General features: G+C 64.4%; 217 protein-coding genes, 3 tRNA genes and 2 pseudogenes (1 of these 222 cut by a window edge). 110 read left to right on the forward strand and 112 right to left on the reverse strand.

The features are described 5' to 3' along the window. From ntrX to hflX, 5 genes are all read left to right on the forward strand, one after another. Window positions 1–74 carry the final stretch of a nitrogen assimilation response regulator NtrX gene (ntrX, locus tag FCT00_RS11645; protein ID WP_008328662.1) on the forward strand. The gene continues 1,363 nt to the left of window position 1, outside the view, so only the last 74 of its 1,437 coding nucleotides appear in the window; the start codon falls outside the window, past its left edge; its stop codon occupies window positions 72–74. A 57-nt stretch (window positions 75–131) separates the two neighbouring features. Next, on the forward strand, window positions 132–1,508 hold the full coding sequence (gene trkA / locus FCT00_RS11650) for a Trk system potassium transporter TrkA (RefSeq protein ID WP_008328664.1): 1,377 nt from the start codon (window positions 132–134) through the stop codon (window positions 1,506–1,508). Window positions 1,509–1,517: 9 nt separating this feature from the next. After that, window positions 1,518–3,044, forward strand: a complete 1,527-nt coding sequence (locus FCT00_RS11655; protein ID WP_138423141.1) for a TrkH family potassium uptake protein — start codon at window positions 1,518–1,520, stop codon at window positions 3,042–3,044. 139 nt (window positions 3,045–3,183) lie between these two features. Next, window positions 3,184–3,420, forward strand: coding sequence for an RNA chaperone Hfq (gene hfq, locus FCT00_RS11660; protein WP_008328667.1), 237 nt, complete (start codon window positions 3,184–3,186; stop codon window positions 3,418–3,420). Between the two features lie 2 nt (window positions 3,421–3,422). Then, the gene (gene hflX, locus FCT00_RS11665) at window positions 3,423–4,706 is read left to right on the forward strand and encodes a GTPase HflX (RefSeq protein WP_138423142.1); all 1,284 of its coding nucleotides are present in this window, start codon (window positions 3,423–3,425) and stop codon (window positions 4,704–4,706) included. Between the two features lie 281 nt (window positions 4,707–4,987). Here hflX and FCT00_RS11670 read toward each other — a convergent pair whose 3' ends face one another. Next, complete coding sequence (locus FCT00_RS11670) at window positions 4,988–7,471, reverse strand: penicillin acylase family protein (RefSeq protein ID WP_138423143.1); 2,484 nt, start codon at window positions 7,469–7,471, stop codon at window positions 4,988–4,990. Window positions 7,472–7,548: 77 nt separating this feature from the next. Between FCT00_RS11670 and FCT00_RS11675 the strand changes: the two genes are divergently transcribed. The 3 genes from FCT00_RS11675 to FCT00_RS11685 all read left to right on the forward strand — a co-directional run bounded on the left by FCT00_RS11675 (window position 7,549) and on the right by FCT00_RS11685 (window position 9,692). Further along, complete coding sequence (locus FCT00_RS11675; RefSeq protein WP_138423144.1) at window positions 7,549–8,412, forward strand: NAD(P)-dependent oxidoreductase; 864 nt, start codon at window positions 7,549–7,551, stop codon at window positions 8,410–8,412. Between the two features lie 93 nt (window positions 8,413–8,505). Then, window positions 8,506–9,090, forward strand: a complete 585-nt coding sequence (locus tag FCT00_RS11680) for a HupE/UreJ family protein (RefSeq protein ID WP_138423145.1) — start codon at window positions 8,506–8,508, stop codon at window positions 9,088–9,090. After that, window positions 9,087–9,692 carry a hypothetical protein gene (locus FCT00_RS11685; RefSeq protein WP_138423146.1) on the forward strand — a complete coding sequence of 202 codons (606 nt, stop codon included), beginning with the start codon at window positions 9,087–9,089 and terminating at the stop codon, window positions 9,690–9,692. Before FCT00_RS11680 ends, FCT00_RS11685 begins: the two co-directional genes overlap by 4 nt. Here the strand turns inward: FCT00_RS11685 and FCT00_RS11690 are convergent. The 8 genes from FCT00_RS11690 to FCT00_RS11725 all read right to left on the reverse strand — a co-directional run bounded on the left by FCT00_RS11690 (window position 9,689) and on the right by FCT00_RS11725 (window position 15,229). Beyond that, window positions 9,689–10,255: a lipid-binding SYLF domain-containing protein gene (locus FCT00_RS11690; protein ID WP_008328674.1), complete on the reverse strand. Its 567-nt coding sequence runs from the start codon at window positions 10,253–10,255 to the stop codon at window positions 9,689–9,691. The genes FCT00_RS11685 and FCT00_RS11690 overlap by 4 nt on opposite strands. Before the next feature lie 117 nt (window positions 10,256–10,372). Further along, window positions 10,373–11,017 carry a PAQR family membrane homeostasis protein TrhA gene (gene trhA / locus FCT00_RS11695; RefSeq protein WP_138423147.1) on the reverse strand — a complete coding sequence of 215 codons (645 nt, stop codon included), beginning with the start codon at window positions 11,015–11,017 and terminating at the stop codon, window positions 10,373–10,375. Window positions 11,018–11,096: 79 nt separating this feature from the next. Continuing rightward, a complete protein-coding gene (locus tag FCT00_RS11700) occupies window positions 11,097–11,936 on the reverse strand; it encodes a TPM domain-containing protein (protein ID WP_138423148.1) in 840 nt (279 codons plus the stop codon). Further along, a complete protein-coding gene (locus FCT00_RS11705) occupies window positions 11,933–13,333 on the reverse strand; it encodes a pyridoxal phosphate-dependent decarboxylase family protein (RefSeq protein ID WP_138423149.1) in 1,401 nt (466 codons plus the stop codon). Before FCT00_RS11705 ends, FCT00_RS11700 begins: the two co-directional genes overlap by 4 nt. 42 nt (window positions 13,334–13,375) lie before the next feature. Beyond that, a complete protein-coding gene (tpiA, locus tag FCT00_RS11710) occupies window positions 13,376–14,122 on the reverse strand; it encodes a triose-phosphate isomerase (RefSeq protein WP_138423150.1) in 747 nt (248 codons plus the stop codon). A gap of 60 nt (window positions 14,123–14,182) precedes the next feature. Then, window positions 14,183–14,494, reverse strand: coding sequence for a TfoX/Sxy family protein (locus FCT00_RS11715; protein ID WP_138423151.1), 312 nt, complete (start codon window positions 14,492–14,494; stop codon window positions 14,183–14,185). Beyond that, complete coding sequence (locus FCT00_RS11720; protein ID WP_008328681.1) at window positions 14,491–14,856, reverse strand: HesB/IscA family protein; 366 nt, start codon at window positions 14,854–14,856, stop codon at window positions 14,491–14,493. Before FCT00_RS11720 ends, FCT00_RS11715 begins: the two co-directional genes overlap by 4 nt. Window positions 14,857–14,863: 7 nt before the next feature. Continuing rightward, entirely contained in the window at window positions 14,864–15,229 is a 366-nt protein-coding gene (locus FCT00_RS11725) for an SUF system Fe-S cluster assembly protein (protein ID WP_040884351.1), read from the reverse strand. A gap of 245 nt (window positions 15,230–15,474) precedes the next feature. Here FCT00_RS11725 and FCT00_RS11730 point away from each other — a divergent pair, with 245 nt between their 5' ends. Both FCT00_RS11730 and FCT00_RS11735 read left to right on the forward strand, forming a co-directional pair. After that, on the forward strand, window positions 15,475–15,810 hold the full coding sequence (locus FCT00_RS11730) for a 4a-hydroxytetrahydrobiopterin dehydratase (protein WP_138423152.1): 336 nt from the start codon (window positions 15,475–15,477) through the stop codon (window positions 15,808–15,810). Next, a complete protein-coding gene (locus FCT00_RS11735; RefSeq protein ID WP_138423153.1) occupies window positions 15,807–16,880 on the forward strand; it encodes a hypothetical protein in 1,074 nt (357 codons plus the stop codon). Before FCT00_RS11730 ends, FCT00_RS11735 begins: the two co-directional genes overlap by 4 nt. Before the next feature lie 154 nt (window positions 16,881–17,034). Here FCT00_RS11735 and rimK read toward each other — a convergent pair whose 3' ends face one another. Continuing rightward, window positions 17,035–18,414, reverse strand: a complete 1,380-nt coding sequence (rimK, locus tag FCT00_RS11740) for a 30S ribosomal protein S6--L-glutamate ligase (RefSeq protein WP_008328685.1) — start codon at window positions 18,412–18,414, stop codon at window positions 17,035–17,037. Window positions 18,415–18,549: 135 nt separating this feature from the next. Between rimK and tgt the strand changes: the two genes are divergently transcribed. Beyond that, window positions 18,550–19,680 carry a tRNA guanosine(34) transglycosylase Tgt gene (tgt, locus tag FCT00_RS11745; RefSeq protein ID WP_138423154.1) on the forward strand — a complete coding sequence of 377 codons (1,131 nt, stop codon included), beginning with the start codon at window positions 18,550–18,552 and terminating at the stop codon, window positions 19,678–19,680. Here the strand turns inward: tgt and FCT00_RS11750 are convergent. Both FCT00_RS11750 and FCT00_RS11755 read right to left on the reverse strand, forming a co-directional pair. Beyond that, complete coding sequence (locus tag FCT00_RS11750; RefSeq protein ID WP_138423155.1) at window positions 19,677–20,666, reverse strand: hypothetical protein; 990 nt, start codon at window positions 20,664–20,666, stop codon at window positions 19,677–19,679. The two genes, tgt and FCT00_RS11750, sit on opposite strands and share 4 nt — an antisense overlap. A 94-nt stretch (window positions 20,667–20,760) precedes the next feature. Continuing rightward, entirely contained in the window at window positions 20,761–21,732 is a 972-nt protein-coding gene (locus FCT00_RS11755) for a hypothetical protein (protein WP_008328688.1), read from the reverse strand. Window positions 21,733–22,093: 361 nt separating this feature from the next. On the opposite strand from FCT00_RS11755, the gene lon reads away from it, so the two are divergent. The 6 genes from lon (at window position 22,094) to FCT00_RS11785 (ending at window position 26,038) form a co-directional block, all read left to right on the forward strand. Continuing rightward, window positions 22,094–24,499, forward strand: coding sequence for an endopeptidase La (gene lon, locus FCT00_RS11760; RefSeq protein WP_138423156.1), 2,406 nt, complete (start codon window positions 22,094–22,096; stop codon window positions 24,497–24,499). Between the two features lie 200 nt (window positions 24,500–24,699). Continuing rightward, on the forward strand, window positions 24,700–25,125 hold the full coding sequence (locus FCT00_RS11765; RefSeq protein WP_138423157.1) for an HU family DNA-binding protein: 426 nt from the start codon (window positions 24,700–24,702) through the stop codon (window positions 25,123–25,125). 21 nt (window positions 25,126–25,146) lie between these two features. Beyond that, a tRNA-Val gene (locus FCT00_RS11770) sits at window positions 25,147–25,221 on the forward strand. Between the two features lie 144 nt (window positions 25,222–25,365). After that, window positions 25,366–25,441, forward strand: a tRNA-Val gene (locus FCT00_RS11775). Between the two features lie 157 nt (window positions 25,442–25,598). Continuing rightward, window positions 25,599–25,675, forward strand: a tRNA-Asp gene (locus tag FCT00_RS11780). A gap of 138 nt (window positions 25,676–25,813) precedes the next feature. Continuing rightward, window positions 25,814–26,038, forward strand: a complete 225-nt coding sequence (locus tag FCT00_RS11785; RefSeq protein WP_008328706.1) for a hypothetical protein — start codon at window positions 25,814–25,816, stop codon at window positions 26,036–26,038. Here the strand turns inward: FCT00_RS11785 and FCT00_RS11790 are convergent. After that, the gene (locus tag FCT00_RS11790) at window positions 26,035–26,778 is read right to left on the reverse strand and encodes a hypothetical protein (RefSeq protein WP_138423158.1); all 744 of its coding nucleotides are present in this window, start codon (window positions 26,776–26,778) and stop codon (window positions 26,035–26,037) included. The two genes, FCT00_RS11785 and FCT00_RS11790, sit on opposite strands and share 4 nt — an antisense overlap. A 129-nt stretch (window positions 26,779–26,907) precedes the next feature. On the opposite strand from FCT00_RS11790, the gene FCT00_RS11795 reads away from it, so the two are divergent. Further along, entirely contained in the window at window positions 26,908–27,777 is an 870-nt protein-coding gene (locus FCT00_RS11795; RefSeq protein WP_138423159.1) for a glycosyltransferase family 2 protein, read from the forward strand. A gap of 87 nt (window positions 27,778–27,864) precedes the next feature. Here the strand turns inward: FCT00_RS11795 and FCT00_RS11800 are convergent, their stop codons facing one another. Both FCT00_RS11800 and FCT00_RS11805 read right to left on the reverse strand, forming a co-directional pair. Then, window positions 27,865–28,731 (reverse strand): alpha/beta fold hydrolase, encoded by an 867-nt coding sequence (locus FCT00_RS11800; protein ID WP_138423160.1) that lies wholly within the window; start codon window positions 28,729–28,731, stop codon window positions 27,865–27,867. Next, complete coding sequence (locus tag FCT00_RS11805; protein ID WP_138423161.1) at window positions 28,728–30,119, reverse strand: M20/M25/M40 family metallo-hydrolase; 1,392 nt, start codon at window positions 30,117–30,119, stop codon at window positions 28,728–28,730. The genes FCT00_RS11800 and FCT00_RS11805 overlap by 4 nt, the downstream gene beginning before the upstream one ends. 125 nt (window positions 30,120–30,244) lie before the next feature. Between FCT00_RS11805 and FCT00_RS11810 the strand changes: the two genes are divergently transcribed. The 6 genes and pseudogenes from FCT00_RS11810 (at window position 30,245) to FCT00_RS11830 (ending at window position 35,183) form a co-directional block, all read left to right on the forward strand. Then, window positions 30,245–30,847, forward strand: coding sequence for a hypothetical protein (locus FCT00_RS11810; RefSeq protein WP_040884355.1), 603 nt, complete (start codon window positions 30,245–30,247; stop codon window positions 30,845–30,847). Between the two features lie 145 nt (window positions 30,848–30,992). Beyond that, entirely contained in the window at window positions 30,993–32,216 is a 1,224-nt protein-coding gene (hemA, locus tag FCT00_RS11815; protein ID WP_138423162.1) for a 5-aminolevulinate synthase, read from the forward strand. A 216-nt stretch (window positions 32,217–32,432) separates the two neighbouring features. Continuing rightward, window positions 32,433–32,597 (forward strand): annotated as a pseudogene (locus FCT00_RS21825) (helix-turn-helix domain-containing protein); the annotation flags it as partial. Further along, the gene (locus FCT00_RS11820) at window positions 32,598–33,572 is read left to right on the forward strand and encodes a DUF4115 domain-containing protein (protein WP_407943658.1); all 975 of its coding nucleotides are present in this window, start codon (window positions 32,598–32,600) and stop codon (window positions 33,570–33,572) included. A gap of 79 nt (window positions 33,573–33,651) precedes the next feature. After that, the gene (gene ispG / locus FCT00_RS11825; protein ID WP_138423163.1) at window positions 33,652–34,785 is read left to right on the forward strand and encodes a flavodoxin-dependent (E)-4-hydroxy-3-methylbut-2-enyl-diphosphate synthase; all 1,134 of its coding nucleotides are present in this window, start codon (window positions 33,652–33,654) and stop codon (window positions 34,783–34,785) included. Next, entirely contained in the window at window positions 34,782–35,183 is a 402-nt protein-coding gene (locus FCT00_RS11830) for a VOC family protein (protein ID WP_138423164.1), read from the forward strand. The genes ispG and FCT00_RS11830 overlap by 4 nt, the downstream gene beginning before the upstream one ends. Before the next feature lie 12 nt (window positions 35,184–35,195). Here the strand turns inward: FCT00_RS11830 and FCT00_RS11835 are convergent, their stop codons facing one another. Beyond that, entirely contained in the window at window positions 35,196–35,948 is a 753-nt protein-coding gene (locus FCT00_RS11835; RefSeq protein ID WP_040885426.1) for a DsbA family protein, read from the reverse strand. Between the two features lie 135 nt (window positions 35,949–36,083). Between FCT00_RS11835 and FCT00_RS11840 the strand changes: the two genes are divergently transcribed. Both FCT00_RS11840 and FCT00_RS11845 read left to right on the forward strand, forming a co-directional pair. Further along, window positions 36,084–37,223 (forward strand): pyridoxal phosphate-dependent aminotransferase, encoded by a 1,140-nt coding sequence (locus tag FCT00_RS11840; protein WP_138423312.1) that lies wholly within the window; start codon window positions 36,084–36,086, stop codon window positions 37,221–37,223. A gap of 172 nt (window positions 37,224–37,395) precedes the next feature. Then, the gene (locus FCT00_RS11845) at window positions 37,396–38,592 is read left to right on the forward strand and encodes an N-acetylmuramoyl-L-alanine amidase (RefSeq protein ID WP_235889009.1); all 1,197 of its coding nucleotides are present in this window, start codon (window positions 37,396–37,398) and stop codon (window positions 38,590–38,592) included. Window position 38,593: 1 nt separating this feature from the next. Here the strand turns inward: FCT00_RS11845 and FCT00_RS11850 are convergent, their stop codons facing one another. Next, the gene (locus FCT00_RS11850) at window positions 38,594–39,199 is read right to left on the reverse strand and encodes a class I SAM-dependent methyltransferase (RefSeq protein ID WP_171042967.1); all 606 of its coding nucleotides are present in this window, start codon (window positions 39,197–39,199) and stop codon (window positions 38,594–38,596) included. Window positions 39,200–39,360: 161 nt separating this feature from the next. Between FCT00_RS11850 and FCT00_RS11855 the strand changes: the two genes are divergently transcribed. Beyond that, a complete protein-coding gene (locus tag FCT00_RS11855) occupies window positions 39,361–41,877 on the forward strand; it encodes a penicillin-binding protein 1A (RefSeq protein WP_008328730.1) in 2,517 nt (838 codons plus the stop codon). A 475-nt stretch (window positions 41,878–42,352) separates the two neighbouring features. Further along, window positions 42,353–45,229 (forward strand): Rne/Rng family ribonuclease, encoded by a 2,877-nt coding sequence (locus tag FCT00_RS11860; protein WP_138423166.1) that lies wholly within the window; start codon window positions 42,353–42,355, stop codon window positions 45,227–45,229. 70 nt (window positions 45,230–45,299) lie between these two features. On the opposite strand, the gene ilvN is transcribed toward FCT00_RS11860, so the two are convergent. Both ilvN and FCT00_RS11870 read right to left on the reverse strand, forming a co-directional pair. Next, complete coding sequence (ilvN, locus tag FCT00_RS11865) at window positions 45,300–45,863, reverse strand: acetolactate synthase small subunit (RefSeq protein ID WP_008328734.1); 564 nt, start codon at window positions 45,861–45,863, stop codon at window positions 45,300–45,302. Window positions 45,864–45,875: 12 nt separating this feature from the next. Continuing rightward, entirely contained in the window at window positions 45,876–47,630 is a 1,755-nt protein-coding gene (locus tag FCT00_RS11870; protein WP_138423167.1) for an acetolactate synthase 3 large subunit, read from the reverse strand. Between the two features lie 470 nt (window positions 47,631–48,100). Here FCT00_RS11870 and FCT00_RS11875 point away from each other — a divergent pair, with 470 nt between their 5' ends. Next, the gene (locus FCT00_RS11875; RefSeq protein ID WP_171042968.1) at window positions 48,101–49,963 is read left to right on the forward strand and encodes a PhoX family protein; all 1,863 of its coding nucleotides are present in this window, start codon (window positions 48,101–48,103) and stop codon (window positions 49,961–49,963) included. 68 nt (window positions 49,964–50,031) lie between these two features. Here the strand turns inward: FCT00_RS11875 and FCT00_RS11880 are convergent, their stop codons facing one another. The 5 genes from FCT00_RS11880 to FCT00_RS11900 form a co-directional block, all read right to left on the reverse strand. Further along, window positions 50,032–50,712 (reverse strand): hypothetical protein, encoded by a 681-nt coding sequence (locus tag FCT00_RS11880; RefSeq protein ID WP_138423168.1) that lies wholly within the window; start codon window positions 50,710–50,712, stop codon window positions 50,032–50,034. An 81-nt stretch (window positions 50,713–50,793) separates the two neighbouring features. Then, window positions 50,794–51,630 carry an arginyltransferase gene (locus FCT00_RS11885; protein WP_008328747.1) on the reverse strand — a complete coding sequence of 279 codons (837 nt, stop codon included), beginning with the start codon at window positions 51,628–51,630 and terminating at the stop codon, window positions 50,794–50,796. Between the two features lie 104 nt (window positions 51,631–51,734). After that, the gene (locus FCT00_RS11890) at window positions 51,735–52,199 is read right to left on the reverse strand and encodes an RDD family protein (protein WP_138423169.1); all 465 of its coding nucleotides are present in this window, start codon (window positions 52,197–52,199) and stop codon (window positions 51,735–51,737) included. A 42-nt stretch (window positions 52,200–52,241) separates the two neighbouring features. Continuing rightward, window positions 52,242–52,760, reverse strand: a complete 519-nt coding sequence (locus FCT00_RS11895) for a DUF2852 domain-containing protein (RefSeq protein ID WP_138423170.1) — start codon at window positions 52,758–52,760, stop codon at window positions 52,242–52,244. 125 nt (window positions 52,761–52,885) lie between these two features. Beyond that, the gene (locus FCT00_RS11900; protein ID WP_138423171.1) at window positions 52,886–53,356 is read right to left on the reverse strand and encodes a YbaK/EbsC family protein; all 471 of its coding nucleotides are present in this window, start codon (window positions 53,354–53,356) and stop codon (window positions 52,886–52,888) included. 63 nt (window positions 53,357–53,419) lie between these two features. Between FCT00_RS11900 and FCT00_RS11905 the strand changes: the two genes are divergently transcribed. Further along, window positions 53,420–56,209 carry a bifunctional [glutamine synthetase] adenylyltransferase/[glutamine synthetase]-adenylyl-L-tyrosine phosphorylase gene (locus FCT00_RS11905; RefSeq protein WP_235889011.1) on the forward strand — a complete coding sequence of 930 codons (2,790 nt, stop codon included), beginning with the start codon at window positions 53,420–53,422 and terminating at the stop codon, window positions 56,207–56,209. Next, entirely contained in the window at window positions 56,206–56,472 is a 267-nt protein-coding gene (locus FCT00_RS11910; protein ID WP_138423173.1) for a hypothetical protein, read from the forward strand. Before FCT00_RS11905 ends, FCT00_RS11910 begins: the two co-directional genes overlap by 4 nt. 44 nt (window positions 56,473–56,516) lie before the next feature. Here the strand turns inward: FCT00_RS11910 and eda are convergent, their stop codons facing one another. Together eda and edd are read right to left on the reverse strand one after the other, a co-directional pair. After that, window positions 56,517–57,164: a bifunctional 4-hydroxy-2-oxoglutarate aldolase/2-dehydro-3-deoxy-phosphogluconate aldolase gene (gene eda / locus FCT00_RS11915; protein ID WP_138423174.1), complete on the reverse strand. Its 648-nt coding sequence runs from the start codon at window positions 57,162–57,164 to the stop codon at window positions 56,517–56,519. A 4-nt stretch (window positions 57,165–57,168) separates the two neighbouring features. Next, window positions 57,169–58,974, reverse strand: coding sequence for a phosphogluconate dehydratase (edd, locus tag FCT00_RS11920; RefSeq protein ID WP_138423175.1), 1,806 nt, complete (start codon window positions 58,972–58,974; stop codon window positions 57,169–57,171). 213 nt (window positions 58,975–59,187) lie between these two features. Here edd and FCT00_RS11925 point away from each other — a divergent pair, with 213 nt between their 5' ends. Together FCT00_RS11925 and FCT00_RS11930 are read left to right on the forward strand one after the other, a co-directional pair. Then, window positions 59,188–60,396, forward strand: a complete 1,209-nt coding sequence (locus FCT00_RS11925; RefSeq protein ID WP_138423176.1) for an RSP_2647 family RNA methyltransferase — start codon at window positions 59,188–59,190, stop codon at window positions 60,394–60,396. Next, window positions 60,393–60,947, forward strand: a complete 555-nt coding sequence (locus FCT00_RS11930; protein WP_138423177.1) for an RSP_2648 family PIN domain-containing protein — start codon at window positions 60,393–60,395, stop codon at window positions 60,945–60,947. The genes FCT00_RS11925 and FCT00_RS11930 overlap by 4 nt, the downstream gene beginning before the upstream one ends. On the opposite strand, the gene FCT00_RS11935 is transcribed toward FCT00_RS11930, so the two are convergent. The 9 genes from FCT00_RS11935 to guaA form a co-directional block, all read right to left on the reverse strand. Beyond that, the gene (locus tag FCT00_RS11935) at window positions 60,944–61,567 is read right to left on the reverse strand and encodes a TetR/AcrR family transcriptional regulator (protein WP_008328763.1); all 624 of its coding nucleotides are present in this window, start codon (window positions 61,565–61,567) and stop codon (window positions 60,944–60,946) included. The two genes, FCT00_RS11930 and FCT00_RS11935, sit on opposite strands and share 4 nt — an antisense overlap. 5 nt (window positions 61,568–61,572) lie before the next feature. After that, window positions 61,573–62,442, reverse strand: a complete 870-nt coding sequence (gene ppk2, locus FCT00_RS11940) for a polyphosphate kinase 2 (RefSeq protein WP_138423178.1) — start codon at window positions 62,440–62,442, stop codon at window positions 61,573–61,575. A 33-nt stretch (window positions 62,443–62,475) separates the two neighbouring features. Next, entirely contained in the window at window positions 62,476–63,423 is a 948-nt protein-coding gene (locus FCT00_RS11945; RefSeq protein ID WP_138423179.1) for an alpha/beta fold hydrolase, read from the reverse strand. Next, the gene (gene metA / locus FCT00_RS11950) at window positions 63,407–64,324 is read right to left on the reverse strand and encodes a homoserine O-acetyltransferase MetA (RefSeq protein WP_008328766.1); all 918 of its coding nucleotides are present in this window, start codon (window positions 64,322–64,324) and stop codon (window positions 63,407–63,409) included. Before metA ends, FCT00_RS11945 begins: the two co-directional genes overlap by 17 nt. 42 nt (window positions 64,325–64,366) lie before the next feature. Next, entirely contained in the window at window positions 64,367–65,227 is an 861-nt protein-coding gene (locus FCT00_RS11955; RefSeq protein WP_138423180.1) for an ATPase, read from the reverse strand. 60 nt (window positions 65,228–65,287) lie between these two features. Continuing rightward, complete coding sequence (locus FCT00_RS11960) at window positions 65,288–65,650, reverse strand: hypothetical protein (protein ID WP_212748008.1); 363 nt, start codon at window positions 65,648–65,650, stop codon at window positions 65,288–65,290. Further along, window positions 65,647–66,561, reverse strand: coding sequence for a DMT family transporter (locus tag FCT00_RS11965; protein ID WP_138423181.1), 915 nt, complete (start codon window positions 66,559–66,561; stop codon window positions 65,647–65,649). Before FCT00_RS11965 ends, FCT00_RS11960 begins: the two co-directional genes overlap by 4 nt. A 15-nt stretch (window positions 66,562–66,576) precedes the next feature. Then, window positions 66,577–66,726, reverse strand: a complete 150-nt coding sequence (locus tag FCT00_RS21465; protein WP_008328770.1) for a hypothetical protein — start codon at window positions 66,724–66,726, stop codon at window positions 66,577–66,579. A 353-nt stretch (window positions 66,727–67,079) separates the two neighbouring features. Further along, complete coding sequence (guaA, locus tag FCT00_RS11970) at window positions 67,080–68,660, reverse strand: glutamine-hydrolyzing GMP synthase (protein WP_138423182.1); 1,581 nt, start codon at window positions 68,658–68,660, stop codon at window positions 67,080–67,082. A gap of 147 nt (window positions 68,661–68,807) precedes the next feature. Here guaA and FCT00_RS11975 point away from each other — a divergent pair, with 147 nt between their 5' ends. Then, window positions 68,808–69,293: a YciE/YciF ferroxidase family protein gene (locus FCT00_RS11975; protein WP_008328788.1), complete on the forward strand. Its 486-nt coding sequence runs from the start codon at window positions 68,808–68,810 to the stop codon at window positions 69,291–69,293. Between the two features lie 146 nt (window positions 69,294–69,439). Next, window positions 69,440–70,996 carry a trimethylamine methyltransferase family protein gene (locus tag FCT00_RS11980; protein ID WP_138423183.1) on the forward strand — a complete coding sequence of 519 codons (1,557 nt, stop codon included), beginning with the start codon at window positions 69,440–69,442 and terminating at the stop codon, window positions 70,994–70,996. Here the strand turns inward: FCT00_RS11980 and FCT00_RS11985 are convergent. Beyond that, window positions 70,987–71,280 (reverse strand): DUF6477 family protein, encoded by a 294-nt coding sequence (locus FCT00_RS11985; protein WP_138423184.1) that lies wholly within the window; start codon window positions 71,278–71,280, stop codon window positions 70,987–70,989. The two genes, FCT00_RS11980 and FCT00_RS11985, sit on opposite strands and share 10 nt — an antisense overlap. A 242-nt stretch (window positions 71,281–71,522) precedes the next feature. Between FCT00_RS11985 and FCT00_RS11990 the strand changes: the two genes are divergently transcribed. Then, window positions 71,523–72,632 carry a DUF6456 domain-containing protein gene (locus FCT00_RS11990; RefSeq protein WP_138423185.1) on the forward strand — a complete coding sequence of 370 codons (1,110 nt, stop codon included), beginning with the start codon at window positions 71,523–71,525 and terminating at the stop codon, window positions 72,630–72,632. Between the two features lie 18 nt (window positions 72,633–72,650). Here the strand turns inward: FCT00_RS11990 and FCT00_RS11995 are convergent, their stop codons facing one another. After that, window positions 72,651–73,058, reverse strand: coding sequence for a hypothetical protein (locus tag FCT00_RS11995; RefSeq protein WP_008328792.1), 408 nt, complete (start codon window positions 73,056–73,058; stop codon window positions 72,651–72,653). Between the two features lie 222 nt (window positions 73,059–73,280). Between FCT00_RS11995 and FCT00_RS12000 the strand changes: the two genes are divergently transcribed. From FCT00_RS12000 to FCT00_RS12035, 8 genes are all read left to right on the forward strand, one after another. Continuing rightward, complete coding sequence (locus FCT00_RS12000) at window positions 73,281–74,273, forward strand: sensor histidine kinase (protein ID WP_235889016.1); 993 nt, start codon at window positions 73,281–73,283, stop codon at window positions 74,271–74,273. Between the two features lie 149 nt (window positions 74,274–74,422). Further along, window positions 74,423–75,454: a substrate-binding domain-containing protein gene (locus FCT00_RS12005; RefSeq protein WP_008328794.1), complete on the forward strand. Its 1,032-nt coding sequence runs from the start codon at window positions 74,423–74,425 to the stop codon at window positions 75,452–75,454. Window positions 75,455–75,559: 105 nt separating this feature from the next. Next, window positions 75,560–77,023 carry a phosphate ABC transporter permease subunit PstC gene (gene pstC, locus FCT00_RS12010; protein ID WP_138423186.1) on the forward strand — a complete coding sequence of 488 codons (1,464 nt, stop codon included), beginning with the start codon at window positions 75,560–75,562 and terminating at the stop codon, window positions 77,021–77,023. Then, a complete protein-coding gene (gene pstA, locus FCT00_RS12015; protein ID WP_138423187.1) occupies window positions 77,020–78,351 on the forward strand; it encodes a phosphate ABC transporter permease PstA in 1,332 nt (443 codons plus the stop codon). Before pstC ends, pstA begins: the two co-directional genes overlap by 4 nt. Window positions 78,352–78,373: 22 nt before the next feature. Next, window positions 78,374–79,171, forward strand: a complete 798-nt coding sequence (gene pstB / locus FCT00_RS12020; protein WP_138423315.1) for a phosphate ABC transporter ATP-binding protein PstB — start codon at window positions 78,374–78,376, stop codon at window positions 79,169–79,171. A gap of 13 nt (window positions 79,172–79,184) precedes the next feature. Then, a complete protein-coding gene (gene phoU, locus FCT00_RS12025; protein ID WP_138423188.1) occupies window positions 79,185–79,910 on the forward strand; it encodes a phosphate signaling complex protein PhoU in 726 nt (241 codons plus the stop codon). Further along, window positions 79,907–80,596 (forward strand): phosphate regulon transcriptional regulator PhoB, encoded by a 690-nt coding sequence (phoB, locus tag FCT00_RS12030; protein WP_008328799.1) that lies wholly within the window; start codon window positions 79,907–79,909, stop codon window positions 80,594–80,596. The genes phoU and phoB overlap by 4 nt, the downstream gene beginning before the upstream one ends. 319 nt (window positions 80,597–80,915) lie before the next feature. Further along, window positions 80,916–81,749: a helix-turn-helix transcriptional regulator gene (locus FCT00_RS12035; RefSeq protein WP_083783333.1), complete on the forward strand. Its 834-nt coding sequence runs from the start codon at window positions 80,916–80,918 to the stop codon at window positions 81,747–81,749. A 303-nt stretch (window positions 81,750–82,052) separates the two neighbouring features. Here FCT00_RS12035 and tsf read toward each other — a convergent pair whose 3' ends face one another. Continuing rightward, the gene (gene tsf / locus FCT00_RS12040) at window positions 82,053–82,928 is read right to left on the reverse strand and encodes a translation elongation factor Ts (RefSeq protein ID WP_138423189.1); all 876 of its coding nucleotides are present in this window, start codon (window positions 82,926–82,928) and stop codon (window positions 82,053–82,055) included. Between the two features lie 88 nt (window positions 82,929–83,016). Next, window positions 83,017–83,787 (reverse strand): 30S ribosomal protein S2, encoded by a 771-nt coding sequence (gene rpsB / locus FCT00_RS12045; protein WP_138423190.1) that lies wholly within the window; start codon window positions 83,785–83,787, stop codon window positions 83,017–83,019. 252 nt (window positions 83,788–84,039) lie between these two features. Here rpsB and FCT00_RS12050 point away from each other — a divergent pair, with 252 nt between their 5' ends. From FCT00_RS12050 to FCT00_RS12070, 5 genes are all read left to right on the forward strand, one after another. After that, the gene (locus FCT00_RS12050; RefSeq protein ID WP_138423191.1) at window positions 84,040–84,375 is read left to right on the forward strand and encodes a cupin domain-containing protein; all 336 of its coding nucleotides are present in this window, start codon (window positions 84,040–84,042) and stop codon (window positions 84,373–84,375) included. Between the two features lie 51 nt (window positions 84,376–84,426). Then, on the forward strand, window positions 84,427–85,320 hold the full coding sequence (locus FCT00_RS12055) for a PfkB family carbohydrate kinase (RefSeq protein WP_138423192.1): 894 nt from the start codon (window positions 84,427–84,429) through the stop codon (window positions 85,318–85,320). After that, window positions 85,317–86,225: a pseudouridine-5'-phosphate glycosidase gene (locus FCT00_RS12060; RefSeq protein ID WP_138423193.1), complete on the forward strand. Its 909-nt coding sequence runs from the start codon at window positions 85,317–85,319 to the stop codon at window positions 86,223–86,225. Before FCT00_RS12055 ends, FCT00_RS12060 begins: the two co-directional genes overlap by 4 nt. A gap of 78 nt (window positions 86,226–86,303) precedes the next feature. Beyond that, window positions 86,304–87,068, forward strand: coding sequence for a DUF502 domain-containing protein (locus FCT00_RS12065; RefSeq protein WP_008328806.1), 765 nt, complete (start codon window positions 86,304–86,306; stop codon window positions 87,066–87,068). Next, a complete protein-coding gene (locus FCT00_RS12070) occupies window positions 87,065–87,673 on the forward strand; it encodes a LysE/ArgO family amino acid transporter (protein ID WP_138423194.1) in 609 nt (202 codons plus the stop codon). The genes FCT00_RS12065 and FCT00_RS12070 overlap by 4 nt, the downstream gene beginning before the upstream one ends. Here FCT00_RS12070 and FCT00_RS12075 read toward each other — a convergent pair. Further along, a complete protein-coding gene (locus FCT00_RS12075) occupies window positions 87,670–89,280 on the reverse strand; it encodes a hypothetical protein (protein WP_138423195.1) in 1,611 nt (536 codons plus the stop codon). The two genes, FCT00_RS12070 and FCT00_RS12075, sit on opposite strands and share 4 nt — an antisense overlap. Window positions 89,281–89,754: 474 nt before the next feature. Here FCT00_RS12075 and FCT00_RS12080 point away from each other — a divergent pair, with 474 nt between their 5' ends. Further along, the gene (locus FCT00_RS12080; RefSeq protein ID WP_138423316.1) at window positions 89,755–91,500 is read left to right on the forward strand and encodes an extracellular solute-binding protein; all 1,746 of its coding nucleotides are present in this window, start codon (window positions 89,755–89,757) and stop codon (window positions 91,498–91,500) included. Between the two features lie 60 nt (window positions 91,501–91,560). On the opposite strand, the gene queA is transcribed toward FCT00_RS12080, so the two are convergent. Together queA and FCT00_RS12090 are read right to left on the reverse strand one after the other, a co-directional pair. Then, window positions 91,561–92,628, reverse strand: a complete 1,068-nt coding sequence (gene queA, locus FCT00_RS12085) for a tRNA preQ1(34) S-adenosylmethionine ribosyltransferase-isomerase QueA (protein ID WP_138423196.1) — start codon at window positions 92,626–92,628, stop codon at window positions 91,561–91,563. A 7-nt stretch (window positions 92,629–92,635) separates the two neighbouring features. Continuing rightward, window positions 92,636–95,956, reverse strand: a complete 3,321-nt coding sequence (locus FCT00_RS12090) for a YhdP family protein (protein ID WP_138423197.1) — start codon at window positions 95,954–95,956, stop codon at window positions 92,636–92,638. Window positions 95,957–96,018: 62 nt separating this feature from the next. Here FCT00_RS12090 and bcp point away from each other — a divergent pair, with 62 nt between their 5' ends. The 4 genes from bcp (at window position 96,019) to FCT00_RS12110 (ending at window position 99,351) form a co-directional block, all read left to right on the forward strand. Next, on the forward strand, window positions 96,019–96,507 hold the full coding sequence (bcp, locus tag FCT00_RS12095) for a thioredoxin-dependent thiol peroxidase (RefSeq protein WP_008328823.1): 489 nt from the start codon (window positions 96,019–96,021) through the stop codon (window positions 96,505–96,507). Window positions 96,508–96,524: 17 nt separating this feature from the next. Continuing rightward, window positions 96,525–97,322, forward strand: a complete 798-nt coding sequence (locus FCT00_RS12100; protein ID WP_138423198.1) for a ferritin-like domain-containing protein — start codon at window positions 96,525–96,527, stop codon at window positions 97,320–97,322. 162 nt (window positions 97,323–97,484) lie between these two features. Continuing rightward, the gene (locus FCT00_RS12105) at window positions 97,485–98,813 is read left to right on the forward strand and encodes a M23 family metallopeptidase (protein ID WP_235889017.1); all 1,329 of its coding nucleotides are present in this window, start codon (window positions 97,485–97,487) and stop codon (window positions 98,811–98,813) included. Then, on the forward strand, window positions 98,803–99,351 hold the full coding sequence (locus tag FCT00_RS12110) for a bactofilin family protein (protein WP_040884369.1): 549 nt from the start codon (window positions 98,803–98,805) through the stop codon (window positions 99,349–99,351). The genes FCT00_RS12105 and FCT00_RS12110 overlap by 11 nt, the downstream gene beginning before the upstream one ends. A gap of 48 nt (window positions 99,352–99,399) precedes the next feature. Here FCT00_RS12110 and FCT00_RS12115 read toward each other — a convergent pair whose 3' ends face one another. From FCT00_RS12115 to FCT00_RS12150, 8 genes are all read right to left on the reverse strand, one after another. Then, window positions 99,400–100,209, reverse strand: coding sequence for a DUF2189 domain-containing protein (locus tag FCT00_RS12115; protein ID WP_008328827.1), 810 nt, complete (start codon window positions 100,207–100,209; stop codon window positions 99,400–99,402). Between the two features lie 154 nt (window positions 100,210–100,363). After that, entirely contained in the window at window positions 100,364–101,491 is a 1,128-nt protein-coding gene (prfB, locus tag FCT00_RS12120) for a peptide chain release factor 2 (protein WP_008328828.1), read from the reverse strand. A 68-nt stretch (window positions 101,492–101,559) separates the two neighbouring features. Continuing rightward, window positions 101,560–102,813 carry an Hsp70 family protein gene (locus tag FCT00_RS12125; protein WP_138423199.1) on the reverse strand — a complete coding sequence of 418 codons (1,254 nt, stop codon included), beginning with the start codon at window positions 102,811–102,813 and terminating at the stop codon, window positions 101,560–101,562. Between the two features lie 152 nt (window positions 102,814–102,965). Further along, a complete protein-coding gene (locus FCT00_RS12130) occupies window positions 102,966–104,057 on the reverse strand; it encodes an ABC transporter ATP-binding protein (RefSeq protein WP_138423200.1) in 1,092 nt (363 codons plus the stop codon). A gap of 20 nt (window positions 104,058–104,077) precedes the next feature. Continuing rightward, window positions 104,078–105,727: an alpha-glucosidase gene (locus tag FCT00_RS12135; protein WP_171042971.1), complete on the reverse strand. Its 1,650-nt coding sequence runs from the start codon at window positions 105,725–105,727 to the stop codon at window positions 104,078–104,080. Between the two features lie 37 nt (window positions 105,728–105,764). Continuing rightward, a complete protein-coding gene (locus tag FCT00_RS12140; RefSeq protein ID WP_138423201.1) occupies window positions 105,765–106,907 on the reverse strand; it encodes a carbohydrate ABC transporter permease in 1,143 nt (380 codons plus the stop codon). Next, window positions 106,907–107,911: a carbohydrate ABC transporter permease gene (locus tag FCT00_RS12145; RefSeq protein WP_138423202.1), complete on the reverse strand. Its 1,005-nt coding sequence runs from the start codon at window positions 107,909–107,911 to the stop codon at window positions 106,907–106,909. Before FCT00_RS12145 ends, FCT00_RS12140 begins: the two co-directional genes overlap by 1 nt. A 76-nt stretch (window positions 107,912–107,987) precedes the next feature. Next, entirely contained in the window at window positions 107,988–109,346 is a 1,359-nt protein-coding gene (locus tag FCT00_RS12150; protein WP_008328834.1) for an ABC transporter substrate-binding protein, read from the reverse strand. Between the two features lie 256 nt (window positions 109,347–109,602). Between FCT00_RS12150 and FCT00_RS12155 the strand changes: the two genes are divergently transcribed. The 10 genes from FCT00_RS12155 (at window position 109,603) to FCT00_RS12200 (ending at window position 118,112) form a co-directional block, all read left to right on the forward strand. Continuing rightward, the gene (locus tag FCT00_RS12155; protein WP_138423203.1) at window positions 109,603–110,652 is read left to right on the forward strand and encodes a LacI family DNA-binding transcriptional regulator; all 1,050 of its coding nucleotides are present in this window, start codon (window positions 109,603–109,605) and stop codon (window positions 110,650–110,652) included. Then, window positions 110,649–111,980, forward strand: a complete 1,332-nt coding sequence (locus FCT00_RS12160) for a GH1 family beta-glucosidase (RefSeq protein ID WP_138423204.1) — start codon at window positions 110,649–110,651, stop codon at window positions 111,978–111,980. The genes FCT00_RS12155 and FCT00_RS12160 overlap by 4 nt, the downstream gene beginning before the upstream one ends. 27 nt (window positions 111,981–112,007) lie before the next feature. Further along, complete coding sequence (locus FCT00_RS12165; RefSeq protein WP_138423205.1) at window positions 112,008–112,991, forward strand: glucokinase; 984 nt, start codon at window positions 112,008–112,010, stop codon at window positions 112,989–112,991. A gap of 100 nt (window positions 112,992–113,091) precedes the next feature. After that, window positions 113,092–113,373, forward strand: a complete 282-nt coding sequence (locus FCT00_RS12170) for an STAS domain-containing protein (RefSeq protein ID WP_040884374.1) — start codon at window positions 113,092–113,094, stop codon at window positions 113,371–113,373. Further along, entirely contained in the window at window positions 113,370–113,738 is a 369-nt protein-coding gene (locus FCT00_RS12175; RefSeq protein WP_008328839.1) for a response regulator, read from the forward strand. Before FCT00_RS12170 ends, FCT00_RS12175 begins: the two co-directional genes overlap by 4 nt. A gap of 4 nt (window positions 113,739–113,742) precedes the next feature. Beyond that, on the forward strand, window positions 113,743–115,965 hold the full coding sequence (locus FCT00_RS12180) for a chemotaxis protein CheA (RefSeq protein ID WP_138423206.1): 2,223 nt from the start codon (window positions 113,743–113,745) through the stop codon (window positions 115,963–115,965). Next, window positions 115,962–116,441 carry a chemotaxis protein CheW gene (locus FCT00_RS12185; RefSeq protein WP_138423207.1) on the forward strand — a complete coding sequence of 160 codons (480 nt, stop codon included), beginning with the start codon at window positions 115,962–115,964 and terminating at the stop codon, window positions 116,439–116,441. Before FCT00_RS12180 ends, FCT00_RS12185 begins: the two co-directional genes overlap by 4 nt. Then, window positions 116,438–117,340, forward strand: coding sequence for a CheR family methyltransferase (locus FCT00_RS12190; protein WP_235889020.1), 903 nt, complete (start codon window positions 116,438–116,440; stop codon window positions 117,338–117,340). The genes FCT00_RS12185 and FCT00_RS12190 overlap by 4 nt, the downstream gene beginning before the upstream one ends. Next, window positions 117,340–117,726 carry a response regulator gene (locus FCT00_RS12195; RefSeq protein ID WP_138423208.1) on the forward strand — a complete coding sequence of 129 codons (387 nt, stop codon included), beginning with the start codon at window positions 117,340–117,342 and terminating at the stop codon, window positions 117,724–117,726. Before FCT00_RS12190 ends, FCT00_RS12195 begins: the two co-directional genes overlap by 1 nt. Window positions 117,727–117,728: 2 nt before the next feature. After that, the gene (locus FCT00_RS12200) at window positions 117,729–118,112 is read left to right on the forward strand and encodes a hypothetical protein (protein ID WP_138423209.1); all 384 of its coding nucleotides are present in this window, start codon (window positions 117,729–117,731) and stop codon (window positions 118,110–118,112) included. 49 nt (window positions 118,113–118,161) lie between these two features. On the opposite strand, the gene FCT00_RS12205 is transcribed toward FCT00_RS12200, so the two are convergent. The 9 genes from FCT00_RS12205 to FCT00_RS12245 form a co-directional block, all read right to left on the reverse strand. Continuing rightward, window positions 118,162–118,536 (reverse strand): chemotaxis protein CheD, encoded by a 375-nt coding sequence (locus tag FCT00_RS12205; RefSeq protein ID WP_235889022.1) that lies wholly within the window; start codon window positions 118,534–118,536, stop codon window positions 118,162–118,164. Window positions 118,537–118,678: 142 nt separating this feature from the next. Then, window positions 118,679–119,737, reverse strand: coding sequence for a protein-glutamate methylesterase/protein-glutamine glutaminase (locus FCT00_RS12210; RefSeq protein ID WP_138423210.1), 1,059 nt, complete (start codon window positions 119,735–119,737; stop codon window positions 118,679–118,681). A gap of 14 nt (window positions 119,738–119,751) precedes the next feature. Further along, window positions 119,752–122,346: a methyl-accepting chemotaxis protein gene (locus tag FCT00_RS12215; RefSeq protein ID WP_138423211.1), complete on the reverse strand. Its 2,595-nt coding sequence runs from the start codon at window positions 122,344–122,346 to the stop codon at window positions 119,752–119,754. A 30-nt stretch (window positions 122,347–122,376) separates the two neighbouring features. After that, window positions 122,377–122,946 (reverse strand): cache domain-containing protein, encoded by a 570-nt coding sequence (locus tag FCT00_RS12220; RefSeq protein WP_138423212.1) that lies wholly within the window; start codon window positions 122,944–122,946, stop codon window positions 122,377–122,379. 195 nt (window positions 122,947–123,141) lie between these two features. Continuing rightward, window positions 123,142–123,636, reverse strand: a complete 495-nt coding sequence (rpsI, locus tag FCT00_RS12225; RefSeq protein WP_008328853.1) for a 30S ribosomal protein S9 — start codon at window positions 123,634–123,636, stop codon at window positions 123,142–123,144. Between the two features lie 2 nt (window positions 123,637–123,638). After that, window positions 123,639–124,103 carry a 50S ribosomal protein L13 gene (gene rplM / locus FCT00_RS12230; RefSeq protein ID WP_008328855.1) on the reverse strand — a complete coding sequence of 155 codons (465 nt, stop codon included), beginning with the start codon at window positions 124,101–124,103 and terminating at the stop codon, window positions 123,639–123,641. 129 nt (window positions 124,104–124,232) lie between these two features. Next, the gene (locus FCT00_RS12235; RefSeq protein WP_008328857.1) at window positions 124,233–124,871 is read right to left on the reverse strand and encodes a hypothetical protein; all 639 of its coding nucleotides are present in this window, start codon (window positions 124,869–124,871) and stop codon (window positions 124,233–124,235) included. 245 nt (window positions 124,872–125,116) lie between these two features. Further along, window positions 125,117–126,094, reverse strand: a complete 978-nt coding sequence (locus tag FCT00_RS12240) for an SLAC1 anion channel family protein (protein WP_138423213.1) — start codon at window positions 126,092–126,094, stop codon at window positions 125,117–125,119. 79 nt (window positions 126,095–126,173) lie between these two features. Continuing rightward, window positions 126,174–126,596, reverse strand: a complete 423-nt coding sequence (locus FCT00_RS12245) for a PaaI family thioesterase (RefSeq protein ID WP_008328860.1) — start codon at window positions 126,594–126,596, stop codon at window positions 126,174–126,176. A 55-nt stretch (window positions 126,597–126,651) separates the two neighbouring features. On the opposite strand from FCT00_RS12245, the gene FCT00_RS12250 reads away from it, so the two are divergent. The 8 genes from FCT00_RS12250 (at window position 126,652) to typA (ending at window position 134,219) form a co-directional block, all read left to right on the forward strand. Then, window positions 126,652–127,440, forward strand: coding sequence for an enoyl-CoA hydratase (locus FCT00_RS12250; protein ID WP_138423214.1), 789 nt, complete (start codon window positions 126,652–126,654; stop codon window positions 127,438–127,440). Between the two features lie 158 nt (window positions 127,441–127,598). Further along, entirely contained in the window at window positions 127,599–128,810 is a 1,212-nt protein-coding gene (locus tag FCT00_RS12255; protein ID WP_138423215.1) for an NADP-dependent isocitrate dehydrogenase, read from the forward strand. Window positions 128,811–128,882: 72 nt separating this feature from the next. Next, window positions 128,883–129,980: a Hint domain-containing protein gene (locus FCT00_RS12260; protein ID WP_138423216.1), complete on the forward strand. Its 1,098-nt coding sequence runs from the start codon at window positions 128,883–128,885 to the stop codon at window positions 129,978–129,980. Between the two features lie 64 nt (window positions 129,981–130,044). After that, on the forward strand, window positions 130,045–130,362 hold the full coding sequence (cutA, locus tag FCT00_RS12265) for a divalent-cation tolerance protein CutA (RefSeq protein WP_138423217.1): 318 nt from the start codon (window positions 130,045–130,047) through the stop codon (window positions 130,360–130,362). Next, window positions 130,359–130,691, forward strand: coding sequence for a DMT family transporter (locus tag FCT00_RS12270; RefSeq protein WP_171042978.1), 333 nt, complete (start codon window positions 130,359–130,361; stop codon window positions 130,689–130,691). Before cutA ends, FCT00_RS12270 begins: the two co-directional genes overlap by 4 nt. Beyond that, window positions 130,692–131,309 (forward strand): YitT family protein, encoded by a 618-nt coding sequence (locus FCT00_RS12275; protein ID WP_008328868.1) that lies wholly within the window; start codon window positions 130,692–130,694, stop codon window positions 131,307–131,309. A gap of 59 nt (window positions 131,310–131,368) precedes the next feature. Then, window positions 131,369–132,331, forward strand: coding sequence for an alpha/beta fold hydrolase (locus FCT00_RS12280; RefSeq protein WP_138423218.1), 963 nt, complete (start codon window positions 131,369–131,371; stop codon window positions 132,329–132,331). Between the two features lie 70 nt (window positions 132,332–132,401). Further along, window positions 132,402–134,219, forward strand: coding sequence for a translational GTPase TypA (gene typA / locus FCT00_RS12285; protein WP_008328871.1), 1,818 nt, complete (start codon window positions 132,402–132,404; stop codon window positions 134,217–134,219). A gap of 72 nt (window positions 134,220–134,291) precedes the next feature. Here the strand turns inward: typA and FCT00_RS12290 are convergent, their stop codons facing one another. The 8 genes from FCT00_RS12290 to guaB all read right to left on the reverse strand — a co-directional run bounded on the left by FCT00_RS12290 (window position 134,292) and on the right by guaB (window position 144,970). After that, entirely contained in the window at window positions 134,292–134,585 is a 294-nt protein-coding gene (locus FCT00_RS12290; RefSeq protein ID WP_138423219.1) for a hypothetical protein, read from the reverse strand. Window positions 134,586–134,764: 179 nt separating this feature from the next. After that, on the reverse strand, window positions 134,765–135,034 hold the full coding sequence (locus FCT00_RS12295; protein WP_138423220.1) for a hypothetical protein: 270 nt from the start codon (window positions 135,032–135,034) through the stop codon (window positions 134,765–134,767). A 334-nt stretch (window positions 135,035–135,368) separates the two neighbouring features. Then, window positions 135,369–135,656, reverse strand: a complete 288-nt coding sequence (locus FCT00_RS12300) for a DUF1330 domain-containing protein (protein WP_138423221.1) — start codon at window positions 135,654–135,656, stop codon at window positions 135,369–135,371. A gap of 1 nt (window position 135,657) precedes the next feature. Next, a complete protein-coding gene (alaS, locus tag FCT00_RS12305) occupies window positions 135,658–138,306 on the reverse strand; it encodes an alanine--tRNA ligase (RefSeq protein WP_138423222.1) in 2,649 nt (882 codons plus the stop codon). A gap of 170 nt (window positions 138,307–138,476) precedes the next feature. Then, window positions 138,477–139,553 carry a recombinase RecA gene (gene recA / locus FCT00_RS12310; RefSeq protein WP_040884382.1) on the reverse strand — a complete coding sequence of 359 codons (1,077 nt, stop codon included), beginning with the start codon at window positions 139,551–139,553 and terminating at the stop codon, window positions 138,477–138,479. Between the two features lie 207 nt (window positions 139,554–139,760). Then, a complete protein-coding gene (locus tag FCT00_RS12315) occupies window positions 139,761–142,163 on the reverse strand; it encodes a hybrid sensor histidine kinase/response regulator (RefSeq protein ID WP_138423223.1) in 2,403 nt (800 codons plus the stop codon). A gap of 135 nt (window positions 142,164–142,298) precedes the next feature. Next, window positions 142,299–143,471 (reverse strand): RsmB/NOP family class I SAM-dependent RNA methyltransferase, encoded by a 1,173-nt coding sequence (locus FCT00_RS12320; RefSeq protein ID WP_138423224.1) that lies wholly within the window; start codon window positions 143,469–143,471, stop codon window positions 142,299–142,301. Window positions 143,472–143,515: 44 nt separating this feature from the next. Beyond that, complete coding sequence (gene guaB, locus FCT00_RS12325; protein WP_138423225.1) at window positions 143,516–144,970, reverse strand: IMP dehydrogenase; 1,455 nt, start codon at window positions 144,968–144,970, stop codon at window positions 143,516–143,518. A 191-nt stretch (window positions 144,971–145,161) separates the two neighbouring features. On the opposite strand from guaB, the gene FCT00_RS12330 reads away from it, so the two are divergent. Further along, complete coding sequence (locus tag FCT00_RS12330; protein ID WP_138423226.1) at window positions 145,162–145,995, forward strand: isocitrate lyase/PEP mutase family protein; 834 nt, start codon at window positions 145,162–145,164, stop codon at window positions 145,993–145,995. Here FCT00_RS12330 and FCT00_RS12335 read toward each other — a convergent pair. Together FCT00_RS12335 and dksA are read right to left on the reverse strand one after the other, a co-directional pair. Beyond that, the gene (locus tag FCT00_RS12335) at window positions 145,974–147,140 is read right to left on the reverse strand and encodes an FAD-dependent monooxygenase (RefSeq protein WP_138423227.1); all 1,167 of its coding nucleotides are present in this window, start codon (window positions 147,138–147,140) and stop codon (window positions 145,974–145,976) included. The two genes, FCT00_RS12330 and FCT00_RS12335, sit on opposite strands and share 22 nt — an antisense overlap. Window positions 147,141–147,217: 77 nt before the next feature. After that, window positions 147,218–147,640: an RNA polymerase-binding protein DksA gene (gene dksA / locus FCT00_RS12340; RefSeq protein WP_008328890.1), complete on the reverse strand. Its 423-nt coding sequence runs from the start codon at window positions 147,638–147,640 to the stop codon at window positions 147,218–147,220. A gap of 376 nt (window positions 147,641–148,016) precedes the next feature. Between dksA and FCT00_RS12345 the strand changes: the two genes are divergently transcribed. From FCT00_RS12345 to FCT00_RS12360, 5 genes are all read left to right on the forward strand, one after another. Next, the gene (locus FCT00_RS12345; protein ID WP_138423228.1) at window positions 148,017–148,859 is read left to right on the forward strand and encodes an AAA family ATPase; all 843 of its coding nucleotides are present in this window, start codon (window positions 148,017–148,019) and stop codon (window positions 148,857–148,859) included. Between the two features lie 376 nt (window positions 148,860–149,235). Continuing rightward, window positions 149,236–149,697, forward strand: a complete 462-nt coding sequence (locus tag FCT00_RS12350) for a GNAT family N-acetyltransferase (RefSeq protein ID WP_138423229.1) — start codon at window positions 149,236–149,238, stop codon at window positions 149,695–149,697. Further along, a complete protein-coding gene (locus FCT00_RS12355) occupies window positions 149,694–151,094 on the forward strand; it encodes a DUF2927 domain-containing protein (RefSeq protein WP_235889027.1) in 1,401 nt (466 codons plus the stop codon). Before FCT00_RS12350 ends, FCT00_RS12355 begins: the two co-directional genes overlap by 4 nt. A 34-nt stretch (window positions 151,095–151,128) precedes the next feature. Next, window positions 151,129–151,293 (forward strand): hypothetical protein, encoded by a 165-nt coding sequence (locus FCT00_RS21470; protein ID WP_008328894.1) that lies wholly within the window; start codon window positions 151,129–151,131, stop codon window positions 151,291–151,293. A 16-nt stretch (window positions 151,294–151,309) separates the two neighbouring features. Further along, window positions 151,310–152,494, forward strand: coding sequence for a vWA domain-containing protein (locus FCT00_RS12360; RefSeq protein ID WP_008328895.1), 1,185 nt, complete (start codon window positions 151,310–151,312; stop codon window positions 152,492–152,494). Window positions 152,495–152,507: 13 nt separating this feature from the next. Here FCT00_RS12360 and FCT00_RS12365 read toward each other — a convergent pair whose 3' ends face one another. After that, window positions 152,508–153,227 carry an FkbM family methyltransferase gene (locus FCT00_RS12365; RefSeq protein WP_138423230.1) on the reverse strand — a complete coding sequence of 240 codons (720 nt, stop codon included), beginning with the start codon at window positions 153,225–153,227 and terminating at the stop codon, window positions 152,508–152,510. 147 nt (window positions 153,228–153,374) lie between these two features. Between FCT00_RS12365 and FCT00_RS12370 the strand changes: the two genes are divergently transcribed. Beyond that, the gene (locus FCT00_RS12370; RefSeq protein ID WP_138423231.1) at window positions 153,375–154,058 is read left to right on the forward strand and encodes a M48 family metallopeptidase; all 684 of its coding nucleotides are present in this window, start codon (window positions 153,375–153,377) and stop codon (window positions 154,056–154,058) included. Between the two features lie 6 nt (window positions 154,059–154,064). Here the strand turns inward: FCT00_RS12370 and FCT00_RS12375 are convergent, their stop codons facing one another. From FCT00_RS12375 to iscR, 8 genes are read right to left on the reverse strand one after another with little or no spacing between them, the layout of a single operon-like run. Next, window positions 154,065–155,279 (reverse strand): cysteine desulfurase, encoded by a 1,215-nt coding sequence (locus tag FCT00_RS12375; protein ID WP_008328899.1) that lies wholly within the window; start codon window positions 155,277–155,279, stop codon window positions 154,065–154,067. Then, a complete protein-coding gene (locus tag FCT00_RS12380; protein WP_138423232.1) occupies window positions 155,272–155,880 on the reverse strand; it encodes a Yip1 family protein in 609 nt (202 codons plus the stop codon). The genes FCT00_RS12375 and FCT00_RS12380 overlap by 8 nt, the downstream gene beginning before the upstream one ends. Next, window positions 155,877–156,371, reverse strand: a complete 495-nt coding sequence (locus tag FCT00_RS12385; RefSeq protein WP_138423233.1) for a YIP1 family protein — start codon at window positions 156,369–156,371, stop codon at window positions 155,877–155,879. Before FCT00_RS12385 ends, FCT00_RS12380 begins: the two co-directional genes overlap by 4 nt. 2 nt (window positions 156,372–156,373) lie before the next feature. Further along, complete coding sequence (gene sufD, locus FCT00_RS12390) at window positions 156,374–157,678, reverse strand: Fe-S cluster assembly protein SufD (protein WP_138423234.1); 1,305 nt, start codon at window positions 157,676–157,678, stop codon at window positions 156,374–156,376. Further along, window positions 157,678–158,430, reverse strand: a complete 753-nt coding sequence (gene sufC / locus FCT00_RS12395; RefSeq protein ID WP_138423235.1) for a Fe-S cluster assembly ATPase SufC — start codon at window positions 158,428–158,430, stop codon at window positions 157,678–157,680. The genes sufD and sufC overlap by 1 nt, the downstream gene beginning before the upstream one ends. Window positions 158,431–158,461: 31 nt before the next feature. Beyond that, window positions 158,462–159,994 (reverse strand): Fe-S cluster assembly protein SufB, encoded by a 1,533-nt coding sequence (sufB, locus tag FCT00_RS12400; RefSeq protein WP_138423236.1) that lies wholly within the window; start codon window positions 159,992–159,994, stop codon window positions 158,462–158,464. 9 nt (window positions 159,995–160,003) lie between these two features. After that, window positions 160,004–161,050: a cysteine desulfurase family protein gene (locus FCT00_RS12405; protein WP_138423237.1), complete on the reverse strand. Its 1,047-nt coding sequence runs from the start codon at window positions 161,048–161,050 to the stop codon at window positions 160,004–160,006. 44 nt (window positions 161,051–161,094) lie between these two features. Then, a complete protein-coding gene (gene iscR / locus FCT00_RS12410; protein WP_040884385.1) occupies window positions 161,095–161,556 on the reverse strand; it encodes a Fe-S cluster assembly transcriptional regulator IscR in 462 nt (153 codons plus the stop codon). Window positions 161,557–161,702: 146 nt separating this feature from the next. Between iscR and FCT00_RS12415 the strand changes: the two genes are divergently transcribed. From FCT00_RS12415 to FCT00_RS12425, 3 genes are read left to right on the forward strand one after another with little or no spacing between them, the layout of a single operon-like run. Further along, window positions 161,703–162,356: an alpha/beta hydrolase gene (locus FCT00_RS12415; protein ID WP_008328908.1), complete on the forward strand. Its 654-nt coding sequence runs from the start codon at window positions 161,703–161,705 to the stop codon at window positions 162,354–162,356. A gap of 9 nt (window positions 162,357–162,365) precedes the next feature. Further along, on the forward strand, window positions 162,366–162,581 hold the full coding sequence (locus tag FCT00_RS12420) for a hypothetical protein (RefSeq protein WP_008328909.1): 216 nt from the start codon (window positions 162,366–162,368) through the stop codon (window positions 162,579–162,581). A gap of 6 nt (window positions 162,582–162,587) precedes the next feature. Further along, a complete protein-coding gene (locus tag FCT00_RS12425) occupies window positions 162,588–163,283 on the forward strand; it encodes a VIT1/CCC1 transporter family protein (RefSeq protein ID WP_235889028.1) in 696 nt (231 codons plus the stop codon). A 117-nt stretch (window positions 163,284–163,400) separates the two neighbouring features. Here FCT00_RS12425 and FCT00_RS12430 read toward each other — a convergent pair whose 3' ends face one another. Both FCT00_RS12430 and ctaA read right to left on the reverse strand, forming a co-directional pair. After that, window positions 163,401–164,882, reverse strand: coding sequence for a carboxypeptidase M32 (locus FCT00_RS12430; protein WP_171042972.1), 1,482 nt, complete (start codon window positions 164,880–164,882; stop codon window positions 163,401–163,403). Window positions 164,883–164,886: 4 nt separating this feature from the next. Beyond that, entirely contained in the window at window positions 164,887–166,032 is a 1,146-nt protein-coding gene (gene ctaA / locus FCT00_RS12435) for a heme A synthase (protein WP_138423238.1), read from the reverse strand. A gap of 194 nt (window positions 166,033–166,226) precedes the next feature. Here ctaA and gyrA point away from each other — a divergent pair, with 194 nt between their 5' ends. The 9 genes from gyrA (at window position 166,227) to FCT00_RS12475 (ending at window position 174,938) form a co-directional block, all read left to right on the forward strand. After that, window positions 166,227–168,980, forward strand: coding sequence for a DNA gyrase subunit A (gene gyrA / locus FCT00_RS12440; RefSeq protein ID WP_138423239.1), 2,754 nt, complete (start codon window positions 166,227–166,229; stop codon window positions 168,978–168,980). A gap of 18 nt (window positions 168,981–168,998) precedes the next feature. Then, window positions 168,999–170,408 carry a GMC oxidoreductase gene (locus FCT00_RS12445; RefSeq protein WP_138423240.1) on the forward strand — a complete coding sequence of 470 codons (1,410 nt, stop codon included), beginning with the start codon at window positions 168,999–169,001 and terminating at the stop codon, window positions 170,406–170,408. After that, a complete protein-coding gene (locus FCT00_RS12450) occupies window positions 170,405–170,791 on the forward strand; it encodes a hypothetical protein (protein ID WP_138423241.1) in 387 nt (128 codons plus the stop codon). The genes FCT00_RS12445 and FCT00_RS12450 overlap by 4 nt, the downstream gene beginning before the upstream one ends. Window positions 170,792–170,923: 132 nt before the next feature. Beyond that, window positions 170,924–171,082 carry a hypothetical protein gene (locus FCT00_RS21475; RefSeq protein ID WP_008328916.1) on the forward strand — a complete coding sequence of 53 codons (159 nt, stop codon included), beginning with the start codon at window positions 170,924–170,926 and terminating at the stop codon, window positions 171,080–171,082. A gap of 82 nt (window positions 171,083–171,164) precedes the next feature. Beyond that, window positions 171,165–172,517, forward strand: a complete 1,353-nt coding sequence (gene trmFO / locus FCT00_RS12455; RefSeq protein WP_138423242.1) for a methylenetetrahydrofolate--tRNA-(uracil(54)-C(5))-methyltransferase (FADH(2)-oxidizing) TrmFO — start codon at window positions 171,165–171,167, stop codon at window positions 172,515–172,517. Further along, on the forward strand, window positions 172,514–172,729 hold the full coding sequence (locus FCT00_RS12460) for a hypothetical protein (protein WP_008328918.1): 216 nt from the start codon (window positions 172,514–172,516) through the stop codon (window positions 172,727–172,729). Before trmFO ends, FCT00_RS12460 begins: the two co-directional genes overlap by 4 nt. A 44-nt stretch (window positions 172,730–172,773) precedes the next feature. Next, on the forward strand, window positions 172,774–173,379 hold the full coding sequence (locus FCT00_RS12465) for a class I SAM-dependent DNA methyltransferase (RefSeq protein WP_138423243.1): 606 nt from the start codon (window positions 172,774–172,776) through the stop codon (window positions 173,377–173,379). Further along, window positions 173,380–174,204 carry a tRNA glutamyl-Q(34) synthetase GluQRS gene (gene gluQRS, locus FCT00_RS12470; RefSeq protein WP_138423244.1) on the forward strand — a complete coding sequence of 275 codons (825 nt, stop codon included), beginning with the start codon at window positions 173,380–173,382 and terminating at the stop codon, window positions 174,202–174,204. Window positions 174,205–174,281: 77 nt separating this feature from the next. Next, window positions 174,282–174,938 carry a hypothetical protein gene (locus tag FCT00_RS12475; RefSeq protein WP_138423245.1) on the forward strand — a complete coding sequence of 219 codons (657 nt, stop codon included), beginning with the start codon at window positions 174,282–174,284 and terminating at the stop codon, window positions 174,936–174,938. 4 nt (window positions 174,939–174,942) lie between these two features. On the opposite strand, the gene hisI is transcribed toward FCT00_RS12475, so the two are convergent. Then, a complete protein-coding gene (hisI, locus tag FCT00_RS12480; protein ID WP_008328922.1) occupies window positions 174,943–175,302 on the reverse strand; it encodes a phosphoribosyl-AMP cyclohydrolase in 360 nt (119 codons plus the stop codon). 75 nt (window positions 175,303–175,377) lie between these two features. Here hisI and FCT00_RS12485 point away from each other — a divergent pair, with 75 nt between their 5' ends. Then, window positions 175,378–175,821: an iron-sulfur cluster assembly scaffold protein gene (locus tag FCT00_RS12485; RefSeq protein WP_138423246.1), complete on the forward strand. Its 444-nt coding sequence runs from the start codon at window positions 175,378–175,380 to the stop codon at window positions 175,819–175,821. Window positions 175,822–175,998: 177 nt separating this feature from the next. Here the strand turns inward: FCT00_RS12485 and FCT00_RS21755 are convergent, their stop codons facing one another. The 5 genes from FCT00_RS21755 to sciP all read right to left on the reverse strand — a co-directional run bounded on the left by FCT00_RS21755 (window position 175,999) and on the right by sciP (window position 181,759). Then, window positions 175,999–176,121 (reverse strand): hypothetical protein, encoded by a 123-nt coding sequence (locus FCT00_RS21755; RefSeq protein WP_008328924.1) that lies wholly within the window; start codon window positions 176,119–176,121, stop codon window positions 175,999–176,001. A 132-nt stretch (window positions 176,122–176,253) separates the two neighbouring features. After that, window positions 176,254–178,344, reverse strand: coding sequence for an ATP-dependent DNA helicase RecG (gene recG / locus FCT00_RS12490; protein ID WP_138423247.1), 2,091 nt, complete (start codon window positions 178,342–178,344; stop codon window positions 176,254–176,256). Beyond that, entirely contained in the window at window positions 178,341–180,473 is a 2,133-nt protein-coding gene (gene ligA, locus FCT00_RS12495; RefSeq protein WP_138423248.1) for an NAD-dependent DNA ligase LigA, read from the reverse strand. Before ligA ends, recG begins: the two co-directional genes overlap by 4 nt. A gap of 195 nt (window positions 180,474–180,668) precedes the next feature. Continuing rightward, window positions 180,669–181,382 carry a response regulator transcription factor CtrA gene (gene ctrA, locus FCT00_RS12500; protein WP_008328927.1) on the reverse strand — a complete coding sequence of 238 codons (714 nt, stop codon included), beginning with the start codon at window positions 181,380–181,382 and terminating at the stop codon, window positions 180,669–180,671. A gap of 98 nt (window positions 181,383–181,480) precedes the next feature. Continuing rightward, window positions 181,481–181,759 (reverse strand): CtrA inhibitor SciP, encoded by a 279-nt coding sequence (sciP, locus tag FCT00_RS12505; RefSeq protein WP_040884390.1) that lies wholly within the window; start codon window positions 181,757–181,759, stop codon window positions 181,481–181,483. Window positions 181,760–181,879: 120 nt separating this feature from the next. On the opposite strand from sciP, the gene mnmA reads away from it, so the two are divergent. Beyond that, a complete protein-coding gene (mnmA, locus tag FCT00_RS12510) occupies window positions 181,880–183,025 on the forward strand; it encodes a tRNA 2-thiouridine(34) synthase MnmA (RefSeq protein WP_138423249.1) in 1,146 nt (381 codons plus the stop codon). Window positions 183,026–183,181: 156 nt separating this feature from the next. On the opposite strand, the gene fabZ is transcribed toward mnmA, so the two are convergent. The 10 genes from fabZ to pyrH all read right to left on the reverse strand — a co-directional run bounded on the left by fabZ (window position 183,182) and on the right by pyrH (window position 192,707). Further along, window positions 183,182–183,649 (reverse strand): 3-hydroxyacyl-ACP dehydratase FabZ, encoded by a 468-nt coding sequence (gene fabZ, locus FCT00_RS12515; RefSeq protein WP_138423250.1) that lies wholly within the window; start codon window positions 183,647–183,649, stop codon window positions 183,182–183,184. Between the two features lie 75 nt (window positions 183,650–183,724). Further along, window positions 183,725–184,312 (reverse strand): OmpH family outer membrane protein, encoded by a 588-nt coding sequence (locus FCT00_RS12520; RefSeq protein WP_138423251.1) that lies wholly within the window; start codon window positions 184,310–184,312, stop codon window positions 183,725–183,727. A 28-nt stretch (window positions 184,313–184,340) separates the two neighbouring features. Continuing rightward, the gene (gene bamA, locus FCT00_RS12525) at window positions 184,341–186,686 is read right to left on the reverse strand and encodes an outer membrane protein assembly factor BamA (RefSeq protein WP_138423252.1); all 2,346 of its coding nucleotides are present in this window, start codon (window positions 186,684–186,686) and stop codon (window positions 184,341–184,343) included. A gap of 157 nt (window positions 186,687–186,843) precedes the next feature. Then, on the reverse strand, window positions 186,844–186,975 hold the full coding sequence (locus tag FCT00_RS21760) for a hypothetical protein (protein WP_008328933.1): 132 nt from the start codon (window positions 186,973–186,975) through the stop codon (window positions 186,844–186,846). Between the two features lie 132 nt (window positions 186,976–187,107). After that, window positions 187,108–188,445, reverse strand: coding sequence for an RIP metalloprotease RseP (gene rseP, locus FCT00_RS12530; RefSeq protein ID WP_138423253.1), 1,338 nt, complete (start codon window positions 188,443–188,445; stop codon window positions 187,108–187,110). Then, window positions 188,436–189,635: a 1-deoxy-D-xylulose-5-phosphate reductoisomerase gene (gene dxr, locus FCT00_RS12535; protein WP_138423254.1), complete on the reverse strand. Its 1,200-nt coding sequence runs from the start codon at window positions 189,633–189,635 to the stop codon at window positions 188,436–188,438. The genes rseP and dxr overlap by 10 nt, the downstream gene beginning before the upstream one ends. Beyond that, the gene (locus tag FCT00_RS12540) at window positions 189,632–190,492 is read right to left on the reverse strand and encodes a phosphatidate cytidylyltransferase (protein ID WP_138423255.1); all 861 of its coding nucleotides are present in this window, start codon (window positions 190,490–190,492) and stop codon (window positions 189,632–189,634) included. Before FCT00_RS12540 ends, dxr begins: the two co-directional genes overlap by 4 nt. Beyond that, window positions 190,485–191,162 carry a polyprenyl diphosphate synthase gene (gene uppS / locus FCT00_RS12545; RefSeq protein WP_235889048.1) on the reverse strand — a complete coding sequence of 226 codons (678 nt, stop codon included), beginning with the start codon at window positions 191,160–191,162 and terminating at the stop codon, window positions 190,485–190,487. The genes FCT00_RS12540 and uppS overlap by 8 nt, the downstream gene beginning before the upstream one ends. 107 nt (window positions 191,163–191,269) lie before the next feature. Continuing rightward, on the reverse strand, window positions 191,270–191,836 hold the full coding sequence (frr, locus tag FCT00_RS12550; RefSeq protein WP_008328938.1) for a ribosome recycling factor: 567 nt from the start codon (window positions 191,834–191,836) through the stop codon (window positions 191,270–191,272). A 106-nt stretch (window positions 191,837–191,942) separates the two neighbouring features. After that, entirely contained in the window at window positions 191,943–192,707 is a 765-nt protein-coding gene (gene pyrH / locus FCT00_RS12555; protein WP_008328939.1) for a UMP kinase, read from the reverse strand. A gap of 106 nt (window positions 192,708–192,813) precedes the next feature. Between pyrH and miaA the strand changes: the two genes are divergently transcribed. The 3 genes from miaA (at window position 192,814) to FCT00_RS12570 (ending at window position 195,408) form a co-directional block, all read left to right on the forward strand. Beyond that, on the forward strand, window positions 192,814–193,707 hold the full coding sequence (gene miaA / locus FCT00_RS12560; RefSeq protein WP_138423257.1) for a tRNA (adenosine(37)-N6)-dimethylallyltransferase MiaA: 894 nt from the start codon (window positions 192,814–192,816) through the stop codon (window positions 193,705–193,707). 219 nt (window positions 193,708–193,926) lie between these two features. Beyond that, window positions 193,927–194,733, forward strand: coding sequence for a helix-turn-helix domain-containing protein (locus FCT00_RS12565; RefSeq protein WP_008328941.1), 807 nt, complete (start codon window positions 193,927–193,929; stop codon window positions 194,731–194,733). Window positions 194,734–194,880: 147 nt separating this feature from the next. Further along, entirely contained in the window at window positions 194,881–195,408 is a 528-nt protein-coding gene (locus FCT00_RS12570) for a GFA family protein (RefSeq protein ID WP_138423258.1), read from the forward strand. A gap of 1 nt (window position 195,409) precedes the next feature. Here FCT00_RS12570 and FCT00_RS12575 read toward each other — a convergent pair whose 3' ends face one another. After that, window positions 195,410–195,979, reverse strand: a complete 570-nt coding sequence (locus FCT00_RS12575; protein ID WP_008328943.1) for a lytic transglycosylase domain-containing protein — start codon at window positions 195,977–195,979, stop codon at window positions 195,410–195,412. A gap of 180 nt (window positions 195,980–196,159) precedes the next feature. Between FCT00_RS12575 and ssb the strand changes: the two genes are divergently transcribed. Together ssb and FCT00_RS12585 are read left to right on the forward strand one after the other, a co-directional pair. Beyond that, window positions 196,160–196,648 carry a single-stranded DNA-binding protein gene (gene ssb / locus FCT00_RS12580; RefSeq protein WP_138423259.1) on the forward strand — a complete coding sequence of 163 codons (489 nt, stop codon included), beginning with the start codon at window positions 196,160–196,162 and terminating at the stop codon, window positions 196,646–196,648. Between the two features lie 66 nt (window positions 196,649–196,714). Beyond that, window positions 196,715–197,773 (forward strand): site-2 protease family protein, encoded by a 1,059-nt coding sequence (locus FCT00_RS12585; RefSeq protein WP_138423260.1) that lies wholly within the window; start codon window positions 196,715–196,717, stop codon window positions 197,771–197,773. Here the strand turns inward: FCT00_RS12585 and aroB are convergent. Together aroB and FCT00_RS12595 are read right to left on the reverse strand one after the other, a co-directional pair. Further along, window positions 197,770–198,879, reverse strand: coding sequence for a 3-dehydroquinate synthase (gene aroB / locus FCT00_RS12590; RefSeq protein ID WP_138423261.1), 1,110 nt, complete (start codon window positions 198,877–198,879; stop codon window positions 197,770–197,772). The genes FCT00_RS12585 and aroB overlap by 4 nt on opposite strands. 1 nt (window position 198,880) lies before the next feature. Further along, a pseudogene (locus tag FCT00_RS12595) lies at window positions 198,881–199,438 on the reverse strand (shikimate kinase); the annotation flags it as partial. A gap of 140 nt (window positions 199,439–199,578) precedes the next feature. Between FCT00_RS12595 and FCT00_RS21480 the strand changes: the two are divergent. The 3 genes from FCT00_RS21480 to FCT00_RS12605 are packed head-to-tail and all read left to right on the forward strand — an operon-like array spanning window position 199,579 to window position 202,203. Further along, window positions 199,579–199,716 (forward strand): hypothetical protein, encoded by a 138-nt coding sequence (locus tag FCT00_RS21480; protein ID WP_008328948.1) that lies wholly within the window; start codon window positions 199,579–199,581, stop codon window positions 199,714–199,716. Next, entirely contained in the window at window positions 199,709–201,259 is a 1,551-nt protein-coding gene (locus FCT00_RS12600) for a hypothetical protein (protein ID WP_235889031.1), read from the forward strand. The genes FCT00_RS21480 and FCT00_RS12600 overlap by 8 nt, the downstream gene beginning before the upstream one ends. After that, a complete protein-coding gene (locus FCT00_RS12605; RefSeq protein ID WP_138423264.1) occupies window positions 201,256–202,203 on the forward strand; it encodes a site-specific tyrosine recombinase XerD in 948 nt (315 codons plus the stop codon). Before FCT00_RS12600 ends, FCT00_RS12605 begins: the two co-directional genes overlap by 4 nt. A gap of 10 nt (window positions 202,204–202,213) precedes the next feature. Here FCT00_RS12605 and FCT00_RS12610 read toward each other — a convergent pair whose 3' ends face one another. Then, window positions 202,214–202,660, reverse strand: coding sequence for a type II toxin-antitoxin system RatA family toxin (locus FCT00_RS12610; protein WP_138423265.1), 447 nt, complete (start codon window positions 202,658–202,660; stop codon window positions 202,214–202,216). 82 nt (window positions 202,661–202,742) lie between these two features. Between FCT00_RS12610 and hpt the strand changes: the two genes are divergently transcribed. Both hpt and FCT00_RS12620 read left to right on the forward strand, forming a co-directional pair. Continuing rightward, window positions 202,743–203,285 (forward strand): hypoxanthine phosphoribosyltransferase, encoded by a 543-nt coding sequence (gene hpt, locus FCT00_RS12615; protein WP_138423266.1) that lies wholly within the window; start codon window positions 202,743–202,745, stop codon window positions 203,283–203,285. Window positions 203,286–203,297: 12 nt separating this feature from the next. Next, window positions 203,298–203,474 (forward strand): hypothetical protein, encoded by a 177-nt coding sequence (locus FCT00_RS12620; RefSeq protein WP_235889032.1) that lies wholly within the window; start codon window positions 203,298–203,300, stop codon window positions 203,472–203,474. Here FCT00_RS12620 and FCT00_RS12625 read toward each other — a convergent pair. Beyond that, the gene (locus FCT00_RS12625) at window positions 203,464–204,327 is read right to left on the reverse strand and encodes a LysR family transcriptional regulator (RefSeq protein ID WP_138423268.1); all 864 of its coding nucleotides are present in this window, start codon (window positions 204,325–204,327) and stop codon (window positions 203,464–203,466) included. The two genes, FCT00_RS12620 and FCT00_RS12625, sit on opposite strands and share 11 nt — an antisense overlap. A gap of 90 nt (window positions 204,328–204,417) precedes the next feature. Here FCT00_RS12625 and FCT00_RS12630 point away from each other — a divergent pair, with 90 nt between their 5' ends. Continuing rightward, the gene (locus tag FCT00_RS12630) at window positions 204,418–204,891 is read left to right on the forward strand and encodes a c-type cytochrome (RefSeq protein WP_008328955.1); all 474 of its coding nucleotides are present in this window, start codon (window positions 204,418–204,420) and stop codon (window positions 204,889–204,891) included. A gap of 68 nt (window positions 204,892–204,959) precedes the next feature. Then, complete coding sequence (locus tag FCT00_RS12635) at window positions 204,960–205,847, forward strand: cytochrome c (RefSeq protein WP_138423269.1); 888 nt, start codon at window positions 204,960–204,962, stop codon at window positions 205,845–205,847. Window positions 205,848–205,850: 3 nt separating this feature from the next. On the opposite strand, the gene FCT00_RS12640 is transcribed toward FCT00_RS12635, so the two are convergent. From FCT00_RS12640 to lipA, 3 genes are all read right to left on the reverse strand, one after another. Beyond that, entirely contained in the window at window positions 205,851–206,684 is an 834-nt protein-coding gene (locus FCT00_RS12640) for an endonuclease/exonuclease/phosphatase family protein (RefSeq protein WP_171042973.1), read from the reverse strand. 79 nt (window positions 206,685–206,763) lie between these two features. Continuing rightward, the gene (locus tag FCT00_RS12645; RefSeq protein WP_138423271.1) at window positions 206,764–207,186 is read right to left on the reverse strand and encodes a PaaI family thioesterase; all 423 of its coding nucleotides are present in this window, start codon (window positions 207,184–207,186) and stop codon (window positions 206,764–206,766) included. Continuing rightward, the gene (gene lipA, locus FCT00_RS12650; RefSeq protein ID WP_040884397.1) at window positions 207,183–208,133 is read right to left on the reverse strand and encodes a lipoyl synthase; all 951 of its coding nucleotides are present in this window, start codon (window positions 208,131–208,133) and stop codon (window positions 207,183–207,185) included. Before lipA ends, FCT00_RS12645 begins: the two co-directional genes overlap by 4 nt. 308 nt (window positions 208,134–208,441) lie before the next feature. Here lipA and FCT00_RS12655 point away from each other — a divergent pair, with 308 nt between their 5' ends. Both FCT00_RS12655 and FCT00_RS12660 read left to right on the forward strand, forming a co-directional pair. Beyond that, entirely contained in the window at window positions 208,442–208,987 is a 546-nt protein-coding gene (locus FCT00_RS12655; RefSeq protein ID WP_138423272.1) for a peroxiredoxin, read from the forward strand. Window positions 208,988–209,123: 136 nt separating this feature from the next. Continuing rightward, the gene (locus FCT00_RS12660; RefSeq protein ID WP_138423273.1) at window positions 209,124–210,269 is read left to right on the forward strand and encodes a hypothetical protein; all 1,146 of its coding nucleotides are present in this window, start codon (window positions 209,124–209,126) and stop codon (window positions 210,267–210,269) included. 12 nt (window positions 210,270–210,281) lie between these two features. On the opposite strand, the gene rpiB is transcribed toward FCT00_RS12660, so the two are convergent. From rpiB to FCT00_RS12690, 5 genes are all read right to left on the reverse strand, one after another. Then, window positions 210,282–210,722, reverse strand: a complete 441-nt coding sequence (gene rpiB / locus FCT00_RS12665; RefSeq protein WP_138423274.1) for a ribose 5-phosphate isomerase B — start codon at window positions 210,720–210,722, stop codon at window positions 210,282–210,284. 100 nt (window positions 210,723–210,822) lie between these two features. Continuing rightward, window positions 210,823–211,470 carry a DUF4167 domain-containing protein gene (locus FCT00_RS12670; RefSeq protein ID WP_138423275.1) on the reverse strand — a complete coding sequence of 216 codons (648 nt, stop codon included), beginning with the start codon at window positions 211,468–211,470 and terminating at the stop codon, window positions 210,823–210,825. A 225-nt stretch (window positions 211,471–211,695) separates the two neighbouring features. Beyond that, complete coding sequence (prmC, locus tag FCT00_RS12675; RefSeq protein ID WP_138423276.1) at window positions 211,696–212,535, reverse strand: peptide chain release factor N(5)-glutamine methyltransferase; 840 nt, start codon at window positions 212,533–212,535, stop codon at window positions 211,696–211,698. Next, window positions 212,532–213,587: a peptide chain release factor 1 gene (prfA, locus tag FCT00_RS12680; protein WP_138423277.1), complete on the reverse strand. Its 1,056-nt coding sequence runs from the start codon at window positions 213,585–213,587 to the stop codon at window positions 212,532–212,534. Before prfA ends, prmC begins: the two co-directional genes overlap by 4 nt. A 262-nt stretch (window positions 213,588–213,849) precedes the next feature. Then, complete coding sequence (locus FCT00_RS12690; RefSeq protein WP_008328967.1) at window positions 213,850–214,272, reverse strand: DUF1499 domain-containing protein; 423 nt, start codon at window positions 214,270–214,272, stop codon at window positions 213,850–213,852. Between the two features lie 55 nt (window positions 214,273–214,327). Between FCT00_RS12690 and FCT00_RS12695 the strand changes: the two genes are divergently transcribed. Further along, a complete protein-coding gene (locus FCT00_RS12695; RefSeq protein WP_138423278.1) occupies window positions 214,328–214,672 on the forward strand; it encodes a hypothetical protein in 345 nt (114 codons plus the stop codon). Between the two features lie 143 nt (window positions 214,673–214,815). On the opposite strand, the gene speB is transcribed toward FCT00_RS12695, so the two are convergent. Further along, window positions 214,816–215,775, reverse strand: a complete 960-nt coding sequence (speB, locus tag FCT00_RS12700) for an agmatinase (protein WP_138423279.1) — start codon at window positions 215,773–215,775, stop codon at window positions 214,816–214,818. Between the two features lie 106 nt (window positions 215,776–215,881). Here speB and mazG point away from each other — a divergent pair, with 106 nt between their 5' ends. Continuing rightward, the gene (gene mazG / locus FCT00_RS12705) at window positions 215,882–216,712 is read left to right on the forward strand and encodes a nucleoside triphosphate pyrophosphohydrolase (protein WP_138423280.1); all 831 of its coding nucleotides are present in this window, start codon (window positions 215,882–215,884) and stop codon (window positions 216,710–216,712) included. 72 nt (window positions 216,713–216,784) lie between these two features. Beyond that, complete coding sequence (locus FCT00_RS12710) at window positions 216,785–217,786, forward strand: Fe(3+) ABC transporter substrate-binding protein (RefSeq protein ID WP_138423281.1); 1,002 nt, start codon at window positions 216,785–216,787, stop codon at window positions 217,784–217,786. A 26-nt stretch (window positions 217,787–217,812) separates the two neighbouring features. Here FCT00_RS12710 and FCT00_RS12715 read toward each other — a convergent pair whose 3' ends face one another. Both FCT00_RS12715 and FCT00_RS12720 read right to left on the reverse strand, forming a co-directional pair. Continuing rightward, window positions 217,813–219,174, reverse strand: coding sequence for a cytochrome P450 (locus FCT00_RS12715; protein WP_138423282.1), 1,362 nt, complete (start codon window positions 219,172–219,174; stop codon window positions 217,813–217,815). Next, window positions 219,174–220,412 (reverse strand): hypothetical protein, encoded by a 1,239-nt coding sequence (locus tag FCT00_RS12720; RefSeq protein ID WP_138423283.1) that lies wholly within the window; start codon window positions 220,410–220,412, stop codon window positions 219,174–219,176. Before FCT00_RS12720 ends, FCT00_RS12715 begins: the two co-directional genes overlap by 1 nt. Between the last annotated feature and the right edge of the window lie 195 nt (window positions 220,413–220,607).

Raw genomic sequence — 220,607 nt, forward strand, 5'->3', positions numbered from 1 at the left:
GCACCAAGTCGGGTGCGCGGGTGGCTTACGTGGCCGAGGGCGAGGATGGCGAGGATCAGGCCGAGGCCTCCTGATTGACCCTTGGCCCGGTTCCTGCCAAGGGTTGAGCGACGACAAAGCAGGATGTCCGAATGAAAGTCATCATTTGCGGCGCGGGCCAGGTCGGCTGGCAGATCGCGCGCCACCTGTCGGGGGAACGCAACGACGTGACCGTCGTGGACAACAACCCCGATCTCGTCGCCCGCGCGACCGAAACGCTGGATGTGCAGGGGATCACCGGCTTCGCCTCGTATCCCGACGTTCTGGACAGCGCAGGCGCGCGTGACGCCGACATGGTGATCGCGGCCACCCATTCGGACGAGGTGAACATGGTCACCTGTCAGGTGGCGCATTCGGTCTTCGCCGTGCCGCGCAAGATCGCGCGGCTCAGGGCGCAAAGCTATCTCACCGCCATTTACCGCGACCTCTACCGGCAGGACCATCTGCCGATCGACGTGGTCATCAGCCCGGAACGCGAGGTGGCCGAGGCCGCGCTGCGCCGGTTGCAGGCCCCGACCGCCTTCGACACCGAGCGGTTCCTGAACGACCGGGCGACGCTTCTGGGGATCGCGCTGGAAGAGGACTGCCCGGTGGTGAACACCCCGCTCAGGCAGCTCACCGACCTGTTCTCGACCCTGAACGCTATCGTCGTGGGCGTGCGGCGCGAGGGCACGCTGTTCGCGCCCGAAGCCAATGACCAGTTGTTCCCCGGCGACCAGATCTATGTCTTTTCCGAAACAAAGGACGTGAACCGCACGCTCGAGATTTTCGGCAAGCAGGTGAAGCGGCAGGAGCGCGTCGTGATCCTTGGCGGCGGCAACGTGGGCCGCGCCGTGGCCGAGGCGCTGGAAACCCGGACCGACCGGGTGCGCGCCAAGATCATCGAGCTTGACCGAGGCGTGGCCGAACGGGCGGCGGATTCGCTGGAACGGACCGTGGTTCTGCACGGCAACGGCATGGACAAGGAACTGTTGAAAGAGGCCGGGATCAGCCGGGCCGACGCGGTTCTGGCCGTCACTTCGGACGACAAGGTGAACATGCTGGCCGCCGTGCGCGCGCGCAACATGGGTTGCCCGATGTCGATCTGTCTGGTGAACGATCCGTCCTTGGTGCCGTTGATGGAGCCTCTGGGCGTCGACGCCTATATCAACCCGCGCCAGACCACGGTGTCCTCGATCCTGCGCCATATCCGGCATGGTCGGGTGCGCGGCGTCTATTCGGTCGGCGATGCCGAGGCCGAGGTGATCGAAGCGCAGGTTCTGTCGACCAGTCCCATGGCCGGGAACCGGATTGCCGACATCGATTTTCCCGAGGGCGTGCTGGTCGGCGGGGTGCTCAAGGGCGACCGTTATGTGAAGCCCGCCGGCTCCACCCGGATCGACGAAGACGACGTGGTGGTGATTTTCGCCATGGCCGGGGACGTGCCCGAGGTCGAGCGCCTGCTTCAGGTCTCGATCGACTACTTCTAGCCGCGCGCGATGTTCGAGACGCTCGCCAAGCTTCCGCTTCTGGTCACGGTCATCGGCCTGTGCGCGCTGGCCATGCTGCTCCCGGCGGCCCATGCTTTGGTGATGGAAGACGACCACGTGGCGGGGACGTTCTTTCTGTGGTCGATGCTGTCGCTGGTTTTCGCGCTGATGCTCGCCATCGCCATGGCGGGGCAAAGCCGCTCGGACCGGCCGCGCCGTCACCTGATCGGGCTTCTGTTCATCTTCACCGTCCTGCCGCTGCTGCTGGCGATCCCGTTCCAGCAGGCGGTGCGCAACACCTCGTTTCTGAACGCCTATGTCGAAATGGTGTCGTCCCTGACCTCGACCGGGGCCACGCTGTTTCACGAGCCGGGGCGGCTGTCGCCCTCGATCCACCTGTGGCGGGCGACCGTGGGCTGGCTGGGCGGCCTGTTCGTCTGGGTCAGCGCCATCGCTGTGCTGGCGCCGATGGCGCTTGGCGGGTTCGAGGTGCGGGCGCGGCGTATCGCGACGCAGGGCGCGCAGATCACGCAGATCGAAAAGGTCGCCGATCTTTCGGCCCGTGTGCGGACCTATGCGATCCGTCTGTTCCCGATCTACACCGGGCTGACGGCGACTCTGTGGCTCGGCCTGATCCTCGCCGGTGAGACGCCGCTCATCGCGCTGTGTCACGCCATGTCGACGCTGTCGACCTCGGGGATTTCCCCGGTGGGCGGGGTCGCGAACGGCGCGTCGGGCTATGGGGGCGAGGTGATGATCGCGATCTTCATGATCTTCGCGGTGTCCCGTCTGGCCTTTTCGCGGGACGGGCAGGGGTCGGAAATGGCGCGGTTCATCCACGACCCGGAAGTGCGACTCGCCACGATCATCGTCGTCGTCGTGCCGCTGTTTCTGTTCGCCCGGCATTTCATGGGCGCCTATGAGGTGGCGAGCGAGATGACGCTGTGGTCCGGCCTCGCCTCGCTTTGGGGGTCCGTTTTCACCGTGCTGTCGTTCCTGACCACGAACGGCTTCGTCTCGAACGCATGGAACACGAGCCAGGCCTGGTCGGGCCTGTCGACGCCCGGCCTGATCCTCATGGGGCTGGCCCTTGTCGGCGGCGGCGTGGCCACCACGGCGGGCGGGGCAAAGCTTCTGCGCGTCTGGGCGCTCTACCAGCATGGGCGGCGCGAGCTCGACAAACTCGTGCATCCGAACTCGGTCGCGGGGTCGGGGAGCGAGGCGCGCCATATCCGCCGCGGCGGGGCCTATATGGCATGGGTGTTCTTCATGCTCATGACGCTTTCGGTCGCGGTCGTGATGATGGCGTTTTCCTTCACCGGCGAGAATTTCGAGCAATCCGTCGTGCTGACGGTCGCGTCGCTGACCACCACCGGGCAACTGGCGGAACTCGCCGCCTCGGAACCGATCCGATACGGGCTCCTGTCGACCTCCGGCAAGTTGGTGTTGTCGGCGGCGATGGTGCTGGGCCGTCTCGAACTCCTCGCCATCGTCGCGCTTCTGTCGCCGGATGTCTGGCAACGGCGTGGACGGTGAGCCGGGGACCGGGGTGCAAAAGATTTCGGCAGAGCGATTATTTTTGGGGGGTTTAAATTCCTAACGCCTTCATTACTATTGAAAGAGTTAGGGATACCTGCCGTCTTGCGGCAGCACGATAAAACAAGGGCAATAAGCGATGGCTGCTGACAAGCAAAACCTTCAGGACGCATTCCTGAATCACGTCCGCAAGGCCAAGGTGCCGGTGACGATCTTCCTCATCAACGGGGTCAAGTTGCAGGGCGTCATCTCGTGGTTCGACAACTTCTGCGTGCTCCTGAAGCGGGACGGGCAGAGCCAGCTTGTCTACAAGCACGCCATTTCCACCATCATGCCGTCGCAGCCGATCAACCTCTACGACGGCGACGATAACTGATTTTGGAACCGACGGGCGAGCCGGGCGCGACGCGCGCCTGGGTCATTCATCCTGAATTGACCTCGGATCAGGAGCGGCGGGACGCAGGGCCCGCGCTCGAGGAAGCCGTGTCCCTTGCGCTGGCCCTGCCGGGGCTCGAGGTCGTGGGCAGCCAGATCGTGCGCCTGCCCAAGCCGCACCCCGGCCACCTGTTCGGCACCGGCAAGACCGAAGAACTGGCCGCACAGCTCAAGGCCAACGAAATCGAGCTGGTTCTGATCGACGGGCCGGTGTCGCCGGTGCAGCAGCGCAATCTCGAACGCGAGTGGAAGGTCAAGATCCTCGACCGGACCGGGCTGATTCTCGAGATTTTCTCGGACCGCGCCGCGACCCGCGAGGGCGTGCTTCAGGTGGAAATGGCCGCGCTGTCCTATCAGCGCACGCGGCTGGTCAGGGCATGGACCCACCTTGAACGTCAGCGCGGCGGGCTCGGCTTCGTCGGCGGCCCCGGCGAAACCCAGATCGAGGCCGACCGGCGCGCTATCGACGAACAGCTGACCCGGCTGCGCAAGCAACTGGCAAAGGTCGTGAAAACGCGCGAGCTGCACCGCGCCGCCCGTGCCAAGGTGCCGTTTCCGGTGGTCGCGCTGGTGGGATACACCAACGCGGGCAAATCGACGCTGTTCAACCGCATGACCGGGGCCGAGGTCATGGCGAAGGACATGCTCTTCGCGACGCTCGACCCGACCATGCGCGGCGTCGATCTGCCCGGCGGGCGCACGGTGATCCTGTCGGACACGGTGGGCTTCATTTCGGACCTGCCCACGCAACTCGTCGCCGCCTTCCGCGCGACGCTGGAAGAGGTGCTGGGCGCGGACCTGATCCTGCACGTGCGCGACATCGCCCATGACGAAACGCAGGAACAGGCCGAGGACGTGCTCGCGATTCTCGAAGATCTGGGCGTGGACGAGGACGTGCCGCTGATCGAGGTCTGGAACAAGATCGACAAGCTCGACGACCAGACCCGCGCCGCTTATCTCACACAGGCCGACCGCACGGACGAGGTGGTGGCGATGTCGGCCTGGACCGGCGAAGGGGTCGATGCGCTTTATCCCGCCATCGACGCGGCGCTGAGTGTCGAGACCCGTGAGGAAGATCTGCTGATCCCGTTTTCCGAAGGGCGCAAGCGGGCCTCGCTTCATGAAACGGGCGTGGTGCTTGACGAGGTGCAGACCGAGGACGGGTGGGAAATCACCGTGCGCTGGACCGACAAGCAGGCCAATCAGTTCCACAAATCCCACGCATAGACCGGCCGCCGCCAGAGGGCGTTCGGCGACGGCCAGCCTATTACCGTGAGTGACGGCAGGTTGCCCTCGCGTTGCGAAGCGTTCGGGATCAACCGAGGCGCTATATGACGATTGCGTGACGATTTGCCTACCCCTTCGAAATTGCGGATAGGCCAATAATTGCTGACCGAATCATTCTTCGTCTGACCAGTTGGTCTAAAACGGAACAAGATCAAACCGCTAAGACGCGGCGCTGCGAAAACGCCGTTTTCCGTGACGTAGCGTCATAAATGACCAAGTGTTCAGTTCTGGGGTCCGGCCGGGGTCAGAACCGTCGTCCCGACCGAGGCGGCGCGGGCCAGATCCGGGTCCAGAGACATCGGCACATATTCGCCGCGCCGCCACAGATCGCCCAGATCGTCGTAATGGCGCGACAGGAAATGGCCCGATTGCCCGGTCGAGGTGATGAACAGCGACGAATCCGGGTCGGCGAAGTCATAGACACCCCGGTAGCCCGCACCATGCACGTTCAGGAACGGGTCGGGGTCGCGCCCCGAGGTCTTGCCGCGCAACAGCGTGTTGTCGCCGCCCGAGGTGGACTGGCGGATGTTCACGAACCATTTCAGCACGGGCAGATCGCCCAGCACCTGATGGTCATGCGTGGCCTCGTGCGCATCGCCCCAGCGCAGGCTTTCATAGGAACTGCCGTAATGCTCGTCGATCCACAGGAGCGCGTCGTCCAGCGCCTCGCGCGCGATCTCGGTGCAGGTCTCGGTGGGGGCGGACTGCACCACGTCGCACCAGACGTTCGCACCGTCCACGTCGCGATAGACCCGTTCGATGAAGATCGGCTCGACATGGTGGAACACGGTGGCGAGCGGCCCCATCTCGTCGCGGATCAGGCGGTTTTGAAGCGCGCGCATCCATGCCATGTAGATCAGCGGTTCCGGCAGATGTTCGTTCATCTCGCCGTTCCAGTTGGCCAGCAGGTCCAGCGCCTGTTGCCGCTTGCGGTCGGGCGTGCCTTCGGGCGCGGCTTCGCCGGTGAACCACAAATCGGCCCCCACGAGCGGCAGAAGGTTGCGCGCGGTGGGCGACACGATGTCGAGCTGGGCCTCGATGAAGCTTTCGCGGGTGTGCACCTCGCGGTTCTGCATCAGGAATTCCCACCGCTGGATGCGTTGGCTGTCGCCCCAGTCGTAACTCACATGGAGCGGAAAAGGCCGCTCGAGCAGCTTGTTGTTCGTGTTGCCGACGATCCCGCCCGAGGGCGAGACGAACTGCGGATTGGCCGCATAGGCTTCGCGCCCGACCCAGCGGTTCTCCTCCCGCCAGCCGGGGGCGGGCAGGCGACCGAAGGTCATGTGATCGGCGTCGCGGCGCGGCATGGCGCCGATGGTCTTGAGCGCGATGGTGTCGCGGTCGATCATCGTGACGTTCTGGCTGGGGGCCACGAAATCACGACCGGCCTCGATCCCCTGAACGACCGACTTGGCCTGCATCAGTTTCATCGCGGCGGTCATGGAGCGGTCGTTGCCGGCCAGCAGCGTCCAGCCCAGCGCGGCGACGTGACCGGGCGGGGTGACCGAGGCGAGGTTGTAGTGCTTGCCGGGGATGATCGGGCCGTTGTCGGACCATTGCAGGTTGATCGTGACAGGCGCGGCATCCTTGACCCGGATGATCGACGACCGCTGCGTCAGGGGCTGGTAGCCAAGCGGGGTCATTACCTCAGCGGGGTTCTCGGGGTTCACCTTTTCGATGAACACGTCCTGATCGTCGAGGTAGGACGATGTGAGGCCCCATGCGAAATCGGCGGACCGGCCAAGAAGGACCGCGGGCACACCGGGCAGCGTGCCGCCGATGACGGCGCCGGAAGCCAGCTCCAGCCGCGCGAGATACCAGATGGTCGGGGCCGAAAAGCCAAGGTGCGGGTCGTTGGCCAGAAGCGTGCCGCCTGCCGCAGAGCGATCCGGCGCGGCGGCCCATGCGTTCGACGCGCCGCCCAGCCCCCGGTCCGCCGCCGGGTAGAGCAGCGCATCCTCCGGGCTGTCGTCATAGGCCGCGAACTGCGTGGCGTCCGGGCGGTCGGGGAACAGCGAGGCATAGTCGGGCAGGGCGGCCACGCCGCTCCCCGGCATGTCGGGCAGGATGTCGGCCACCCGGTCCTCGTCCAGCGACAGGGAAACGCGGGCGCGCAGAACCTCCTCCTCGATATGCCCGGCGAGTTGCACGCCCATGAGCTTGAGGATCGCGATGGAATCGGCGGGCACCCACGGGGAAATGGCGTTGTCGAACAGGAAGAATTCCGGCGCGCCGCGCCCCAGCGCCTCGTCGTTCACCCGGTCGAGCCACGCGTTCACACCACGCGCATAGGCGGTGAGCGCTGCCTTGGTCGCGTCGTCCTGTGCCTCGACCGACGCCTGTGCGAGCCGGTAAAGGTCGAGCCGCCGCATCAACTCGTCGGTCTTGAGCGTCCGGTCCCCGAACATCTCGGACAGGCGGCCCTGCACCGTGCGGCGCATCGTGACCATCTGCCAGAGCCGGTCCTGCGCATGGGCATAGCCGAGCGCGAAATAGACATCATTGTCGGTCTTGCCGAAGATATGCGGCACGTCGTGGTTGTCGCGCACGATCTCGACCGGGGCTTCCAGCCCGATCACGCTCCGCTCGGCCTCGTAATCCGGCAAAGACCGGGATGCGAGGTAGTAGACGAAGGCGAGCGCGAGAACGGCGAGCACCAATACGGCACTCACACCGCGCACCATCCATTTGAAGAGAGACGCCATGGGACCCTTTGTTGACCTGTCCGCTGCCCCCGTTCATTAAAGGCTCCAAACAACAGGTGCAATGAAGGGAGAGCGAGATGGCCAAATGCGCATTTCTGGGGCTTGGCGTGATGGGATACCCGATGGCGGGCCACCTTGCGGCCAAGGGGCATGAGGTAACCGTCTACAATCGCACGGGCGCCAAGGCCGAGGCCTGGGTCGCCGAGCATGGCGGGCGGGCGGCAGCCACCCCGCGCGAAGCGGCGGAGGGTGCCGAATTCGTGATGGCCTGCGTCGGCAATGACGACGATCTGCGGGCGGTCTGCACCGGCGACGATGGTGCATTCGCGGGCATGAGTGAGGGCGCGATTTTCGTTGATCACACAACGGTGTCGGCGATGGTGACGCGGGACATGGCCGAGGTCGCGGGCGAGGCCGGGATCGGTTACGTCGACGGGCCGGTATCGGGCGGTCAAGCCGGGGCCGAAAACGGCGTGCTCGCCATCATGTGCGGCGGGGCCGAGGAAACCTTCGCCAAGGCGGAGCCGGTGATGCAGGCCTATGGCCGGTCGATCAAGCGGCTGGGCGACACGGGCGCGGGGCAGCTCACCAAGATGGTGAACCAGATCTGCATCGCCGGGCTGGTGCAGGGCCTGTCCGAAGGGCTGGCCTTTGCCGAAAAGGCCGGGCTGGACGGGCGCGCGGTGGTCGAAGCGATCTCGGGCGGTGCGGCCGGAAGCTGGCAGATGGTCAACCGGCACGAGACCATGCTGGACGACAAGTTCGATCACGGGTTCGCCGTCGACTGGATGCGCAAGGATCTGGCGATCTGTCTGGCCGAGGCCGAACAGACCGGGGCGGCGCTTCCGGTCACGGCGCTGGTCGATCAGTTCTACAAGGACGTGCAGAACATGGGCGGGAACCGCTGGGATACCTCGTCGCTTATCAAGCGGCTGCGGTGACCCGCCAAAAAGCGCGTCTGGTGAAACTGACCGGCCCCCGTTAGCGTGACTTAAAGAACAATCGGCGGACAGACCGCCGGAAAGGGAGAGATCATGCGTATCACGAAAACCTTCGCGGCGGCGCTGCCGCTCATGCTCGTCGCCTCGGTCGCGGCGGCCCATACCGACAGCGATGTGGGCGGGTTCATCTCGGGCTTCACCCATCCGATCCTCGGCTGGGACCACGTGATCGCGATGGTCGCGGTCGGCCTGTGGGGCGCGTTCCTCGGTAAGCCTGCGATCTATATCCTGCCGGTCGTCTTTCCGCTGGTCATGGCGGTGGGGGGCGCGCTTGGCGTTCTTGGCGTGCCGATCCCGGCGGTGGAGACGGGGATCGCGCTGTCGGGCGTGGTGCTTGGCCTGCTGATCGCTTTCGCGGTGCGTGCGCCGCTTTGGGTCGCGGGCGTGATCGTCGGGGTATTCGCGATTTTCCACGGCCATGCGCATGGCACCGAACTGCCTGATGCGGCGAACCCGTTCGCTTACGGTATCGGCTTCGTGATCGGCACCGGGCTTTTGCACCTTGGCGGGATCGCGCTGGGGCTGCTGGTCGGTTCCGCCGCTGGCCGGATCGTCGTGCGTGCGGCGGGAGCGTTGATCGCCGCGGTCGGTGCGGCGTTCCTGTTCGGCGTCGCGTGAAGCGCCTCGTCCTTCCTCTGATCCTCGTCCCCGGCGCGGCGAACGCCCACGCGTTCAGCACCGGAGCCGATGCCTATGGCGCGTTTCTGGAGGGGGCCGGGGTCATTCTGGGCTATCCCGCGCTGATCCTGCCGCTCGCAACGCTCGCCGTCGCCCTTGCCCTGTGGAAGACCGAGGGGATGGTGGCCGCCTGGCCCGCGTTCCTGATCGGTCAGGTGATCGGCATGGCGCTGGCACCGTTGGTGGGGCTCTGGATCGCGCTCGTCCCGCTCGCCTTCGGGCTGGTGCTGGGCGCGCTGTCGGCCATCGCGCCGCTCGAACGCCTTGGCCCGGCGATGCCGGTCTTTGCCGGTCTCACCGGGGCTGCGGTCATGGCTGCGGCACTTGAGGGGCACAGCTTCACCGAGATCGGGGTTGCGATCCGGCTGGGCCTTTTCGTCGCGGCGAATATCGCCACGGCGGCACTGGCCGGTGTCGTGCGTGTGATCCTCGACCGATGGGACGGGCAGGTGGCCCGCATCGGCGCGCGGATCGCGGCGTCATGGCTGGCCGCGATCCTCGTGCTCTATCTCGCCTTCGCCGTGGCTGGCCCCGCGGTTTAGGGAATGATCCGGGTGTATTTCGACCCTTCGACGGTCGCGCCCACGATCAGCCCCGCCGTGCCGAACACCATGGCCACAACCGGCGTCGTGCCTGCCAGCGTGTCGGCCGAGAACCGGTCGCCCTCGTTCAGAACCGCATACTTGATGTCCGCGCCCGCGACCCAGCCGGGGGAATAGCGGAACTCGCCCAGCGCATCCTCGGTCATGAAGAACAGGACGTGGGCATATTGCTGCGCGCCGACCTGAATGCCGAGGCTCGCCTTGGTCTGCGAGTAGTAATCCACCGTCGCGCCGCCGACCCGGAGTGCGCCGCGCCCATAGGCGCCGCCGACGAGGATGCCCGCCTCGGTCACCAGCGGCATGACCAGCATACCGACCGATTTCGACCGCAGATCCTGCGCCTCGGGATAGGTGGAGAAGAGATAGTTCAGCGTGCTGTCGACCCGTGCGTCGATCGTGCCCGCCGCGTTCGAGCCCATGCCGTTGTCGCAGCCAGCAAGCGCAAGGCTCGCGCCCGCGCCCCCGGCGGCCAGAAGGACCCCACGTCTGGTGTATGTTTTCATGCCCGTCGCCTCTGTGTTGTGGCTTGCCGGGTCTTCGCCCGGATTGGGGGCAAGTCTACGCGAGTTGGGCGGGCCTGTCACGCAAGGGTGATCCGCAGGCGGAAAACCGCGCGGGTCTCAGGCGAAGCGGACGACCAGCAGGACAGCGGCGTAATGCGTCGCGGCGGCGGCGAGGACGTGTCCGTGCCAGATCGCGCGGGCATAGGGCAGAGCCTTGTGAAAAAAGATCGTGCCGACGGTGTAGACGACGCCGCCGATGACCAGCAGCACCAGCGCGGCCAGCGGCAGCGCGGCGACGAGCGGGCCGATGGCGGCAAGACAGAGCCAGCCCTGCGCGATGTAGAGCCAGAAGCCGAGCTTTTCGATCCGGTCGAACCAGACGACCTTGAGCACCACGCCGGTCAGCGCGATGGCCCAGCTCGCCACCGCCAGCGCGATGCCGTAGCCGCCGCCCACGCCGATCAGCGCCACGGGCGTATAGGTGCCTGCGATCATCAGGTAGATCGCGGCATGGTCGAACCGCCGCAGCACGGCCCTGATCGGGGCATGAAGCGTCATGTTGTAGGCGGCCGAAAACGCGAAGGTGGCGATAAGCCCGATGGCATAGGGCACGAGCGCGGCCAGATGCGCGCCCTCGACCGACAGTGCCGCCCAGGTGAGCAGGACGCTGGCACCGGCGACGGCCGCAATCACGCCGATGACGTGAAGCACGCCATCCGCGAGGTGTTCCTTGGGGCTATCTGACAGAACGAAACGGGTCATGGTTCTAAAGTAACGCACGGAACGGATAAAGTTCAGTTGACGTGGCGGTCACTTCGGTCACATTTCGGCAATCGCTCGCCTACCAGCTTCCGGACGCGCCGCCCCCGGAACTCGACCCGCCGCCGAACGAGCCGCCGGACGAGGAAGAGGACGAGGTTATCATGGGGATCGTGTAGGGGACGACCGAGTGATAGCCGCAGCGCGGACAATCCGTGACCTTTTCCCCCTTGCCGGTGTGCGAGCGGGTCGGGGCCAGCAGGCGGTGACGGGTAGTGTGCATCCCACGTTCGCCGCACTGGGGGCAGGTGCGGAAGCGGTCGATGATCTTGCGCGAAAACGCGGCCACGACGCCGCCGATCACCGCCAATGTGCCCAGCACCCAACCCAGCGGGCTCCCGTCTCCGCCGGATCGTTCCGGGGGTTCCTCGCCGTTCCAGTGGACGCGGGCGATGCGCTGGATCACCGCGTCGGTGCCGTCTTCGATCCCCTCGGCATAGTTGTCGTTGCGAAACTCCGGCAGGAACACGCGGTCGATGATGTCCTGCGCCTCGCGGTTGAAGGCGCTGCCGTAGCCCGACCCCAACTCGATCCGCATCTGACGGTCGTCGCGCAGGACGAGGATCAGGATACCGTCGTTCCGGCCCGCGTCGCCGATGCCCCATTCATTGAACAGGCCGGTCGCGAAGTCTTCCATCGTGTCGGTTGGCGTGAAGCCGCCGCGCGTGTTGAGCGTCAGCACGGTCGCCTCGACCCCGGTATCCTCGCGCAGCACTTCGAGCTGGCGCTTGATCCGCGTTTCCACATCCTCCGGCAGGATGCGCGCATAGTCGTTGACGTAGATGTTTTCGTAGACCGGCCAGCTTTGCGCCGTGGCCAGTGCGGGCCAAAGGAGGGCGAGAAGGGCGACGAGGCGGATCATGGCAGGCTCCCGGCGATCTCGTTCAGAACGTCAGGCACCATCATGACATCCTCGCGCGTCACGTCAAACTGCCCGACCTGCATCCGGATGACATAGCGACCCGCGTGGGTGGTCTGGGTCAGGTAGATGCGCCCGTCGCGGTTCACGGTGTCGAGCAGCCGCGCGGTCGTGGCATCGTCGCGGTAGGCAAAGGAAAAGAGCGAGAGGATCGGCTCGGTCACGATCTCGAACCCGTCGAGGGCGGCGATGGCGTCGCGTGCCTCGTTCGCCCAGGCCACGTGGTTGCGGATGCGTGAACGCAGGCCCGTAAGCCCTTCGGATCGCAGGAGGAACCAGATTTTCAAGGCCCGGAAACGGCGGCCCAGCGGCAGCGTCCATTCGTTGTAGTTGACGATCTCGTCCGCGCCGGGGGTTTGCAGGTAATCGGGGCGCAACCCCATCGCCTGAATTTGCGGGCCGGGGTCGCGCAGGAACTGGATCGAACAGTCGAATTGTGCGCCGAGCCATTTGTGCGGGTTGAACACGACCGAATCCGCCTTCTCAACACCGGCCCACAAGTCCCGGAATTCGGGGCATATCATGGCCGATCCCGCCCATGCCGCGTCCACGTGTGTCGGCAGGTCGTGGGCGCGCGCCACGTCGATACAGGCCGCGATGTCGTCGCAGGCCCCGATCGCGGTCCCGCCTGTGGCGAGCACGACACCCGCAGGCTTGAGTCCCGCGTCCAGATCCGCGCGGATCGCCGCGTCGAGGGCGGCGGGGTCCATGGAGTATCGCGGATCGTCCGGCTTCCCGGCCACTTTGACGAGGTTGTTCTGGCCGATGCCCGACAGGCGCACCGCCTTGTCCACCGAACTGTGCGTCTGGGCGGATGCGTAGATACGCAGTGTCGGGGCACTTGAAAGCCCTTTGCCTATACCCTGAAACCCCAATGCTTTCTCACGCATCGTCGTCACGGCAGAAAAGGTCGCGGTGGTCGCTGAATCGTGGATCGTGCCGGTGAAATCCGCAGGCAGGCCCAGCGCATCGCGCATCCAGTCGACGACCAGCGCCTCCATCTCGTTCGCCGCCGGGGCGGTCTGCCAGAGCATCGCTTGCGAGGCCATCGCGTTCGCCAGTTGCTCGGCCAGCATCGACACGGGCGCGGCATTGGCCGGGAAATAGGCGAAGAACCGGGGGTGCTGCCAATGGGTCATGGCATCTGGGACGAGGCGGGCGAAATCGTCGAAGATGGTCTCGATCGCCTCGGGCTGTTCCGGCACCGGGGCGTCGATCAGCTTGCGGAAGTCACCGGGGGCGAGGTCGGGGCGCACCGGTCGGTCCCGCAGGCCCGCGTGATAATCGCGCGCCCAGTCCGCCGCACGTTTCGACCAATGCGCCAGCTCGTCGTGATCCATGCCGTCCTCCCTTACTTAACGTGTTAAGTAGTAGCGGTCCGGTCACGCATCCTCAAGGGCCGAGATGATGGGCGAGAAATCGGCGGCCTTGAGGCTCGCACCGCCCACGAGGGCGCCGTCCACGTTCGAGACCGCGAAGATTTCGGCCGCGTTGCCGGGTTTGACGGACCCGCCATAGAGAATGCGGGTCGAGCGGCCCACACCCGCGCCGAAGCGTTCCTCGAGCCGTGCGCGGATGAAATCGTGCACCTCGCCGATCTGGTCGAGTGTCGGGATCTTGCCGGTGCCGATGGCCCAGATGGGTTCATAGGCCACGACCAGCGTCTCTCCGGTCACGGCATCGGGGATCGAACCGGCGAGTTGGCCCGAGATGATGTCCAGGGTGTTGGCGGCTTCGCGTTCTTCCAGCGATTCTCCGACGCAGATCACGACCTTGAGGCCCGCGGCCAGCGCGGCCTTGGCCTTTTCGCGGACGTCCTGATCGGTTTCCTCATGGTCTTCGCGCCGTTCCGAATGGCCGAGGATCACATATGTGGCGCCCGCATCCGCCAGCATCCCGGCGGCGATATCGCCGGTATGCGCGCCGCTGTCCTTCGCATGGCAATCCTGACCGCCTGCCGCGATCACGTCGCCGGCGGCGTCGGTGAGACGAGAGAGCAGGGTGGCCGGGGGGCAGATCAGGATGTCGACGCCCGCGCCCTTATGCGCTTTGCAGATGCCTTCGACCTCGGCCAGATCGGCCGCCGTGCCGTTCATCTTCCAATTGCCAGCCGCCAGTTTGCGCCGCATTTCCGTCTCCCTCATCAGTGTGCGGGAAACCGTAACGTGCAGGGGCGCGAGGGCAAGGGGTCAGAGCGCGGCAAGCGCGCGGCGGCCCCAGTCGGCGGCAAGGTCGGGGTCGTCGAGGGCTGCGTCGGGCAGGGTCCAGTAATGCATCCCGCGCCCGTCCTCCATCTCGAACTTGGTGGACCCTTCGGCGGCGAGGCTTTCCGCGAAAGGCCCCTTGGCCTTGAGGAAAATCCGACCGTCCGAGGACAGGATCGCGAAAATCTGGCCCTCGCAATAGAAAGAGGCCCCGCCCATCATCTTGCGATGGGAGAGGCCCCCGATTGCGTCGAACACTTCGTAGACATGGGCGATCTCGTCGTCCGAGACGCTCACTTTTGCGAACCGATGGTCTCGTCGAACTTGATCGATTCGCCGCATCCGCAGGCATCGACCACGTTCGGGTTGCGGAACTTGAACCCGCTTTCCAGAAGCGAGGTCTCATAGTCGATTTCGGTGCCGAACAGGAACATCTGCGCCATCGGCGCGATCATCACGCGCGCGCCGTCCTGTTCCACGACCTCGTCGTTGGGGTCCACGTCGTCGACGTAGTCCATCGTGTATTCCATACCCGCGCAGCCGCCTTTCTTGACGCCGATGCGCAGGCCCTTGTGACCGCCCTTATCCATCAGCCGGGCGATCTGCACGGCGGCGGTGTCGGTGATGGTCACGGCTTGTTTTCCGGGTATTGCGAACATGGTTTCCTCACATGAATCCGAGTTCGAGTCGGGCTTCGTCCGACATCATGTCCATGCCCCAGGGCGGATCCCACGTCAGGTCCACGTCGACGGATTTCACGCCGTCCACGGGCCCGATCGCGTCCATCAGCCAGCCGGGCATCTCGCCTGCCACCGGGCAGCCGGGCGCGGTCAGCGTCATCATGATGTAGACGTCGTTCTCGGGATTGATGTCGATGGTGTAGACAAGCCCGAGGTCGTAGATGTTGACCGGGATTTCCGGGTCGTAGACGGTCCGGCACGCCTCGACCACTTGATCGTAGAGCGGGTGTTCCGTGCTCGACGGCTTGATGAGGGGCGCGCCTTCCATTTGTTCGGGGCTTTCGGTGTTCATCGTTCGTCCTTCGAATTCCTGACTGAACATATAGGATTTTCGGCAGGTGAGGTCTAGGGGGCGCACGGCCCTGCAAGGGCGATGAGAGGGCCGATTTCACGCTATTGCGATCCGGTGGGGATGGCGTGTCGCATTGACGGATGCGGATTCGCGCCGGAATCTGAACGCTGTGGGCGGTGCGGATCAGGTCTGAACTCGAATGCGGCCTCACGCGTTGGGCACGACCTGACAGATTGGAGGACACGATGACAGCATTGACCGAAAAATCCTGCACCGACCTGCCGAAAGGCACGCCTGCGCTGACAGGCGATGAATTGGAGGCCTTGAAGGCCCAGATCGACCCTGCATGGCAAGTGGACGAGACGGTGCTGACCCGCAAATACGAGACCAAGAATTTCGCCAAGGCGCTGATGTTGGTGAACGGGGTCGGTTATCTGGCCGAGGATCAGGGGCATCATCCCGACATCAAGCTGGGCTGGGGTTATGCGGAAGTGAGCTTCACGACGCATTCCGTCGGCGGGCTTTCGGAAAACGACTTCATCTGCGCGGCCAAGCTCGACGCCATGGGCCTCGCCGGGTGAGGCTTTGGCGCCTTGCCGCGCTGGCGCTGGTCGCGCTGGTGTCCTGCGGCGAGGTGCCGGACGTTTCACGCGCCGCCGGAGACGATGTTCTGGCACCCTATGAGGAGGCGGCGTGGCCTAGGTACCTGACCGACCTCGCCCTGCCGCGTGACCGGGATTACGTGATCCTGTCCTACCTGCCGCCGGCCGTGCCGCTCGACCTGCGCACACCGGAAACGATGCGCGCGACGCTCAGGGCGGGGTTGAGCGACCCGGCGGCGCTGGCCGAGGCCAAGACCAAGATCGGGCATACGATCGTCGCATGGCAATGCGGCGCGCATCAGGGCGTGACATCGATGACCGGAGAGACGCGGTTGCAGGCGACACGGATGATGCTGTCGGGCTGGGGGATCGTGCCGCTTCTGTCCACCTTTCAGGACGGGCATCTCTACACCGAAGCCGGGTTCAGCCCGCGTCACGACCTCGCCTTTCGGCAGGGCAAGGGCGTTGTCACGGCGGTCGAGGTGGACCGGGCAAGCTGCAAACAGCTTCGGCGGGCGCTGGAGGACTTCGTGACGCATCCCGCGCTGCCCGCGCGGAATTTCGGGTTGCTGGCCGATCCGCGCCGCTTCGAGGGCGGCGGATGCCTGACCTTCGCGTGGTATCTCAGCGGGGCCGCCGGGGTGATCGGCGACATGCAACATCTGTTCCGCCGGGACATCGAGGTGCGCGCGGTGCAGATCGGCGCATGGCGCCCGGTGCCGCCGGGGGTCGTGCCCTGGCGCCCGGATGGTCATGTCTGGCGCGACACCCCCCTGAGCCTTCAGGCGTTTCTGGGCACGCGCTGGGATCGGGGGCCGGTCGTGGCGCGGCTGTCGGTGCCGGACGGCGAAGCGTTTCTGGGCGCCATGATCGCGCTGCGCGACGGGGTTCAGGACACCCAGGACTGGCGAGCGGGCCGTGTGCTGCCCGGCCACGGTGCGGTCGTCGAACGCGCGGAGGTGGCCGCGCGGCGCTATGCGAACGGCTTTCCCGTCCGCCGTTTGGCCGACCCGGACGGCGTCGCGGCGCTGGTGCTCGAAACGCACTGACGATTTCGCAAAAGGAGCGGGCTGAAGCCCGCGCAGGTTTTGCGCGTTTCCGCCTGTGGCGGACACGCGCGGCGGGAGGGGGACCAGTCCCCCTCGCCACGTTCGCAGGCGAACGCGGCTCACCCCCTGAGGTATTTTAGGACCAGAGAAGGGGTCAGGCCGCCCCGCTTTTGCGCCGCCGTTTCGGGACCGGGCGGGCGCGGCGTTCGACCTCGTCGAACAGAAGCCCCGCGATGTTCTTGCCAGTGGCGGTTTCTATGCCCTCGAAACCGGGAGAGGAATTGACCTCGAGCACCTTCGGGCCGGTGGAGGACCGGAGCAGGTCGACGCCCGCCACGGAAAGGCCGAAAGCCCGGGCCGCGCGCAGGGCCGTGCGGCGCTCTTCGGCCGAGATGCGGACCTTTTCCGCCTTGCCGCCCCGATGCAGGTTCGAGCGGAAATCGCCGTCGGCCCCGGTGCGCTTCATCGAGGCGACGACTTTCGCGCCGATGACGAAGCAGCGGATATCCTCGCCCGCCGCTTCCTTGACGAAATGCTGGACGAGGAAATTGGCCTTGAGGCCCCGGAAGGCGTCGATCACGGATTCGGCGGCCTTGCGGGTTTCGGCCAGCACCACGCCGCGCCCCTGGGTGGACTCGAGCAGTTTGACGATCATCGGTGCGCCGCCCACGAGCCCCACGAGGTTGGCGTTGTCCTTGGGGGAGGCGGCGAAGGCGGTGTCGGGCATGCCGATCCCCGCCTTGGCCATCTGCTGATGAGCGAAAAGCTTGTCGCGCGACCCGGCGATCCCGGCGGAGGAGTTGAGGCAGAAGGTGCCGATGGTTTCGAACTGGCGCACCACGGCGGTGCCGTAGGTGGTGATCGAGGCGCCGATACGTGGAATGACCGCGTCGTAGACCGGCAGGCGCTTGCCGTCGTAATGCACTTCGGGGGCGAGCGCGTTGATCGCCATGTAGCAGCGCGTGGTGTCGATCACCTCGACCGTGTGGCCGCGGCTTTCGCCCTCTTCCACCAGCCGGTTCGTCGAATAGTTGTTCTCACGCGACAGCACGCAGACGCGCAGCGCCCGGCGGGGCTGGGCCTTGGCGACCTCGGACGTGTGGTAGACGTCATAGCCCAGTTCCGGCTGAAGCAGACGGTCATGGGCCGAGATCGTGATGTGGTCGAGCAGCGCCTGTCGTCCGAGCAACATCCGCGAGGCCATGGTCTCGCGGTTGGTCAGGGTCACTTCGATGGGCCAGCTCTGGCCGCCGACCGACAGGGTCGTCTGGATCACCACCCGGTTCTCGCTCTCGCCGTTGGACGACGTGACCTCGCGCCGGTCGACGACGGTGGCCGAGCAGGGGATCACGATGTCGTCGCGCCCCGGCACGGGCCGCACCGTGAAGCGCACCTTGGGGTGGTTCGAAGGCCCGAAGGTTTCGATATCGTCGGCATGGAGCGCGGAGGTGCGCGCGCCGGTGTCGATCTTGGCCTTGACGGCAGGGACGCCGAGGTCGGGGAGAGAGAGCCATTCCTCCCACCCGAAATGCATTGGTGTGCCGGTCAAAACGTGCCTCGCCTCTTGTGATTCTCTCGGTGCGCGGACCCCAGCCCTAACATCTCCGCATGTCACAAAGACAGGGTGCGCCGCTTGCTCTGGTGTCATGGCAGGGCTATGAGCGCCGCCATGACAGAACGCTTTTCCTATTCCCTGAACGCCACCGACGGCAAGGCCCGCACTGGCGTCATCTCGACCCCGCGTGGCGAGATCCGCACGCCGGCCTTCATGCCCGTGGGCACGGCAGCGACCGTCAAGGCGATGCTGCCCGAGAGCGTGGCGGCGACCGGGGCGGATATTCTTCTGGGCAACACCTATCACCTGATGCTCCGGCCCGGCGCCGAGCGGATGGAGCGTCTGGGCGGGCTGCACAGGTTCATGAACTGGGACAAACCCATTCTTACGGACAGCGGCGGGTTTCAGGTGATGAGCCTTGCCGAGTTGCGCAAGCTGACCGAGGAGGGCGTGACGTTTCGCAGCCATGTGGACGGGTCGAAACATGTCCTCAGCCCCGAGACGAGTATGGAGATCCAGCGCCAGCTTGGGTCCGACATCGTGATGTGCTTCGACGAATGCCCCGCGTTGCCCGCGGATGAGACGACCGTGGCGCAAAGTATGCGTCTGTCGATGCGGTGGGCGCAGCGGTCGCGCGATGCGTTCGGGGATCGGCCGGGCCATGCGCTTTTCGGCATCCAGCAGGGCGGCGTGACGCAGGATTTGCGGGGCGAGAGTGCCGAGGCGCTGACCGCCATCGGGTTCGACGGCTACGCCATTGGCGGTCTGGCCGTGGGCGAGGGGCAGGAGGCGATGTTCGGCGTGCTCGACTATGCGCCCGACATGCTGCCCGAAGACAAGCCGCGTTACCTGATGGGCGTGGGCAAGCCCGACGACATCGTGGGGGCGGTGAAGCGTGGCGTGGACATGATGGACTGCGTGCTGCCCTCGCGCTCGGGGCGCACCGGGCAGGCATGGACGCGGCGCGGCCAGATCAACATAAAGAACGCGCGCCATGCCGACGATCCGCGCCCCTTGGACGAGGCTTGCACCTGCCCGGCCTGCACCGGCTATTCGCGCGCCTATCTGCACCATGTGTTCCGGGCGGGCGAGATGATTTCGGGCATGCTGCTGACTTGGCACAACCTGCATTATTATCAGGAGCTTATGGCGGGCATGCGCGCGGCGATCGCCGAGGGGCGGTTCACGGCGTTCGAGGCGCAGTTCCACGCCCTGCGGGCCGAGGGCGATATCGACCCGCTCTAGCGTTCCGTCCGGGGCAGCGATGAGATCCATTGCGGCAAGGGGGCGCGCCTGCGGTCCGGGCCTGTGTGCGGTTTCGCCTGCGCATAGACGCTGTTGAAATAGTCGGCGGACGAGATCTTTTCGGGGCATTTGATGCGCACGCCGCCTGCGCTGTGGCACAGCGCCCGTGTCGTCTCTTCGACCCGTGACAGCCGCAGGTCGAGCCAGCGACCGAGGGTGTCGTCAAGCCAGCCCCGGGCGTGGCGACGGATCGGCAGGGCATCGGCGACGTGACAGATTTCGACGCGCCGCCGCGCACCCTGGTCGGTGATGCGGAACGATGTCGTGCCCTCGAAGGAGTTGCCACGTTCTGGGTCGACCCGTTCGATGCGCAGCCGGACGAAATGCGGCGCGTCAATTTCGTCGACATGCAGGAGAAGCTCGGACGACCGACCGGGCGGGCGCCAGTTCAAAAGGCGGATCACCCGGCGCGACGGGTCGGCATAGTCGATCGACACGACATCGGCATCGGGTATCTCGTCCAGATGGCCCGGCGTCGGCACCAGACCATACCACAGGTCTTTCGCGCTGAGGGTCGAGGACGCGCGGGCGACGGTGCGGCGGCGGATCGGGGTGAAGCGGTCGGACCAACGCCCGTTCAGCGCCGTATGCATCACGACGATCACGAAGAGATACAGAAGCACCGCCGAGGCTGCGTTCAGATGCGGGTTGGCGAGGTTGAAGTTCGATTTGGGCAGAAGGTGCCCGAGACCCACGAACACGAAGTTGGAGACCGCCGCCACTTCGACCGCGAAGCGAAGGCGCGGGACCGCGATCGCGACACCGCCCGCCACGACGAGCAGGAACAGAACGGTGCCCACATCGCGGGCGATGGGCAGGTCGGTGGATGCCGTGTTCCATCCGAGGGTCAGCGACAGGGCGAGCATCAGGGCCGTGAACGACAGCCGCCGACGGTCGCGAAAGATGTGGCGATACAGGTTGCGCATGGCAAATCTCCTTGGCCGGACCATGGAGATGCGCGTGAAGCTGGGCAGGAATGTGACCGCCCGGCCTGTTTCGTGTGTCGTGGTAAAGGCCGGGTTACTCGGCGGCGGACAGGAGCGGTTCCGGGCGCATCGTCCGTAGCGGCGTTTTCGCCTTCGGGCGCAGCACGCCACCGACAGCCAGCTGCTCGCGCCGCGCGTCTTCCTTGGCGCGGGAGTTCGAAATGGCGGCCTCGAGCTTCAGGAGGCGTTCGTCCTCTTTCCGGCCAAGGCTGTCGTCGACCCAGTCGAACAGGACGCGGCGCAGCGGTCGGTTGTGGTTGAACTCGGTGATGTAAAGAACACGGCGGTCTACCATGTCGATCATCTTGACCGCTTTCAAACCGCGCTGAAGCTTGTCCTTCTTTTCCTCGTCCTGCCGGACCCAGCGATAGACGATATAGGCGCCGGGCAGGTAATCCTCGACCTGAAGGTATTCCTCGATCTTCTTCGACGGCGGCGCCCAGCGGATCACCCGGATGCGGGAGCGGTCCCGGTCGACCCAGTCCACCGACAGGATGTCGGGGTCGTGCAGCATTTCGCGACGGCCCGGCGTGGGCACGAAGCCGTGCCACAGCTGGTCGGATTCCAGCTTGAAGGTGACCAGCCGTGTCGTGTTGCGCGAGCGGCGCATGACCAGAAGCTTGTCGGACCAGCGCCCGTAGAACAGGAAGTGCACGAAAAGGCCGGTGGTTATGAGGCCCGCCATCGAGCGCGTGCCGCCCTCGGTGATGGTCAAAAGCGAAAAGGACGAGCCGGGAAAGATGCGGCCCAGCACGGCGGCACCGAAGAGCGTGAGGCCGATGGGCACATAGGCGTGACGCAGCGAGGGCAGGGCAAGCCCGCCTGCGATCATGAAGGCGCCGAAAAAGACGAGGAGGCCGAGACCCGCGCCGACCTCCATCACGCCCGGCGGGAACAGGTCCGACTTGTTCCATGTCTCGACCACGCCCGCGCCGAAGAGCAGCGCGAAGCTGACCGCGATCCGGCGGCGGTCCCTGTGCAGGCGTCGTAGTATCCGTGTGAACATGGTCTTGTCCGTCCTTGGTTACCCTTCGTTATCCTTTTGAATGCGGGCGGGAGTTGGGCGAATTGGGTCGGATTTGTGAAATTCGGGGGGATTTTGTGCGTCTGTGGCTGACAATACGGTAGGGTTGCCCTCACTGTTTTGCCCATCCGTTGCGCGATCCGGGACAGTCCCCCGAATTGTGGCCAGTTTGAAGCACTCTAGGTCTTGTCGTCGGTTCGGGGCGCGGGCACTATGTCTGGAACGGGGCAAACAGGTCTGCTTGAAACCGGGGCGCGAGACCCCCAGATCATTCAGGCGAACAGGGGGTGCTGCGCGTTGCCGACGATTGGGACCGGGGCACCTTGCCAGATAAGGAACAGTCATGACCGAGCAATCAACACAAATCCATCCTGTCCTGCCGCTGCGCGACATCGTGGTTTTTCCGCATATGATCGTGCCGCTCTTCGTCGGTCGCGAGAAGAGCGTGAAGGCGCTGGAAGAGGTGATGGCGGACGACAAGCAGATCCTGCTGTCGAGCCAGATCGACCCGTCGGTCGACGACCCGGACGAAGACGGCATCTACCGCACCGGCGTTCTGGCCAACGTCCTGCAACTGCTCAAACTGCCCGACGGCACCGTGAAGGTGCTGGTCGAAGGCCAGGCGCGGGTGCAGATCAACGAATTCCTGTCGAACCCCGACTTCTTCGAGGCCGAGGCCGAAATCCTTATCGAAACCATCGGTGACGAAGCCGCCGCCGAGGCGCTCGTGCGGTCGGTCCGTGAGGAATTCGAGCGCTATGCCAAGGTGAAGAAGAACATCCCGGAAGAGGCGCTTTCGGCCGTGTCCGAGACCCGCGAACCGGCGAAGCTCGCCGACCTCGTGGCCGGCCATCTGGGCGTGGAAGTCGACCAGAAACAGGATCTTCTGGAAACCCTCCCGATCGACGAGCGGCTTGAGAAGGTCTATGGCCTGATGCAGGGCGAAATGTCCGTTCTTCAGGTCGAAAAGAAGATCAAGACGCGCGTGAAGAGCCAGATGGAGCGCACGCAGCGGGAGTATTACCTCAACGAACAGATGAAGGCGATCCAGAAGGAACTGGGCGAGGACGGCGAAGGCCAGGACGAGCTTCAGGAACTGGAAAACCGCATCAACGCGACCAAGCTGTCGAAAGAGGCCCGCGAAAAGGCCGATGCGGAGCTCAAGAAGCTCAAGAACATGAGCCCGATGAGCGCCGAGGCGACGGTCGTGCGCAACTACCTCGACTGGATGCTGTCGATCCCGTGGGGCGTGAAGAGCCGCGTGAAGAAGAACCTCGACAACGCGCAGAAGGTTCTGGACGACGACCATTACGGGCTTGAGAAGGTCAAGGAACGGATCGTCGAATACCTCGCCGTGCAGCAACGCTCGAAAAAGCTGAAGGGGCCGATCATGTGCCTCGTCGGTCCTCCGGGTGTCGGTAAGACCTCGCTCGGCAAATCGGTCGCCAAGGCCACGGGGCGCGAGTTCATTCGCATCTCGCTGGGCGGCGTGCGGGACGAAAGCGAAATTCGCGGTCACCGCCGGACCTATATCGGCTCGATGCCCGGCAAGATCATTCAGGCGCTGAAAAAGGCCAAGACCACGAACCCGCTCATCCTGCTCGATGAAATCGACAAGATGGGGCAGGATTTCCGCGGCGACCCGGCCTCGGCGATGCTCGAAGTGCTCGACCCGGAGCAGAACGCGACCTTCGTGGACCACTATCTCGAAGTGGAATACGACCTGTCGAACGTGATGTTCCTGACCACGGCGAACTCCTACAACATGCCCGGCCCGCTTCTGGACCGGATGGAGATCATTCCGCTGGCGGGCTACACCGAGGACGAAAAGCGCGAGATCGCCAAGCAGCACCTCGTCGACAAGCAGGTCAAGAACCACGGGCTTCGCAAGGGCGAGTTCGAGGTGACCGACAGCGCCCTGACCGACATCATCCGCTATTACACCCGCGAGGCGGGGGTGCGGAACCTCGAACGCGACATCGCGAAACTGGCACGCAAGGCCGTGACCAAGATCGTGCGCAAAGACGAGGAGCAGGTGAAGATCACGCCGGAGTCGCTTGAAGACTATCTGGGCGTGCGCAAACACCGCTACGGTCTGGCCGAGAAGGAAGACCAGATCGGTGTCGTGACCGGGCTGGCCTGGACGAGCGTGGGTGGCGATCTGCTCCAGATCGAAGCCCTGCGCTTGCCGGGCAAGGGCCGGATGAAGACAACCGGGAAGCTGGGCGACGTGATGAAGGAATCGATCGACGCCGCAAGCTCCTATGTCCGGTCCATCGCGCCCGAGATCGGGGTGAAGCCGCCGAAGTTCGACCGTTGGGACATCCACGTCCACGTGCCGGACGGGGCGACGCCCAAGGACGGTCCGTCCGCGGGCCTCGCCATGGTGACCTCCATCGTGTCGGTGCTGACGCAGATTCCAGTGCGCAAGGACATCGCCATGACGGGCGAGGTGTCGCTGCGCGGCAATGCCATGCCCATCGGCGGGTTGAAGGAAAAGCTGCTCGCGGCCCTGCGCGGCGGGATCAAGACGGTCTTCATCCCGGAAGAGAACGTCAAGGATCTGGCCGACATTCCGGACAACGTGAAGGAAGGGCTCGAGATCATTCCGGTCACCCATGTGCGCGACGTGCTGAAACAGGCGCTCGTGTCCGAACCGGAACCGATCGAATGGGACGAGGCGGCCGAGGAAGCTGCGGCCGCCGCAGCCGCCAAGACGAGCGGAGAGCCGGCGCAGATCGCGCACTGATTTCCGACCGTCAGAGACATTTGGGGCCGGGCGCTGTATCTAGCGTCCGGCCCTAGATTTTGCGGGGCGCTCCGGTCATGCCCCTTTATTTGTTAACCATTTCGTTATACGCTTGAGGGTGATGTGTGCCCGGATGCGCCGGGGCATCGCTTTCATCAGAACCGGCCAGAGAAGCCGGGCATCATACAGGCAAATCCATTATGGCCACGAGCACCAAGAAATCTGCGACCAAATCATCCACCGGCACCCGCAAGGCGACCACCGCCAAACCCGAGGCCGACGCGCCCGTGGCGGATGCGCCGACGACCGCCGTGCAGGGGGTGACCCGTGCGGTCCCGACCGCCGAGGGCGAAAACGACGGCAAGATCGTCAAGAAAGACCTGATCGACCGGGTGATCGCACGATCCGGGGTCAAGCCGCGCTATGTCCGCCCCGTGGTCGACGCGCTGCTCGTCGAGTTGGGCGAGATGCTGGAAGAAGCGGAAACCATGCAACTTCAACCGCTTGGCACCGTGAAAGTGCAGCGTCGCAAGGACGTCACGGATGGCGAAGTCATCATCACCAAGGTGAAGCGGAAAAAGGACACGCCCGAAGGCGACGATCCCCTTGCAGCCGCTGCGGAGTGACGCTAAAAGCCGCGCCACGGCGGGTGATTAGCTCAGTGGTAGAGCGCTTCGTTCACATCGAAGATGTCGGGGGTTCAAATCCCTCATCACCCACCATTCCCTCACATCTCGCAGTTCGGCCGGTCCCGGCGGGTTACGTGTGCCTTGGCCGACGCAATGCCCGGTTCGCCGCAGGACGGGCCTTGAAGTGCACCGACCCTCTTGCCACCCGCCCATCGGCCCGTTAAATCCCCGCCTCACGGGTGGTTAGCTCAGTTGGTAGAGCGTCTCGTTTACACCGAGGATGTCGGGGGTTCGAGCCCCTCACCACCCACCAAATTCCGCGTTTTCATGGCCCCGAACCGCTCTCGCACCCCCGGCGCGCAGGGTGCCGGATCGCGCCCTGAAACCCGCGCGAAAAAATCGTCACAAAACCCGGTCCAAACCGCTTGACGCCCCCGGCGCAGGGCCGTAGAAGGCCCCTCACGCAGCGGGCGGTTGTAGCTCAGTTGGTTAGAGTACCGGCCTGTCACGCCGGGGGTCGCGGGTTCGAGCCCCGTCAACCGCGCCACTGCTGCGATCCCGAATTTCGGGTGAAAAGGCCTCCGACCGGGGGCCTTTTTCGCGTCCGGGCTTTGGGCGGTGCGCCAGTTTGGCGCGTTGAACCTTTGCGCGGCCATCTTAGGTTCAGGGCAAACGAGGACCGAAGATGCGCCTGCTCGATTCCATACCCCTGACCACGATCCTGATTTTCTGCGCGACCATCGGGTTGGCCCCGTTCACGCCGCCGCATGTGTGGGAAAAGCTGCAAATGCTGGTCGCAGGCACGCTTTCCGAGCCGATCGACATCCTCGATCTGGTCATGCACGGGGCGCCGTGGCTCGTGCTGATCGTGAAACTCGCGCGTCTGGTGCAGCGCCGCGTGACGGCCTAGGCGGGCAGGGGAAAGCCCCAGGCGGCCTCGACCTTGGGGTTGAGCGACGATGCGAGATACGACCTGTCGGCATCGCTGACGGTCTCGGGCGGGCTTGGGCGGTCTTCGACGTTGGCGAGGAACTTGGACCCGAGCCGCTTGGTGACGGGTCGGTATGCCTCGACCGGCGGCAGATCGAACGCCTCGCTCACCTTCACGACGAAGCCTTCGGGATCGGCCTGAACATCGCCAAGCCGACACAGGACGAGGTTGCAGCCCCGGTTGCGCAGCCCCAGCAGATACGCGGCCTTCATCGCCCGCAGATCGGCGATATTGGCGAAGGGCTGGCCGGTGACGGGATGGCGGTCTTGCTGGAGGGGCGTTCCCACCGTGCCAAGTTCGCCCGAGCGCGGGAAATACCGCTTGCGGTCGACGATCGTGCCCCATTCGACGCGCAGGAAGTCCGAGAAGGTCAGGGCCTGCATGTCGGGCGGGCAGTGCCAAGGCTTCGCATACATCGACCGGACCCAGCCCAGCGGTTCGCGCAGGACGCCCACGATCAGGGCGCGCTGCCCGATGCCGGTCATCTGGGCGAAGCCGTGTTTCCAGCCATAGGCGTCGGTCGGGGTCAGCGTGGTGTTCTTGGCGAGCAGGCGGTTCACGAAATTCGTGCCCGACGAGCGCTCGCCGAACACCTGAAGGTGGTCCGGGGTGGCCCCGTGCCTGCGATAGATCCCGATGCCCGTCTCTGCCAGCGTCATGCCTTACCCTTTTGCGCCGACAGTGCCGTGTGGCCTGCGGCTTGGAAAGCCCAAAGGGGCTAGGCGGGTCGTCGGCGCCCGTGTAACCTTCGCGAAACGGGTCCAGAGAGGCCGGATCGGGGACAGACGATGCAGACGACAGCCGCCGCGCTGACCATGGTGCGCGACGACGATTTCTTCCTTGAACGCTGGGTGCGGTATTACGGCGGGCTGTTCGGGCGCGAGAACTGTTATGTCGTCAACCACGGCAACCAAGCCTCGGTGCGCGAGATCGCGGCAGGCTGCAACCTCATTGCCATTCCCGACACGTCCGAGAAATTCGACCAGCGCCGCTGGCGGTTGTTCAACGGGTTGTCGACGGGGCTCAGGTCGTATTTCAAATACGTCGTGGTGGGGGACATCGACGAATTCGTCGTGGTCGATCCGAAAGCCGGGCTGGACCTGCTCGGCTTTCTGAAGAAGGCGCCGGGGCGCAAGATCCTGACACCTCTCGGGCTGGAGGTGACGCATCGCACCAAGCAGGAGCGCGACCCGGTGACCGGCCCGATCCTCGGCCCGCGCCGGTTCGTGCGGGTGAATTTCCATTACTCCAAACCCTGCGTCGTGGGGTTTCCCGGCAAGCTGTCGCGCGGCGGGCATTTCGCGGAATACGATCAGCTTTTCACGCCCGAGGCGCTGTATCTCTTTCACATGAAATTCTGCGACTCGGCCCAGTATTCGGGTGTGATGGACCGACGCAACGCGACGGTGGCGGCGGCGGGGGTGACCAAGGGCGAGACCGGCATCGGCGGGCATTGGTTTGCGGATGAACGCGGGTCGGACGACGAGGTCTTCGCCCAGTTCAACACGCGCCCCATCGTGCGCGGTTTCGACATGTCGCCGTACCGGCGCAAGATGCATGACGGGTGGGAGGAGCGCGGCCACGGCATGTGGCAGTTCCCGCGCGGGCTTTACCCCCATATGCATGAGCTGCCCGAGCGGTTCTTCGGGATCGTGTGAGGTTTCGCGCCAGCAAGCTGGCGCGACCCGTTGGGGGGCTAGCCCCCCAACCCCCCCAAGGTTTCCTGAAATAGAGAAGGGGCAGGGTCAGGCGAAGAAATCGGCGAGTGCGGTCGTCACCGCACCCGGGTGGCTGTCGATCATGAAATGCCCGCCCGGCAAGGGGGCCGGGGTGATCGTTTCGATCCGATCGGCCCAAGTGTCTGGCACGTCGTAAGCGCGGCCCATTGCGCCGTCCATGCCCCAGCCGATGAGAGTCGGGGCGCGGACCGTCCGGCCAAGGTCGGCCTCGTCCAGGGCGAGGTCGATGTCGATGGCCGCGCGGTAATCGTGACACATCGCGCGGATGCAGGCGGGGTCGCGCCAGCTTTTCCGGTAAGCGGCCAGTTGATCCGGCGCGAAATCGCTGAGGTTCGCCGCGCCCCAGCCCAGCAGGCAGCTTTCGAAATAGGCGTCGGGATCGTGGCCGATCATCGTCTCGGGGAAGGGGACGGGCTGCGACAGGAAGAACCAGTGGTAATAGGCGCGCGCGACCGGGTGCGTGAGACCGTTGAGGATCAGCGCGGTCGGCACGACGTCGATGAGGGCGAGGCGCGCGATCCGGTTGGGCGCGTCCAGCGTCATCCGATAGGCCGTACGCGCGCCCCGGTCGTGGCCTGCGACCGCGAAACGCTCAAAACCGAGGTCGGACATCAGCGCCAGCATGTCGCCGCCCATGTGGCGGAAGGAATAAAGCGCGGGATCGTCGGGCTTGGACGAGGCGCCGTACCCGCGCAGGTCGGCCGTGATCACTGTGTGGGTCGCGGCCAGCGCCGGTGCCACGCGCCACCACAGCGCACGCGTCTGCGGAAAGCCGTGCAGGAGGAGGAGCGGCGGGCCGCTCCCCCCGATGTCGTAGGCGATCTCGATCCCGTCGTGGTCGAAAGTCCGGGTCGAAAAGCCCTGCGGTGTCACGACCGCTCCGCCAGTGCCGCGAGGATGCGCGCCCAGCTGCGGATGCCCTTGTGGAAGCTCTGGACGTCGTATTTCTCGTTCGGGGAGTGGATCGCGTCATCCTCTTTCGCGAAGCCGATCAGCATGGCGTCCATGCCGAGCACCTCCTTGAAATGCCCCGCGACGGGGATGGAGCCGCCCGCGCCCACGAAGGCCGCTTCGACACCCCATTCGTCCGACAGCGCCCCGCGCGCGATCTCGAACGCCGGATTGTCGGTGGACATGACCGAGGCGGGCGCGCCGTGGCCGTTGGAAAACACGCATTCGACGTCATCGGGCAGGCGGGCGTTCACGAAATCGACGAAGGCCGCGTGGATCTTGTCGGGGTCTTGTTGCCCGACGAGGCGGAAGCTGATCTTGGCGTGGGCTTCGGCGGGAAGCACGGTCTTGAACCCGTCGCCGGTGTAGCCGCCCCAGATCCCGTTCACTTCGCAGGTCGGGCGCGACCAGACCTTTTCAAGCGGTGTGCGGTCCTGTTCGCCCGCAGGCACCGAAAGGCCCACGTCTTCGAGCATCCGGGCGTGGTCGAAGTTCAGACCCTGCCACTGGGCGCGCAATGCGTCCGAAAGCTCCGGCACGTCGTCGTAGAAGCCGGGCAGGGTGACGGTGCCGGTGTCGTCGCGCAGATCGGCGATGATCCGGGTCAGGAGGTGAATGGGGTTCTGGGCAAGGCCGCCGTAGAACCCGGAGTGCAGGTCGCGGTTGGCGGCCTTCAGCGTGATTTCCTCGGCCAGCAGCCCGCGAAGCTGCGTGACGATGGCGGGGACGCGCCCGTCGTAAAGCCCGGTGTCGCAGATCATCGCGATATCGGCGGTCAGTTCCCCGGCGTGCTCTTTCAGGAACGGAACGAGGGACGGGGAGCCCGATTCCTCTTCGCCTTCGAGGAAGATGGTGATGCGGCAGGGCAGGGCGCCGTTCACCGCCTCCCACGCGCGCATGGCTTCGATGAAGGTCATGAGCTGGCCCTTGTCGTCGGACGAGCCGCGCGCGCGGATGACCTTGCCCTTCGGCGTGTCTTCGATGACGGGGTCGAACGGCGGGGTGTTCCAAAGCTCCAGCGGGTCGACCGGCTGCACGTCGTAATGACCGTAGAACAACAGGTGCGGCAGGCCGTCGACCGGATCGGGGCCGCCGTGGGCCACCACCATCGGATGACCGGGTGTGTCGCGCACCTGCGCGTCGAAGCCGATGGTGGCCAGATCGTTCACGATGGTTTCGGCGGCGGTGCGACAATCCCCCTTGTAGGCGGGGTCGGTCGAGATCGACGGGATCTTGAGCAGCGAGATCAGGCGGTCGAGTGCGAGGTCGATCTCGCCGTCGATCTTGTGCAGGACGGTATCGAGGGACATGGGAACTCCTTCTGTCATCGGCGTGGACCGTAGCATTGTCGTGAGCGACGTCCAGCCACACTGGTCAGCCCCGGGGTCAGGGACTATGGTCCCGCCGAACGAGTAGTCTGAAAAGGATTCCACAAATGCGCCAAGCGATTGCAGGCATCGCTGTAGCCCTCATGGCCGCCGGCACGGCCCAGGCCGAGCCGATGACGGGCGATGCCGCGAAGAAACAGCTGTTCTCGCCGTCGAAGATGATCATGCACATCGCGGATCTGAGCCAGTTCGGCGCGGGCATGAAACAGGCGGTCAACCTGACGCTCGACCAGATGAAGGCGCCGAGCCAGATGGCCAAGTTCCTCGAGGCGGGCTACGGCTATTATGGCGCGGTGGCGTTTCCGGTGTCCGGCGACGGACAGGTGCCGCCGACGATCATCGCGCAACTGAACACGCCGGATGCGGCGGGCGCTGCCGCCGTCGCGGCCTGTCAGCAGGCGAACGGCGGGCAATGCGCGGTGGCTGCGCTGCTTCTGCCGCGCGGGTACAAGGCCCGTGATCTGACGCTCAGTCAGGCCGCGACCAAGCGCGTCGTGGATGGGTGGGATGACGGCGGGATGCCGAAATTTCTGGCCTATTCGCCCACGACCCATGCCTGGGGCATTGCCAAGGGGCCGACGGCGAGCGCGCGCACCGCGATCGAAAGCTGCAAGGAGTCGGACTGCGTGGTTGCCATCGCAGACCAATAAATGTGAAAAACCCGCTCAGGTTTGATCCACGTCAACGCGCGGGCTGCGACAGAGTGTATCAGGTTTTTTGCATATGTTTACTGGATGTGCATAGGTATTGTGCAGAACGTGAACAGGAGAATCGGGACGCCCGGGAGGGATGCGCGTGAATTACGAGACCAAACTGGATGCGGCACTGACACGGCTGCATGACGAAGGGCGCTACCGCGTCTTCATCGACATCGAGCGTGAGATGGGGAATTTCCCGCACGCGACATGGCGCAAGGAAGACGGCACGGAACGCCCCGTCACGATCTGGTGCGGGAACGACTATCTCGGCATGGGCCAGCACCCGGAGGTGCTCGAGGCGATGCACGAGGCCATCGACGCCACCGGCGCGGGGTCAGGCGGCACGCGCAACATCTCCGGCACGACCGTCTATCACAAGCGTCTGGAAGCCGAACTGGCCGATCTGCACCGCAAGGAAGCGGCGCTTCTGTTCACCTCGGCCTACATCGCCAACGACGCGACCCTGTCGACGCTGCCCAAGCTGTTCCCCGGTCTCATCATCTATTCCGACGCGCTGAACCACGCTTCGATGATCGAAGGCGTGCGGCGCAACGGCGGGGCCAAGCGCATCTTCCGCCATAACGATGTCGAGCATCTGCGCGAACTCCTCGCCGCCGACGATCCGGCGGCCCCCAAGCTGATCGCGTTCGAGTCGGTCTATTCGATGGACGGTGACTTCGGCCCGATCGAGGCGATCTGCGATCTCGCCGACGAATTCAACGCGCTGACCTATATCGACGAAGTGCATGCGGTCGGCATGTATGGCCCGCGCGGCGCAGGTGTGGCCGAGCGTGACGGTCTGATGGGCCGGATCGACATCATCAACGCCACGCTGGCCAAGGCTTATGGCGTGATGGGCGGCTATATCGCAGCATCGGCGAAAATGGTCGATGCCATAAGGTCTTACGCGCCGGGCTTCATCTTCACCACGTCGCTGGCCCCGGCGCTCGCCGCGGGTGCGGCGGCTTCGGTTCGTCACCTCAAGACCGATCAGACCCTGCGCGACCAGCACCAGACGCAGGCCAAGATCCTCAAGACCCGGCTCAAGGGGCTGGGTCTGCCGATCATCGACCACGGCTCGCACATCGTGCCCGTCATCGTCGGCGACCCGGTTCATACAAAGCAACTGTCGGACATGCTGCTCGACGGCTATGGCATCTACGTGCAGCCGATCAACTTCCCGACCGTGCCGCGCGGGACCGAGCGTCTGCGCTTCACGCCGTCGCCCGTTCACGGCCCGAAAGAGATGGACGCGCTGGTCAAGGCGATGGACGAACTCTGGTCGCACTGTGCGCTGAATCGCGCCGAGCTTTCCGCTTAACCACTTAATCTCGTGCAAGAATCGTTGCAGGCTGCTAAATATCGGTTAAGGAACCCATAGCGGTTCGGAATCGTTACGGGACTAACGAAACCGCCGAAGGTACGGCCACGAGTAATAGGGGCAGGCTGCATGATCAGGCGTTGGATCACGCCTCAGGTCACGAAAGAAGAGCAACCGACCGGTTTCGACTCTTTCGAGTTGCGCTTGGGTGACATCATGCGCGGGGAACGCGCCACCCTGAGCAAATCCCTGCTTGACGTTCAGCGTGAGCTTAAGATCAAGGCGACCTACATCGCGGCGATCGAGAATTGCGACATCACCACCTTCGAAACCCCCAGCTTCATCGCCGGATACGTGCGATCCTACGCCCGGTATCTGGGCATGGACCCGGACTGGGCGTTCAAGGCGTTCTGCGCCGAAAGCGGGTTCGAACCCGCGCACGGGCTGTCGCCCTCGGCCTCGGTCGTCGCCAAGCCCGAAAAGGTGCGCGAGACTGCACCCGATCCGCTGGCCAATCCGAATGCAAGCTATGTGCCGCGCCCCTCGTCGATCTTCGAGGGGATCGAGCCGGGCGCCGTGGGATCGGTCGCGGTGCTGGTCGGCATCGTCGGCATCCTCGGTTTCGGCGGCTGGTCGCTGCTTCAGGAAATTCAGAAGGTGGATTTCGCGCCCGTCGAACAAAGCGTCGGCGTGCTCGAAGATCTGCCGGAACTCGATGCGCCCATCGGCCCGACCGATGGCGATGCGCCGCGCGACGTGGCCGGGCTGAACTCGCCCCCGTCGGTCGAGGCGATGGATCGCATGTATCGGCCCGAGGCGCTTGACGTTCCCGTGCTGATCGCGCGGGACGGCCCGATCTCGACCCTCGATCCGCGCGAGGTGGGCACGATGCCCGACCGCAGCGGCGACGACCGGATCGCGCGCACCGCGCCGCGCCCCGGACAGGCGATCGACGATGCCGTGAACGAAGCGGTTGCGGATGCGGGCGCGGCATCCTCCGGCGCCGTGACGGTATTCGGCCCCGACGCGCCGGAAGTCGCCATTTTCGCGGTGCGCCCAAGCTGGGTGCGCGTGCAATCGGCTGACGGCACCACGCTCTTCGAAAAGATCCTCGACGCGGGCGAACGGTATGTGTTGCCGAAGTCGGAACAACCGCCGGTCCTGCGCACCGGCAACGCGGGCTCGGTCTACTTCGCCGTGAACGGTGAGGCCTATGGCCCTGCGGGCGAGGGGGCGAGCGTCGTGTCGAACGTGGCTCTCGCGCCGACGGCGATCCACGAAAGCTTCGCGGTCGCCGATGTGCAGGCCGATCAGGATCTGGCGAATTTCATCGCCGTCGCGGACGCCAGCCAGTAAGCTCCTCTCACAGTCTAGTGCCTTGCCGCGCTGCCGCACACGCGGTATCGGTCGGGCGTTCCAACGTTTGCGAGGCCGCATGTCGCACAATCCGATCCGCCCCTGGCGTTCGATCGAGCGCCGCAAATCCCGTCAGATCATGGTCGGCAACGTCCCCGTCGGGGGCGATGCGCCGATCTCGGTCCAGACCATGACCAACACGGTCACGACCGATGTGGCCGCGACCATCGCGCAGGTGCAGGCCGCTGCCGAGGCGGGCGCCGACATCGTGCGCGTCTCGGTCCCCGATCAGGCGTCGTCCAAGGCGCTGAAAGAGATCGTGGCGGAAAGCCCGGTCCCGATCGTGGCCGACATCCATTTCCACTACAAGCGCGGCATCGAAGCCGCCGAGGCGGGCGCGGCCTGCCTGCGCATCAACCCCGGCAACATCGGGTCCGAGGACCGCGTGCGCGACGTGATCGCGGCGGCCCGCGACCACGGCTGTTCCATGCGCATCGGCGTGAATGCCGGGTCGCTGGAGCGTCACTTGCTGGAAAAATACGGCGAGCCATGCCCCGAGGCGATGGTGGAAAGCGGGCTGGAGCATATCCGCATCCTCGAAGACAACGATTTCTTCGACTTCAAGATCAGCGTCAAAGCCTCGGACGTATTCCTGTCGGCTGCGGCCTATCACGCGCTGGCCGACGTCACCGATGCGCCGCTGCACCTTGGGATCACCGAGGCGGGCGGGCTGACCTCCGGCACGATCAAGTCGTCCATCGGTCTGGGCAATCTCCTTTGGGCCGGGATCGGGGATACGATCCGCGTTTCGCTTTCCGCCGATCCGGTGGAAGAGGTGAAGGTCGGGTATGAAATTCTGAAGTCCCTCGGCCTGCGCCATCGCGGCGTCAACATCATCTCGTGCCCCTCCTGCGCGCGTCAGGGTTTCGACGTCATCAAGACCGTCGAGGCGCTGGAAAAACGGCTGGAGCACGTCAAGACGCCCATGAGCCTGTCGATCATCGGCTGCGTGGTGAACGGGCCGGGCGAGGCGCTGATGACCGATGTGGGCTTCACCGGCGGCGGGGCCGGGCATGGCATGGTCTATATGGCCGGCAAGCAGGACCACAAGATCGGGAACGAGGGCATGATCGACCACATCGTCGAACTGGTCGAAAAGAAAGCCGAAGAGATCGAGGCCGAGAACGCCGCCGCGGAAGAAGCGGCGCAGTGACCCGCAGCCTCGCCCATGTCTCGCTCGTCGTGCGGGACTATGACGAGGCCATCGAATTCTACGTCGGCACGCTCGGTTTCGAACTGGTCGAGGACAGTTATCAACCGGAACAGGACAAGCGGTGGGTCGCGGTGCGCCCCGGCCCAGACGGCACGTCGATTCTGCTGGCGCGCGCGTCGAACGACCGGCAGGCGGCGTTCATCGGCGATCAGGCCGGAGGTCGCGTGTTCCTGTTCCTGCGCACCGATGATTTCTGGCGCGATTACAACGCGCTGACGGCCAAAGGTGTGACGTTTGTCCGCCCGCCGAAAGAGGCCGATTATGGCACCGTCGCCGTGTTTCAGGATCTGTACGGCACGCTCTGGGATCTTGTCGAATTCACCGACGGGCGCCCCTGAGCGCAGCCCGCCTCAGCTATCCTCGCGTTCGGCCGCGACCATTTCCTGCATCGCTTCGAGCGGCACGTAGCCCCGGATCATCTGGCCGCCCAGAACGAAGGTGGGCGTGCCGGAGATTTCGAGACGTTGCGCGAGCAGGTGGTTTTCCTCGATCTGCCGGTTCACCTCGGGGTCTTCCATCTTCGCCAGAATTTCCTGGCTGTCGTAGCCCATGTCATCGGCCATCCGCGCAAGCACTTCTTCGGTCGCGTTGGCACGCAGGGTCATCAGGGCGTCGTGCATCTCGCCGTAAGCTTCGTCGCCATGGGCGAGCTTGGTGGCGATGGCGAACCGGGCCGAGGTGACGCTTTCCTGCCCGAGGATCGGGAATTCCTTGTAGATCAGGCGGATATTGCCGTCGCTTTCGAGCAGCGCGTTGATTTCGGGGAAGGCCTTGCGGCAATAGCCGCAGCGGTAATCGACGAATTCGACAAGCGTCACATCGCCATCCGGGTTGCCCGCAACATGGCTGTAACCATCGTTGTAGATGCTCTCTTCATTCGCCGCGATCATGGCCACGTCGTTGGCCTCGGCCTGTTCCGCCTGCCGCTGTTCGAGAACCGCGATCGCTTCCATCAGGACTTCGGGGTTCTCGAGCAGATACCCGCGCACCTCGTCACGGAACATCGCACGCTCGTCCTCGGTCATTGCGCCGATGTCGAACGACAGGGCCGGGGTCGAGGCGAGGCCCAGAGCGAGGGCGGCGGCGGAAACGATGCGGGTCATGGTCACTCCAAAATCAGGTTGGCCAGACGCTACGGGGGTGGCGGTCGGGGTTCAATCCCCAAGCGCACCGGGTCCGTAAGGTTGACCTTTTACCGCCGACGCGGGATGTCACTGGCACTAACCGTCGAGGACAGGATGCGCAAATCAAAGAGAAGCGAGGTCGACCCCTTCATCGTCATGGACGTGATGGAAGCGGCCCGGATGGCGGAAGAGGCGGGGCGTCACATCATCCACATGGAGGTAGGCCAGCCCTCGACCCCCGCACCCGAGGCGGCCCGCCGCGCGGTCGAGGCGGCACTGTCCACCGACGCGCTGGGTTATACCGTCGCCCTTGGCCTTCCGGCGTTGCGTCGCGGAATCGCCGGGCTTTACGGGCGCTGGTATGACGTGGATCTCGATCCGAACCGGGTCGTCGTGACCTCGGGTTCGTCCGCGGCGTTCCTTCTGTCCTTCACGACGCTGTTCGACACCGGCGACCGGATCGGCCTGTCCGACCCCGGCTACCCGTCCTACCGCCAGATCCTGAAAGCCCTCGGCCTCGCGCCCGTCGGCTTCCCGGCACGGCCCGAGAACCGTTATCAGCCTGTGCCCGAGGATCTGCCCGAGGGGATCGACGGTCTCATGGTCGCCTCGCCCGCGAACCCGTCCGGCACGATGCTGGGGCGCGACGAATTGGGCGCGCTCATCGGCACCACCGCTAAACGGGGCGTGTCGCTCATCTCGGACGAGATTTACCATGGTCTGCATTACGAGGATCGCGCGGTGAGTGCGCTGGAACTGTCCGATGACGTCCACGTCATCAACTCGTTTTCCAAGTATTTCTCGATGACCGGTTGGCGCGTCGGCTGGATGGTGGTGCCGGAGGATCACGTGCGCACGGTCGAACGCATCGCGCAGAACATGTTCATCTGCCCGCCCCATGCGAGCCAGGTGGCCGCGCTGGCGGCGCTGGACGCGGTGGACGAACTGGAGGCGAACCGCGCGGTCTATCGCGCGAACCGCGCCCTGATGCTGGACGGTCTGCCGAAAGCCGGATTCGACCGGATCGCGCCGCCGGACGGGGCGTTCTACGTCTATGCCGATGTGTCCGATCATACGGACGACAGTCGGGCCTTCGCCCGCGAAATCCTCGACAAGGCCGGGGTCGCGGTCACTCCGGGGCTGGATTTCGATCCGGTCCGTGGCGCGCAGACGCTCAGGTTTTCCTATGCCCGCTCCACCGACGACATCCGCGAGGGGCTTTCACGCCTTCAGGCGTTCATGGCGGCAAGGTAGCGTTTTCGGATTGTGCGGGCTTGCGCCCGCGCAGGATGTGCAACGCCCCGGCTGACGCCGGGACGCCGCGATGCGGGGCCAGCCCCGCACCCCGAGGTTTCCTTGAAACAGAGAAGGGATGGGCGCAGGCGCGCGCCCTTGCTATGATCTGCGCAAAACGAGCGGGTGGTGCATGATACGGGCGATTTTTCTGATCGTGATGACGTGCTGGGCCGGGATGGCACAGGCGCAGATGTCGGCATTGGCGCGTCTGACCGGCGACGGGGTCGTTCTGTCGCAGGACTCGGGCGGGGTCGCTTTGCGCATCGACATGACGCGGGCGGTGCCGTGGCGCGTGTTCTCGCTCGCCGATCCGGCGCGGCTGGTGATGGATTTCTCGGAACTGGACTGGACTGGTGTGGACGAGGCGGCGCTCGCGACCGTGGACGGTGTGGGCGAGGTGCGGACGGGGCTGTTCCGGCCCGGCTGGTCGCGGATCGTCGTGACGCTCGACGGCCCGTTTCTTGTCGAGAGCGCGGGAATGCGCAAGGTGAGCGAGGCCCGGTCCGAGGTGTCGGTGCGCACGGTGCCGACGGATGCGGCGACTTTCGCGCGCACGGTCGGGGCACCGCCGAGCGCGGTGTTCACGATGGCCGACGCGCCGCCGCCGGTGCGCCGGGGCGAGGGGCCGCTGGTGGTCATGCTCGACCCCGGCCATGGGGGGATCGACCCGGGCGCCGAGCGCGAAGGCATTCGCGAGGCAGATCTCATGCTCACCTTCGCGCGTGAATTGAAGGAGGTTCTGCTGAGGCAGGACGGGGTCGAGGTCGTTCTGACGCGCGACGAGGACGTGTTCGTCCCGCTCGAGGAGAGGGTGTCGAAGGCGCGTGCCGCCGGGGCCGATATTTTCCTGTCGCTCCATGCCGACGCTCTGGCCGAAGGCCGGGCCAACGGGGCGACGGTCTATACGCTGGCCGAAGAGGCGACCGATATCGCGTCGCAGAAGCTCGCCGAACGCCATGACCGGGCCGACCTGCTGGCCGGAGTGGACCTGAGCGAGACGGGCGACGAGGTGGCGCTGGTTCTGATGGACATGGCGCGCGTCGAAACCCGGCCCCGGTCCGACGCGCTTGCGGACGCGATCGTCGAAGGGATACGCGAGGCGACCGGCTCGACCTACAAGACGCCGCGGCTGGAGGCCGGGTTCTCGGTCCTCAAGGCGCCCGACATCCCGTCGGTTCTGATCGAACTGGGATTCCTGTCGTCGAAGCGGGACCGCGAAAATATGGTCGACCCCGAATGGCGTCGTCAGGCCGCCGAGGGCATTCGCAACGCGATCCTCGACTGGGCGCTCGAAGACACGGCGGCGCAGGACCGGCTGAGGCAGTAGGTCAGGCGTTCAGCCCGCGATATTGCGCAAGCCAGACCGAGTGGCCGTTGCAGGTCGGGTCTTCCGGCACGAAGGCGACCTCGTCGAAGCCGTTTTCGTTCAGGAGCTTGCGATACTCGTCCGGGTCGAGAGAGGCGTGATAGACGCTTTCGCCTTCGACCCGGCCCATCGCTTCGCCCGCCGCCGGCCCGGTGGTGAAGAGAAGCGCGGTGCGCGGGCGGGCATGTGCCGCGAACGTGGCGAACATGCCGCGCTGATCGTCCGCCGACAGGTGGAACATCGAATTCCACGCGAGGATCAGGTCGAAGGTTTCGCCCAGATCCAGCCCGCGCATATCGGCGTGAATGGCGCGGGCGCGGGGCAGGTTGTCGCGAAACAGGACCAGCATCGACCCGGCCCCGTCGACCCCCGTGACCTCGCCATTGCGCTCCTGCAAATAGGCCGCGATGGGCTTGCCCGGACCACAGCCGAGGTCGAGCACCCGACGCCCCGGCGCATGGTTCAGCGCACGGTCCAGCCATCGGCGTTCGAAAAGCGTCCGGTCGCGGGACCGGGCGAATCCGCGCGCGACTCGGTCGTATGTGGGAAGGATGTCGTCGGGTCTCATGCGGGCGAGAAGGGGGCGGAACTTCCCGCATGTCCAGAAGGCATTTGAATGGCGGGCGAAATCCTGCCCATCGCGCACTCGTGCAGACCATGTCATGCCGTTCTTTTTTGACCCGGCCAACGATCGACCCTATACCCTTTGGCTCAACCTCGGAGGCAGTCTTGATCCGATTCATACTGGGATTTTTCGGCGCCATCTTCTCGTGGCTGACCCTTGGTGCGCTCATGGCCGCCCTTGCCATCGGTGGCATCTTCTGGATGTACGGGCAGGGTCTGCCGTCGACCGAGCAGCTCGAGAATTATCAGCCCGCCACGATCAGCCGGATCTATTCGGGCGAGGGGCAGCTGATGGACGAATTCGCGCGCGAGCGTCGTCTGTATACGCCGCCGGAGCAGATCCCCGATCTGGTGAAATACGCCTTCATCTCGGCCGAGGACAAGAATTTCTATACCCACAAGGGGTATGATCCGCGCGGGATGCTGGCCGCTGCGGTCGAGGCCGCGCGGGGCGGGCGGCTTCGCGGGGCGTCGACGATCACCCAGCAGGTGATGAAGAACTTCCTTCTGTCGTCCGACCGTTCGGCGGAGCGCAAGATCAAGGAACTGATCCTCGCGAGCCGTCTGGAAAACACGCTCGACAAGGAAGACATCCTTGCGCTGTATCTGAACGAGATTTTCTTGGGCCAGAACTCGTTCGGGGTCACGGCGGCCTCGCAGACTTATTTCAACAAGACGCTGGACGAGCTTGCGCCGCATGAGGCGGCGACGCTGGCGGCGATGCCCAAGGCGCCGTCCGACTATCATCCGGTGCGCAACTACGACCGGCTGCTCAACCGCCGGAACTTCATCCTCAAGGAGATGTACGAGAACGGCTACATCACCGAGGATCAGTACCTATCCGAACGGCAGGAGCCCATTCGATCGGTCCAGAACGGCGATTTCGAAAGCTTCCGGTCGGCCATGCCGCGCCGCGACTATTTCACCGACGAGATCCGCCGTCAGTTGAGCCGCGACTTCGGGGAAGAGGAATTCTTCGGCGGCGGTCTGACGATCCGCGCGACCGTTGACCCGGAAATGCAGGAAATCGCCGCATGGTCGCTGCGCAAGGCGCTGGAAGACTATGACCGCGCCCGCTCGCCGTGGCGTGGGACCGGCAAGTCCATCGACCCGGCCACCATCGACAACGGCACCTGGGAAGAGGCGCTGGGGGAACTGCGCGTGGCGCGCGACATCGACCTGAACGGGCAATGGTATGTCGCGGTCGTGGACCAGATCGGCTCGAACGAGATGACGGTCAAGATCGAAGGCCAGCCCGAGCCGCAGCCCTGGGTCATTCCGCGCAGCGATACATCGTGGTTCCGGGGCAGCTTCGCCGACAATTTCGAACGTGGCGACGTGATCCACGTGCGCCGCATGACCGATGGCGAGGGGTCCGAGGGCAACTTCGTGCGCTGGTCGCTGCGTCAGGTGCCCGAAGTGCAGGGCGGGTTCATGGCGATGGACGTGAACACGGGCCGCGTGATCGCGATGCAGGGCGGGTTCTCGTACGAACATTCGACCTTCAACCGCGCGACGCAGGCCACGCGCCAGCCCGGTTCGTCTTTCAAACCCTTCGTTTACGCTTCGGCGCTTTCCACCGGGTTCTCGCCCGCCTCGATCATCATCGACGCGCCGATCGAGATCGACACGGGTGGCGAAATCTGGCGGCCCAAGAACGCCTCGAACCAGTTCTACGGGCCCACGCCGCTGCGCACCGGCATCGAACGGTCGCGCAACCTGATGACCGTGCGTCTGGCGCAGGAGGTCGGGATGCAGACCGTCGCGCGCTATGCCGAACGGTTCGGGGTCTACGACCACCTCGACCCCTATCTCGCCAACGCGCTCGGCTCGGCGGAAACGACGCTGTTCAAGATGGTGTCGGCCTATGCCATGTTCGCCAACGGCGGCGAGCGGGTGGAACCGACGCTCGTCGACCGCGTGCAGGACCGTTGGGGGCGCACGATCTATCGGCACGACCAGCGCGACTGCGCCGATTGCAAGGCGGCCCGTCTGCCGTCGGGCGAAGCGCCGCAGATCACCTCGAACCGCGAACGGGTGATGGACGCGATCACCGCTTATCAGCTCACCTCGATGATGCAGGGCGTGGTTCAACGCGGCACGGCATCGGGGTCCGTGCGCCTTCCGGTGCCGACGGCGGGCAAGACCGGGACCACCAACGATTCGAAGGACGTCTGGTTCGTGGGCTTCACCTCGAACATCGTGGCGGGCTGCTACATCGGTTTCGACCGGCCGCGCCCCTTGGGCGGGGCGTCGGGCGGCGGCACCTGCGGCCCGGTGTTCCAGCGTTTCATGGTCGAAGCGGTCAAGAAATACGGTGGCGGCAAGTTCAAGATCCCGCCGGGCGGTCACTTCGTGAAGATCGACCGCTATTCCGGCGCCCGTCTGCCCGACAGCGCGTCGGGGCCGAGCGTGGTGGCGGAATATTTCCGTGACGGCGAAGAACCGATCTTCGGCATCGTGTTCGACGGGGGCTTCGCGATGGGGTCGAACCTGCCGCTTTTCGGCGATCCGGACAGCGGTTTCGGCGGCCAGCAGCAGGTCCAGACCTCGACGGGCGAAACCGTGGTCATTCCAGACCGCGCGAATTCCTCGTCCCTGTCCGCAGGCGGACTTTATTAACCTGAACAAAGGGTTGTGGGTCACCTGTTCATGCGATCACCGGAATAATCCGATCCTCGGATCATTTTCGCCATTGTCATGACACCCCCCGGACCACTATGTTCAATGGGCGGTGGTCCGCTTGCCGGATGACCCGAAAGTTTCGCTGCTTGCACGCCGCACCGCGCGAGGATCGCGCAGGAGGCTGGGAGCAGACCGAGTTGGCCGCAAGGCCAGGGCAGGCGGGCATGACAAAACCCGAACGCCAGACATTCGTCCGGGGGCACAGACCCGTCCGGACCCGAACGGGCCCCATCAAGGGGTCGGAGAAGAAACGCGATGAGGCGCGACGCGGCACTGATGGGACATGACGCAGGGCAAGAGCCCGTGCGCAGCCTGCGTGCCACCGCACCGACGCTCGCCCAGACAAGACACCCCAAATCGACGACCGCTCCCCCGGGGGCGCCATTCGCATATGCGGGTGCAATGAGATCAAATGGCCAAGAAAATGCTCATCGACGCCACGCACGCGGAAGAAACCCGCGTTGTCGTGGTGGACGGAAACAAAGTCGAAGAATTTGACTTCGAATCCGAAAACAAACGCCAGCTAGCCGGAAACATCTACCTCGCCAAAGTCACCCGTGTGGAGCCCTCGCTTCAAGCGGCCTTTGTCGATTATGGCGGGAATCGCCACGGCTTCCTCGCGTTCTCGGAAATTCACCCGGATTACTACCAGATTCCGGTCGCCGACCGTGAGGCGCTGCTCGAGGAAGAGCGCGCCTATGCCGAGGCGCTCGAGCGTGAGGAAGAGGGGCGCAAGTCCCGCCGCAGCGCGCCCAGAGCCGAGGAAACCCGCTCGGACGACGAGGTCGTGACCAAGGACGCCGAGCCGCAGGGCATGGACGTGATCGACCTCGACGAAGGTGGGGAGGCTGACGAAGCCTCGTCCCCGATGGAACGGGTCGCGGATACGCCGGTCGAGGAACCCTCGGACGAGACGGGCGAGGATGTGGACGACGCCGAAGAGGGTGCCGATGCCTCCGACGAGGCCGAGGCTTCCGGCGACGACGACTCTGACTCGAAACCGTCCCGGTCGCGCCGCTCGCGGTCGCGCTCCCGGTCGCGGTCCAGATCGCGCCCGAGCGACGAGGAAGACGCCAAGCCGGTCGATGCGGCCGAAAAGGACGACACGATCGAATCCGTGGCCGACGACGACGACCACGAAGATATTCGCCCGCCGCGCAAACCGCGCCCGCGCAAGTACAAGATTCAGGAAGTCGTCAAGGTTCGCCAGATCCTGCTCGTTCAGGTCGTGAAAGAGGAGCGCGGCAACAAAGGTGCGGCGCTCACCACCTACCTGTCGCTGGCGGGTCGCTACTGCGTGCTGATGCCGAACACCGCCCGTGGCGGTGGCATTTCGCGCAAGATCACCAACGCGGTGGACCGCAAGAAGCTCAAGGAAATCGCGACCTCGCTCGACGTGCCGAAGGGTGCGGGGCTGATCGTGCGCACGGCGGGTGCCAAGCGCACCAAGACCGAGATCAAGCGCGACTACGAATACCTTCAGCGCATGTGGGAACAGATCCGCGAACTGACGCTGAAATCCACGGCGCCGGCGAAGATCTATGAAGAGGGCGACCTCATCAAACGGTCGATCCGTGACCTTTACAACAAGGACATCGACGAGGTGCTCGTCGAGGGCGAGGGCGGTTACCGGATCGCCAAGGACTTCATGAAAATGATCATGCCGTCCCACGCCAAGAACGTGAAGAACTACCACGACCAACTGCCGCTCTTCGCCCGCTATCAGGTCGAAAGCTACCTGTCGTCGATGTTCAACCCGACCGTTCAGCTGAAATCCGGCGGCTACATCGTCATCGGCGTGACCGAGGCGCTGGTCGCCATCGACGTGAACTCGGGCCGGGCCACGAAAGAGGGCTCGATCGAGGAAACGGCGCTCAAGACCAACCTCGAGGCCGCCGAAGAGGTGGCCCGCCAGCTTCGCCTGCGTGACCTTGCCGGTCTGATCGTGATCGACTTCATCGACATGGAAGAGCGCAAGAACAACAACGCGGTCGAGAAGAAGCTGAAAGACAAGCTCAAGACCGACCGCGCGCGGATCCAAGTGGGCCGCATCTCGGGCTTCGGGCTGTTGGAGATGAGCCGCCAGCGCCTGCGTCCCGGCATGATCGAGGCGACGACTCAGCCCTGCGCCCATTGCCACGGCACGGGTCTGATCCGGTCCGACGACAACCTCGCGCTCAACATCCTGCGTCAGCTGGAAGAAGAGGGCACGCGGGGCCGCTCGAAAGAGGTGTTGCTCAAGGCCCCGGTGGGCATCGTGAACTTCCTCATGAACGTGAAGCGCGAGCACATCGCGCAGATCGAGGCGCGTTATGGCATGGCGATCCGGCTTGAGGCCGATCCCTTCCTGATCTCGCCCGATTTCGAGATCGAGAAGTTCAAGACCGCGACCCGCAGCGTGGCCGAAGTGACCGCGCCGGTCGTCTCGGTCGATGCGTCGCTGATGGAGGATCTGGACGAGGATATCGAGGACGAAACCGAAGAGGATCAGTCCGAAGAGACCTCGGAAGCGTCCGAGACCAACGAGGACGACGATCAGCCGAAGAAAAAGCGCCGCCGCCGCCGCCGTCGCGGTGGCCGTGGCCGCAACAAGTCGCGCTCCGATGAGAATGGCGACGAGAGCGGCGACGAGGCGCAAGGGCAGGGTGAAGCCGCCGAGGCCCCTGCGGAGAGCGAAGGCGCGGATGCCGCGACCGAAGCGCCCGCCGAGGCCGACGCGACGCCCGAGGCTGCCGAAGCCGAAGCCGCGCCGGACGTAGCCGAGAAGCCCAAGCGCAAGCGTGCGCCGCGCAAGAAAAAGACTGACGAGGCCGAAGCCGCGCCTGCCGAGACGGAAGCCGAGAAACCGGCCGAGGCCGAAAAGCCCAAGCGCAAGCGCGCCCCGCGCAAGAAGAAGACCGACGAGACGGTCGAGGCGGTCGCGGACACGCCGACCGAGCCGGTGACCGAAGCGGTGGCCGAGCCGGTCACGGAAGCGCCGGAAACGGTGTCCGCGGCCACGGCCCCGGAAGCCGAGGTCGCGCCGGAGGTTGCGGACGAGACGCCCGCGCCGGTCGATGCGGCGATGGCCGAGGCCGACGCGACGCCGGAACCGGAAGCCACGCCCACGGGCAACGATCCCGAGGACATGCCGTCCGAGGCCGAGGCCCCGTCGCAGAAAAGCGATCCGGTCGTGGAAGAAACCCTTGCCCAGCCGGCGCCGCAGCCCGAACCGGAACCTGCGATGGCCGAGGGCGAGGCGGACGAGAAATCCAAGCCCAAGCGGCGCGGGTGGTGGAATCGGGGATAAGACCCCGGACGCCGGACAAACAAAAAGGGCGGGTCAAGCGACCCGCCCTTTCTCGTTCTATGTCAGGGCCTTACTCGGCCCCGCGTGACAGGGCCGCGACCCCGGTGCGCGCCATTTCGACCAGGCCGAGCGGGCGCATGAGGTCCGCGAAGGCGTCGATCTTGTCCGGCGCACCCGTCAGTTCGAAGACGAAGCTTTCCAGCGTGGAATCCACTGCATTGGCCCGGAAAATGTCGGCCATGCGCAGGGCCTCGACCCGTTTTTCGCCAGTGCCCGCCACCTTGAACAGCGCGAGTTCCCGTTCGACCGAAGCACCTTCGACCGTCAGGTCATGCACCCGGTGCACCGGCACGATCCGCCCGAGCTGGGCCTTGATCTGTTCGATCACCGCAGGCGTCCCGCCCGTGACGATGGTGATGCGCGACTGGTGCCCGGTGTGGTCGACCTCGGCCACGGTCAGCGAGTCGATGTTGTAACCACGGCCCGAAAACAGCCCGATCACGCGCGCCAGCACACCCGGTTCGTTGTCCACGATCACCGCCAGCGTATGCGTCTCGACGATATCCGAATTCGGATCGCGCAGGTCATAGGCCGACTTCTTGGAGGAGCCTTTTTTGATCTTGAGAGCGTTCATATCCTGTCCCCCTTACACCAGCACCGCGCCCGACGTACCGATCGCATCGGCGGTCGAGGCTTCACCCAGAAGCATCTTGTTGTGCGGCTCGCCCGACGGGATCATCGGGAAGCAGTTCTCGTGCTTCTCGACCAGCACGTCGAGGATGAAGGGACCGTCGTAGTCCAGCATCTCCTGAATAGCGTCGTCCAGCTCGGCGGGGTCTTTGACCAGCCGTCCCTTGCAGCCGAAGGCTTCGGCGAGTTTCACGAAGTCGGGCAGCGCCTCGGACCACGAATGGGAATAACGTTCGCCGTGCAGAAGCTCCTGCCACTGGCGCACCATGCCGAGCCGTTCGTTGTTCAGGATGAATTGCTTGATCGGAAGGCGGAACTGAACCGCCGTCCCCATTTCCTGCATGTTCATCAGCCACGAGGCTTCGCCCGCCACGTTGATGACCACGCTGTCCGGGTGCGCCATCTGCACCCCCACGCTCGCGGGCAGGCCGTAACCCATCGTGCCCAGACCGCCCGAGGTCATCCAGCGGCCCGGCTCGTCGAAGCCCATGAACTGCGCGGCCCACATCTGGTGCTGGCCCACTTCGGTCGTCACGTAACGGTCCATGCCACGCGTGATCGCTTCCAGCCGCTGAAGCGCGTGCTGCGGTTTGATGGTCTGAGTCGAGTTCTTGTAGTCGAGGCAGTTCACCTCTTTCCACGCGTCGATCTGCTTCCACCAGTTCCCCAGCGCCTCGACATTGGTCTTGCGCCCGCGCGACTTCCAGATGCGCAGAAGGTCTTCGAGCACGTGGCCCACGTCCCCGACGATGGGCAGGTCGACATGGATCACCTTGTTGATCGACGAAGGGTCGATGTCGATATGCACCTTCTTCGAGCCGGGCGAGAACGCGTCGATGCGCCCCGTGATCCGGTCGTCGAACCGCGCGCCGACGTTTATCATCAGGTCGCAGTCGTGCATCGCCATATTGGCTTCGTAAAGCCCGTGCATCCCCAGCATCCCGAGCCAGTTCTTTCCCGACGCCGGATAGGCGCCCAGCCCCATCAGGGTCGAGGTGATCGGAAAGTTCGTGGCATCCACCAGTTCACGCAAGAGCTGGCTCGCCGCCGTGCCGGAGTTGATGACCCCGCCACCGGTGTAGAACACCGGGCGTTCCGCCGCTTCGATCATCTCGGCCAGACGGGTGATCGCGTCGATATCGCCCTTCACCTGCGGCTGGTAATGTTCGGTGCGCGCCTTCTGCGGCTCGACGTAAGTGCCTTGGGCGAATTGCACGTCCTTGGGGATGTCGATGAGCGTCGGGCCGGGGCGGCCCGTGGTCGCGACGTGGAAGGCCTGATGGATCGTGTCCGCCAGCTTGTTCGTGTCCTTCACCAGCCAGTTGTGCTTGGTGCAGGGGCGGGTGATGCCGACCGTATCGGCCTCCTGAAACCCGTCGGTGCCGATCATGAAGGTGGGCACCTGACCCGTCAGCACGACGATCGGGATCGAGTCGAGCAGCGCGTCGGTCAGACCCGTGACCGCGTTGGTCGCGCCGGGGCCGGAGGTGACGAGCACGACACCGGGTTTCCCGGTCGAACGGGCATAGCCCTCGGCGGCATGGACCGCGCCTTGTTCATGGCGCACCAGAACATGACGGATGTCGTTTTGTTGGAACACCTCGTCATAGATCGGAAGAACGGCGCCGCCGGGATATCCGAATACCGTGTCCACACCCTGATCCTTCAGGGCCTGAACCACCATTTTCGCGCCGGTCATCTGACGTGTCATGTCTCTCTCCGTGTGGGCGTCGCGCCCGTATCTCCGGTCATAAAAAAGCCCCCGATTTTCTGTCGGGGGCGCATGGGGAACCTTCAGGGGTCCGTTACCGTCCCATGCGCCTATTTCCTACGATGACTACAAGGCTTTCCACGACCGCTCTCCTTTGTGGTGCGGGGACATTATGGGTCGGCTGTCGGGGCGTCAACGCCAAATGGCTGAATAAAGTGTCGCACCAGCGGATTTTGGCGACATTTTCTTTCCTTTTCGCGGCCCTGAAGGGGGATTGTGAAAATGCGAGCGTGCTCGAGAGGCCGACTCGGGTGTTTTCAGGCGGGAAGAAACGCACCCGTGATAGGGTCCGGTCGAATTTTACACGGCTGTCATGGAAGCGACTCCGCTTTGTCACAGCTCGAAACGAGGCTCGCGCACGGACGCCGACTCGGCGCACCCGAACAGCCAGCCAATAAGGAGCAAGCCCCGTGAAAGACCAAGACACCTCGAACCTGTCGTGGGACGAATTCGACGAGATGCGCGACCCGCGCCCGGCGACCAATGATTTCGACGCCGTCGTGGAACGTGCCATCACCCGTCGCGGCTTTCTGGGTGGGGCGCTGGCCTTCGGCTCGGCCGCGACCGTTTTCGGTTCGGCCATGCTGACCTCAAGCCGCGCTCAGGCTGCGGCCCATGGCGGTTTCGGGTTCGAGCCGATCGACATCGCCACCGATTTCGACATCCACGTGCCCGAAGGATACGAGTGGAAAACGCTCGTGCGCTGGGGCGATGCGCTCTGGACCGAAGCCGATGGCGCCTATGACGCCGAAACCGGCGTTTCGCCCGCCATGTCGGACAAGGTGTTCGGTGAGAATACGGACGGGATGGAGACGTTCTTTGTCGATGGCAAGGAACTGATCGCCGTGAACTCGGAATACGTGAACCCCAAGATCAACCTGCCCGCCGCCTCGGACGGCACGCCTCAGAGCGCGGACGAGGTGATGCTCTTGAAGAACCTTCAGGGTGTGACGGTCATGGAGGTCGCGATGAACGGCGGCACCTATGAGGTGGTGAAGGACAGCCCCTACAACCGCCGCATCACGCATGAAACCCAGATGACGATGGACGGCCCCGCCGCCGGACATGCGCTCGTGCAGACCAACGCCGACCCCGAAGGCATGAGCCCCAAGGGCACGATGAACAACTGCGGTTCGGGCAAGACGCTGTGGGGCACCTACCTGACCTGTGAAGAGAACTTCAACGGCTACTTCGGCGCGACCGGCGGTTATGACGAAACCGACGGTCTGTCGCGCTACGGCATCGGCGGCGAGGGCCGCTATGCTTACGAAAAGTTCGACCCGCGCTACGACCTGACCGCCGAACCGAACGAGCCGAACCGGCACGGCTGGATCACCGAGATCGACCCGACCGATCCCGAAAGCACCCCCGTCAAGCACACCGCCCTTGGCCGCTTCAAGCACGAGAACGCCGAGATGGTGCAGGCCGCCGATGGCCGTGTCGTTGTCTACATGGGCGACGATGAGCGGGGCGAGTTCATCTATCGCTACGTCTCCAACGGCACCTTTGCCGAAGGCGGCTCGACCGAGGGTCTGCTGTCGGACGGTCAGCTTTACGTCGCCAAGTTCAAAGACGACATGACCGGCGAATGGGTGGCCCTGACCCCCGAAGCCACCGGCATGACGCTGGAAGAAACGCTGGTCTTCTCGCGCATCGCGGCCTCGGCTGTGGGCGCGACGTCGATGGACCGCCCGGAATGGATCGCGGCGAACCCGCTCAAGGCCGAGGCCTATTGCGCGCTCACCAACAACTCCAAGCGCGGCGGTGACGCCATGCCGGTGAACGCGGCCAACCCGCGTGAGACCAACGAATACGGTCAGATCGTGCGTTGGGCTCCGGCGGGCGACGACCACGGCGCCGACACCTTTGCGTGGGATCTCTACGTGATGGCGGGCAACCCGGCGGTTTACGACAACGCTTACGGCGGGTCCGAGAACGTCACCGACGGCAACATGTTCAACTCGCCCGACGGCATGGCGTTCGACAGCAAGGGGATGCTGTGGATCCAGACCGATGGCGACGATTCGAACGAGGGCGACTTCGCCGGGCAGGGCAACAACCAGATGCTCGTCGGGAACACCGAAACCGGCGAAATCGCCCGCTTCCTTACCGCGCCCAATGGGGCCGAAGTGACGGGCCTGTGCTGGAACGAAGACAACACGGTCGCCTTCGTCGGCATCCAGCATCCGGGCGGTTCGTGGCCCGATGGCAACGGCAAGCCGCGCTCGTCGATCATTCAGGTCTGGCGCACGGACGGTGCCCCGGTCGGCTGATCCAACGCATTTGATGACGGTCGGGCGTCTCCCTCACGGGAGGCGCCTGTTTTTTGGAGCGGAGCAGATCAGTCGGCGTTATCGGGTTCCGGCTCGGCCTTGCGCGACGGGCCCCAGAGCACCTCAAGTTGCGGCAGGAGGAGCGAGACGAAAATCGCGACGACGGCGGCGATGGCCGTGGCGGCGGGGCTGGTGACGATGGGGTCGCCGGGGGTCGCGGCGGCCCAGGCCCAGAACGCGATGACCGAAGACAAAAACGGCCACATCGGAAAGGTGAGGACCGACGGGGTCGCAGGCTTCCCGGCCTTTTCGCGGGCCGCGGCGGCTGCGTCCTCCGCCCGTTTTTCAACCTTGTAGTCCACGAAGACATACAGCCAGATCAGCAGGTGGCAGGCCACGAACAGGTAGGGCCAGAACACCGCGCCATCGGTCTGGCCAAGCCCGTTGAAGATCGCAAGCCCGGTGATGTAGAACGCCATGATCTCGGCCGGGAAATACTGCCCCAGCACGTCGAGGGCCGAGGTGACCTTGGCCTTGGCGGTGCCGGGGTCGTCGTCCGCATCCGGCTTCGGCTCCTGCGCGGCGGCTGCGGCGATCCGGGCTTCCAGAGCCTCGACGCTCTCGCCGTTGTCGCGGGCAAGGCGGGCGAGGCCCATGACCTCGTCCATGTCGAGCTTGAACGATGGATCGGGCACCTTGGCCGACCGTTGAGCCGCGTAATTGCGCTGTAATGACCCACGTATTGACATGGCTGTCCCCCGAAAAAACGTCGAATACGAACCCGTTCTGAAAAATGCGCGGGATCAGTCTAGCGTCTGGGGGGCGTTTGACTAGCGCTTCTTGACCGGCTGCGCGCCGGGCAGGGCGATCTGGGCGACCTGTTCGGCGATCGGATCGTTGGACAGCGGATGCTGGCGCGTGTCGAAATTCTCGGCGTCTTCCATCGGGGTCCACTGACCGCCGACATAGACCTCGAGCGCCGCGAACTTGGCCTTGTAGTCCATCTTGGGCGATCCGGGCACCCAGTAGCCGAGGTAGACGTAAGGCAGCCCCGCCTCCTGCGCGAGCCGGATGTGATCGAGGATCACGTAGGTGCCGAGGCTGTCGGCGTGGCGGGCGGGATCGTAGAAGCTGTAGACCATCGACAGCCCGTCATCGAGCACGTCGGTCAGACAGACGGCGGCCAGATCACGGGTCCGGCGATCCTCGGACCGGACGGAATATTCGATCACCCGCGATTTGATCGGGGTTTCCTCGATCATCGCGGCGAATTCGAACACGTCCATGTCGGCCATACCGCCGTCGGCATGGCGCGCGTCGAGGTATTTGCGGAAAAGCTCGTACTGTTCCTCGGTCGCCCAGGGCGCACGGGTGCGGCGGGCGAGCTGCGCGTTCTTCTTCTCGGTGCGCCGCTGGCTTTTCGACTCGGTGAAATCCTTGACCCTGATCCGGGCGGACAGACACGCGTTACAATCAGAGCATGACGGGCGATAAAGCACGTTCTGGGACCGGCGGAAGCCCTGCTTGGACAGGGTATCGTTCAGCGCCTCGGCCTGCTCGCCCTGAAGCGCCGTGAACAACTTCCGCTCCAGCCGACCCTCGAGGTAAGGGCAGGGCTGCGGCGCAGTCACGTAGAACTGCGGGGCGAGGGGAAGAGTGTGACGCATAGAGACGCGAAGTGTTCGGTGGTTTCGGACCCAGTTTCACGAAACCTATCAACGAAACCTTAACCCGCCAAGCCCCGCAGGGCATTTGGGTAAATCACCGCCGGTCACATCCGCGCGGAGCGGTTGATCGCGGCGGTGCCCAGCACGAGGTCGGTGAGGCCCTGACCCCGATCCCCGGTCATCATAAGGATGATGGATGCGATCTGCGGCAGGACGAAGGACATCGACAGGGTGTAGCCCAGCGTGTGCATCACGGCGGTCCCAAGGTCGAGCCGCTGGCCGTCATGCCGCCGGATCTCGATCGACATCAGGCGCATCCCCAGCGTGGCCGACCCGTTGGCGAGTGTCACCACACGGTAGACGAACCCGACGACGAGCCACAGGAAACCTGCGAAGAAAAAGCCGATCCCGACGGTCAGCAAAATGAGAAGCAGGACGAGGCCGACCACGATCAACGTATCGAACACCCAGGCCAGCGCGCGCTTGGCGGGCACATCGGCATAGAACTCCGACTGGTAGTCGGGATCGGGCAGTCCGGTATAGGTGGCGGTGTTCATCATGGTCCCCATATGGAAAAGGCGGTCGGCCCCGACAAGCGGGGCCGCGCGATCTTATTTCGGCTCTTTCGCCACGACGGCATCGTCGTCGCCGTCCTCGTCGTCCGAGCTGTCTTCGATCTGACCGCTGCGGGCCGCATCGGCGCGTTCGTTCATGAACTGGTCGAACTCCGACTTGTCCTTGGCCTGACGCAGGCGGTCGAGGAACGCCTCGAACTGCTCCTGCTCGTCCATCAGGCGTTGCAGGGTTTCGGCCTTGTAGGAATCGAAGGCGGTGTTGCCCGAGCTTTTGAAGCTGCGTCCGCGACCGTTGTCCCAGACATAGGCGTAGGTGTCATGGCCGTGACGGCGGCCGTGGCGGTGACGGCCATGCGGGCCGTTGCAGGATTTCGAGAACATGCGTTTGCTCCAGATCATGTACATCAGAAGGGCGAGGCCCACGGGCCAGAAGAAGACGAACCCGAGGACCATGAGCGCGATCCACGCGCCCTTGCCCCGTTCGTCGAGCCAGGCCTCGGTCTTGTTGAACCAGCCCTCGGACTTCGGAGGGGCGGTTTCGCTCATCGTCGTCATAGTGTTTCCTTTCTGCACGGATGGTGCGGTGTCGGTGCGATGTGAATTCCTTTCACATTACCAAGATCGGGACCGCACCCCGGCATTTCAAGGAAAAATGTGAAGGCTTTTCACATTAATTTCGATCAGACAATGAAATCAGTGACTTGTGCGCCTGTCAGCCGCTCGATATCGCGGGGATCCACGGAGAATATGTGCCGTGGCGTGCCTGCTGCGGCCCAGATCACGTCGAAATCGAAGAGCCGGGGGTCCATGAAGGCCCGGATCGGGTTCAGGTGCCCGATGGGGGCGACCCCGCCGATGGCAAAGCCCGTCTGCGACCGGATCAGGCCTGCATCGGCCTTGCCCAAAGCTTCGCCCGCCGCCGCGCTGGCCTTGGCGTCGTCCACCCGGTTGCCGCCTGCGGTCAGGAACAGGATCGCCTGCCCGTCGTCCTCGCCGCGAAAGATGATCGACTTGACGATCTGGTCGATCTCGCAGCCCGCCGCGCGGGCCGCATCCGCCGCCGTGCGCGTGCCCTCGGCCATTTCGAGGATGGTGATGTCCAGCCCGGCCTCGGCCGCCGCCCGTTCGACGCGTTTCAATGACTTGCTCATGGCGGCATCATGCACGGGCGGATCGGCTTGACCACCCCCGACCGCGCAGCCAATCTCCGCGCCATGTCCTTCGCCAGCCATATCACCCGTTGCCCGCGCCCGTTCGAAACCGACCCGGCCGGGGAAATCGCCACATCGTTCGGTGACCTTGCCCCAGAGTTGGTCGAGGTTCTGTCGGGCACGGCAGGCTGTTCGCCCTATCTCATGGGTCTGATGACGAAGGAGGACGCGTGGCTGCGTGAGGCCCTGTCGATGGACCCTGACGAGGCGATCGACAGGGCGCTGGTCATCGAGGGCGAAAGCGAGGCCGATTTGTCCGCTGCGCTCAGACAGGCCAAGCGCCGCGTCGCGCTTTACACCGGGCTGGCCGACCTTGCCGGGGTCTGGCCGCTGGAAAAGGTCACGGGCGCGCTGACCAAGCTTGCGGATATCGCCACTGACAAGGCGCTGAAGTTCCACGTCGGGCGTGAGATCGCGCGCGGCAAGCTGCCCGGCGCGACCGAGGACGACATCGCGACCGCTGGCGGGGCCTTCGCGCTTGCGATGGGCAAGATGGGGGCCGGGGAGCTGAACTACTCCTCCGACATCGACCTTATCATGCTGTTCGATGAGACGCGCTATGACGATGACGATTACCACGACGCCCGCGCCAGCCTGATCCGGGCGGTGCGCAAAATGTCGTCGATGCTGTCCGAGAACACCGCCGACGGCTATGTCTTTCGCACCGACCTGCGTTTGCGTCCCGATCCCTCGGTCACGCCCGTCATCATCTCGACCGATGCCGCCGAACGCTATTACGAAAGCCTCGGCCGCACGTGGGAGAGGGCGGCGCATATCAAGGCGCGCAGCTGTGCGGGCGATATCGAGGCGGGCGACAGGTATCTCGAGGTGCTGCGGCCCTTCGTCTACCGCAAACACCTCGATTTCGCGGCCATTCAGGACGCGCACGACATGCGGTTGCGCATTCGCGAGCACAAGGGGCTGGGCGGTCCGATCACGCTGCCGGGGCACGACATGAAGCTTGGGCGCGGCGGCATTCGCGAGATTGAGTTCTTCACCCAGACCCGGCAACTGATCGCGGGGGGGCGCGACCCCGAGCTGCGCCTGCGCGGCACGGTCGAGGGTCTGGCCGCCTTGGTCGAAAAGGGCTGGGTGCCTGCCGACGTGGCCGAGACGCTGACCCGGCACTACCGCTTCCACCGCGATGTCGAGCACCGGGTCCAGATGGTGCGCGATGCCCAGACGCACAAGCTGCCCAACACGGACGAGGGTTTCCGGCGGCTGGCCTGCATGATGGACATGGACCGCGCGCACCTCGTGTCCGACCTCACCACCGCGCTGACCGAAGTGCACGACCTGACCGAGGGGTTCTTTGCGCCCGGCGATGCCTCGGCCCCGACAGCGGACCTCGACAAGGAAGAGGCCGAGATCGTCGAGGGGTGGAAGGCCTATCCGGCGCTGCGTTCATCGCGTGCGGTCACCATCTTCGACCGGCTGAAACCGGATCTGCTGGCGGCTCTCAAGGGGGCCGCGCGCCCCCGCGAGGCGATCATCAATTTCGATAAGTTTCTCAGCGGCTTGCCTGCGGGCGTTCAACTGTTTTCCCTGTTCGACTCGAACCCCACGCTGGTCGATCTGATCGTCGACATCGCCGCCACCGCGCCCGCGCTTTCGGTCTATCTGGGCCGCAACGCGCAGGTGCTGGACGCGGTGATCGGGGGCGATTTCTTCTCGGCATGGCCCGGCGAAAGCGGCCTGCGGGCCGATCTTCAGGAAACGCTCGACGCGCTCCCGGACTACGAAGCCAAGCTCGACGGGGCGCGGCGCTGGATGAAGGAATGGCATTTCCGCATCGGCGTTCACCTGCTGCGCGGCCTAACGCCTCCGGCCGAGGCGGGGCTGGACTATGCCGACCTCGCCGATGCCGTGGTCCGGGTGATCTGGCCGCTGGTGGCGGAGGAATTCGCGCGCAAACACGGGACTCCACCGGGCAATGGCGCGGTTCTGCTCGGCATGGGCAGCCTTGGCGCGCGCACCGTCGGCCCGGCCTCGGACCTCGACCTGATCGTGATTTATGACGCGCCGGGCGACGCGGAGTCGGACGGCAAAAGGCCCCTTGGGTCAAGGGCTTACTATTCACGCCTCACGCAAGCGATGGTGACGGCGCTTTCGGCCCAGATGCCCGAAGGGCGGCTTTACGAAGTCGACATGCGTCTGCGGCCCTCGGGCCGTCAGGGCCCGGTCGCCACCTCGCTCGCCGCGTTTTCCGCCTACCAGCGGGACGAGGCCTGGACGTGGGAGCATCTGGCGCTCACCCGTGCCCGGCCCATCGCGGGCGACATGGCCATCGGCGACGCGGTGGAAGAGGTCCGGGCCGAGGTGCTGGGCCGCGACCGCGACCCGGCCCGCACCATCGCCGACGTGATCGAGATGCGCGCCCGGATCGCCGAAGCCAAGGGCGACACCGGGCCGTTGGACCCCAAGATCGGGCCGGGGCGGTTGCAGGACATCGAACTCGTCGCGCAATGCGCCGCGGTTCTGGCGCCGGAAACGCCCCGGCTGACCGAGGATCAGATCGCCATCGGAGTCGAGATCGGCTGGATCACCCAGGACGAGGCCGAGGCGCTCAACGCGGCATATGACACGATGCGGCGGCTGCAAAGCGGTGCCAAGCTCATCACCGACGGCACGCTCGATCTGGACACGGTCGGGCAGGGTGGCCGCGCCTTCCTGTTCCGGCTGATGGAGGTCGAGGATGGCGAGGCGCTGCTCGACCGCGTGACAGGCTGCGCCGAAACGGCGACGAAGGCGATCGAGGCGATCCTTGCACGCAGACCGGGAGAGACGGCATGACACCCGACGAAATCGACCCGAAGGGACTGATCCGCGAGGCCTATCGCATCGAAGGCGTGTCGCTTGAAGACTGCCGGGGCATCTTTTTCGATTGGGTGCTGGGCCATCGCGAGCGCCGGATCGGCGCGGCGGAGGTGGCGGCGCTTCTCGACCTGTATGGCGGGGCCGCGCCCGATCACCCGATGACACGGGTTCTGCGCGAGGGCAAAGACAGCATCACCACCGCGCCCAGACGCCGGGGCGGGGCCCGCGCGCGGCGTTGAACGGATCAGCGATCGAGGTCAACTCATCCCTCGCAAAACGCGCGTCAGCGGGGAAGCGTCGCCGCCTCGGCTGCGAGCCGTTCGATCCCGGCCCAGTCGCCCGATTTGAACATCTCTTTTGGCGCGACCCACGACCCGCCCGCGCAGATCACGTTGGGCAGCGACAGGTAATCGCGCGCGTTCTTCGGGCTCACGCCGCCCGTGGGGCAGAACCGGATCTGCGGCAGGGGCGAGGCGAGCGATTTCAGGAAGGGCGCACCGCCCGCCGCCTCGGCCGGAAAGAATTTCTGGATGGTGTAACCGCGCTCCAAAAGGCGCATCGCCTCGGTCGCGGAAGCCGCACCGGGCAAGAGCGGCAGCCCCGCCTCTTCGCAGGCGTCGAGCAGCGTGTCCGTCGCGCCGGGCGAGACGCCGAATTTCGCGCCGGCATCCACCGCCCGTTGCACGTCCTTCGGAGTGAGCAGGGTGCCGGCCCCCACGACGCCGCCTTCGACACGGGCCATTTCGGCAATCACCTCGAGCGCGGCATCGGTGCGCAAGGTCACCTCCAGCGCAGGCAAACCGCCCGCGACCAGCGCGGCGGCGAGGGGTGCGGCATGGGCCACATCCTCGACGATCAGCACGGGCACGATGGGGGCCAGTTCGCAGATTTCGGCGGCTTTGGCAGAGGCTTCGGCAGGGGTCATCGTCATCTCCTTACACAACCACGCCCGCGCCCTCGGTGGCGAGGCCGACGTTCTGGCGGAACATTTCGAATAGCTCGCGGCCAAGACCACGGGAATTGGCCGACAGGTCCATCGTGGCGGGCGTGCGCGCGTCGAACCCTTCGGTCAGCACGTCGATGGTGCCGTTCGTGGCATCCACGCGCACCAGATCGCCGTCCTGCACCTTGGCGATGGGGCCACCGTCCACCGCTTCGGGCGAGACATGGATCGCGGCGGGCACCTTGCCCGACGCACCGGACATGCGCCCGTCGGTCACGAGCGCGACCTTCAGGCCCCGATCCTGTAGCACGGCGAGCGTCGGCGTCAGCCCGTGAAGCTCAGGCATCCCGTTGGCCTTGGGGCCTTGGAACCGCACGACGACCACCGTGTCCTCGGTGAACGCGCCCGCCTTGAACGCTTCCTTGACCGACGCCTGATCGGTGAAGACCCGCGCCTTGGCTTCGATCACGTGGCGCGCGGGATCGACCGCCGACACTTTCATGACCGCATGGCCGAGGTTGCCCACCAACTGCGACAAGCCGCCGGTTTTCTGGAACGGATCGGCATAGGGGCGCACGATCTTGTCGTTCAGCGTCTTGCGCGGGCCGGGTTCGTATTTCACCCGGTCGCCGTCCACTTTGGGCTCCTGCGTATAGGCTTCCAGCCCGCCGCCCGCGACGGTGCGGGTGTCGGGGTGCAACATGCCCTCGTCCAGCAGGTCGCCGATGAGGTAGCCAAGCCCGCCCGCGGCGTGGAAATGGTTCACGTCGGCCAGGCCGTTCGGATAGACCCGCGCCATGAGCGGCGTGACGGCCGAGATGTCGGCGAAATCCTGCATCGTCAGTTCGATCCCGGCGGCCCGCGCCATGGCGGGCAGGTGGATGAGCAGGTTCGTGGATCCGCCCGTGGCCATCAGCCCGACGATCCCGTTCACGAAGGCCTTTTCGTCCAGCACCTCGGCGACCGGGGTGAAGGCATTGCCCAATGCGGTGATCTGCGTGGCGCGGCGCGCACCCTCCATCGTCAGGGCATCGCGCAGCGGCGTGTTCGGGTTCACGAAGGACGCGCCGGGCAGGTGCAGCCCCATGAACTCCATCAGCATCTGGTTCGAATTGGCGGTGCCGTAGAAGGTGCAGGTGCCGGGGCCGTGATAGGCCTCCATCTCGGCCTGCATAAGGGCGTCGCGGCCCACTTCGCCCGCCGCGAATTTCTGGCGTACCTTGGCCTTTTCGTCGTTCGGCAGGCCGGAGGTCATGGGCCCTGCCGGCATGAAGATGCCGGGGATATGGCCGAAGGTGGCGGCGGCGATCACCAGACCCGGCACGATCTTGTCGCAGACGCCCAAGTAAAGCGCGGCGTCGAAGGTGTTGTGACTGAGCGCCACGCCCGAGGCGAGCGCGATCACATCGCGAGAGAACAGCGACAGCTCCATTCCGGTCTCGCCCTGTGTGACACCGTCGCACATGGCCGGAACGCCCCCCGCCACCTGCGCCGTCGCACCCTCGGCCCGTGCGGCGGCCTTGATGAGGTCGGGGAACCGCTCGAACGGCTGGTGGGCTGACAGCATGTCGTTGAAGGTGGTGACGATCCCGATGTTGGGCGCATCCTTGGTGGCGAGCGCGTGTTGATCGGGGCCAGCCCCGGCATAGGCATGCGCCTGACCCGAACAACTCAGATGGCCGCGCTTCGGCCCCTTGTCGATCTGCGCCTGAATCCCTTCCATGTAGGAGGCGCGCCGTGCGGCGCTGCGGTCGATGATCCGTTGGGTGACCCGTTCGATCTCGCTGTTGAGAGCCATGGGAAGTCCTATTCTGATCGCGCGTTCTGGCGACCGCATATCATGTCGTGATAGCGCTAACAACCCGGCGAACGCATCAGGCCGGGCAGGGCGCCCTCGTCCGACGCTACCATGCCTTTCCCCGGCGTCCCGTGCAAACGGCGCGAAACCGTCCGCGGGCGGGCACGTGCGCAGCCTCTTCCCGCCCGGACGCGAACGGGATAGGCAGTGCGCATGAACGATACGCAAAAGGGCAATCGCCCGTCCATCCGCCTCAAGCCGAAAGCCAACGCGCGTGCGATCCGTCACGGCGCGCCGTGGGTCTATGACAACGAACTGGTCACGGACCGGCGCACCAAGGCCATCGCGCCGGGCACCATCGCCCGGTTGGAGGACGCGGAGCGTGCGGCCCTGGGCACTGTCGCGGTGAACCCGAACTCGCGCATTTTCGCGCGGATGCTGGATCGCGACCCCGAGGCGGTGATCGACAAGGCATGGCTCGCCGCAAAGGTCGAACTGGCGCTCGCTCACCGTGCACGGCTATTTCCCGACCCGTTCTACCGCCTGATCCATGCCGAGGCCGACGGGCTGCCCGGCGTGGTCATCGACCGCTTCGGCGATACAGCGGTGATCCAGCCCAACGCGGCCTGGGCCGATGTGTTGTTCGACGATCTGGCGGCGGCGGTGGCCGAAGTCACGGGCATGACCACGGTGGTCAAGAACGCAAGCGGTCGGGCGCGGGGGCTTGAAGGGCTGGACGAGGAGACGCTGGTGGAGCGCGGGGCGGTCGACGGCCCGGTCCCGGTGCCGATGAACGGCGCGACCTATATGGCCGACCTTCTTGGCGGGCAGAAGACGGGCCTTTTCTTCGACCAACGTCCGAACCACGCCTTCGCCGCGACGCTTTCGAACGGCGCGCGCGTGCTCGACGTCTTCAGCCATGTCGGGGGCTTCTCGCTCGCCGCACTGGCGAACGGCGCGACTTCCGCGCTGGCCGTCGACGGCTCGCAACCCGCGCTGGACCTCGCCACCCAAGGCGCCGAAGCCACGGGCGTGGCGGACCGCTTCGACACCCGCCAAGGCGACGCTTTTGACGTGCTGACCGCGCTTGGCGAAGCGGGCGAGGTGTTCGATGTGGTCATCTGCGACCCGCCCGCCTTTGCGCCCAACAAACAGGCGCTCGACGCTGGCCTCAGGGCCTATGAGCGCATCGCAAGGCTGGCCGCGCCCCTCGTGGCCCCCGGCGGCTATCTGGGCCTGTGCTCCTGCTCCCACGCCGCCGACCTCGACAGCTTCCGCAAGTCCAGCGTGCGGGGCATCGGGCGCGGTGGCCGCTCCGCGCAATTGATACACACGGGCTTTGCCGGCCCCGACCACCCGCAACATCCGGCGCTTGCCGAAAGCGGCTACCTCAAGGCGCTGTTCTTCCGGCTGACCGCATGAAGGTTCTGATCGACGCCTGCGTGCTTTACCCGACGGTGATGCGCGAGATGGTGATCGGTGTGGCCAAGGCGGGGTTGTTCGAGCCGAAGTGGAGCCCTCGCATCCTCGAAGAATGGGCGCGGGCAGCGGCGAAGCTCGGTCCGGGGCAGGAGGCGCTGGCGCGCGGTGAAATCGCGACGTTGGAGGCCGACTGGCCCCGCGCCTCGTTCCGGCCCAAGGATGGCGACATGAGCCGCCTGTCGCTGCCCGACCCCGACGACGTGCATGTTCTGGCCTCGGCCATAGCATCCTCGGCGGACGTGCTGATGACGCTGAACATCAAGGACTTCCCCCGGCAATTGCTGGGCGAAGAGGGGCTGGTGCTGGCAAGTCCCGACCCGTTTCTGCTGGGGCTTTACGAAGAGGCACCCGAAGCGGTCGAAACGGTCGCCCGCGCCGTGCTGGACGAGGCGATCCGGCTGTCGGGCGAGGATTGGACGATCCGCAAACTGATGAAAAAAGCCCGCCTGCCACGACTCGGCAAGGCATTGGAAGCCTCGGGCAAGTTCTAGCTGTCGGCCTTGATAAGTCCCAAGCCCCGCAGGTAGACGCCGATCCCGCTTTCCAGCAGATCCTCGGGCGGAAACGGCGACTTGGTGCCGGGCGAGCCACGACCGAAAAGTTCGACGACACCGTGCGACATGGCCCAGATATGGGCCGAGACCATCCGGGCCGGCGGCCGTTTCTCGGGCGGCACGTCTTTCAGCAGTTCGTTCGCCGCCATGTCGAGCACGCCGAGCGCCCGGTTCGCCACATGGGCCAGATCGGCGGATTTGTTGATCGACACCCCGGACTCGAACATCGCGATGTAATGCCCCGGAAAGCGGCGGGAAAATGCCAAATAGGCCCGCCCCGTCGCCTCGAACGAGGCCAGCGCCGAGGGCTGGCCCTTGGCGTAGGCGTGTTCCATCAGGTCCGCGAAAATCTCATACCCCTGACGCGCGGCCTCGGCGATCAGGTCTTCGCGCCCGTCGAAGTGACGATAGACGGCGGCGGGCGTCACGCCAGCCTGCTTGGCCGCTTCCGACAGCGTGAACCCGGTCGGGCCCTTTTCCTCGATCAAGGTCAAAGCGGCCTCGACGAGCGCCTGCCGGAGGTTGCCATGATGATATCCGCGCTTTTTCGTGGGCACCGGCGTCAGCTTTCCCAGATGTCCAGCCCGCCCGCGATCTTGGGGTCGGGGGCACAGGCCACGTCGTGGATTTTCTTCTCGTAATCAATGCCCTGCAACACGGTCTTGATGGCTGCAAGTCGAGCGCGCTTTTTGTCGTCGGAACGGATGATCGTCCAGGGCGCATAGGGAAAATGCGACTTGGCGAAGGTTTCCGAGATCGCATCGGAATAGGCCTGCCAACGGCTCAACCCCTGAACGTCGATGGACGAAAGTTTCCAATGCTTTAGCGGATCCTGCTCACGCGCCATGAAGCGGCGGAGTTGTTCTGCGCGGCCGACGTTCAGCCAGAGCTTCACGAAGTAGATGCCCTCGTCCACCAGCATGTGCTCGAACTCCGGCAACTGCCGGAAGAACGCCGCGCGCTCGGCCTCGTCGCAGAAGCCGAACACCTTTTCGACCACACCGCGGTTGTACCACGAGCGGTCGAAAAGCACGATCTCACCTTCGGTCGGCAAGTGGCTGACATAGCGTTGGAAATACCATTCGCCCTGTTCTCGGTCCGAGGGTTTCGGAAGCGCGACGACCCGCGCGACACGGGGGTTCAAGTTCATCCGCATCCGCTTGATCGTGCCGCCCTTGCCAGCGGCATCGCGCCCTTCGAACACGACGACGACGCGCTTTCCGGTCGCCTTCACATCGGCCTGCAACTTCACCAGTTCAAGCTGGAGCGCCTCCAGCTCGTCCTCGTAATCGTCCTTGTCCATTTCTTCGGCATAAGGATAGGACGGGTCGAGCATATCGTCCTTGCCCGCACCCTCGATGGCCTTGCGCACATCCTCGGGCGCTTCGTCCGCATAGAATTTCGAGATTGCGCCGTCGAAAGGCAGGTCCATCGCCGTCTCCCGTGTCCAGTCAGGCCAGTATGGCTATTTGACCCCGGCGCGCAACGCCGCGCGGTCGATGGCGGCGATGGTTTCCGCCATCTCGACGTGATGGGGCATGTGTCCAACGCCGTCGAGCACCGTCAGGTTTCCGTTCTGCACCTCTTCGACCAGCGGTTCCGAATGGACCGACAGCCCGACGGTGGTGTCGGCGTCGCCGTGGATCACCTCGACCGGGATCTCGACATCGGCATAACGCGGTTGCTGCTCTTCAAGGTGGTGGAGCAGTTCGTGCCGCTGTTGCGCGTTGGCCTTGAATTGTTCGGGCAGCAGGATCATGCCCGCACCGATGTAATCGGCATATCCGGGCAGGGGATCGTTCGGCGCGAAGACCGCGTTGATCTGGGCTTCCAGATAGGCTTCGGGCAGCCATGCCGAGATGACATGCGCCATGATCGGCCCGATCACGGGTTGGGCGAGCAGGGCGTAAAGCGTGTCGCGGCCACCGGGCCACGGATGCGTGGCCCCGGCGATCGAGACGGCGGCCGAGATATGGTCGGGGTGATAGACCGCCCAGTTCATCACGAGCGCCCCGCCAAAGCTCTGGCCCGCGACGACGGGGTTTTCGACCCCTAGAGCGCGGGTGGCCTCGACCATGAGCGTGGTCTGTTCCGACAGGGTCACGCCGTTGGGTTTGAGCGGCGGGGTATAGCCCAGCCCCGGACGGTCGAGGATCGTGACGCGGTAGCTTTCGGCCAACACCGGCGCGATGTCGAAGGTCCAGTCGCGGGTGGACCCGGACGCGCCATGAAGCAGCACCAAATCCGGCCCTTCGCCCATCTGGACGTAATGCACCGGATGCCCGTCCACGACGATGAACCGACCCTCGGGCGGATGCGCGCGGTAGGCGGCAAGCCGACGGTTTTCCACCCGGATCATCGTCGCGCAGGCGAAAAGCGCGAGGATCAGGAGAAGGCTAAGTGCCAATTTCATTCTGATCGTAGGGCGTCGTCTGGTAAATTTCGTTGATCCAGTTGCCGTAAAGCAAATGCGCGTGGCTGCGCCAACGGTTCTTGGGCGGCTTGGTCGGGTCGTCGTCCGGGTAATAGTTGATCGGCACCTCGATCGGCGTGCCGGAGGCGGTGTCGCGGTCGTATTCCTGCTTCAACGTGTCCGAGTCGTACTCGAAATGGTTGAAGATATAGAGCGCCCGGTGCGCCGGGTCTTCGACCAGACACGGCCCCGTCTCGGGCGACCCGAGAAGGGTGGTCAGCCCATCGGCTGCATCGATCTCATCCTGTTTCATCTCGGTCCACCGGCTTACGGGAATGACGAAGCTGTCCGAGAAGCCACGCAGATAGGGCGAATTTGGTTTCAGCTTTTCCTGCGGAAAGCAGCCGAAGCTTTTTTCCGGCAGGATATGCTTCTGAACCCCGTGGAAATGATAGATCATCGCCATCCCGCCCCAGCAGACGCCGAAGGTGGAATGCACGTTGGTCTGGGTCCAGTCCATGACCTCGACCATCTCGTCCCAATAGGTCACGTCTTCGAACGGCAGATGTTCGATCGGTGCGCCAGTGATGATGAGCCCGTCGAACTTCTCGTCCTTCACGTCCTGAAAATCGCGATAGAACATGCCCAGATGCTCCTCCGGCGTGTTCTTGGAGGCGTGCTCGGTCATCTTGATGAGCGTGAAGTCGATCTGAAGCGGGGTCGCCCCGATCAGGCGCGCGAACTGCGTCTCGGTCTGGATCTTCTTAGGCATCAGGTTCAAAAGCCCGATTTTCAGGGGCCGGATATCCTGCCGCGCCGCCTGATTTTCCGACATGACCATGACGCCCTCGCGCGAAAGCACGTCGGCGGCAGGCAGGTCGGCAGGGATCTTGATCGGCATCGGAAGCTCCGGTTGAAAGGTTCGGGTGAGATAAGCCTTTGATCACCGGGCCTCAAGGGCCGCCGCGATCAGGTCGTCGAAGTCGTCGGGGGACCGGACCTTCGCCACGTCGTCGGCCTTGACCTTGACCCCCCATTTCTCGGCCATCGCGGCATAGAGCGGGTGGCGGTGGTGCAGCGCCTTGGCATAGGTCGAGCGCACGAAGTCGTCCGGGTCCACCTGTTCTTCGGGCAGACCCTTTTCGGCAAGATAGTCGGCCCAGCAGGCTTCGAGGAAGGCAGGCTGGTAATACATCGGCTTGGGCGCCTTGATGAACCGTCGGACGAGTTCCTCGGTATGCGCCTCGGACCCTTCGATCCAGACCATCAGAAGGTTGTCGGACAGGGCGGTCAGCACCGGATCCGTCGGATCGTGCGGGTCCACGACCTCGCAGATCGAGCCGCCGCTGTCGCAGACGAAGTTGTCGTAGCCGTAAAGCGACTTGGCGCGGCGCACGAAACGCACCGTGTCGAGCAGGGCGTTGATCTCGGCGTCGCGATGCTCGGCCTGCCGCTGCATGTAGACGTCCCACGGCAACCCGTGTTTCGACGGATCGCCGGGTTTGCCGAGATAGGTCGAAAGGGGCGCGAGATTGTTGAAGGTGATGTTCGACGCGATATAGACGCTGTCGGTCAACAGAAGCTCGCGCAGAAACGGGTTCTTCATCGCCTCGGACTTGAAATTGTCCGATATGAGCTCGCCCATGTATCGCGTGCCGATCCGGTAATCGACCGAGTAGTGAAACCACGCGCCGCCGTCGCGCAGCATGTTGGACAGGTGCGTCTTGCCCAGCCCGGACATGCCGAACAGCAGCACGCGCTTCGCCGTCGCGTCGCGCCAGTCTTTCGCGGTCTCGTAGATCATCGCCGTCCCTGCCGTGGTTCTTGCCCCGTGTGGTAGCGGGCGGGCGCGGGCAGGGCAAGATCAACCCCGGTCGTCACGCTCCTGCGCCGGGACCGGGCCGCGTTCGGGGTCGAAGGTCAGGCGGCCGGGGCGGCAGGCGCTTTGCGCGATGTCCTCCCACGAACAGCCACGGGCGCGCAGCGTGGCGATACTCGGCCCGCCCACGTCGCCATGCGCGCGCAGGGTCCGGGCTTCGATCAGGCTGCGCATCGGTTCGGGCGTGCGCGCCTTGAATGCATTGGCAAGTGCGCGGCGCCGGGCATGGAGGTGGCGTGCGATGGTTTCGGGCGCGTGACCTTCGGCCCACATCCGCTGTGCCTCGCCGTCGAGCGCGTGAACCTCGGCTTCGTATGCGGCGCGAAGGTCGCCCGCGCCACCGCTCATCCGACCCGCGCCCGCGCCTCGCGCACGCTGGCCCGGATGTTGATCCAGTTTGCCGTCAGGATCAGCGCGCCGCCGAGAATGACGGCCAGTTCCAACCGCTCCTGATAAAGCAGCCAGCCGATCAGGGCGATCACGGGCAGGCGGGCGAAGTCGATGGGCATGACCACCGTTGCAGGTGCCAGTTTGAGCGCCGAGGTCAGGCAGAAATGCGCGGCGAGGCCCGCGAAGCCGATGATGACGAGCCACGGCGCGGAGGTCGCGGACGGCAGGGCCATGTCGCCGTCGATGGCCGCGAGCGTGAGGCCGAAGACCGCCTGCATCGTCGTCAGGTAGAACAGGATCGAGGCAAGGCTTTGGGTGCGGGTCAGCTTGCGCGTGAACACGGCGGAGCCTGCAAAACCGATCGCGGCACCCAGCGCGGCCAGCACGCCCGGCTCAAGCTGCACCGAAAAGGGTCGCGTCACGACGAGGATGCCGAGAAAGCCCACGAAGGCCGCCAGCGCCCGCGGCGCGGTGATGCGCTCGGCCAGAAAGATCGGCGACATCGCGAGCACCCAGAGCGGCGAGGTGAATTCGAGCGCGAAGACCTGCGCGAGCGGGATCACCCCGACCGCGTAGAACCACAGATTCTGCCCAGTGAAGTGGGACACGTTGCGCACGAAATGCAGGCCCAGTTGGCGGCGCCCGACGCTTCCCCAAAGCCCGCGCGCGGAAATCACGGACACCACGATCACGATGCCGACGCAGGAGCGATAGAACATCAACTCGAAGGTGTCGTGGTCGAGGCTCACCTCGCGGCCCGCCACGGCCATGGTGGTGAAACAGGCAATCGCACCCAGCATCCAGAGCGAGGCGCTCAGGATCGGGTTCACTGTCGGGGCCAGACCCTGCTCGTTCGCGCCATCGATCATGGCGCGACCCTGCCGTCAGCCGGTGGGAACCGCAAGCATAATGAACGCGAAAAATCCGACGACGACGATGGCCGGAATGGCCGCCATCGCGATCAGCGACCCCGGCTTCTGCCAGCCCGGCTTTTCGTTGAAACACGATCCGCAGTAATTGCTCGCAAGCCGCATACGATGCCCGCACGCGGTGCATTTGAAAATCCTGATTGCCATTCCGTCCCCACGGCAGGCTATTTACAAAAGTCCTTAACGGTCGAAGCAGCCTCTCCACACCGTCTGAATCAAGACGGAGCCAGTGTCCGTCGGCGACTCGTTAACATGCTATTTCCACATGACAAAGTGAGTTGTGCGGGCGACGGTCCCTTTTGCGCGACGTGGTCCCAAAACGCTTTGGGTCGCCGGAAAATTCGGCAGTCCCCAAAAAAAAAATTTTTCCCACGATGAAGCATTGGGCGTTTTGCAAAATTCGAAAGGGGAAGTTCCCCCAGGAGTCAAAGCCGACTGGCTCACCCGTCCCACAAGGATCACTCCCACTCGATCGTCCCCGGAGGTTTCGAGGTGATGTCGTAGGTCACGCGGTTGATGCCTTGCACTTCGTTGATGATCCGCGTCGCGGTTTCGCCGAGGAATTCGTGGCTGAACGGATAGTAATCCGCCGTCATCCCGTCGACGCTGGTCACGGCGCGGAGCGCACAGGCGTAGTCATAGGTGCGCCCGTCGCCCATGACGCCCACGGTGCGCACGGGCAGGATCGCGACGAAGGCCTGCCAGATCTCGTCGTAAAGGCCGTGCTTGCGGATCTGGTCGATATAGACCGCATCCGCCTTGCGCAGGATGTCGAGCTTGTCGCGCGTGATCTCGCCCGGACAGCGGATCGCAAGACCGGGACCGGGGAAGGGGTGGCGGCCGATAAAGCTGGCGGGCAGGCCAAGCTCGTGACCCAGCGCGCGGACCTCGTCCTTGAAGAGTTCACGCAGCGGCTCGACCAGCTTCAGCCCCATCTTCTCGGGCAAACCGCCGACGTTGTGGTGTGACTTGATCGTCACCGAGGGACCGCCGCTGAACGACACGGATTCGATCACGTCCGGGTAAAGCGTGCCTTGGGCGAGGAAGTCGGCATCGTCGATCTCGCTCGCGTATTTCTGGAACACGTCGATGAAGAGCTTGCCGATGGTCTTGCGCTTCTGCTCGGGGTCCGAGACGCCCTCGAGTTCGCCAAGGAACAGGTCGCTCTCATCCGCATGGATCAGCTTCATGTTGTAGTGGTCGCGGAACATCGTGACCACTTCTTCGGCCTCGTTGAGCCGGAGAAGGCCGTGATCCACGAAGACGCAGGTCAGCTGGTCGCCAATCGCCTCGTGCAGCAGAACCGCCGTCACGGACGAGTCGACGCCGCCGGACAGACCGCAGATCACGTGGGACGAGCCGACCTGTTCGCGGATCTTGGCGATGGCTTCCTCACGGTAGGCGCCCATCGTCCAGTCGCCCTTGAAGCCTGCGTCGCGCACGAAGTTCTCATAGAGCGTCTTGCCGTTCGGGGTGTGATGCACCTCCGGGTGGAACTGCACGGCGTAGAACCGGCGCTCCAGATCGGCGGTGATCGCGAAGGGGGCGTTGGGCGAGGTACCGTAGACCTTGAAGCCCGGCGCGATCTTGGACACGTGGTCGCCGTGGCTCATCCACACCTGCTCGCGCCCCGTGCCGTCCATGAACCAGCCGTTGAGCGCGTCGATCCGCTCTTCGGTCGGGGTCACGTAGGCGCGGCCGAATTCGGCGGTGCCGTGCCCGCGCAGAACCTCGCCGCCCAGCATGTGCATCATGACCTGCTGGCCGTAACAGATGCCGAGGATCGGAACCCCGAGGTCGAAAACGCTTGCCGGCGGACGCGGCGAGCCTTCGTCGATCACGCTGGCCGGACCGCCCGAGAAGATCACGGCTTTCGGCGCGAACTCTTTCAGGAACGCATCGGTCACGTTCTGATAGGGGTGGATTTCGCAATAGACGTTCAACTCGCGCAGACGCCGCGCGATGAGCTGCGTCACCTGGCTGCCGAAGTCGATGATGAGAAGGCGCTGATGATCGCGCTGCGGGTCCGTGATGCTCATGGGCCAAGCAAATACGCGCCGCGCCACAGGCGCGCAAGCGCCCATCCGCCACAATCGACACACGCGCCGGGAACCCTGAGGCCGGCAGTCTCGTTTAGAGCCACAGACCCCCGGACGGGTCCAACCCCAACATTAGCGAGGCTAAACATGAACACCCTAGATGCCCTGTTCAAACATTTCCTGCGCGACATCTACTATGCCGAAAAGCAGGTACTGAAGACGCTGCCGAAAATGGCCCGCAAGGCCGACTCGGACGACCTCAAGACCGCCTTCGAAGATCACCGCGAAGAAACCGAGACCCAGATCGAAAACCTTGAGAAGGTGTTCGAGCATCTCGGGCTCAAGGCCCGTGGCGTCACCTGCGACGCGATCAACGGGATCCTCGACGAAGGCAAGGAGATCATGGAGGAAGCCGACGATCCCGATACCCGTGATGCGGGCATGATCGCGGCGGCGCAGGCGGTCGAGCATTACGAGATCACGCGCTACGGCACCCTGATCGCCTGGGCCAAGACCCTTGGGCTCGACCCCGAGGTCGGCAAGCTGTTGCAGGCGAATCTCGATCAGGAATACGACGCCGACCGCAAACTGTCGAAACTGGGCGAGGACAGCCTGAACCGTCAGGCGGCCTGAGCCGGGGCAGGCGGGGCCTCCGGTTTCAGGGCCCCGCCTGATCCAGCTTCGGCCCCGCGTCGTTTTCGCGCGTCAAATGTCGCAAACCCTCCCGACCCGGTGTCTGGGGCGGGCTATCAGGTGGCAGGATCAGCGCGGAGAACGATATGTCCGAAGAAGTGGCGACCGGCGAACGCAAAAGGCGGGCACGGGGCGGAGGCGGCGCGGCACGACGCGCGGAACGCACGGCCCCGCGATTCGACTCGGCCCCCGTGATCGTGCGCAAGACGCCGACGCTGGACATTCTGAACGACGAGGCCTTGTCGATCATCGAAACCAACGCGGAAACCGTGCTGGAAGAGATCGGGGTGGTCTTCGCCGAGAACCCCGGCGCGCTTGAGCGTTGGCGCGCGGCGGGTGCGGACGTGCGGGGGGAGCGGGTTCATATCCCCCGTGGCCTCGCCCGTGAATTGTGCAAGACCGCGCCCTCGTCTTTCACGCATCACGCCCGCAACCCCGAGCGGTCGGTCGAGATCGGCGGCAACAATCTCGTCTTCGCGCCGGTCTATGGCCCGCCCTTCGTGCGCGATCTGGACGGTGTGCGCCGTTACGCCACGATCGACGATTTCCGGACCTTCGTGAAGCTGGGCTATATGTCGAAATGGGTCCACCTGTCGGGCGGCACCCTGTGCGAGCCGACGGACGTTCCGGTGAACAAGCGTCACCTCGACATGCTCCATGCCCACATGACCCTGTCGGACAAGCCCTATATGGGTGCCGTGACCGACAAGGACTGGGCCGCTGATTGCGTCGAGATGTCCAAGATCCTGTTCGGGGCCGAGTTCGTCGACCAGAACGCGGTGATGACCTCGCTGGTCAACATCAACTCGCCGCTCACCTTCGACAGCGTCATGATGGGCACGTTGGAGACGTATGCCGCCGCAAATCAGGCCTGCATCGTGTCGCCCTTCATCGTCGGCGGTGCGATGGCGCCCGTGTCGGTGGCGGGCACGTTGACGCAGGTGCTGGCCGAGGTGATGGCGGGCGTCGCCTATTCGCAACTGGTGCGCAAGGGTGCGCCGGTGATCTTCGGCGCCTTCGTGACCTCGATCGACATGAACTCCGGCGCGCCGACCTTCGGGACGCCCGAGGCCACGCAGATCACGCTCGGCGCCGGGCAGCTGGCCCGCCGCATGGGTCTCCCGTTCCGCTCGTCCGGCGCGTTCACCGGCTCGAAACTGCCGGATGCGCAGGCGGGCTATGAAAGCGCGAACAGCCTTCAGATGGGGATGAATGCGGGCGTCAACTTCATGCTGCACGCCTGTGGCTGGCTCGAAGGCGGGCTGGTGTCGAGTTTCGAGAAATTCGTGCTGGATGCCGATCAGCTCGGGACGGTCCACAAATTCGCGGCGGGCGTCGCGATCGACGAGAACGCGCAGGCGATGGACGCGCTGCGCGAAGTGGGGCCGGGCGGGCACTACCTTGGCTGCGCCCACACGCAGGCCAATTTCAAGGACGCGTTCTGGCGCTCCGAGGTGCTCGACTACAAGCCCTATGAGACCTGGTTCGAAGAAGGGGCGCGGGATTCGTCGACGCTCGCCAATGCCCGGGTGCGCAAGCTGCTCGGCCAATACGAGGCACCGGCGATGGACCCCGCGGTGCGCGAGGCCATTGAAGCCTTCGTGGCGCGCCGCAAGGCCGAGATGCCCGACGCCTACAGCTGAACCTGATCGGGCGCGGCGAGGCTTCGGGCCTCGGCGATGATCGCGGTCAGCAACTCGATGTGCCGCGCGGGGGAGTAATCCGCGCCCCCGCTCCGGCGGAGGCTTTCCACCTGTTCTTCGTGCAGGAGCAGCTCGTCGATGGTGTGGTCATGGCGGGCGGGCGTCTTGCCCAGAATCCGCGGCAAGGCCCGCTTGCGATCATAGCCATCCAGCGCGAAGCGGGCGGCCTTCATCAAGAGTTTCGGGCGTTTCATCTGGCTGAGTCGGGTGATCGCGGGTCGCATCGTAGCCTCCGTTGAGCGTGATTCGATGCCGTTGTCGCACAACCTAGACGAGTGTTGCGTCGCAGCCCTGCGCTGCGTGCGATGCCTTTAGAAGGCTTTATTCGATGCGGCGACATTGTGACTGCATCGTTGAGAGCCTGTGGATAAACCGTCAAATTGTGGATTGTCTGTGGATAACGACTCGCGTTAAGGTTGTATCGCTTCCAGATTGGAAACGGTTCGACACGGGATGAGGACAGAACATGCGGACACATGCCCAGCAGTCTTTCGGATCGCGCCAACGACTTCCGGCCTGGGTGCCGGACACGGTTCGGACCTATCTGGCACATGTCGAAGACGGCACGTCGCTGCGCAATATCGCGCGGGAAACCGGCGTTCATGCGTCGACGGTGATGCGGCAGGTCAGGCGGTGCGAGGGATTGCGGGACGATCCGCTGGCGGACGCGGCTCTCAGGTCACTTGAAACGCTTTGGCATGGCTCGGGCCGCGACAGCGGACCGGACCGCCACGGAGGCACCGCGAAGACCATGACCCGCATACCGAACGACCATGACCGCATCGACCGGGAAGCCCTGCGCGCGCTCCGGGCGCTGACCGAACCGGGCGCGCTGCTTATCATCGCCGAGGGTGTCGAGGACGCCGTCGTCGTCGCGCATGTCGAAGAGGACCGGCCCGTGCGCCGCGCGGTGGTGCCGCGCGACGTGGCCGAAATCCTCGCCCTGAAAGAATGGATCGAAGGGCGCACGCGGGGCCGCCTGAGCCGCTATTCCATCACGCCGTCGGGCCGGACCGAGCTTGGCCGGCTGATGGCCCAGAACGAGTCGCGCAAGGTCGCCTCGATCTCGGAGGTGACGAAAACGACCGCGAAACCGGTGCAGGGGGCGCAGAAGAAACCGCGCACCGCGGGTGCGGAGCCGCCGTTGCGGGTTCTGGCCCGGCGCAAGCGCGGCGACGGGTCGGCGTTTTTGTCCAAACCCATGGTGCGTGCGGCGGAACGGTTTCGCGAAAGCTACGAGATCGCCCGCGCCGGGGGCGCCATCGGCGATGATCTGGGCGCGTTGCTCGAAGGGCATGTCCGCCCGCCGATGCCGTCGGGTGGCGGCGCGACCGCGCTTGCCATCCCGCGCCACATGACGGCGTTCCAAAGTCTCGCCAAAGCGATCGACAAGCTCGGCCCGGAGCTGTCCGAAGCCGTCATCCTGTCATGCTGTGACGAAACGGGCATGGAAGAGATCGAGGACCGGCTCGATTTCCCGGCACGGTCGGGCAAGATCGTTCTGCGGATCGCGCTGAATACGCTGGTGCGCCACTATGAAACGGTGGGCGACGAGGGTCACGATATGATCTATTGACCCTGCGCCGCCCGGCGTTCAGACCGCACGCGATTCCGGCGTGCGGGCCACCACCAAAACGTCGAAATCCAGCCCGGGAAAACTGCGCCGGATTTCACGTTTGACCATCTCGGGGCGCGGAATGTCCTCGGCGAAGGCGCGGTAACGCCCGCCGAATCCACTGTCCACCAGTCGATAGGCGAGTTCCACGCAATCGAACCCGCTCGACATGAGCGGCGAAAGCACCACATCGGGCCGATGCAACTCCATCAATTCGGTCGTCAGTTCGGCGAAATCCACGAAACGTGTTCCGGGAAGGTCACCGACCTTGTCGTTCGTGTTGGCCGCGTTCGATGAGCCGACGGCGAGCACGCGCAACGCCTCGGCACCTGTGCCTGTCGATGCGTCGATCCAATCAATGTTTTTGGTTTTATCCGGTTGACTCATTGCTCGGCTAAACCCCCTAGGAGTTATCAGGGCAAGTCCCTGTCCAAGTCACGCCACTGTAGTATGAGAGAAGTATTGATAGATTGCAAAGTGAACCTTTGGGCATTTAACTGAATAGATCAGTAACTTAGCGGGTGCGGTCGCGCGGCCACATTCAAAGGGATAGGCGAAGGCGAAAGCGGCAACGAAATGGATGCGGATACTTTCATCAGGGCGATTCCGATGCCCTGCGCCGTCATCGGTGCGGACCAGAGACTCGCGGCGCTCAATCCCGCTGCGGAGCGGCTTTTCGGCGGTGCCGTTCTGGGTCGGCACTATGCGGCGGTGTTCCGTCAGCCAGCCCTTCTCGACCGGATCGAGACCGTCATGCAGACCCGCGTGCCCGCGCAGGCGCGCCATATCGCATCGGGCGAGGCGCGGGAGCGGCTTTACGACGTGTCGATCACGCCGCTCGACGCCGGAATGGGCACAATTCTGGCCTTCGACGATGTGACGGCGCTGGAAGAAGCGGGCGAGATGCGGTCGGAATTCGTGGCCAACGTCAGCCACGAACTGCGCACGCCGCTGACCGCCATTTCGGGCTTCGTCGAGACCCTGCGCGGCCCGGCGCGCGACGATGCCGCCGCGCGCGAGCATTTCCTGAAGATCATGGAAAGCGAGACGCGGCGGATGCACCGTCTGGTGGACGATCTGTTGTCGCTGGCCAAGGTCGAGGACACCGAGGGGTTGCGACCGACCGAGCAGCAGGATGTGGCGGAACTCCTGCTGAACGCCGCGTTGAACTTGCAGGGGCAGGCGGATGATCGGCTGGTGCAGCTTCATGTGCGCGGCTGCGACGCGCCCGTCATGGCCCCGGCGGACCCCGATCAGCTTACGCAGGTGTTCACCAACCTGATCGAGAACGCGATCAAATACGGCGGCAGCGGCGGCGAGGTCACGGTCACACTGTCTCAGGTTCAGCACGATCCCCGTCTGCGCGGGCCGGGCCTGATCGTCGCGGTCACGGACAAAGGCGAGGGCATCGACGAGCGGCACCTCGGCCGGTTGACCGAGCGATTCTACCGGGTCGACGATCACCGCTCCCGCGGGATGGGCGGCACCGGGCTGGGTCTTGCCATCGTCAAGCATATCGTGAATCGGCATCGCGGGCGTCTGCGGATCGAAAGCACGCCGGGGCAGGGGAGCACATTCAGCGTGGCCTTGCCGACGCGATAGACAACCCGGGCGAGTTGTCCACATCTGATTTGGACTGTGTTACACGCTTGTTACAAAACTGTCGCAAAACGATAGCGGACTCACCCTAGTGAGGCGCCCAGTGCGACGCGGAACGTGTCGCCTGCTGCAAACCAAACCAGGAGACACTCATGTCCTTTGCGAAACTGACCGCCTCGACCCTGGCGATCGCTGCCATGACCACCGGCGTTGCCGTCGCGCGTGACCAGGTCCAGGTGGCTGGCTCGTCCACCGTGCTGCCCTATGCCTCGATCGTCGCCGAAGCCTTTGGCGAAAACTTCGACTTCCCGACCCCGGTCGTGGAATCGGGCGGCTCCTCGGCGGGCCTCAAGCGCTTCTGCGAAGGCGTCGGTGAAAACACCATCGACATCGCGAACGCCTCGCGCGCGATCCGTGAAAAGGAAATCGCCGCCTGCGCCGAAGCCGGCGTGACGGACATCATCGAAGTGCGCATCGGCTACGACGGCATCGTGTTCGCCTCGCAGCTGAACGGCCCGGAGTTCACCGCCTTCACCGAAAGCGACATCTTCAACGCGCTGGCGCCGAAGGTCATGGTCGACGGCGAGCTGGTCGACAACCCGCACACCAAGTGGTCGGACTTCAACGCCGATCTGCCGGACGCCGAAATCCTCGCCTTCATCCCCGGCACCAAGCACGGCACCCGTGAAGTGTTCGAAGAGAAAGTCATCGCGGCTGGCTGCGAAGCCACCGGCGCGATGGAAGCCATGATCGCCGGCGGCATGTCGGAAGACGACGCCGAAGACGCCTGCCTGATGGTCCGCACCGACGGCATGTCGGTCGACATCGACGGCGACTACACCGAGACGCTCGCCCGTATCGACGCCAACACCAACGCCATCGGCGTCTTCGGCCTCGCGTTCTACGAGAACAACACTGACAAGCTGAAAGTGGCGACCATGTCGGGCGTCGAGCCGACCACCGAGACCATCGCCGCTGGCGATTACCCAGTGTCGCGCCCGCTCTACTTCTACATCAAGAAGGCCCACATCGGCGTCATCCCCGGTCTGAAGGAATACGCCGAGTTCTTCGTCGCTGACGAGATCGCCGGCCCCGACGGCCCGCTGTCGAACTACGGCCTCGTCGCCGATCCCGAGCTTGCCGCCACGCAGGCCATGATCGCGAACGAAGAGACCATGAACTAAGGTTTTCAGACCTTCGAAACCGGTCGGCGCGGGGGTGACCTCGCGCCGATCTTTACCGCGGGAAAGACGTACGGTGCGTTTCCCGAACCTAAAGGTGGCCCGCCGATGTCCCCTCTGATCCTTCTCGCCATCGTCCTTGCGCTCACGGTCGCAGGCTATGTCATGGGCCGCCAGCGCGCGGTCGGTTCGGTCGTGGACGTGCGAAAGCTGCACAGTCTGCCGAATTTCTACGGGATGAACGTGGCGATGCTCGCCTTCGTCCCCGCCGTCCTGCTGCTTGCCATCTGGGTTATCGTGCAGCCGCTCGTCGTCGCCGGGCAGGTGCGCGGCGATATTCCCGATACGCTTTACGAGACGCGGGGCGAACTCAGCCTCGTGATGTCGGACGTGCAGCGCGTGGCCTCGGGCCTCGACACCGCGATCGCCCAAGGCGTGCTCGCGCCGGGTGATATCGAAGGGCTGGACGCGACCACGGTCCGAGACACGCTGGGCGGCGTCGGCGTCGCGCTCGGCTCGGACGTAAGCGAAGAGGTTCTGGCCGCCGCGCTCGACTATCGCGCCGCGTCCAACACCGGGGATTGGGTGCGCACCGTCGTCGTGCTCGTCGTCGCGGTCGCCGGGTTCCTTTACGCCTATCTCGGCACCTCGGGCACGCTGCGGGCGCGCAACCGGGTCGAGACTGGCATCTTGATCCTGCTCATCACCGCCGCCCTCATCGCGATCCTGACGACGCTCGGCATCGTGCTGTCGCTTCTGTTCAATACAATCGAGTTCTTTGGCCTTTACCCGGCGGACGAGTTCTTTTTCGGCACCACCTGGTCGCCCTCGTTCGGTGGCGGCTCGCAACTGGGTATCCTGCCGCTTCTGTGGGGCACGCTCTATATCTCGCTCATCGCGCTGGCGGTGGCCGTGCCCATCGGCCTGTTCGCCGCGATATATCTGTCGGAATACGCAAGTTCCAAGGTGCGCAGCATCGCCAAACCGATGCTCGAGGTGCTCGCGGGCATTCCCACCATCGTCTACGGCCTGTTCGCGCTGCTGACGGTCGGGCCGCTTCTGGTCGGCATTTTCGGGGACGGTGGCATTCTGGGCGTCGGCTGGATGCAGGGCGGAACCGCCGTGATGACTGCAGGCCTTGTGATGGGGATCATGCTGATCCCCTTCGTGTCCTCGCTGTCCGACGACATCATCAACGCGGTGCCGCAGGCGATGCGCGACGGTTCCTACGGGCTTGGCGCGACGCAATCCGAAACGATCCGTCAGGTGGTCATGCCCGCAGCCCTTCCGGGCATCGTCGGCGCGATCCTTCTGGCCGCCTCGCGCGCCATCGGCGAGACGATGATCGTCGTGCTCGGGGCAGGGGCCGCGGCCCGCCTGTCGCTGAACCCGTTCGACGCCATGACGACGGTGACCGCCAAGATCGTGAGCCAGCTCACCGGCGACGCGGATTTCGCCAGCCCCGAGGCTCTGGTCGCCTTTTCACTGGGCATGACGCTTTTCGTCGTGACCCTCGCCCTCAATGTCCTCGCCCTCTACATCGTGCGCAAATACCGGGAGCAGTACGAATGACCGACGCGACCAACACCGGCTCGCTCTACGACGTCGACGCGCGCACGAAAAAGCGCAACGCGGCCGAGAAACGGTTCAGGATCTACGGCATGATCGCCATCGGTCTGGGCCTCGTGTTCCTCGTGGCGCTGCTGTCCACCATCGTCGTGCGCGGCATCCCGGCGTTCCAGCAGACCAAGCTGACGCTGCCTATCGCGCTGCCGGAAGAAACGCTCGACAAATCCGGCGTGCGCGACATCGAGGTGATGAAGAAAGTCTCGACCTTCGGTTACAACCCGCTCATCGAACAGGCGCTGGCCGACGCGCTGGACGCGAACGGCATCGAAAACCCGTTCGAGGACGCCAAGGGGCTGAAACCGATCCTGTCCTCGTCGGCCGCCGCCGTCGTGCGGGACGAGGTGCTGGCGAACCCGGATCTGGTGGGCACGACCCACAGCTTCGAAATCCTCGCGGCGAGCCGAGTTGACGGCTACCTCAAGGGCCGGGTGACGCGCGAAAGCGTGGCGCGTGACAACAATATCGATGCGGCCCATTTCGACGTGGTGGATGCGTTGCGCGACGCAGGCATCATCGCCAAGGGCTTCAACTTCGACTTCATCACCGGGGCGGATGCCTCGGAAAGCCGACCGGAGCAGGCGGGGATCGGGGTGTCGATGCTGGGTTCGCTCTTCATGATGTTCGTGGTGCTGGGCCTGTCGCTGCCCATCGGCGTCGCGGCCTCGATCTATCTGGAGGAGTTCGCGACCCAGAACCGCTTTACCGACATCATCGAGGTGAACATCTCGAACCTCGCCGCCGTGCCGTCGATCGTCTTCGGTATTCTGGGTCTGGCCGTCTTCATCCAGTTCATGCATCTGCCGCAGTCGGCCCCGCTGGTCGGCGGCCTGGTCCTGACGCTGATGACGCTGCCGACCATTATCATTTCGACCCGCGCGTCGCTGAAAGCCGTGCCGCCATCGATCCGCGAGGCGGCTCTGGGCATCGGCGCGTCCAAGATGCAGACGGTGTTCCATCATGTCCTGCCGCTGGCCATGCCCGGCATCCTCACGGGCACCATCATCGGGCTGGCACAGGCGCTTGGGGAAACCGCGCCGCTGCTTCTGATCGGGATGGTCGGCTACATCGCGTCGAACTACCCGGACGGGGTGGCGAGCGGGTTCCTCGACCCGAACTCGGCCATGCCCGCGCAGATCTACGAATGGGCCAAGCGCGCCGATCCGGCCTATTACGAACGGGCATGGGGCGGGATCATCATCCTGCTCGTGTTCCTCATGACCATGAACATCCTGGCGGTCATCCTGCGCCGTCGTTTCGAGCGCCGCTGGTAATCGCGGGCAGGGGGAACTTATGATGAAAGACAATGTGGAAAACAAAGTCGGGGTGGATGCGATGAACGTGAAGTTCTCAGCGAAGGACGTGCAGGTCTATTATGGCGACAACCACGCCATCAAGGACGTGAACGTCGACATCCTCGACAAGACCGTGACGGCCTTCATCGGCCCGTCGGGCTGCGGCAAGTCGACCTTCCTGCGGTCCCTGAACCGGATGAACGACACGATCCCGATCTGCCGGGTCGAGGGCGATATCCTGCTCGACGGCGAAGACATCAACGCGCCGCAGGTAGACCCGGTGCAATTGCGCGCCAAGGTCGGGATGGTGTTTCAGAAGCCGAACCCGTTCCCCAAGTCGATCTACGACAACATCGCCTATGGCCCGCGCATTCACGGGCTTGCCCGCAACAAGGCCGAACTCGATGAAATCGTCGAAAAATCCCTGCGCCGCGGCGCGATCTGGGACGAGGTGAAGGATCGTCTCGACGCGCCAGGCACCGGCCTGTCCGGCGGTCAGCAGCAGCGCCTGTGCATCGCGCGGGCGGTGGCGACCGAGCCGGAAGTGCTTCTGATGGACGAGCCGTGCTCGGCGCTCGACCCCATCGCCACGGCGCAGGTCGAGGAACTGATCGACGAACTCAAGGCCAACTATTCGGTCGTGATCGTCACGCACTCGATGCAGCAGGCCGCGCGCGTCAGCCAGAAGACCGCGTTCTTCCATCTGGGCAACCTCGTCGAATACGACGACACGACGACTATCTTCACCAATCCGCGCGACACGCGGACGGAAAGCTACATCACCGGCCGTATCGGCTGAGGAGGGCAGAGACATGAACGATCCCCATATCGCAAAAGCCTTCGACCGCGATCTCGAAGCCATTCAGGCGCTGGTCATGAAAATGGGCGGGCTGGTCGAAGAAGCGATCCGCGAAGCCGCCAAATCGCTCAAGACCCGCGACACGGAGCGTGCCGAAAAGGTGCGTCAGGGCGACCGCAAGATCGACGAGCTTGAAGACCTCATCAACACCCAGTGCGCGCAGCTTCTGGCGATCCGGCAGCCGGCCGCGACCGATCTGCGCACCGTGCTGACGGTGATGAAGATCGCCGGCAACCTCGAACGCATCGGCGACTATGCCAAGAACATCGCGAAACGGACCGAGGTTCTGTCGCACATGCAGCCCATCGAAGGGGCGTCGAGCGCGATTCGCCGCATGTCGAAAGAGGTCGAAGCGATGCTGTCCGATGCGCTGGACAGCTATATCCGCCGGGATGCGACGGTGGGCGAGGATGTGCGGCACCGCGATCTGGAAGTCGACCAGATGTATAACGCGCTGTTCCGCGAATTCCTGACGTTCATGATGGAAGATCCGCGCAACATCACCGCCTGTATGCATCTGCATTTCATCGCCAAGAACATCGAACGGATGGGCGACCACGTGACCTCGATCGCGGATCAGGTGATCTATCTGTCCACGGGCCAGTTCCCGGATGACCAGCGACCCAAGGACAACCAGTCCATCTACAAGGTCGAGGGGTTTGAAGAGGCGGAAGAATGAGCACCGACAAGCCGCTCGTGCTGCTGGTCGAGGATGAACCGGCGCAACGGGAAATCCTGCGCTACAACCTCGCATCCGAAGGCTATGACGTGTCGATCGCCGAGAATGGCGACGACGCGATGGTGCTGGTCGAAGAAATCGGGCCGGACCTGATCCTGCTGGACTGGATGCTGCCGGGTGTTTCGGGGATCGAGATCTGCCGCCGCGTGAAATCGCGGCGCGAGACGACGGATATTCCCGTCATCATGCTCTCGGCGCGGTCGGACGAGATGGACCGGGTGAGGGGGCTGGAAACCGGCGCCGACGATTACATGGTCAAACCGTTCTCGGTGCAGGAACTTATGGCGCGCATCCGCACGCAATTGCGTCGCACGCGCCCCGCGAGTGTCGGGCAGCAGCTTGCCTATGAGGACATCATCCTCGACGGCGAGACCCATCGCGTCACGCGCGGCGGCGATCCGATCAAATTGGGTCCGACCGAATTCCGGCTTTTGACGACCTTCATGGAAAAACCGGGCCGCGTCTGGAGCCGTGAACAACTTCTGGACCGGGTCTGGGGCCGTGACGTCTATGTCGATACGCGGACCGTCGATGTGCATGTCGGGCGGCTGCGCAAGGCGCTGTGCAAGACCGGGGGGGACGATCCGTTGCGCACGGTTCGAGGCACGGGATACGCGCTTGGCTAGGGCGCGTTTGCGTTTATTGCTTCGAGGGGAGCACAGGTTTCCTAAATGCTTAGTTTCGGGCGGCAAATATGGTTTATGCGTATAATCAGTATTATGTAAAATAACCGTACGCCGGATTAAACGAAACTTTCCAATACCTTACCAAGACCTTCTGTCGCACTATCACACTCGCAAATAGCAAAAAATTCGCATTTTGTGTGCATATACACTCGACAACCCATACGAATGGTGGCTTTCTTCGGGCTCAAATGACACTCTGCCGTCAAGGGGCGTTCACGAAAGTGGGACGACGGAGTGCAAGCGACGGGATGAGGTACTGATGCTTGATGTGCTCGAACACATCGTGCGAGCAAGAACGCTCCAACAAGTCTGGCAATTGCACTGCGACAGGATGGCGACATTCGGGTTCGACAGGCTGATTTACGGATATACGCGCTTCGCGACGCCCAACTCGGTTGGCGAGCTGATCGACGCGCTGTTTCTGACCAACCACAATCCAACGTATTTCCGGCAGTTCATCGAGGAGCGCATGTTCCTGCACGCGCCCCTCACCCGTTGGGCGCGTGAGAATGAAAGCGGATACTGCTCCTGGGGTGCGCTGTGGACGCGGCCTGAGGATCTGACCGAGAAAGAGCTGGAGGTGATCGCCTTCAACCGCGCGATGAACGTGACCGCGGGATATACGGTAGCGGTTCCGACCGCGTCGGATCGGTCTCATGCGCTGTTCGCGCTGACCGGCGCGCATGGGCTGACCCAGCAGGATCTGGACGAGATCTGGGCGGAAAACGGCAAGGAAATCGATGTGTTATGCAACATCGTTCACCTGAAGATCGCCTCGCTGCCGATCGAGACCAACCGCCCCAAGCTGTCCAAGCGCCAGTTGGAAGTGCTGGAATGGGTGTCGGAAGGCAAATCGAACCAGGATGTCGCGACGATCATGGACGTCTCGGTCCCGACCATCGAAAAGCACCTGCGCCTCGCGCGCGAAAAGCTGGGCGTGGACACCACCGCGCAAGCCATTGCCAAGATTACCTTCCTGAACCAGATCCACGTGCGCAGTTCGCAAGGTGGCGCGGTGCAGTTGAACGACGATGTGGATGACGGATCGTCCTATGTCAGCCGCCGGTTGCGCCGCGCGGACGAAGACTACTGACGGTTGTCAAACACGTCCAAAAGAGTAAGGAAAACCAGCAGAAAGTAAGGAAAACCTTACTGGTATCTCGCGAAGAAATGCGAGATTGTGTCTCTGTTCCGTGAGTGGTGGCAATTGATGCCTTTGGAACTGGGGATGGGGCACTCGCGATTTCGGGATCGCTCCATTCCCGTCTCACCCCCTGCCGATCTCAGCTTCAATCGTCAGCCCGTTGTCGGCCAAAGAAAATCCCGGCACGCGTCGGCGCACCGGGTTCCGTCATGTGTGGGCCGGGCACCCTGCCCGGCCCGATTCTTATCCGGATCAGGCGCCGGCGGCCTTGGCCACTTCGGCGGCGAAGTCTTCTTCGACCTTCTCGATGCCTTCGCCGACTTCCATACGGATGAAGCCGGTGATCGTCGCGCCCGCTTCCTTCGCGGCCTGCTCGACCGTCAGGTCCGGGTTGATGACGAAGTTCTGGCCCAGAAGCGTGACTTCCGAGAGGAACTTCTTCATGCGGCCTTCGATCATCTTCTCGATCACCTGCTCCGGCTTGCCGGATTCGCGGGCGATCTCGATCTGGATCTGACGCTCTTTCTCGACGATGGCCGGGTCGAGCGAGGCCTGATCGAGCGAAGCCGGGTTCGCGGCGGCGACGTGCATCGCGACCTGCTTGCCGAAGGCTTCGTCACCGCCGGTCATCGCGACGAGGACACCGATCTTGCCGAGGCCGTCAGCCACGGCGTTGTGCACGTAGGTCACGACCGTCTCGCCCGAGATCTTCTCCATGCGGCGCACGCCCATGTTCTCGCCGATCTTCGCGATGGCGTCGGTAATCATGGTCGAAACCGGCTTGCCGTCGATGTCGGCCTCTTTCAGCGCGTCCACGTCGGCCACGTTCAGCGCGGCGGCGGCGATCTTGGTGACCATGCCTTGGAATTCGGCGTTCTTGCCGACGAAGTCGGTTTCCGAGTTCACTTCGACCGCGATGCCGGTGTCGCCCGACACGGCGACGGCGACGAGGCCCTCGGCAGCGGTGCGGCCCGATTTCTTGGCGGCGGTGGCAAGACCCTTGGTGCGCAGCCAGTCCATCGCGGCGTCCATGTCGCCGTCGGTCTCGGTCAGCGCCTTCTTGGCATCCATCATGCCCGCGCCGGATTTCTCGCGGAGTTCTTTCACTTGTGCAGCGGTGATCGCCATCTTGGCTCTCCTTCGTAATGTACGGGGTCCGTTAGAAACGGGTCCGAGGGCGGTGTGCCCGCCCTCGGTTACAGGACTATGACGAAGATCAGGCTTCGGCCTGCTCTTCGGCGACAGCTTCCTCGACCATGCCTTCTTCCAGCGCGCCGACGTCGATGCCGGCGGCTTCGAGCTGACCGGACATGCCGTCAAGCGCGGCGCGGGCGGCCAGATCGCAGTAAAGCGCGATGGCGCGGGCGGCGTCGTCGTTGCCGGGGATGATGTAGTCAACGCCATCGGGCGAGCAGTTGGAGTCGACAACGGCCACGACCGGGATGCCCAGCTTGTTGGCTTCCTTGATGGCGAGGTCTTCCTTGTTCACGTCGATGACGAACAGGAGGTCGGGACGGCCGCCCATTTCGCGGATACCGCCGAGCGAAAGCGTCAGTTTCTCCTGATCGCGTTCCATGCCCAGACGCTCTTTCTTCGTCAGGCCTTCGGCACCGGCGGCGAGCTGCTCGTCATAGGCCTTGAGGCGGTTGATCGACTGCGACACGGTCTGCCAGTTGGTCAGCGTGCCACCGAGCCAGCGGTGGTTCATGTAGTACTGGGCCGATTTCTCGGCGGCTTCGGCGATCGGCTTCGACGCCTGACGCTTGGTGCCGACGAACAGGATGCGGCCGTTCTTCGCGACCGTTTCACGGATCACGTTCAGAGCGGCGTCCAGCATCGGGACGGTCTGGGTCAGGTCGAAAATGTGGATGCCGTTCCGCTCACCGTAGATGAACTCGCCCATGCGGGGGTTCCAACGCTGAGTCTGGTGGCCGAAGTGAACGCCAGCTTCCAGAAGCTGACGCAGAGTGAATTCAGGGAGCGCCATGTCCATATTCCTTTTCCGGTTTGCGCCTCGGCGGGGCTTCTAGGTTTGGACGAAACTTCGCCCTCACCAACCGGTGGACCTGCACGGGATTTCTCCCCGTCAGGCCCGACCCCGCCTGTGAAGTAGGGCGGCCAATACGGGGCTTTGGCCCTGTTGGCAAGGGGTTTCGCGGTTTTTCAGCTTGTTTTCGCTGAAATTGGCGTAGGGTCGGATCAAAGGGCCCGCAATCAGGCGGGCGGGACAGGAGGATCAATGGCATTTCCCGACTTCATACAGGCATTCCCCGCCCTCGACATCCCGTTTCCCGAGGATGTGGTTTCGGCGCGGGCGATCCAATCCGACGCGGGCCTCGTCGTCTTTTTCACCTTCCATCAGGATTTCGAGATCCCGGAGCACAGCCACAAATGGCAATGGGGCACGCTCATCTCGGGCGAGATCGAAATGACCATCGACGGCGAGGTGCAGACCTGCGGTCCCGGCGACACATGGAACCTGCCGACGGGCGTGCCGCATAGTGCGCGCATCAAGGCCGGGACAACCGCCATCGACGTGTTCGAAGAAGCGGATCGGTATCCTTTGCGCGCTTGATCGGCCCTAACCCGGCTTGCGGTTTTCCCGGTGGGTTGCCAAAAGCGGGTGATGAACGGGACAAGCGATATTCTTTGCATCGGCAGCGTGCTGTGGGACGTGATCGGGCGCACCGACGCGTCGATGCGGCAGGGCAATGACGTGCCGGGGCGCATTACGCGCCTGCCGGGCGGTGTGGCGCTGAACATCGCCATGACGCTGAAACGCTTCGGGCTGACCCCTGCCCTGTTGTCCATCGTCGGCTCGGACCCCGAGGGCGACGAACTCGTCACCGCCTGCGACGACATGGGGCTTATCACCGCGTTTCTGCTGCGCGATGCACGACTGCCGACCGACAGCTACATCGCCATCGAGGACAATGGCGGGCTGGTGGCGGCGATGTGCGACGCGCATTCGCTGGAGGCGGCGGGCGACCGTATCCTCGCGCCCCTGTTCGACGGCCGGTTGGGGAGCGCCGAGGCCCCCTACAGCGGCCCCGTGGCGCTGGACGGGAACCTGACCGAGGCGCTGCTTATCGACGTGGCCGAGCACCCTGCCCTGCGCAAAGCCGATCTCAGGATCGCCCCGGCGAGCCCCGGCAAGGCGACACGGCTGACCCCGCTGCTCGCCCATCCCGGCGCGACGCTTTACGTCAATCTGGAAGAGGCCGGGCTGATCCTTGGCCGGACCTTCGACGCGGCCTTCCACGCCGCCGATGCGCTGGTCGCCGCCGGGGCGACGCGGGCGCTGGTCACGGATGGCGCACGGTCGGCGGCGCTTGGCGAATATGCAGGCACGATCAGCGATACCCCGCCACGAGTTCCGCAAAAACGCGTGACCGGCGCAGGCGACACCTTCATGGCGGCCCATATCGCGGCGGAGAGGCGCGGCGAAAGCGGTGTGATCGCGCTGCGCACGGCGTTGAACGCCGCCGCCACTTATGTATCGGGAGAGGACCCCGCATGATCGACATTCATTACTCGCCCGAAGTGGCCGACGCGCGCGCATCCGGCGCACCCCTCGTGGCGTTGGAAAGCACCATCATCACCCACGGGATGCCCTGGCCGCAGAACATGGAAACGGCGCGCGAGGTCGAGGCGACGATCCGCGCCGCGGGGGCCGTGCCCGCAACCATCGCGGTCTTGTCGGGCCGCTTGCACGTGGGCCTGACGGATGACGAACTCGAGACGCTGGGTCAGGCCAAGGACGTGGCCAAGCTGTCACGTGCCGATATCGCGGCCTGTATCGCCACGGGGGGCACGGGGGCCACGACCGTGGCCGCGACGATGATCGCGGCGCATCTGGCGGGCATCCGGGTCTTCGCGACCGGCGGGATCGGCGGTGTGCATCGGGGCGCCGAAACCTCGTTCGACATATCCGCCGACCTGATCGAATTGGCCACGACCCCCGTGACCGTGGTGGCAGCCGGGGCCAAAGCGATTCTGGATCTGCCGAAAACGCTGGAAGTGCTGGAAACCAACGGGGTGCCTGTCATCGCCTATGGTCAGGACGACTTCCCGGCGTTCTGGTCGCGTGCGTCCGGCCTTGGCGCACCGCTCAGGATGAACAGCGCCGAAGACATCGCACGGGCAGCCGAGACGCGCGCAGCGATGGGCCTGTCGGGCGGGCAACTCGTCGCCAACCCGATCCCGCAGGAATACGAGATCGCGCAAGAGGTGATCGGCCCGATCATCGAGGCCGCGCTGGACGAAGCCGAGGCGCAGGGGATCAAGGGCAAAGCGGTCACGCCCTTCTTGCTCGACCATATCTTCCGGGCGACCGACGGGGCTTCGCTCACCGCCAATATCGCCCTCGTTCTGAACAATGCGCGCCTTGGGGCGGGGATTGCGCGGGCGCTTGCAGGAAAGTGATACCACGGCGGAACCTCACCATTGCCGTGCCGCGCCGCAGCGCCTAGATAGCGTGTAACGCCCGAACCCCGGACCATTATGAACGCCAAGCCCACCCCGCCCGACCATCCGCGCAGACGCCGTCGCTTCTTCGCAGGGTTCAGGAACAATTTTCTCACGGGGCTGGTCGTCGTCGCGCCCATCGCGCTGACCATCTGGCTGATCTGGACCTTCATCGGCTGGATCGACGGCTGGGTGCTGCCCTTCGTGCCGAAAAGCTACCACCCGGACATGCTGATCCAACGCTACCTTGGCGACAAGGAGTGGTTCATCGCCGTCTTCGGCGAGAACGTGACGGTGAACATCCGGGGCCTCGGCGTCGTCATCTTCCTGCTCTTCACGATTTTCGTGGGCTGGATCGCCAAGGGGATTCTCGGACGTCAGTTCATCGCATGGGGCGAAAACCTCGTCGATCGGATGCCCATCGTCCGCTCGCTCTACAACGGGATCAAGCAGATCGCCGAAACGGTGTTCGCGCAGACCGACACCAAATTCGACAAGGCCTGTCTGGTCGAATATCCCCGCAAGGGGCTGTGGGCCATCGCCTTCATCTCGACGAACGCGAAGGGTGAGATCGCCAAGCGCATCCCGGTGGATGAAGAGATCATATCGGTGTTTCTGCCGACCACGCCGAACCCGACCTCGGGCTTCCTTCTCTTCGTGCCGCGCCATTCGGTGATCGAACTCGACATGACGGTCGAGGATGCGGCGAAACTCGTCATTTCGGCGGGCCTCGTCTATCCGAACAAGAAAGACACGGTGGAAAACAAAGGCGGCACGCCGCTGCCCAAACCGGCGGAATGACGGCGGCGCTGACCGGGTTCGCGACCGGCTTTTCCCTGATCCTCGCCATCGGCGCGCAGAACGCCTTCGTCCTGCGCCAAGGGCTATTGCGCAGCCATGTGTTCTGGCTGTGCCTGTTCTGCGCGGCGTCCGACGCGCTCCTCATCACCGCAGGCGTCGCGGGCTTCGGCGCGATGGTCGCGGCGGCACCCTGGCTGCCGCTTGTGATGAGCCTTGGGGGTGCTGCGTTCCTGATCGTCTACGGCCTCACCAGGCTCATCGCGGCATGGCGCGGCGGCGATGCGATGGAGATCGGCGGCGCGGACCATTCGCTGTGGAAGACACTTGCCATCGCGGCGGCGTTCACCTGGGCCAATCCGCATGTCTACCTCGATACGCTGGGCCTGATCGGTGCCGTGTCCACACAATACCCCGATTGGCCCACCCGCATCACCTTCGGCGCCGGGGCCGTCATCGCGAGCTTCGTTTTCTTCTTCGGCCTTGGCTACGGCGCCCGGTTCCTCGCGCCCATCATGCGCTCGGCGCGGGCGTGGCAAGTGCTCGACCTTTTGATCGGGCTGACGATGCTGGCGATTGCGGCGAAGTTGATCGTAGGGGTGGTCTAGTTCGCTGCGGCCACGTCATCCAACAAGATCTGGTTTAGCACGCACCACAAGGGATAGTTCACCAAGCCGCGGTGGTCGTCGATGACGCTGCCATGTGCACGCATGTTCCAAAGCGGGCCATTGGCTGGCGCAACGGACGGGGCGAGACCCACGCCATTGTGCCAAAATGGCCTTGGCAATGACACATCATGCCGGATCTGTACCAGCGCCGTGGATTGACCTTTTTCGGGTTTGACTCGTGGGCCGGCCTCTACGTCCCAGCCTCTGCCCGCGTTGTGATGGTTTCCCTGAATTTGGCTGACGCGGGCGTCGTAAAGCCAATTGCCCTGTGGCGCACACAAGCTGGTGTCTGGCACATTAGCGTTGACGTATGTGGAAAGCCCGCCCGCGCGCGCGTTGGTGATGATGTCGAAGTCAGCGCCGATCGCCGGACCGTCGATCTCCCACCTCTTCACGCCGTCGCGGTTGGTAACATAATAGTTCGCTCGGGCATAACCGATCGTGATCCGGTCGTTTGAATCGATCGAGTTGGAAAAGTGGCTTGCGAGTGGGAACAGGTAGCCAGTCGCCCAATCGCAGTTCAGAAGCCCGTCACCGCTCCGTTCCTCAGGCCCCCATTTGTCACAGATTGAGGTTATGGAGATGTAAACCGGCTTTTGGGTGGCGGGGAAAAGTGTCTCAAGGCTCGTTTCTGCCGGGTCCAGAAGCCGTGACCATTCCGGCGAAAGCCCTGCGCCGTCACGCATAGCCAATTGCAGCCTTGTCCACTTCTGCGATTCAGCTGCTGGATTGAACAGAACGGTGAGGTTGCCGAGCGGCGGCTGGAAAGCCTGACCGCGATGATCCTGCCCATGTCGGCGGAGATCCTCTTCGAGTTCGGTCATAAGACCTGTCGCCAACAGGTTTCCTCCGAGCGAATGCCCCATGACGATCATGCGGTCGTCAGAGTTGTCCAAGTCCAACTCAGATTGGATATCACGCAGGTCGGCAATGACGATTTCCGACAGTGTTTCGGATATGGCCTTTCGTTCCCCCAGAGTGAACGCGGCCGGAATGATACTCGGAAAATTGCTTTTGCGTTCGGTCTCCTCGTCATGTTGCCGTCCGCGCCAACCGATGTAGACACCAAGTACCTCGGTCGTGTCGGCCATTCGCCCGCGTTGGTCGAGGAAGCTGCGCGTGTAGTTAAGCATCGTCCGGAAGCCCTGTACGTCCCGGTTGTTGACTTCGGCGTCGTGACGCCAACCGTGCACATAGGCGACGAGGACCGTGTCCCGGCCAGCTTGGCGGTTTTGGCGGATTTGGGATTTGATCAGAAGAAATTGGCTGTCGCTCAACCGCGCTGCGGGGTGATCGCCGAATTCGAGAAAGGCCAGATCGTAGCGCGCGGGTGCATCAGGTGGCGTATCCGGTGCGACATGCTCTTGATAGGCGCATCTTGCCTGCTCGGAGTCCTCTCGAGATGTTGCAGAGACGATGCGGACTGGGTTTGCACCGCAGTCTGCGTTGCGATAGGCGTAGTTGACGGCGGTTTCACCACAAGACACAAGGCACGACGCACAGAGCACAAGGATCAGAATAAGACCAGTTCGCATTCCTTTGGCCATTGTGCCCCCCCGAAAATAAATACCTGAACTATAATTTCCTCAGTTTTTGCCAAATCTGGTGAACGGTCAATTACCCATCAGGCGGTCTCGGTTGGGTGGGCGGTGCAGCACGCAAGTCGCGGCTCTTCGCACAAACTGCCGACAGGCCACGCATGTATTGTGCGGTGCCGGGATAACAATCACGAGTAGAGGGCTCCGACCGGACACCAAAAAAACGCCGGCACTAGGGCCGGCGTTCAGTCATTGAGGCAGGTTTCATACAGGCAAGAAACCTATCGAGCAGTGTCCTCAATATAGAGGCAGCAACTTCAAAGTCCAAGCTAAAAGTTTGAAAAGCCAAGGAACGCCCACTAGGCTCGCCACAAACAGGCGCAGTACGGGGGACCGTTTCCAATGACATTCGCAGTTCATCGCCGATTCGCCCAACATATGTTGGGGATCGCTCTTGCAGGCACAATTGGCGGGATGGCCCAAATGGTACATGCCGAACCCAAGCACGGCATCGCCATGTATGGGGAACCGGCCCTTCCCGCGGATTTCAAGCACTTGCCGCAAGCCAACCCGGATGCGCCCAAGGGGGGCGAGATCGTCTTTGCCGAATCGGGGTCGTTCGATTCCCTGCATCCGGTCATCACCAAGGGCAACCCGCCCTGGCAATTGCGCTACATGATCTTCGAAAGTCTGCTGGGCCGGTCCTATGACGAGCCGTTCACGCTTTACGGCCTTCTGGCCGAGACGGTCGAAACCGGGCCGAACCGCGAATGGGTCGAATTCACGCTGCGCGAAGAGGCGGCGTTCTCGGACGGCTCGCCGGTCACGGTCGAGGATGTGATGTGGTCTTACGAAATCCTCGGGACCGAGGGGCATCCGCGCTATCTCGGCGCATGGGGCAAGATCGAGAAGATGGAGCAGACCGGCCCGCGCTCGGTCCGGTTCACGTTCAACACGGTCGATTTCGAACTACCGCTCATCATGGGGCTGCGGCCCATCCTGAAGAAGGCCCAATGGGAAGGGCATGACTTTCAGGCGTCGGGCATCGACGTGATCCCGATCGGGTCGTCGCCCTATGTGATCGGGGATTTCGAACCGGGGCGGTATCTGAACCTTGAACGAAATCCCGACTACTGGGGCAAAGACGTGCCGTTCATGCAGGGTCAGATGAATTTCGACACGATCCGGTATGAATTCTACGGCGACGGCGACGTGGTGTTCGAGGCGTTCAAGGCGGGCGAAGCCAACACCTACCGCGAAACCAACGCCGAGAAATGGGCGACGCAATACGACTTCCCGGCGGTGCAATCGGGCGACGTGGTGCTGTCGGAGATTCCGCACAAGCGCCCGACCGGCATTCAGGGCTATGTCATGAACACCCGCAGCCCCCAGTTTCAGGACTGGCGGGTGCGCGAGGCGATGATCCAGGTCTTCAACTTCGAGTTCATCAACCAGACCCTGAACGGCGGTCGCGAGCCGCGCATCCAGTCCTATTTCCACAACTCGGTTCTGGGGATGGAGGTCGGCGCCCCGGCGACGGGCCGCGTGGCCGAAAACCTGAGCGCCTATGACGACCTGCCGCCGGGCGCGCTCGAGGGATACGCCCTGCCCGCCTCGGACGGGTCCGAGCGCAACCGCGCCGGTGTCGCCCGTGCGCTGGACCTGATGGCCGAGGCCGGATGGACGGTGCAGGACGGCGTGATGAAGAACGAAGCGGGCGATGAGTTCACCTTTGAAATCGTGCTCAATCAAGGCGCGACGCAGGACCGGCAGGTGATCGACATCTACGCCGCGTCGCTGGCCCGGATCGGGATCACGCCGACGATCTCGGCGATGGACTCGGCGCAATATACCGAGCGCACCAACAGCTACGATTTCGACATGGCCCCCTACTGGCGGTCGCTGTCGCTGTCGCCGGGCAACGAGCAACGCCTTTACTGGGGCTCGGCCATGGTGGGCGAGAACGGGTCACGCAACTGGATGGGTGTCGAATCCGAGGCCGTGGACGGGTTGATCGAGGAAATGCTGACGGCGGACAGTCAGGACGATTTTCAAGCCGCGACCAAGGCGCTGGACCGGGTGCTCACGGCAGGTCGCTACGTGATCCCGATCTGGTATTCCGACGTGTCCCGGGTGGCCCATGTGAAAGAGCTGCACTACCCCGAGACGCTGCCGATGTACGGCGACTGGCTGGGTTTCCAGCCGGAGCTTTGGTGGTACGAAGAGTAATGGCGCGGCGCTGGCGGGGGCGCTGCCCCCCCCCTCGCGCAATGTCGTAACCGGAATGACCTAGCCGTTGGGCAGAAGCAATGAGGCGTCGCCGTAGCTGAAAAAGCGGTAACGGTTCTCGATGGCGTGGGCATAGACCTCGCGCATCCGCTCCATGCCCATGAGCGCCGAGACCAGCATCATCAGCGTCGATTTCGGCAGGTGGAAATTGGTCATCAGCCCGTCGGTGATCTTGAAGGCATAGCCGGGCCGGATGAAGATATCCGTCGGGCCGCGCCAAGGCTCGATCCGGCCCGGAGCCATGGCCGCGCTTTCGATCAGCCGAAGCGCCGTGGTGCCCACCGGAATGATCCGGCCTCCGGCAGCGCGGGTCGCGTTGATTTCGGCGGCCGCGGCTTCGGTCACTTCGCCCCATTCTGCGTGCATCGTGTGGTCGGACACGTCGTCCACCTTGACGGGCAGGAACGTGCCCGCGCCGACATGAAGCGTGACATGGGTGCGGGTCACGCCCCGCGCGTCCAGCGCCGCAAGCAGCGCATCGTCGAAATGGAGCGAAGCGGTGGGGGCCGCGACCGCGCCGGTCTGGCGCGCCCAGACGGTCTGATAGTCCTCGCGGTCCTGCGCATCCGCCCGGCGCTTGGCCTCGATATAGGGCGGGAGCGGCATTCGCCCCGCCTCGGCCAGTGCCGCATCGAACGCCGCGCCCGTGAGGTTGAAGGTCAGCACCGCCTGCCCTTCGGACCGTGACAGGACGGTGGCGCTGAGGCCCGCGGCGAAGTCGATGGTTTCGCCATCCTTCACCTTGCGCAGCGGCTTGACCAGCGCCGACCACGCGCCGGGTTGTGCATCCGGGGCAAGCAGCGTCACTTCGATCCGCGCCTGCGCCTCGCCCCGCGTCCGCGTGCCTTCGAGCCGGGCCGGGATCACCCGCGTGTCGTTCAGCACGAGCCGGTCGCCGGGGCGAAGCCAATCGACCAGATCCGTCACCACCCCATCGGTGATCCGGGCGCGCTCGGCGATCAGCAGACGGGCCGAGGACCGGGGCCGGGCCGGCCGGGTCGCGATCAGATCCTCGGGCAGGTCGAAATCGTAGTCTGAAAGCCGGGTCCCAATGGCATCGGTCGTCATGTCGGCCTCACGGTGTGGGTTGCTGCGGCGCTTGCCTTCGGAAAACCTCGCGTAGCACACCCGGCGTCAGGATCGAAAGCGGATTGATCCCCACGTTAGGCTTTTTAGCGGGGCCGGTCAGCGTGAAGTTGAACCCGACGAGTCCCTCGCCGTCGCGCGCGCTCACCGCGCGGCCCAGCGAGTTGATGAGGTAGAAGGGCGACAGCGTGCCCTGCATGTCGAGCGTGTTGGACCCCAAGTTGTAATACCCGTCCATCGACAGGCCGAGCGAGGCGGAGACGGCGGAGGACGAATAGAGCGTAAGACGTTCGGGCGAGAGGTTGAAACGCCCCTTCACCTCGGAAAAGCCGATGCCTGGGCCGTCCAGTTGGTCGAGCAGACCGACGACCGAGATCGCGGACAGAAGCTCGGCCATCGCGGGCGCTTCCACGAGGCGCGTGTCGGTGAGCGTGACGGAGCCTTCAAAGGTGCCCTTCTGGCCGGTCGGGGCGAGCACGACCTCGAGCGCGCCCCCGCTGGCTTTGGTGAAGAGGTTGAGACCGCGCAGAATCTCGCCGCCCTGTGCCGCGTTGATCCGGTAGGCCGCACCGTTCTCGGTCTGGGCCACCGTGCCGGTGAGTTGCGCGCCGCCGCTTACCTGTGACGTGAACGTGCCGCGCAGGCCGCCGGACAGGTCGAAGTTCCCCCGGAAGCCCTGCAAGGCGATGCCCTCGGCGATCACCAGTTCATCCAGCGTCAGGTCGAGCGGCGACGCGGGGCCACGCGCGCCACCGGACGACCCGCCGGACGAAAGCCCGGCGTTGCGCAGGTCGGCACGCCCGCCGCGCACGGCAATGGCGATGGGCGCGTTCCCCCGCCCGGTGAGCGTGACGGGGGCGTCGAGCCAGCCGCCGAGCCGCACGCGCGAGAAACTGGCGCGGTCGAGGCCGCCCGACTTGGTCGTGATCGTGCCGGATGCGGACAGGCCGGGCGCGGTGAGCGACAGGGTTTCGACCGTCGGCGTCGGGCCGAGTGTGGCGGTCAGGTCGAGCTGGCCGGAGGTGCCTGCGGCCTTGCTCCACCCGGTGCCGGGAATGGCCAGACGCGCGCCGACGAGGGTCGAACTGGCGGTCAGCGTGATCGGCTGATTGGGCACGATACGGGCCGTGAACTGCGCAGGCGCGGCACCGTCGAGGATCGCGGAGGAGAGGCCAAGGTTGAATTCCTCGACCAGCGCCTGACCGACCGTGATCGTGCCTTCGACCGTGGACCCCTGCCCTGCGGTCTCGGGCGCGATGGGCTGCACCCATGTCGCGCGCACGTCGACGTCGCCGATCTTGCCCGGCCCCGTGACCTCGATCGCCTCGGGCCGCGCGGTGAAGTCGAGCCGCTCCGCGGTCAGGGTGCTGCCCTTGATGATCTGGTCCGTGCGCACGTCGAACACCGACCCGGCCACGTCGAACTGAATATCCTCGATCGGGATCACGGGTTTCTGGAGGAAATTCACCGTGCCGTGGGCCGATACCCGTCCGGTGGCGACGTCCGGCCCGAAATCGTTGTTCTTGAAGACCTCGAACGGCGGCAGCTCCAGCAGCGCGAAGGCGCCCTGCACCGGCCCCTCGATCTTCACGTCGGCCTGCGCGGGGCCTTGCTTGACCGTCACATCCGGCACGGTGAAGCTGCTGCCCGAGACGTCCATGTCCATCCCGTTGGGCGCCGTCATGGTGCCCTGATCCACCCCGACGACGAAGCGTTGGTTGGCCAGCGACATATGGCCCGAGGCATCGTGGACGACAGGCATCTGCTTCATCACGCGGACTTGGGCGCCGGTGGCTTCGGACCCCATCATCAGAACCGCCGATTTCAGCGAGGGGCCGCGCAGCGCCATGTGCACATCGCGCAGCGCGCCCGCCTCGACGTTGCGGAACATCCAGTCGCGCGGCTTGGGGGCCACCGTCTTGGGCCAGACCTGTTTGAGGTTCGGCACGTCGATGGACGGGATATGCGCGTTCAGGGCCATCGCCCATTCGTCGCCCGCCGCCGTGATCCGCCCGTCGAGGTTGAAGCGCGTCGATCCGCGAAACAGGACGACCTGCCCGATATCCACCGAGAAGGGCGAAAGTTTCACCCGGAAATCGGCAAACCCGCGGTCGATGGTCACCGGGGCGTCGAAGACCTCCGGCGTCGTGAACGAGGCCCGGTTCACGCGGATCTGCCCGATCACCGATTGCGGCCAGTCGTTCTGGAAGTCGGCGAGCATGAGTTTGCCGTCCAGCTCGATCTCGCCCAGATCCGAGGTGAAGGTAAGACCGGAGAGTTGCAGCGCCTGTTGCTCCGGGTCGTAGTCCAGATACCCCTTGGCGCCGCCGAAGCCCACAGGATGCGAGGTCGGGTTGGGTTTGATCGCGCCTTCCTTGATCTCCATCGCGCCTGCGAGGTCCGAGATCGTGCCGTCGCCCGCGATGGTCGTGCGCAGGGCCCCGTCGATGGGGGCGTCGATCAGGTTCAGAAACGACAGCGCCGCCGATTGTGCGCCGATGTCGCGCGCGGCGGCGTTGCGGAAGCTGATCGACAAGGTCGCGGCGCTATCGGCCTTGGCGGTGCGCAGGCCCAGTTCGACCTCGGCCAGTTCGTCGGTCTGGTTGAAGACGTCGAAGCTCACTTCGGTTTCGACGATCTTGTCGGTCTGCCCCACCACCAGCCGTCCGTCGGTCACCTGCCAGATGCGGCCCGTCCGGGCGTCTTCCAGCGTGATGGTCAGGCCGAGCGCCTCGACATGAACCGCTTCGGCAAGGATACCGCCGTCGAACACCGCGTCGAATTCGTCGAGCACGTCGGCGAGATTGCCGGTGGCGGTGTCGCCCTGCCCGAATTGCAGCGCGAAGCTGCCGTCCGCCAGCCGCCGGAACGTCACCTGCGCCCCGGACAGGATCACGGTGCGCGGCACGAATTCACCCTGAAACAGCGGCGCAAGACGCACGCCGCCTTCGATCGAGTTCAATTGCGCGATGTCGAGGCCGGAGGCGTCCCTGAGCCCCACATCGACCAGACGCAGCCGGGGCCGGCCCTTGGGCGTGACACCCAGTTCGATGCGGCGGAGTGTGATCGACCCTTCGGGCATCGCCGTATTGAGTTCGGTCTCGACCCGTTCGGCGACCCAGTCGGGCAAGGCGATGGCCCGGCCGGTCAGCGACATCGAGGCCAATGTCAGAAACAGCCCCACGGCGGCGATGGCGAGGACGGACCAGATACCGAGGTGAAAATGCAGCCGCCGCGGTCGCCACCGCGCGGCACGGGACGACGCGTCCGTGGGGCGCGAAGGCGGCTCGTGCTCAGTCGGTTCGGTCATCTCTGGCCGGTGCTTTCCATCCGGGGGCTCGTGTGATTGAACCGTGATTAGGGCAAAGCCCAATGGAAGGAAAGAATATGGCCGATCAGCTTTTGGACATCGGCGCGAAAGCGCCCGCGTTTTCCCTGCCCCGCGATGGTGGCGATACCGTGTCGCTCGACGATTTCGCGGGCAAACCCGTGGTTCTGTTTTTCTACCCCAAAGCCTCGACCCCCGGCTGCACCAACGAGGCGCTGGATTTCACCCGGCTGCATCAGGCGTTCGTCGATGCGGGTGCGGTGGTTCTGGGCGCGTCCAAGGACAGCGTGAAGAAGCAGGAGAATTTCGCGGCCAAACAAGAGCTGACCGTGCCGCTTCTGTCCGATGCCGAGGGGACGCTGTGTGAGGATTACGGCGTCTGGGGTGAAAAGAAGATGTACGGCAAGACCTTCATGGGGATCACCCGCACCACCTATCTCATCGGCGCGGACGGCAAGATCGCGCAGGTCTGGCCCAAGGTGAAGGTGCCGGGTCACGCGGACGAGGTGCTGGCGGCGGTCAAGGCGCTTTGAGCCAGACGCTTGCCGAAATGGCGGTGGAGGTTCTCACCACCGCCGACGGGCGCGAAAAGACCGCCCTGTCGCGCAGACATGCGGCCACGTGGTTCGCGGCGCGCGCGGCGGGCGATCCGCTGCCCATCGGGCGGGCCGATCCCCCCGACTTTCCAGCAAGACCCGCGCGACCGCAGTTGCTCGACCCGCGCGACGTGCCGCGCAGGCGACCCGGCAGCCCCGAGGGGCGTAATGCGATCCTGCACGCGATCGCGCACATCGAGCTGAACGCGGTGGACCTGCATTGGGACATCATTCCGCGTTTCGCGGACACGCCCATGCCCGCCGGTTTTTATGACGACTGGGTGAAGGCGGCGGATGACGAGTCGAAGCATTTCAACCTCGTATGCGATGCGCTCGAAGCGCAGGGAAGCCATTATGGCGCCCTGCCCGCCCATGCGGGCATGTGGCGCGCGGCCGAGGATACGGCGCAGGATCTGATGGGCCGGCTCGCGGTCGTTCCGATGGTGCTGGAGGCGCGCGGGCTCGACGTGACGCCCGGCATGATCGAGATTTTCCGTCAGGCGAAGGACACGCGGTCGGTGGCCGCGCTGGAGGTGATCTATGCCGAAGAGGTCGCGCATGTCGCCTATGGGTCCAAGTGGTTTCACTTTCTGTGCGGGCGGCTCGAGGCCGACCCCAAGGATGCCTTCCACGATCTCGTGCGTCGCTACTTCCACGGCGGGCTGAAACCGCCCTTCAACGAGGAAAAGCGCGCCGAGGCCGGGATGCCCCCCGATTTCTATTGGCCGTTGGCATCTGAACCCTCGCGCTGACCCAGCGAAATCGGCAGGTTCCTGCCCGATGCGACCCCCTGACCCGACCAAAAGGGTGATAAATTGTTGCACTTATGCAGTATCGCACGGTAAGGACCGACAAGCGCGCCGTTGGGGAACAGACGCGCAAGAATTGGGATGGGGCAATCAGACGGTGACAGCGTGCTGAACACAGTGGCCTACAGGTTTAACCGACGGCTCGAAAAGAGTTTTCCTGAGCAGCGGCTCTTTCTGCGCTCGGAACAGGGAACCCGCTTCGTGATCCTGACGCCGACCGTGCAACTGGTCGCTTGGGTCGTCAGCGCCGCCTTCGTCGCCTGGGCCATTATCGCCACCGCCGTCCTTCTGATGGATTCCGTGTCATCGGGCAGCGTGCGCGAGCAATCGCAACGCGAGCAACGTCTGTATGAAGAACGCCTGCGCACCCTTGCCGACCAGCGCGACGCCCGCGCCGCCGAAGCTGTCGCGGCGCAGGAACGCTTCAACCTCGCCCTCGCCCAGATTTCCGAAATGCAATCCGAGCTTCTCGCGTCGGAAGAGCATCGCCGCGAACTGGAAACCGGGATCAACGTGATCCAGTCGACGCTGCGGCGGACGATGAACGAACGCGACGATGCGCGCGGGTCGCTCGAAGCCATGCTGGCCGAGGCGCGGGGCGAAGACGGCTCGGGCCAGGCTCCCGTCATGGTCAGCGGCGAGGATATGAGCCAGACCGTCGCCGTGCTGACCGCCGCTTTGGAAGCGACCGCCACGGAACGCGACGCCGCCTTGGCCGAAGCCGCCGAGGCCAAGACCGCCACCGACGACCTGATCTACGAGGCGCGGCTGCGCGACGAGCGCAACAACCAGATCTTCAGCCAGCTCGAAGAGGCGGTGACCGTCAGCCTCGAACCGCTCGACAAGATGTTCTCGGCCGCGGGCATGTCCACAGACAATATCCTTGCACAGGTCCGGCGCGGCTATTCCGGTCAGGGTGGACCGTTGATGCCGATGATCCTGTCCACCAAAGGCGAAGAGCCGAGCGAGGACATGGAGCGCGCCAACCAAATCCTGAATGAGCTGGACCGCATGAACATGTACCGGATCGCCGCTGAAAAGCTGCCGTTCTACATGCCCGTGCGTCCGGGCACATTCCGCTATACCTCGGGCTTCGGCACCCGTTGGGGCCGCCTGCACGCGGGCACCGACATGGCCGGGCCGGTCGGGACGCCGATCTACGCGACCGCCGATGGTGTCGTGACCCATGCCGACTGGCAATCCGGTTATGGTCGGCTCATCAAAGTGCAGCACGAGTTCGGGCTTGAAACCCGCTATGCCCATTTGTCGCGCATCCGGGTCAAGAAAGGCCAAAGGGTCTCGCGCGGGGACCTGATTGGTGATATGGGCAATTCCGGACGGTCCACCGGCCCCCATCTCCACTACGAAGTGCGCGTGGGCGGCAAGGCTGTGAATCCAATGACATATATCAAGGCAGGACGAGATGTTTTCTAAGAGCCGCATCAACGAACCGGGCCCCAAGGCGGGCGAGTCTGAAACCAAACCGGCAGGGGAAACGTCTATGCCGAAACCTCCGGCGTCCAGCGCCTCCTCGTCGGCCCCGATGCCGAGCACGCCCAAGGCGAAAGCCCCGGCCTCGACCTTGTCGTCGGACCTGACGGTGGTGGGCAACCTGCGCTCGACCGGCGACATCCTTGTCGAAGGCACGATCGAGGGCGACATCCGCGCCCACATGCTGACGGTCGGTGAAAGCGCCACCGTGAAGGGCGAAGTGGTCGCCGACGACGTGGTCGTCAACGGCCGCATCGTGGGCCGTCTGCGCGGCCTCAAGGTGCGCCTGACCTCGACCGCCCGTGTCGAAGGCGACATCATCCACAAGACCATCGCGATCGAAAGCGGTGCGCATTTCGAAGGCTCGGTTCAGCGTCAGGAAGACCCGCTGAACAACGGCGGCGCCCCGCGCCCCAAGGCCGCCGCGCCGCAGCAGCAGGCCCCGGCCCAGCAGCCCGCGCCGAAGCCCGCGCAGAACTGATCGGGATCTGATCCGATTTTGAAGGCCGCCCCGACCGGGCGGCCTTTTTCATTCCGGGTGGACGAGCGCCCTTCGATACAGGTGCCAGGTGGCATGGCCCAGCACCGGCAGCGCGATGAACAGGCCCAGAAACGCCGGGATCATCGCGGCGAACAGGATCACCGCGATCACGATCCCCCACAGGATCATCACCCCCCGGTTCGCCGCCACGAATTGCCACGACACGATCATCGCCGTGATGAAATCGAGTTCCTTGTCCAGAAGCAGCGGCAAGCTGACCACGGTCAGAGAAAACAGGACATAGGCCGTCACCGCCCCGACGAGCGTGCCGACGCCGAGCATCTTGATCCCGTTGAAAGAAAAGATCGTGTGCTGCCAGTCGGTCAGGATGTTCTGCATCGGCATGAGGCCGAGAAAGAGCGCGAAGATCATGTGGGCGATGAACACCCAGAACAGAAAGATCATGATGATGACCGCGGCCATCGACGGGATCTGGCGGTCTTTCTGGCGGAACACCACCCCGATGATCTCGGACCAGCGGCAGCCCATGCCGCCCTGCAAGTTCGCATCCCTCAGTTCCAGCCGTCGCGACACCTCATACAGCCCGACGGCAAGGAACGGGGCGAGGAGCGGGAATCCCAGCGCGACCGGAATGATCGAATAGCTCTGATCGGCGCGTTGCAGTTGCAGGACGAGGATGATGCCGCCCACGACATAAAAGGCCGCGAAGAACAGGCCGATCAGCGGGACGCGCGTGAAGTCGCGCCACCCGGCCCTCAGCACTTCGCCGATCACTGATGCGGAAACGGTCGCGACCTTGGGGGTCGGCGACGGTTCGGTCGCGGTGATGTCTGTCAAATGTCCCTCCCGCACGAAAGTTGTCACCTGTCGCGCGGTTCAGATTTGATCCGATGAATGTGTTTCGGTCAAGCGGCCGAATGCGGGGGTCGCATCCGTTTCGCATTCACACGATGTGCAGGTGGCGCGTTTCGACGCGGCCCACAGGTGCGACTTAGTCTTCCGCGTTGGCCTCGGCCCGGCTCTTGCCCGCCACGTCCATCGCCAGCGTCGCGGCCATCAGCCCGTCGAGGTCGCCGTCCAGCACACCTTGGGTATCGGACGTCTCGAACGAGGTCCGCAGGTCTTTGACCATCTGATAGGGCTGGAGAACGTAGGACCGGATCTGGTTGCCCCAGCCCGCATCGCCCTTGTTCTCATGCGCCTCGTTGATGGCTTGGTTCCGGCGGTCGAGCTCCATCTGATAAAGCCTTGATTTCAGGGCTTTCATCGCGATGTCGCGGTTCTGGTGCTGGGACTTTTCCGAACTGGTCACGACGATCCCGGTGGGGATGTGCGTGATCCGCACGGCGGAGTCCGTGGTGTTGACGTGCTGGCCGCCCGCCCCGGACGAGCGGTAGGTGTCGATGCGGATGTCGTTCGGCGCGACCTCGACCTCGATGTTGTCGTCCACGACCGGGTAGACCCAGACCGACGAGAACGAGGTGTGGCGACGGGCGGCGCTGTCGTAAGGCGAGATACGCACCAGACGATGAACGCCGCTTTCCGATTTCAGCCAACCATAGGCATTGTGCCCGGAGATTTTGTAGGTGGCGGATTTGATGCCGGCCTCTTCGCCCGGTGTGGTGGACTGAAGCTCGACCTTGTAGCCATGCGCCTCGGCCCAGCGGACGTACATGCGCGCCAGCATAGACGCCCAGTCGCAGCTTTCGGTGCCGCCCGCGCCCGAGTGGACTTCGAGAAACGTGTCGTTGGGGTCGGCCTCGCCATTCAGAAGCGCCTCGATCTCGGCGGCGGCGGCGCGTTCCTTGAGCGCCTTCAACGCGGCTTCGGCGTCCTTGACGACCTCGTCGTCGTCCTCCATCTCGCCCAGTTCGATCAACTCGACGCTGTCGTTCTTTTCCTGCTCCATCGCCTTGTAGCCGTCCATCTGGGCCACCAGCGACTGGCGTTCGCGCATGAGTTTCTGCGCCCGGTCGGGATCGTTCCAAAGCTCCGGATCCTCGGTCATCGCGTTCAGCTCTTCCAGCCGGTGCTCGGCGGTTTCCCAGCCGATCCGTTGCCGAAGAAGGGCCAGCGATTTCTCGATGGCGTCCACGTTGTTCTGAGCCTCTGCCCGCATGGTCGTTCCTCTGCGCGTTATCCGCGTCTACCTATCAACGGTGCGGGGACGCGGCAAGGTGCGAGCGGTCAAACCGGCGTGCCGATACGCCGGTCGATGGCAAGGGCCAGCCCGTCGACGACCGCCGTGAAGGCCTCGGACCGCTCGAGCGTGGCCGCCGGGCAGACGCTGTGCGCCGCGCCTTCGACCAGCGACATGAGCGACGAGCCCCCGACGAGGACGACACGGGAGATGTCGGCGGGTTTCACCGTGGCCCGGTCGAGCGTTTCGCGGATCGCCTGGGTGAGCGTGGCGGTCTGGTCGGCCAGTGCCGCATCCATCGTGGCGCGGGTGATATCGGCGGCAAGGCCCGGTTCCACCAGCCCCATCGCCACGCGCCCTGCCCCATCCGGACCGTTCGCGGCGATCTTGCCCCGCTCCACGGCGAAGGCGAGGTCGTGGCCGAGTTCCTCGTCGATCACGGTGGCGAGGCGTTCGATCAGGACGGGTTCAACCGCGTGCTTGTGGTAGTCCTTTATCGTGCGCCGGGTTTCGGGGCTGTAAAGGAACGGGATCTTGGCCCATGTAGCGAGATCGACATAGAGCGCTTTGGGCATGGGCAGACGGCCCGCCCCCATGTCGCGCGTAAGCTGGCTGCCGTGGCCCAGAAGCGGCATCACATGGGTGAGCGAGATCGACTGGTCGAAATCGGTGCCGCCGAGACGAATGCCATGGGAGGACAGGATTTCGGCGCCCTCCGGACCCTCGCGAAAAACCGAGAAATCCGAGGTGCCGCCGCCGATATCGACCACGAGGCCAAGCCCCTCGCCCTTGCCCGCCGCAAGGGCCGCGGCCTCGGGTTCATAGACGAAGCGCAGGTGCTCGAAGCCCGCCGCGCGGTAGCAGGCGGCGAGGTCGTCCTGCGCGCGGGCGTCGCGCTCGGGATCGTTCGAGTGGAAATGCACGGGGCGGCCCGAAACGGCGCTGGTGAAGGTCATGCGCGTCATATCCTCGGCCCGCGTCTTCACCTCCCGCAAGAACGCGGTGACCACGGCGGCGAGCGACTGGCGCTTGCCGCCGATGAGTTTGCTTTCGTGAAACAGCGACGTACCGAGCACGCTTTTCAGCGCCCGCATGTAGCGCCCCTCGGCGCCTGCAATCAGCGCCTCGCCCGCCTGGGTTCCGATCCGCATCGCGCCGCCGGTGGGAAAAAAGACCGCCGTGGGCAGCGTGTCGTTCCCCGCCTCGAGCGGCACGCGGAAGGCCTTGCCGCCCATCAGCACGGCGGCGGCCGAGTTCGACGTGCCGAAGTCGATGGCAAGGGTGCGTTGTGGGTCGGACATGGGGGCGCTCCTCGGGAAGCACCCGGTTTATCCGGGGGGCGTATGGGCTGCAAGGTGTTGCGCTGCGGCTTGCGCCGCATCGCGATGTTGGGGAGAGGCCAGCCTCTCCCCAAACCCCTCTCCGGGATATTTTGGACCGGAAAGAGGACGGGTCAGGTGCGCATCGTCTGACCGTTCGAGAACATGTGGACCTTTTCGGCCTCGGCAGTCAGGCGCACGGTGTTTCCGCGCAGGTCCTTATGGATGCCGGGGAGCTTGGCGATGAGCGGTTCGGCCCCCTCTTCGGCCACGAAGTAGAGCAGCGTCACCTCGCCCAGCCGTTCGACGTAATCGACGGTGGCTTCGAGGATGTAATTCTCGCCGTCCTGCGCGATGCGGAAATCTTCGGGGCGGATACCGATGTTGACCGCGCGGCCCTTGTCCGCCTCCTGTGTCGGGACGTTGGAGCGGGCAATGCCGTGCCCTGTCACGTTCACGGTGGTCTCGGCGCCCGTCGCTTCGACCTTGCCCGGAAGCAGGTTCATCGAGGGCGAGCCGATGAACTGGGCCACGAATTCGTTGTCGGGGGTTTCATAGAGCTCGAGCGGGCTGCCGACCTGAGCGATGCCCTTATTGGCGAGCACCACGATCTTGTCGGCAAGCGTCATCGCTTCGACCTGATCGTGGGTGACGTAGATCATCGTGCTATCCGGCATCGATTCCTTGAGTTGCGCGATCTCGATCCGGGTCGCGACACGCAGCGCGGCGTCGAGGTTCGAGAGCGGCTCGTCGAACAGGTAGACCTTGGGGTCGCGCACGATGGCGCGCCCGATGGCGACCCGCTGGCGCTGGCCGCCGGAGAGTTCTTTCGGCAGGCGGTCCAGAAGCGGGTCGAGTTGAAGAATCTTGGCCGCGCGGCGCACGCTCGCGTCGATCTCGTCTTTCGACTTCTTCGCGATCTTCAGCGCGAAGGACATGTTGTCGTAGACCGTCATGTGCGGATAGAGCGCGTAGCTTTGGAACACCATCGCGATGCCCCGTTCGCTGGGCGGGATGTCGTTCACCACCAGCCCGTCGATTTCGAGCGTGCCGGAGGTGATCTTTTCCAGCCCCGCGATCATGCGCAGAAGCGTGGACTTGCCGCAGCCGGAGGGGCCGACGAAAACGATCAGTTCCCCGGTCTTGATGTCGAGGTCGATGTTTTTCAGCACCTCGACCTTGCCGCCGTAGGTCTTGCCCACTCCGGTCAGTTTCAGATCAGCCATGTTCTCCTCCCCGGCCCTTGTCAGGCCTCTTCTTGTTCGATTGGCCTGAGCAAGATCGACGGTTGCCAATGGGCCAGATGGATCTCGCCGTCGAGCCGCGGGTGTGCGGCGTTGAGTTCCGCGCCGATCTCAAGCCACCCCTCTCCCCTGGGCGGCGTGATGCTGACCGGGACTTCGCCCAGGTTGATCGCGAAAAAGATTTCTTCGGTGTCCGACACGCGGCGGAACGACAGCACCTGACCATAGGCGCGCAGATCCTCGAGACGCCCTTTTTTGAGCGCGGTATGGCTGTGGCGGAACGCGATGGCGCGACGGTAATGGTGCAAAAGCGCGCCGGGGTCGGCATCGGCCTTGTCCACGGCGAGCGCGAGGTGTTCGGCGGGCACCGGAAGCCACGCGTTGCCGCCGTTGGTGAAGCCGCCAAGTGCGCGGTCGTGGTCCCAGACCATCGGGGTGCGGCAGCCGTCGCGGCCCTTGAATTCGGGCCAAAATTCGATGCCGTAGGGGTCTTGCAGGTCTTCGAAGGCAAGCTCGGCTTCCGGAAGGCCAAGCTCTTCGCCCTGATAGATGCAGGCCGAGCCCTTGAGGCACATCATGAGGGTGGCGAAGCCGCGCGCGGCGGCGGGCGACAGATCCCAGCGCGAGATGTGGCGCACGACGTCATGGTTGGAATAGGCCCAGCAGGCCCAGCCGTCGGGCGCGTAATCCTCGATCGCCTGGAGCGTCTCGGCGACATAGCCGGCGGAGGGCGTGGAACCCGAGAGCAGTTCGAAGGCATAGCACATCTGCATCAGGTCGTCGCCCTTGGTGTATTCGCCAAGGATTTCCAGCCCACGCTGGTCGTCGCCCACCTCGCCCACGGCGGCGGCGTTGTAGTGCTTCATCAGGTCGCGCAGTTTGCGCAGGAAGATCAGGTTTTCGGGCCGCGACTTGTCGTAGAGGTGGTTCTGCCACGTATAGGGGTTCACGGCGGGCGCGGTCTTGGCCTGCCGTTCCTCGGGCTTCAGCGGCGGGTTGTTCCTGAGTTCGGCATCGTGGGTGTAGAAGTTGATGGTGTCGAGCCGGAAGCCGTCGACGCCGCGATCCAGCCAAAACCGGGCAACGCCCAAGAGCGCGTCCTGCACCTCGTCGTTGTGGAAGTTGAGGTCGGGCTGCGAGGTCAGGAAGTTGTGGAGGTAGTATTGCAGGCGGGTCGAGTCCCACTGCCATGCGCTGCCCCCGAAGATCGACAACCAGTTGTTGGGCGGCGTGCCGTCGGGCTTGGCATCGGCCCAGACATACCAGTCGGCGCGCGGGTTTTCCCGGCTCGCGCGGCTGGTTTTGAACCAGGGGTGTTCGTCCGAGGTGTGCGACAGGACGAGGTCGATCATCACCTTGAGGCCGAGGGTATGCGCGGTTTCTATCACCGCGTCGAAATCGGCCAGCGTGCCGAACATCGGATCGACATCGAAGTAATCCGACACGTCGTAGCCGAAATCCTTCATCGGCGAGGTGAAGAACGGCGAAATCCAGATCGCATCGACGCCGAGGGAGGCGATGTAGGGCAGACGCCCGACGATGCCCAGAAGGTCACCGATGCCGTCCCCGTTGGAGTCCTGATAGCTGCGCGGATAGATCTGATAGATCACCGCACCTCGCCACCAGTCCGGGTCTTTCTCCAGATGGGTCATTTTCGGTGCGGCTTGGGTCGTTACGTTCACGAGAACCTCATTTTACCGATCCGGCCAGCAGGCCCCGGACCAGGTAGCGTTGCATGAAGAAGAAGACGAGCAGCGGGACCGCCATCGACACGAAGGCCGCCGTGGCGAGAATTTCCCAGTTGCCCCCACGTGTGCCGAGAAGCTCGACGATGTGGCGTGTCATGACGGTCGTGTCCCCCGACGAGTCCACGAGAAACACGATGGCCACAAGCAGGTCGTTCCATGTCCAGAGGAATTGGAAGATCGCGAAGCTCGCCAGTGCCGGAAAACTGAGCGGAAGGATGATTTTTATGAAGATCTGGAAATCCGTCGCCCCGTCGACGCGCGCATTTTCGATGATGTCGCGCGGCAAACCGGCCATGTAGTTTCGCAAGAGATAGACCGCGAGGGGGAGCCCGAAGCCGGTATGGGCCAGCCAGACCCCCAGATAGCCCTTTCCGATCCCGATCGAGAGGTGGAGTTTCAAAAGCGGGATCAGGGCGAGTTGCAGGGGGACCACCAACAGCGCCACGATGAAGGCGATCAGCAGCGTGCGACCCGGAAAATCCATCCATGCCAGCGCATAGGCCGCGAAGGCCGCGAACAGGATCGGGATGATGGTCGCCGGGATCGTCACCGTCAGCGTGTTGAAGAACGCCTTGGAGATATTGTCGGACGAGCCGCCGAACAGCATGTTGTCGTAGTTTCTGAGCGTGAATTCCGGCGGCTGGGTGGCGGTGACGAAGAACCGCTGCCCCCGGCCCGAAATCTGCTCGTCGTTCCCGGTCCAGCGATAGGTGCCGTCTTCGTTGAGCGTCAGGGTTTCCCCGTCACCCAGATCGGCGGTTTCGCCGGGCGCATAGGCCGAGACATCGCGGCTCGACGTGCCCCACGAGGCGATATTGGCCTCGGCGTTTTCGAAGATGACGCCTTCCACCACGAAGACGTCCCCGTCCTGCACACGGCCGTCCGGGTCGGCGGTGCGGAATTGTTCGGTCTGTTCGGTCGGGAAAAAGGCTTTCCACCACCCCGAAGACGAAATCTGATCGGCCGTGCGGAAGGACGACACGAGCAGACCCACGGTGGGGAAAATCCACAGCAGAACGATCAGGATGACGCTGATGTTGACGGCCCAGCCAAGCGCCGGTTTGCGGCCCGCGATATTGTCCATCAGCGCATCTCCTTGCGGGCCTGGCGCACGTTCCAGACGAGGATGGGCAGGACGAGCAGCATGATGACCATCGCGCTCGCCGAACCCACGCCCCAGTCGTTCGCGCGGAAAAGCTTGTCGTACATGTAGTTCGCCAAAACCTGCGTGCCCCATTGGCCGTTGGTCATGGCAAAGACAATGTCGAAGATCTTGAGGACGAGGATCGTGATCGTCGTCCAGACCACCATGATCGTCGGCATGATCTGCGGCACCTTGATCTTGAAGAAGATCTGGAACGGGTTCGCGCCGTCGACGATGGCGGCTTCGATGGTTTCCTCGGGGATACCGCGCAGCGCCGCCGACAGGATGACCATGGCGAACCCGGTCTGAATCCAGATGAGAACGACCATGAGAAGGAAGTTGTTCAGACCGGGGATCGTCAGCCACGTCTGCGGCTCGGCCCCGCCCAAGGCCAGATAGACCGCGTTCAGGATGCCGATCTGTTCCTCGCCCGCCGGGCGATAGTCGTAGATCAGTTTGAAGATCACCGACGCGCCGACGAAGCTGATCGCCATCGGCATGAAGATGATCGACTTGGCAATATTCCCCCACGACAGCCGGTCGGTGAGCTGGGCGATGATGAGGCCGAACAGCGTGGACAGACCCGGCACCACGAGGAGCCAGAAGAAGTTGTTGCGCAACGCTTCCCAGAATTTCGGTTCGCGCAGCATCTGCTGGTAGTTCGAGGTTCCGGCCCATTCGTAGCCGCCCGGCACCCGATCGGTGAACGACAGGCGGATCGTTTCGACCACCGGATAGGCGAGGTAGAGGCAGAGGGCGAAGAGCGCGGGAAACAGGAACAGCCAAGGGCGGATCATGTTGGCACGGTTGATGTTGCGGCCCGCGTTCTTGCCGCGTGCCGGGAACAGAACCCGGTCGAGCAACAGGTTGGAGAGATAGAAATATCCGATGGCGGCGATGACGGCGACACCGACGGTCAGCACGGCCTGAATGGCTGGATGCATCTTGCTCCCCCCTGAAGTCTAAGGACGGGAGAGCGGGCCGTCATGCGGCCCGCCCCCGTATTCGCACAGGATCAGCTTATTTCAGGGCGTCCCAGCTGTCCTGAATTTCCTGCGTGACCTCTTCGGCGGATTTGCCGCCGGCGAAATCGACCATGCCGGTCCAGAACGACCCGGCGCCGACACCGCCCGGCATCAGGTCGGACCCGTCGAAGCGGAAGGTCGTGGCGTTGGTCAGGATCTCGCCCTGTGCCCGCACCGTGTCATCCGCATAGGCCTCGGGATTGGCGCTCTTGAGCGGGGTCAGGAACGCGCCCTGCGACATCATGATCTCGTTCGCGAAGGCGGTCTGGAAGAACTGCATCAGGCCGCGCGTGGCCTCGCTGTCGTCCGTGATCGCCATGAGCGTGCCCGCCCCCAGGACCGGGGTGCCGAGGTCTTTTTCGGCATAGGCCGGGAAGTAGAAGAAATCGACGTCGGCACCGACTTCGGTGCCTTCCGGGAAATAGGCCGGGATGAACGACGCCTGACGGTGCATCATGCACTGCGGCGGCGCGTCGAACAGACCTTTGGGCGAGTCGCGGAAATCGACCGAGGCCACGGCTTCGCGCCCGCCGGACACCCGGTCACCGTCGAGGAACCAGCCGAATTCGTTGATCGCTTCGATGACGGCGGGGTCGTTGAACGGCATTTCGTTCGTCACCCATTGGTCATAGACCGCCGGTTCCTGCGTGCGCAGCATCAGATCCTCGACCCAGTCGGTCGCGGGCCAGCCGGTCGCGGCGCCGGAGCCAAGGCCGATGCACCACGGGGTTTCGCCGTCCTCGACCATCTGATCCGTCAGCGCCTTCAGGTCTTCCATCGTCTCGGGCACTTCGTAGCCGAAGTCCTCGAAGTTCTCGGGGATGTACCAGACCAGCGACTTGACGTTCACGTTGAAGAAGAAGCCGTAAAGGTTCTCTTCCCCGCTTTCGTTCTCATAGGTGCCCAGATCGACCCAGGATTGCCCGGCGGCGTAGTTGTCGGTGATCCAGGCCGCGGTTTCGTCGGACAGCGGCGACAGGAACCCGCGCGACGCCATGTTGGCGGCCAGACCCGGCTGCGGGAACACGGCGATGTTCGGGGCCGATCCGGCTTCCGCATCCACAACGATCTGTTGCTCCATCGAGTCCGAGCCGACATAGGACACGCTCGCCCCGGTCGCCTCTTCGAAGAAATCGAGCAGGTTGTTGAAGCTGTCCTGTTCCCCGGCCAGCCACGGACCGAGGATCGTCACCTCCTGCCCGGAATAGTCGTGCTCGGCGGCGAAGGCATCGAGACCCTCCCAGTCATAGGGGCCTTCGCCGGGCGTGAACATTCCGCCTTCGTGGCTCGCGGCATGGGCAAAGCCCGCGCTCAGCGCCAGAACGGCCGCGCTCGCGATCAGTTTCCGTTTCATGCAATCCTCCCAGAATGTGCGCCTTTGGCGCGTTTTTTGGCTTTGATTTCAAAGGGTCCGGCACGCGCGAGTCGCCTGCTCCAAACCGTTTTGGATGCCTGAAACTTGCGTATGACCTGCCATGTGTCAATGCGGATTCCCGTGATGCACACCATTTATGCTTGTTTTCCTTACGTCTGCGCAGCACAAACGCAGACCTTTGACGGAAGCCGCGTGAATCGTTACCGTCGGCAAAATCCAAAGCGGTTTGAAAGCGATGACCCTCAAAGAGCTCGCCAAGGCCCTGAGCCTGTCTCCGACCACCGTCAGCCGCGCGCTGAACGGGTTCCCGGAGGTGTCCGAGGCGACGCGCAAGCGGGTTCAGGCCGCCGCCGATGCCTATGGATACCGCCCGAACATGCGCGCCAGATCACTCGCCACGGGCCGCGCCATGGCGATCGGGCACGTCATCCCGCTGGCCTCGGAGCATGAGATGGTGAACCCGGTGTTCGCGGATTTCATCGCGGGTGCGGGCGAGGTCTATTCCAAGTCGGGTTACGACATGCTGATTTCCATCGTGCCCGAAGCGGAACAGGAACGCGCTTACGAAGAGTTCAAGCACAAGGCGTCGGTGGACGGGATCATCGTTCACGCCCCACGGTCGGGCGACCAGCGCATCAAGCTGCTGAAAGCCGTCGGCATTCCCTTCGTCGTCCACGGTCGCGCTTCGAAAAGCGACGAGGCGTATTCCTGGGTCGATATGAACAACCTCAGGGCTTTCCAGCGGGCCACGAATTTCCTCCTCGATCTCGGACACCGCCGCATCGCGCTTATCAACGGGCTCGAGGATATGGATTTCGCGATCCGCCGCCGCGCCGGATTCGAGGCGGCGCATGAGGAACGCGGGATAACCTACGATGAAAGCTTGATGTTCTCGGGCGAGATGACCGAGAAATTCGGGCATGACACGACCGCCGCGCTGCTTGCGCGCCCCGACGCGCCGACCGCGATCATCACCTCGTCCATGATCCCCGCCATCGGCATCCGACGCGCGATCCGCGAGGCGAACCTTGAAATGGGCCGCGACGTGTCGGTCATCATCCATGACGACGACCTGTCCTATCTGCCCAACGGGCGCGACGATCCGATCTTCACCGCCACGAGGTCTTCGGTGCGCGAGGCCGGGCGGCGGGCGGCGACCATGCTGCTCGACATCATCGCCAACGGCTCGGACACCCCCCGCACCTCGCTGATGGAGGCCGAACTGCTGATCGGCCAGTCCACCGGCCCTGCCCCGGCCCACGCCAGAACGACGGACCCCGTATGACGCTTTCGCATTCCCGCAAGGATTTTCCCGAAGACTTCCTCTTCGGTGTCTCGACCTCGGCCTATCAGATCGAAGGGCACCAATTCGGCGGCGCCGGGTCGACCCATTGGGATACCTTCGCCGCCACCCCCGGCAATGTCGTCAATGCCGAGGACGGCGCGCGGGCCTGCGATCACTACCACCGCTGGCCCGAAGACCTCGACCTGATCCGGGACGGAAATTTCGACGTCTACCGGTTTTCGGCAAGCTGGGCGCGGGTGCTGCCCGAGGGGCGCGGGACGCCCAATGCCGACGGGCTGGACTATTACGACCGGCTGGTCGACGGGATGCTGGAGCGCGGTATCAAACCGGCGCTGACGCTGTATCACTGGGAGCTGCCGTCGGCGCTGTCCGACAGGGGCGGCTGGACCCACCCCGACGTCGCCAAATGGTTCGCGGATTATGCCACGGTTCTGATGGACCGGATCGGCGACCGCATCTGGTCGACCGCCACGATCAACGAGTTCTGGTGCGTCAGCTGGCTCAGTCATTTTCTCGGCATCCACGCGCCGGGCCTGCGCGACATTCGCGCGGGCGCGCGGGCGATCCACAATGTGCTGAAGGCGCATGGCATGGGGATCGAAGCAATGCGGGCGGCAGGGCATGACAATCTGGGCGCGGTCTTCAACCTCGAATACACGATGCCGTCCGAGAACACCGACGACGCGAAACGCGCGGCCGCGACCTATGACGCGATCTTCAACCGCACATTCCTTGGTGCGGCGTTCCACGGCACCTACCCGGACGAGATGCTAGCGGGGCTGGAGACGCATCTGCCCGTGGGCTGGCAGGACGACATGGCCACGATCCGCCAACCGCTCGACTGGTGCGGGATCAACTATTACACGCGCAAGATCATCAGACCCGTCCCCGGCCCCTTCCCCGCGCATGAGGAAATTCCCGGCCCCCTGCCCAAAACCGACATGGGGTGGGAGATCTTTCCAGACGGCCTCACCCATTTCCTGACCCATGTTGCCAAGTCCTATTCCGGTGACCTGCCGCTTTACGTGACCGAAAACGGCATGGCGGCCCCGGATGTGCTGGACAACGGTGCTGTGCAAGACGACGCGCGCATCGCCTATCTCGACGCGCATCTGGGCGCCGTGCGCGAAGCCATCGCGCAGGGTGCGCCGGTGAAGGGCTATTTCGCATGGTCGCTTCTGGACAACTACGAATGGGCCTTGGGCTACGGCAAACGCTTCGGCCTGGTGCATGTGGATTTCGACAGCCTTGATCGCACCCCGAAGGCGTCCTACCAAGACATGGCCCGTGCGCTGACGCGCACCTGACACCTTCAGAACGACCGGACCCTGCCCATGACCGCCAACGCCCTCACCCTCGTCGCCGATATCGGCGGCACGAACACCCGCGTCGCACTGGCCGAGGGGAACCGCGTGCTCACCGACACGGTCGAGCGGTTCAAGAACGCCGACTATCCGGGGTTGGAGACGGTGCTGAACGCCTATCTCGACGCGCATGGGCGGCCCGATTGCGCAGGCGCCTGCGTCGCGCTCGCCGGCCCCGTGCGCGACGGCGTGGGCACGATGACGAACCTCGACTGGACCATCGACGCCGAAACCGTGGGGCGTGCGGCGCAGGCCGAAACGGTCGATGTCATCAACGACCTTCAGGCACAGGGTCATGCGCTCGACCATATTGCCGATGGGTGTCTGGAGACGATCGTCGGCGGACCGGCCGCCCCTTCCCATGCGGCCAAGCTCGTGATCGGGGTCGGCACCGGGTTCAACTGCGCCCCCGTCCACGAAACCCCTGCCGGGCGACTCGTCGTTCCGTCCGAGGCGGGTCATGCGAACCTGCCGATCCGTTCGACCGAGGAACTGGACCTCTGCCGCGATTTCGAAACCGCGCATGGCTTTCCGGCGGTCGAGGACGTGCTGTCGGGCCGTGGCCTCGCCCATGTCGCGAACTGGATGAGCCGCCGCGCCGGACAGGCCCGCGAATATTCCGCGGCGCAGGTCATGGAACTGGCCGAAACCGGCGATGACCTCGCACGTGAGGCGCTGGCGTTCTTCGTGCGCATCCTCGGCACCGTGACGGGCAACCTGTCGCTGATCCACTTGCCCTTCGGCGGTGTTTTCCTGATCGGCGGTGTCGCGCGGGCCGTCGGGCCATACCTCGTCGAGATGGGATTCGACGACGCCATGCGCGACAAGGGCCGCTTCGCCGGGTTCATGAAGAATTTCCCGGTCTACCTCGTCTCCGACGACTACGCCGCTCTGACCGGCTGCGCCCGTCATCTGGCGCAGAAACTCGCCCCCGGAAAATCCGTCTCGGGGTAAGCCAATCTTAACGACCCCTGCCGTATCCCGGTGACGTGACCGGATCGACAAAGGGGCCGCATGTGATGATTGACGACCGCCCAGGCGCGAGGGCAGCGGAATGAGCGCCACGATTTCCCTGCAACCGAAACTCGACCTCAGAGCCGCCGGACCCTTGCGCGACGATCTGCTCGCGCAGGCGGATCAGGACGTGGTGCTGGACGCCACGCATGTGACGCAGATTGGCGGCCTCGCGCTTCAGGTGATCCGGGCCGCCGCACGAAGCTGGGCCGAAGCGGGCCGGTCGCTGACGTTCGAGAATGCCTCGACCACGGTGTGCGACCAGCTTTCGCTTCTCGGCTTCAACCCGGACACCCTGACGACGTGGGAGGCCGAGACATGACGATGCACGTCCTTGCCGTCGACGACAGCCGCACCATGCGCGACATGGTCCGTCTCGCCCTGAACGCGGAAGGCATTGAAACGCACGTGGCGGAAGATGGGGTTCATGGGCTCGAGGTGCTGGATGACATGGCCCCGCCCGACGCGATCATCACCGATATCAACATGCCGCGGCTCGATGGCTTCGGGTTCATCGACGCCGTGCGCGCACGTGAAGAATATCGCTCGATCCCCATCCTCGTCCTGACCACCGAAAGCGCGGCCGACATGAAGGCGCGGGCACGCGATGCCGGGGCGACCGGCTGGATCGTGAAGCCGTTCGACCCGGCCAAGCTGGTCAAGGCGCTCAGAATGGTAGCGGGGTAAGGTCATGTCCGATCCGATGGCGGAAATCCGGGCCTCGTTCTTCATCGAATGCGAAGAACTGCTCGAAGCCCTGCAAGACGGCCTGCAAACGATGTATGACGGCGCAGGCGACGGCGAGACGGTAAATGTCGTGTTCCGTGCGGTGCATTCGATCAAGGGCGGCGCGGGCGCATTCGGGCTGGACGGCCTCGTCAGCTTCGCCCACCGGTTCGAGACGGCTCTGGACGAGGTGCGCGGCGGCAATCTGGTGGCCGATGCCGCAGTCCTGAAACTGTTCTTCACCTGCAACGACATACTGGGCGACCTCGTGCGGGAAAGCCGCGACGGGATTGACCATGACAGGACACGCACCGATCCGGTACTTGCGGAGCTCGACGCGCTTCTGGGCGGCCCGGTCGAAGCGGAGGCTTCGCCCGAGGAGGCGATCGATTTCGAAGTCACGACACTCGCCTTCGATCTCGATCTCGGATTGCCGGACACCGACACGGACCCGGACCCGACGTGGCGAGTTCGCTTCCAACCCGGCCCCATGCTCTATGCGAACGGCAACGAGCCGCTGTTTCTCTTTCGGTCCCTGCGCGATCTGGGGGAGCTCGACGTCACTTGTCACGACAACGACCTCCCGCCGCTGGCGGACTTGGACTGCGAACACGCGCATCTCGGTTGGGATTTGTCGCTGACGACGTCGGAGGATCGTGCGGCGATCGTCGAAGCCTTCGATTTCGTCGAAGGGCTGTGTGCGCTCGACATCGAGCCGCTTGACGGCGACCCGGCCCTTACGGACCTCGCCGTCCTTTCCGCGTTGAACGACGCCGTCGAGGAGGCTGAAACCGTCGACACCGAACCGACGGCAAATCCGGATCTCGTTGAAGATGCCGAAGCCCCGGACGAACCGCAGATGGACGTCGCTCCCCCGGTAGCCGCACCTTCCGCCGCTCCAGCGCCGGAACGCGCCGCCCAACCGGCGACCCCTGCCCCCGCCACGCCGCGTGCCACCGTTCGCGTCGATCTGGACCGCATCGACCGCCTGGTGAACCTCGTAGGCGAAATCGTCATCAACCAAGCCATGCTCAGTCAAAGCGTCGAAGCAGCGGGCATTCCCCCGAACTCGCCCGTGCGCACCGGGCTCGAGGAATTCCAACAACTGACGCGCGACATTCAGGAAAGCGTCATGATGATCCGGGCGCAGCCGGTCAAATCGCTGTTCCAACGCATGTCGCGCATCGTGCGCGAAGCCTCCGCCGACATCGGCAAGGACGTCCGGCTGCGAACCGAGGGCGAGAATACCGAGGTCGACAAGACCGTCATCGAACGTCTGGCCGACCCCCTGACCCACATGATCCGAAATGCTGTGGATCACGGTCTTGAACAGAACGACCTGCGCGAAAAGGCGGGCAAACCGCGCGAAGGCACCGTCTATCTCACGGCGACCCATCGTTCCGGGCGCGTCGTCATCGAGGTCGCCGACGACGGGGCCGGCATCAACCGCCCGAAGGTTCTAAAGAAGGCGATCGAAAAGGATCTGATCCCCGCCGACAGCCAGCTTTCGGACAGCGAAATAGACAACCTCCTGTTCCTGCCCGGCTTTTCGACGGCCGATGAAATCTCGAACCTGTCCGGTCGCGGCGTCGGCATGGACGTTGTCCGCAGTTCGATCCAGTCCCTCGGCGGTCGCATATCGATCCAGTCGGACCCCGGTGCCGGCACGACCTTTTCCATCTCCCTCCCCCTGACGCTGGCAGTGCTGGACGGCATGGTGGTCCGCGTGGCTGGTGAAACGCTCGTCGTTCCGCTCAACGCGATTTTCGAAACCCTTGCCGTGACGCAAGAGGATCTGCGCGCCTTCGGGCCATCCACGCACGTGATCAATATCCGCGACAGTTTCGTCCCACTCATCGATCTCGGCACCGAGCTTGGCTACCGGACACCCCTCGACGACTACACGGGCGGCGTGGTGCTGCTCATCGGGCAAGAAGACGGCCTGTCCGCCGCAGTGGTCGTGGATGCCATCGAAGACCAGCGGCAAGTGGTCATCAAAGGCCTTCAGGAATCCTATGGCCGCGTGCCCGGAATCGCGGCGGCCACCATCTTGGGCGATGGTCAGATCGCTCTGATCCTCGACCCCATCGACCTGATCGCCCAAGCCTCGGGGCTTACCAAGATCTCATCCGCCGTCAGCGGGCCAAAAACGCTTTCAGGTTCCTCTTCGCACGGAGACTTCACATGACCGATCCCGATACGCTGGCAGACAAGACGACCGATGGCTCGGTCCGCGAGTATCTGTCCTTCCTCGTAGGGCGGCAGGACTACTGCGTCGATATCATGCAGGTTCGCGAAATCCGTGGCGGGGCCAAGGCGACGACGCTGCCTCATTCGCCACCCTACATGATCGGCGTGATCAACCTGCGCGGCACGGTCCTTCCGATCATGGATCTTGCGGGGCGCCTCGAACTGGGTACGGAAACGGACAGCGAGCGGAATGTGATCATTGTGGTGGCCATCGGTGAACGGGTCGTCGGCCTTATGGTCGATGCGGTTTCGGACATCCTCGCCATATCTGAAGACGATCTTCAGCAGCCCCCCGACCTTCCAGCGGATCAGCAACGCAGCTTCGTCTCCGCGCTGACGATTATGGACAACCGCATGATCCGCGTGCTCGACCTCGGCGCCGTGATACCGCATTCGGACGAGGAAGCCGCGTGAGCTCTGACCTCCACCACGTAAAGGGCGGGCGGTCTCAAGACTTCACGCTCCAGGGGCCGATCATGTCCCCCGACTCGTTTCGTCGCCTCGCACACATCGCCATGCGGGAAGCGGGCCTCGCTATCGCCGATAACAAATCCGACATGGTCCGCACACGCCTCGCCCGCAGGCTCAGGCACCTCGGCCTGTCCAGTTACGAAGGGTATTGCGATCTTGTCGAGCGACCAGAAGGCGCGGACGAACTTGGTCAACTGATTTCCGCGCTTACGACGAACGTTTCTCACTTCTTCCGCGAAAGCCATCACTTCGATCTCCTCTCCACGGAAGTCGCAAAGGACCTGCTCGAAAGAGCGGGTGCAGGTCAGCCCACGCGGATTTGGTCTGCAGGCTGCGCAAATGGGCAGGAGCCATACACGATCGCGATGGTGCTCAATGGCGTTGGGCTGGGACCAGAAAACGGGTGCAAGATCCTTGCGACTGACATCGATCCGGATGTGATCTCGTTCGCACGAATCGGCGCCTATCCGAAGCAAATGCTCGGCGGGCTTTCGGACGAGCATCTGTCGCGCTACTTTCAAGCCGATGGATCGGGCACGTTCAATGCCAAAGACGCATTGCGCGATGCGGTGACGTTTCGCGTTCTCAATCTCTTGAAACCGTGGCCGATGACAGGTCGCTTCGATGCCGTTTTCTGCCGTAACGTCGTGATCTACTTCGATAAAGAGACCCAGACGCGGCTTTGGTCGAAATTCGCCGAACGTATCCGGCCGGGCGGCTGGCTTTTTCTGGGCCATAGCGAGCGTATCTCGCCATGCGCGGAAGCCTACTTCGCAAAATCGAGTGTCACCGCATATCGCCGGACCGACGTCCCGATCACGGCCACGGGAAAGGAAAGCTGATGCCGCTTAGAGACCAGATCAGAATTCTTGTCGTTGACGATATGTCGACAAGCCGCGGCCTCCTAACACAGGCGTTGGACGGTTTCGGGGTGCGGCAGGTTGAAACGGCCGCAGACGGTCAGTCAGCGCTCCAGAAAATCGCGCGGTGGCCGGTTCATCTTGTCATTTCGGACATGAACATGCCCGGTATGAACGGTTTGCAGCTGCTTCACGCACTCCGGTCCGGCGCACAAACGCGCCGGGTCGGGTTCCTATTGATCACCGGCAAAGCCGACAAGACAATCATCGAGACCGGTAAAAAGCTCGGGATGAACAATTTCCTCCCGAAACCCTTTCAGCCGGACGATCTGCGCAAATCGATCGAAGCTATCGTCGGACGCCTTTGACGATGGCTGACAACCGGATCGTTGCGAAATCCGATTCAGACCCTCGGCCCGCCGAACTCAAATTGGTTCGGCGGGTCGGCGACGAACTGAAAAACGCTTCACAAGATTGTGGACGTCTACAAGTGCTGGTGTCGTCACTCTTGGACAAGACCGACCATCCGGATCTCGTTGGGGAATTCCATATGCTCCAGGATCTGGATCGGCTTCATCAGGTCCTCGCCGACTTGGCTTGCCTGTTGAACGAAATCGGTCGGAATTCGCAAGCGTTGACACCTGACCACACGGCTCTGGCCAACCTTTTGAAGTTGGCAAGCCTTCGGCATCGGCTTTTTCCGGAGCTCGCCAACACGGATTTGTCTGACGAGGATGAGGTCACCTTCTTCTAGGTTGAGCGACATCCTGTGACGCTTCGATTGTAATGAAGGGCTAGGCATCTCAGAAAAGCTCTACATCTTTCTTTTCGGCGCGTTCAGGCGACCGCAAAGGGACCTCTTGCGACACGTACTTGAGTCTTGCACGCCCGGTCCCCGGCCAGAACTCGACGCGGCGCGCGCTGGTGCCTCCGACGTCGTTCCCGACTTCGACGATGCCTTCCGTTTCTAGAAAATCTCGCACGAAAGCCGCATTCCGAAGGCCTGCATCCGACAAGCCGTCGATCATACGCGCGCCCCCGAACACCTTTGCTCGGAGGGTCCTCCGGTCCGCACCCAGACGGAGCAGCCCGTTTATGAGAAGCTCCATGGCATTGACCCCGAAACCAAATGCCGCATCGGCTGATCGAGTATCGTCGACGAACAGGACGTGGTTCATTCCACCGATCCCTCGACCCGGATCCCATATGCAGGCGGAGATACAGGACCCCAGCAGGGTCGCAATGACGGCGTCGGGTCCCCCGTCGATTGCGAAATCGCCTTGGGATATATAGGTCCGACCGGACTTTTTGTGCTGCAGGCTACTCACCTTCGACCTCCCGAACTCCCGAAACCTGCCTCGACGCTTCCTGTAACAGTCGCGCGGCGATCTTCGGCAATGGCACCGCTTCCTGAACACCACCCATATCGGCTGCGACACGGGGCATCCCGTAGACGACGCATGTGTTTTCGTCCTGGCCAAAGGTGGTGGCGCCGGCATTTCGTAGCGACCTGAGGCCTTCTGCGCCATCGCGGCCCATCCCGGTCAAGAGCGCCGCCACAATCGATGACGCGTGAGGGACCGCGGACAAGAACATCTCATCGACTGACGGGCGATGGCCGGAACGCTTCGGCGCGGTGACGAGGTTTGTCTGGAATGGCTCATCCGCGTCGATGTGCAAGTGATAGTGGCCGCCGGGTGCGATCACGATCTCGCCCTGCTCTACGCGCATTTTTTCGCGGGCTAGGCGGACCCGCGGGACAACGGCTGCGTTCAGTCGAACCGCGAAACTCGCCAGAAAATTCTCGGGCATATGCTGGGTCACCATCGTCGGCGGGCAATTCTCGGGAAACTCGGAGAAGACGCGTTCCAATGCTTCGACACCACCCGTAGATGCCCCAATCAGGATGGTTTTTCCGTTCCATCGGAAATCATTCGCTTGCGGGACCTTTTTTGGGCGCAGCCTGTCCCGTCGCGGCGCTATGCTCGAGGTTGAAAGCTCGAAGAGCAATTCAGCAAGATGCGCGAGGGTGGACCGCGTTTCGCCGAACCGAGGTTTCTCCACACAGTCAAGCGCACCGAGGGACAGGGCGCGTAAAGCCGCTTCGCTGCCCTTGGCCGTCAGCGAAGACACCATGACGACCGGCATAGGCCGGGACCGCATCAACCTTTCCAGGAATTGCAGCCCGTCCATGCCCGGCATTTCAATATCGAGCGTCATGATATCGGGGCTCAGGGCCTTTACCATATCTCGCGCTTCGCGCGCTGAGGACGCTTCGCCAACGATCTCAAGACGATTGTCTCCTTCGAGGCCGGTGCGGATTAGTTTTCGCATCGTTGAGGAGTCGTCCACGATCAGGACACGGCGGGGACGGTTCATTGGCACCCCGTCCCTCAGAATTCGTCCCACCCATCATCGTCGGGCGCCTGCGACACGGCGGTGGCGGTGGTCCCGGTCGCTCGGGCCGCGCTGGCTGGCGATCGCGCGGGTGCGGTGTCGCGTTTGGTCGTGAAGGCCACGGGGGCAGCCGCCTCGCGGGCCGGGGCGCCGGTCTGGAAGCGGCCCATGGTCCGGGCCAGCGTTTCGGCTTCACGGGTCAGCGCATGGCTCGCCGCGGTCGTCTGCTCGAACATCGCCGCGTTTTGCTGGGTCACCTGATCGAGCTGGTTCACCGCCGCGTTGATTTCGGCAAGGCCCGAGCTCTGTTCACGCGAGCTCACCGCGATCTCGGAGACATGTTTGGAGATTTCCGACACGCTTTCGACGATCCCCTTCAGCGCCTCGCCCGCCTGTCCGACGAGGTCCACGCCGCGTTTGACCTGGCCGCCCGAAGCCGAGATCAGCTCGTTGATTTCGCGCGCGGCATCGGATGACCGCTGCGCCAGCGCCCGGACCTCCGAGGCGACGACGGCGAAGCCGCGCCCCGCTTCGCCGGCCCGAGCCGCCTCGACGCCCGCGTTCAGGGCCAGAAGGTTGGTCTGGAACGCGATATCGTCGATGACGCCGGTGATCTTGGAGATCTGGGTCGACGAGTTTTCGATCTCGCCCATCGCCGTCACTGCCTCGCGCACGACCTCGCCCGAGGCTTCCGCGTTTTCGCGGGCCTTGTCGACGATCTCGTTGGCATGGGTCGCGCCATCAGCCGCCGACCGCACCGAAGAGGTGAGTTGATCGAGCGCGGAGGCGGTTTCCTCCAGCGTTGCCGCCTGTTTCTCGGTCCGGGCCGACAGGTCGTCCGCGGCGGTGGAAATCTCGGCCGCCTCGCCGGTGATGAGATCGGCGTTCTCGATCACGCCGCGCATCGCCTCCAGCAGCTTGTCGGCCGCCTTGTTGAAGTCGTTGCGCAGTTGTTCGTAATCCTCGGTGAAAGCTTCGTCGATCCGGGTCATCAGATCGCCCTCGGCCAGAGCTTCCAGACCTTCGCGTAGCGCGTCCACGACCTTGTCCTGTGTGACCTTGGCCGCTTGGCGTTCCGCTTCGGCCCGGTCGATGGCTTCACGGTCTTCGGTCACGTCGTTTCCGACCAGAATGATGCGCAGAAGTTTCCCGTGTACGTCCTGAACGGGTGTGAAACCGCCGTCCACGATCGTGACGCCGCCCCCGCGCCGCTTCAGCTTGAACGATCCATAGACGGTCTGGCCCTTGCGAAGGCGGTCGAAAACGGTGCCACGCTCTTCGGCCAAGGTCGTGTCGAAGTCGAACACCTCGTCGGTGCGGACGCCGCGCAGGTCTCCGGTTCCCATGTTGCAGGCCGAGCGGAACAGGGCGTTCGCGTCGAGAAGTTCGCCCGAGACGCCGAATTCGGCCTTGATCTGGTTCGACTCGATGGCCGTCAGGATCGCCTCGTTCATGTATTGCTCGGTCTTGTCGGACCATTCGATCACGTAGCCTTCGAGCGAACCGTCATCGTTTTCGACGCTGCTGATGACCAGTTCGAAGCGGCCTTCGCCGACGCTGATGTTCGCCTTGTAGGGAAGATTGGCGGGATCACCGAGCAGTCGGCGCACCTTGTCCTTCAACGCGCCGGGATGGAAGAAGTCCATGTCGGTGCCGACGACGTTCTCGGGGTCGAACCCTTTCGCGGCCTTTTCGAAATCGGTCCGAAACTTGCGCATGATCTCCATGACCGAGTTGTTCGCCGACATGATGCGCATGTCGGCGCTCGCCATCATGATGGCGGCGGAGGAGGCCTCAAACGCTTTGCCACGGAACCGGTTTTCCTGCGCCAGTTCGGTACCCATCTTCAATGTCATGCGAAGGCTGTCGACGGATTTCCCGAGATCGCCGAGTTCGTCGCCGCGCCGCGCCGTCTTGATGTCGATGTCGTAGTTCTCGCGCGACACCTCGTCGACGATCCTAGAGACGTCGACGAGAGGCTTGGTGATCCAGGCGCGGATTCCGGCCATCATGAGGAGCAGCCCCGCCAGCACGACAGCGGCCGAGATCAGGATGACGCGGTTCTGAACCAGTCGCGCTTCGGCGATAAGGTGTTCAGCCGTCCAGGCCAAGGCCACAGCGCCCACGGCACTGTCGCGTTCACCGTAAAACACGGGCACGGCGATGTTGTAGCCGTCTCCGGACACGACCGTTTCACCGGTCCCCACTGCGCGTTCCGCCAATGTCGCGAGTTCGCTTTCGAGGTCCGGTGCCTGCCCTCCCGCGGAAATCACGCTTCCGTCCGCTTTCGTTGCAAGGCCATGCACCGTCTCGGCGTTTTCATGGTCGGTCAGGCCGTGAATCTGCGCCGAAATGTCTTCGGCGTCGCCGAAGGCGATCGCGCCGCCCAAGGACTCAGCCGTCATCTCGGAGATTTCCAGCGCCGAATGCTTCAACACGGTTTCGAGTTCGTAGACCGCCGCGCCCGTGTAGAGCCACGACGTCAGGGCGGTCAGCAAGGTCGACATGACAAAGATGACGCCCGCGAGCTTCAAGAAGATCGAATTGATGCGGACACCGCCGCGCTTTTGGGATTTCTCAGTCTTGTCCATGACCTTGCGTCTCCAGTTGGTCGTCTTGGATTAGAACAGGGCTTCGGCGTTGATGCCGACAGTCATCGCACCGATGACCTCGCCGCTGTCCGGATCGGTGATCGCGAAGGACGCTTGGCCCTGATACGAGCGTGTCGATTCGTCTTTTTCGATCTCGGAGAAATGGCGTGCGTCGGCACCCACACCGTAGGTTTCGGAGAACTTGGCTTCGTCGCCCTGCCAGAAGTCGGAGGTCGTCGCCGAAGCCGCGACGTTCAGGCCGTGATCGTCCATGATGAACACTTCGGTGATGGCCCCGGCCGAGGCATCGACACGCGCACGCAAAAAATCCGATGCCGCGCTGTCGATGACGCGCGAAATGGTCGGGGTGTCGGCCTGCCCCACCTCGTTTCGCCACGCCTGATCCATTGCGTCGATATTGGCCTGCGTCAGGCCCGCGTGCGCTTCGTTCTGGGCGCGGATCGCATCGACGAGAACCGGGTCCGTCGCCCAGGGCGCGACATTTTCATCGAGAAAGGCCCCCATCGCCGTGGAGGCATCGTCGGCGAGAACGGGGGTCGCGAGGCCCAGGGCCAGCGCGGTGGCGAGAAGTGATTTCATGTCGGGTCTCCGTTGCAGGACATTTCCCCGGGATCGGGGACATGGTGCGAGACCCTACGCGGCTTGTCTTTCTCGTCGGTTAATGGCCCTCAAACGCTGCGGCGCAGATTTAGGAACATCTTTCAAATTGATGATTTCAAACGAGAAAGGGCCGCTCCAACGAGCGGCCCTTCCGACATAAACGATCCCTTGGGATCAGCGCTTCGAGAACTGGAAGCTGCGGCGGGCTTTCGCACGGCCGTATTTCTTCCGTTCCACGACGCGGCTGTCACGGGTCAGGAAACCCGCGGCCTTGAGCGCCGGGCGCAGCGACGGTTCGTAGAGTTGCAGCGCCTTCGAGATGCCGTGCTTGACCGCACCGGCCTGCCCCGAAAGACCACCGCCCACGACGGTCGCCATCACGTCGAATTCGCCTTCGACACCGGCGACGGTGAAGGGCTGACGCAGGATCATCTGGAGCACGGGACGGGCGAAGTACTTGTCCATCTCCTTGCCGTTGACGGTGACCTTGCCGGAGCCCGGCTTGATCCAGACGCGGGCGACCGCGTCCTTGCGCTTGCCGGTGGCATAGGAACGGCCCAGCTCGTCACGAACGGGTTCGCGCGGCGCCGAGGTTTCGATGACGGTTTCGCCTTCGGTGCCTTCGACGACCGAGTTCAGCTCATCAAGCGATTTGATTTCTTCAGCCATGATCAGCCCTCACGCGAATTCTTTTTGTTCATGGATTTGACATCCAGCACTTCGGGCGACTGGGCCTCATGCGGATGCTCGGCCCCGGCGTAGACGCGCAGGTTGGTCATCTGCTGGCGGCTCAGCCGGTTGCCCGGCAGCATGCGCTTGACCGCGAGGGTCAGGAGACGCTCGGGGTATTCGCCTTCGAGGATCTGGCCGGCGGTGCGGTTCTTGATCCCGCCCGGAAAGCCGGTGTGCCAGTAATGGATCTTGTCGGCACGCTTCTTGCCGGTCAGCTGCACCTTGTCGGCATTGATGACGATGACATTGTCACCGCAATCCATGTGCGGGGTGAAGCTGGGCTTGTGCTTGCCACGCAGACGCATGGCGATGATCGAGGCAAGACGGCCCAGAACAACGCCTTCAGCGTCGATCACGACCCATTTCTTGTCGATATCTGCAGGGGTTGCAGAAAAGGTTTTCATGTCATTCGGCCCTTGGTGGGTTGTCGGATGGCGCGGTTTTAGTGATTTCGCGCGTCCGGTCAAGCGCTTTGTTTCCGGCAAATGCAAGCGATTTCAATGGCTTGCAATTTGGGTATTATTTTACCCCACCTATTCGGGCCGGATTTCCGGTGCGATGAGTGCCCGCGCCTCCTCGGACCCGCGCAAACGGTGGTGAAACGCCTCGAGGCTCGCCCGGGTCTCGTCCTGCGTTTGCTGCCTGAGGAGCGACCCGAAGTCATCCTCGAGTTCAAGGCTCTTATGGGTCCAGGCGAGGATCGCCAGCGCATGTTCGGCGCGCCCCAGCCCCTTGTAGGCCTCGGCACGGTAATGGCGCAGAATCTCACGCTCATCCGCCATTTCGAGGATCGTGGGGATCAGACGCTGGCGCACGAAGACGCCGAACTTGTCCAGCATCGCCCCCTGCACTTCGGGATCGCGGAACTCGAACGGCCCCATGCGTTTTTCGGGCAGCACGACACGGGACCGCGTGATCGCCGTCGCGCTCCACGGGCGATACCCGGTTCCCTTGCCATGTGCGACGAGTTGCTCGACCGGATCCCACACGACCTGCGGCACCGGAATGACGCGCATCGCGCCCGAGCGCAGGAATTGCGCCTGCATCCCGACGCCCCCCCACATCTCGTCATTCATCTGCCAGACGGCAAGGCCACGGCGCCGGCGCATAAGCCCCAGCGCGACGAGTTGCCCCGTACAGGCCTCCAAGACCGCTTTCGTATGTTCTTTCATGGACTTGCGGCTCGTTCCTTGCGATTCCAGAATAACCGAAATGGTCCAATCTCCGAGCGAAAGTTAAGAGCCGGTAGAAGAAACACGTTGTCTCGTTACCGGGGCGGAGACAATCCCGCCTCGGCCCGGCACATTGACCACCGATTGCATACGATCGAAGTGGCGCGGCCATACGACGCCCCCGCATCGCCCGCATGCAAACCGTAGCCGCCCGAATCCTTTCGGAGCGGGCAAACCCCGCCGCGTCACTCAGGACGGCAGATTTCGCCCCGCAACGTGGCCAGAACCGTGCGGTAGACCAGATCGATCACGACGAGGATCAGGATCACCAGCACCCCAAGGCCGATGGCCTGATGCGCCGCCGTCCCTTCCAGCCGCGCGAACAGGAACGACGCGATCGACAGCGCGGCCAGCGGGAACGACAGGGCCCACCAGCTCAGGGCGAAAGGAATCCGGGCGAGGCGCGGAATCTGAGCCACCACGAGGGCCGCGAAGATATAGGCGATATAGATCAGGCTACGTGCGAACCCGTCGACGGCCCCCACCATCGCGATATAGGCCACGAAGGCGACCGACGGCGGCGCGATCAGGATCACCATCGTCGGAAACAGCCGGGCCGGGATCGGGTCGTGAAACACCAGCCGGTTCATGACGAGGGTCAGGAGCACGCCCCAGAACATCATGCCGCCCGCGAAGAAAAGCCACGACAGTTCGATATAGCCCATGCGCGCGCCGGCCACCGGGACGATCACGTTGCCGACGGCCGGAATGAACCACGCCGGCGTCAGGTGCCCGACCTGAAACGACCGATGGCTGATCCAGCCGGTCACGACCGCGATGGTCAGCACCGCCTGCCCGGCGGCCCCGACGATCCAGAGCGGCTCGGACAGGGCCGGATGGGTGTCGCGCAGGGCGGTCGCCAGCAGAAGCAGAGAAATCGTCATCGTCGGGAAAAACGCGATCCGCACCGGATGCTGCCACTCCTCGATCACGGCGCGGGGGTGGCGCAGCAGCTTGGCGAGGTAGAACGCGGCGATGGTGACCATCACACCGACGGCCACCCAGACCATGACCTCGGCCACCACTTCGGTCCACCCCAGCACGGGGGCCGAGGCGCGCAAGGCCAGCGTCAGGCCCAGAAGCCCCATGACGATGGCGAAGAAGGTGATGGGAAAATGCTCCAGCCGGTTTCCCGCAATGGCGTCGCCCGTTGCCTCGGTCATCCTGTCTCTCCCGATCCGTTCACATTACGGATACTGCATGTGTTCCCGGCGCCCGACCTTGACCCAAATCAACGGGCCGTCATTGCTCCGGCGGGATCGAATAGGTCAGCCCCGCCCGCGCGACCGGCGCATCCTGACCTTCAGAGTAGATGAGCGTATCGCCCACGGCGAGGACTTTGCCGAGCTTCAGAATCCGCGTCTCGGCCCGCAGGTTCGCATTGGCGACGGGCTTGCGCATGAAGTCGATGGCGCAGTTCGTCGTGACCGCCAGCGCCTTCGGCCCGATCATGGCGAGGATGCCGAGGTAAACCGACACATCCGCCAGCGCGAACATGGTCGGACCCGACACGGTGTTGCCGGGCCTGAGATGCTTGTCATCCACCAGCGCGCGGGTGGTGATCCGCATCGGGGACACGTCCAGCACCTCGAAATCGCCGGCCACCTGCGGGAAATGCTCGACGAGGAACACGTTCAACTCGTCCAGCGACATCTTCAACTGCATCTTTATCCTCCCTCATGTCGCGCCTATCGTTGGTCAACGGACAAGGGAGGACAAGATGACGGATATCCTGCTGCGCGAGGACGTGGCGTCAATCGCGACGCTGACACTGAACGATCCGGGCAAGCTGAACGCGCTGTCCGACGCCATGCTCGCCGCGCTCAAGGCCGAATTCGCGGCGCTGCGCGAGGATCGTTCGATCAAGGCCGTGGTTCTGGCGGGCGCGGGCAAGGCGTTCTGCGCGGGCCATGACCTCAAGGAAATGCAGGCCGGGCGGCAAAGCGAGGACGGCGGGCGCGCCTATTTCGCGGACCTCTTCACCCGCTGCGGCGAAGTCATGCAGATGATCCCCACCCTGCCCCAGCCGGTCATCGCGCGCGCACACGGCATCGCCACCGCCGCGGGCTGCCAACTCGTCGCCTCCTGCGACATGGCGGTCGCCGCGACCGGCACCCGGTTCGGCGTGAACGGCGTGAACATCGGCCTTTTCTGCTCCACGCCCATGGTCGCCCTCAGCCGCAACGTGCCGCGCAAACAGGCGTTCGAAATGCTGACAACGGGCGAGTTCATCGACGCCAGCCGCGCCCGCGAGCTTGGCCTCGTCAACCGTGTCGTCGCCCCCGAAGACCTCGAAGCCGAGACGACCGCGCTCGCCACGACTGTGGCCGAAAAACTCGCCTCGGCCGTCAAGATCGGCAAACAAGCCTTCTACGAACAACTCCAGATGCCACTGGATGCCGCCTATGCCTTCACCGGCGACGTCATGGTCCACAACATGATGGACACGGACACCGCCGAGGGCATTCAGGCCTTCATCGAAAAGCGCAAACCCGACTGGCCCGCCTGATCTTCTCTGTTTCATAAATACTTCGGGGAGCGCGAGGGGCTGGCCCCTCGCTCCCGTCCCATCCGCACGCGCCACGCACGAACACCTCCACCCCGCTTTCGCTGCACCTGCAAAGGCGCTAGGCTTCCCGCGACTCTCATCCCGCAGGAGCGCGCCGCATGGACAAGATCAAGGTCGACAACCCCATCGTCGATATCGACGGGGACGAGATGACCCGCATCATCTGGGATCTCATCAAGACGCAGTTGATCGCGCCTTACCTCGACATCGACCTGCTCTATTACGATCTGTCGATCCAGAAGCGCGACGAGACCGACGATCAGATCACCGTGGACGCGGCGATGAAGATCAAGGAGGTCGGCGTCGGCGTGAAATGCGCCACCATCACGCCGGACGAAGCGCGGGTCGAGGAATTCGGGCTGAAGAAGATGTGGAAGTCGCCCAACGGCACGATCCGCAACATTCTGGGCGGCGTGGTGTTTCGCCAACCGATCATCTGCAAGAACGTGCCGCGCCTCGTGCCGGGCTGGACCAAGCCGGTGGTCGTCGGGCGCCATGCCTTCGGCGATCAATACAAGGCCACCGATTTCACCTTCCCCGGCAAGGGCAAGATCACGCTGAAGTTCGAAGGCGAGGACGGCACCGTCATCGAGCGCGAGGTCTATGACGCCCCCGGCGCGGGCGTGACGATGGCGATGTACAACCTCGATGAGAGCATCATCGACTTCGCGCGGGCGAGCTTCAACTATGGCCTCAACCTCAAGTGGCCCGTCTACCTGTCCACCAAGAACACGATCATCAAGGCTTATGACGGGCGCTTCAAGGACCTGTTCCAGCAGGTCTTTGACGAGGAATTCAAGGACCAATTCGACGAATTGGGCCTGTGGTACGAACACCGGCTGATCGACGACATGGTCGCCTCGTCGCTGAAATGGTCGGGCGGCTATGTCTGGGCCTGTAAGAACTACGACGGCGACGTGCAGTCCGATACCGTGGCGCAGGGCTATGGCTCGCTCGGGCTGATGACCAGCCAACTCATGACCCCGGACGGCAAAATCGTCGAGGCCGAGGCGGCCCACGGCACCGTCACCCGCCATTACCGACAGCACCAGAAGGGCGAGGCGACCTCGACCAATTCGATCGCCTCGATCTATGCCTGGACCGGGGCGCTGAAGCACCGCGCCAAGCTGGACGACAATGCCAAGCTCAAGTCGTTCGCGGAAACGCTCGAGGCCGTCGTGATCGCGACCGTCGAGGGCGGGCAGATGACCAAGGATCTCGCCCTTCTGGTCGGCCCGGATCAGGGATGGCTCACCACCACCGGCTTCCTCGACGCTGTGGACGAGAACCTGCAAAAGGCGCTGGGCTAAGGCCCTCAACCCTTCCGTAACCCAAGCCCGCTACCTTTCGCCCTGCGTTTCGGCGCAGAAGGGGAGCGTGCCATGCCGATCATCGGAGTCTACGACTGGTCCGCCGTGTCGATTCCGGCGGCGCTTACCCCGGATCACCGCGACACCGACCTCGACGCCAACGATCCTGGGGCCCTGAACTACGACCCCTCGAGTCCGACTTGGATCGGGCAGACCTATACCTATACCGGGGCTGGCCCGGTGCACCTCAAGGTCATCGACGATGACGGGATGCTCGAGGACAATAATGCCGAGACCGGGGCGATGGCGGTGCTTGCCGAAGAGGTCACCCTGAACGGCGTCACCTATGCGGCGGGCAGCACGGTCTACTCGGAATTTTCGCTGGTCGACGGTTCCGGCGCCGAAGTCTGGATCATCACCATCGACGGCACCAACGTGGGCTTCTCGCCTCAGGTGCCTTATTACTACGTGCCGCCGGGGGCCACGTTCTACCCGAAGGCGAGCAGCGATGTCGCGCTGAACAGCAGCAGCACGGGCGACACGAACACGGTCGCATATGCGGGCGTGGTCTGTTTCACGGCGGGCACGATGATCGACACGCCGTCCGGTCCGGTTCCGGCGGAGCGTCTTGGGCCCGGCGACCTCGTGCGCACGCTCGACCATGGCGCGCAGGTCTTGTGCTGGACCGGGGCGCGCCGAGTATCGCTGGGACGGTTCCCCAACCGAAATCGCCCGGTGTCCTTCGCGCCCGGCAGCCTTGGGGGCGGCTGGCCACGCCGCACCCTCGTCGTGTCCCCCCAACACCGAGTGCTTTTGCGCGGGGGCGAGGTTCGGCGCAGTTTCGGGGTGGATGAGGTTCTGGCCCCAGCGATCGGCCTGACCGATCTGCCGGGCGCGCGCGTTCTTCATGGGCGTTCGGTCGCGACCTATGTTCATCTTCTGCTCGCGCACCACGAAGTGCTGATTGCGGACGGCGCCCCTTGCGAAAGCCTGCACCTTGGCCCGATGACCCGGCGCGCGTTGGGGAATAGCCTTCCGCCTGGGCTCCGGCATGAACGCTCTGCCCGCCCGCTCGTCACCCGCGCCGAGGCGGCACGACATGCCCGGCGATTGCGCAAACGGGCGCGCAAAGCGCAAGCCGTCATCGGCCTGTGCGACGTGACGGTCTGAACGCGCGCGACCTCTTCCCTTCCCCGACGCCCGCGCCTAGCCTGACCCGAAGCAGGAGGCGAGCATGGTCGACGCGGTCGAACTTCACATCACCTATCCGGACGCCGAGAGCGCGCAGGCGGCTGCCGCGGCGCTGGTCGACGCGCGGCTCATCGCCTGTGGGCAAGTCAGCGCGGTCACATCGGTCTATCGTTGGAACGACGAGATCGAGCGCGAGCCCGAATGGCTTCTCACCGGCAAGACGCTTGCTTTGGCGCTGCCCGTGGTGGCCGACAAGGTGCGCGAAACGCACCCCTATGACGTGCCGCAGATCACCGCGCTCCCGATCGTGTGGGGGGCGCAGGATTACCTCGACTGGATCACCGACAACGTGGACGCCTGATGCCCTATCTCATCCTTTTCTTCGCCGTGGTCGCCGAGACCATCGGGACCACCGCGCTTCAGGCGAGCCAGCAGTTCACGCGGCTCGCCCCCAGCATCGTCGTGGTGATCGCCTATGGCATTTCCTTCGCGCTGCTCGGCTGGGCGCTCAAGTTCCTGCCGGTCGGCATCGCCTATGCGATCTGGTCGGGGCTGGGCATCGTGCTGATCGCCTTCATCGGCTTCGTCGTGTTCGGTCAGCGGCTCGACCCCGCCGCGATCTTCGGCATGGCGATGATCCTTGGCGGGATCTTCGTCATTCACCTGTTTTCCAAGACGGCCCCGCACTAGATGCTTCTGCTCTCCGCCCCGCCCGACCGACACTCGCTGGTCGAGGACGCCGTCGCATATGTCATCGCGACGACACTCGTCGCGCTCGGCATCGTGTTCCTGCAAACCGCCGGGCTGTTCACCGGCCAGATCGCGGGAACCGCTCTGATCCTGTCCTACTTGGGCGGCTGGCCCTTCGGTCTGGTCTTTTTCCTCCTGAACCTTCCGTTCTACGTCTTCGCCGCCCTGCGCATGGGCTGGATGTTCACGATCAAGAGCTTCATCGCCGTCATCCTGATGTCGACCGTGTCGGAGTTTTTCGCAGATACCATCACGCTCGACCTGCCGCATCCCGCCTACGGGGCGATCATCGGTTCGGTTCTGGCCGGTATGGGGCTTTTGAGTTTCTTTCGTCACGGGGCATCGCTTGGCGGGATCGGGATGCTTGCGCTGTATCTTCAGGACCGGTTCGACTTTCGGGCGGGCCTGACGCAGCTCATCTTCGATGCGGGTGTTTTCATCGTCGCCTTCTTCCTGTTCGAGCCGAAGGTGGTGATCTGGTCGCTGCTTGGCGCGGCCTTCCTGAACATCCTGATCGCGCTCAACCACCGTCGCGACCGCTACATCGCCAAAGGCTGACGCAGCGGAGGTTTTGACAGCCGGCCCACGCAGGCGCCCAATGGCTGCGGGAGGACGACATGACCGACAAGAGCTTTATCGAGACGAACGGCATTCGGCTGGCCACGCGCATCGAGGGCGACGGGCCGCTCGTCATCCTCGTCCACGGCTTCCCCGAAACCGCGTATAGCTGGCGCAAGCAGGTGTCGCCGCTGGTGGAAGCGGGTTATCGCGTGTGTATTCCCGATGTGCGCGGTTACGGCAATTCGGACGCGCCGGGGGCCGTTTCGGCCTATGCGATGGAGGTCATGACGCGCGACTTTCTGGGTCTCGCGCAGGCGTTGTCGGATGAACCCGCCGTCATTGTCGGGCATGACTGGGGCGCGCCCTTGGCATGGAACACCGCGCGGCTCTTCCCTGAGCAGTTTCGCGCCGTCGCTGGGCTTTCCGTGCCTTATGCGCCGCCCGGCGACGTCGCGCCGATCGACCTTTACCACAAGCTTTTTACCGACAAGGGCCGCTTCTTCTATCAGGTCTATTTTCAGGACGAAGGCGTGGCCGAAGCCGAGTTGGAGGCGGATGTCGAAGACAGCCTCGCCAAGTTCTACTACGCGTGGTCCGGCGACTGCCCGCCGAACGGATGGCCCACCGACAAGGCGCATGGCGACCCGGTGCTCAAGGGTCTGCCCCGGCCCGATCTGCCGCTGCCGTGGCTGACGCAAGATGACCTCGACAGCTACGCCGCAGATTTCCGCACCTCCGGGTTTCGCGGCCCGCTCAACCGATACCGCAATCAGCGCGAGGATCACGCGTTTCTCAAGGCGCACCCGTCGAACCCGATCATCCAGCAGCCGAGCCTTTTCCTTTATGGCGACCGTGACCCGGTGCTGACTATGTTCCGCACCCCGCCCGAGGATCTCCTGCCCAAGACGCTGGCCGACCTGCGCGGCGTGCACCGCCTGCCCGGTGTCGGCCACTGGACCCAGCAGGAAGCGCCCGAAGCGGTCAACAAGGCGCTCATCGACTGGCTCGCCACGCTTTGACGCCGCTTTGCCCCTAGCCATTCCGCCCGTCCGCCTGTAAGCGACCCGCGAGCAGGACAAGGACCCCGCAATGGAAATTCGCAATATCGCCATCATCGCCCACGTCGACCACGGCAAGACGACCCTCGTGGACGAGCTTTTGAAGCAGTCGGGCGCGTTTCGCGAAAATCAGGCCACGTCCGAGCGGATGATGGATTCCAACGACCTCGAGCGGGAGCGCGGGATCACGATCCTTGCGAAAGCCACCTCGGTCGAATGGAAAGGCACGCGCATCAACATCGTCGACACCCCCGGCCACGCCGATTTCGGCGGTGAGGTGGAGCGTATCCTGTCGATGGTCGATGGCGTGGTCCTGCTGGTCGATGCCGCCGAAGGCCCGATGCCGCAGACCAAGTTCGTCACCTCCAAGGCGCTGGCGCTTGGCCTGCGCCCGATCGTCGTGCTGAACAAGGTGGACAAACCCGACGCCGAGCCCGACCGCGCGCTGGACGAGGTATTCGACCTGTTCGCCAACCTCGGCGCCGATGACGACCAGCTCGACTTCCCGCATATGTACGCCTCGGGCCGTTCCGGCTGGGCCGATGCCGACCTCGACGGGCCGCGCAAGGATCTCTCGGCGCTCTTCGCGCTGATCGTGAACCACGTCCCGAAGCCCCGTCAGCTTGCCCATCAGGGCGAGGACTTTAAGATGCTGGCGACCACCCTGGGTGCCGACCCGTTCCTCGGGCGCATCCTCACCGGCCGTGTCGAGAGCGGCAAGCTGAAGGCGGGCGCCACGGTGCAGGCGATCAGCCGCATCGGGCAGAAGATCGAACAATTCCGGGTGTCCAAGATCCTCGCCTTCCGTGGTCTCGGCCAGACCGAGATCGACGAGGCTGTTGCGGGCGACATCGTTTCGCTCGCCGGGATGGGCAAGGCCACCGTGTCAGACACGATCTGCGCGCTTGCGGTCGAAGAACCGCTCGAAGCTCAGCCGATCGACCCGCCGACCATCACCGTGACCTTCGGCATCAACGACAGCCCGCTTGCCGGTCGTGACGGCAAAAAGGTGCAGTCGCGCGTGATCCGGGACCGGCTGATGAAAGAGGCCGAAAGCAACGTCGCGATCAAGATCAAGGACACGCCGGGCGGCGAGGCCTTCGAGGTGTCGGGGCGCGGCGAGCTCCAGATGGGCGTGCTGATCGAAAACATGCGCCGCGAAGGGTTCGAACTGTCGATTTCGCGCCCGCAGGTCATCATGCGCGAAGAGGATGGCGTGCGGATGGAGCCGGTCGAGGAAGTCACCATCGACGTGGACGACGACTATTCCGGCGCGGTCATCGAAAAGATCACCGGCGCGCGCAAGGGCGATCTGGTCGAGATGAAACCGGCGGGCGCGGGCAAGACGCGCATCGTGGCCCACGTGCCGTCGCGCGGTCTGATCGGCTACCACGGCGAGTTTCTCACCGACACGCGCGGCACCGGCGTTCTGAACCGCGTGTTCCACGGCTGGACCCCGCACAAGGGCGCGATCCCGGGCCGTCGGGCGGGCGTTCTGATCTCGATGGAAGATGGCGAGGCCGTGGCATACGCGCTGTGGAACCTCGAAGAGCGCGGCAAGATGTTCGTCGAGCCGCAGGAGAAGGTCTATCAGGGCATGGTGATCGGCGAACACTCGCGCGACAACGACCTCGAGGTGAACCCGCTCAAGGGCAAGAAGCTGACCAACGTGCGCGCCTCGGGCACCGATGACGCGGTGCGCCTGACCCCGATCAGCCGCATGTCGCTGGAACAGGCCATCGCCTATATCAACGACGACGAACTGGTCGAAGTCACGCCGAACGCGATCCGCCTGCGCAAGCGCCATCTCGACCCGCATGAGCGCAAGCGCGCGGCCAAGTCGGCCTGATCGCGAAAAATCGAACACGACGAAAGGCCGGCGCGGTTTCCCGCCCGGCCTTTTTTCATGGCGCGACCCTGCTCAGTTGCAGGGAATGGGTTTCATCAGCTTGTAGGAGGCTTCGACCAGCGTCCGCTCTTCGCGGTAGACCGCCGGATATTCGACCAGCTCGACCCGGCCCGTCGACCGCTTCACATAGGCCTGCCGTGCGGGTTCCATCAGAACCTTTTTCACCGAGTATTTGGCCGGAACCATCACCTCGTTGAAACAAGCCAGCAATTTCACCCGGTCGTTGCCGATGTTGATATAGCGCTCCTCGGCCGACACCGACCCGGCGGCGGCGATGAAAAGGAGTGTCAGGATTGCCCTGCGCATTGCTCGTTCCTCAGTCTTTTTCAAACCGAAGCATTGTCGACAAATGCGGCACAATTATGCCCGCGCTCCGGAATTCTTCCGGCAGGTCGCGGGCGGGCGTTAAGGTTAATGCACGAAAAAGGGCGTGGAGATCGCCCCCCACGCCCAAAGGCTTGCCATGGCAGCTTGGACTTAAGCCCTTACTTGCACTTCGCCGCTTTGGCGACGTAGTGGCCGGGGGCCGTCATGGTCTTGATCTCTTTGTAGACGGCCGGGTAATGCACCTTGACCATCTGACCTTTCTTGTTGTGCTCCCACTCGGTGTGAGCCGCCATGATCAGCTTCTTCGAGTAGGCGTACGAGGCCGGTACCCAGACTTTGTCATAGCAGGCCACAACGTGACCTTCCCAGGCAAAAGCCGGGGCAGCGAAGGCCGAAGCGAGCACAGCGCCAGCAATCAGTTTTTTCATTGATCGATCTCCCAAATGAATTGTTGGTAAATGAACCTTAACTAAGTTTTTCACAGTTGCGCGACAGGAATTCTCGTTTCCACCCCGTTAAACCCCCGATATTCCTTGGTTTTAGGTAAAATCCCCCAAATCCGGCTGAATCGGTTCAGTTTTGGCACCAATCCTGTGGCATGTTCGAAACATGCTAGGTTTCCCCTTTGGAAACAGCGTGATGAGAGCCAGCGTCGCGTTTCCGGGCCGGAAACAATGCCACAATTTTGCCGAATCACCGGGTCGGCTGGAAAAGGCCCAGTCGCCCGGTTTCGGGTCTGTTTGGCGGTTTCTTGCCGGGGAGTTACTCAGTCGTCTCGATGATGACCAGATCACGCTCGGACGCGCCACGCGCGTGGTCGAGTGCGGCCTGATACTCGGGCGAGTTATAACAGGCCTCAGCATCCTCGACGGTCGGGAATTTCGCGACCACGTTGCGCGGGCGATCCGTGCCTTCAAGCTGCACATAGCGCCCGCCGCGCGCGATGAACGCGCCGCCATGCTTGGCGATGGCCGGGCCCGCAAGCTCGGCATATTTTCCATAGGCGTCGGCGTCGGTGACCGTGACGTGCGCGATCCAGAGTGCGGGCATCTTATCCTCCAATTACCGATTTGGCCGCGGCGATCGCGGCATCTGCGTTGGCGGCATCCTTGCCACCGCCTTGCGCCATGTCGGGGCGGCCACCGCCGCCCTTGCCGCCAAGTTCGGCCACCGCCGCGCGCACGAGGTCGACAGCCGACACCGTATCGGTCAGGTCGGGCGTCACACCCGCGGCCACGGCCGCCTTGCCGTCGACATCCGCGATCAGCAGAACGGCACCAGAGCCGAGCCGCGCCTTGTGCTCGTCGATCAGCGGCGGCAGGTCGCGACCGGACACGCCCGTCAGCGACTGGGCGAAGAACGCCACGCCGTTCACCTGTTCGGCGTCCGGCCCGGCCCCTGCGCCACCGGACATGGCGAGTTCCCGGCGCAACTGGTCGACCTGCCCGGCCAGTGTCTTGCGTTCGTCCAGAAGGGCCTGAAGTCGCGACAGCACGTCCTGCTCGGACACTTTCAAAAGTCCCTCGACCTCGGACATGAGCATTTCGCGGCGGCGCAGTTCCCCCATCGCCGCCTCGCCTGTCAGCGCCTCGATCCGGCGCACGCCGGCCGAGGAGGCGGATTCAGCCGTCAGAACGAACGCGCCGATGTCGCCCGTGCGTTTCACATGGGTGCCACCGCACAATTCGATGGAATAGGTTTCCTTGTCGACGCCCTTGCCGGTCGCCGCGCGACCCATGGAGACGACGCGCACCTCGTCCCCGTATTTCTCGCCGAAGAGCGCCTGCGCGCCAAGCGCACGCGCATCGTCGGGGGCCATGATACGGGTTTCGACCGGCGTGTTCTGCCGGACGTAGGCGTTCACATCGCGTTCGACCCGCCCGATCTCATCCGCCGTCAGCGCCTTGTTGTGGCTGAAGTCGAACCGCAGACGGTCGGGCGCGTTGAGCGAGCCGCGCTGCGCCACGTGATCGCCAAGCGCCTCGCGCAGCGCCTCGTGCAACAGGTGCGTGGCGGAGTGGTTGGCGCGAATGGCCGAACGGCGGTCATGCTCGACCGTCAGTTCCGCGCCCTGCCCGCGTTCGATCGACCCCTCGACCACCTCGGCGAAATGGATGAAGACGCCCGCCACCTTCTTGGTGTCGGTGACACGCGCCTTGCCGGTCTCGGTCGTGATCGTGCCGGTATCGCCGACCTGACCCCCGGCTTCCGCGTAGAACGGCGTCTGGTTCACGACGATCTGAACGCTGCCGGTATCGACCTTGTCGGTCTTGTCGCCGTCCGCGACAAGCGCGACGATCTGGCCCTCGGCCTTTTCGGTGTCGTAGCCAAGGAACTCGGTCGTGCCTTTTTCTTCGGCGATATCGTACCAAACGGTCGCATCCGCCGCTTCGCCGGACCCCGACCATGCGGCGCGCGCTTTCGCCTTTTGCTCGGCCATCGCCGCGTCGAAGCCTTCGGTGTCCACCAGCCGGTCCTTTTCGCGCAACGCATCCTGCGTGAGGTCGAGCGGGAACCCGAAGGTGTCGTAAAGCTTGAACGCCGCTTCGCCGGGAAGCGCAGCACCTTCGGGCAGTTTCGCCAGTTCCTCGTCCAGCAGTTTCAGGCCGCGATCAAGCGTCGCCTGGAACCGGGTTTCCTCGGTCAGCAGGGTTTCCTCGATCATCGACTGGGCCTGTCCGAGTTCCGGGTAGGCCTGACCCATCTGCCGCACGAGTTCCGGGACAAGACGGTGCATCACCGGGTCTTTGGCCCCCAGCAGATGCGCATGGCGCATGGCGCGGCGCATGATCCGGCGCAGCACGTAGCCACGCCCCTCGTTCGAGGGCATCACCCCGTCGGCCATCAGGAACGAGGTCGAGCGCAAGTGATCCGCGATCACGCGGTGGTGCACGTTGTGGTCACCATAGGGGTCGACGCCGGTGGCATGGGCCGATGCCTCGATCAGCGCCTTGAACAGGTCGGTGTCGTAGTTGTCGTGGCTGCCCTGAAGCAGCGCGCCGATCCGCTCCAGCCCCATGCCGGTGTCGATCGACTGCATGTCCAGTTCGCGCATCGAGCCGTCTTCGAATTGCTCGTTCTGCATGAACACGACGTTCCAGATTTCGATGAACCGGTCGCCGTCCTCTTCGGGCGAACCCGGAGGGCCACCCCAGATGTGGTCGCCGTGGTCATAGAAAATCTCGGTGCAGGGCCCGCAGGGGCCGGTTGGGCCCATCTGCCAGAAGTTGTCCGAGGTGGCGATGCGGATGATCCGCTCTTCCGGCACGCCGACCTTTTTCCAGATCTCGAACGCTTCGTCGTCGGTGTGATACACCGTCGTATAAAGCTTGTCTTTCGGGATGCCGAACTCACGCGTGATGAGCTCCCACGCGAAGGGAATCGCCTCTTTCTTGAAATAATCGCCGAACGAGAAGTTGCCGAGCATCTCGAAGAAGGTGTGGTGACGGGCCGTGTAGCCGACATTGTCGAGGTCGTTGTGCTTGCCCCCGGCGCGCACGCATTTCTGCGAGGTGGTCGCGCGGGTGTAGTCGCGGTGCTCGACCCCGGTAAACAGGTTCTTGAACTGCACCATGCCGGAGTTCGTGAACATCAGCGTCGGATCGTTGCGCGGGACGAGCGGCGAACTGTCGACGACCGTGTGGCCGTTCTTTTCGAAATAGCTGAGGAAAGTGGAGCGGATATCGTTCAGGCTGGCCATGGCGCGGGTCCGGGCATTCTTGGTTTCGGTCCGCCCGGTTTATCGGGGGTCACGACCACTGTCCACCACGACGAAAAAGGACAGGCCAAGGCCTGCCCTTTCCCGAGTATTCTCCGCGCCGGTTTCACCCGTCACGTGGGCCTTTTCCGGAGTTGGCCGTCTCCGACCGATCAGTCCTCGACCACGTCCGCGTCGTCGAAGTCGGCGCCGCCCATATCGAAGTCGAGGCCATGCGCCGCGCGGATCTTGTCCTCGATCTCAAGCGCGATGGAGGGATTTTCCTTGAGGAAGGTCTTGGAGTTCTCACGCCCCTGCCCGATCCGCTCGTCGCCATAGCTGAACCACGCGCCCGATTTCTCGACCACACCGGCCTTGACGCCGAGATCCAGAAGCTCGCCGGTTTTCGAGATGCCTTCGCCATACATGATGTCGAATTCGACCTGCTTGAACGGCGGGGCCACCTTGTTTTTCACCACTTTCACGCGGGTCGCGTTGCCCACGACTTCGTCCCGGTCCTTGATCGCGCCGATGCGGCGGATGTCGAGACGGACGGAGGAGTAGAATTTGAGCGCGTTACCGCCCGTGGTGGTTTCGGGCGAGCCGAACATGACGCCGATCTTCATCCGGATCTGGTTGATGAAGATGACCATGCAGTTCGACCGCGCGATCGAGCCGGTGAGTTTGCGCATCGCCTGAGACATGAGGCGGGCCTGCACGCCGACGGAGGAGTCGCCCATGTCGCCTTCGAGTTCCGATTTCGGCGTCAGGGCCGCGACCGAGTCGACGACGACCATGTTCACCGCGCCCGAGCGCACCAGCGTATCGACGATTTCCAGCGCCTGTTCGCCGGTGTCGGGCTGCGAGATCAGGAGTTCGTCAAGGTCGACGCCCAGCCGCTTGGCATATTGCGGGTCGAGCGCATGTTCCGCGTCGACGAAGGCGCAGACCCCACCCTTTTTCTGTTCCTCGGCCACGCAATGCAGCGTCAGCGTCGTTTTGCCCGAACTTTCCGGGCCGTAGATCTCGATGATCCGGCCTTTGGGCAGCCCGCCGATCCCCAGCGCGATGTCGAGACCGAGCGAGCCGGTCGATGTCGAAGCGATCTCGGCCACCGGGTTGTCGGCGCCGAGCTTCATGATCGAGCCTTTGCCGAATTGGCGTTCAATCTGCGCCAGTGCGCTGTCGAGCGCCTTCTGCTTCTCGCTGTCGCGTTTCATATCAAGGTCCAGGAGGTTTGCGGTTGCCATGTTTTCCATCCTTATTCCATACCCGGAGCCGGGCAGCAATTGTTGCTCTTGTTCGCCTCTTGTTCTGGTTTTCTACATGAAGAACAAAAGAGAACGTTTCAAGAAAATTCTATGGATTCACCTTGCGCCAAGCTTGGTTAACAAACCTTTAGCGCAGGAAGGATCGGAGTGGATTTCTGGAAAGTCGCGTTATTTCAGACGCTTGACCTAGTGGATCTGGGCCGCGACCGTGGCGGTCAGTTCCGAAAGCGAAAACGGCTTGGGCAGGAACACCGAGTTCGGGATGCGCTTTTGGTGTTCGGACACCGATTCCTCGGCATAGCCCGACACGAACACGACCTTGACGCCGGGTCGGTCCTCAAGAGCCTTGGCTACCCAGGTCGGCCCGTCCATGCCGGGCATGATGACATCCGTGACCACCACGTCGATCTTGAGCGTCGGATCTTCGAGCAGGGCGAGCGCGGATTCGGCGCTGTCGGCTTCGAGCACCGTATATCCGCGCAGCGCCAACGCACGGGAGGCGAAGGCGCGCACCGGCGCCTCGTCCTCGACCAACAGCACATTGCCCGACTTGCGTTCGAGGTTCGGATCATGCGTCGGTTTCGGCACCGATGCCTTCTCGGCATCCTCCAGCGTCGCCGGCGCGGGCGCGCGCTTGTCCTCGATCATCCGCGCGGCGGCTTCGCGCAGGACCGCATCCGTGCGCTCCTTCTCGGCCACCATGGTCGGTGACAGCATGTGGTCGGCGGGCGGTTCGTAGACAGGGAAATACAGGCTGAACGTGGTGCCCGACCCCTCGACGGAATCCACGAAGATGAACCCTCCGGATTGTTTCACGATGCCATAGGCCATGGAAAGGCCAAGTCCGGTGCCCTTGCCCGCGCCTTTGGTGGTGTAGAACGGCTCGAATATCTTGGCGATCCTCGAGGGCGGAATGCCGTGGCCGGCGTCGATCACGCGAATGGTGACGTAATCCCCGCGTGGCACCCGCACGCGGTCGCGTTCCAGCGCACGGTCGAGATACACGTTATGCACCTCCAGACGGATGGTGCCGCCGCCGGGCATCGCGTCGCGCGCATTGACCACGAGGTTCATCACGACCTGTTCCAACTGGCGTTTGTCGGCGCGCACCGGGCGGATGTCCTGATCGTGGAGATAGTCGAGCGTGATGGTCTCCCCCACCAGACGCCCCAAGAGATGCACGAGATCGGCCATGCTGTCGGCAAGGTCAATGACGTCCGGGCGCAGGGTCTGCTTGCGCGAAAACGCCAGAAGCTGACCGACAAGCGCGGCGGCCCGGTTCGAGTTCTGCGAGATCTGTTTGAGGTCAGGGAAATCCTCGTCATCCGGGTTGTCGTGACGCAGAAGCAGCAGGTCGCAATGCCCGGAGATCGCCGTCAGCAGGTTGTTGAAATCATGCGCGACCCCACCGGCCAACTGGCCGATCGCTTGCATCTTCTGGCTTTGCACGAACTGCGTTTCGAGCGTTTTCAATTCGGTCGCATCGCTCATGACGACGACAAGCGCATCGCCTTCGTCGTCACGCACCTTTTCCAGCGAGATTTGCAGGAAAGTCTCGTCCTCGCCCTCGCTCGTGCGCAGGGTTTCGGTCCGGCCCAGATTGCGGCCCACCCAAGCTTCGGACAACCAGTCCGACACGGGCCGCCCCAACCCTTCCACAAGATCCGAGAACAGACGCCCCAAAACCTCGTCGACGCCCAGCAGCTTGCGCGCGCGTGCGTTCGCCATCGAAACGCGTCCGTTCGGCGCCAGACGCAGTAGCGGAACGGGCAGGCTTTCGACCACGCCCCAGTCGGCGGCTTCGAGCATCGGGGATTTGGGTTCGGGCAGCAGATAGATCTCCCGCCGCCCGGCCGAGCGTTCGACCTCGGCCACCAGCACCGGCATGACGCCCCGCGCGCCGTGGATCACGTGGGTTTCGCCGGGCCGGAGAGGGAGGTCCGAGAACACCCGGTCGAGCGTGGATTCGCGCCCGCCCAAAAGACGCCGCAACGCTTCGTTCATGGAAAGGATCGCGCCGGATCGCGAGGCGGTCATCATCGGCAGGCCGATGTCGTCACCGGATTGGCCCGACGGGCGCATCGCCCCGACCTCCTCGATCCGCCACAGGAAGGTTTCCGAGCCGACGCGATGCACCGACACGTTGACCTGCCCGCCCCGGATCGCCACGCCTTCGCGCGCCGCCCCCAGCGCCAGTGCGCGGTTTTGCAGGCGATAGAGCAAGGTCGCGGGCTGGAGCCAGAGATCGCCCAGCACCTCGGTCAGCGTCTGACCCTCGCGCGCCTCGAACGCCGTTCGGGCCGCCGCGTTGGCGAACCGGATCGCGCCGTCGGGGTCGGTCATCAGCGTGGGCGCCGAATCCTCGGCAACGAGCGCCTCGGTCAGGCTTCTTAGGCTTTCGGCCGCCCGGTCGTGCCAGAACTTCAGACCGAATGTCAGAAGCGCGACGGACAGGAGCGTGAGACCGATCAGGAAAAGAAGCAGCGCGGCGACCGGGGGCACGACGAACCAAGAGCCGCCCAACGCGACGAGTGCCACAAGCACCACCGCCCAAAGGCGCGGCGCCAACCCAAGCGCCGCCCGGGTCATCGGGCCAGGTGTAAGGACAACGTGGGACAAGACCCTACCAAGCGTTGATTCGACTGCGCCTCAGTCAACCTAGTCAGCGTTAACGTCAGCTTAATCGAGAAACGACATTCAATCTAGGGTTGCTATTCGCGTAAGTTAGCGCGTGCCGGGCGAAGTTTCGAGGATCGCGACGAAGAACCCATCGCCCCCGTCCAGCGGTGTGAAACGGCGCGAGGCGGTCAGGGTCCACTCCGGACGGCGCGCGACGAAAGCCTTGATCTGGCTCATGTTTTCTTCGTCGAACAGAGAGCAGGTGGCATAGGCGATCCGACCTCCGGGTCGCACGCGGTCGGCGATTTCGTCGAGGATCGTGGCCTGAATTCGGCACAGCGCGTCAAGTCCGTCCCGCGTCAGGGACCATTTGCCCTGTGGTGCGCGACGCCAGCTTCCGGACCCGGAACACGGCGCGTCGGCGAAAACCAGATCGAAACCGTCGCCGGACTGACCCGGCGCGGAGATGTCGATGTCAGCCCCGGCGCGGCGCGCGCGCTCCGGCAGATCGCGCATCCGACCCGCGTCGATGTCATGTGCGGTCACGGCAGCGCCCTGTGCCGCAAGGGCAAGCGCCTTGCCGCCGCCCCCGGCGCAGTAGTCCAGCACCCTCACACCGGGCGTCACGTCGAGCAGATCGATCACCGCCTGACTGGCAGCGTCCTGAAGCTCGACAAGCCCATCCTGATAGGCGCGGCTTATGTGAACGCGCCGCGCGCCTGAGGTGACCTCGAGCGCCGTATCGGACAGAGTGTGCTCGGTCGTGCCGATCCCTTCATCGGCAAGTGCAGCTTGCGCGCCCGCACGGCTGACCTTGGCCGTGTTCACGCGCAGAAACACCGGCGCGCGATGGCGCAGCGTCTGCGCGACCGCCTCGCAGTCCGCGCCGAGGCTGTCCTGCATCAACGGCAATACCCAGTCCGGCAGGTCGAGCCTTACGGCAGGCGCTACATTCGCCAGATCGGGCACCGTGCGTTCTTCGTCGGCAAGGGGCGTCGGCGCGAACCGGTCGCCCGTGAAAAGCTCATCCGGGTCGGCCCCTGCGGCGCGCAGCCCACCAAGCACCAGCCCGCGCCCGGTTACACCACCGCCGAGCGTGGCGAAGGACCGTCGGCAACGGACCGCATCATAGACGATATCGCGGATCGCGGCCCGGTCCTTGGACCCCGCATAGCGGTTGGCGCGCCCCCAGCGTGTGAGCACCTGTTCCGGCGCGGCTCCTGCCAGCCAGTCGTCCAGAATCTCGATCGCGGCCGAGAGGCGGGCAGCGGGCGTCATGCCTTACCAAAAACGTGAATATCGACCGCCAAGCCCTTCAAATCTCAGCCGATCCGGTAGTTCGGGCTTTCGCGCGTGATCTGCACGTCGTGCACATGGCTTTCCTTAAGCCCCGCACCGGTGATCTTGACGAATTGGCAATTCGTGCGCATCGCCTCGACCGTCGCGTTGCCGGTATAGCCCATCGCCGCGCGCAGACCGCCGACGAGCTGGTGGACGACCGCGTTCGCGGACCCCTTGTAAGGCACCTGCCCCTCGATCCCTTCGGGGACCAGCTTGTCGCTCGCCGCGTCCTTCTGGAAATACCGATCCGCCGAGCCGCGCGCCATGGCGCCCAGCGACCCCATGCCGCGATAGCTTTTGAACGAGCGCCCTTGATACAGGATCACCTCGCCCGGGCTTTCGTCCGTGCCCGCGATCATGCTGCCGACCATGGCGCAGGACGCCCCCGCCGCGATCGCCTTGGCGAAGTCGCCCGAGAACTTGATGCCCCCGTCCGCGATCACCGGGACGCCCGACTTGGCCGCCTCGCGCGCGCTTTCCATGACCGCGGTCAATTGCGGCACGCCGACGCCCGCGACCATGCGGGTCGTGCAGATCGAGCCGGGGCCGATCCCCACCTTCACCGCGTCTGCCCCCGCGTCGATCAACGCGCGTGTCGCCTCGGCGGTCGCGACGTTGCCAGCGATGATCTGAACCTCGTTGGACAGTTTCTTGGCCCGGTCGACCGCTTCGAGCACCCCGCGCGAATGGCCGTGCGCGGTGTCGATCACCACGATGTCGGCGCCCGCGTCAACCAGAGCCTCGGTCCGCTCAAACCCGCTGTCGCCCACGCTGGTCGCGGCTGCGACCCGCAGGCGACCCAGATCGTCCTTGCAGGCGGTCGGGTTCAGCACGGCCTGTTCGGTGTCGCGCAGGGTCAGAAGCCCGGTGAGCTTGCCGGTCTTGTCCGTGACCAGAAGCTTCTCGATCCGGCGCGACTTCATCAGGCTGATCGCCTCGTCCCGGTCGGCGGGCTCCTGAAGGATCGCAAGATCGTCGCCCGTCATCATCACGCGCACAGGCGTGTCGTCATGCTGGGCGAAGCGCATGTCGCGATTGGTCACGATCCCGACGACGCGGCGGTTTTCGTCCACCACCGGGAAGCCCGTGAACCCGTATCGCTCGGTCAGCGCCTTGGCATCGGCCAGCGTCTGATCCGGCGTCAGGGTGACGGGGTTGTAGACGATCCCGCTTTCGAACCGCTTGACCCGCCGCACCTCGCGCGCCTGTTCCTCGACCGTCAGGTTCTTGTGGATCACGCCGATCCCGCCCGCCTGCGCCATGCAGATCGCCATGCGGCTTTCGGTGACCGTGTCCATCGCCGAGGACAGAAGCGGTATGTTGAGCTTGATCGACTTGGTGACCCAAGTGGTCGTGTCCGCCGTGGACGGCAGCACCGTGCTTTCGGCTGGAACCAGCAAAACATCGTCGAAGGTAAGCGCCTCGCGAATCTCCATGAGCGGTCTCCTTTGGAGGGATCGTTTGGCACTTCCCTATTTCACGGGCCGGGAAGAATGGAAAGGGGTCCGGGGGCGAAAATCCGCAGCACTCATGCAGGTCTTTCGATCCGGGCCGAACCGTCACGATTGCCGTTTGCCTGCGGGCCGCTTGTGGATAGGATTCACGGCAGGACGAGGGAGGATCAGCCATGCGACGCGACATCGGAGCCGAATTCCGTGCCCTTCACAGACCGGGCGATCCGTTCATCCTGGCCAATGCCTGGGATGCGGGGAGCGCGAAACTGCTGGCCGGACTGGGGGCCGAGGCCATCGCGACCTCATCCTCGGCCCATGCCTTTACGCTCGGACGCCCCGACATGGGGCGCATCTCGCGGGAAGAGGCGCTGGGGCATGCCGAAACGCTGGTGCGCGCGGTCACCGTCCCGGTCTCGGGCGATTTCGAGAACGGCTTCGTCCATGACCCCGAGGATATTTTCGATACCGTACTTCTGGCCTATGAGGCGGGGCTGGCTGGTATTTCCATCGAAGACGCGATGCTGCCGTCCCCCACGCCCTACGACCGCGACATGGCGGTCGCGCGCATCAGGGCGGCGGTCGAAGCGGCCCGGGCCCTGCCCCGCGACTTCGTTCTGGTGGCGCGGGCGGATGGCGTGATGAACGGCCAATACGATCTGGACGAGGCCATCGCGCGGGTGCGGGCCTACGAGGCCGTGGGCGCGGATTGCGTCTATGTCCCCCATCCGGGCGACCTTGCCGCGCAAAAGCGGGTGTGCGACGCGGTGTCGGTGCCCGTGAACGCCTTGGCCGCCGGACCCTTCGCGGGGGTGAAGCGGGCTCAGTTCGCCGAAATCGGGGTGGCGCGCATTTCGATCGGGGGCGCGCTGGCACGGGTGACGCAGGCCGCGATCCTGAACGCCGGTCGCGCCATGTTCGGGCGCGGCGACTTCTCGCCCCTCGCCGCGGCGGCGAGCGGGGCCGAGGTCGACGCGCTGTTGTCCGGTCAGGCCGTCGTCACGTCGTAGTCGTAGATCCAGTCGTAGCGTTTGAGCACGCTGTCCGGCGACAGGTTGCCCGCGAAGCGCAGCGCGTTGTGGCCCAAGAACCGCAGGACCGGGTTGGCGTAGTGGTAGTTGCGGGCATTGCCATTCGCCGCTTCGATCACGTTCTCGGCCCGGTGGCGTCTGCGGGCCTGATAGAGCGCCGGACCTTCGTCCAGCCCCGCGACCGCGAGGCTATCGGCAAGCACCCAGGCATCCTCGAGCGCCATGACCGCCCCCTGCGCCATGAACGGCAACGTCGGGTGTGCGGCATCGCCCAGAATGACCGCAGGCCCCTTGTGCCACTGGTTCGCGACCGGATGACGGAACAACCCCCAGATGTTCACCGTCTCGGCCCGGGCGAGCAGCGAGCGCGGCGCGTCGGCGAACATGGCGAAGGCCCGGCGCAGGTTGTCGGGGTCATCCGGGTGGTGCCAGCCCTCGTCGGCCCAGCCATCCCGCTCCTCGACCGCCACGATGTTGATGAGAGAGCCGTCGCGCAGCGGATAGGTGACCATGTGGCGGCCCGGCCCCATGAACACGCGGGCCTCCATGGGTTCATCGCCCGTTGCAGGCACCAGCGCGCGCCACGCGACCTGCCCGGTGAAAAACGGTTCACGTTTGCCGGTCAGGACCGGACGCAGGACCGAATGCAACCCGTCAGCCCCGATCACGAAGGGCAGATCCCGGTCCACACCGTTCACCGTCAGCGTCACGTCGTCATGGCCGATGGTCGCCGCCGTCACCGCCTGCCCCGTCTCGACGACGACGCCCAACCCGGTCGCGCGCGTCAGAAGGATGTCGATCAGGTCGGCGCGGTGCACGAGGCGGAAATCCTGATCGGGTCGCAGACGCTCCAGATCCATACGGATGACGCTGCGCCCGGTCAGGCCGTCGAGCAGATGAACGGCTTTCGACCGGGGGCAGCGCGCGCGCACCTCGTCCCCGACCCCGAGCGCGTCCAGCACCGACAGGCCGTTGGGGCTGACCTGAATGCCCGCCCCGACCTCGCGCACCGCGTCGGCCTGTTCCAGAACCGTCACCCGCGCCCCGCGCATCGCCAGCGCACAGGCGGCGGCAAGCCCGCCGATCCCCGCACCGACGATGCAGATGTCCTGACCGATCAACATGGATGCCCCATCAAAAAGAAAGGCACCGGGGCGCATCCGCCGCGGTGCCGGTCAAATCTCATCCCCTGCGCCGACGATCAGTCGTCGCGATGAACCCGCTCGCGCCGTTCGTGACGCTCCTGCGCTTCGAGGCTCAGGGTCGCGATCGGGCGGGCGTCGAGGCGCTTCAGCGAGATCGGCTCGCCGGTCTCTTCGCAGTAGCCGTATTCGCCCTCGTCGATGCGGCGCAGCGCGCTGTCGATCTTGGCGACGAGCTTGCGCTGGCGGTCGCGGGTGCGCAGTTCAAGCGCCCTGTCCGTCTCTTCCGAGGCGCGGTCCGCGATGTCGGGAATGTTGCGGGTGCTGTCTTGCAGGCCTTCGATGGTGTGCTTGCTGTCGCCCAGCAATTCGGCTTTCCATTTCAACAGTTTGACCCGGAAGTATTCCAGCTGCCGGTCATTCATGAAAGGTTCGTCTTCGGCCGGCGTGTAGTTGTCCGGCAGGAAGCTTTCCACCTTCATCCCACTCTCCTCTTCAACCCCGGATGCCCCGTTAACTTGGTTACTTTTTACCATTCGGTGCTCTCCTGTGGGGTCGTGTATCCCAGCCCTCCGGGGATGTCACTACACAAACCGTTCGCCGTGTTCACGTTTTGGGCGATGGTGCCGACCAAGCTGCACATTTCGCAGTCTTGCACACCCAAATCCTCGTGCAAGTTTTTGAAAGATAACCATATCTCTGGCGCTCAAATAGGTGAAGGCCACCTGATTCTGCAACCTCTAATTCGCGTTTTGCATTAACGCGCGCCGCCCGTCCGTGCCGCCACGTTTCCGCGCGCCCCACTTGCATGTCAGCCTTGCTGCCGTTTACTTCGTGCCAACCAGCCGGGAGTGAATGATGCGATTTGAGAGCACCGAAACCTATGTCGCGACCGACGACCTTGCCATCGCCGTGAACGCGGCGGTCACGCTCGAACGCCCCCTGCTCGTCAAGGGCGAACCGGGCACGGGCAAGACCGAGCTCGCCAAGCAGGTGGCCGAGAGCCTTGGCCTCAGGATGATCGAGTGGAACATCAAATCGACCACCCGCGCGCAGCAGGGGCTTTACGAATACGACGCGGTCAGCCGCCTGCGCGACAGCCAGTTGGGCGACGAGCGGGTTCATGACGTGTCGAACTACATCCGGAAGGGCAAGCTCTGGCAGGCCTTCGAGGCGGACGAAAAGGTCGTTCTGCTGATCGACGAGGTGGACAAGGCCGACATCGAGTTTCCGAACGACCTGTTGCAGGAGCTCGATAAGATGGAGTTCCACGTGTACGAGACCGGCGAGACGATCCGCGCCAAGCACCGCCCCGTGGTCATCATCACCTCGAACAACGAAAAAGAGCTGCCCGACGCCTTCCTGCGCCGCTGCTTCTTCCACTACATCAAGTTCCCGGACGTCGAGACGATGCGCAAAATCGTCGAGGTCCACCATCCGGGCATCAAGGAAGCCCTGCTGACGACCGCGCTGACGCAGTTCTACGAAATCCGCGAACAGCAAGGGCTGAAAAAGAAACCGTCGACCAGCGAAGTGCTCGACTGGCTGAAACTGCTTCTGGCCGAGGATATGGACCCCGAAGACCTGAAACGCGATGGCTCGACCGCCCTGCCGAAGCTGCACGGGGCGCTCCTGAAGAACGAACAGGACGTGCATCTGTTCGAACGTCTCGCCTTCCTCGCACGTCGCGAACGCGGCTGACGCAGACCCTGATGAGGTGACAGGCCCGCGCCCCGGCGTGGGCCTTTTTCATGCGCGCCTGCCCGAAACAAACCGCAGTTCGCCCGCGCATTGTCCCGGCCTTGCCCAAAATCGGAACCAGTTGAGCGGCTGACTGTTGGGCATGAGTATGATTCGAGTCGCCACGCCCTCGCCGCCGCAATTCCGCCACATTCCGCAGCGCGGCATTGTGCTGTGCGGCGATACGCCCACCACATCTTGCGGAGCGATTGTTGCCCGACACGGGACAATCCATTTTCTGCCCCAATTCGGCCACTTTCCGCTTGGGGAATCCGGGTGGGGTGACCTAACCATTGAACCTGCCTGGGGGGGCAAGGAACGGTGTGCCTGTAGCGTGTTGGGAGACACTACACAGATCTCCGTCCGTGCACTGACGCGTGCGGACGAGCCCCAGTGGCGTCGCCTCTGGACAGAGTATCTGCGGTTCTATGAGAGCGCGGTCGACGAGGAGGTGTACCTAACCACCTTCGAACGGCTCCTCTCGGGGAACGAACCGCAGCATTGCTTTGTCGCCGAGGCGGACGGCGAAGCTGTGGGTCTGGTCCATTTCCTCTATCACCGCCACAACTGGCGGATCGAGGACGTCTGTTACCTGCAAGACCTGTATGCCGATCCCGAGTTCCGTGGCCTCGGCGTGGGGCGTGCGCTGATCGAAGCGGTCTATGAGGCCGCCGACCGGAACGGCACGCCCGTGGTCTATTGGAACACGCAGGAGTTCAACACGACGGCACGACGCCTTTATGACCGGATCGCCGAGAAGACACCGTTCATCAAGTACCAACGGGGGATACGCACATGAACGGGCACAGATGGATCGTGGGGGCGGTCACCGGGGCGGCTCTGGTTCTGGCAGGTTGCACAGGTGCACTGCAAACGCCAGCGTCGGAGTTCGCCCGAGAAGTCACGGCGCGGCAGTTGAACCTGCCCACGGAACTGCCACCGATGAAGGCGTTCAATTCGGGACCGACGCTTGCCGTCGCCCGCTCGAACGGCGAGGTCGCGTCGGACTTTCTCGATCTGTCGTTCCAGCTTGAATCGGGGCGCGCCCTGCCCGTCATGTCGCGCTTCGAAGGTCCGGTGACCGTCAAGGTCTCCGGGCGCAAGGCCTCGGTCCTCGACAGCGAGTTGGACCAGCTCATCGGGCGCCTGCGCACCGAGGCGGGCATCGACATCTCGCGCTACACAGGTCAGGGCACGCCCTCGATCACGCTCGAGGTCATTCCGAAACGTCAGCTTCAGGCGCTCGTGCCCGGTGCGGCCTGTTTCGTGGCCCCGAACGTCTCCGGCTGGCGCGACTACAAGACCAACCGCCGCTCGCCGCGCACGGACTGGACCAAGTTGCAGGTGCGCACGCAGATGTCGGTATTCATCCCCGGCGACGTGGCCCCGCAGGAAATGCGCGATTGCCTGCACGAGGAAGTGGCGCAATCGCTGGGCCCGGTGAACGACCTCTACCGGCTCGCCGACAGCGTGTTCAACGACGACAACTTCCATACCGTTCTGACCGGCTTCGACATGCTGATCCTGCGGGCCTACTATTCGCCCGAGCTCAGCTCCGGCATGACCCGCGAACAGGTGGCGGCGCGCCTGCCCGGCCTGCTCGCGCGGCTCAACCCGTCGGGCGGCATGGGGTATCCGGTCGCCACCTCGCCGACCCCGCGGTCGTGGAAAGCCGCGATCGAGACCGCACTCAGCGCCAACGAAAGCGGGACCCAGCGTCGTAAGGCCGCCGGTCAGGCCGTGGACCTCGCCCGCGCCTATGGCTGGAACGACACGCGCCTCGCCTTTTCGCTTTTCGCGCTCGGGCGTCTCAATCTGGGCATCAACTCCGACGTGGCACTGGCGGCCTTCCGCGAGGCCGAAGCGATCTATGGCGCCCTGCCCGGCACCCGGCTTCAGGCCGCGCATATGGGCGTGCAGCTTGCCGCCCATGCCCTGTCGCTCGGCAATGCCGACACCGCGATCCGCATTGTCGACAACCATATGCCCGCCGTGCGTTCGGCCCAGAACGCGGCGCTTCTGTCGACGCTCCTGATGATAAAGGCCGAAGGGCTCGAGATTCTGGGGCGCGACGCTGAGGCGCATCTGGTGCGTCTCGACAGCCTCGGCTGGGCACGATATGGCTTCGGTTCCGACGCCGAGGTGGGACAGCGGCTGCTTGAAATCGCCGCGATCTCGCCCATCAAACGAGGCTGACCCTCCGGGGCAGCGACTTGCCCCGGGAGGCCACATGATCGTTTTCGCATTCGCCGTGTTCGGCGCGCTTCTCGGCGCTTATCAGGCCCGCAAACGCGGGGGTCAGCGGCTCGACCTTGCGCAATACGGCGCGGCCTATGGCATGGCTTTTGCAATTCTCGGCCTGTTTGTTACGGTCTTCCTCAGCCGAGGCCTGTAACAGGAGCACGCCGCCCGTGTTCATTCCCTTTTTCGAAACGCTCCGGAACAACAAGGTTCCCGTATCGCTGCGTGAATACCTGACCTTTCTGGAAGGGATGCGCGCGGGGCTTGCGACCTATGACGTCGAGGCGTTCTATTACCTCGCGCGCGCCTCGATGGTGAAGGACGAGCGCAATCTCGACAAGTTCGACCGCGCCTTCGCGCAGGCCTTCGAAGGGCTTGAGGCGATCAGTTTCGATCAGGTGTTGGAGGCGGTGGACATTCCGTCCGATTGGTTGACCAAGATGGCCGAGAAGCACCTGAGCGACGAGGAACGTGCCGAGATCGAAGCTTTAGGTGGCTTCGACAAGCTTATGGAAACGCTCAAGAAACGGCTGGAAGAGCAAAAGGAACGGCATCAAGGCGGATCGAAATGGGTCGGCACGGCCGGCACCTCGCCCTTCGGCGCCTATGGCTACAATCCCGAAGGCGTCCGCATCGGGCAGAAGGAAAGCCGCCATCAACGCGCGGTCAAGGTCTGGGACAAGCGGGAATTCAAGAACCTCGACGACTCGGTCGAGCTTGGCACCCGCAACATCAAGGTCGCGCTCAAACGCTTGCGCAACTGGGCGCGCGACGGGGCGCATGAGGAACTGGACCTCGACGGCACGATCCGTTCGACCGCCGAGCATGGCTATCTCGACGTCAAGGTCCGGCCCGAACGGCGCAACGCGGTCAAGGTTCTGCTGTTTCTCGACGTGGGCGGCAGCATGGACCCGCATATCAAGGTGGTGGAAGAGCTGTTCTCGGCGGCACGGACCGAGTTCAAGCATCTCGAATACTACTACTTCCACAACTGCCTTTACGAAGGCGTCTGGCGCGACAACCGCCGGCGCTGGACCGAACAGACCCCGACTTGGGACGTGCTTCATACCTATGGGTCGGACTACAAGTGCATCTTCGTCGGTGACGCTTCGATGTCGCCCTACGAGGTCGCGATGCCCGGCGGTGCCAACGAGCACTGGAACCCCGAGGCGGGATCGGTCTGGCTGCAACGCGCGCGCGAACAGTGGCCCGATCACCTGTGGATCAACCCGCTTCAGGAACGCTATTGGCCCTATACCCAATCGGTCGAGATGATCCGCGAGATCTTCGAGGATCGCATGGTGCCGATGACGCTTGAAGGGATCGACCGGGGGATGCGCGAACTGGTGCGCTGATCCGTCTGCTCTGTCAGATGTGGCGGATCAGGTCGAACCACTTCGAATTGTCCCAAGCGCCGCTGATCGGCTTTTCGGCCCCGTCGGGTGCGAAGGCCGGGTTGATGAAGAACACGTCTACCTGACACAGCCGGTTGTCGTAATAACACAGGTCGATGATGTCGAAGAGCGCGAGGCCAGCATCCACAAGGTGCTGACACCGCGCGAAAAAGCTTTCGACATGCGCCTCCATCACGACGCCGGAGCATTGGCTCAGGATCGGTGCCGCGCCTTTCAGGATCATTTCTTCCGCCCCGTCCACGTCGATCTTGAGCAGGAACGGCCCGGTGAGGTTCAGATCCTCGACCAGCGTCGACAGCGTGACGGTTTCGACCGCACGCAGCGTCTGCCCCGGCGCATCCGTGTCATTGAGGCGCGCATGTGTGATTGTGCTGGCGTCCGATGTGGTCGAGAGCGCGATCTGCGCCGTTCCGTCGCTGTCCGAGGCCGCGCGGGCATCGAGCAGGAAATCCACGCCCCGCGCGGTATAGGTGCGGTTGATGCTGTCATGGTATTCGACGATCGGCTCGCACAGGATGTGGCGGCGGTCGCCCAGCGTGTCGATCAGTTCCGGCGTGCCATACTGCACGCCCACGTCGATCACGGTTTCCACCGGAAACCCGGCGGCAAGAAACTTGGCGATGGAATCGCGCTTACCCGGAGTGCGTGGCAAGATGCGTGAAATATCGTCCATAAGGGACTCCCGTTCTGGTGTCCCCTCATCTCCACGTGTCACCCACAATCCCAAGTTGAATGGATTCTGCGTGAGCGGTCAAGTTTGTGAACGCCGAGACGCGCATACGCACTGGCGCGAGGACGCGGCAAACTCCATATTCCTGACATGCTGAAGTTCACGCCCATCCTGATCGCGCTCCTTTACGGGTTCGTCCTGTGGTGGTTCTCGGCATGGCGTCTGCGGCATGAACTGGACGCGAAATCGACCGAGCTCGCCGATCCCAAGCTGCGCGCGCTGACCGACCGGATGGCACAGGCGCTCGACCTGCCGCGCATCCGCGTGAACATCTACGAGATCGAGCCGGTCAACGGCCTCGCCTCGCCCGATGGGCGCATCTTCATCACGCGCGGGTTTTATGACCAGTATCGGCAAGGCAAGGTTTCCGCCGAAGAACTGGCGAGCGTCATCGCGCATGAACTGGGCCACGTGGCACTAGGTCACGCGCGAAGGCGGATGATCGACTTTTCCGGGCAGAACGCGCTGCGCACGGCGCTTATCATGCTGCTGGGACGGTTCATTCCCGGTCTGGGGCCGATGATCGCGGGCGCGCTGTCGTCGATGGTCATGGCGCGCCTGTCGCGCGGCGACGAATACGAGGCCGACGCTTATGCCACCGCCCTGCTCATGAAATCCGGAATCGGCACCGCCGCCCAGAAGTCGCTGTTCGAGAAACTCGAAGACCTCACCAAAAGTCGGGGCAACGGTCAGCCCGCGTGGCTTCTGAGCCACCCGAAAACGCACCAGCGTATTGCCGCTATCGAAGCGAACGAGGCCAAATGGGCGCGGTGACGCGCCTCAGCCAAAGAGCCGGTGACACAACTCCAGCCCTTCGACGAGCCGGTCGACTTCTTCCGTCGTGTTGTACATGCCGAAGCTCGCGCGCGCCGTGGCGGGCACGCCGAGGTGATCCATCAGCGGTTGGGCGCAATGGTGCCCGGCGCGGATCGCGATCCCTTTCTTGTCGAGGATCGTGGACAGGTCATGCGCATGTGCCCCGCCTTCGACCGTCAGCGAAAAGATCGCGGCCTTGCCCGGCGCCTTGCCCTGCACGTTAAGCCAGTTGAGCCCCTCGAACCGCTCGGCGGCATATTTCGCAAGCGATGCCTCGTGGGCCGCGATATTCTCCATCCCGACGCCCATCATGTATTCCAGCGCGACACCCAGCCCGATGGTCTGGACGATCCCCGGCGTGCCCGCCTCGAACTTCATCGGCGGATCATTGTAGGTGACGGTTTCGCGCGTCACCTCGCGGATCATGTCGCCGCCGCCCATGAAGGGCCGCATCTCGTCCATCCGCTCACGCTTGACGAAGATCGCGCCCGAGCCGGAGGGACCGTAAAGCTTGTGGCCGGTGATGGCGTAGAAATCGACGCCAAGATCCGCGACATCCACCGGCATGTGCACCGCGCCCTGCGAGCCGTCCACCAGCACGGGCACGTCGCCCGCACCGGCCTTGATCGCCTTCACGTCGACGATGGACCCGAGGACGTTGGAGCATTGCGTCACTGCGATCAGCTTGGTCCGCTCGGTCACGGCCGCGAGCACCTTGTCCGCCGGGATCGACCCGTCCGCGTCGGGTTCGACCCAGACGAGCCTGACCCCCTGCCGTTCGCGCAGGAAATGCCACGGGACGATGTTGGCGTGATGCTCGGCCACGGTCAGGACGATCTCGTCGCCCTCGGCCATGCGCGGCGCAGCCCAGCCATAGGCGACCATGTTGATCCCCTCGGTCGTGCCGGAGTTGAACACGATCTCATCCTCGGACGGCGCGTTCAGAAAGCGGGCGACGATGCCGCGCACCGCTTCGTATTTCTCGGTGGCGAGGTTCGACAGATAGTGCAGACCGCGATGGACGTTGGAATATTCCTCGGCATAGCCGCGCGTCACCGCGTCGATCACCACCTGCGGCTTCTGGGCCGAGGCCCCGTTGTCGAGATAGGTCAGCGGCTGGCCGTTCACCTCACGCGCGAGGATCGGGAAATCCGCGCGGATCTTGTTCACATCATACATTACCAAGCTCTCCCGAGGTCATGGCCGCTCCGACCCCGAGGATCGCAAGGATGATCGACAGGATCGCGACGGCGATGAAACTGGTCAGAAGGATCGTCAGGAATACGCGCAGGGCCGAGGCAAAACCGTGCAGTTCCGCGATGAAATGGCTCAGAATCCAGAACCCGGTGAAGCCACCGAAGAGCCACAGCAGCGCGGCGAGCGACGGGGCGAACAGGCTTAGGACCAGAACGACGGTCTGCACGATCAGAAGCACGAAGTTCAGCCAGGCGACCGTGACGATCCCGTCCTCGAACCGGCCCGTTCCGCCCGCCGACCGGCCCAGCCAGTAGATCAGAAAAACCGTGATGACGGCGATCGACGCCTCGGCCATCGCGACGATCAGCGGCATCGCGAAAATCGTGCCTTCGAGTTCCGGCGCGGGCGGGAACAGGACCGACGACCCGACGCCCAGAATGGCGCCGATCACCATGAGAAGGATCAGGATCTGCCAAAGCGTCGCCCGGTCGAGGTTCAGCGCGAACAGCTCCCGCGCGATCTTGCGCGGCTCCGGGATGGACTGCATCGCCATACCGAGAAGGTATCCCGGCTCGAACCTCACGCAACCGCTCCCACACCCGCCTCGGCGCTGACGAGGTTGACGATCCAGTGGATCAGGAAGGCCGCAAGCGCGATGGCGCCCACGATGCTTTCTTCGACGCCCGGTCCGATGAACCCGGTGACGAGGCCCCAGAGAAGCCACAGGGGGCTGGCTACGAGAAGCGCCCAGAACAGTGCGAAGCGGGATGCGAACCACGTGCCCTGCCCGCCCACGACTTTCGCGATCAGGTGACTGATCGCAGCGATGCCATAGGCGGCGAGCGGCATGATGAAAAGCCAGGCGAACATGGCGCCGCCCAGAAGCGGGTTCAATTCCTGCCCGGTTTCGATCGAGACACGTTGCAGGCGCGGCGCCTGCGCCACGAAAACCAGAATGCAGGCGACCATCAGCACGGCCAGCGCTCGATCTTCGCGCACCGTATCGCCGAGGCGGCGCAGAAACACCGCACGCGGCGCACGATAGGCGCGGATCACGTCACGCACGACCGACATGCTTATCCCCGCCTGCGCAGCAGCCAGCTTTCCAGCCGCTCGGTGATTTCCTCGCGGAAGCTCTCGTCCTCGATCTCTTCGATGGCTTCGGCCACGAAGGCGATGACAAGCAGGTCCATCGCGGTGCCTTTGTCGACACCGCGCGCGCGCAGGTAGAACAGCATGTCCTCGTCGATGGCGCCGGAGGTCGAGCCGTGGGAACAGGCCACGTCGTCGGCATAAATCTCAAGCTCGGGCTTGGCGAGGAACTGCGCTTCGTCATCCAGAAGCAGCGACTGCGACTTCTGGTATCCGTCGGTCTTCTGCGCCCCGCGCTTGACGAGGATCTTGCCCTGAAACGCGCCCACGGCGCCCTTCTGGAGCACCTTCTTGAACACCTGACGGCTTTCGCAGTTTTCCGCATCATGCGTGATGAAAACCGTGTCGTCGTGGTGGAAGTCACCGTGACCGAGCGCCGCACCGGCGATGTGGGCCGAGGCATTGGCGCCCTTCATCTCGATGAAGCACTCGTTGCGCGTGAGGCGCCCGTTCGCCGTCAGCGTGAAGCTTTTGAACAGGCTCTCGGCCCCCTGACGCACGAACATGCCGGTCACGGCCTGACGTTCGTGGTCACGCCCCTGCGCCCGGATATGGTGGAACCGCGCACCGTCCGCGATCTCCACCTCGAGGCACTTGTTGAACCGCGCCGCAGCCGGGCCGTTTTCAAGCAGGGTAAGCTCCGCGCCGGGCTCCAGCTTGACCACGTTGTGCAGGATCGCGTCGGAACAATCGTCTTCGTGCTTGTAGATGAGCGAGATCGGCTTTGCGGCCTTCCCTGTCACCCGGATCAGCACGCCGTCGGTCGCGAAGGCGGTGTTGAGCGCGGCGAGCGGGCGTTCCACGGGGGTCTGGCTCGCCAGTTCGACGGTGCCGAAAACGCCCTTCGCCCAGTGGATGTCGGCCTTCGCGGCCTCGGCCAGCCTGTCGATCTCGACCCCGGCGAGGGTCAGGTCATCGGATTGCGCGGCGTCGAACACGCCGTCCACGAACACGATCCTGAGGCGGTCTACCTCACCGAAAACCGGCATCTCGTCGCCGTGGTCGAACACGGCGGCGGGGGCGGGCTTGGGTGCGTTGAGCAGATCGGGCTTGGTGAAGCGCCAGTATTCATCGCGCGGCGCGGGCAGGCCCATCGCCTCCAACCGGCCAAGCGCGGCTTTGCGCGCCTCGGTGATCCACGCGCCGCCTTCGGGCAGCGTCAGCGCGCCCAGCCGTTCGGCCAGCGCGTCGCGCTTGCGCGCGAGCAGTTTTTCCTTCGCGACCGCCATTACGCGGACTCCATCAGATCGGCATAACCGTTCTTCTCGACTTCGAGCGCCAGTTCCGGGCCGCCCGACTTCACGATCTTGCCGCCCGCCATGATGTGCACGACGTCCGGCACGATATGGTCGAGCAGGCGCTGGTAGTGCGTGATGACGAGGAAGGCGCGGTTCGGGTCGCGCAGGGCGTTCACCCCGTCCGACACCAGTTTCATGGCGTCGACGTCCAGCCCGGAGTCGGTCTCGTCCAGAATGCACATCTTCGGCTCCAGCATCGCCATCTGAAGGATCTCGTTGCGCTTCTTTTCGCCGCCCGAGAAGCCCACATTGACGGGGCGCTTGAGCATATCGGCGTCGATCTTGAGGTCTTTGGCCTTGGCGCGGATCACCTTGAGGAATTCGGCCGCCGACATTTCCTCTTCCCCGCGCGCCTTGCGCTGTGCGTTCACGGCGGTGCGCAGGAAGGTCATGTTGCCGACGCCGGGGATTTCCACCGGATATTGGAAAGCAAGGAACAGGCCAGCGGCGGCGCGTTCTTCCGCTTCGAGGTCGAGCAGATCGTTGCCTTCGAGCGTGGCGGACCCGTCCGTCACCTCATACCCGTCCTTGCCGGACAGCACGTAGGACAGCGTGGATTTGCCCGAGCCGTTCGGCCCCATGATCGCGTGGACTTCGCCAGCGGGCACTTCGAGGGACAGACCCTTGAGGATCTGCTTGTCCTCTTCTTCCAGTTTGACGTGCAGGTTTTCGATCTTCAGCATTTTCGTAATCCTTGTCTGGGCGCGTCCGGGCTTAGCCGACGCTGCCTTCCAGCGAGATGGCGACCAGTTGCTGGGCTTCCATCGCGAATTCCATCGGCAGGGCTTGCAGCACTTCCTTGGCGAAGCCGTTGACGATCAGGGCGACCGCCTCTTCCTCGTCCATGCCGCGCTGGCGGCAGTAGAACATCTGGTCGTCGTCCACCTTTGATGTCGTCGCTTCGTGCTCGACGCGCGACGACGGGTTCTTGACCTCGATGTAAGGCACCGTGTGCGCGCCGCACTGGTCGCCGATCAGAAGGCTGTCGCACTGCGTGTAGTTGCGGCTGTTCGTGGCCTTGGGGTGCATCGAGACGAGCCCGCGATAGGTGTTGTTCGACTTGCCCGCCGAAATACCCTTGGACACGATGCGCGAGCGCGTGTTCTTGCCCAGATGGGTCATCTTGGTGCCGGTGTCGGCCTGCTGCATGTTGTTGGTGATGGCGATCGAATAGAACTCGCCTTGACTTTCATCGCCGCGCAGCACGCAGGACGGGTACTTCCACGTCACCGCCGAGCCGGTTTCCACCTGCGTCCACATCACCTTGGACCGGTCGCCCCGGCAATCGGCGCGTTTGGTCACGAAGTTATAGATGCCGCCCTTGCCCTCTTCGTCGCCGGGGAACCAGTTCTGAACGGTCGAGTATTTCACTTCGGCATCGTCGAGGATGACGATTTCGACCACGGCGGCGTGAAGCTGCGCGGTGTCGCGCTGGGGCGCGGTGCAGCCTTCGAGGTAAGAGACGTAAGCCTCCTTGTCCGCGATGATGAGCGTGCGCTCGAACTGGCCGGTGTTTTCCGCGTTGATGCGGAAATAGGTCGACAGCTCCATCGGGCAGCGCACCCCCGGCGGGATGTAGACGAACGAACCGTCGGAAAAGACCGCGCTGTTCAGCGTCGCATAGAAGTTGTCGGTCGGCGGAACCACCGACCCCAGATACTTTTTCACAAGTTCCGGATGCTCGCGGATCGCTTCCGAAATCGAGCAGAAGATGACGCCCGCCTGCTCGAGCTCCTTCTTGAATGTCGTGCCGACCGAGACGGAGTCGAACACCGCGTCCACAGCGACCTTGCGCTCGGAATTGTCGCCGTCCGCCGGAACCTCGCCCGCGCCTTCGACGCCCGCGAGGATCATCTGTTCCTTCAGCGGAATGCCCAGCTTTTCATAGGTGGCGAGCAGCTTGGGATCGACCTCGTCCAGCGACTTGGGCTTGGTCTCCATGCTTTTCGGGCGGGCGTAGTAATACTGATCCTGAAAGTTGATCTCGGGATACTCGACCATCGCCCAGTCGGGCTCTTCCATCTGAAGCCAGCGGCGATAAGCCGACAGACGCCATTCGGTCATCCACTCCGGCTCGTCGTTCTTCTGGCTGATGAGCCGCACGATATCCTCGGTCAGCCCCTTGGGGGCGTATTCCATCTCGATATCGGTTTCCCAGCCGTATTTGTACTTGTCGCCAAGCGATTTGACGGCATCGACCGTTTCCTGTTCGACGCCTTCCTTGGCGACCATCGTGTCGTCGGCCATCTTCGCCTCTCAATCCCCGCGCCGGGCGCGGAATTTCTCGTATTCGCGGAGCCAAGCTTCGGCAAATGCCGAAACGTCCCCCTCTGTCGTTTCCGGACCCAACGAGACGCGAAGGGCGCTTGCCGCCTGCGTGTCGTCGTATCCCATGGCGCGCAGAACCCGGCTGGCCCGGACCTTGCCCGAGGAGCACGCCGAGCCCGCAGAAACTGCGAAACCAGCGAGGTCCATCACCATCACCTGAGTCTCCCCTTTCCAGCCCGGCGTGATGAAACAGGACGTGTTGGGGAGCCTGTTCGCGTCTTTCCCGACAAAAATAGTCTCTCTCGCGGATTCTGAAAGTCTTTTTTCTAGAATATTTCTAAGTTCAGCGACTTTCGTCCACACGCCGGCATCCAGATCGAGGGCGGCGGCCTCGGCAGCCGCCCCGAATCCGGCGATGCCGATCACGTTTTCGGTGCCGGAGCGCCGCCCCATTTCCTGACCACCCCCCTTGATCCGCGCGTCCACGTCCAATCCCCGTTTCATAATCAGCGCCCCGATCCCCTTGGGACCGCCGATCTTGTGGGCTGATACGATGGCCATGTCCGCTCCGGACCAATTGAAGGCGAAGGGCAGCTTGCCGAACGCCTGCGTCGCGTCGCTCATCGCAAGGCCCGCGGGCAAGGTCTGGACGATGCCGGTCTCGGAATTGGCGACCTGAAGGCTCGAATGCGCAGGGTCGGTGACCGTCACCCCGCCATTGGCCGCCACGGCGAGGCGTGGATCGCACCACGCCGAAACCGCCTCATGCTCGATTTCGGCGCAGGCGATCCCCCGGTCGGCCAACGCGAGCGCGGCGGCCTCGGTCGCCGAGGACACGAACACGACATCCGCGCCGTCCGCACCAAGCGCGGTCGCGACCTGACGCCGCGCCTTTTCGATCAGGCCCTTCGCCGCGCGTCCCTCGGTATGGACCGACGACGGGTTTCCGGCCACGTCCATCGCCGCGACCATGGCCGCGCGCGCCTCGGCCCTCAAGGGCGTGGTCGCGTTGTAATCGAGATAGACCCGTGCCACCGGCTCCCCCTTCGCATCGTTGCAGGCGGGATGTAAGGCGGTCGCTAGTCCTCGTCCACCACTTCGAACAGGCTGGGCACCGCCGGACAGGGGGCAAGTTCGTTATGCACCACGTCCGACAGCCGCGTCTGGTGCAAAAACACATAGACATGGGCCGACAGCCCTTCCCACAGCCGATTGGTCATCGACTGGGCGCGCGTGCCCGATTTGCCGCCCGACGCCCCGGCGCCCGTGTGCATCGCGCTGACCGTTTCGTCCACGGCGGCAAGGATTTCGGCCACACGGATCTCCGACGAAGGCCGCGCCAGCATATAGCCGCCACCGGGGCCGCGCACGCTTTCGACCAGTTCGGCCCGGCGGAGCTTGACGAACAACTGTTCGAGGTAGGGAAGCGAGATTTTCTGCCGTTCGCTCAGATCGGTCAGGGACATGCGTGTGCCTTCGGGCTGTAGCGCCAGCTCGGCGAGCGCGACCATGGCGTAACGTCCCTTTGTGGAAAGCTTCATGTATCCCCCCGAAACATTGACGAAACCGCGCCTGCGCTTTACGTGACTTGAAACCCTGCGCCGCCGTCGCGCCGGAAACTCAATGCTTGTAATTTGCCCGGTCTAGCCAGTCAAGAAAACCGGGCACGAGGGAGAGACAGACCCATATGCCCGAGGTGATTTTTCCCGGCCCCGAAGGCCGGCTCGAAGGCCGCTACCACCCGCAGAAGGACCGCGACGCGCCCATCGCCATCGTGCTGCACCCGCACCCGCAGTTCGGCGGGACGATGAACAACAAGGTGGTCTACAACCTCCACTACACGTTCTTCAAAATGGGCTTCACGGTCCTCAGGTTCAATTTCCGCGGCGTGGGCCGCAGCCAGGGCGAATACGATCAGGGCGTGGGCGAATTGTCCGATGCCGCCTCGGCGCTCGACTACCTTCAGTCGATGAACCAGAACGCCAAGCATTGCTGGGTCGCGGGCTTCAGCTTCGGGGCATGGATCGGGATGCAGCTTCTGATGCGCCGCCCCGAGATCACCGGGTTCGTCAGCGTCTCGCCGCCCGCGAATATGTACGACTTCTCGTTCCTCGCGCCCTGCCCGTCTTCGGGTCTCATCATCAACGGCACCGGCGACCGCGTGGCCCCGCCTGCCGATACGCATTCGCTGGTGGACAAACTGCATGAGCAAAAGGGCATCACCATCACCCATACCGAGGTCGAGGGCGCCGGTCACTTCTACGAAGGCGACCACATGAACACCATGCTGGGCGCGGTCGACGAATACGTCCGCCGCCGCCTGACCGAGACCACGCGCTGAGGGGACATCATGCAACTCATCGACGACGTCGCGGACCGGGTGGCCATCGAGGTGCTGAAACTCGTGGATGAAACCGGAAATCCCGACATCATCGAGGACGTGAAGAAGGTCATCGGCACCTCGTCCCAGACGCTGGAAGAGGCGTTCATGACCGCGATCCGCGTGCGCCGGGCCGAGGCGCGCGCGATGGAACTGCTCGCCTCCCTGCGCACCCAGAACGGTTAGGGGCCGGTGGCCGCGCCGACGCTGATCCAGACGTTTCTGCGCCAGATCACCTATGGCGGAAACGACGGGATCATCACCACCTTCGCCATCGTCGCGGGCTTCGCCGGCGCACAGGCCGAAGGGGTGGCCGAGGTCGGGGCGGTCGCGGTCCTGATCTTCGGTATGGCCAACCTGATCGCCGACGGGTTTTCGATGGGGCTGGGCGAATTCCTGTCGGACCGCTCGACACGGGCCCTGTGGCGCGGGCGCGCCGCCCGGATCGACCGCCAGTCGGCACGCGAAACCCAAACCGATCTCGCCGCCGCCCTCATGACCGAGGGTCTTTCGCCCGAGGCGGCCGCCCGCGCGGCCGAGGCCATCGCGACCTCGCCCGCCCTCGCCCGCGACATGACGCTGCGCTACCGCGACAATGCCGAAACGCCCCATGGCGCGCCGCCCGCTCTACGCGGCCTCGTCACCTTCGCGAGTTTTCTCGCCTTCGGCCTGATCCCGATCCTGCCGTTCTTCCTCGCGCCCGACCACCCGTCGACGCCCTGGATCTCTGCCGCCGCCACCCTGCTCGCTCTCGCCCTTCTGGGCCTCCTCAGATGGCGCGCCACCCATGAAAGCGCCGCGCGCGCCGTCGGGGAAACCCTGGTCCTCGGCGCGCTCTGCGCGGCACTGGCCTTTGGTGCGGGCAATATCGTCGCGGGCCTCGGCTGACGCGCACCTCTTCTCTGTTTCAGAAATACTTCGGGAGGTCCGGAGGGCTGGCCCTCCGGACGCGCCGCAGGCGCGTAGCTACCGCGACGCGCTTATGCGCGGCGCAACATCAGGCGCTCACAACCGGTAGACATCCGCGAACTTCGCTTCGAGATACTCGAGCAACGGCGCCTCGCTCGGCTCTTCCCCACCGCAGGCCCGCGTCACCACCTCGCGCGGCTCGAAAAGCCCACCGTGGCGTTGCAGGTTGTCGGCAAGCCACTTCGTCGCCTCGGCCGGTTCGCCTTTCGCCAGATGGCTGTCCACCTCCGGCACCTGCGCGCGCAGCGCCTTCATAAGACAACCCGCATAGACGTTGCCCAGCGAGTAGGTCGGGAAATAGCCGAACAGACCCACCGACCAGTGCACGTCCTGAAGGCAGCCGTTCGACGGCTTCTCGACCTTCACGCCGAAATCCTTTTCGAACCGGGTGTTCCATGCCTCTTCCAGATCGCGCACGGCGAGTTTGCCCGAGATCAGGTCGCGTTCCAGATCGAAGCGCAGAAGAACGTGCAGGTTATACTGCACCTCGTCCGACTCGGTGCGGATAAAGCCCGGCGTCACCCGGTTCACCGCGCCGTAGAACGCATCCGCATCCTTGGTCGACAGCGGGCCGAATACGTCCTTCATCCGGGCAAACAGCCATTCGGTGAAGGCGCGCGAGCGGCCCATCTGGTTCTCGTAGATGCGGCTCTGGCTTTCGTGCACGCCCATCGACACACCCGCGCCAAGAGGCGTCAGCAGGTAGTCCCGGTCGATGTGCTGCTCGTAACAGGCATGGCCGACCTCATGCACCGTCGAATAGATAGAGCCGAACGGATCGGTCGCACTGGTGCGCGTGGTGATGCGTACGTCGAGACCGGAGCCGGACGAGAACGGATGCACCGCCTTGTCGATCCGCCCGTGCGCCATGTCGTAACCGAAAGCCTTGGCGATTTCGCGCGTGAGCTTCATCTGCGCCTGTTCGTCGAACGTGCCGGTGAGCGGCGCGGGCTGGTGATCGGCCCCCATAACCCGGTCGCGCAGGTCCACCAGCCTCGGGCGCAGCGCGTCGAACATGGCCTCGAGCTCGGCGGCCGTCGCGCCCGGTTCGTAATCGTCGAGCAGCGCGTCGTAGGGATCGCCGCCGATCGCCAGCGCCTCGGCCTCGTGCCGTTTCAGCTCCACCACTTTCTCAAGCACGGGGGCGAAGGCCTTGAAATCGTTCTCAGCCCGCGCGTCGGCCCAGATGCGCTGAGACGACGACGTGACGCGCGCGATCTCGCCCGCCAGCTTGACGGGCACCCGGCTGGTGCGGTCGAAACGACGCTGGATGTGCCGCACGTTGGCCTGCGCCACGGGGCCCAGGGACGCGGCGTCGATGGCCGTCAGCCAGTCGCCCACACGCGGATCGGTGCGCCGGGCGTGCAAGACGTGTTCCAGCGCCTCGCTTTCCTCGGCGCGTTGCGGCCCTGCGCCGCGCGGCATGACCGTCTCCTGATCCCAGCCCAGTCGGCCCGCGATCTGGCCAAGCGCCTGCGTCTGGCGCTCGAACTCCATCAATTCATCGTAGTGCGACACGCCATTACCCCCTGACGGATTGAGCCTTCGGATAGCCCGCACGGTAACGCGCGGTCACGATGAGGGAGAAGGTCAGGATAGCCCCCGCCTGATGCACGATGGCGATGTGCAGCGGCGAGGCGTTCAGCACGGTCACGATGCCGATCACCATCTGAACTAGGATCATGCCGGACGCCAGCATGAAGGCGTTGCGCGTCGATGGTGCCGCCGCCTTGCGGCCCCGGAAAAAGGCACCGATGGCGAACAGGACCAAGAGATAGCCAACGATCCGGTGCATGAATTGCACGAGGCCGGGGTTTTCGAAAAGGTTGCGCCAAACCGGTTCGATCGAAAATGCGTCGGGCGGAAAGAACTGCCCTGCCATCATCGGCCAGTCGACGAAACTGCGGCCCGCGTCGATCCCGGCGACCAGTGCGCCCAGCAGGATTTGCAGGAAAGCCAGATGCATAAGGCCTGTGCCCATGCCGAACAGTGACTTTTCGCGTAGGCGTCGCGCCTGCATCACCTCGGCTTCGCTGCGCCCGAGCAGAAGAATGCACCACAGGATCAGCGCGAGAATGGCGAAGGCGAGCCCCAGATGGGTCGCGAGCCGATAGGAGGCGACCGAGGTCATTTCGCCCTGAAGGCCGGAATGAACCATCCACCAGCCCACGGCGCCCTGCACCCCGATCATCACGCCGATGGTAAGCAGACGCCCGTTCCAGCCACCCGGCACACGCTTGGTGAGGGCGAAGAACAGAAAGCCCGCGATCCAGACCAGACCGATGAACCGGCCAAGCTGACGGTGGCCCCATTCCCACCAATAGATCGACTTGAACTCCGACAGGCTCATGCCTTCGTTCATCAGCCTATACTGCGGAGATTGCTGGTATTTCTCGAATTCCGAGGCCCAGACCTCGGCGCTCGTCGGGGGCAGCGAGCCACCCACGAGGTTCCATTCGGTGATCGACAGCCCGCTGTCGGTCAGGCGCGTCATCCCACCCACCAGAACCATGACGGTGATAAGGGCGAAGAGCGCGATCAGCCAGGCCCGGATGCCGCGCCGAGCCCCGCGCCCGCCACCACGTTCGATCATGCCCGTCTGGGCGGTCTGGCGCGTCGGCGTATCCTGTCCGACCTCTTCGAAAATGCTGCGACCTGGTTGAGCCATCGGCGTCCTCATGTCTTGTTTCGCGGGACTATCGGGGAAGCCCCCGAAAATGCCAAGCCGGAATGCCGGTTTTAAGGGCGACTTTTGGACGCTTCCGATTGCACCCCATAGCTGGTTGTTGGTATAGAGAACGAAACAAAATGTGGTGAACACATCACAGGCGGAAGACCCATAACAAACGAACGGCGGACGACTTGAACGACACCCCGGAACCCCCTGAAAACGGTGGCGAATTGCCGCCCGAACGACCCACCTATTCCGGCCCCTCGATCACGATCGAGCAGGAGATGCGGAATTCCTACCTCGATTACGCGATGAGCGTGATCGTGAGCCGGGCGATTCCGGACCTGCGAGACGGGCTGAAACCGGTGCACCGGCGCATCCTTTACGCGATGCACGAGGTGGGCAACACGCACGACAAGCCTTACCGGAAGTCGTCGCGCCCCGTGGCCGACACGATGGGCCAGTACCACCCGCATGGCGACGCCGCGATCTATGACGCGCTCGCCCGGATGACGCAGGACTTTTCGATGTCGCTGCCGCTGCTCGACGGTCAGGGCAACTTCGGCTCGATGGACGGGGACAAGCCTGCGGCCTTCCGCTACACCGAAGTGCGGATGGAGAAGGCAGCGCAGGCGCTGCTGGAAGACATCGACAAGGATACCGTCGATTTTCAGGACAACTACGACGGCAAGCAGCGCGAACCGATGGTGCTCCCGGCCCGGTTCCCGAACATGCTGGTCAACGGCGCAGGCGGGATCGCGGTCGGCATGGCCACGAACATTCCGCCGCATAACCTTGGCGAAGTGGTCGATGCGACGCTCGCCATGATCGAAGAGCCGGACATCTCGGACGAGCGGCTGATGGAGATCATCCCCGGCCCCGACTTCCCCACCGGCGGCGTGATCCTTGGCCGTTCCGGTGCCCGCAAGGCGTATCTCGAGGGGCGCGGCAGCGTGATCTTGCGCGCCAAGACCCGCGTCGAAGAAATCCGCAAGGACCGCTACGCCATCGTCGTCGACGAAGTGCCGTTTCAGGTGAACAAGGCGATGATGATCGAGAAGATCGCGGACCTCGTGCGCGACAAGAAGCTCGAAGGCATCGCCGCCATTCAGGACGAAAGCGACCGGCTGGGCGTGCGCGTGGTCATCGAACTCAAACGCGACGCGACGCCCGAGGTGGTGCTGAACCAGCTTTTCCGCTTCACCCAGCTTCAGACCAGCTTCGGCTGCAACATGCTAGCCCTGAACGGCGGCAAGCCCGAGCAACTGACGCTGCGCGATTTCCTGCGTCATTTCATCACCTTCCGCGAAGAAGTCGTGGCGCGGCGGACCGCGTTCCTGTTGCGCAAAGCGCGCGACCGGTCGCACATTCTGTGTGGTCTGGCCGTCGCCGTGTCGAACGTCGATGAAGTGGTCGCGACCATCCGCGCCTCCGCCGACGCCGCCGAAGCGCGTGAAAAGCTGATGACGCGCCGCTGGCCCGCCGAAGACATCGCGGATTACATCCGTCTGGTGGACGATCCGACCCACACGATGAACGACGACGGGACATACAACCTGTCGGAAACGCAGGCGCGTGCGATCCTCGAACTGCGGCTCCAGCGCCTGACCCAGATCGGCGTCAAGGAAGTCACGGACGAGTTGCAGGAACTGGCGGGCAAGATCCGCGAATACCTCGACATCCTGCGCTCGCGCGACCGGATCATGGCGATCATCTCGGACGAGTTGACGGCGGTGAAGGACGAATTCGCCGTGCCGCGCCGCTCCGAGATCGTCGAGTGGTCCGGCGACATGGACGACGAAGACCTGATCGAGCGTGAGGATATGGTGGTCACCATCACCCAGTCCGGCTGGGCCAAGCGCACGCCGCTGGCCGAATACCGCGAGCAGAAGCGCGGCGGTAAGGGCCTGTCGGGCATGGCGACCAAGGACGAGGACGTCATCACGACGCTTTTCGTCGCCAACACCCACACGCAGCTTCTGTTCTTCACCACCGACGGGATGGCCTACAAGCTCAAGACATGGCGTCTGCCGCTGGGCGGCCGCACCTCACGCGGGAAGGCTATCGTGAACATCCTGCCGATCCCCACGGGCGTCGGCATCGCCGCGATCATGCCGGTGGACCGGGACGAGGCCGATTGGGACGACCTTCAGATCGTCTTCGCAACGTCGAAGGGCTCGGTGCGCCGCAACCGTCTGTCGGATTTCACCAACGTCATGCGCAACGGCAAGATCGCGATGAAGTTCGAGGGCGAGGACGAGAACACCCGCCTCATCAACGCGCGCATCTGCGATGAGAACGACGACGTGATGCTGGTGACCAACAAGGGGCGTGCGATCCGCTTCCCGGTGCCGGACGTGCGCGTGTTCAACTCGCGCAATTCGACCGGCGTGCGGGGTATCCGGCTGCTCGGCAAGGATGACGAGGTCGTGTCGATGTCGGTGATCCGCCATTTCGACGCCACGTCCGAAGAGCGCACCGCCTATCTCAAGATGCGCCGCCAGATGGCCGGCGCGGACGAGACGGACGACAGCGACGACGAGGATGAGGCCGTCGAAGGTGCGATCACGCAGGAGCGGTTCGAGGAAATGCAGGCCGCCGAAGAGCTGATCCTGACCATCACCGAAAAGGGTCTGGGCAAGCTGTCGTCCAGCCACGACTACCCCGTGCGTGGGCGCGGCGGTCAGGGCGTCACGGCCTTTACCAAGGCGATGCCCGGCGGTGATCTGGTCGCCTGTTTCCCGGTCGGGATGGAGGATCAGGTGATGCTCGCCACCTCCAAGGGCCAGTCGATCCGCTGCCCGGTCAACGGTATCTCGTTCCGCTCGCGCGGCGCGGGTGGCGTGAAGGTGTTCAACACCGGCAAGGGCGAAAGCGTCGTGTCGGTGGCCTGGATCGCGGAATCGGCGGACGAGGACGAGGCCGAGGAGGCGACGGATGCCTAAGGGCGTGCGGCGAACCTGATGTTCCCGACGCTCACACGCACCGAGGCGCAGGCGCGCCATTGGGATATGATCATCGCGGGGAGTTCCTTCTCCGCGATGTTCTTTTTGCAGGGTCTGCCGAAGGGGCTTTCGGTCCTCGTGATCGAAAAGGGCCGGCACATGACCCATGCCGAGCAGCTCGCCGGCGGTTTTCGCAATCTCGAAGCCGTGCCGATGAACAATCGCTCCGGGCACGACAAGGAATGGGTGTTTCACAGCCTGCTGGGCGGCAACTCGAACTGCTGGTGGGCCTGCACCCCGCGCTTTCATCCCAGCGATTTCCGGATGCAGAGCCTTTACGGCGTGGGCGAGGATTGGCCGCTCACCTACGACGATCTCGCGCCCTATTATCAGGAGGTCGAGGAAGCGATGGACGTGAACGGCGGCGGGTCGGATCACGTTCTGCCGCGCGACAAGCCGTTTCCCTACCCCGCGCATCTGCCGACCCGGTCCGACAAGGTGCTGCGGGCGCATTCGGACCTGTGGTGGGCGCAGCCGACCGCACGGGCCAATGGCGGGCCGCGCGCGCAATGCTGCGCCAACGGGGTCTGCGACGAATGCCCGATCGACTCGAAATACTCGGTGCTGAACAGCTTCGACCGCCTCGCCTATGACGGCGCATATCTGTTGACCGAGACCGAGGTGCGCGCCGCGCGGATCGAGGGCGGGCGCGCGACGGGCGTTCTGGTGCGCGACGTGGATGGTGAGGGCGAGATAGTGGGCAGCGCCGTGGCGCTTGGCACCAACGCGCTTTTCAACGCCGTGATCCTGCTGCGCTCCGGCGTGGATCACCCCAAACTCGGTGTCGGGATTAACGAACAGGTCGCGCAAAACGTGCTGATCGACGGGCCGGGGCTGGGCTATTTCGGCGGCACCTCCGTCACCGGGCATGGGTATGCGCTCTATGACGGGCCGCACCGCGCCAATCATTCGGGCGTGTTGATGGAGACCTACAACGCGCCGATGGAACTTCGTCCGGACCCCGGCAAATGGACCGAGCGGCTGCGAATGAAGATCATCGCGGAAGATCTGCCCCGTGACGACAACCGGGTGGTGCTGGACGGCGACAGTTACGTGATCGAATGGGCCGGGCATGATGCTTATGCTTGGGACGGGCTGGCGTGGGGGCTGGAGCGGATGCAGTCGATCCTGCCCGACGGGCTGGACTTCTGGGGCTGGACCGAGCCGGTCAAGACCGAGAAACACGCGATGGGCACGCATCGGTTCGGCACCGATCCCGCGCGGCAAGTAGTGGACCCGGACCTGCGGGTGCATGGCGTTGACGGGCTGTTCGCTCTCGGCTCCGGCGTCTTTCCCACATCGAGCCTCGCCAACCCGACGCTCACCTTGTCGGCACTGGCGCTTCGGGCCGGGCGGCAGGTTTCATGAAACGTCGCGCGTTCATAGCCACCAGCGGCGCGGCGGCGCTTGTCGCAGCCACCCCGGCGCAGGCGCAGCTCTTCCGGGGGCGCAAGCTCGCCGCCCTCGTCGACCGCTGCCGCGCCCATCTGGCGAGAAGTTTTCCGGCCTCGGTCATGGCACAACCCGCGACGGATACCTTCCTCGCCGCCTATGCCGAACATGCGCTGGATCGTCCCGACCTGTTCCCCGAAGACGGTGCCTTCTTCCACTTTCTCACGTCCTCCACCGTGATCGCCCATGTGGAAACCGGCGAAGACCTGTCCTTCGACGTGATTTTCGACCCGCATGACGCGCCTTGTTCGAACCATCTGGGCGCACTCTACGCACCGGATGGCGAACACGACGCCTAGCGTTTCCAGTCCGCGAACAGTCGCGGCAATTCACGATCATTTCCCACAAATGCCGAACAATCACCCCGGCGCGTCCCCGATCCTGCCCCAATCGGATGGCCTATTGGGATCAACGCAAGAGGGACCGGACACATGGCCTATACCTATCGACGCATCGACCTGACCCGCCGCCCGACCGAGGCGCGCTTTCGCGATTTCCGGCCCACCGGACGCTATGCCCAGATCCTCGACCTGATCGGCTATGGCAAGGGCCCGAAAAGCCCGCAGGCCGCCGCCCTCGCCGCAAGTTAACCGAATACCGCCTCCTCAAGGTGCAAACTGGCCCGCGCAAGCGGGCCTTTTCTTTTGCGCGGCGAGCGCCTAAATCGCCACCATGTCCAAAACGCTTCATATCGTCGGCGGTGGCATGGCCGGGTCCGAGGCCGCGTGGCAGGCTGCCAACGCAGGCCTCGACGTGGTCATCCACGAAATGCGCCCCAAGGTCGAAACCTTCGCCCACCACACCGGCAAGCTGGCCGAGATGGTCTGTTCCAACTCGTTCCGCTCGGACGACAGTGAACAGAACGCCGTCGGGCTGCTCCATTGGGAAATGCGGCAGGCGAATTCGCTGATTATGGCGGCGGCCGACAAGCACCGGCTGCCCGCAGGTGGTGCGCTTGCGGTGGACCGCGAACCGTTCTCGCAACACGTCACCGACACCCTGCGCGCCCTGCCCAACTTGACCGTGGTGGACGAGGAGATCACCGATCTGCCAAGCGAAGGCCACTGGCTGTTCACCACCGGGCCGCTCACCTCGCCCGCACTTGGCGAAGCCATCGCGCGGGAGACGGGGGCGGACCGGCTTGCCTTCTTCGACGCCATCGCCCCCATCGTCTATGCCGAAAGCATCGACATGGACGTGGTCTGGGCGCAGTCGCGCTATGACAAGGGCGAGACCGAGGATGAGCGTAAAGCCTACCTCAACTGCCCGATGACCAAGGACCAGTACGAAGCCTTCATCGACGCGCTGCTGGCCGCCGACAAGACCGAATTCCATGAGGGTGAGACGGCGGGCTATTTCGACGGCTGCCTGCCGATCGAGGTCATGGCCGAGCGGGGCCGCGAGACGCTGCGCCACGGGCCCATGAAGCCCGTCGGCCTGACCAACGCGCACAAGCCCGACGAAAAAGCCTATGCCGTGGTGCAGCTTCGCCGCGACAACGCGCTTGGCACCCTGTTCAACATGGTCGGCTTCCAGACCAAGATGAAATACGGCGCGCAGACCGAAGTGTTCAAGATGATCCCCGGTCTGGAGAACGCGAGTTTCGCGCGTCTGGGCGGCATCCACCGCAACACCTTCATGAACTCGCCCACGCTGCTGGACGACCAGATGCGCCTGCGGACCCGACCGAACGTGCGGTTTGCCGGACAGGTCACGGGGGTCGAAGGCTACGTGGAAAGCGCCGCGATGGGGCTGCTCGCCGCACGGTTCGCCATTGCCGAGCTGGCGGGTGACAGCCTTCCCCCGGTGCCGAACACGACCGCCATGGGTGCGCTTGTCACCCACATCACCGGCGGGGCCGAGGCCAAGACGTTTCAACCGATGAACGTGAACTTCGGGCTGTTCCCGCCCGTGGACCTCAAGGGTGGGCGCAAGAACCGGCCTGCCCGCTACAAGGCCTATACCGACCGCGCCAAGGACGATTGGCGGAACTGGTTGGCGGGTTCGGCGGTTGAGACGGTATGAACTATCTACTCGCCATTCTGCTGCCGCCGCTGTCGATCCTTCTGACGGGTCGGCCGATCCTTGCCATCATCATCTTCCTGATCTGGGTGCCCGCGATCATCTTTTCGGGCGGGCTCACGCATCCGATGTTCATCATCCTCGCGTGGATTCTGATCTATCAGTCGGGTGAGGAGCGTCGCACGCGCCGGATCGAACGCGCGGCGGGCGAATAAGCCTTCGGGTGGACCTCCTGCCGTGAGCGTCCTACGCTTGGGCCATGGCTGACAAGTTTCTCGACAAGGTCTACGACACGGACCCCGACCGCCTGACCGATCTCTATGACGACTGGGCGGGTGATTACGACGGTGAACTCATCGACAACGGATATGCGACGCCGGGGCGGCTGGCGCGTGCGCTCGCCTCGGTCGCCGAGGACAAGAGCGCACCGCTTCTGGACTTCGGCTGCGGCACGGGGCTGGGCGGCGCGGCGCTGGCGGCTGTCGGGTTCCGAACGCTTGACGGCTGCGACGTGTCCGAAGGGATGCTTCAGGAAGCGCGGATGAAGGGCATCTACCGCAACCTCTGGCAGACCGACGAGTCCGGCCGCCTGCCCTTCAATCTGTCCGACTATCCTCTGGTTGCGGCGATCGGCGTGATCTCGACCGGGGCCGCACCTGCCGAGATGCTGCCCTATATCGCGCGGCTCATGTCGCCCGGCGCACTGCTCGCCTTTTCCTACAACGATCACACGCTGGAGGACGCCGCCTATATGGACGCGCTCGACAGCGTGACGGAAACCGCGTCGATCCTTTTCGACGCGGTCGGCGATCACATTCCCGGCCTCGGGTCCAAATCCCGTGTCTATGTGCTGGAGATCGGCTGAGTGCGCACCCGCTTTGCCCCGTCTCCGACGGGTCTGCTGCATCTGGGGCACGCGTTCTCGGCCCTGACCGTTTGGCAGGTCGCGGCGGATCTGGGCGGCACGGCGCTTCTTCGGATCGAAGACACCGACAGCACGCGCTGCCGGGCCGAATACGAAACGGCGATCTACGAAGACCTCGAATGGCTCGGGCTCGACTGGCCCGCGCCCGTGTGGCGGCAGTCCGAGCACCTCGCGGACTACGCGGCGACGCTCGAGGGGTTGGCTCTGCGTGGCCTGCTTTACCCCTGTTCCTGCTCCCGCAAAGAGATCGCCGAAGCCGGCGCGACGCCGGGGTGGGATGGGCTGGTCTACCCGGGTACCTGCCGCCACCGCCCGATGTCGGAGGCACGACCGGGCGATGCGCTGCGCCTGAACCTGTCTGCGGCGCTCGAAGCGGCTGGCTCCTTGCCCGCTTTCACCGAAACCGGACCGCTCCACAACGGGACGCATCGCCCCGATCCCGCCGCGCTCATCGCGCATGTCGGGGACCCGGTGCTTCGGCGCAAGGAAACCGGCGACCCGGCCTATCACCTCGCCTGCCCGCAAGACGACGCGGCACAAGGCATCACCCATGTCGTGCGCGGCGCGGACCTGTGGCACGCGACCTATCTGCATGTGGTGATCCAGACACTGATGGGCTGGCCCGTGCCCACCTATCACCACCACGACCTGATCCGCGACGAGGGCGGAACGCGGCTCGCCAAGATCGCCCACAGCCGCGCCATCCGCGCCTATCGTGAGGACGGATTTACGCCCGACGACCTGCGCGCGCGCGTCGGGTTCTGAACGCGCACTGGGAACATCGCGCCGGAGTCCTTGGTTTGTGACGGACAACACCGACCAAAAGGAGTGCGCCCCCCGCCATGTTCGACTGGCTGACCGAAAACATCGAAGTCGTCCAACTGATCGCTTCCGTGACCACCACGGTCGTCTGGATCGTCTACCTGAACATCTTCCTTCAGGGCTTCATCCAGCAACGCAGGTCCAGTCTGCTCGTCAACCGCGGCGGCGGCGAAGACCTCGACAGCCGGTGTCTTGTCTCGAACATGGGGGCGCAGCCGATCTATTTGCTCGACGTTCTGGCGGCCACCGAGGGCAAGACCGCCCCGACGCTTGCGAGCGTGGTGGACCGAAAGGAACTGCGCGACGGGCAGAACGAGCGGCCCAGCGAAGTGACGGGACAGGGTCCGATCAACTGCGGCAACTACGTGGACATCGGCAGCTTTCGCGACGTGGTGGAACGGGCCGAATTCCACGGGCTGAAAGAGGTCGAGAACGACAGCAAACGCCTGAAACTGATCGTGGTCGCCGCGACCAATCAGGCCAAGCACATCGTCGCCGCGAGCCGGGAGTTCGACATCGAGGGGGATGGAGACGCCGTTGCGGTGCGCCCCCGTTCGGTCGAAGCCCGCCAGATACGCGCACGCCGGAAACGCAAACGCCTGACGAAGCTTTTGGAGGAAATCCAGCGCAAGAGAAGCGGCGAAGCGGTGGAAAGCGCTGAGATCGACCGGCTGTGAGGGATCACGCTATCGGCGTCATCAACTCCACCTCTTCGCCGTCGCGAACGGCGGTGTAGAAGCATGACCGGCGGTTCGTGTGGCAAGCCGGGCCTTCCTGTTCGACCACGGCCAGCAGGCAGTCACGGTCGCAATCGACCCGCAGGTCCACCAGCTTTTGCACGTGGCCCGAGGTTTCGCCCTTGATCCAGAACGCCTGCCGCGAGCGGCTCCAATAGGTCACCCGGCCCGTTTCCAGCGTCTTCGCGACCGCCTCCGCGTTCATCCACGCCATCATCAGCACTTCGCCGGTCCCGGCGGCCTGTGCGATGCAGGGGATCAAGCCCTTGTGATCGTAGACCAAGGTCTGAGGGTCGAAAGCCATGGCCGTTCCTTTCCAAACGCGTTTCGCTCGCCTATCTAGGGAAAACGCGACCAGACGGAAAGCCCCGGGGGAACCATGTCGGATTCGGATCTCATCAAGCTTTACTCCAAGCGCATCCTCGCGCTTGCCGCCGACATCCCGCATCTGGGCACGCTCGACGGCGCCCAAGGCACATCCAAGCAACGCTCGCCGCTCTGTGGCTCGACCGTGACCGCCACGCTCAAGATGCAGGACGGCAAAATCGCGGACTTCGCCCAGAACGTGAAGGCCTGTGCGCTCGGCCAAGCCTCGTCCTCGATCCTCGGCGCGCATGTGATCGGGCAGGATCGTGCCACCATCGCCGCCGCCCGCGATGCGCTGGTGAAGATGTTGAAGGAAGACGGGCCGACCCCGCCCGCCCCGTTCGACGAGCTGGAGGTTCTGCGCCCGGCGCGCGAATTCAAGAACCGCCACCCTTCGATCCTTCTGGCCTGGGAAGCGACGCTCGCCGCGATGGACGAGGCACAGGCCGCCGCCTGACTGATCCCCGAGACCGGACCAAAAAAATCGCCGCCTCCGGGAAGAGGCGGCGACAGTAAGCGGTGTGGGTCGGACCCGGGGAAAGAGGCAGTTCCGGGTGGGACAGGTGACGCTTGGGGGAGCGTGGGCATCAAGCTTGGGACAGGGATGCCGGACCCTTTTACCGCAGGCAGAAACTCAGAAAATCGCGGGCAGATGCAGCATGGCGATCAGACCGACCATGAGCGCGGCGCCTCCGGCCATATCCTGCCACAGCGTGGCGCGGGACCGGTTCAGGACTTGACGGATATCCTTGATCATGGCGGCTCTCCTGCTCTGTCGTGTTCGATTTGTGTTCTCCGTTAACACTTTGTTCTCATATTCGTTCACGTTCTGTAAAGAACTTTTTGAGAACATATGAGAACTTTTTAGCATTCCGACAGGAACGAAACGCTAACCCACTGAAATCAAACGGATCGCCTCGTCCTGCCGCATGAGCCAGAGGAGAACACGGGCCGCCTCGCCCCGCGTGCTGGTCAGATCAGGGTCATCGGCCAGTAGCTTGCGCGCGTCTTTCTGCGCCACGGCCATCAGCCCGGCCTGATGTTCCAGATCACCGACCATGAACTTGGGCAGGCCCGATTGCGCGGTGCCGATCAGGTCGCCCGCACCGCGCATTTCCAAATCCGCCTCGGCGATGCGGAACCCATCCTCGGTCTCACGCATGATACCGAGGCGCTTCTCGCCCGTCTCGGTGAGAGGCGACTGGTAGAGCAGCAGACAGGTCGAGGCTTTCGAGCCGCGTCCGACCCGGCCCCGAAGCTGATGAAGCTGCGCGAGGCCGAAGTGTTCCGCCCGCTCGATCACCATGATGGTGGCGTTGGGCACGTCGACACCGACTTCGATCACGGTCGTCGCCACAAGAACTTTGGTCTCGCCGCGCTGGAACGCCGCCATCGCCGCGTCTTTCTCGGCGGGCGGCATCTGGCCGTGGACCAGCCCGACGACGCCCTCGCCCAAGGCCGCGCGCAGGTGCTTGAACCGTTCCTCCGCCGCGATCAGTTCGCTCACCTCGCTTTCGCCCACCAGCGGACAGACCCAATAGGCCTGCCCCCCGTCTTGGGCCACACCGCGTAGCCGGGCGACCACATCGTCAAGGCGCGAGGTCGGGAGGACCGAGGTGGTGATCGGCTGACGCCCCGGCGGCTTTTCGTCGAGGATCGAGACATCCATATCGCCATATTGCGCAAGCGACAGCGACCGGGGAATGGGCGTGGCGGTCATGACCAGAACGTCCGCCGCCTGCCCTTTCTTGCCCAAGCGCATCCGTTCCGTCACCCCGAAACGATGCTGTTCATCGACCACGGCGAGGCGCAGGTCGTGATACTCCACATCGTCCTGAAATACCGCGTGGGTGCCGACGAGCACGTGGATATCGCCGCGTTTCAACGCCTCCAGCTTGGCGCGCCGCTCGCCCCCCTTGTCGCGGCCCGTGAGCAATTCGACCACGACGCCTGCGGTTTCGGCCATCGGGCGCAGGCTTTCCAGATGCTGGCGGGCAAGGATCTCGGTCGGCGCCATCATCACGCCCTGCCCGCCCGCCTCGACGGCGACCAGAAGCGCAAGGAACGCGACCAGCGTCTTACCCGCGCCCACGTCGCCCTGAAGCAGACGGTTCATCCGCTGTCCGGCGGCCATGTCGGCGGCGATATCCGCCACCGCGCGTTCCTGCGCCCCGGTCGGTTGATAGGGCAGCGCCGCGCGCACCTTGTCCTGCAAAATGCCGGTGCCCACGCTCGCCCGGCCCTTGCCGCGCCGCATCCGGGCGCGGGCCAGCGCGAGGGTCAGTTGATGCGCGAAGAACTCGTCATACGCCAACCGCCGCCGCGCGGGCGCCTGTGGCGACAGGTCGTCCGGCCCCTGCGGCATATGCGCGATCCGGACCGCTTCGTGCCAGTCGGGCCAGTGTTCCTGTGCCTTGAGGCCGGGGTCGATCCATTCGATGAGCGGCTGGACCCGCGACAGAACCTCGCCCACCGCGCGGAACATCAACTTCTGCGTCACGCCTTGGGCCAGATGGTAAACCGGTTCGAACTCCGGGATCAGGTCGGCCTCGCCCGGTTTGAGGATATGATCCGGGTGCGGCATCTGGCGGATACCGTCGTATTCCTCGACCTTGCCCGACACGATACGCCGTTGACCCGTCGGCAGGTTGCGCGAAATCCAGTCCGGGTTGCCGTGAAAGAACACGAGGTAAAACGTCGTAAGCGCATCGGTCATCTCGACCCGATAGGGTCTGTTGCGCGCCGACGGCGGCAAGTGGCGCCCCACCTCCGCCTCGACCGTCACCGTGGCAGGCGGGCGGATTTCGGCGACCGAGGCGCGAAACGACCGATCGACCCCGGAATAGGGCAGCGAAAACAACAGGTCGCGCGGCTGGGTGATGTCGAGTGCCGCGAAGGATTTGGCCGATTTCGGACCGATGCCGCCCAACGTCTCCAACTCGGCAAAGAGCGGGAAGAGGATTTCGGGTCGCGTGCTCATGCGCCGTTGATGAGGTCGAGCCAGCCGTCCTCGTCAATGGTTTCGATCCCAAGCTCGGCGGCTTTCTTGGCTTTCGACCCGGCACCGGGACCAGCGACGAGCAGATCGGTCTTGGCCGAGACCGAGCCCGACACCTTGGCCCCCAGCGCCTCGGCCCGCGCCTTGGCTTCGGCCCGCGTCATCTTTTCCAGCGTCCCGGTGAAGACGACCGTTTTGCCGGCGACGGGGCTGCCCTCCGTCTGCGGCGCCTCGACCGGCTCGATGTCGAGTTCGGCCACCAGCCGGTCGATCGACGCGCGCTCGGCCTCCTGATGAAACGTCGTGACGAGCGATGTGGCCATGGTTTCCCCGACCCCGTCGATGGACAAAAGCTCTTCCCACGCCGCGCCGCCCTCGGTCGACGCGCCGGTCATCGCGGCCTCGAATGTCGGCCAGTCGCCGTAGTGGCGCGCCAGCAGATTGGCGGAGTTTTCGCCCACGTGCCGGATGCCGAGTGCGAAGATCACGCGGTTGAGCGGAATGCGCCGCCGCTCTTCGATGGCCTCGAAGAGTTTCGCCGCCGATTTTTCGCCCCAGCCGTCCCGGTTTTTCAGCTTGGCGAGCGCCGCGCCGTCGCGCCGGGCAAAGGTGAAGATGTCGGCGGGTTCGCGGATCGGCAGGCCCTCGTCGAAATAGAAGGCCTCGACCTGTTTCGCGCCTAGCCCTTCTATGTCGAAGGCCGCGCGCGAGACGAAGTGTTTCAGTTTCTCGACTGCTTGCGCCGGGCAGATCATGCCGCCGGTGCAACGGCGTACCGCATCCCCCTCCTCCCGGATCGCTTCGGAGCCACATTCCGGGCAGGTGTCGGGGAAGACGTAAGGTTCGGCGTCGTCGGGACGTTTCGTGAGGTCGACATCCGCGACCTTGGGGATCACATCGCCGGCGCGGTAGACCTGCACCCAGTCGCCGACGCGGATGTCCTTGCCGCCCCGGATGTCGCCACCCTTGGAATCGCGGCCCGCGATGTAGTCTTCGTTGTGCAACGTGGCGTTCGATACGACCACCCCGCCGACCGTGACGGGGGTGAGCCGCGCGACTGGCGAAAGCGCGCCGGTGCGCCCGACCTGAATGTCGATCGCTTCAAGCCGGGTCCAGGCCAGTTCCGCCGGGAACTTGTGCGCGATGGCCCACCGGGGCGTGGTCGAGCGGAACCCGAGCCGCTGTTGCAGCGCGAGGTCGTTGACCTTGTAAACCACACCGTCGATGTCATAGCCCAGCGTGGCACGCTGTTCTTCGATGGCGTGGTAATGTTCGAGCATCGCCTCGGGCGTCTCGACGATCTTGGTCAGCGGATTCGTGGAAAACCCCAGATCCGCGAGTTTTTCGATGGCCCCCATTTGCGTGTCCGCCAGAGGGTCGCTGGTTTCGCCCCACGCATAGGCGAAAAAGCGCAAAGGCCGCGCCTCGGTTATCCGGCTGTCCAATTGACGAAGCGATCCGGCCGCTGCGTTGCGCGGATTGGCGAAGGTCTTGCCGCCCTTTGCCGACTGGCTTTCGTTGAGCCGGGCGAAATCGTCATGGCTCATGTAGACTTCGCCGCGCACTTCAAGGACATCCGGCGCGCCCGACAGGCGCTGCGGAATGTCATCAATCGTGCGCGCGTTCGCGGTAACGTTTTCGCCTTCGCCGCCATCCCCCCGCGTCGCGGCCTGCACCAGTTCGCCGTGTTCGTAGCGCAGGGAAAGCGACAGACCGTCGATCTTGGGTTCCGCGGTGAAAGCGAGCGGCTCTTCGGCGGAAAAGTCGAGGAACGCGCGCACCTGGCGGTCGAAGTCCATGATGTCGTCGTCGTCGAAAGCATTGGCAAGCGACAGCATCCGCACCCGGTGCCGAACCTTGGAAAACCCTTCGGCCGGTGCCGCGCCCACCTGATCGGTCGGGCTGTCGTCCCGCTTCAGTACGGGAAACCGTGCTTCAATCTCGGCGTTGCGCCGCTTGGCCGCGTCATACTCCGCATCGGACATCTCCGGCGCGTCTTCGGTGTGATAGGCGGTGTTCGCGGCTGCGAGCAGATCGGCCAGCCGCGCGAGCTCTGCCCGTGCGCCTGCCTCGTCCAATTTTTCGACAGCGGTTTCCGTATGTCCGGTCACGTGGCCCCCCGTTCGCTTGCCTGACAAGAGATAGAACCGGGCGCCGGTATCGTCCAGCGGTCGGTCACGCCGGGCGGGGGAAGAAAGGCCCGGCAGTCAGGGCTGCCGGGCAGTCGGGAGGGTCGAAATGAAAGACGAACCTGTCAGCAAACGTTCCGGCCGGCCCCGCGCACCGGCCATGTGCACCAGTGGGCCTCAGGCCCCCATCGCCACCTGCGGGTCCATCTCGACCGGCTGCGGATCACGCAGCACATAACCACGGCCCCAGACGGTTTCGATGTAGTTCTCGCCCTCTGTGGCTTCGGCGAGTTTCTTGCGCAGTTTGCAGATGAAGACGTCGATGATCTTGAGCTCCGGTTCGTCCATCCCGCCGTAAAGGTGGTTGAGGAACATCTCTTTCGTCAACGTCGTGCCCTTGCGCAGGCTGAGGAGTTCGAGCATCTGGTATTCCTTGCCGGTCAGATGAACCGGCCGCCCATCGACTTCCACCGATTTCGCGTCGAGGTTTACCGCGACCCGGCCCGTCTGGATGACCGACTGCGAATGGCCCTTGGACCGGCGGATGATGGCGTGGATGCGCGCGACCAGCTCATCGCGGTGAAACGGTTTGGTCATGTAATCGTCGGCCCCGAACCCGAAACCGCGCAGCTTGTTCTCGGTGTCGTCGTTGCCCGACAGGATCAGGATCGGCGTTTCGATCCGCGCGAGGCGCAACTGGCGCAGAACCTCGTGCCCGTTCATGTCCGGTAGGTTCAGGTCCAGAAGGATCAGGTCGTAATCATAGAGCTTGGCGAGGTCGACCCCCTCCTCCCCCAGATCGGTGGAATAGACGTTGAGGTTGGCGTGAGTCAGCATCAGCTCGATCGAGCGAGATGTGGTCGGATCGTCTTCGACGAGCAGGATTCGCATCGGTCAGTCTCCAGATAAGTTCCCGTTCCGTTCGTTCACACTCTCGCCCCAAATGGTTAACGTCCCGTTACCCATGCGTGAGTCATAGCTCATTCTGCCTAGGGTTGTCTATATTTCTGAAGTGCGGTGGCCTTCAACGCGGCTTCTCCGTGGGTTTCGACCGCATGTTGCCACTCCGCGAACTCCTCCTCCGACAGCGCATACATCCTGAGCGCATCGGGCAGGGTCACGAGGCCGAACTTGACCGCGCGCACCACGGCGGCCTTGCGCGAGGCGACCCAGCGCCGCGTGTTCGCAGGCGGCAGGTCGGCACGGGTCATATGGCTGCCGTCCGGCAATCGCACGGCGCGCGGTCCATCGACTTTCTTAAGGTACATCACGGTCTTCCCTCGAACTAAGGCACAAGCACTTTTACGCGAGGGGCTTAATGTTGCGTGAAACCCGGCCTTGTTGTTATGTGCAATTTTCATATATTCGCGCGTTCAAAGGAGCGTGCCATGAGCCTCGACACCGAAATCCGCGTCAATTCGCTGGGCTTCGCCAAGCCCGAAAGCGAGACCCGAGTGGTCGTCGCCATGTCCGGCGGCGTTGACAGTTCCGTGGTCGCCGCCAAGCTCAAACGCGAAGGCTACGACGTCATCGGCGTCACGCTTCAGCTTTACGATCACGGGGCGGCGCTGGCCAAGAAGGGCGCTTGCTGCGCGGGCGTGGATATCCACGATGCGCGCCGTGTGGCCGAGGAAATGGGCTTTCCCCATTACGTGCTCGACTATGAAAACATCTTCCGTGAAGCGGTCATCGAAGAATTCGCCGACAGCTATCTCGGTGGTGCGACACCCGTGCCCTGTATCCGCTGCAACGAGCGCGTGAAGTTCAAGGATCTGCTTGCGACGGCCAAAGACCTCGATGCCGACTGCATGGCGACCGGGCACTATATCCAGCGGTTCGCGGGCGACGCCGGGCCGGAACTCCACCGGGCGGCCGATGCGAACCGGGATCAGAGCTATTTTCTGTTCTCGACCACGCCGGAGCAACTGTCGTTCCTGCGCTTCCCGCTTGGCCACCTCAAGACAAAGGACGAAACTCGGGCCCTCGCCCGCGAATTCGGATTGGAAGTGGCCGACAAGCCGGACAGCCAGGACATCTGTTTCGTGCCCGACGGAAACTATGCCGGCGTGATCGAGAAGCTGCGCCCGGGCGCCGCCGAGCCGGGCGAGATCGTCCATGCGGACGGGCGCGTGCTGGGCCGCCACGACGGCGTGATCCACTACACCATCGGGCAACGCCGGGGCCTGGGGATCGGCGGTCTGTCCGACCCGCTTTACGTCGTGCGCCTCGACACCGAGACCCGGCAGGTCGTCGTCGGCCCGAAAGAGATGCTCGCGACCCGCACGATCCCGGTGCGCGAGATCAACTGGCTCGGCGACGCGCCCTTCACCTCGCAGGCCGAATGGCACTTGTCCGTCAAGGTCCGCTCGACCCGCCCGCCGCGCGAAGCGGTGATCCGGCCGATCAGCGAAACCGAAGCCGAGGTCGAACTGCTGACGCCCGAAGAAGGCGTCTCACCCGGTCAGGCCTGCGTGTTCTATGCGCCCGACAGCTCCCGCATTTTCGGCGGCGGCTGGATTCACACGGGCCGCTGACCCCTTCTTCGTTTCCGAAATACTTCGGGAGGTCTGGAGGGCTGGCCCTCCAGAGCCGCCAACGGCGGCTGCCACCGCGATGTCCCGGCACAGCCGGGGCGGCGCAAAAGCTGCGTGCGCTCAAGCGCACACATTTCGAAAGATCAGGTCAGAAGATCAGGCTGACGGAGACTGGCTCAGGTCGATCATGGCCGAGAACTCGGCGGAACAGGCCACTTCGCCGTCGACCGTGGCGCGACCCTCGAATTTCCAGATCTTCGACCCGCCGCGGATCGTCTTGATGTGCATCTTCAACACGTCGCCCGGCACCACCTTGCGCCGGAACTTCACCTTGTCGATCCCCATGAAGTAAACCAGCGGTTCCTTGTCGACGAGGTCGAGCGACATCGACACCATCACCGCCGAGGTCTGGGCCATCGCCTCGACGATGGTCACGCCGGGCATGATCGGCGTCTGCGGAAAATGTCCCTGAAAATGCGGCTCGTTGTAGGTGACGTTCTTCACCCCGACGGCGCTTTCGTTTTTCACGATATCCTCGACCCGGTCGATCAGCAGGAACGGGTAGCGGTGCGGAATGCACCGTTGGATCATGTGGATATCAGCCGAAAGGGGCGCGTCTGTCATGTGAACATCCTTTGAATACTGGCACGCCTTTTGCCCCGTGGCAGGCGCGGGCGCAAGGGTTTGCGCGGCGCGGGGCTATTCGGGCGCGGCCGGCGTGTCCGGGTCGGCGGGGGCTTCGGGGACGAGGTTCGAGCCTTCACCGAAGGTTTCGTCGATCAGCGCGATCGCTTCTTCGGTCACGTCGATGGCGTTCGCGGCCAGCAGCACCGACCGCTTGTCGAGCAGGACGACCGCCCCGCGCTGCTGCATGATCTGGCCAAGAGCCGGGCCGATCCGGTTGTAGAAATCCCGCTGCGCCGTCTCGAAGCGCCGCACGAAATCCGATTGCGCGGCGTCGCGGTCGTTGCGCAACTGGACGACGCGGGCATCGAAGGCATCGGCGGCCGCCCGGAATTCTTCCGCCGTCATCGAGTCGCGCTGATCCGTCAGCGCCTGCTCTTCGGCCTCCAGCTCCTGCTCGATCTTGCGGGTTTCCTCCGACAGGGCCGCGGATTCCGCGTCGAGATCGGACGAAACGCGCTGGCCGAACCGGCTTTGCTCGAACAGCGCCTCGCGGTCGATAGTCAGGATCGGCGACACCAGCTGACCCAGATTCTGGGCCAGCACGGGCGGCGCGACGGACAGGACCGTCACGAGCGACAGGATCAAGGCAATCAGACGCATGGCAACCTCCGAAGGGGCGCGAACCTGATCAGAACTGGGTCTGGATCGTCACCTCGAACCGGCCTTCGCGGTCGTAGCCCTGTTTCACGACGGGGATCGAGTAGTTGAACCGCAGCGGGCCGATGGGCGTGTCCCAGAACAGCGACGCACCGACCGAGGACCGCAGGTAGAAGGCGTCGTCGATGGTGCCGCCCAGCGTGTTGTCCAGGCCCCAGAGCGAACCGACATCGGCGAAGACGCCGCCGCTGATCCCGTATTCCTCGGGCAGACCAAGCGGGAACTGCGCCTCGACGCGGGCCGCGACGAAGTAGTTGCCGCCAAGCGCATCGGTGTTCGCGACGGTCAGGTCACGCGGGCCGGTGCCGTTGAAACGGAAGCCCCGCACCTTTTCCGGGCCCAGCGTGAAGCGATCCGTCACACGCGCCCCTGCGCCGCCGATGGAATAGAGCGCGCCGCCCTCGACCTCGGCCCTCAGCGTCACCTCGTCGTTCATGATACGGGTCTGCGCCCGCGCCAGAGCCGTCGCCTTCAGGTATTGGTTGTCGGCCCCAAGACCGCCGACCTCGGTGTCGATTTCGAGGAAGAAGCGCGACATATCGTCGAGCCCGGAAATCGCCGAGTCGAAGGTGTAGGTCAGGCCCGCGTGCCCGCCGATCTGCCAACCGCGCCCGGCCTCGGCCATGAGCACGGCGGAACTGGCCGGATCGACGTTCGCGATGTTGGACCCGCGCACGCCCGCCTTGACCGCGACGCGGCTCGACGGGCTGATCGGGAACTCGAGATACGGTTCCACCAGCAGCCGGGTGGTGTCGTAGTTCGCATTCGCCGAGGCCAGCGTGTCATAGTAGAACGCGTTGATCCCAAGCTCGAGATCGCGGCCCAGAAGCCGGGGTTCGGCGAAGGAGAACGAGTAGTTGCGGACGGCGACGCCCCAGTTGAACTCGGCGCTGATGTACTGGCCGCGACCCAGGAAGTTCGATTCGCTGAACGACGCGTTCAGACCGAAACCGGAGGCCGTCGAATAGGACGCGCCGAAGGAGAGGGAACCGGTGCCCTGCTCTTCCACGTCCACGTCGACCACGACGCGGTCCGACGCCGAGCCTTCGCGCGCCTGCACGTCGACATTCGCGAAATAGCCAAGGGCGCGGATACGTTCGGCGGCGCGACGGATTTCGCGCGGATTGAACGGGTCGCCCTCGACCGTGCGGAATTCCGAGCGCACCACGCGGTCGAGCGTGGTCTGGTTGCCCTCAATGTCGATCCGCTCGACGATCACGCGCGGCCCGCGGGTGATGGCGAGCGTCACATCCAGCGTGCCTTCGCGTTCGTTGCGCACGATGCGCGGCTCGACGGTGATGAAGTTCAGACCCTTCTGGGCCGCCAGACGCTCCATCCGCGCGATCGCGTTGTCCACGTCCGACGGGTTATAGACGCCGCCCTGACGCAGACGCGCCGCGCGCTCGAATTCGGCGGTGTCGACACCGTCGACCTCGGAAATCGTGTTCACCTGACCGACGCTGAACTGCTGGCCCTCGGTGATCTTGAAGGTCACCTGATAGCCGTCGCGGCTGCTGCCCGCTTCGGCGGCGACCGCTTCGGCCCGGAAATCGACGAAGCCGCGCGAATTGTAGAAATCCGTCAGAACCTGTTTGTCGAACTCGATCCGGCCGGGGTCATAGGTGTCGGACTGGACGAAGGCCCGCAGAAGGCCCGCCTGTTTCGACGTCAGAACACGGCGCAGGCGGGAATCGGCGAAGCTGCGGTTGCCGGAGAAGGACAGACGCTCGATCTCGGACACCCGGCCTTCGATCACTTCGAAGACGAGGTCGACGCGGCCATTGGTGCGCCGGATGATGCGCGGCGTCACGTCGGCGGCCAAGCGACCCTTCTGGGCATAGTATTCCGCGATGACCTGCGCGTCGCGTTCGGCGACGGCGGGTGAGAACACCTGACGCGGGCGCGACTGGATGATCGCGATCAGATCCTCGTCGTCCTCGCGGCGGTTGCCCTCGATATTGATGCGGCTGATGAACGCCTGCTCCTGCACACGGACGACCAGCGTGCGACCGCTCGGCTGAAGCCTGACCGTGTCGAACAGGCCCGAACCCTGAAGGCGCTGATAGGCGTCGTTGAGTTGGGCCGCGCTGACCGTCTCGTTCTTGCCGAATCCGAGGTAGGCGAGGATCGTCGCCGCTTCGATCTTTTCGGTCCCGACGATCTGCACCGAGGAGAAATTGTAGGACTGCGCGAGTGCCGCCGATGGCACGATCAGCGAAGCCCCTGATACCCCGAAGAAAACCGCCGTGGCAGCCGGTGCAAAGACGGATTGGCGCAGCCCCTTGGCTCGGGCGGCACGCTGCTCGTTATACGTCATCTTGTTGTCATCCGCTCAGACATCCCAGTCCCTAGTGTGACTAGCGGGTTTGGGGGGCGGTGTCAAAGCAAGTCAAACGACTGAGGGCCGCGCTATGGCGGCCCTGCGACAGGTTCGAAAAGTGTAAGTTTTCAGAGCGGTGCGACCCGCCGTGAAATCAGTGCAGGAACGCGCCCAGCAAGGCCCCGCAGCCAAGGGCGGCCGCCAGCGTGCCGACATAGAGAAGACGGTCCCAGTTCAGGTCCATCAAAAGGTGAAGCCCGCGGTAGCTGTGTTGAATGTGTTCCATGCGCTCGTACCTCCAGCGTTATGGAGGGGAAACTCACATGGGATTCGGGCGGGACCACATCCGAATTGCGGCAAGATTAGGGCATTTGTGACCGGCCGCACGGCGCAGGTGGGCGCGCGCGGCCCTCGGGGCCTATGGGCAGAAGAGATCGTTCGTCACGCCAAGCACCATGATCGACAGGATCAGGGCAAGGCCGACCGCGAGCAAAACCCGCATCGCGCGGTCCGACGGGGGCTTGCCCGCCACTGCCTCATAGGCGTGGAACACGAGGTGGCCGCCGTCCAGCACCGGGATCGGGAACAGGTTCAAAAGCCCCACGGCGGTGGACAGCACCGCGATGAACCAGATGAAACTGTCGAGCCCCTGACTCGCCGCCGCGCCCGAGGTTTCGGCAATGCCGATGGGCCCGCGCAGGTTACAGGACGAAATCGCCCCGGTAATCATGTGCCACAGTCCGGACAGCGAGGACGAGATGATGTAACCGACCTGCCCCACGCCCGTCGAAACGGCTTCGCCGAAGGAGGGCGCGCGGGTTTCCGGCTCGAACACGAGACCCCCTCCGATGCCGATCAGCCAGCGGGTCTCGAACCCGCCTTCGGGCAGCGGCAGGTCGACGCGGCGCGGGGTCAGGTCGACGCTGATCGCTTCGCCGTCGCGTTCGATGCCAAGCGTCAGGGCCGCGCCATCGCCCTCGCCCACGATGGCGCGCAGGTCACCGAAGGTCGAAACGGGTTCGCCGTCGACAGTCAGGATCAGGTCGCCTTCGCGAATCCCCGCGTCCGATGCCGCCGACTGCGGTGTGACCGAGCGGACGTAGGGCGGGAACGGATGCAGCGCCTCGACCGTCACCTCCTGCCCGCCGCGCAGAACCACGTATTCCACCGGGCTTTCGTTGGGCAGACGCGACACGAATCCGTCGAATTCGTCCAGCGACGGGGTTTCCTCGCCCGCGATGGACAGGATCTGGTCGCCCGGCTCCAGCGCCTCGAGCCCCGAGACCGGCGCGACCTCTTCGACGGTCAGCGGGTCGGTGGCGATGCCGGTGTGGAACGCCATCGCGAAGAAGATCAGGGCCGACAGCACGAAGTTGAAGATCGGACCCGCCGCGACGGTCGCCGCCCGTGCCCAGAGCGGCGCGCCGTGCATGGTGTGTCGCCGTTCTTCATCCGACAGGCCGGCCATCGCCCCCTCGTCCACGCCCGCTGAAGCCGCGTTCGCATCCCCTCGGAACTTGACGTATCCGCCCACGGGGAACGCCGCGATCTGCCATTGCGTCCCATGCTTGTCGGTCTTTTTCGCCAGCACCGGCCCGATGCCGATGGAAAACACGTCCGCCTTGATCCCGGACAGACGCCCGATGATGTAATGGCCGTATTCGTGGATCGCGACGATGATCGTCAGCGCGATGATGAAGGCGATCAAGGTGAAGGCGAGGTTGCCGAAAGACGGGATCAGCGCGGTCAGGTCCACGTGGCACTCCTTTTCGGGGTCTTCGCCCCTGATATTATCTCTTCTGCTCGTATCCGGGCCATGTGGTCGGCCGCGCGCACGTTATCAAGAGTAAATGCGGCAGACATGAGGCCCGTGTCACCCGACAGTTCCGTGAGCACCCCTTCGACGACCCCGGCCATATCCATGAAACCGAGCCTGTGCGCGATGAAGCCGTCGAGCGCGGTTTCCTTGGCGGCGTTGAACACCGCACCCGCCATGCCGCCGGCCTCCATCACCTCGCGCGCAAGGCGCAGGGCCGGATAGCGGGCATCCTCGGGCGCGCGGAATTCAAGCTGGCCGATCCGAGCAAGGTCCAGCCGCTCGACCGGGAGCGGTTTGCGCTCCGGCCAGTTCAGCGCGTATCCGATGGCGTGGCGCATGTCAGGCGGGCCGACATGGGCCATGAGCGCCCCGTCGTTGAAGCCGACAAGCGCGTGGATCAGGCTTTGGGGATGAACGATGACCTCGATCTGGTCGGGGCGCACGCCGAAGAATTCGCGGGTCTCGATCAGTTCCAGCGCCTTGTTGAACATCGAGGCGGAATCGATGGTGATGCGCTGTCCCATGTCCCAGTTCGGGTGGCTCGACGCCTCTTCGAGTGTGGCCGAGGCAAGCTTGTCGATGGGCCAGTCGCGGAACGCGCCGCCCGAAGCGGTGATGATGACCCGCTCGACGGCGGCCATATCCTCGCCCACCAGCGCCTGAAACACCGCCGAATGTTCGCTGTCCACCGGCAGAACGATCGCGCCGTTAGCCCGCGCTGTGCCGAGGATGAGAGGCCCCGCCGTGACGAGGCTTTCCTTGTTCGCAAGCGCAAGGGTCGCGCCTTGTTCCAGCGCCGCCAGCCCCGGCGGCAGACCGGCCGCGCCGACGATGGCCGACATGACCCAATCGGCCGGACGGCGCGCCGCGTCGGTCAGCGCGGCCTCGCCCGCAGCCACTTCGATCCCGGTGCCCGACAGGGCCTCGCGCAGGTCGGCGAGGCATTCCTCATGTGCCGTCACCGCGACTTCGGCGCCGAGCGCCTTGGCCTGCCGGGCCAGAAGATCGACGTTGCGCCCGCCGGTCAGGGCGACCACCTCGAACCCATCGGGGTCGCGCTCGATCAGGTCTATGGTCGAACAGCCGATGGACCCGGTCGCACCGAAAATGGACACCCGCCGGGTCATGGGAAAATCCCGAACCCCAGCGCGGCCACACCGGCCAGTGCGGCGACCGCCACCAGCGCGTCGAGCCGGTCGAGCACACCGCCATGACCGGGGATCAGGGCCGAACTGTCCTTGACCCCTGCCCGGCGTTTGAGCCAGCTTTCCGCGATGTCGCCCATCTGCCCGGCAAAGGCGAGCACGACGGCGCCAAGCGCGCAGAGCGCCCAGTGAACGTCCAGAAGCCCCGGCCCGACCAGCGCACCGAACAGCCCCGCGCCGACCCATCCGGCCACCGTGCCGGACCACGTCTTTTTCGGGCTGATGCGCGGCCAGAACTTCGGCCCACCGAACGCTCGCCCGGCGAAATATCCCAAGATATCCGAAATCACGACGATCCCGATCAGGGCGAGGATACCGCGCGGCCCGGCCACGAGTTGCCCGAAGATCAGCGATAGCGCGGCGACGGCGAGGAGCAGACCATAGGCGAGCCACGTCCGTTGGCCCACGCGGATCAGAAGCAGACCGACCGCGAGCGGCACGAAAGCCACGAGAAGCGCGCGCATGACGCCAAAGGTGACGGCGGTCCAGATCGCCTCGGCCCCGTCAGGTTCCGGCCCGGCCAGCGGCAGGACGAAGGTGATCGCGAGAACCGCCACCGGAAGAAGCGCGATGATCCAACGGCGCAAGGTCGGGATCTCGACCTCGCACAGTTTCGCAAGCTCGCGCAGCATCAGCACATAGACGATCACGACGAAGATCGACCACGCCAACGGCCCGCCGAACAGCGCGCCGAGGGCGATCAGCACGATCACACCCGCGGAAATCACCCGCGTCGACAGATCGGACCATTTGGAGGCGGATGCGGACGTGTCAGCCATTCTTCACCGCGCCGAAACGCCGGTCGCGCATGGCGAACCGATCGAGGATCTCGGCGAACTTCGCCCTGTCGAAGTCGGGCCAGAGCGTGTCGATGAACTCGTACTCCGCATAGGCCGACTGCCAGAGCAGGAAATTGGACACCCGCGCCTCGCCTGACGTGCGGATCACCAGATCGGGGTCGGGCAACATGCAGGTGTCGAGGTATTTGGGTAGCGTTTCCTCGTCGATGATGTCCGGGTCCAGCTTGCCCGCCTTCACGTCCTGCGCCAGCCGCTGGGTGGCGCGCGCCACCTCGTCCCGCCCGCCGTAGTTCAGCGCGACCGTGACATGCACCCGGTCGTTGTCCTTGGTCAGGTCTTCCAGATCGTCCATCAGTCGGCGCAGCTTCGGGTCCAGCTTGATGCGGTCGCCGATGAAGCGCACGCAGGCGCCCTCGTCGTTCAGCTCATGCGCGGTCTTGTTGATATAGCGGCGAAACAGGCTCATAAGCCCCGCCACTTCGGCCTGCGTCCGCTTCCAGTTCTCAGTTGAAAACGCGAAAAGCGTGATATGCGTCACGCCAAGGTCCGGGCAGGCCTCGACCACTTCGCGCGCGCGTTTGGCGCCTGCATGGTGGCCGAACAGGCGCGGACGACCGCGCTCCTTGGCCCAACGCCCGTTGCCATCCATGATGATGGCGACGTGGAGGCCCTTGCCGGTTCCGATCTGGCTTTGCTCGTTCACGGGGCGGCTCCCTCGTCAGGCAACGCGTGACACGCGCCGGTCAGACCGAAAGGTCAGACCTGCATGATCTCTTCCTGCTTGGTCTCGAGCGTCTTGTCGACATTGCCGATGTATTTGTCGGTCAGTTCCTGCACTTCGTCGTGCCAGATCTTGTTGTCGTCCTCGGACATGCCCGCGGCTTTCGCTTTCTTGAGCTGTTCCATCCCGTCGCGGCGCACGTTGCGGATAGCGACACGGGCGCTTTCGGCGTATTGCGCGGCGACGCGGGCCAGTTCCTTGCGGCGCTCTTCGTTCAGTTCCGGGATCGGCAGCATGATGATGGTGCCGTTGGTCTGCGGGTTGATGCCCAGACCCGACTCCATGATCGCCTTTTCGACCGCATTCACCAGCGACTTGTCCCACACGTTGATGGTGACCATGCGCGGCTCCGGCACGTTCACGGTGCCCACCTGATTGATCGGCGTGCGCTGACCATAGGCTTCGACGTGGACAGGCTCCAGCATCGCTGCCGAGGCACGGCCCGTGCGCAGCGAGGCGAGTTCCGTGCGCAGCGCCCCGATGGCGCCTTCCATACGGCGTTCCAGATCGTCGATGTCGATCTCAAGCTCTTCGTCAGCCATGCCTCAATCCTCCTGACCGTGGACCTGCGTCCATTGTTTGCGCTCATATACTCTCATCGGGCCGCACTGTATAGAGACGCGGGCCCTCGGGTCTGCCGGCCCGACCTCAGGCGGCAGGCTTGGCGTTCTTGACCGTGGTATAGGTGCCCTGCCCGGCAAGAATGCCCTTGAACCCGCCCGGTTCGTCCAGCGAGAACACGATGATCGGCATGTTGTTGTCGCGGGCCAGCGCGATGGCCGAGGCATCCATGACACCCAGACGTTTCGCCAGCGCCTCGTCATAGCTGACCACGTCATAGCGTTTGGCATCGTCGAACTTCTTGGGGTCCTTGTCATAGACCCCGTCCACCTTGGTGCCCTTGAAGATCGCTTCACAGGCCATTTCGTTGGCGCGCAGCGTGGCGGCCGTGTCGGTGGTGAAATAGGGGTTCCCGGTGCCGGCGGCGAAAATGCAGACCCGCTTTTTCTCGAGGTGGCGCACGGCGCGGCGGCGGATGTAGGGCTCGCAGACCTGATCCATCGGGATCGCGCTGATGACACGGGTGTAGACGCCAAGCTCTTCCAATGCCGACTGCATGGCGAGCGCGTTCATCACGGTCGCGAGCATCCCCATGTAATCCGCCGTCGTGCGCTCCATCCCCTGTGCCGAGCCCGCGAGACCCCGGAAGATGTTGCCGCCGCCGATCACCATGCAGATCTCGACGCCCATGTCGTGAACCGACTTCACCTCCTGCGCGATCCGCGCGACGGTGGGCGGGTTCAGGCCGTATGACCCGTCGCCCATCAACGCCTCGCCTGAGATTTTCAGCATCACCCGTTTGTATTTCGGTTGGCGAGCGTCGGCGGGGGCGTTGGTCACGGCCTCGGTCATGTCTTTGCGTCGTCCTCGGGGGTCATGTATGGATCGCGCGCAAAATGTCGGAAATCCCCGGCGGGCGCAATCCGCGAAAAACCGGGGGCTGGGAAGAAAGCATGTGATGGCAGAGGCGCTTGCGGCCCCCTTTCTCGATGATCTGCCGCCGGACCGCCCGGTTCTGATCGCCGGACCGACGGCGAGCGGCAAGTCGGCGCTGGCACTGGCGATCGCGCGCGCGGCGGGCGGCGTGATCGTCAATGCCGACGCGCTTCAGGTCTTTTCCAACTGGCGTATCCTGACCGCGCGCCCCTCGATCTCGGAGGAAGAGGTGGCGCCGCACCGGCTTTACGGTCACGTGCCCGGCGACACCTTCTATTCGGTCGGGCATTGGCTGCGCGAGGTCGCGCCGTTCTTGTCCGGCCCGCAGCGGCCCATCATCGTGGGCGGGACCGGGCTTTATTTCTCGGCCCTGACCGAAGGGCTCGCCGAAATTCCCGCCACACCGCCGGAAGTGCGCGCCGAAGGCGAGGCGCTGCTGGCCAACAAGGGTGTGGCCGCCCTCATGTCCGACATCGACCCCGAGACGCTCGCCCGGATCGACACCCGCAACCCCGCCCGCGTGGCCCGCGCGTGGGAGGTTCAGCGCACCACCGGCAAGGGTCTGGCGGCCTGGCAGGACGACACGCCCCCGCCCCTGCTGCCACTGGCCGACGCCCTGCCCCTCGTCCTCAATGCCCCGCGCGACTGGCTTGCCGACCGGATCGCCCGGCGGTTCGACGCGATGCTGTCTGCGGGGGTGCTGGCGGAGGCCGAGGCCAATCTGACCACGTGGTCGCCCGACCTGCCCTCGGCCAAGGCCATCGGCGCGCGCGAGCTGATCGCGCATCTGAAGGGCGAGATGACGCTGGACGCGGCACGCGACGCCGCGATCATCGCGAGTCGGCAATATGCCAAGCGTCAGCGCACATGGTTCCGGTCGCGAATGTCGGACTGGACGCAAGTCACGATACCCTGACTCCCGCTAGTTCACGAATATGTGGCCCCTGTGCGACAGCGGCAAAAAGCCTCGGAGTTATCCACAGGAAAACCCGCAGACTGTGGATAGTCGGGGGCGACAGGTCTGTGTAAATCGTCTACCGCTGAAGGACCGCGATGAGGGGGCGACATGGCGGTAGGACGAATCGAACAAAAGTCGGTCGTTCGAACGGGGACAGACAGGGAGAACCAATAAAAAATGGACCAACTGAACGCGCTGAGCTCTCCCTTCCGTGTCATCCCTCTGGCCCGCCTCGCAAGCGGCGGGCGGTGGCGAACCGAGGCGATGCGCAGCTACGGCGCTCCTGTTCTCCTCTGGTTCACCCGCGGTCAGGGCCGCATCACGGTGAACGGCAAAACCTCCGGCTATACCTCGCACAACGCGATTTACGTGCCTGCGGGCACGATGCACGGGTTCGAGATGAACTCGACCGTCCACGGAATGATCGTTGTGTTCCCGGTCGGCGTGGAAGACGAGCTTTCCCTGCCCGAAGACCCCGTGCACCTGCGTCTTCAGGAAGCCGATCAGCATATCGAACTGAACCGGCTGATCGAGAACCTTCAGTCCGAACTGGAAAGCGGCAACCTTGCCTCGGACCGCGCGATGCTGTGTCACGCGGGCCTTCTGTCGGTCTGGATCGAACGCCAGATGCGCGCGCTCGACATCGAAGAGCCGGACGAGGATGCCTCGTCCCGCCTTGCCGCCGCCTATACCGCGCTGGTCGAACAGGAATTCCATTCCGCCAAGACCGTCCGCGACTATGCCAAGGAGTTGGGCGTGACGCCCACGCACCTCAGCCGCGTGTGCAACAAGGCCTGCGGGCGTCCGGCCTCGTCCATCCTTGCCGACCGTGTGCATTACGAGGCGCGGCGCTTGCTGACCGAAACGCATATGCCGATCAAGGACATCGCGTCGTCGCTCGGCTTCGCCTCGGCGGCCTATTTCACGCGGGCGTTCCAGAATCACACGGGGCGCACCCCGTCGCAGTTCCGGCGCGGCGCCTGATCGTCTTGTGACCCATTGGTCACTTGACGAGCCCCCCGTCCAAATGGTGACTTGAGTCCAACCGGCGTCTCTAAATGAGACTCTCGGCGATTATAAATTGACTTTTAGTGAAACCGCGCGTCTCGTATTCACGAGAGGTTGGACACCATGGACAGTCAGGACATCACTTGCCGTTGTGGAACGGTGCGCCTGAGCGCGTCCGGTCGCCCGTCCGGGGCGACCATCTGCCACTGTGCCGAATGTCAGACCGCCGCGATGATCTTCGAGCGTCGGTTCAATGCGCCGGTGGCCGACTCCGAGGGCGGGACGTTCCACGTGCTGTGGCGCAAGGACCGGCTCACCTGCCGGTCCGGCTCCGACAAGCTCGCCGCACATAAGCTCGACCCGAAAAGCCCGACCGACCGGGTCATCGCCACCTGCTGTGGCACGCCGATGTATCTTGATCGCAAGGGGCGGCCCTGGGTCGGGGTTTTTGCGGACCGTGTGCCGGAACAAGCGCGCCCGGACCCGGAACTCAGGGTCTATGCAAAGGATCGGGTCGAAGCTGGCCAACACGCCGACGGCGTGCGCACCTATCCGGGTTATTCCCGGCGCATGTTGTTCAGACGTTGGCACGCGATCTGGCGCAGCGGGTTCGAGACCGATCACATGGGGTTCGTCGCCCGCGACATCTGACTCAGCCGCCGAGGATCGCTTTCACGTATCCTTCGGTTTCCTTGTAGGGCGGGACACCGTTGTATTTCGTCACCGCCTCCGGCCCCGCGTTATAGGCCGCGAGCGCCAGCTTCCACGACTTGAACGCCTTGTATTGCTGGGCGAGATACCGCGCCCCGCCGTCGAGGTTCTGAAGCGGGTCGTCCGGGTCCACCCCCAGGAGCGACGCGGTTTCGGGCATCAATTGCGCAAGACCGATGGCGCCCGCATGGGATTTGGCCGACGGGTTCCAGCCCGATTCCTGCTGGACGAGCCGCAGGAACAGGTCTTCGGGAATGCCGTGCTTGGCCGCCGCCGCCTTGGCATGGGCCAGATACTCGCCCTTGTAGCTGCCGCGAAACGCCGGAACATGCTCTTTCGGGCGCGGCTGATACCGGGTCGAGCCTGCGTATTGCTCACGCGCCCGCCCGTCGAGAACCTTCAAGGCGTTCTCGAAACTGCGTTGTCCGTTCGACGAGGAAAACGTCTGTGCCGCAACCGGCGCGCCCACCGCGACCGACAACGCCACCGCACCTGCGAGTAGTCCCTTCATCACCGCCCAGCTCTCCATTTTGACCGGACTATACCGTCAATTGCGGTGACTCGCCAGCCTCGCGCACCCGGACCGGCAGCGGGCCTCCGCCGTCCCGGTTCCGGGGATTTTAACCTTTCCTTCACCGGGCACGGGTGATGTAACGATTTGAAGCAAGTTTTACAGATTCGGGAGGTGCTCATGGCTGGGTCCGTCAACAAGGTGATCATCGTCGGCAACCTCGGGCGCGACCCGGAGGTGCGGACGTTCCAGAATGGCGGGAAGGTCGTGAACCTGCGCATCGCGACGTCGGAGAACTGGAAAGACCGCAACACGGGCGAACGCCGCGAACGCACCGAATGGCATTCGGTCGCGATCTTTTCCGAGCCTCTGGGCCGGATTGCCGAGCAATATCTGCGCAAAGGCTCGAAGGTCTATATCGAAGGCCAACTCGAAACCCGCAAATGGCAGGACCAGTCGGGTCAGGATCGGTATTCAACTGAAGTGGTGCTGCGCCCCTATCGCGGTGAACTGACGCTCCTCGATTCGCGCGGCGGCGACTCGGGTGGCGGCACCTACGGTGGCGGCTCGTCCTCGGGCTCCGGCTACGACGATCGCGGCGGCTATGACAGCGGCCCCTCCGGCCCGGCGTCGGGCGGCGGCAGCTTCGACGACGAGATCCCGTTCTAAGGATCGACGACAGGGGCGCATCGGGCGCCCCTTCTCACATCCCCTGCCCGGTCCTATCTCTGACACATGCGCTGGTCTTTTCCCATCGGCCGCCTGCTCGGCTCCGAACTTCGCGTCCACGCGACCTTTCTGATCCTGCTCGCCTATGTCGGCGGCAGCGCCTATTCGTTCGGCGGGCTGGACGCGGCGCTGGTCAATGTGGCCTATGTGCTCGCGCTGTTTGCCTGCGTCATCGCGCATGAATACGGCCATGCCCTGACCGCGCGGCGGTTCGGCATTCCGACGCCGGACATCACGCTCTTGCCCATCGGTGGGGTCGCGCGCCTCATGCGTATCCCGGAAAAGCCGGGGCAAGAGGTGCTCGTCGCCCTCGCCGGGCCTGCCGTGAACGTGGTGATCTTCTTCGTCCTCTGGATCACCGCCGGGCTGAGTTTCGAGGCGGCCCCCCTCACCGGCGGCATGACCTTCGCCGATCTGCCGCGCGAACTGGCCACGCTGAACCTGATCCTCGCCGCGTTCAACATGATCCCGGCCTTCCCGATGGATGGTGGCCGCGTGTTGCGCGCGACCCTCGCCATGGTCACCGACAGGGTGAAGGCCACGCGGATCGCGGCGGGTGTCGGTCAGGTGCTCGCCGTGGGGTTCGGCATCTACGGCTTCTATATCGGCAGCTTCATCTATCCGCTCATCGCCGTGTTCATCTTCATGGCCGCCCGTGCCGAAGCACGCGACGTGCGCCTGCGCGCGATGGCGAAGACCGAAACCGCAGGCAACGTCATGGCCACCGGGTTCAAGGCGCTCGGCACCTCGCTGACACTGGAACAGGCGCGCGAAGCGTTCGACCGGGAGCGTGTAGCGGAATTTCCCGTGGTCGACAGCGCGAGCCGCCGCATCACCGGACTGCTCGCGCGCAAGCAACTGGACGATCAGTATCACACGCTGGGTGCACAGGCGCCGATCACACGGGTGATGGCCACGAACGTGCCCGTGGTGCAGGACGCCACGCCGCTCGCCCATGTTCTGCGCCTGCTCAACAGCGCCCCGGCGGTCGCGGTGACGGATGCGACCGGCGAGGTCGCGGGCTATATCAGCCACCGGACCGTGATGGACCGGCTCGGGCGTTAACGGGCCGAAAGCGCCTCGGACAGGATCGTGCGCACGAGGTCGAGGTCGACTTCATCCGTGACGAAGGCCTCACCGATCCCGCGCGCCATGATGAACTTGATCGTGCCCGCCTCGACCTTCTTGTCCTGCCGCATGAGGTCGATCAGACCCTCGGCATCCGGCAAGTCGCCCGGAATGTCGCGCAGGTCGCGCTTCATACCCATGGCCGACAGATGCTCACGAAAACGGCTCGGCGCCTCCTGGCTCATCCAGCCCATCCGCGCCGAGGTCTCGAACGCCAGCGCACAGCCGATGGCCACCCCCTCGCCATGCAGAAGGCGGTCGGAATAGCCCGTCGCGGCCTCGAGCGCATGACCGAAGGTATGGCCGAGGTTCAACAACGCCCGGTCGCCCTGCTCGGTTTCGTCCCGCGCCACGATGTCGGCCTTCATTTGGACCGACCGGCGCACCGCCTCGGTCCTGAGCGCGATGTCGCCCGCCGCCATCGCAGGCGCGTTCGCTTCGAGCCATTCGAAGAAGTCGAGCGACCCGAGGCCGCCGTATTTCACCACCTCGCCGTAGCCCGCCAGAAAGTCCCGCTCCGACAGCGTGCCCAGCACGTCGATATCGGCCAGCACGAGCGAGGGCTGGTGGAAGGCCCCCACAAGGTTCTTGCCGTGCGGCGAATTGATCCCGGTCTTGCCGCCGACCGAACTGTCCACCTGCGCCAGAAGGGTGGTGGGCATCTGCACGAACCGCACGCCCCGGCGCAGGACCGCCGCCGCGAAGCCCGCCAGATCGCCGATCACGCCGCCGCCGAAAGCCACGACCACATCCTTGCGCTCGACCCGCTGGGAAAGCAGCCACTCGACGGTTTCGGTGAGATGCGCCCAGCTTTTCGTGGCCTCGCCCGCGGGCAGGATCAACGCCACGCTCTCGATCCCCTCGGCCTTCAGCGCCGCCTGCAACGATGCCAGATGCAGCCCCGCGACCCGCTCCTCTGTCACGATGGACACGCGCGGGCGGTTCAGAAGAGGCGCGATCCGCGCGCCCGCTTGAGACAGCAGCCCCGGCCCGATCCGCACGTCATAAGAGCGATCGCCAAGCGCGACGTGAACCGTTTCCATCCTAGACCTCCTCGAGCACGTCGGGCCGCGTTTTCAGAACGTCGATGACGTGGGCGGCCATGTCGGAAATCGAATACTTGGGGTCCGCGTCGGCCACCAGATCGGCGAGCGCGTAGATCGGCTGACGTTCCGCATAGATCTCGCCCAGCGTTTTCTTCGGATCGGCGGTGCGCAACAGCGGCCGGGTCGTCTTGTGCCGGACCCGCTGCCACAGCAGGTCCAGATCCGCCCGCAGCCACAGCGACACGCCCGCGGCCGAAATCGCATCGCGGTTGCGTTCGGCGAGGAAAGCACCGCCCCCCGTCGACAGCACGATCGGGCCGGTCGAAAGCAGCCGTGCGATCACCTCGGCCTCGCGATCACGGAAGAAAGCCTCGCCGTCGCGCTGGAACACCTCGGCGATGGTCATGTTCGCCGCCGCCTCGATCTCGGCATCCGAATCGAGGAAGGGCACCCCCAGCCGCGTCGCCAAGGCCTTGCCGACCGCGGTCTTGCCCGCGCCCATCATGCCGACCACCGTGACTGGCTTTTTCAACACCTGCTTCAACCTGCACCTGCGAACGGCAGCAGTCTGCCGACCGGAATGTGAATGCGATCACATGGCGTGACCGCGCCGGACATGCCATATATGAACTGCACGCGGGGGCAAACCCGTGATCCGGAAAGATCGGGCAGAGACAGAGGCACAAAGGGGACCCAATGCTTTGGCGGCTCATAAAGTTCGTCGCGACAATCGTGATACTCGGGGCAATCGGCATCGCGGGCTATGCGCTCGTCGGGGACCTCAAGCCGCCTGCGTCCGAGAATTCGCTCTCGGTGACGCTGGATGATGGCTAGGACCGCCGCCGCCCTCGTTCTTTTCATCGCGCCGGGGCTCGCCCTCGCGCAGGATCCGGGCGCGCCGATGTCCGCGATCAACTGGCTGTCCGACAGCGTGAACGAACCCGCCGACGTGCCGCTCGGCCCATCGAATAGCGCGGGCGAGACGACCGGGGCCGAGGTCGCCGCGATCACGGTCGCGCCGCTGGACGCCTCGTCGGGACCACGCCCGGATGCCATCGGTCTGCTTGCACCGCATGTGACGGGGTTGCCCGCCGACCTGTGGGGCGCGTCACAGCCCGAGGACATCGTGCGCCGCATTTCCGACGAGCGGTCCGATATGCTCCCGGCCCTGCAATCGCTTCTGACCGAGATTTTGCTGGCCGAACTCGATCCGCCGCAGGCCGGCGGCGGTGACGGGCAGGCCGTGTTCCTCGCCCGGATCGACAAGCTTCTGGACATGGGCGCGGTGGAGGAAGCCCACGCGCTCCTCACGCAGGCCGGGGCCGCGACACCCGATATCGTGCGCCGCTGGTTCGACGCGGCCCTTCTGATCGGTCAGGAAGACGAGGTCTGCCGCGCGATGGAGGCCGCGCCGGACCTGTCGCCCACCTACCCGGCCCGTGTCTTTTGCCTAGCGCGTGCCGGGGACTGGGACGGTGCCGTTCTCGTCATGGGCAACGCCCGCGCGCTGGGCGAGATCACCGAGGACGAAGACCTGCTTCTCGCCCGTTTCCTCGACCCCGATCTGTTCGAGGGCGAAGCGCCGCCCGAGCCGCCGCGCCCGATGACGCCGCTTGCCTTTCGGCTGTTCGAGGCCATCGGGGAACCTGTCCCGACCACCAATCTGCCACGCGCCTTCGCCCATGCCGACTTGCGCTCGAACATCGGCTGGAAGGCGCAGGTCGAGGCGGGCGAACGGCTGGCCCGCGCGGGCGCCCTGTCGGACAATCAGCTTCTGGGGCTCTACACGCTGCGCGAACCGGCCGCATCCGGCGGGGTGTGGGAGCGTGTTCGGCTGGTGCAGGATCTGGACCGCGCCGTCAGCGAAGGGAACGCCCGCGCGGTCGAGGTGATCCTGCCGCGCGCATGGTCCGCCCTGCAAGCCGCCGAGCTCGACATGCCCATCGCGCGGCTTTACGGGCAGACCATCGCCGGGATGGACCTGAAGGGCGAAGCCGCCGACATCGCGTTTCACATGGGCCTGCTGGGCGACCGGTATGAGATCATCGCGCTGGAAGCGGACCCCACCGGCGCGATGGATCGGTTTCTGGCGGGCGTCGCTCAGGGCAATGTGGCGGGCCTCACCCCGCCCACGGACGCGGCTAGGGCGGTGGCGGACGGGTTCTCGGCCACCGCGATTCCGGGCCGCTACGCCGATCTGGTCGATGGTGATCGGCTGGGCGAAGCGATCCTTGCCGCAATCAGCGACTTCACCGTCGGAACCCGAGGCGATTTCGACGAGGTGGCCGATGCGCTGGCCCTGTTCCGTGCGATCGGGCTTGAGGATGTGGCGCGTCGCGCGGCCCTCGATTTCCTCATACTGGAGCGGCGCGGATGAGCCCGCGCTCGCCGGACCTGTGGATTTCGGCGTTTCTGGAGGCGCAGGCCGCCGAACTGGACGCCTCGCAGAACACGCTGCTCGCTTATGGCCGTGATCTCAAGGACTTCTCGGGATATCTTGATCGGATGGGTGAGGATTTCGGGGGGGCCGACCGGGCCACGGTCGAGGCCTATCTGATCGATTGCGAGGCACAGGGCCTTGCCGTTTCCACCCGCGCGCGGCGGCTATCCGCGATCAAGCAGATCTACCGTTTCGCGTTCGAGGAAGGCTGGCGCACCGACAACCCGACCCTGCGCATCACCGGGCCGGGCAAGGCCAGACGCCTGCCAAAGACGCTGTCCGAGGACGACGTCGAACGCCTGCTGAACGCGGCCAGGCAGCATGGGCGGACCGATGCGGACCGGCTGCGCAACACCTGCATGATGGAGGTGCTCTACGCCACCGGAATGCGGGTGAGCGAGCTTGTCACCCTGCCCGTTTCGGCCGCGCGCGGCGATCCGCGGATGCTTCTCGTCATGGGCAAGGGCGGCAAGGAACGCATGGTGCCGCTTTCGCCACCTGCGCGCGCGGCGCTCGCCGCGTGGCTCGACGTGCGCGACGCGGCCGAAGACGCGGCCCGTTCCAAGGGCGCGAAGCCTTCGCGGTTTCTGTTCCCATCGACCGGCAAGGACGGTCACCTGACGCGCCATCGCTTTCACGGCCTCATCAAGGATATCGCCGTGGCCGCTGGCGTGTCGCCCGAAACCGTCACGCCCCACCGACTGCGCCACGCCTTCGCGACGCATCTGTTGGCCCACGGCGCCGATCTGCGTGCGATCCAGACGCTTCTGGGTCATGCCGACGTGTCGACGACCGAGATCTACACGCATGTGCTGGACGAACGGTTGAAGGAACTTGTCCTGAGCCATCATCCGCTGGCGAAAAAGGGCGGCGTGACCTGAGAGCGCGCGGCTAGCCGTAAAGCGCCTTGGCCCGGTCCTCGAAAGCACGCACGATGCGCTGCATGGCTTGGTTGAACACCACGCCGATCAGGTTTTGAAGCACCATGTTCTTGAATTCGAAATCCACGAAGAACTCGACCTCGCACCCGCCCTCGACATCGCGGAACTGCCAGTAGCTCTTCATGTATTTGAAGGGGCCGTCGAGGTATTCGGTGTCGATGCGCATGTTTTCCGGGTCCAGCACCACGCGGCTGCCGAAGCGTTCGCGGAACACGCGGAACGAGATCACGAGGTCGGCTTCCATCACCTCGGTCCCGTCGGGCTGCGGCGTGACCTTGCGCACCCGCGCCGCCGCGTTCCACGGCAGGAATTCGGGATATTTCCCAACGTCCGCGACAAGATCGTACATCTGCTGCGCGGTGTAGGGCAGAACCCGTTTTTCGCTATGTGTCGGCATGTCGCCCCTTCGGCCCGTGACTCGGGGCGCAAATTCCATAAGGTAGGGTCCGGATGCAAGGGGGCGAGCGGGAGTCGGGTTCATGTCGCGGCCATATGTCATAGACGAAATGATCTCGGCCAAGGCCATCGCGGCCCGGATCGAGGCCTTGGCGAAGGAGATCGAGGCGCGCTTCAAGGGCACCGACAAGCTGGTGGTCGTAGGGCTTTTGCGCGGGTCTTTCGTGTTCATCGCGGATCTGGTGCGCGAGCTCGACCTGCCGGTCGAGGTCGATTTCCTCGAAGCCTCGTCCTATGGCAATTCCACGGTTACGAGCCGCGAGGTGCGCATCCTCAAGGATCTGCGCGGCGAGATCGCGGGGCGTGACGTGCTGGTGGTCGAGGATATCGTCGACACCGGCCACACGCTGAAACACGTTATCGGCCTGTTGAAATCGCGGGAACCGAAACGGCTGGCCTGTATCGCGCTTCTCGACAAGCCGACCCGGCGCGAGGTGGATGTGAAGGCCGACTGGATCGGGTTCGAAATTCCGGATGAATTCGTGGTCGGTTACGGCATCGACTATGCCCAGCGAAACCGTAACCTGCCCTTCATCGGGGCCGTGCGCTTCACCGACGGGGCCTGAGCCGTGTTCAACATGCGCCAGTTCTTTCGCATGGCGAAATGGGCGCGCAACCCGCCGGGCGAGAAACAGGTGAAACTGTTCCTCATCGTGGTCGCGCTGTGCCTCGTCCTCTTCGGGATCGAACGCCTGTTCGGCTGGCCCGACTGGCTGACGATGGACAACACACCGGGCGGAAAGATCACCCGGTAGCGCCGAGGAGCCGCGGGGCCGCGCGTTCGAGCCCGGCGATGATAAGGTCACGAACGGCCCGGATGCGCGGCACTTCGGCCAGATCGACGTGGGATGCGACCCAGAGGTCCACCGCCGTGGCCGCGATCACCCCGTCCAGCCGTTCGAGCCGGGGATCGGGATCGCCGAGAATGCAGGGCAGGATCGCGCGGCCCTGCCCGGCGGCGGCCATTTCCCGCAACACGGGAAAACTGTCGCAGCGGGCCCCGATATGCGCCTCGCCGGTGATCTCTTTGATCTTCTCGCCCAGCGTGATGCGGGCGAGGTTGCCGGACAGGCCCAGCCACGCGTCCCGCCCTCCGGGTGCGCCGTAGACCGACATGCCCAGTCGGGCGGCCACCACGCCGGTCAGTTCCGGGGGCAGTTTGGCGGCGGGACGCACCGCGATGTCGGCGTCGAGCCGGGCGAGGTCGGCGTGCTGGTTCTGTGAGCTGAGTTCGATTTCCAGCCCCTCTGCGCCAAGCTGCACCGCCGCGATGATTTCCGGCAGGATGCCCAGGCAAAGCGTGTCGGTCGACGTGACGCGCACCACGCCCGCCAGCGGTGATCGCGCCGCCGTGATGGCCCGCTCGACCCCAAGCGCCGCCTCCTCCACCGCCTGCATGGCGTCGAGCACCCGGCGCCGTCGCGGGGCGATGCGATAGCCGCGCGCGGTGCGGTCGAACACGGCAATCCCCATGTTTTCCTCGAAGGCGTTCACCCGTCTGAGAACCGTCGCATGGTTGACGCCAAGCTTGCGCGCCGCCCCCGAGAGCGAGCCTTTGTCCGCCACGGCAAGGACGTAGCGCAGATCTTCCCAGTCCATCTGTTTCATTTCGCACAGACCCTTTGCGATTTTCCCGACTTCACCTTCATTTTCCAACAGCTAGCGTCGCAAGAAGCCAAAATCCACAGGGAGACAGCCATGATTACCATTCGCAGCGCGCTTCTGGGCCTTGCCGCCGCCGGCACGTTCGCCACCGTTCTGCCCGCCGCCAGCCACGAGCAGGGCCTGCCCGCCGCGGTGAAGGCACGCCATGCACAGATGCAGCTTTACGCCTTCAACCTCGGCACGCTCGGCGCGATGGCGCAGGACAAGATGGACTATGACGCCGAAGCCGCCAGCGCCGCCGCGTCGAACATCGTGAAACTGTCCAGCCTCGCCGCCGGACCGATGTGGGCGCCGGGCACCTCGGCGGACGATGTCGACGGCAGCCGCGCCCTGCCCGCGATCTGGACCGACATGGACGGCGTGATCGAAAAGGCGGTCGCCCTGAACGAGGCCGCAGTCGCGATGGAAGCGGCGGCGGGCGAAGGGCTCGATTCGCTCAAATCTGCGTTTGGTCCCCTTGGCGGGGCCTGCGGCGACTGTCACAAAGCCTACAGGCAACCCGAATAAGCGGCGGACACGGCTGCTGAACGACCGGGCCCGATGCGGCCCGGTCTTTTTGATGTAAGGAGACCCTCATGCGCTGGATCGTTCGTCTTGTCGTGCTCGCCGTCATCGTGGCCGCCATCGGCCTGTGGGTGACGCGGCCCAAAACGGACGATGCCGAACTGCTGGCGGGGCTCACACCGGACGCGGCGCATGGCGAGGAGGTGTTCATCGCCGCAGGCTGCGCCTCGTGCCACATGGCCGAGGACGCGGATGCCGAGGACAAGCTGGTGCTGGCGGGCGGGCAACCCTTCGCCTCGCCCTTCGGCACCTTCCGCGCGCCCAATATCTCGATGGACCCCGAAGCCGGGATCGGCGACTGGGCGGCGATCGACCTGTGGAACGCGCTGCATCACGGCACGTCGCCCGAGGGTCAGCATTACTACCCCGTCCTGCCTTACGGCGCCTACATCCACATGGCGCCGCAGGATGTTGTCGACCTGCACGCCTATATGCAGACGCTTCCCGCCGATGCCACGCCGTCCCAGCCGCATGAGGTGGGCTTTCCGTTCAACATCCGCGCCTCGCTTGGCGGTTGGAAACTGCTGTTTCTGAACGACGACTGGGTGATGCAGGGCGACCTGTCGCCGGAACTCACCCGGGGGCGCGAGATCGTCGAGGGCATGGCCCATTGCGCCGAATGTCACACGCCGCGCAACGCGCTGGGCGGGCTCAAGACCGGAGCCGACTGGATGACCGGTGCCCCGAACCCCGCCGGGCGCGGGTCGTTCCCCGATCTGACGCCGCCGGAAATGTCGTGGTCCGAGGGCGAACTGGTGGAATATTTCACCTCCGGCTTCACGCCCGAATTCGACTCGGCAGGCGGGCACATGGCGCTGGTCGTCGAGAACCTTTCGCAATTGTCAGAGGAGGATCGCGCAGCGGTCGCGGCCTATGTGAAGGCGCTGCCGTTGGAGTGAGCGTCACAGCCCCGCGACGGTGAACATCAGCGGCGCGTGGTCCGAGAACCGGGCGATCCAGTCGTCGCGCGACGCGTCCTCCGCCTCGACCGCCCATCCCCCGACATGAACCTTGGCGCCCTGCCCCTGATCGACGAAGGTCAGGGTCTCGGTCGCGAACACATGGTCGAGGTCGGCGGGCGCGTAAGATGACGTCGAACCGTTATTGAACGTCGTGTCATGTGTCTTGGGCAAACGCACCATCCCATAACGGCGAAACCGCCGATCGAGCCGCGCGATTTCCTCGGCCGCCGTGATGTCCTGATCGCTGTCCTTCAACGTCATGCCCATGGTGTTGAGGTCACCGGCGAGGATGAATCGCACCTCCTGCCCCAACCCTTCCGACACGCCGTCCAGCGTTCGTTTGAGGCCGAAGGCCTTTTCGAACATGGCGTCGCGCAAACCGAAGCCCTCGGGCGACGGCAGGCTTTTGAGGTGGTTGAACAGGACCGGCAGGTGGCTTCCATCCGGTGCGGTGACCGTCACCAGCGCACCGGGGCGCAGACCGGGGTTGTTGCGCTTGAACTCGTTCTTCTGGGTCATGAAGGCGGTGATCCCGTGGCGGATGCCGATGAGCGTTTCCTGCGTCTGCGGCCCTTCGGTGATCGCGAAGACATATCCGGGCATACGGGTGACGAATTCGGAAAACACCCGGCCCGATTCCACCTCCATGATCGCGAAGATGTCCGGCGCTTCCCCCGCCACGTAATCCGCCACCCGCGCCACCCGGTCGCGCCGGCTTCCGGTGCCTGCGCCGGTGAAATGTTCGACGTTCCAGGACAGCACTTTCAGATCCACGGCACGCTCCAATCTCTGCAATCAATGCATCGAGGATAGCCCCGCAGAGATTGAATGGAGAGGCAGGAATTCCGCTAGATTATGACCTGCTCGCCGCACGCATGATCGTGCCCTGCGCGGTCGCACATAGTTTTTCGGCCCCGTCGTACACCGCGAACACGTCCGCGCGCACGACGGCCTGACTGCGGCCCGAACCGACGACTTCGGCGCGCGCCACCAGGGCCTCGCCCTTTCCGGGGCGCAGGTAGTTGATCTTGAACTCCTGCGTCACGCTGCCCTCGCCCATGAGCGGACCGCCCGCGAAGGCGAGCGCCATGTCGGCCAGTGTCGCCACCACGCCACCGTGCGCCATGCCGAGGTGCTGGGTGTGCCGGGCTTCCAGCCCGAGGCGCAGTTCGGACTTTCCGAGCGACAGCGCAACGAGTTCGACGCCGATGTGCGCCGCGAAGGGCTGCCGGGCGATGATATCGCGCCCGAGCGCCTCGATGTCGTCGTCGGTCACGCGAGGCCGAGTTTGGCGTTCCGCGCGTCGCGAAGCCGCGCGAAATCGTCGCCGGCATGATAGGACGACCGGGTGAGCGGCGTGGCCGACACCATCAGGAAGCCCTTGCCGTAGGCGGCCTTTTCGTAGCTCTTGAACTCGTCCGGCGTCACGAACCGATCGACCGCGTGGTGCTTGGGCGTCGGTTGCAGGTATTGCCCGATGGTGAGGAAGTCGATGTCGGCTGCCCGCATGTCGTCCATGACCTGCATGACGCCCTGACGGTCCTCGCCCAGCCCCACCATGATCCCCGACTTGGTGAACATGCTCGGGTCGAGTTCCTTGACCCGCTGCAACAGCCGCAGCGAATGGAAATACCGGGCGCCGGGCCGCACGCTGGGATACAGCCCCGGCACGGTTTCGAGGTTGTGGTTGAACACGTCCGGTTTCGCCTCGACCACCGTTTCCAGCGCACCGGGGCTGGATTTCAGAAAGTCGGGCGTGAGGATTTCGATGGTGGTGCCGGGGGCCTGCTTGCGCACGGCGCGGATCGTCATGGCGAAATGCTCGGCCCCGCCGTCGTCCACATCGTCCCGGTCGACGCTGGTGATGACCACGTGATTGAGGCCCAGCTTCTTGACCGCATCGGCCACCCGCCCCGGCTCGAACACGTCGAGCGCATCCGGGCGGCCCGTGGCCACGTTGCAGAAGGTGCAGCCGCGCGTGCAGATCTCGCCCATAATCATCATGGTGGCGTGGCCCTGCGACCAGCACTCGCCCACATTGGGGCACCCGGCCTCTTCGCAGACGGTCGAGAGCTTGTGCTCGCGCATGATCCTGTGGGTATCGGCATAGCCCTGGCCACCCGGCGCCTTCACCCTGATCCAATCGGGTTTCTTGGGCTGGGCATTGTCCGGGCGATGAGCTTTCTCGGGATGGCGGCTCGCCGGGATCTTCAGGTCACGCATGATGTCCTCCGTTCTGCCCCACATATATCCATTCGGCCCTGAATGTCACCGCGAAAACCGGGCGTCCGTTATGCAACCGGGTCATGGCTGGCCGCCGGATGCGGTTTGAAATGCGCGACCGGAACGGGCTATCCCGCCCCAAACGCGCAAATTTTCGACTGCCGAAGCCCCGGCACCCACCCGCATATCTGCCATGTTGCGCCGCAGCATTGTCTCTGCGCGTGCAGTATGATCTTAGAACTCCTGTAAACTTTCCGGCGATTCCAGACGGAAAGCATCAAGTTTGTACAAGAACTCAGGAGAGACCCATGAACGTCGGTGATCGTATCCCCGCCTGCACCTTCAAAACCCGCGTGCGCGATGAAAGCGTCGGTGGCCCGAACCCATTCCGCTGGCAGGACATGACCTCGGACGATTACTTCGCGGGCAAGCGCGTCGTGCTGTTCTCGCTCCCCGGTGCCTTCACGCCGACCTGTTCGACCTACCAGCTTCCGGGCTTTGAAAAGGGCTTTTCGGATTTCGCGGCGCAGGGCATCGACGAGATCTACTGCATGTCGGTCAACGACAGCTTCGTCATGAACAAATGGGCCATCGATCAGGGCCTGACCAACGTCAAGGTGATCCCGGACGGTTCGGGTGAATTCACCAAGGCGATGGGGATGCTGGTCGCCAAGGACAACCTCGGCTTCGGGGCCCGCTCGTGGCGCTATGCGGCCATCGTGAACGACGGCGTGATCGAGGCGCTCTTCGTCGAGCCGGGCATGTGCGACAACCACGGCGAAGACCCCTATGGCGAAAGCTCGCCCGAGATCGTGCTGAAATGGCTCAAGGAAAACGCGACGGCCACGGCCTGATCGCGCCCCTTGCGTAACGTCGAAGGCCGCCTTTCGGGGCGGCCTTTTTCGTGTCGTCCAGCCAACTCGACCGACACCCCGACCGGCGCTAGACTCGTCTTGTTCCCATGAGCACAGGGAGGGTGGACCGGGCACCATGGCAGCGAAACGGAAATCCGTGGGTCTTGCGCTGGCTTTGCTGGCCTTCGTCGTGGGCCAGCCGGCCTTTGCCGATGTCGAGGTGCACGTGATTTCGGTCGGGCAAGGTCGCCAGACCGACGATTTCTACGCCCTGCCCGAGATCAATCTGTTGGTCGATCGCCCCGGTTCGGATGTGGCGCTGGTCCTGATCGACGGCGGCGAGGCGCATTGGCGGATCGAGAGCGCCGAGGGCACCCGCATAACTGAGGTGGTCAGGGACGGGCCGGATGACGCGCCCGCCCGCGTCACCCTGTCGGACATTCCCATGCAGATTGAAAAGGGCCCCGACCTGCCCCTCGTCTTCGGGGCTGTGGGTGCTGATTTCCGCGCGATGCTCGACACCGTCGGGGACAGGTTCGGGATCGACCGCATCGCCAGCTTCACCGCGTTGCACAAAGCCGGGCGGGCCGCCCTCAGGGTCGACCGGGTGGACCGTGCGACAGCGGCACTGTCGCGCGATTATCTTGCCGATCACCTCGCAGACCCGCGCGAACTGCCCCCCGAGTTGCGGGGGTGGATCGAGACGCCGGGTGAAACGGGCGGGTCCGACGTCCGGTTCGATGAGACGGGGGTGACGCTGTCGGACCCTTCCGGCCTGCGTTTCCTGCCGATCACGGGGGAAGTGCCCGCCATCCTCCTGCCCGCTGCGAGCGTGTATGACCCATCTTCGGAGACCGTCTTTGCGGTGAGCTATGGCGGGCCGGGGTATCTTTATGCCGTCGACGCGCTCACGGGCGCTTGGCGGGTCATCGCGGGATTGAACGACTATGACGCCTCCGCCCTGCTCTTCGATCCCGCCACCGGGCAGGTCGTCCTGACCGGAGCCTTTTCCCGGCCGGGGGATATCCGGGCCTTCACGCTGGACGGCGCCATGACATCCACCTTTATCCCGACGATCGGATTTCCGGGGCTCTCCGATTTATTCGATTACGGCAACGAACACGGACCGCCGCTGGTGCCGCACCTGTTGCGCGATGGCTGGCTCCTCGTCTCGGCCTCGGCCCCGTCAGGGCCGGCCTATCCGGATGCGGGCGCGTTCCGGCTCTACGCGGTCGCGCTGCGCTCCGGCGAGGTGAAGCTGCTGGCCTATGAAAACGACTGAGCGGACGAGCCCTCAGCCCTCGATCATCTCCACCCGCGTCGCGTGCCGCCCGCCCTCGAATTCGGCGTTCAGAAACGCGTCCACGATGTCGAGCGCGAGCCCCTCGCCCACGACCCGCGCGCCGAGCGACAGGATATTCGCGTCGTTGTGCTGGCGGATCATCCGGGCCGAGAACGTGTCGGAGCAGACGCCGCACCGGATGCCCGCGACCTTGTTCGCCGCCATCATGATGCCCTGCCCGGTGCCGCACAGGATGATCCCCAGTGCGCACTCGCCCGACGCGATCTTTTGCGCCGCCGCCTGTCCGTGCAGCGGGTAATGCGTGCTTTCAGGCGTGGTCGGACCGATATCCACGGCCTCCCACCCCTGCGCCTCGATATGCTTGGCGATGGTCTGGCGCAGCTCGATGGCCGCGTGGTCGCTGGACAGGACGATGCGTTTGTTCTGGGTCATTTCGGGTCACTTCGCTGGAATTGCGCCCCCGTGTAGCCCGGACGCCCCGACATGAAAAGGGCCGCGCGTGGCGGCCCATTTTCCCGACTGTCGCCGCGGCTTATTCCGCCGCTTCCGGCGTGCTGCCGTCGCTGGCGCCCTGCGTGGCCTCGGCCATGTCGCCTTCGGGCTTCTTGGCGCGGGGTTTGCGCGGGGCGCGGGGTTTTTTCGGCTTTTCGGCGGGCGTATCGTCCGCCTTCTGCGCGTTCTCCGGCGTTTCGACCAGACCGTTGTCGTCGTCCTGCGCCGTTTCGATCACGTCGGGCTGCGGCGACGAACCGGGATCGTAATTGTCGTTCGACCGATCGCGGTTCTGCTTTTCCTCGCGGCGCTGGGCATCGCGGTTCTTGCGCTGGTTGTTCCCGTTGCCGTCGTTGTTGCCGTTCGACTGGTTGTCGTTCTGGCCGTTGCCGCCGCTGTTCCCGCCCTGCTGGGGCTGGTTCTGCTGGCGCTTGGCCTCGGCATCCTTCTGGGCTTCGGACAGCAGGCGCGCATAGTGCTCGGCATGCTGTTGAAAGTTCTCGCCCGCCACGCGGTCGTTGCCGAGGAAGGCATCGCGCGACAATTGCGTGTACTTGTCGATGATCTGCTGCGGGGTGCCGCGCACCTTGCCCTCGGGACCGGAGCTGTCGAAGACCCGGTTGATGTTGTTAGAGGGGGAGCGGTTGCGGTTGTTCTTCCCGCGCGAACGTGATTTCGAAGATCTCATAAGTTCCTGTATCCAGCCTGTTTTCTGGCTCTCGGTCCGCGCAACTCCTCCGCTGCGTCTCTGCGGTCCGGCTTTTCGGCTTGTCGCACCGAGAGGCGAACGGCCTCATCAGGTGCTATCCTTGAGTAAACACGCAGGTCAGGGCGTGACAAGGGGCATTTTGTCGTTTCCGTAAGATAACCGGGGATTTTTGCCACTATGTGACGTGAAAACCCTGAGAAATCGTTAGGAAAGCGGGGCGCGGGCACCGATCACCCGGTCCCTTCCATCCATGTCGGGGTGAATCCGCACGTCTTCAAGCCCTGCCGCCTCGAAAATGTCGGACACGGCGCGGCCCTGCCGAAACCCGATTTCCACCAGTATCCGCCCGCCCGGGTCCATATGGGCCAGCGCCCCGGCCGCGATCTTGCGGTATGGGTCCAGCCCGTCCCCACCGGGGGTGAGCGCCATCTGCGGGTCGAACCCCAGCACTTCGGGCGCGAGCGAGGGCATTTCGTCCGCGGCGATATAGGGCGGGTTGGACACGATCAGGTCGAAGCGGCCCTGAACCTGCGCGAACCAATCCGAGGCGAGGAAGGTCAGACGGTTGTCCACCCCGTTCAGCGTCGCATTGCGCGCAGCGACTTTCAGCGCGGGTTCCGACAGGTCCGTGGCGACCGCGAAAGCCTCGCGCCATTCGGCGAGCAGCGTGATGGCGAGGATGCCCGATCCGGTGCCGAGGTCGAGAATGCGCGACGGCGGCGCGCCGGTCAGGGCCTCGGCGATCAGCGTCTCGGTTTCAGGGCGCGGGTCCAGAACATCGCGGGTGACCGTGAAGTCCCGGCCCCAGAACTGGCGCCGCCCGATGATCTTCGACACCGGCTCGCGCGCGATCCGGCGGTCGAGCATGTCCTCGTAAGCCAGCATGTCGGCGGGCGAGACCTGCATGTCGCGCTCCAGCGAAAGCCGCATGACCTCGATCCGCAAGACCTGAGCGAGGAGGAGCTGGGCGTCGCGCGCCGCACCGTCGATCCCCGCCTCGCGCAGCCGCGTGGTGCCCATCGCCAGCGCGCCCGACAGGATCACCCTTCGAGCTCCGCCAGTTTCGCGGCCTGATCCGCCTCGATCAGCGCGTCGATCACTTCGTCCAGATCGCCCTGCATCACGTCGCCCAGCTTGTAGAGCGTCAGGTTGATCCGGTGGTCCGTCATGCGACCTTGCGGGAAATTATAGGTGCGGATGCGTTCCGAGCGGTCGCCCGACCCCACCTGCGCCTTGCGGGCCGAGGCGCGTTCGTCATGGGCGCGCTGGCGTTCGGCGTCGAACAGCCGGGTTTTCAGCACCTGCATCGCGATCTCGCGGTTGCGGTGCTGGGATTTCTCGGAACTGGTCACGACGATCCCGGTGGGGATGTGCGTGATGCGCACGGCGGAGTCGGTCGTGTTGACGTGCTGGCCGCCCGCCCCGGACGCGCGCATCGTGTCGATGCGGATGTCGGCGGGGTCGATATGGATGTCCACATCCTCGGCCTCGGGTAGCACCGCCACCGTGGCCGCCGATGTGTGGATGCGCCCGCCGCTTTCGGTTTCCGGCACCCGCTGGACCCGGTGAACGCCGGACTCGAACTTCAGCCGGGCAAAGACGCCATCGCCGGAGACCCGCGCCACGACCTCTTTCACGCCGCCCACCTCGGTCAGACTTTGCTCCAGCGTGTCGAATTTCCACCCCCGCGCCTCGGCATAGCGTTGGTACATGCGCAGCAGATCGGCCGCGAAGAGCGATGCCTCGTCACCGCCCGTGCCGGGCCGGATTTCGACCATCGCAGGGCGCGCATCCGCCGCATCACGCGGAAGCAGCGCCACCCGCATCGCCTGCTCCATGACCGGGAGCCGCTCACGCAAGCCCGGCAATTCGTCTTCCGCCAGTTCGCGCATTTCCGGGTCCGACAGCATCGCCTCGGCGTCTTCGATGTCCGACAGAAGCTGGCGGAAGGCCGCGATTTCCTCGACCACAGGTTTCAGTTCGGCATATTCGCGCCCGACCTCGGCGATTTCGTCGCCTGACAAGCCCTGAGACATCTTCGCCTCAAGGAATTGGAATCGCTGTGTGATCGCGTCGAGTTTGTCGAGTGGCACCATCCGGGTCTCGTCGCGCAAAGCCGTGATTTGGTCAAGCCCGTGTTATCGGCTACCGTAACCCATGCGCGCCCTGTTCCTCCTGCCTTTCACCGCCGCGCCGGCCCTGGCCGATCCCGACTGCTTCTGCACGGATCGCGAGGGCGCGCGGGTCGAACTGGGGCAGGAAATCTGCATGACGGTCGATGGCCGCGCCTTCATGGCGCGCTGCGAGATGACCCTGAACACGCCGTCGTGGAAACCGACGGGCGAGATGTGCGTGTCCTCACGCCTCCGCTTCGAGCCGGTCGAACCAGCGCGTGACCTTGGCCGCGTTCACCCCCATGTCGCCCTTGCCGAACACGAGATGCGACTGGACGTGCAGATTGCCGTCCTCGACCCAGATCACCGCGATATCCGGGAATGCCCAAAGCTTTGAGCGCGTAACGAAGGTCGCGGGGTCGGTGCCGTCGCCGATCCGCTCGGTGCGCGGGGTGGCGGCCGCGATCTCGACCATCCTGTCCAGCGCGTTTTCCGGCAGGTCCGACAATGGGCGGACCACCTTGATCCCGCCGATCGAGGGATGGACGCCCTCGGCATCCGGGCCGGGCTTCGCACTCAGGCGGTCCTGCGGCAGCGGAGACACCCGGACCCAGAGTCCGAAGACGATGACGAGCGCGACGAGAACGCCGATGATTTTCAGGAGCATTTGGCCTCCGACCTGTTAGCTTGGGCTCAGGTTAACGGCATTTCGGAGGAAGACCATGGTTTTGCGGATATTCTTGATCGCGGCCACCCTGCCCGCAGCGGCACTCGCTCAGGCTTACGACGGGGTCTATTACCCATCCGGCATGACCGGCTGGTCCTGTCAGACCATCGGCATGGACGGGGGCGCCCTGGCCATCCGAGACGGGCAGTTGATGGGGGTCGAAAACACCTGCGACCTTATGAACCCGGTCGGTGTCACGGGGATGGAGGCGACGCTTTACGATATGGAATGTTCCGCCGAGGGCACGACCTATACCGAGCGCGTCATGCTGATGCGGTCGGGTGAAGGGGTCTATGTCATCCGCGACGGATTCGTCGCCGAATGGGCCCGCTGCGAGTAAGCGGAGCGGGCTTGCGCCCGCACATTGTCAGCACGGGCCCGCCTGCGGGCGGTCCCGCGCGGGCGGAGGGAGGCCAGCCTCCCTGACCGGATTTGCAGGCAAATCCGGTCCACCCTCCGAGGTTTCTCGAAACAGAGAAGGGTTCAGCGGCGGGTGTAGCCCCAGAGGCTGAGGATCTCGACCGCGACATGGGCGCCCGCGATGGCCGTGGCGCCCGTGGGGTCGAAGGGAGGCGACACCTCGACGATATCGCCGCCGACGATGTTCGTGCCCTTGAGCCCGCGCAGGATCGCCGCCGCTTGCGCCGAGGTGAGCCCGCCCCAGACCGGGGTGCCGGTGCCGGGGGCGAAAGCCGGGTCGAGCCCGTCGATATCGAAGGTGAGATAGGCCTGCGCGTCGCCCACGACCGATTTGATCCGCTCGACGACCGCTTTCGGACCTATGTCGTGCACCTCGGGCGCGTCGATCACCGTGATGCCGAGGGTGTCCTCGTTCACGGTGCGGATGCCGATCTGGACGGAATGCGCGGTGTCGATCAGCCCCTCCTCGACCGCGGTGTAGACGAAGGTGCCGTGATCCACGCGAGTCGGGTCCGGGTTTTCCCAACTGTCGGTGTGGGCGTCGAACTGGATAAGCGCCAAGGGCCCGTGTTTCGCCACATGGGCGCGCAGGATCGGAAGCGTGATCGAATGGTCGCCGCCCAGCGTCACCACGCCGCAATCCTGCGCGAGGATGCCTGCGATGTGGCGTTCGATCCGGTCGCGGATCTCGACCGGGGCCGCGTAATCGAAGGCCATGTCGCCGTAATCCGCGATGGCGAAGGTCGACATCACGTCGTAATCCCAGCCATAGGGCGGTTCGGGGGTTTGCAGCGCCGAAGCTTCGCGGATCGCGCGCGGGCCGAGCCGCGTGCCGGGCCGGTTGGTCACCGCCTGGTCGAACGGGATGCCCGTCACCGCGATATCGGCATGGGTCAGATCCTTGGTGTAACGGCGGCGCAGGAAACTGGTCGCGCCCGCGAAGGTGTTCTCGAACGCGAGCCCCTTCATCTCGTCCCGCGTGAATGCGACATCGACTTCGTTCTGTGCGTCTTCGAGCGACATGGTGCCTCCTCAATGGTCGCGCGCAGGGTGCCACCGGGCCGCATCCCCCGCAAGCTCTGGCGATGCGCGGCCCGCTTTGCTACGGGTTCGGACGAAGGAGACGCTCATGACGAATTCGGACGACATCGTGCACGACCCGGCAGGCGGCATCCCCCGGTTGGTCGAGATCATGCGGCGCCTGCGCGACCCGGACACGGGCTGCCCGTGGGACATCGAGCAGGATTTCGCGACCATCGCGCCCTATACGATCGAAGAGGCCTATGAGGTGGCCGACGCGATCGAGCGCGAGGCATGGGGCGAGCTGCGCGGCGAACTGGGCGATCTGTTGTTCCAATCGGTGTTTCATGCCCAGATGGCCTCGGAACGCGGGCTGTTCGACATCGACGACGTGGCCAACACCATGTCGGACAAGATGGTCGCGCGCCATCCTCATGTGTTCGGAGACGAAACCCGCGACAAGTCCGCCGAACAGCAGACCGTGGACTGGGAGACGATCAAGGCCGCCGAGCGTGCGGCGCGGGATCGTGGCGGTGTGCTGGACGATGTGGCGCTGGGCCTGCCCGCGCTCTTGCGGGCGGTGAAGCTTCAGAAACGGGCCGCGCGGGTGGGTTTCGACTGGCCCGACCTCGCGCCGGTGCTCGACAAGGTGGCCGAGGAGGCGCGCGAGGTGGTCGAGGCGCGGGATCACCTGTCGCACGCGGAACTGACCGAAGAGATCGGTGATCTTTTCTTCGTGCTGGCCAACGTGGCGCGGCATCTGAAGGTCGATCCGGAGGCGGCCTTGCGCGGCACCAATGCCAAATTCGTGCGCCGCTTCCGGGGGATAGAAGCGCGGCTTCAGGCGATGGGGAAACGCCCAGAGGACAGCGACCTTGCCGAGATGGATGCGCTCTGGGAGGCCGTGAAGGCCGAGGAGAAGGCGGGCGCGAATTCCTGATTGTTTCCGTGTGGTATTGACCTGACGAATTTAGTCAGATTTAACGCGGGCGAACGCAATACGGAGGATTCCATGTTCCGCACCACCATCACCGCCGCCTGCCTTGCCGCGACCGCGATGCCGGCGCTCGCCGAGGTCAATGTCTATTCCTACCGCCAGCCGGAGCTCATTCAGCCGCTGGTCGACGCCTTCACCGAGGACACCGGCATCGAGGTCAACGTGGCCTTCCTGAACACCGGCATGGTCGAACGGCTTCAGGCCGAAGGGCAGCGTTCGCCCGCCGACGTCATCCTGACCACCGACATTTCGCGCCTTGCCGAACTGGTGGCCGCCGACGTGACCCAGCCGGTCGACAGCGAAACGCTTACCACGCAGATCCCGGAAAACCTGCGCGACCCCGGCAACCAGTGGTTCGCACTGACCACCCGCGCCCGCGTCGTCTATGCCTCGAAAGAGCGCGTGGCCGAAGGCGAAGTCACGACCTACGAGGATCTCGCGGACCCGAAATGGGAGGGGCGCATCTGCACCCGGTCCGGCACACATGCCTATATGGTGGCGCTCACCTCGGCGGCGATTCACCACATGGGCGAAGAGGGCGCGAAAGCCTGGCTCGAAGGCGTGAAATCCAACCTCGCGATGAAGCCGCAGGGCAACGACCGGGCGCAGGTCAAGTCGATCTGGGCCGGCGAATGCGACATCTCGCTGGGCAACACCTATTACATGGGCGAAATGCTGGACGACCCGGAACAGACCGAATGGGCCAACTCGGTTCGCATCGAGTTTCCGGTGTTCGAAGGTGGCGGCACGCACGTCAACGTCTCGGGCATGGCGATGACCAAGGCCGCGCCGCACCGCGAAGACGCGCTGGCGTTCATGGAGTTCCTCGCCTCGGACAAGGCGCAGGAAATCTATGCCGAAGCCGTGCACGAATACCCGGTGGACCCCGAAGTGCCGAACGCGCCGATGGTCGAAAGCTGGGGCAGCTTCACCGCCGATGACGTGGCGCTGATGGATCTGGCCAAACTGCGCCCCGACGCGCTGCGCATCACGCAGGAAGTCGACTACGACGGCTGACCCCTTCGGGTCACACCGTCCGGCGGTCAGGGGGAACGGCGCTCGATCCTGAGCCAGATGCCGTCCTTGCCGCGTACGGTCAGATGGGCGACCGGCATGGCCGGTCTGCCCGCGACCGTCTCGAACCGGAACCGGCGCAGAAGCATGGCCAGAAGGAGCGGTCCTTCGACCATCGCGAACCCGGCCCCGGTGCAGACCCGTTGCCCCGCCGAGAACGGCATATAGGCCTCGCGCAGACAGGTCTTGCCGTTCTCGGTCGCGAACCGGCCCGGATCGAAGTCGTCCGGCCGCTCCCACAACCGCTCATGCCGGTGCTGGTGCCACGGGCTGAGGACGATCTGCGCCCCCTTCGGCACGTCACGGTCCCGAAAATGCTCGGGACAGGCCGCTTCGCGCACCATCATGGGCACCGGGGGGTAAAGCCGCAGAGCTTCGCGGAACACGTCGCGCGCGACCCGCAGGCGCGACACGGTCCCGAACTCCGGCGTGTCGCCCAGATGCGCCCGCGCCTCCTCCGCCACCCTGTCCTGCCACTCGGGGAACAGGGCGAGCAGGTAGAGCGTCCAGGCTAGCGCCGAGGCCGAAGTCTCATGCCCAGCCAGAAAGAAGATCGCCACCTGATCGACCATCTCGGCGGTATCGAAGGTCTCGTGCGTGACCGGATCGCGGGTCGTCATGATCTTGGTCGCCAGATCGTCGGGCGCTGTGCCCGCCTCGATCGCCGCCATGCGGTCCGCCGTCATCTGCGTGATGAGCGCGCGAATCTCGGCCGCCGTCCGTTTGGTCGCCCGGCTGTGAAAACGCGGAAACCACTTCGGCAAGGGCAGCACCGCACCAAGGTTCAGGACCGGCTGCGCGCGCTGGTGCTCGCGGAATTTCTCGAACACGCGCGAGGCGGTCCGGTCTTCGATGGGGACTGAGAACAGGGTGCGAAAGATCACATCGGCGGCGGCATGGCTGGTCTCGGGCTCGATATCGACCGTCTGACCCACAAGCGTCTCCATCCGTGCCTCGGCCGCCTGCCCTGCCGCCCACATCGCCGGAAACGTGTCGCGCAGCCGCCCGCCCTCGAAGGCCGGGTCGATGATCCGGCGCTGCCGCTTCCACGTCTCGCCATTGGTCACGAAGACCGAATTGCCCAGAAGCGGGGCCAAACCTTCGCGGATACGGTCGGATTTCGGGAAATCGTCGGGGCGGTCCTTCAGCACCATTTTCGTCAGCGCCGGGTCGTTGCAGAGATAGGACCGGAAGAACGGCGTGCGGAACTCGGCCATCCACGCACGGTACAGGTGGCCGGGCTGGGCCGACAGGATATCCTCGCGAAAGAGCCGCGCATAGCGGCGCAGCGATACGCGGCCCGGACGCGGGGCGGGCTTGGGCGGCTGCATCACGACGCTATGCTCGTGAATTTCGACGCCGCCACTCTGATCGCGCTTTGCGACGGGGCGCGCCCCGCGAACCGCTCGGCCAGCGTGAGCGGCCCTGCCGTGATGCGGAAATAGTCGTAATCGCCGGGACGGTCGAAGGCGCAGAGATACTGGAAATGCAGCCGGAAGAACCGCCAGCGCAACTCCTTCCAACGCTCCGGGCTGAGGGTCTGGGTGAAGGCGGCCGAAATCACAAGCGGCCAGCGTTGCCCCTCGGGCGCGACCCCCGACACCGCCACCGGATCGCACAGCGCGAAAGCGCAGCCATCGCCGGGCGCGGTCACGTCGAGCCAGAACAAGCTGTCGGAGGTCGACAGATCGTGCAGATCGCGCCTGAGCCGGTCGGCATCGCTGAGGAACGACATCATCGGCACCACCTGCCCCAGCGTGAGAAAGCCAAGCGCTGGCCCGTCCGCCGGAATGCGCCCGGCCCGGTCCAGATCGGCAAGGATCGACACACCGAGATGCGCGCCCGACGAATGGCCGACGACCAGCACCTCGTCCACGTCCTCGGCAAGCGCGGCGGCGATCTGGTCCGCGAACGCGGCGATCCGCGCCTCAAGCTCCGGCGGATTGGCCCCCCGAGAGCGTGCGGAATAGGCGTAATCGTGCATGAGGTAATAGACGAACAGCTTGTTGTCGTAACGCCGGAACGCGCGCAGCACGACCACCAGCACGGCGACGAGCGCCAGCCAGAACACGAGATGCGGCAGGATGCCGGACAGAACCGCGCCCACCGCCCATTTCAGAATGCCGCCTACGATCCAGCCCGCGAGCAGCGCGACGACCAGTTGCAGGATCAGCATACCGACCGGATAGAGCGCGGCCATCACCGGCCCCTTGCGCAACCGCATCAGTCGCCACAGCGCCCCCGACCCGATATAGGTCCAGGCCGTGCGCGCCATCAGCAGATAGGTCTGGGGAATGTTCAGCTCCATCGATGTGCGCACGATGTCGGACCAGACCAGCACGTCGAACTCCGCCTCGACCTCGCCGCCCTCGATCGCGCCATCGACCTGCCAGCCATAGGTCGCGCCGCCCTGCCGCCCGACCAGCCCGATTTCGTAGCCGGAGATCCGCGCCTGCGCGGCCCCTTCGCTGCGGTAAAGCTCGCGGTAGCGGCGGGGATGAATCGGGTCGTAGCCGGGGATGTAGAACACCCGCCGCCGCCTCACGCTCTGTCCCTGCCCGTCCGTCATCGCTCACTGCCTCTTTCGCGAAACGATAGCCCTCGTTTCCGGCGAAAATAAGCCCCTCACGCGACAATCCGGGCGCAGGCCCGCTCTCTTCTTCGGTCCAAAAATACCTCGGAGGGGGTCCGGGGGAGGCAGCGCCTCCCCCGGCGGGTCGCCGCGCCCCAGCGCGGCGAAACTCAGCCCAGTGTCGCGAGCGCC

This window comes from Maritimibacter alexandrii, assembly GCF_005871115.1.
Classification (GTDB): domain Bacteria; phylum Pseudomonadota; class Alphaproteobacteria; order Rhodobacterales; family Rhodobacteraceae; genus Maritimibacter; species Maritimibacter alkaliphilus.

Coding starts and splice junctions, on each gene's coding strand:
- trkA (WP_008328664.1), top strand. CDS start 132: ATGAAAGTCATCATTTGCGGCGCGGGCCAGGTCGGCTGGCAGATCGCG.
- FCT00_RS11655 (WP_138423141.1), top strand. CDS start 1,518: ATGTTCGAGACGCTCGCCAAGCTTCCGCTTCTGGTCACGGTCATCGGC.
- hfq (WP_008328667.1), top strand. CDS start 3,184: ATGGCTGCTGACAAGCAAAACCTTCAGGACGCATTCCTGAATCACGTC.
- FCT00_RS11670 (WP_138423143.1), bottom strand. CDS start 7,471: ATGGCGTCTCTCTTCAAATGGATGGTGCGCGGTGTGAGTGCCGTATTG.
- FCT00_RS11675 (WP_138423144.1), top strand. CDS start 7,549: ATGGCCAAATGCGCATTTCTGGGGCTTGGCGTGATGGGATACCCGATG.
- FCT00_RS11680 (WP_138423145.1), top strand. CDS start 8,506: ATGCGTATCACGAAAACCTTCGCGGCGGCGCTGCCGCTCATGCTCGTC.
- FCT00_RS11690 (WP_008328674.1), bottom strand. CDS start 10,255: ATGAAAACATACACCAGACGTGGGGTCCTTCTGGCCGCCGGGGGCGCG.
- trhA (WP_138423147.1), bottom strand. CDS start 11,017: ATGACCCGTTTCGTTCTGTCAGATAGCCCCAAGGAACACCTCGCGGAT.
- FCT00_RS11700 (WP_138423148.1), bottom strand. CDS start 11,936: ATGATCCGCCTCGTCGCCCTTCTCGCCCTCCTTTGGCCCGCACTGGCC.
- FCT00_RS11705 (WP_138423149.1), bottom strand. CDS start 13,333: ATGGATCACGACGAGCTGGCGCATTGGTCGAAACGTGCGGCGGACTGG.
- tpiA (WP_138423150.1), bottom strand. CDS start 14,122: ATGCGGCGCAAACTGGCGGCTGGCAATTGGAAGATGAACGGCACGGCG.
- FCT00_RS11720 (WP_008328681.1), bottom strand. CDS start 14,856: ATGTTCGCAATACCCGGAAAACAAGCCGTGACCATCACCGACACCGCC.
- FCT00_RS11725 (WP_040884351.1), bottom strand. CDS start 15,229: ATGAACACCGAAAGCCCCGAACAAATGGAAGGCGCGCCCCTCATCAAG.
- FCT00_RS11730 (WP_138423152.1), top strand. CDS start 15,475: ATGACAGCATTGACCGAAAAATCCTGCACCGACCTGCCGAAAGGCACG.
- rimK (WP_008328685.1), bottom strand. CDS start 18,414: ATGCATTTCGGGTGGGAGGAATGGCTCTCTCTCCCCGACCTCGGCGTC.
- tgt (WP_138423154.1), top strand. CDS start 18,550: ATGACAGAACGCTTTTCCTATTCCCTGAACGCCACCGACGGCAAGGCC.
- FCT00_RS11750 (WP_138423155.1), bottom strand. CDS start 20,666: ATGCGCAACCTGTATCGCCACATCTTTCGCGACCGTCGGCGGCTGTCG.
- FCT00_RS11755 (WP_008328688.1), bottom strand. CDS start 21,732: ATGTTCACACGGATACTACGACGCCTGCACAGGGACCGCCGCCGGATC.
- lon (WP_138423156.1), top strand. CDS start 22,094: ATGACCGAGCAATCAACACAAATCCATCCTGTCCTGCCGCTGCGCGAC.
- FCT00_RS11765 (WP_138423157.1), top strand. CDS start 24,700: ATGGCCACGAGCACCAAGAAATCTGCGACCAAATCATCCACCGGCACC.
- FCT00_RS11785 (WP_008328706.1), top strand. CDS start 25,814: ATGCGCCTGCTCGATTCCATACCCCTGACCACGATCCTGATTTTCTGC.
- FCT00_RS11790 (WP_138423158.1), bottom strand. CDS start 26,778: ATGACGCTGGCAGAGACGGGCATCGGGATCTATCGCAGGCACGGGGCC.
- FCT00_RS11795 (WP_138423159.1), top strand. CDS start 26,908: ATGCAGACGACAGCCGCCGCGCTGACCATGGTGCGCGACGACGATTTC.
- FCT00_RS11805 (WP_138423161.1), bottom strand. CDS start 30,119: ATGTCCCTCGATACCGTCCTGCACAAGATCGACGGCGAGATCGACCTC.
- FCT00_RS11810 (WP_040884355.1), top strand. CDS start 30,245: ATGCGCCAAGCGATTGCAGGCATCGCTGTAGCCCTCATGGCCGCCGGC.
- FCT00_RS11820 (WP_407943658.1), top strand. CDS start 32,598: ATGGACCCGGACTGGGCGTTCAAGGCGTTCTGCGCCGAAAGCGGGTTC.
- ispG (WP_138423163.1), top strand. CDS start 33,652: ATGTCGCACAATCCGATCCGCCCCTGGCGTTCGATCGAGCGCCGCAAA.
- FCT00_RS11835 (WP_040885426.1), bottom strand. CDS start 35,948: ATGACCCGCATCGTTTCCGCCGCCGCCCTCGCTCTGGGCCTCGCCTCG.
- FCT00_RS11840 (WP_138423312.1), top strand. CDS start 36,084: ATGCGCAAATCAAAGAGAAGCGAGGTCGACCCCTTCATCGTCATGGAC.
- FCT00_RS11845 (WP_235889009.1), top strand. CDS start 37,396: ATGATACGGGCGATTTTTCTGATCGTGATGACGTGCTGGGCCGGGATG.
- FCT00_RS11850 (WP_171042967.1), bottom strand. CDS start 39,199: ATGAGACCCGACGACATCCTTCCCACATACGACCGAGTCGCGCGCGGA.
- FCT00_RS11860 (WP_138423166.1), top strand. CDS start 42,353: ATGGCCAAGAAAATGCTCATCGACGCCACGCACGCGGAAGAAACCCGC.
- ilvN (WP_008328734.1), bottom strand. CDS start 45,863: ATGAACGCTCTCAAGATCAAAAAAGGCTCCTCCAAGAAGTCGGCCTAT.
- FCT00_RS11870 (WP_138423167.1), bottom strand. CDS start 47,630: ATGACACGTCAGATGACCGGCGCGAAAATGGTGGTTCAGGCCCTGAAG.
- FCT00_RS11880 (WP_138423168.1), bottom strand. CDS start 50,712: ATGTCAATACGTGGGTCATTACAGCGCAATTACGCGGCTCAACGGTCG.
- FCT00_RS11885 (WP_008328747.1), bottom strand. CDS start 51,630: ATGCGTCACACTCTTCCCCTCGCCCCGCAGTTCTACGTGACTGCGCCG.
- FCT00_RS11890 (WP_138423169.1), bottom strand. CDS start 52,199: ATGGGGACCATGATGAACACCGCCACCTATACCGGACTGCCCGATCCC.
- FCT00_RS11895 (WP_138423170.1), bottom strand. CDS start 52,760: ATGACGACGATGAGCGAAACCGCCCCTCCGAAGTCCGAGGGCTGGTTC.
- FCT00_RS11900 (WP_138423171.1), bottom strand. CDS start 53,356: ATGAGCAAGTCATTGAAACGCGTCGAACGGGCGGCGGCCGAGGCCGGG.
- FCT00_RS11905 (WP_235889011.1), top strand. CDS start 53,420: ATGTCCTTCGCCAGCCATATCACCCGTTGCCCGCGCCCGTTCGAAACC.
- FCT00_RS11910 (WP_138423173.1), top strand. CDS start 56,206: ATGACACCCGACGAAATCGACCCGAAGGGACTGATCCGCGAGGCCTAT.
- eda (WP_138423174.1), bottom strand. CDS start 57,164: ATGACGATGACCCCTGCCGAAGCCTCTGCCAAAGCCGCCGAAATCTGC.
- edd (WP_138423175.1), bottom strand. CDS start 58,974: ATGGCTCTCAACAGCGAGATCGAACGGGTCACCCAACGGATCATCGAC.
- FCT00_RS11925 (WP_138423176.1), top strand. CDS start 59,188: ATGAACGATACGCAAAAGGGCAATCGCCCGTCCATCCGCCTCAAGCCG.
- FCT00_RS11930 (WP_138423177.1), top strand. CDS start 60,393: ATGAAGGTTCTGATCGACGCCTGCGTGCTTTACCCGACGGTGATGCGC.
- ppk2 (WP_138423178.1), bottom strand. CDS start 62,442: ATGGACCTGCCTTTCGACGGCGCAATCTCGAAATTCTATGCGGACGAA.
- FCT00_RS11945 (WP_138423179.1), bottom strand. CDS start 63,423: ATGAAATTGGCACTTAGCCTTCTCCTGATCCTCGCGCTTTTCGCCTGC.
- metA (WP_008328766.1), bottom strand. CDS start 64,324: ATGCCGATCAAGATCCCTGCCGACCTGCCTGCCGCCGACGTGCTTTCG.
- FCT00_RS11955 (WP_138423180.1), bottom strand. CDS start 65,227: ATGATCTACGAGACCGCGAAAGACTGGCGCGACGCGACGGCGAAGCGC.
- FCT00_RS11960 (WP_212748008.1), bottom strand. CDS start 65,650: ATGAGCGGTGGCGCGGGCGACCTTCGCGCCGCATACGAAGCCGAGGTT.
- FCT00_RS11965 (WP_138423181.1), bottom strand. CDS start 66,561: ATGATCGATGGCGCGAACGAGCAGGGTCTGGCCCCGACAGTGAACCCG.
- FCT00_RS21465 (WP_008328770.1), bottom strand. CDS start 66,726: ATGCGGCTTGCGAGCAATTACTGCGGATCGTGTTTCAACGAAAAGCCG.
- guaA (WP_138423182.1), bottom strand. CDS start 68,660: ATGAGCATCACGGACCCGCAGCGCGATCATCAGCGCCTTCTCATCATC.
- FCT00_RS11975 (WP_008328788.1), top strand. CDS start 68,808: ATGAACACCCTAGATGCCCTGTTCAAACATTTCCTGCGCGACATCTAC.
- FCT00_RS11980 (WP_138423183.1), top strand. CDS start 69,440: ATGTCCGAAGAAGTGGCGACCGGCGAACGCAAAAGGCGGGCACGGGGC.
- FCT00_RS11985 (WP_138423184.1), bottom strand. CDS start 71,280: ATGCGACCCGCGATCACCCGACTCAGCCAGATGAAACGCCCGAAACTC.
- FCT00_RS11990 (WP_138423185.1), top strand. CDS start 71,523: ATGCGGACACATGCCCAGCAGTCTTTCGGATCGCGCCAACGACTTCCG.
- FCT00_RS11995 (WP_008328792.1), bottom strand. CDS start 73,058: ATGAGTCAACCGGATAAAACCAAAAACATTGATTGGATCGACGCATCG.
- FCT00_RS12000 (WP_235889016.1), top strand. CDS start 73,281: ATGCCCTGCGCCGTCATCGGTGCGGACCAGAGACTCGCGGCGCTCAAT.
- FCT00_RS12005 (WP_008328794.1), top strand. CDS start 74,423: ATGTCCTTTGCGAAACTGACCGCCTCGACCCTGGCGATCGCTGCCATG.
- pstC (WP_138423186.1), top strand. CDS start 75,560: ATGTCCCCTCTGATCCTTCTCGCCATCGTCCTTGCGCTCACGGTCGCA.
- pstA (WP_138423187.1), top strand. CDS start 77,020: ATGACCGACGCGACCAACACCGGCTCGCTCTACGACGTCGACGCGCGC.
- pstB (WP_138423315.1), top strand. CDS start 78,374: ATGAAAGACAATGTGGAAAACAAAGTCGGGGTGGATGCGATGAACGTG.
- phoU (WP_138423188.1), top strand. CDS start 79,185: ATGAACGATCCCCATATCGCAAAAGCCTTCGACCGCGATCTCGAAGCC.
- phoB (WP_008328799.1), top strand. CDS start 79,907: ATGAGCACCGACAAGCCGCTCGTGCTGCTGGTCGAGGATGAACCGGCG.
- FCT00_RS12035 (WP_083783333.1), top strand. CDS start 80,916: ATGCTTGATGTGCTCGAACACATCGTGCGAGCAAGAACGCTCCAACAA.
- tsf (WP_138423189.1), bottom strand. CDS start 82,928: ATGGCGATCACCGCTGCACAAGTGAAAGAACTCCGCGAGAAATCCGGC.
- rpsB (WP_138423190.1), bottom strand. CDS start 83,787: ATGGCGCTCCCTGAATTCACTCTGCGTCAGCTTCTGGAAGCTGGCGTT.
- FCT00_RS12050 (WP_138423191.1), top strand. CDS start 84,040: ATGGCATTTCCCGACTTCATACAGGCATTCCCCGCCCTCGACATCCCG.
- FCT00_RS12055 (WP_138423192.1), top strand. CDS start 84,427: ATGAACGGGACAAGCGATATTCTTTGCATCGGCAGCGTGCTGTGGGAC.
- FCT00_RS12060 (WP_138423193.1), top strand. CDS start 85,317: ATGATCGACATTCATTACTCGCCCGAAGTGGCCGACGCGCGCGCATCC.
- FCT00_RS12065 (WP_008328806.1), top strand. CDS start 86,304: ATGAACGCCAAGCCCACCCCGCCCGACCATCCGCGCAGACGCCGTCGC.
- FCT00_RS12070 (WP_138423194.1), top strand. CDS start 87,065: ATGACGGCGGCGCTGACCGGGTTCGCGACCGGCTTTTCCCTGATCCTC.
- FCT00_RS12075 (WP_138423195.1), bottom strand. CDS start 89,280: ATGGCCAAAGGAATGCGAACTGGTCTTATTCTGATCCTTGTGCTCTGT.
- FCT00_RS12080 (WP_138423316.1), top strand. CDS start 89,755: ATGGTACATGCCGAACCCAAGCACGGCATCGCCATGTATGGGGAACCG.
- queA (WP_138423196.1), bottom strand. CDS start 92,628: ATGACGACCGATGCCATTGGGACCCGGCTTTCAGACTACGATTTCGAC.
- FCT00_RS12090 (WP_138423197.1), bottom strand. CDS start 95,956: ATGACCGAACCGACTGAGCACGAGCCGCCTTCGCGCCCCACGGACGCG.
- bcp (WP_008328823.1), top strand. CDS start 96,019: ATGGAAGGAAAGAATATGGCCGATCAGCTTTTGGACATCGGCGCGAAA.
- FCT00_RS12100 (WP_138423198.1), top strand. CDS start 96,525: ATGGCGGTGGAGGTTCTCACCACCGCCGACGGGCGCGAAAAGACCGCC.
- FCT00_RS12110 (WP_040884369.1), top strand. CDS start 98,803: ATGTTTTCTAAGAGCCGCATCAACGAACCGGGCCCCAAGGCGGGCGAG.
- prfB (WP_008328828.1), bottom strand. CDS start 101,491: ATGCGGGCAGAGGCTCAGAACAACGTGGACGCCATCGAGAAATCGCTG.
- FCT00_RS12125 (WP_138423199.1), bottom strand. CDS start 102,813: ATGTCCGACCCACAACGCACCCTTGCCATCGACTTCGGCACGTCGAAC.
- FCT00_RS12130 (WP_138423200.1), bottom strand. CDS start 104,057: ATGGCTGATCTGAAACTGACCGGAGTGGGCAAGACCTACGGCGGCAAG.
- FCT00_RS12135 (WP_171042971.1), bottom strand. CDS start 105,727: ATGACCCATCTGGAGAAAGACCCGGACTGGTGGCGAGGTGCGGTGATC.
- FCT00_RS12140 (WP_138423201.1), bottom strand. CDS start 106,907: ATGGACAATATCGCGGGCCGCAAACCGGCGCTTGGCTGGGCCGTCAAC.
- FCT00_RS12145 (WP_138423202.1), bottom strand. CDS start 107,911: ATGCATCCAGCCATTCAGGCCGTGCTGACCGTCGGTGTCGCCGTCATC.
- FCT00_RS12150 (WP_008328834.1), bottom strand. CDS start 109,346: ATGAAACGGAAACTGATCGCGAGCGCGGCCGTTCTGGCGCTGAGCGCG.
- FCT00_RS12155 (WP_138423203.1), top strand. CDS start 109,603: ATGACCCTCAAAGAGCTCGCCAAGGCCCTGAGCCTGTCTCCGACCACC.
- FCT00_RS12160 (WP_138423204.1), top strand. CDS start 110,649: ATGACGCTTTCGCATTCCCGCAAGGATTTTCCCGAAGACTTCCTCTTC.
- FCT00_RS12165 (WP_138423205.1), top strand. CDS start 112,008: ATGACCGCCAACGCCCTCACCCTCGTCGCCGATATCGGCGGCACGAAC.
- FCT00_RS12170 (WP_040884374.1), top strand. CDS start 113,092: ATGAGCGCCACGATTTCCCTGCAACCGAAACTCGACCTCAGAGCCGCC.
- FCT00_RS12175 (WP_008328839.1), top strand. CDS start 113,370: ATGACGATGCACGTCCTTGCCGTCGACGACAGCCGCACCATGCGCGAC.
- FCT00_RS12180 (WP_138423206.1), top strand. CDS start 113,743: ATGTCCGATCCGATGGCGGAAATCCGGGCCTCGTTCTTCATCGAATGC.
- FCT00_RS12185 (WP_138423207.1), top strand. CDS start 115,962: ATGACCGATCCCGATACGCTGGCAGACAAGACGACCGATGGCTCGGTC.
- FCT00_RS12195 (WP_138423208.1), top strand. CDS start 117,340: ATGCCGCTTAGAGACCAGATCAGAATTCTTGTCGTTGACGATATGTCG.
- FCT00_RS12200 (WP_138423209.1), top strand. CDS start 117,729: ATGGCTGACAACCGGATCGTTGCGAAATCCGATTCAGACCCTCGGCCC.
- FCT00_RS12205 (WP_235889022.1), bottom strand. CDS start 118,536: ATGAACCACGTCCTGTTCGTCGACGATACTCGATCAGCCGATGCGGCA.
- FCT00_RS12210 (WP_138423210.1), bottom strand. CDS start 119,737: ATGAACCGTCCCCGCCGTGTCCTGATCGTGGACGACTCCTCAACGATG.
- FCT00_RS12215 (WP_138423211.1), bottom strand. CDS start 122,346: ATGGACAAGACTGAGAAATCCCAAAAGCGCGGCGGTGTCCGCATCAAT.
- FCT00_RS12220 (WP_138423212.1), bottom strand. CDS start 122,946: ATGAAATCACTTCTCGCCACCGCGCTGGCCCTGGGCCTCGCGACCCCC.
- rpsI (WP_008328853.1), bottom strand. CDS start 123,636: ATGGCTGAAGAAATCAAATCGCTTGATGAGCTGAACTCGGTCGTCGAA.
- rplM (WP_008328855.1), bottom strand. CDS start 124,103: ATGAAAACCTTTTCTGCAACCCCTGCAGATATCGACAAGAAATGGGTC.
- FCT00_RS12235 (WP_008328857.1), bottom strand. CDS start 124,871: ATGAAAGAACATACGAAAGCGGTCTTGGAGGCCTGTACGGGGCAACTC.
- FCT00_RS12240 (WP_138423213.1), bottom strand. CDS start 126,094: ATGACCGAGGCAACGGGCGACGCCATTGCGGGAAACCGGCTGGAGCAT.
- FCT00_RS12245 (WP_008328860.1), bottom strand. CDS start 126,596: ATGCAGTTGAAGATGTCGCTGGACGAGTTGAACGTGTTCCTCGTCGAG.
- FCT00_RS12250 (WP_138423214.1), top strand. CDS start 126,652: ATGACGGATATCCTGCTGCGCGAGGACGTGGCGTCAATCGCGACGCTG.
- FCT00_RS12255 (WP_138423215.1), top strand. CDS start 127,599: ATGGACAAGATCAAGGTCGACAACCCCATCGTCGATATCGACGGGGAC.
- FCT00_RS12260 (WP_138423216.1), top strand. CDS start 128,883: ATGCCGATCATCGGAGTCTACGACTGGTCCGCCGTGTCGATTCCGGCG.
- cutA (WP_138423217.1), top strand. CDS start 130,045: ATGGTCGACGCGGTCGAACTTCACATCACCTATCCGGACGCCGAGAGC.
- FCT00_RS12275 (WP_008328868.1), top strand. CDS start 130,692: ATGCTTCTGCTCTCCGCCCCGCCCGACCGACACTCGCTGGTCGAGGAC.
- FCT00_RS12280 (WP_138423218.1), top strand. CDS start 131,369: ATGACCGACAAGAGCTTTATCGAGACGAACGGCATTCGGCTGGCCACG.
- typA (WP_008328871.1), top strand. CDS start 132,402: ATGGAAATTCGCAATATCGCCATCATCGCCCACGTCGACCACGGCAAG.
- FCT00_RS12290 (WP_138423219.1), bottom strand. CDS start 134,585: ATGCGCAGGGCAATCCTGACACTCCTTTTCATCGCCGCCGCCGGGTCG.
- FCT00_RS12295 (WP_138423220.1), bottom strand. CDS start 135,034: ATGAAAAAACTGATTGCTGGCGCTGTGCTCGCTTCGGCCTTCGCTGCC.
- FCT00_RS12300 (WP_138423221.1), bottom strand. CDS start 135,656: ATGCCCGCACTCTGGATCGCGCACGTCACGGTCACCGACGCCGACGCC.
- alaS (WP_138423222.1), bottom strand. CDS start 138,306: ATGGCCAGCCTGAACGATATCCGCTCCACTTTCCTCAGCTATTTCGAA.
- recA (WP_040884382.1), bottom strand. CDS start 139,553: ATGGCAACCGCAAACCTCCTGGACCTTGATATGAAACGCGACAGCGAG.
- FCT00_RS12315 (WP_138423223.1), bottom strand. CDS start 142,163: ATGACCCGGGCGGCGCTTGGGTTGGCGCCGCGCCTTTGGGCGGTGGTG.
- FCT00_RS12320 (WP_138423224.1), bottom strand. CDS start 143,471: ATGACGCCCGCTGCCCGCCTCTCGGCCGCGATCGAGATTCTGGACGAC.
- guaB (WP_138423225.1), bottom strand. CDS start 144,970: ATGGAGATTCGCGAGGCGCTTACCTTCGACGATGTTTTGCTGGTTCCA.
- FCT00_RS12330 (WP_138423226.1), top strand. CDS start 145,162: ATGCGACGCGACATCGGAGCCGAATTCCGTGCCCTTCACAGACCGGGC.
- FCT00_RS12335 (WP_138423227.1), bottom strand. CDS start 147,140: ATGTTGATCGGTCAGGACATCTGCATCGTCGGTGCGGGGATCGGCGGG.
- dksA (WP_008328890.1), bottom strand. CDS start 147,640: ATGAAGGTGGAAAGCTTCCTGCCGGACAACTACACGCCGGCCGAAGAC.
- FCT00_RS12345 (WP_138423228.1), top strand. CDS start 148,017: ATGCGATTTGAGAGCACCGAAACCTATGTCGCGACCGACGACCTTGCC.
- FCT00_RS12355 (WP_235889027.1), top strand. CDS start 149,694: ATGAACGGGCACAGATGGATCGTGGGGGCGGTCACCGGGGCGGCTCTG.
- FCT00_RS21470 (WP_008328894.1), top strand. CDS start 151,129: ATGATCGTTTTCGCATTCGCCGTGTTCGGCGCGCTTCTCGGCGCTTAT.
- FCT00_RS12365 (WP_138423230.1), bottom strand. CDS start 153,227: ATGGACGATATTTCACGCATCTTGCCACGCACTCCGGGTAAGCGCGAT.
- FCT00_RS12370 (WP_138423231.1), top strand. CDS start 153,375: ATGCTGAAGTTCACGCCCATCCTGATCGCGCTCCTTTACGGGTTCGTC.
- FCT00_RS12375 (WP_008328899.1), bottom strand. CDS start 155,279: ATGTATGATGTGAACAAGATCCGCGCGGATTTCCCGATCCTCGCGCGT.
- FCT00_RS12385 (WP_138423233.1), bottom strand. CDS start 156,371: ATGTCGGTCGTGCGTGACGTGATCCGCGCCTATCGTGCGCCGCGTGCG.
- sufD (WP_138423234.1), bottom strand. CDS start 157,678: ATGGCGGTCGCGAAGGAAAAACTGCTCGCGCGCAAGCGCGACGCGCTG.
- sufC (WP_138423235.1), bottom strand. CDS start 158,430: ATGCTGAAGATCGAAAACCTGCACGTCAAACTGGAAGAAGAGGACAAG.
- sufB (WP_138423236.1), bottom strand. CDS start 159,994: ATGGCCGACGACACGATGGTCGCCAAGGAAGGCGTCGAACAGGAAACG.
- iscR (WP_040884385.1), bottom strand. CDS start 161,556: ATGAAGCTTTCCACAAAGGGACGTTACGCCATGGTCGCGCTCGCCGAG.
- FCT00_RS12415 (WP_008328908.1), top strand. CDS start 161,703: ATGCCCGAGGTGATTTTTCCCGGCCCCGAAGGCCGGCTCGAAGGCCGC.
- FCT00_RS12420 (WP_008328909.1), top strand. CDS start 162,366: ATGCAACTCATCGACGACGTCGCGGACCGGGTGGCCATCGAGGTGCTG.
- ctaA (WP_138423238.1), bottom strand. CDS start 166,032: ATGGCTCAACCAGGTCGCAGCATTTTCGAAGAGGTCGGACAGGATACG.
- FCT00_RS12445 (WP_138423240.1), top strand. CDS start 168,999: ATGTTCCCGACGCTCACACGCACCGAGGCGCAGGCGCGCCATTGGGAT.
- FCT00_RS12450 (WP_138423241.1), top strand. CDS start 170,405: ATGAAACGTCGCGCGTTCATAGCCACCAGCGGCGCGGCGGCGCTTGTC.
- FCT00_RS21475 (WP_008328916.1), top strand. CDS start 170,924: ATGGCCTATACCTATCGACGCATCGACCTGACCCGCCGCCCGACCGAG.
- trmFO (WP_138423242.1), top strand. CDS start 171,165: ATGTCCAAAACGCTTCATATCGTCGGCGGTGGCATGGCCGGGTCCGAG.
- FCT00_RS12460 (WP_008328918.1), top strand. CDS start 172,514: ATGAACTATCTACTCGCCATTCTGCTGCCGCCGCTGTCGATCCTTCTG.
- FCT00_RS12465 (WP_138423243.1), top strand. CDS start 172,774: ATGGCTGACAAGTTTCTCGACAAGGTCTACGACACGGACCCCGACCGC.
- FCT00_RS12475 (WP_138423245.1), top strand. CDS start 174,282: ATGTTCGACTGGCTGACCGAAAACATCGAAGTCGTCCAACTGATCGCT.
- hisI (WP_008328922.1), bottom strand. CDS start 175,302: ATGGCTTTCGACCCTCAGACCTTGGTCTACGATCACAAGGGCTTGATC.
- FCT00_RS12485 (WP_138423246.1), top strand. CDS start 175,378: ATGTCGGATTCGGATCTCATCAAGCTTTACTCCAAGCGCATCCTCGCG.
- FCT00_RS21755 (WP_008328924.1), bottom strand. CDS start 176,121: ATGATCAAGGATATCCGTCAAGTCCTGAACCGGTCCCGCGCCACGCTG.
- recG (WP_138423247.1), bottom strand. CDS start 178,344: ATGAGCACGCGACCCGAAATCCTCTTCCCGCTCTTTGCCGAGTTGGAG.
- ctrA (WP_008328927.1), bottom strand. CDS start 181,382: ATGCGAATCCTGCTCGTCGAAGACGATCCGACCACATCTCGCTCGATC.
- sciP (WP_040884390.1), bottom strand. CDS start 181,759: ATGTACCTTAAGAAAGTCGATGGACCGCGCGCCGTGCGATTGCCGGAC.
- mnmA (WP_138423249.1), top strand. CDS start 181,880: ATGAGCCTCGACACCGAAATCCGCGTCAATTCGCTGGGCTTCGCCAAG.
- fabZ (WP_138423250.1), bottom strand. CDS start 183,649: ATGACAGACGCGCCCCTTTCGGCTGATATCCACATGATCCAACGGTGC.
- FCT00_RS12520 (WP_138423251.1), bottom strand. CDS start 184,312: ATGCGTCTGATTGCCTTGATCCTGTCGCTCGTGACGGTCCTGTCCGTC.
- bamA (WP_138423252.1), bottom strand. CDS start 186,686: ATGACGTATAACGAGCAGCGTGCCGCCCGAGCCAAGGGGCTGCGCCAA.
- FCT00_RS21760 (WP_008328933.1), bottom strand. CDS start 186,975: ATGGAACACATTCAACACAGCTACCGCGGGCTTCACCTTTTGATGGAC.
- dxr (WP_138423254.1), bottom strand. CDS start 189,635: ATGACCCGGCGGGTGTCCATTTTCGGTGCGACCGGGTCCATCGGCTGT.
- FCT00_RS12540 (WP_138423255.1), bottom strand. CDS start 190,492: ATGGCTGACACGTCCGCATCCGCCTCCAAATGGTCCGATCTGTCGACG.
- uppS (WP_235889048.1), bottom strand. CDS start 191,162: ATGGATGGCAACGGGCGTTGGGCCAAGGAGCGCGGTCGTCCGCGCCTG.
- frr (WP_008328938.1), bottom strand. CDS start 191,836: ATGGCTGACGAAGAGCTTGAGATCGACATCGACGATCTGGAACGCCGT.
- pyrH (WP_008328939.1), bottom strand. CDS start 192,707: ATGACCGAGGCCGTGACCAACGCCCCCGCCGACGCTCGCCAACCGAAA.
- miaA (WP_138423257.1), top strand. CDS start 192,814: ATGGCAGAGGCGCTTGCGGCCCCCTTTCTCGATGATCTGCCGCCGGAC.
- FCT00_RS12565 (WP_008328941.1), top strand. CDS start 193,927: ATGGACCAACTGAACGCGCTGAGCTCTCCCTTCCGTGTCATCCCTCTG.
- FCT00_RS12570 (WP_138423258.1), top strand. CDS start 194,881: ATGGACAGTCAGGACATCACTTGCCGTTGTGGAACGGTGCGCCTGAGC.
- FCT00_RS12575 (WP_008328943.1), bottom strand. CDS start 195,979: ATGAAGGGACTACTCGCAGGTGCGGTGGCGTTGTCGGTCGCGGTGGGC.
- ssb (WP_138423259.1), top strand. CDS start 196,160: ATGGCTGGGTCCGTCAACAAGGTGATCATCGTCGGCAACCTCGGGCGC.
- FCT00_RS12585 (WP_138423260.1), top strand. CDS start 196,715: ATGCGCTGGTCTTTTCCCATCGGCCGCCTGCTCGGCTCCGAACTTCGC.
- aroB (WP_138423261.1), bottom strand. CDS start 198,879: ATGGAAACGGTTCACGTCGCGCTTGGCGATCGCTCTTATGACGTGCGG.
- FCT00_RS21480 (WP_008328948.1), top strand. CDS start 199,579: ATGCTTTGGCGGCTCATAAAGTTCGTCGCGACAATCGTGATACTCGGG.
- FCT00_RS12600 (WP_235889031.1), top strand. CDS start 199,709: ATGGCTAGGACCGCCGCCGCCCTCGTTCTTTTCATCGCGCCGGGGCTC.
- FCT00_RS12605 (WP_138423264.1), top strand. CDS start 201,256: ATGAGCCCGCGCTCGCCGGACCTGTGGATTTCGGCGTTTCTGGAGGCG.
- FCT00_RS12610 (WP_138423265.1), bottom strand. CDS start 202,660: ATGCCGACACATAGCGAAAAACGGGTTCTGCCCTACACCGCGCAGCAG.
- hpt (WP_138423266.1), top strand. CDS start 202,743: ATGTCGCGGCCATATGTCATAGACGAAATGATCTCGGCCAAGGCCATC.
- FCT00_RS12620 (WP_235889032.1), top strand. CDS start 203,298: ATGCGCCAGTTCTTTCGCATGGCGAAATGGGCGCGCAACCCGCCGGGC.
- FCT00_RS12625 (WP_138423268.1), bottom strand. CDS start 204,327: ATGAAACAGATGGACTGGGAAGATCTGCGCTACGTCCTTGCCGTGGCG.
- FCT00_RS12630 (WP_008328955.1), top strand. CDS start 204,418: ATGATTACCATTCGCAGCGCGCTTCTGGGCCTTGCCGCCGCCGGCACG.
- FCT00_RS12635 (WP_138423269.1), top strand. CDS start 204,960: ATGCGCTGGATCGTTCGTCTTGTCGTGCTCGCCGTCATCGTGGCCGCC.
- lipA (WP_040884397.1), bottom strand. CDS start 208,133: ATGCGTGACCTGAAGATCCCGGCGAGCCGCCATCCCGAGAAAGCTCAT.
- FCT00_RS12655 (WP_138423272.1), top strand. CDS start 208,442: ATGAACGTCGGTGATCGTATCCCCGCCTGCACCTTCAAAACCCGCGTG.
- FCT00_RS12660 (WP_138423273.1), top strand. CDS start 209,124: ATGGCAGCGAAACGGAAATCCGTGGGTCTTGCGCTGGCTTTGCTGGCC.
- rpiB (WP_138423274.1), bottom strand. CDS start 210,722: ATGACCCAGAACAAACGCATCGTCCTGTCCAGCGACCACGCGGCCATC.
- FCT00_RS12670 (WP_138423275.1), bottom strand. CDS start 211,470: ATGAGATCTTCGAAATCACGTTCGCGCGGGAAGAACAACCGCAACCGC.
- prfA (WP_138423277.1), bottom strand. CDS start 213,587: ATGGTGCCACTCGACAAACTCGACGCGATCACACAGCGATTCCAATTC.
- FCT00_RS12690 (WP_008328967.1), bottom strand. CDS start 214,272: ATGCTCCTGAAAATCATCGGCGTTCTCGTCGCGCTCGTCATCGTCTTC.
- FCT00_RS12695 (WP_138423278.1), top strand. CDS start 214,328: ATGGTTTTGCGGATATTCTTGATCGCGGCCACCCTGCCCGCAGCGGCA.
- speB (WP_138423279.1), bottom strand. CDS start 215,775: ATGTCGCTCGAAGACGCACAGAACGAAGTCGATGTCGCATTCACGCGG.
- mazG (WP_138423280.1), top strand. CDS start 215,882: ATGACGAATTCGGACGACATCGTGCACGACCCGGCAGGCGGCATCCCC.
- FCT00_RS12710 (WP_138423281.1), top strand. CDS start 216,785: ATGTTCCGCACCACCATCACCGCCGCCTGCCTTGCCGCGACCGCGATG.
- FCT00_RS12715 (WP_138423282.1), bottom strand. CDS start 219,174: ATGCAGCCGCCCAAGCCCGCCCCGCGTCCGGGCCGCGTATCGCTGCGC.
- FCT00_RS12720 (WP_138423283.1), bottom strand. CDS start 220,412: ATGACGGACGGGCAGGGACAGAGCGTGAGGCGGCGGCGGGTGTTCTAC.